Annotated in this window: 203 protein-coding genes, 4 tRNA genes and 5 pseudogenes (2 of these 212 running past the window's edge); 128 read left to right on the top strand and 84 right to left on the bottom strand. The window is 68.5% G+C overall.

What is annotated here, in order from left to right:
• The 3 genes from ACTWPB_RS26655 to ACTWPB_RS26645 all read left to right on the top strand — a co-directional run.
• On the top strand, positions 1–11979 hold the final stretch of the coding sequence (locus ACTWPB_RS26655) for a non-ribosomal peptide synthase/polyketide synthase (protein ID WP_446223242.1). Its footprint begins 12378 nt before the window's first position; only the last 11979 of its 24357 coding nucleotides appear in the window; its start codon lies off the left edge, out of view; it ends in the stop codon at positions 11977–11979.
• A gap of 303 nt (positions 11980–12282) precedes the next feature.
• A complete protein-coding gene (locus ACTWPB_RS26650) occupies positions 12283–13641 on the top strand; it encodes a M16 family metallopeptidase (RefSeq protein ID WP_446226497.1) in 1359 nt (452 codons plus the stop codon).
• Positions 13642–13902: 261 nt separating this feature from the next.
• The gene (locus tag ACTWPB_RS26645) at positions 13903–15417 is read left to right on the top strand and encodes a tetratricopeptide repeat protein (RefSeq protein ID WP_446223241.1); all 1515 of its coding nucleotides are present in this window, start codon (positions 13903–13905) and stop codon (positions 15415–15417) included.
• Between the two features lie 65 nt (positions 15418–15482).
• Here ACTWPB_RS26645 and ACTWPB_RS26640 read toward each other — a convergent pair whose 3' ends face one another.
• Complete coding sequence (locus tag ACTWPB_RS26640) at positions 15483–15830, bottom strand: ArsR/SmtB family transcription factor (RefSeq protein WP_446223240.1); 348 nt, start codon at positions 15828–15830, stop codon at positions 15483–15485.
• Positions 15831–15909: 79 nt separating this feature from the next.
• Between ACTWPB_RS26640 and ACTWPB_RS26635 the strand changes: the two genes are divergently transcribed.
• Positions 15910–17130 carry an MFS transporter gene (locus ACTWPB_RS26635; protein ID WP_446223239.1) on the top strand — a complete coding sequence of 407 codons (1221 nt, stop codon included), beginning with the start codon at positions 15910–15912 and terminating at the stop codon, positions 17128–17130.
• A 42-nt stretch (positions 17131–17172) separates the two neighbouring features.
• Here ACTWPB_RS26635 and ACTWPB_RS26630 read toward each other — a convergent pair whose 3' ends face one another.
• Together ACTWPB_RS26630 and ACTWPB_RS26625 are read right to left on the bottom strand one after the other, a co-directional pair.
• Positions 17173–17568 carry a VOC family protein gene (locus ACTWPB_RS26630; protein WP_446226496.1) on the bottom strand — a complete coding sequence of 132 codons (396 nt, stop codon included), beginning with the start codon at positions 17566–17568 and terminating at the stop codon, positions 17173–17175.
• 216 nt (positions 17569–17784) lie between these two features.
• A complete protein-coding gene (locus ACTWPB_RS26625; protein WP_446223238.1) occupies positions 17785–18933 on the bottom strand; it encodes an RNA-guided endonuclease InsQ/TnpB family protein in 1149 nt (382 codons plus the stop codon).
• Between the two features lie 22 nt (positions 18934–18955).
• Between ACTWPB_RS26625 and tnpA the strand changes: the two are divergent.
• The 9 genes and pseudogenes from tnpA to ACTWPB_RS26580 form a co-directional block, all read left to right on the top strand.
• Positions 18956–19359, top strand: a pseudogene (tnpA, locus tag ACTWPB_RS26620) (IS200/IS605 family transposase); the annotation flags it as partial.
• A gap of 104 nt (positions 19360–19463) precedes the next feature.
• Positions 19464–20570, top strand: a complete 1107-nt coding sequence (locus ACTWPB_RS26615; protein ID WP_446223237.1) for an alcohol dehydrogenase catalytic domain-containing protein — start codon at positions 19464–19466, stop codon at positions 20568–20570.
• A gap of 98 nt (positions 20571–20668) precedes the next feature.
• On the top strand, positions 20669–21415 hold the full coding sequence (gene dapB, locus ACTWPB_RS26610; RefSeq protein ID WP_446223236.1) for a 4-hydroxy-tetrahydrodipicolinate reductase: 747 nt from the start codon (positions 20669–20671) through the stop codon (positions 21413–21415).
• Positions 21412–21909, top strand: a complete 498-nt coding sequence (locus ACTWPB_RS26605) for a hypothetical protein (RefSeq protein WP_446223235.1) — start codon at positions 21412–21414, stop codon at positions 21907–21909. The genes dapB and ACTWPB_RS26605 overlap by 4 nt, the downstream gene beginning before the upstream one ends.
• 7 nt (positions 21910–21916) lie before the next feature.
• Positions 21917–22369 carry a flavodoxin family protein gene (locus tag ACTWPB_RS26600; RefSeq protein ID WP_446223234.1) on the top strand — a complete coding sequence of 151 codons (453 nt, stop codon included), beginning with the start codon at positions 21917–21919 and terminating at the stop codon, positions 22367–22369.
• A 115-nt stretch (positions 22370–22484) separates the two neighbouring features.
• A complete protein-coding gene (locus ACTWPB_RS26595; RefSeq protein WP_446223233.1) occupies positions 22485–23159 on the top strand; it encodes a response regulator in 675 nt (224 codons plus the stop codon).
• A complete protein-coding gene (locus ACTWPB_RS26590; protein WP_446223232.1) occupies positions 23156–24370 on the top strand; it encodes a sensor histidine kinase in 1215 nt (404 codons plus the stop codon). The genes ACTWPB_RS26595 and ACTWPB_RS26590 overlap by 4 nt, the downstream gene beginning before the upstream one ends.
• Positions 24370–25395: a hypothetical protein gene (locus ACTWPB_RS26585; RefSeq protein ID WP_446223231.1), complete on the top strand. Its 1026-nt coding sequence runs from the start codon at positions 24370–24372 to the stop codon at positions 25393–25395. The genes ACTWPB_RS26590 and ACTWPB_RS26585 overlap by 1 nt, the downstream gene beginning before the upstream one ends.
• A 40-nt stretch (positions 25396–25435) precedes the next feature.
• Entirely contained in the window at positions 25436–26635 is a 1200-nt protein-coding gene (locus tag ACTWPB_RS26580) for a winged helix-turn-helix domain-containing protein (protein ID WP_446223230.1), read from the top strand.
• A 21-nt stretch (positions 26636–26656) separates the two neighbouring features.
• Here ACTWPB_RS26580 and ACTWPB_RS26575 read toward each other — a convergent pair whose 3' ends face one another.
• Positions 26657–27103 carry a hypothetical protein gene (locus tag ACTWPB_RS26575; RefSeq protein ID WP_056811459.1) on the bottom strand — a complete coding sequence of 149 codons (447 nt, stop codon included), beginning with the start codon at positions 27101–27103 and terminating at the stop codon, positions 26657–26659.
• A gap of 114 nt (positions 27104–27217) precedes the next feature.
• On the opposite strand from ACTWPB_RS26575, the gene dapA reads away from it, so the two are divergent.
• Positions 27218–28126, top strand: coding sequence for a 4-hydroxy-tetrahydrodipicolinate synthase (dapA, locus tag ACTWPB_RS26570; RefSeq protein ID WP_446223229.1), 909 nt, complete (start codon positions 27218–27220; stop codon positions 28124–28126).
• The gene (locus tag ACTWPB_RS26565; protein ID WP_446223228.1) at positions 28123–30219 is read left to right on the top strand and encodes an RNase J family beta-CASP ribonuclease; all 2097 of its coding nucleotides are present in this window, start codon (positions 28123–28125) and stop codon (positions 30217–30219) included. Before dapA ends, ACTWPB_RS26565 begins: the two co-directional genes overlap by 4 nt.
• 70 nt (positions 30220–30289) lie before the next feature.
• Here ACTWPB_RS26565 and ACTWPB_RS26560 read toward each other — a convergent pair whose 3' ends face one another.
• Positions 30290–30844, bottom strand: a complete 555-nt coding sequence (locus tag ACTWPB_RS26560) for a hypothetical protein (protein ID WP_446223227.1) — start codon at positions 30842–30844, stop codon at positions 30290–30292.
• Positions 30845–30878: 34 nt separating this feature from the next.
• A complete protein-coding gene (locus ACTWPB_RS26555; RefSeq protein ID WP_446226495.1) occupies positions 30879–31262 on the bottom strand; it encodes a DUF4189 domain-containing protein in 384 nt (127 codons plus the stop codon).
• A 296-nt stretch (positions 31263–31558) separates the two neighbouring features.
• Between ACTWPB_RS26555 and ACTWPB_RS26550 the strand changes: the two genes are divergently transcribed.
• Both ACTWPB_RS26550 and ACTWPB_RS26545 read left to right on the top strand, forming a co-directional pair.
• Positions 31559–34135, top strand: coding sequence for a DNA translocase FtsK (locus tag ACTWPB_RS26550; RefSeq protein WP_446223226.1), 2577 nt, complete (start codon positions 31559–31561; stop codon positions 34133–34135).
• A gap of 412 nt (positions 34136–34547) precedes the next feature.
• The gene (locus ACTWPB_RS26545; protein WP_446223225.1) at positions 34548–35525 is read left to right on the top strand and encodes a TerC family protein; all 978 of its coding nucleotides are present in this window, start codon (positions 34548–34550) and stop codon (positions 35523–35525) included.
• 66 nt (positions 35526–35591) lie between these two features.
• On the opposite strand, the gene ACTWPB_RS26540 is transcribed toward ACTWPB_RS26545, so the two are convergent.
• Both ACTWPB_RS26540 and ACTWPB_RS26535 read right to left on the bottom strand, forming a co-directional pair.
• Positions 35592–35876: a YciI family protein gene (locus ACTWPB_RS26540; RefSeq protein WP_446223224.1), complete on the bottom strand. Its 285-nt coding sequence runs from the start codon at positions 35874–35876 to the stop codon at positions 35592–35594.
• A 28-nt stretch (positions 35877–35904) separates the two neighbouring features.
• Positions 35905–36549 carry an amino-acid N-acetyltransferase gene (locus tag ACTWPB_RS26535; protein WP_446223223.1) on the bottom strand — a complete coding sequence of 215 codons (645 nt, stop codon included), beginning with the start codon at positions 36547–36549 and terminating at the stop codon, positions 35905–35907.
• 256 nt (positions 36550–36805) lie between these two features.
• On the opposite strand from ACTWPB_RS26535, the gene pgsA reads away from it, so the two are divergent.
• From pgsA to pspM, 5 genes are all read left to right on the top strand, one after another.
• Positions 36806–37441, top strand: coding sequence for a CDP-diacylglycerol--glycerol-3-phosphate 3-phosphatidyltransferase (pgsA, locus tag ACTWPB_RS26530; RefSeq protein WP_446223222.1), 636 nt, complete (start codon positions 36806–36808; stop codon positions 37439–37441).
• Between the two features lie 156 nt (positions 37442–37597).
• A complete protein-coding gene (locus ACTWPB_RS26525) occupies positions 37598–38089 on the top strand; it encodes a CinA family protein (protein ID WP_446223221.1) in 492 nt (163 codons plus the stop codon).
• 91 nt (positions 38090–38180) lie between these two features.
• Positions 38181–38633, top strand: coding sequence for a helix-turn-helix domain-containing protein (locus ACTWPB_RS26520; RefSeq protein ID WP_446223220.1), 453 nt, complete (start codon positions 38181–38183; stop codon positions 38631–38633).
• Between the two features lie 195 nt (positions 38634–38828).
• Positions 38829–39653, top strand: coding sequence for a phage shock protein PspA (gene pspA / locus ACTWPB_RS26515; RefSeq protein WP_056811431.1), 825 nt, complete (start codon positions 38829–38831; stop codon positions 39651–39653).
• Between the two features lie 105 nt (positions 39654–39758).
• Positions 39759–40634 (top strand): phage shock envelope stress response protein PspM, encoded by an 876-nt coding sequence (gene pspM / locus ACTWPB_RS26510; RefSeq protein ID WP_446223219.1) that lies wholly within the window; start codon positions 39759–39761, stop codon positions 40632–40634.
• A gap of 162 nt (positions 40635–40796) precedes the next feature.
• Here the strand turns inward: pspM and ACTWPB_RS26505 are convergent, their stop codons facing one another.
• Positions 40797–42290, bottom strand: a complete 1494-nt coding sequence (locus tag ACTWPB_RS26505; RefSeq protein ID WP_446223218.1) for a carboxylesterase/lipase family protein — start codon at positions 42288–42290, stop codon at positions 40797–40799.
• A 68-nt stretch (positions 42291–42358) separates the two neighbouring features.
• A complete protein-coding gene (locus ACTWPB_RS26500) occupies positions 42359–43054 on the bottom strand; it encodes a maleylpyruvate isomerase family mycothiol-dependent enzyme (protein WP_446223217.1) in 696 nt (231 codons plus the stop codon).
• 165 nt (positions 43055–43219) lie between these two features.
• On the opposite strand from ACTWPB_RS26500, the gene ACTWPB_RS26495 reads away from it, so the two are divergent.
• The 5 genes from ACTWPB_RS26495 (at position 43220) to ACTWPB_RS26475 (ending at position 46834) form a co-directional block, all read left to right on the top strand.
• Positions 43220–43387, top strand: coding sequence for a hypothetical protein (locus ACTWPB_RS26495; protein ID WP_446223216.1), 168 nt, complete (start codon positions 43220–43222; stop codon positions 43385–43387).
• A 23-nt stretch (positions 43388–43410) separates the two neighbouring features.
• On the top strand, positions 43411–44121 hold the full coding sequence (locus tag ACTWPB_RS26490; RefSeq protein WP_446223215.1) for a PIG-L deacetylase family protein: 711 nt from the start codon (positions 43411–43413) through the stop codon (positions 44119–44121).
• Positions 44122–44176: 55 nt separating this feature from the next.
• Entirely contained in the window at positions 44177–45328 is a 1152-nt protein-coding gene (locus tag ACTWPB_RS26485; RefSeq protein ID WP_446223214.1) for a glycosyltransferase, read from the top strand.
• Positions 45329–45414: 86 nt separating this feature from the next.
• Positions 45415–45606 carry a DUF3046 domain-containing protein gene (locus ACTWPB_RS26480; RefSeq protein WP_446223213.1) on the top strand — a complete coding sequence of 64 codons (192 nt, stop codon included), beginning with the start codon at positions 45415–45417 and terminating at the stop codon, positions 45604–45606.
• Positions 45607–45613: 7 nt separating this feature from the next.
• Entirely contained in the window at positions 45614–46834 is a 1221-nt protein-coding gene (locus ACTWPB_RS26475; RefSeq protein WP_446223212.1) for a phosphotransferase, read from the top strand.
• A 10-nt stretch (positions 46835–46844) separates the two neighbouring features.
• Here ACTWPB_RS26475 and ACTWPB_RS26470 read toward each other — a convergent pair whose 3' ends face one another.
• A complete protein-coding gene (locus tag ACTWPB_RS26470; protein WP_446226494.1) occupies positions 46845–47360 on the bottom strand; it encodes a CGNR zinc finger domain-containing protein in 516 nt (171 codons plus the stop codon).
• A 128-nt stretch (positions 47361–47488) separates the two neighbouring features.
• On the opposite strand from ACTWPB_RS26470, the gene ACTWPB_RS26465 reads away from it, so the two are divergent.
• The 11 genes and pseudogenes from ACTWPB_RS26465 to ACTWPB_RS26415 form a co-directional block, all read left to right on the top strand.
• Positions 47489–47950, top strand: a complete 462-nt coding sequence (locus tag ACTWPB_RS26465) for a VOC family protein (protein WP_446223211.1) — start codon at positions 47489–47491, stop codon at positions 47948–47950.
• Positions 47951–47989: 39 nt separating this feature from the next.
• Positions 47990–48871, top strand: coding sequence for a pyridoxamine 5'-phosphate oxidase family protein (locus ACTWPB_RS26460; RefSeq protein ID WP_446223210.1), 882 nt, complete (start codon positions 47990–47992; stop codon positions 48869–48871).
• A gap of 61 nt (positions 48872–48932) precedes the next feature.
• Positions 48933–49139, top strand: a pseudogene (locus ACTWPB_RS26455) (DUF1348 family protein); the annotation flags it as partial.
• A 172-nt stretch (positions 49140–49311) separates the two neighbouring features.
• Complete coding sequence (recA, locus tag ACTWPB_RS26450; protein ID WP_446223209.1) at positions 49312–50349, top strand: recombinase RecA; 1038 nt, start codon at positions 49312–49314, stop codon at positions 50347–50349.
• 508 nt (positions 50350–50857) lie between these two features.
• Positions 50858–51322 (top strand): annotated as a pseudogene (locus ACTWPB_RS26445) (regulatory protein RecX); the annotation flags it as partial.
• A gap of 63 nt (positions 51323–51385) precedes the next feature.
• Entirely contained in the window at positions 51386–51700 is a 315-nt protein-coding gene (locus ACTWPB_RS26440) for a hypothetical protein (RefSeq protein WP_446226493.1), read from the top strand.
• A gap of 306 nt (positions 51701–52006) precedes the next feature.
• Positions 52007–52654, top strand: a complete 648-nt coding sequence (locus ACTWPB_RS26435) for an ABC transporter permease (protein WP_446226492.1) — start codon at positions 52007–52009, stop codon at positions 52652–52654.
• Positions 52651–53820, top strand: coding sequence for an ABC transporter ATP-binding protein (locus ACTWPB_RS26430; protein WP_446223208.1), 1170 nt, complete (start codon positions 52651–52653; stop codon positions 53818–53820). The genes ACTWPB_RS26435 and ACTWPB_RS26430 overlap by 4 nt, the downstream gene beginning before the upstream one ends.
• 178 nt (positions 53821–53998) lie before the next feature.
• Positions 53999–54805 (top strand): ABC transporter permease, encoded by an 807-nt coding sequence (locus ACTWPB_RS26425; protein WP_446223207.1) that lies wholly within the window; start codon positions 53999–54001, stop codon positions 54803–54805.
• Positions 54802–55782: a glycine betaine ABC transporter substrate-binding protein gene (locus ACTWPB_RS26420; RefSeq protein ID WP_446223206.1), complete on the top strand. Its 981-nt coding sequence runs from the start codon at positions 54802–54804 to the stop codon at positions 55780–55782. The genes ACTWPB_RS26425 and ACTWPB_RS26420 overlap by 4 nt, the downstream gene beginning before the upstream one ends.
• Positions 55783–55804: 22 nt before the next feature.
• A pseudogene (locus ACTWPB_RS26415) lies at positions 55805–55939 on the top strand (3-hydroxyacyl-CoA dehydrogenase NAD-binding domain-containing protein); the annotation flags it as partial.
• Between the two features lie 113 nt (positions 55940–56052).
• On the opposite strand, the gene ACTWPB_RS26410 reads toward ACTWPB_RS26415, so the two are convergent.
• The 4 genes from ACTWPB_RS26410 to ACTWPB_RS26395 all read right to left on the bottom strand — a co-directional run bounded on the left by ACTWPB_RS26410 (position 56053) and on the right by ACTWPB_RS26395 (position 59302).
• The gene (locus ACTWPB_RS26410; protein ID WP_446223205.1) at positions 56053–56943 is read right to left on the bottom strand and encodes an amino acid ABC transporter permease; all 891 of its coding nucleotides are present in this window, start codon (positions 56941–56943) and stop codon (positions 56053–56055) included.
• Complete coding sequence (locus ACTWPB_RS26405; protein WP_446223204.1) at positions 56940–57611, bottom strand: amino acid ABC transporter permease; 672 nt, start codon at positions 57609–57611, stop codon at positions 56940–56942. Before ACTWPB_RS26405 ends, ACTWPB_RS26410 begins: the two co-directional genes overlap by 4 nt.
• A gap of 90 nt (positions 57612–57701) precedes the next feature.
• Positions 57702–58538: a glutamate ABC transporter substrate-binding protein gene (locus ACTWPB_RS26400; protein WP_446223203.1), complete on the bottom strand. Its 837-nt coding sequence runs from the start codon at positions 58536–58538 to the stop codon at positions 57702–57704.
• Between the two features lie 35 nt (positions 58539–58573).
• Complete coding sequence (locus tag ACTWPB_RS26395; RefSeq protein WP_446226491.1) at positions 58574–59302, bottom strand: amino acid ABC transporter ATP-binding protein; 729 nt, start codon at positions 59300–59302, stop codon at positions 58574–58576.
• A 241-nt stretch (positions 59303–59543) separates the two neighbouring features.
• Between ACTWPB_RS26395 and miaB the strand changes: the two genes are divergently transcribed.
• Complete coding sequence (gene miaB, locus ACTWPB_RS26390; protein WP_446223202.1) at positions 59544–61100, top strand: tRNA (N6-isopentenyl adenosine(37)-C2)-methylthiotransferase MiaB; 1557 nt, start codon at positions 59544–59546, stop codon at positions 61098–61100.
• An 89-nt stretch (positions 61101–61189) separates the two neighbouring features.
• Positions 61190–61789, top strand: a complete 600-nt coding sequence (locus ACTWPB_RS26385) for an Rv2732c family membrane protein (protein WP_446223201.1) — start codon at positions 61190–61192, stop codon at positions 61787–61789.
• Between the two features lie 57 nt (positions 61790–61846).
• On the opposite strand, the gene ACTWPB_RS26380 is transcribed toward ACTWPB_RS26385, so the two are convergent.
• Positions 61847–63226, bottom strand: coding sequence for a DUF349 domain-containing protein (locus ACTWPB_RS26380; RefSeq protein ID WP_446223200.1), 1380 nt, complete (start codon positions 63224–63226; stop codon positions 61847–61849).
• A 263-nt stretch (positions 63227–63489) separates the two neighbouring features.
• On the opposite strand from ACTWPB_RS26380, the gene ACTWPB_RS26375 reads away from it, so the two are divergent.
• The 6 genes from ACTWPB_RS26375 (at position 63490) to ACTWPB_RS26350 (ending at position 69569) form a co-directional block, all read left to right on the top strand.
• On the top strand, positions 63490–64269 hold the full coding sequence (locus ACTWPB_RS26375; protein ID WP_446223199.1) for a hypothetical protein: 780 nt from the start codon (positions 63490–63492) through the stop codon (positions 64267–64269).
• Positions 64259–65197 carry a tRNA (adenosine(37)-N6)-dimethylallyltransferase MiaA gene (gene miaA, locus ACTWPB_RS26370; protein ID WP_446223198.1) on the top strand — a complete coding sequence of 313 codons (939 nt, stop codon included), beginning with the start codon at positions 64259–64261 and terminating at the stop codon, positions 65195–65197. The genes ACTWPB_RS26375 and miaA overlap by 11 nt, the downstream gene beginning before the upstream one ends.
• On the top strand, positions 65194–66030 hold the full coding sequence (locus tag ACTWPB_RS26365) for a TrmH family RNA methyltransferase (protein WP_446223197.1): 837 nt from the start codon (positions 65194–65196) through the stop codon (positions 66028–66030). The genes miaA and ACTWPB_RS26365 overlap by 4 nt, the downstream gene beginning before the upstream one ends.
• Before the next feature lie 44 nt (positions 66031–66074).
• Positions 66075–66956, top strand: coding sequence for a diaminopimelate epimerase (gene dapF, locus ACTWPB_RS26360; protein WP_446226490.1), 882 nt, complete (start codon positions 66075–66077; stop codon positions 66954–66956).
• Positions 66957–67128: 172 nt separating this feature from the next.
• Positions 67129–68562: a GTPase HflX gene (gene hflX / locus ACTWPB_RS26355; protein ID WP_446226489.1), complete on the top strand. Its 1434-nt coding sequence runs from the start codon at positions 67129–67131 to the stop codon at positions 68560–68562.
• A gap of 98 nt (positions 68563–68660) precedes the next feature.
• Complete coding sequence (locus ACTWPB_RS26350) at positions 68661–69569, top strand: lysophospholipid acyltransferase family protein (RefSeq protein ID WP_446223196.1); 909 nt, start codon at positions 68661–68663, stop codon at positions 69567–69569.
• Between the two features lie 140 nt (positions 69570–69709).
• Here the strand turns inward: ACTWPB_RS26350 and lexA are convergent, their stop codons facing one another.
• Entirely contained in the window at positions 69710–70348 is a 639-nt protein-coding gene (gene lexA / locus ACTWPB_RS26345) for a transcriptional repressor LexA (RefSeq protein WP_235569435.1), read from the bottom strand.
• Positions 70349–70656: 308 nt separating this feature from the next.
• On the opposite strand from lexA, the gene ACTWPB_RS26340 reads away from it, so the two are divergent.
• The 3 genes from ACTWPB_RS26340 (at position 70657) to nrdR (ending at position 73261) form a co-directional block, all read left to right on the top strand.
• Positions 70657–71343, top strand: a complete 687-nt coding sequence (locus ACTWPB_RS26340; protein ID WP_446223195.1) for a hypothetical protein — start codon at positions 70657–70659, stop codon at positions 71341–71343.
• A 103-nt stretch (positions 71344–71446) separates the two neighbouring features.
• On the top strand, positions 71447–72730 hold the full coding sequence (locus ACTWPB_RS26335; RefSeq protein ID WP_446223194.1) for a hypothetical protein: 1284 nt from the start codon (positions 71447–71449) through the stop codon (positions 72728–72730).
• Positions 72731–72787: 57 nt separating this feature from the next.
• Positions 72788–73261: a transcriptional regulator NrdR gene (nrdR, locus tag ACTWPB_RS26330; protein ID WP_101466624.1), complete on the top strand. Its 474-nt coding sequence runs from the start codon at positions 72788–72790 to the stop codon at positions 73259–73261.
• Between the two features lie 134 nt (positions 73262–73395).
• Here the strand turns inward: nrdR and hrpA are convergent, their stop codons facing one another.
• Positions 73396–77670 (bottom strand): ATP-dependent RNA helicase HrpA, encoded by a 4275-nt coding sequence (hrpA, locus tag ACTWPB_RS26325; RefSeq protein WP_446223193.1) that lies wholly within the window; start codon positions 77668–77670, stop codon positions 73396–73398.
• A 216-nt stretch (positions 77671–77886) separates the two neighbouring features.
• On the opposite strand from hrpA, the gene ACTWPB_RS26320 reads away from it, so the two are divergent.
• Both ACTWPB_RS26320 and ACTWPB_RS26315 read left to right on the top strand, forming a co-directional pair.
• Positions 77887–78528 (top strand): Pr6Pr family membrane protein, encoded by a 642-nt coding sequence (locus tag ACTWPB_RS26320; protein ID WP_446223192.1) that lies wholly within the window; start codon positions 77887–77889, stop codon positions 78526–78528.
• A gap of 54 nt (positions 78529–78582) precedes the next feature.
• On the top strand, positions 78583–79806 hold the full coding sequence (locus tag ACTWPB_RS26315; protein WP_446223191.1) for an aminotransferase family protein: 1224 nt from the start codon (positions 78583–78585) through the stop codon (positions 79804–79806).
• On the opposite strand, the gene ACTWPB_RS26310 is transcribed toward ACTWPB_RS26315, so the two are convergent.
• Positions 79798–80310: a GNAT family N-acetyltransferase gene (locus tag ACTWPB_RS26310; protein ID WP_446223190.1), complete on the bottom strand. Its 513-nt coding sequence runs from the start codon at positions 80308–80310 to the stop codon at positions 79798–79800. The two genes, ACTWPB_RS26315 and ACTWPB_RS26310, sit on opposite strands and share 9 nt — an antisense overlap.
• A 193-nt stretch (positions 80311–80503) precedes the next feature.
• Between ACTWPB_RS26310 and ACTWPB_RS26305 the strand changes: the two genes are divergently transcribed.
• Positions 80504–81112, top strand: coding sequence for a DUF5134 domain-containing protein (locus ACTWPB_RS26305; protein WP_446223189.1), 609 nt, complete (start codon positions 80504–80506; stop codon positions 81110–81112).
• 58 nt (positions 81113–81170) lie between these two features.
• On the top strand, positions 81171–82547 hold the full coding sequence (locus ACTWPB_RS26300) for an RskA family anti-sigma factor (protein ID WP_446223188.1): 1377 nt from the start codon (positions 81171–81173) through the stop codon (positions 82545–82547).
• A 61-nt stretch (positions 82548–82608) separates the two neighbouring features.
• Here ACTWPB_RS26300 and ACTWPB_RS26295 read toward each other — a convergent pair whose 3' ends face one another.
• The 3 genes from ACTWPB_RS26295 to ACTWPB_RS26285 form a co-directional block, all read right to left on the bottom strand.
• Positions 82609–83310 carry a PhzF family phenazine biosynthesis protein gene (locus ACTWPB_RS26295; RefSeq protein ID WP_446223187.1) on the bottom strand — a complete coding sequence of 234 codons (702 nt, stop codon included), beginning with the start codon at positions 83308–83310 and terminating at the stop codon, positions 82609–82611.
• A 149-nt stretch (positions 83311–83459) separates the two neighbouring features.
• Positions 83460–83999, bottom strand: coding sequence for a carboxymuconolactone decarboxylase family protein (locus ACTWPB_RS26290; protein ID WP_446223186.1), 540 nt, complete (start codon positions 83997–83999; stop codon positions 83460–83462).
• Positions 84000–84042: 43 nt separating this feature from the next.
• Positions 84043–84630 carry a peroxiredoxin gene (locus ACTWPB_RS26285; RefSeq protein ID WP_378920252.1) on the bottom strand — a complete coding sequence of 196 codons (588 nt, stop codon included), beginning with the start codon at positions 84628–84630 and terminating at the stop codon, positions 84043–84045.
• 79 nt (positions 84631–84709) lie between these two features.
• Between ACTWPB_RS26285 and ACTWPB_RS26280 the strand changes: the two genes are divergently transcribed.
• The 3 genes from ACTWPB_RS26280 to ACTWPB_RS26270 all read left to right on the top strand — a co-directional run bounded on the left by ACTWPB_RS26280 (position 84710) and on the right by ACTWPB_RS26270 (position 86682).
• Complete coding sequence (locus tag ACTWPB_RS26280) at positions 84710–85618, top strand: hydrogen peroxide-inducible genes activator (protein WP_446223185.1); 909 nt, start codon at positions 84710–84712, stop codon at positions 85616–85618.
• A gap of 112 nt (positions 85619–85730) precedes the next feature.
• A complete protein-coding gene (locus ACTWPB_RS26275; protein WP_446223184.1) occupies positions 85731–85961 on the top strand; it encodes a hypothetical protein in 231 nt (76 codons plus the stop codon).
• Between the two features lie 67 nt (positions 85962–86028).
• Complete coding sequence (locus ACTWPB_RS26270) at positions 86029–86682, top strand: serine protease (RefSeq protein ID WP_446223183.1); 654 nt, start codon at positions 86029–86031, stop codon at positions 86680–86682.
• Between the two features lie 10 nt (positions 86683–86692).
• On the opposite strand, the gene ACTWPB_RS26265 is transcribed toward ACTWPB_RS26270, so the two are convergent.
• Complete coding sequence (locus ACTWPB_RS26265; protein WP_446223182.1) at positions 86693–87781, bottom strand: helix-turn-helix transcriptional regulator; 1089 nt, start codon at positions 87779–87781, stop codon at positions 86693–86695.
• A gap of 149 nt (positions 87782–87930) precedes the next feature.
• Between ACTWPB_RS26265 and ACTWPB_RS26260 the strand changes: the two are divergent.
• From ACTWPB_RS26260 to ACTWPB_RS26245, 4 genes and pseudogenes are all read left to right on the top strand, one after another.
• A pseudogene (locus tag ACTWPB_RS26260) lies at positions 87931–88248 on the top strand (biotin transporter BioY); the annotation flags it as partial.
• Positions 88249–88260: 12 nt separating this feature from the next.
• Positions 88261–88941, top strand: coding sequence for an energy-coupling factor ABC transporter ATP-binding protein (locus ACTWPB_RS26255; RefSeq protein WP_446223181.1), 681 nt, complete (start codon positions 88261–88263; stop codon positions 88939–88941).
• Positions 88938–89540 carry an energy-coupling factor transporter transmembrane component T family protein gene (locus tag ACTWPB_RS26250; RefSeq protein WP_446223180.1) on the top strand — a complete coding sequence of 201 codons (603 nt, stop codon included), beginning with the start codon at positions 88938–88940 and terminating at the stop codon, positions 89538–89540. The genes ACTWPB_RS26255 and ACTWPB_RS26250 overlap by 4 nt, the downstream gene beginning before the upstream one ends.
• Positions 89524–89847 (top strand): TetR family transcriptional regulator C-terminal domain-containing protein, encoded by a 324-nt coding sequence (locus tag ACTWPB_RS26245; RefSeq protein WP_446223179.1) that lies wholly within the window; start codon positions 89524–89526, stop codon positions 89845–89847. Before ACTWPB_RS26250 ends, ACTWPB_RS26245 begins: the two co-directional genes overlap by 17 nt.
• A 49-nt stretch (positions 89848–89896) precedes the next feature.
• Here ACTWPB_RS26245 and ACTWPB_RS26240 read toward each other — a convergent pair whose 3' ends face one another.
• From ACTWPB_RS26240 to ACTWPB_RS26220, 5 genes are all read right to left on the bottom strand, one after another.
• The gene (locus ACTWPB_RS26240) at positions 89897–90457 is read right to left on the bottom strand and encodes a hypothetical protein (RefSeq protein WP_446223178.1); all 561 of its coding nucleotides are present in this window, start codon (positions 90455–90457) and stop codon (positions 89897–89899) included.
• Between the two features lie 154 nt (positions 90458–90611).
• Entirely contained in the window at positions 90612–91814 is a 1203-nt protein-coding gene (speD, locus tag ACTWPB_RS26235; protein WP_446223177.1) for an adenosylmethionine decarboxylase, read from the bottom strand.
• An 8-nt stretch (positions 91815–91822) separates the two neighbouring features.
• The gene (locus ACTWPB_RS26230) at positions 91823–92926 is read right to left on the bottom strand and encodes a type III PLP-dependent enzyme (RefSeq protein ID WP_446223176.1); all 1104 of its coding nucleotides are present in this window, start codon (positions 92924–92926) and stop codon (positions 91823–91825) included.
• 103 nt (positions 92927–93029) lie between these two features.
• Complete coding sequence (locus ACTWPB_RS26225; RefSeq protein ID WP_446223175.1) at positions 93030–95528, bottom strand: DEAD/DEAH box helicase; 2499 nt, start codon at positions 95526–95528, stop codon at positions 93030–93032.
• 92 nt (positions 95529–95620) lie between these two features.
• Positions 95621–96565, bottom strand: coding sequence for a proteasome assembly chaperone family protein (locus tag ACTWPB_RS26220; protein WP_446223174.1), 945 nt, complete (start codon positions 96563–96565; stop codon positions 95621–95623).
• Between the two features lie 364 nt (positions 96566–96929).
• Between ACTWPB_RS26220 and ACTWPB_RS26215 the strand changes: the two genes are divergently transcribed.
• Both ACTWPB_RS26215 and ACTWPB_RS26210 read left to right on the top strand, forming a co-directional pair.
• A complete protein-coding gene (locus ACTWPB_RS26215; RefSeq protein ID WP_446223173.1) occupies positions 96930–97652 on the top strand; it encodes a sensor domain-containing protein in 723 nt (240 codons plus the stop codon).
• A gap of 145 nt (positions 97653–97797) precedes the next feature.
• Positions 97798–98964 (top strand): DUF4192 domain-containing protein, encoded by a 1167-nt coding sequence (locus ACTWPB_RS26210; protein WP_446223172.1) that lies wholly within the window; start codon positions 97798–97800, stop codon positions 98962–98964.
• 10 nt (positions 98965–98974) lie between these two features.
• Here the strand turns inward: ACTWPB_RS26210 and galE are convergent, their stop codons facing one another.
• The gene (gene galE, locus ACTWPB_RS26205) at positions 98975–99955 is read right to left on the bottom strand and encodes a UDP-glucose 4-epimerase GalE (protein ID WP_446223171.1); all 981 of its coding nucleotides are present in this window, start codon (positions 99953–99955) and stop codon (positions 98975–98977) included.
• 3 nt (positions 99956–99958) lie between these two features.
• Positions 99959–100645: a metal-dependent transcriptional regulator gene (locus ACTWPB_RS26200; RefSeq protein ID WP_378944859.1), complete on the bottom strand. Its 687-nt coding sequence runs from the start codon at positions 100643–100645 to the stop codon at positions 99959–99961.
• A 129-nt stretch (positions 100646–100774) separates the two neighbouring features.
• On the opposite strand from ACTWPB_RS26200, the gene ACTWPB_RS26195 reads away from it, so the two are divergent.
• Positions 100775–102016 (top strand): acetoin utilization protein AcuC, encoded by a 1242-nt coding sequence (locus tag ACTWPB_RS26195; protein ID WP_446223170.1) that lies wholly within the window; start codon positions 100775–100777, stop codon positions 102014–102016.
• Positions 102009–105146 (top strand): bifunctional acetate--CoA ligase family protein/GNAT family N-acetyltransferase, encoded by a 3138-nt coding sequence (locus tag ACTWPB_RS26190; RefSeq protein ID WP_446223169.1) that lies wholly within the window; start codon positions 102009–102011, stop codon positions 105144–105146. Before ACTWPB_RS26195 ends, ACTWPB_RS26190 begins: the two co-directional genes overlap by 8 nt.
• A gap of 190 nt (positions 105147–105336) precedes the next feature.
• Here the strand turns inward: ACTWPB_RS26190 and ACTWPB_RS26185 are convergent, their stop codons facing one another.
• From ACTWPB_RS26185 to ACTWPB_RS26175, 3 genes are all read right to left on the bottom strand, one after another.
• Entirely contained in the window at positions 105337–106305 is a 969-nt protein-coding gene (locus tag ACTWPB_RS26185) for a sigma-70 family RNA polymerase sigma factor (RefSeq protein WP_056811283.1), read from the bottom strand.
• A gap of 168 nt (positions 106306–106473) precedes the next feature.
• Complete coding sequence (locus tag ACTWPB_RS26180; protein WP_446223168.1) at positions 106474–107973, bottom strand: DUF7782 domain-containing protein; 1500 nt, start codon at positions 107971–107973, stop codon at positions 106474–106476.
• Between the two features lie 356 nt (positions 107974–108329).
• Entirely contained in the window at positions 108330–109067 is a 738-nt protein-coding gene (locus ACTWPB_RS26175) for a VOC family protein (protein WP_446223167.1), read from the bottom strand.
• Between the two features lie 271 nt (positions 109068–109338).
• Between ACTWPB_RS26175 and ACTWPB_RS26170 the strand changes: the two genes are divergently transcribed.
• Positions 109339–110670, top strand: a complete 1332-nt coding sequence (locus ACTWPB_RS26170) for an MFS transporter (RefSeq protein ID WP_446223166.1) — start codon at positions 109339–109341, stop codon at positions 110668–110670.
• Positions 110671–110718: 48 nt separating this feature from the next.
• On the opposite strand, the gene ACTWPB_RS26165 is transcribed toward ACTWPB_RS26170, so the two are convergent.
• On the bottom strand, positions 110719–111075 hold the full coding sequence (locus ACTWPB_RS26165; protein ID WP_446226488.1) for a DUF3099 domain-containing protein: 357 nt from the start codon (positions 111073–111075) through the stop codon (positions 110719–110721).
• A 143-nt stretch (positions 111076–111218) separates the two neighbouring features.
• Between ACTWPB_RS26165 and ACTWPB_RS26160 the strand changes: the two genes are divergently transcribed.
• Positions 111219–111458, top strand: a complete 240-nt coding sequence (locus tag ACTWPB_RS26160; RefSeq protein WP_056815556.1) for a DUF3039 domain-containing protein — start codon at positions 111219–111221, stop codon at positions 111456–111458.
• Here the strand turns inward: ACTWPB_RS26160 and ACTWPB_RS26155 are convergent.
• Positions 111428–112591 carry a YihY/virulence factor BrkB family protein gene (locus tag ACTWPB_RS26155; RefSeq protein ID WP_446223165.1) on the bottom strand — a complete coding sequence of 388 codons (1164 nt, stop codon included), beginning with the start codon at positions 112589–112591 and terminating at the stop codon, positions 111428–111430. The genes ACTWPB_RS26160 and ACTWPB_RS26155 overlap by 31 nt on opposite strands.
• 188 nt (positions 112592–112779) lie before the next feature.
• On the opposite strand from ACTWPB_RS26155, the gene ACTWPB_RS26150 reads away from it, so the two are divergent.
• The gene (locus tag ACTWPB_RS26150; protein ID WP_446226487.1) at positions 112780–114507 is read left to right on the top strand and encodes a DEAD/DEAH box helicase; all 1728 of its coding nucleotides are present in this window, start codon (positions 112780–112782) and stop codon (positions 114505–114507) included.
• An 83-nt stretch (positions 114508–114590) separates the two neighbouring features.
• On the opposite strand, the gene ACTWPB_RS26145 is transcribed toward ACTWPB_RS26150, so the two are convergent.
• Complete coding sequence (locus tag ACTWPB_RS26145; RefSeq protein ID WP_446223164.1) at positions 114591–115193, bottom strand: TetR/AcrR family transcriptional regulator; 603 nt, start codon at positions 115191–115193, stop codon at positions 114591–114593.
• 160 nt (positions 115194–115353) lie between these two features.
• Between ACTWPB_RS26145 and ACTWPB_RS26140 the strand changes: the two genes are divergently transcribed.
• Positions 115354–116091, top strand: coding sequence for an SDR family NAD(P)-dependent oxidoreductase (locus tag ACTWPB_RS26140; RefSeq protein WP_446223163.1), 738 nt, complete (start codon positions 115354–115356; stop codon positions 116089–116091).
• Positions 116092–116216: 125 nt separating this feature from the next.
• Here ACTWPB_RS26140 and ACTWPB_RS26135 read toward each other — a convergent pair whose 3' ends face one another.
• Together ACTWPB_RS26135 and ACTWPB_RS26130 are read right to left on the bottom strand one after the other, a co-directional pair.
• The gene (locus tag ACTWPB_RS26135; RefSeq protein ID WP_446223162.1) at positions 116217–116765 is read right to left on the bottom strand and encodes a hypothetical protein; all 549 of its coding nucleotides are present in this window, start codon (positions 116763–116765) and stop codon (positions 116217–116219) included.
• Positions 116765–118540: a DEAD/DEAH box helicase gene (locus ACTWPB_RS26130; protein WP_446226486.1), complete on the bottom strand. Its 1776-nt coding sequence runs from the start codon at positions 118538–118540 to the stop codon at positions 116765–116767. The genes ACTWPB_RS26135 and ACTWPB_RS26130 overlap by 1 nt, the downstream gene beginning before the upstream one ends.
• Before the next feature lie 138 nt (positions 118541–118678).
• Here ACTWPB_RS26130 and ACTWPB_RS26125 point away from each other — a divergent pair, with 138 nt between their 5' ends.
• The gene (locus tag ACTWPB_RS26125) at positions 118679–119434 is read left to right on the top strand and encodes a TetR/AcrR family transcriptional regulator (RefSeq protein WP_446223161.1); all 756 of its coding nucleotides are present in this window, start codon (positions 118679–118681) and stop codon (positions 119432–119434) included.
• A 170-nt stretch (positions 119435–119604) separates the two neighbouring features.
• On the opposite strand, the gene ACTWPB_RS26120 is transcribed toward ACTWPB_RS26125, so the two are convergent.
• Positions 119605–119799 carry a DUF7455 domain-containing protein gene (locus ACTWPB_RS26120; protein ID WP_378944895.1) on the bottom strand — a complete coding sequence of 65 codons (195 nt, stop codon included), beginning with the start codon at positions 119797–119799 and terminating at the stop codon, positions 119605–119607.
• Positions 119800–120201: 402 nt separating this feature from the next.
• Between ACTWPB_RS26120 and ACTWPB_RS26115 the strand changes: the two genes are divergently transcribed.
• The 3 genes from ACTWPB_RS26115 to ACTWPB_RS26105 are packed head-to-tail and all read left to right on the top strand — an operon-like array spanning position 120202 to position 122277.
• Positions 120202–120573 carry a DUF952 domain-containing protein gene (locus ACTWPB_RS26115; protein WP_446223160.1) on the top strand — a complete coding sequence of 124 codons (372 nt, stop codon included), beginning with the start codon at positions 120202–120204 and terminating at the stop codon, positions 120571–120573.
• A gap of 37 nt (positions 120574–120610) precedes the next feature.
• Positions 120611–121093, top strand: a complete 483-nt coding sequence (locus ACTWPB_RS26110; protein WP_378914854.1) for a cation:proton antiporter regulatory subunit — start codon at positions 120611–120613, stop codon at positions 121091–121093.
• A 5-nt stretch (positions 121094–121098) separates the two neighbouring features.
• On the top strand, positions 121099–122277 hold the full coding sequence (locus tag ACTWPB_RS26105; RefSeq protein WP_446223159.1) for a cation:proton antiporter: 1179 nt from the start codon (positions 121099–121101) through the stop codon (positions 122275–122277).
• Here the strand turns inward: ACTWPB_RS26105 and ACTWPB_RS26100 are convergent, their stop codons facing one another.
• The 3 genes from ACTWPB_RS26100 to ppgK form a co-directional block, all read right to left on the bottom strand.
• Positions 122278–123168, bottom strand: coding sequence for an MHYT domain-containing protein (locus ACTWPB_RS26100; RefSeq protein ID WP_446223158.1), 891 nt, complete (start codon positions 123166–123168; stop codon positions 122278–122280). It lies immediately after the preceding gene.
• 246 nt (positions 123169–123414) lie between these two features.
• A complete protein-coding gene (locus tag ACTWPB_RS26095; RefSeq protein ID WP_446223157.1) occupies positions 123415–124788 on the bottom strand; it encodes an RNA polymerase sigma factor in 1374 nt (457 codons plus the stop codon).
• A 246-nt stretch (positions 124789–125034) separates the two neighbouring features.
• On the bottom strand, positions 125035–125793 hold the full coding sequence (ppgK, locus tag ACTWPB_RS26090) for a polyphosphate--glucose phosphotransferase (protein ID WP_446223156.1): 759 nt from the start codon (positions 125791–125793) through the stop codon (positions 125035–125037).
• A 108-nt stretch (positions 125794–125901) separates the two neighbouring features.
• Here ppgK and ACTWPB_RS26085 point away from each other — a divergent pair, with 108 nt between their 5' ends.
• Entirely contained in the window at positions 125902–126801 is a 900-nt protein-coding gene (locus ACTWPB_RS26085; RefSeq protein ID WP_446223155.1) for an inositol monophosphatase family protein, read from the top strand.
• A 1-nt stretch (position 126802) separates the two neighbouring features.
• On the opposite strand, the gene cei is transcribed toward ACTWPB_RS26085, so the two are convergent.
• On the bottom strand, positions 126803–127486 hold the full coding sequence (cei, locus tag ACTWPB_RS26080; RefSeq protein ID WP_446223154.1) for an envelope integrity protein Cei: 684 nt from the start codon (positions 127484–127486) through the stop codon (positions 126803–126805).
• 375 nt (positions 127487–127861) lie between these two features.
• Between cei and ACTWPB_RS26075 the strand changes: the two genes are divergently transcribed.
• Positions 127862–128164 carry a DUF4193 domain-containing protein gene (locus tag ACTWPB_RS26075; protein ID WP_056811237.1) on the top strand — a complete coding sequence of 101 codons (303 nt, stop codon included), beginning with the start codon at positions 127862–127864 and terminating at the stop codon, positions 128162–128164.
• A gap of 141 nt (positions 128165–128305) precedes the next feature.
• Here ACTWPB_RS26075 and ACTWPB_RS26070 read toward each other — a convergent pair whose 3' ends face one another.
• The gene (locus ACTWPB_RS26070) at positions 128306–128842 is read right to left on the bottom strand and encodes a DUF3093 domain-containing protein (protein WP_446223153.1); all 537 of its coding nucleotides are present in this window, start codon (positions 128840–128842) and stop codon (positions 128306–128308) included.
• 72 nt (positions 128843–128914) lie between these two features.
• Here ACTWPB_RS26070 and dut point away from each other — a divergent pair, with 72 nt between their 5' ends.
• Together dut and ACTWPB_RS26060 are read left to right on the top strand one after the other, a co-directional pair.
• Positions 128915–129385: a dUTP diphosphatase gene (gene dut / locus ACTWPB_RS26065; RefSeq protein ID WP_266290988.1), complete on the top strand. Its 471-nt coding sequence runs from the start codon at positions 128915–128917 to the stop codon at positions 129383–129385.
• 5 nt (positions 129386–129390) lie between these two features.
• Positions 129391–130305: a DUF3710 domain-containing protein gene (locus tag ACTWPB_RS26060; protein ID WP_446226485.1), complete on the top strand. Its 915-nt coding sequence runs from the start codon at positions 129391–129393 to the stop codon at positions 130303–130305.
• Between the two features lie 102 nt (positions 130306–130407).
• Here ACTWPB_RS26060 and ACTWPB_RS26055 read toward each other — a convergent pair whose 3' ends face one another.
• On the bottom strand, positions 130408–131172 hold the full coding sequence (locus tag ACTWPB_RS26055; protein WP_446223152.1) for an alpha/beta fold hydrolase: 765 nt from the start codon (positions 131170–131172) through the stop codon (positions 130408–130410).
• A 74-nt stretch (positions 131173–131246) separates the two neighbouring features.
• On the opposite strand from ACTWPB_RS26055, the gene ACTWPB_RS26050 reads away from it, so the two are divergent.
• From ACTWPB_RS26050 to ACTWPB_RS26040, 3 genes are all read left to right on the top strand, one after another.
• Positions 131247–131654, top strand: coding sequence for an OB-fold nucleic acid binding domain-containing protein (locus tag ACTWPB_RS26050; RefSeq protein WP_101466671.1), 408 nt, complete (start codon positions 131247–131249; stop codon positions 131652–131654).
• A gap of 3 nt (positions 131655–131657) precedes the next feature.
• Positions 131658–132404 (top strand): DUF3159 domain-containing protein, encoded by a 747-nt coding sequence (locus ACTWPB_RS26045; RefSeq protein ID WP_446223151.1) that lies wholly within the window; start codon positions 131658–131660, stop codon positions 132402–132404.
• A gap of 128 nt (positions 132405–132532) precedes the next feature.
• Complete coding sequence (locus ACTWPB_RS26040; RefSeq protein WP_446226484.1) at positions 132533–133177, top strand: sigma-70 family RNA polymerase sigma factor; 645 nt, start codon at positions 132533–132535, stop codon at positions 133175–133177.
• A gap of 4 nt (positions 133178–133181) precedes the next feature.
• Here ACTWPB_RS26040 and ACTWPB_RS26035 read toward each other — a convergent pair whose 3' ends face one another.
• Both ACTWPB_RS26035 and ACTWPB_RS26030 read right to left on the bottom strand, forming a co-directional pair.
• Positions 133182–133853, bottom strand: a complete 672-nt coding sequence (locus ACTWPB_RS26035) for a potassium channel family protein (RefSeq protein ID WP_446223150.1) — start codon at positions 133851–133853, stop codon at positions 133182–133184.
• Positions 133854–133857: 4 nt separating this feature from the next.
• A complete protein-coding gene (locus ACTWPB_RS26030; RefSeq protein WP_446223149.1) occupies positions 133858–134523 on the bottom strand; it encodes a potassium channel family protein in 666 nt (221 codons plus the stop codon).
• Positions 134524–134694: 171 nt separating this feature from the next.
• On the opposite strand from ACTWPB_RS26030, the gene ACTWPB_RS26025 reads away from it, so the two are divergent.
• A complete protein-coding gene (locus tag ACTWPB_RS26025; protein ID WP_446223148.1) occupies positions 134695–136692 on the top strand; it encodes an APC family permease in 1998 nt (665 codons plus the stop codon).
• 36 nt (positions 136693–136728) lie between these two features.
• On the top strand, positions 136729–138087 hold the full coding sequence (locus ACTWPB_RS26020) for a class I SAM-dependent RNA methyltransferase (protein WP_446223147.1): 1359 nt from the start codon (positions 136729–136731) through the stop codon (positions 138085–138087).
• Positions 138088–138132: 45 nt separating this feature from the next.
• Here ACTWPB_RS26020 and ACTWPB_RS26015 read toward each other — a convergent pair whose 3' ends face one another.
• Both ACTWPB_RS26015 and glsA read right to left on the bottom strand, forming a co-directional pair.
• Positions 138133–138804, bottom strand: a complete 672-nt coding sequence (locus ACTWPB_RS26015) for an SIMPL domain-containing protein (protein ID WP_446223146.1) — start codon at positions 138802–138804, stop codon at positions 138133–138135.
• A gap of 236 nt (positions 138805–139040) precedes the next feature.
• A complete protein-coding gene (gene glsA / locus ACTWPB_RS26010; RefSeq protein ID WP_446223145.1) occupies positions 139041–141035 on the bottom strand; it encodes a glutaminase A in 1995 nt (664 codons plus the stop codon).
• Positions 141036–141164: 129 nt separating this feature from the next.
• Here glsA and dxs point away from each other — a divergent pair, with 129 nt between their 5' ends.
• A complete protein-coding gene (gene dxs, locus ACTWPB_RS26005) occupies positions 141165–143063 on the top strand; it encodes a 1-deoxy-D-xylulose-5-phosphate synthase (protein WP_446223144.1) in 1899 nt (632 codons plus the stop codon).
• 59 nt (positions 143064–143122) lie between these two features.
• Here the strand turns inward: dxs and ACTWPB_RS26000 are convergent, their stop codons facing one another.
• The 5 genes from ACTWPB_RS26000 to ACTWPB_RS25980 all read right to left on the bottom strand — a co-directional run bounded on the left by ACTWPB_RS26000 (position 143123) and on the right by ACTWPB_RS25980 (position 147098).
• Complete coding sequence (locus ACTWPB_RS26000) at positions 143123–143986, bottom strand: class I SAM-dependent methyltransferase (RefSeq protein WP_446223143.1); 864 nt, start codon at positions 143984–143986, stop codon at positions 143123–143125.
• 111 nt (positions 143987–144097) lie between these two features.
• On the bottom strand, positions 144098–144856 hold the full coding sequence (locus tag ACTWPB_RS25995) for an ESX secretion-associated protein EspG (protein ID WP_446223142.1): 759 nt from the start codon (positions 144854–144856) through the stop codon (positions 144098–144100).
• A 2-nt stretch (positions 144857–144858) separates the two neighbouring features.
• Positions 144859–146148 carry a hypothetical protein gene (locus ACTWPB_RS25990; RefSeq protein WP_446223141.1) on the bottom strand — a complete coding sequence of 430 codons (1290 nt, stop codon included), beginning with the start codon at positions 146146–146148 and terminating at the stop codon, positions 144859–144861.
• The gene (locus tag ACTWPB_RS25985; protein ID WP_446223140.1) at positions 146148–146543 is read right to left on the bottom strand and encodes a hypothetical protein; all 396 of its coding nucleotides are present in this window, start codon (positions 146541–146543) and stop codon (positions 146148–146150) included. The genes ACTWPB_RS25990 and ACTWPB_RS25985 overlap by 1 nt, the downstream gene beginning before the upstream one ends.
• Before the next feature lie 24 nt (positions 146544–146567).
• Positions 146568–147098: a DUF3558 domain-containing protein gene (locus tag ACTWPB_RS25980; protein WP_446223139.1), complete on the bottom strand. Its 531-nt coding sequence runs from the start codon at positions 147096–147098 to the stop codon at positions 146568–146570.
• 550 nt (positions 147099–147648) lie between these two features.
• Here ACTWPB_RS25980 and ACTWPB_RS25975 point away from each other — a divergent pair.
• The 6 genes from ACTWPB_RS25975 (at position 147649) to ACTWPB_RS25950 (ending at position 155222) form a co-directional block, all read left to right on the top strand.
• The gene (locus tag ACTWPB_RS25975) at positions 147649–147969 is read left to right on the top strand and encodes a type VII secretion target (RefSeq protein WP_446223138.1); all 321 of its coding nucleotides are present in this window, start codon (positions 147649–147651) and stop codon (positions 147967–147969) included.
• Complete coding sequence (locus ACTWPB_RS25970; RefSeq protein WP_446223137.1) at positions 147969–152573, top strand: RHS repeat-associated core domain-containing protein; 4605 nt, start codon at positions 147969–147971, stop codon at positions 152571–152573. The genes ACTWPB_RS25975 and ACTWPB_RS25970 overlap by 1 nt, the downstream gene beginning before the upstream one ends.
• Positions 152570–153403 (top strand): DUF6301 family protein, encoded by an 834-nt coding sequence (locus tag ACTWPB_RS25965; protein WP_446223136.1) that lies wholly within the window; start codon positions 152570–152572, stop codon positions 153401–153403. Before ACTWPB_RS25970 ends, ACTWPB_RS25965 begins: the two co-directional genes overlap by 4 nt.
• Entirely contained in the window at positions 153403–153822 is a 420-nt protein-coding gene (locus ACTWPB_RS25960; RefSeq protein ID WP_446223135.1) for a TY-Chap domain-containing protein, read from the top strand. Before ACTWPB_RS25965 ends, ACTWPB_RS25960 begins: the two co-directional genes overlap by 1 nt.
• A gap of 202 nt (positions 153823–154024) precedes the next feature.
• Entirely contained in the window at positions 154025–155026 is a 1002-nt protein-coding gene (locus ACTWPB_RS25955) for an IS481 family transposase (RefSeq protein ID WP_446223134.1), read from the top strand.
• Entirely contained in the window at positions 154995–155222 is a 228-nt protein-coding gene (locus ACTWPB_RS25950; protein ID WP_446223133.1) for an RHS repeat-associated core domain-containing protein, read from the top strand. The genes ACTWPB_RS25955 and ACTWPB_RS25950 overlap by 32 nt, the downstream gene beginning before the upstream one ends.
• Here the strand turns inward: ACTWPB_RS25950 and ACTWPB_RS25945 are convergent.
• Together ACTWPB_RS25945 and ACTWPB_RS25940 are read right to left on the bottom strand one after the other, a co-directional pair.
• Positions 155219–156469, bottom strand: coding sequence for an HRDC domain-containing protein (locus tag ACTWPB_RS25945; protein ID WP_446223132.1), 1251 nt, complete (start codon positions 156467–156469; stop codon positions 155219–155221). The genes ACTWPB_RS25950 and ACTWPB_RS25945 overlap by 4 nt on opposite strands.
• 22 nt (positions 156470–156491) lie before the next feature.
• Positions 156492–157043 carry a DUF3000 domain-containing protein gene (locus ACTWPB_RS25940; protein WP_446226483.1) on the bottom strand — a complete coding sequence of 184 codons (552 nt, stop codon included), beginning with the start codon at positions 157041–157043 and terminating at the stop codon, positions 156492–156494.
• 317 nt (positions 157044–157360) lie between these two features.
• On the opposite strand from ACTWPB_RS25940, the gene hemE reads away from it, so the two are divergent.
• Complete coding sequence (gene hemE, locus ACTWPB_RS25935; protein ID WP_446223131.1) at positions 157361–158416, top strand: uroporphyrinogen decarboxylase; 1056 nt, start codon at positions 157361–157363, stop codon at positions 158414–158416.
• A gap of 23 nt (positions 158417–158439) precedes the next feature.
• Positions 158440–159798, top strand: coding sequence for a protoporphyrinogen oxidase (locus ACTWPB_RS25930; protein ID WP_446223130.1), 1359 nt, complete (start codon positions 158440–158442; stop codon positions 159796–159798).
• A 171-nt stretch (positions 159799–159969) separates the two neighbouring features.
• On the opposite strand, the gene ACTWPB_RS25925 is transcribed toward ACTWPB_RS25930, so the two are convergent.
• A complete protein-coding gene (locus tag ACTWPB_RS25925; RefSeq protein ID WP_446223129.1) occupies positions 159970–160377 on the bottom strand; it encodes a MerR family transcriptional regulator in 408 nt (135 codons plus the stop codon).
• Between the two features lie 54 nt (positions 160378–160431).
• Here ACTWPB_RS25925 and ACTWPB_RS25920 point away from each other — a divergent pair, with 54 nt between their 5' ends.
• The 7 genes from ACTWPB_RS25920 (at position 160432) to ACTWPB_RS25890 (ending at position 167083) form a co-directional block, all read left to right on the top strand.
• Positions 160432–161394, top strand: coding sequence for an oxidoreductase (locus tag ACTWPB_RS25920; RefSeq protein WP_446223128.1), 963 nt, complete (start codon positions 160432–160434; stop codon positions 161392–161394).
• 53 nt (positions 161395–161447) lie between these two features.
• Entirely contained in the window at positions 161448–161606 is a 159-nt protein-coding gene (locus ACTWPB_RS25915; protein WP_378945016.1) for a hypothetical protein, read from the top strand.
• Between the two features lie 43 nt (positions 161607–161649).
• A complete protein-coding gene (gene hemQ / locus ACTWPB_RS25910) occupies positions 161650–162345 on the top strand; it encodes a hydrogen peroxide-dependent heme synthase (RefSeq protein ID WP_446223127.1) in 696 nt (231 codons plus the stop codon).
• A gap of 456 nt (positions 162346–162801) precedes the next feature.
• Positions 162802–164340, top strand: a complete 1539-nt coding sequence (locus tag ACTWPB_RS25905) for a glycosyl transferase (protein ID WP_446223126.1) — start codon at positions 162802–162804, stop codon at positions 164338–164340.
• Positions 164341–164413: 73 nt separating this feature from the next.
• On the top strand, positions 164414–164992 hold the full coding sequence (locus ACTWPB_RS25900; RefSeq protein WP_446223125.1) for a TetR/AcrR family transcriptional regulator: 579 nt from the start codon (positions 164414–164416) through the stop codon (positions 164990–164992).
• Positions 164989–166185, top strand: coding sequence for an NADH:flavin oxidoreductase (locus tag ACTWPB_RS25895; protein WP_446223124.1), 1197 nt, complete (start codon positions 164989–164991; stop codon positions 166183–166185). The genes ACTWPB_RS25900 and ACTWPB_RS25895 overlap by 4 nt, the downstream gene beginning before the upstream one ends.
• A 70-nt stretch (positions 166186–166255) precedes the next feature.
• Entirely contained in the window at positions 166256–167083 is an 828-nt protein-coding gene (locus tag ACTWPB_RS25890) for an SDR family NAD(P)-dependent oxidoreductase (protein WP_446223123.1), read from the top strand.
• 51 nt (positions 167084–167134) lie between these two features.
• Here ACTWPB_RS25890 and msrB read toward each other — a convergent pair whose 3' ends face one another.
• The 4 genes from msrB to ACTWPB_RS25870 form a co-directional block, all read right to left on the bottom strand.
• Positions 167135–167572 carry a peptide-methionine (R)-S-oxide reductase MsrB gene (msrB, locus tag ACTWPB_RS25885; RefSeq protein ID WP_446223122.1) on the bottom strand — a complete coding sequence of 146 codons (438 nt, stop codon included), beginning with the start codon at positions 167570–167572 and terminating at the stop codon, positions 167135–167137.
• A gap of 60 nt (positions 167573–167632) precedes the next feature.
• Positions 167633–168964 (bottom strand): glycosyltransferase family 87 protein, encoded by a 1332-nt coding sequence (locus tag ACTWPB_RS25880; protein WP_446223121.1) that lies wholly within the window; start codon positions 168962–168964, stop codon positions 167633–167635.
• Positions 168965–169048: 84 nt separating this feature from the next.
• Positions 169049–170602, bottom strand: a complete 1554-nt coding sequence (locus ACTWPB_RS25875) for an alpha/beta hydrolase (RefSeq protein ID WP_446223120.1) — start codon at positions 170600–170602, stop codon at positions 169049–169051.
• A 32-nt stretch (positions 170603–170634) separates the two neighbouring features.
• On the bottom strand, positions 170635–171396 hold the full coding sequence (locus tag ACTWPB_RS25870) for a pyrimidine reductase family protein (RefSeq protein WP_446223119.1): 762 nt from the start codon (positions 171394–171396) through the stop codon (positions 170635–170637).
• Between the two features lie 35 nt (positions 171397–171431).
• Here ACTWPB_RS25870 and zapE point away from each other — a divergent pair, with 35 nt between their 5' ends.
• Complete coding sequence (zapE, locus tag ACTWPB_RS25865) at positions 171432–172451, top strand: cell division protein ZapE (RefSeq protein WP_446223118.1); 1020 nt, start codon at positions 171432–171434, stop codon at positions 172449–172451.
• 116 nt (positions 172452–172567) lie between these two features.
• Here the strand turns inward: zapE and ACTWPB_RS25860 are convergent, their stop codons facing one another.
• Positions 172568–173107, bottom strand: coding sequence for an N-acetyltransferase family protein (locus ACTWPB_RS25860; RefSeq protein WP_446223117.1), 540 nt, complete (start codon positions 173105–173107; stop codon positions 172568–172570).
• Between the two features lie 389 nt (positions 173108–173496).
• Here ACTWPB_RS25860 and ACTWPB_RS25855 point away from each other — a divergent pair, with 389 nt between their 5' ends.
• Positions 173497–175005 (top strand): flavin-containing monooxygenase, encoded by a 1509-nt coding sequence (locus ACTWPB_RS25855; RefSeq protein WP_446223116.1) that lies wholly within the window; start codon positions 173497–173499, stop codon positions 175003–175005.
• A 64-nt stretch (positions 175006–175069) separates the two neighbouring features.
• The gene (locus tag ACTWPB_RS25850; protein WP_446223115.1) at positions 175070–176014 is read left to right on the top strand and encodes a LysR family transcriptional regulator; all 945 of its coding nucleotides are present in this window, start codon (positions 175070–175072) and stop codon (positions 176012–176014) included.
• A gap of 22 nt (positions 176015–176036) precedes the next feature.
• On the opposite strand, the gene ACTWPB_RS25845 is transcribed toward ACTWPB_RS25850, so the two are convergent.
• Positions 176037–178154, bottom strand: coding sequence for a hypothetical protein (locus ACTWPB_RS25845; protein WP_446223114.1), 2118 nt, complete (start codon positions 178152–178154; stop codon positions 176037–176039).
• 374 nt (positions 178155–178528) lie between these two features.
• Between ACTWPB_RS25845 and ACTWPB_RS25840 the strand changes: the two genes are divergently transcribed.
• Positions 178529–179482, top strand: coding sequence for a hypothetical protein (locus ACTWPB_RS25840; RefSeq protein ID WP_446223113.1), 954 nt, complete (start codon positions 178529–178531; stop codon positions 179480–179482).
• On the opposite strand, the gene ACTWPB_RS25835 is transcribed toward ACTWPB_RS25840, so the two are convergent.
• From ACTWPB_RS25835 to ACTWPB_RS25815, 5 genes are all read right to left on the bottom strand, one after another.
• Complete coding sequence (locus ACTWPB_RS25835; protein ID WP_446223112.1) at positions 179448–180641, bottom strand: hypothetical protein; 1194 nt, start codon at positions 180639–180641, stop codon at positions 179448–179450. The genes ACTWPB_RS25840 and ACTWPB_RS25835 overlap by 35 nt on opposite strands.
• 52 nt (positions 180642–180693) lie before the next feature.
• The gene (gene mraY, locus ACTWPB_RS25830) at positions 180694–181767 is read right to left on the bottom strand and encodes a phospho-N-acetylmuramoyl-pentapeptide-transferase (RefSeq protein ID WP_446223111.1); all 1074 of its coding nucleotides are present in this window, start codon (positions 181765–181767) and stop codon (positions 180694–180696) included.
• Positions 181768–181946: 179 nt separating this feature from the next.
• Positions 181947–182021: transfer RNA gene (locus tag ACTWPB_RS25825), tRNA-Val, on the bottom strand.
• 1 nt (position 182022) lies between these two features.
• Positions 182023–182093 (bottom strand) — tRNA-Cys (locus ACTWPB_RS25820).
• Positions 182094–182133: 40 nt separating this feature from the next.
• Positions 182134–182205: transfer RNA gene (locus tag ACTWPB_RS25815), tRNA-Gly, on the bottom strand.
• Between the two features lie 404 nt (positions 182206–182609).
• Here ACTWPB_RS25815 and ACTWPB_RS25810 point away from each other — a divergent pair.
• Positions 182610–182681 (top strand) — tRNA-Val (locus ACTWPB_RS25810).
• 115 nt (positions 182682–182796) lie between these two features.
• On the opposite strand, the gene ACTWPB_RS25805 is transcribed toward ACTWPB_RS25810, so the two are convergent.
• The gene (locus ACTWPB_RS25805) at positions 182797–183042 is read right to left on the bottom strand and encodes an excisionase family DNA-binding protein (RefSeq protein ID WP_446223110.1); all 246 of its coding nucleotides are present in this window, start codon (positions 183040–183042) and stop codon (positions 182797–182799) included.
• Positions 183043–183171: 129 nt separating this feature from the next.
• Between ACTWPB_RS25805 and ACTWPB_RS25800 the strand changes: the two genes are divergently transcribed.
• A complete protein-coding gene (locus tag ACTWPB_RS25800; RefSeq protein WP_446223109.1) occupies positions 183172–183393 on the top strand; it encodes a hypothetical protein in 222 nt (73 codons plus the stop codon).
• A 540-nt stretch (positions 183394–183933) separates the two neighbouring features.
• Here ACTWPB_RS25800 and ACTWPB_RS25795 read toward each other — a convergent pair.
• Entirely contained in the window at positions 183934–184704 is a 771-nt protein-coding gene (locus ACTWPB_RS25795) for a DsbA family protein (protein WP_446223108.1), read from the bottom strand.
• 187 nt (positions 184705–184891) lie between these two features.
• Between ACTWPB_RS25795 and ACTWPB_RS25790 the strand changes: the two genes are divergently transcribed.
• On the top strand, positions 184892–186103 hold the full coding sequence (locus tag ACTWPB_RS25790) for an acyltransferase family protein (protein WP_446223107.1): 1212 nt from the start codon (positions 184892–184894) through the stop codon (positions 186101–186103).
• Here ACTWPB_RS25790 and ACTWPB_RS25785 read toward each other — a convergent pair.
• The 5 genes from ACTWPB_RS25785 to ACTWPB_RS25765 all read right to left on the bottom strand — a co-directional run bounded on the left by ACTWPB_RS25785 (position 186080) and on the right by ACTWPB_RS25765 (position 191236).
• Positions 186080–186697, bottom strand: coding sequence for a sigma-70 family RNA polymerase sigma factor (locus ACTWPB_RS25785; protein WP_446223106.1), 618 nt, complete (start codon positions 186695–186697; stop codon positions 186080–186082). The genes ACTWPB_RS25790 and ACTWPB_RS25785 overlap by 24 nt on opposite strands.
• A 256-nt stretch (positions 186698–186953) precedes the next feature.
• Positions 186954–187544: a hypothetical protein gene (locus ACTWPB_RS25780; protein ID WP_446223105.1), complete on the bottom strand. Its 591-nt coding sequence runs from the start codon at positions 187542–187544 to the stop codon at positions 186954–186956.
• Positions 187545–187652: 108 nt separating this feature from the next.
• Positions 187653–188321 (bottom strand): YcnI family copper-binding membrane protein, encoded by a 669-nt coding sequence (locus ACTWPB_RS25775; RefSeq protein WP_446223104.1) that lies wholly within the window; start codon positions 188319–188321, stop codon positions 187653–187655.
• Between the two features lie 159 nt (positions 188322–188480).
• Positions 188481–190718 carry a heavy metal translocating P-type ATPase gene (locus tag ACTWPB_RS25770; protein ID WP_446223103.1) on the bottom strand — a complete coding sequence of 746 codons (2238 nt, stop codon included), beginning with the start codon at positions 190716–190718 and terminating at the stop codon, positions 188481–188483.
• Positions 190715–191236, bottom strand: coding sequence for a zf-HC2 domain-containing protein (locus ACTWPB_RS25765; protein WP_446223102.1), 522 nt, complete (start codon positions 191234–191236; stop codon positions 190715–190717). The genes ACTWPB_RS25770 and ACTWPB_RS25765 overlap by 4 nt, the downstream gene beginning before the upstream one ends.
• A gap of 99 nt (positions 191237–191335) precedes the next feature.
• Between ACTWPB_RS25765 and ACTWPB_RS25760 the strand changes: the two genes are divergently transcribed.
• The 11 genes from ACTWPB_RS25760 to ACTWPB_RS25710 all read left to right on the top strand — a co-directional run bounded on the left by ACTWPB_RS25760 (position 191336) and on the right by ACTWPB_RS25710 (position 204103).
• Positions 191336–192367 carry a hypothetical protein gene (locus ACTWPB_RS25760; RefSeq protein ID WP_446223101.1) on the top strand — a complete coding sequence of 344 codons (1032 nt, stop codon included), beginning with the start codon at positions 191336–191338 and terminating at the stop codon, positions 192365–192367.
• A gap of 58 nt (positions 192368–192425) precedes the next feature.
• Complete coding sequence (locus ACTWPB_RS25755) at positions 192426–193502, top strand: ABC transporter substrate-binding protein (protein WP_446223100.1); 1077 nt, start codon at positions 192426–192428, stop codon at positions 193500–193502.
• Positions 193503–193551: 49 nt separating this feature from the next.
• Positions 193552–194556 carry a FecCD family ABC transporter permease gene (locus tag ACTWPB_RS25750; RefSeq protein ID WP_446223099.1) on the top strand — a complete coding sequence of 335 codons (1005 nt, stop codon included), beginning with the start codon at positions 193552–193554 and terminating at the stop codon, positions 194554–194556.
• Positions 194553–195380 carry an ABC transporter ATP-binding protein gene (locus ACTWPB_RS25745; protein ID WP_446223098.1) on the top strand — a complete coding sequence of 276 codons (828 nt, stop codon included), beginning with the start codon at positions 194553–194555 and terminating at the stop codon, positions 195378–195380. Before ACTWPB_RS25750 ends, ACTWPB_RS25745 begins: the two co-directional genes overlap by 4 nt.
• Positions 195381–195504: 124 nt before the next feature.
• Positions 195505–196422 carry a glycosyltransferase family 2 protein gene (locus ACTWPB_RS25740; RefSeq protein ID WP_446223097.1) on the top strand — a complete coding sequence of 306 codons (918 nt, stop codon included), beginning with the start codon at positions 195505–195507 and terminating at the stop codon, positions 196420–196422.
• On the top strand, positions 196419–198689 hold the full coding sequence (locus ACTWPB_RS25735) for a glycosyltransferase family 2 protein (protein ID WP_446223096.1): 2271 nt from the start codon (positions 196419–196421) through the stop codon (positions 198687–198689). The genes ACTWPB_RS25740 and ACTWPB_RS25735 overlap by 4 nt, the downstream gene beginning before the upstream one ends.
• Positions 198686–200866, top strand: coding sequence for a hypothetical protein (locus ACTWPB_RS25730; RefSeq protein WP_446223095.1), 2181 nt, complete (start codon positions 198686–198688; stop codon positions 200864–200866). The genes ACTWPB_RS25735 and ACTWPB_RS25730 overlap by 4 nt, the downstream gene beginning before the upstream one ends.
• Positions 200867–200886: 20 nt before the next feature.
• On the top strand, positions 200887–201090 hold the full coding sequence (locus tag ACTWPB_RS25725) for a hypothetical protein (RefSeq protein WP_446223094.1): 204 nt from the start codon (positions 200887–200889) through the stop codon (positions 201088–201090).
• Complete coding sequence (locus ACTWPB_RS25720; RefSeq protein ID WP_446223093.1) at positions 201087–201914, top strand: glycoside hydrolase family 16 protein; 828 nt, start codon at positions 201087–201089, stop codon at positions 201912–201914. Before ACTWPB_RS25725 ends, ACTWPB_RS25720 begins: the two co-directional genes overlap by 4 nt.
• Positions 201914–203404 carry a class I SAM-dependent methyltransferase gene (locus ACTWPB_RS25715; protein WP_446223092.1) on the top strand — a complete coding sequence of 497 codons (1491 nt, stop codon included), beginning with the start codon at positions 201914–201916 and terminating at the stop codon, positions 203402–203404. The genes ACTWPB_RS25720 and ACTWPB_RS25715 overlap by 1 nt, the downstream gene beginning before the upstream one ends.
• Before the next feature lie 54 nt (positions 203405–203458).
• Positions 203459–204103 (top strand): MspA family porin, encoded by a 645-nt coding sequence (locus ACTWPB_RS25710; protein WP_446223091.1) that lies wholly within the window; start codon positions 203459–203461, stop codon positions 204101–204103.
• Positions 204104–204156: 53 nt separating this feature from the next.
• Here the strand turns inward: ACTWPB_RS25710 and ACTWPB_RS25705 are convergent, their stop codons facing one another.
• From ACTWPB_RS25705 to ACTWPB_RS25690, 4 genes are read right to left on the bottom strand one after another with little or no spacing between them, the layout of a single operon-like run.
• Entirely contained in the window at positions 204157–205155 is a 999-nt protein-coding gene (locus ACTWPB_RS25705) for an alpha/beta fold hydrolase (RefSeq protein WP_446223090.1), read from the bottom strand.
• Entirely contained in the window at positions 205152–206156 is a 1005-nt protein-coding gene (locus tag ACTWPB_RS25700) for a glycosyltransferase family 2 protein (protein ID WP_446223089.1), read from the bottom strand. Before ACTWPB_RS25700 ends, ACTWPB_RS25705 begins: the two co-directional genes overlap by 4 nt.
• Positions 206137–207021, bottom strand: a complete 885-nt coding sequence (locus ACTWPB_RS25695) for a glycosyltransferase family 2 protein (protein ID WP_446223088.1) — start codon at positions 207019–207021, stop codon at positions 206137–206139. Before ACTWPB_RS25695 ends, ACTWPB_RS25700 begins: the two co-directional genes overlap by 20 nt.
• Positions 207018–208298 (bottom strand): lipopolysaccharide biosynthesis protein, encoded by a 1281-nt coding sequence (locus ACTWPB_RS25690; RefSeq protein ID WP_446223087.1) that lies wholly within the window; start codon positions 208296–208298, stop codon positions 207018–207020. The genes ACTWPB_RS25695 and ACTWPB_RS25690 overlap by 4 nt, the downstream gene beginning before the upstream one ends.
• Positions 208299–208504: 206 nt before the next feature.
• On the opposite strand from ACTWPB_RS25690, the gene ACTWPB_RS25685 reads away from it, so the two are divergent.
• The 7 genes from ACTWPB_RS25685 (at position 208505) to ACTWPB_RS25655 (ending at position 218387) form a co-directional block, all read left to right on the top strand.
• Positions 208505–209536 (top strand): alpha/beta fold hydrolase, encoded by a 1032-nt coding sequence (locus ACTWPB_RS25685; protein ID WP_446223086.1) that lies wholly within the window; start codon positions 208505–208507, stop codon positions 209534–209536.
• 154 nt (positions 209537–209690) lie between these two features.
• A complete protein-coding gene (gene scoE, locus ACTWPB_RS25680) occupies positions 209691–210578 on the top strand; it encodes a (3R)-3-[(carboxymethyl)amino]fatty acid oxygenase/decarboxylase (RefSeq protein ID WP_446223085.1) in 888 nt (295 codons plus the stop codon).
• Entirely contained in the window at positions 210575–211141 is a 567-nt protein-coding gene (locus ACTWPB_RS25675; protein WP_446223084.1) for an FcoT family thioesterase, read from the top strand. Before scoE ends, ACTWPB_RS25675 begins: the two co-directional genes overlap by 4 nt.
• The gene (locus ACTWPB_RS25670) at positions 211138–212658 is read left to right on the top strand and encodes an AMP-binding protein (RefSeq protein ID WP_446223083.1); all 1521 of its coding nucleotides are present in this window, start codon (positions 211138–211140) and stop codon (positions 212656–212658) included. The genes ACTWPB_RS25675 and ACTWPB_RS25670 overlap by 4 nt, the downstream gene beginning before the upstream one ends.
• Entirely contained in the window at positions 212639–213877 is a 1239-nt protein-coding gene (locus ACTWPB_RS25665) for a glycosyltransferase 87 family protein (protein WP_446223082.1), read from the top strand. Before ACTWPB_RS25670 ends, ACTWPB_RS25665 begins: the two co-directional genes overlap by 20 nt.
• Positions 213868–214107 (top strand): phosphopantetheine-binding protein, encoded by a 240-nt coding sequence (locus tag ACTWPB_RS25660; protein ID WP_446223081.1) that lies wholly within the window; start codon positions 213868–213870, stop codon positions 214105–214107. Before ACTWPB_RS25665 ends, ACTWPB_RS25660 begins: the two co-directional genes overlap by 10 nt.
• Positions 214104–218387, top strand: a complete 4284-nt coding sequence (locus ACTWPB_RS25655; protein WP_446223080.1) for an AMP-binding protein — start codon at positions 214104–214106, stop codon at positions 218385–218387. The genes ACTWPB_RS25660 and ACTWPB_RS25655 overlap by 4 nt, the downstream gene beginning before the upstream one ends.
• Here ACTWPB_RS25655 and ACTWPB_RS25650 read toward each other — a convergent pair.
• Positions 218356–219069, bottom strand: a complete 714-nt coding sequence (locus ACTWPB_RS25650) for a zf-HC2 domain-containing protein (RefSeq protein ID WP_446223079.1) — start codon at positions 219067–219069, stop codon at positions 218356–218358. The two genes, ACTWPB_RS25655 and ACTWPB_RS25650, sit on opposite strands and share 32 nt — an antisense overlap.
• Before the next feature lie 139 nt (positions 219070–219208).
• Between ACTWPB_RS25650 and ACTWPB_RS25645 the strand changes: the two genes are divergently transcribed.
• Positions 219209–221467, top strand: a complete 2259-nt coding sequence (locus ACTWPB_RS25645; RefSeq protein WP_446226482.1) for a heavy metal translocating P-type ATPase — start codon at positions 219209–219211, stop codon at positions 221465–221467.
• Positions 221468–221470: 3 nt separating this feature from the next.
• Here the strand turns inward: ACTWPB_RS25645 and ACTWPB_RS25640 are convergent, their stop codons facing one another.
• Entirely contained in the window at positions 221471–223399 is a 1929-nt protein-coding gene (locus ACTWPB_RS25640) for a cytochrome c oxidase assembly protein (RefSeq protein ID WP_446223078.1), read from the bottom strand.
• 659 nt (positions 223400–224058) lie between these two features.
• Between ACTWPB_RS25640 and ACTWPB_RS25635 the strand changes: the two genes are divergently transcribed.
• Positions 224059–225126 carry an NAD-dependent epimerase/dehydratase family protein gene (locus ACTWPB_RS25635; protein WP_446226481.1) on the top strand — a complete coding sequence of 356 codons (1068 nt, stop codon included), beginning with the start codon at positions 224059–224061 and terminating at the stop codon, positions 225124–225126.
• Positions 225127–225129: 3 nt separating this feature from the next.
• Here the strand turns inward: ACTWPB_RS25635 and ACTWPB_RS25630 are convergent, their stop codons facing one another.
• From ACTWPB_RS25630 to ACTWPB_RS25620, 3 genes are read right to left on the bottom strand one after another with little or no spacing between them, the layout of a single operon-like run.
• A complete protein-coding gene (locus tag ACTWPB_RS25630) occupies positions 225130–226155 on the bottom strand; it encodes a sensor histidine kinase (protein WP_446223077.1) in 1026 nt (341 codons plus the stop codon).
• Complete coding sequence (locus ACTWPB_RS25625) at positions 226148–226852, bottom strand: response regulator transcription factor (protein ID WP_446223076.1); 705 nt, start codon at positions 226850–226852, stop codon at positions 226148–226150. Before ACTWPB_RS25625 ends, ACTWPB_RS25630 begins: the two co-directional genes overlap by 8 nt.
• A gap of 4 nt (positions 226853–226856) precedes the next feature.
• Positions 226857–228200, bottom strand: a complete 1344-nt coding sequence (locus ACTWPB_RS25620; RefSeq protein ID WP_446223075.1) for a hypothetical protein — start codon at positions 228198–228200, stop codon at positions 226857–226859.
• Positions 228201–228303: 103 nt separating this feature from the next.
• On the opposite strand from ACTWPB_RS25620, the gene ACTWPB_RS25615 reads away from it, so the two are divergent.
• The 4 genes in view from ACTWPB_RS25615 to ACTWPB_RS25600 are tightly spaced (each overlapping or abutting the next) and all read left to right on the top strand, a layout consistent with a single transcriptional unit that may run on beyond the window.
• Positions 228304–228975: a glycosyltransferase family 2 protein gene (locus ACTWPB_RS25615; RefSeq protein ID WP_446223074.1), complete on the top strand. Its 672-nt coding sequence runs from the start codon at positions 228304–228306 to the stop codon at positions 228973–228975.
• A complete protein-coding gene (locus ACTWPB_RS25610; protein ID WP_446223073.1) occupies positions 228972–229697 on the top strand; it encodes a TIGR04282 family arsenosugar biosynthesis glycosyltransferase in 726 nt (241 codons plus the stop codon). The genes ACTWPB_RS25615 and ACTWPB_RS25610 overlap by 4 nt, the downstream gene beginning before the upstream one ends.
• Entirely contained in the window at positions 229694–230371 is a 678-nt protein-coding gene (locus ACTWPB_RS25605) for an SAM-dependent methyltransferase (protein ID WP_446223072.1), read from the top strand. The genes ACTWPB_RS25610 and ACTWPB_RS25605 overlap by 4 nt, the downstream gene beginning before the upstream one ends.
• A protein-coding gene (locus ACTWPB_RS25600; protein WP_446223071.1) for a molybdopterin-dependent oxidoreductase crosses the window boundary here: on the top strand, positions 230368–230686 show its start. It continues 830 nt past the right edge of the window; only the first 319 of its 1149 coding nucleotides appear in the window; it begins with the start codon at positions 230368–230370; its stop codon lies beyond the right edge, outside the window. Before ACTWPB_RS25605 ends, ACTWPB_RS25600 begins: the two co-directional genes overlap by 4 nt.

Here is a 230686-nt window from a genome sequence, read left to right as displayed (position 1 = left end):
GCCCGAGCCAACGCGGCCCTCGGCAGTGCGCTGGACGTGCGCGACGTGTTCGACGCACCGACCGTCGCCGGACTCGCCGAGCGCGCGGGGACCGGCCTCGAACAGTTGCCCCCGCTCACGGTGGTGGGACCGCGCCCGGATCGAATCCCGCTGTCGCTGGCGCAGACTCGCCTGTGGCTGCTGAACCGGATCGATCCCGAATCGGCCGTCTACACCCTGCCGATCGCCCTGCGCCTGACCGGTGACCTCGACACCGCTGCCCTGTGGGCGGCGCTCGCCGATGTCCTCGACCGGCACGAATCACTGCGCACGGTCTTCCCGGAAGACGCCGACGGTCCGACCCAGGTGGTCCTGCCCGTCGACGCGGTGCGGCCTGCCACCATCGTGCGCGAGATCGCTGAGCCCGACCTGGCCGATGCCGTGCGCACGATCATCGGCGAGGGCTACGACCTGACCACCCAGCCACCGCTTCGCGCCGCGTTGCTGCGTCGCGCGGCGCGGGTCGAACTCGCGGACCGCCGATCCGACGAGGCAGGAACCTGTCCCGCGGTGACCGATCACGCTGTCAGGCTGTCCGGCACCGGGGCTGTCGCAACGGACCCGTCAGCTCACGCCATCGTGGCCGCAGACGCTGTGGATGGCGATGCCGTGTCGCGTCTGGCTGCCGTGGATGGCGATGCCGTGTCGCGTCTGGCTGCCGTGGATGGCGATGCCGTGTCGCGTCTGGCTGCCGTGGATGGCGATGCCGTGACGCGTCTCGCTGCCGTGGATGGCCCTGCTTCGCACGATTCCGAGCATGTGTTGGTGCTCGCGGTGCATCACATCGCCGCCGACGGTGTGTCGACGACGCCGTTGGCACGGGACCTGATCACCGCCTACGCCGCGCGCGCTCGGGGGATCGCGCCGGTGTGGGAGCCGCTGCCGGTGCAATATCCGGACTTCACCCTGTGGCAGCGTGCCGTGCTCGGGGACGCCGCTGATCCGGCGTCGCGGCTGGCGCGGCAGGTGGCGCACTGGCGTGACGAATTGGCCGGGGTCGCACCGGTTCTCGAGCTGGCGACAGATCGTCCTCGGCCCGCCGTGCGCGCGGGTGCGGGTGGGGCTGTCGGGTTCGATGTGCCCGCCGATGTGGTCGCGGGGATCGAGGCGCTGGCTCGCCGGCACGGGGTGTCCACCTTCATGGTGGTGCACGCGGCGTTCGCGGTGCTGCTCTCTCGTCAGGGCGCGGGCGCGGATGTGCTCGTCGGCACCCCGGTCGCCGGGCGGGCCGATGCCGCGCTCGACGATCTCGTCGGGATGTTCGTGAACACCCTCGTCTTGCGCACGGCGGTCGATCCCGGTGCCGGGTTCGGTGAGCTGCTCGCCGAGGTGCGCGCGGCTGATCTGCGGGCCTTCGCGCACGCGGACTTGCCATTCGAGCGGCTCGTCGACGAGCTGAATCCGGCTCGCTCCACAGCGTATTCGCCGATCGTGCAGGTGATGCTCGCCTTCGAGCATCGCGAGGACGCCACCGTCGAGTTGCCCGGGCTACGGATCGACGAGTTCGCGATGCCCGCGCAGACGACCCAGTTCGACCTGTCGCTGGCGATCAACGAGATCGTCGGTGCCGCAGGGGAACCCGGCATGCGCGGCTGGCTGCGCTACGCCACCGATCTGTTCGACGCCGATACGGTGACGTCGTTCGGTGCGCGGTTCGTGCGGGTGCTGAGCGCGGTTGTCGCCGATGACAGGATCGCGGTCGGCGAGATCGATCTCCTGGATGTCTCGGAGTCCGCCCAGCTGAGGTCGTGGAACGACACCGCCGCCCCGCTCGACACCGACGCGACGCTGGTCTCGTTGTTTGCCGCGCAGGCCGCGCGTACTCCCGACGCGGTGGCCCTCGAATTCGAGGGCGAGCGGATTACTTACGGCGAGTTCGCGGTTCGGGTCGCCCGACTGGCGCGCTGGCTGATCGCCGAGCAGGTGGGCCCGGGCGCGGTAGTCGGTGTCGGGCTGCGACGCGGCATCGATCTGCTGGTCGCCCTCTACGCAGTGCAGGCCACCGGCGCCGCGTACCTGCCGCTCGATCCCGACCACCCGGCCGACCGGATCGCCGATGTCCTGGCGACCGCGGCTCCCGTCTGCGTGCTGGCCGCCGCCGGCTTCCCCGAAACCGGCGCACGCCGAGTCCATCCCGGCACGCACATCGACACCGGCCACCGTCCGATCGAATCCGTCACTCGTCCAGGTGAGTCCACCACGCACACCGTCGAGCCGACCACCGACACGATCGAACCTGGCAGGCGTGCAGGCGAACGCGGCACGCGGGTAGTCGGGCCTGCCACGCGCATTGTCGAGCCCGCCTCGCTCGACCTGTCCGGGTTCGCTGCCGACCCGGTGACCGATGCCGATCGGATCCGGCCGCTGCGTGGCGCCGACCTGGCGTATGTGCTGTTCACCTCCGGCTCGACCGGTAAGCCCAAGGGCGTTGCGGTTACCCACACCGCGATTGTCAACCGCCTGGTCTGGATGCAGGACGCCTACCGGCTCGATGCCGCCGACACCGTGCTGCATAAGACGCCGATCACCTTCGATGTGTCGGTGTGGGAACTGTTCTGGCCCTTGCAGATCGGGGCCACCCTGGTGATCGCGCGCCCCGACGGGCACCGTGACCCCGCGTACCTGGCTGAGGTCATCACCCGCACCGGAGTCGGCGTCGCCCACTTCGTGCCGTCGATGCTGGCAGCCTTCCTCGCCGAACCGCTTGCCGCCGAGTGTGTTTCGCTGCGGCAAGTGTTCGCCTCCGGTGAGGCTCTGCCCGCCGTCGATGCCCAGCGCCTGCGCGCGCTGATCCCCGGTGTCGCCGTGCACAACCTGTACGGGCCCACCGAGGCCGCTGTCGACGTCAGCTTCCACGAGGTCACCGACGCCGATATCGCCACGGTGCCGATCGGCGCTCCGGTCGCCAACACCGCCCTGCACGTGCTCGACGCGCGCCTGCGCCCCGTTCCGGTCGGCACACCGGGTGAGCTGTACCTGGCCGGCGTCCAGCTGGCGCGCGGATACCTCGGCCGCCCCGACCTGTCCGCCGACCGCTTCGTCGCCAACCCGCTCGGCGCTCCCGGCGACCGCATGTACCGCACCGGCGACCTCGTGGTCCGCACCCGCTCGGGTGAACTGGAATACCTGGGCCGCACCGACTTCCAGGTGAAACTGCGCGGCCTGCGCATCGAGCTCGGCGACATCGAAGCGGTCCTCACCGGTCTCGACACCATCGAACGAGCAGTGGTCACCGTCCGCGACGACGGCACCGGCGCCTACCTCACCGCGTACCTCGTTCCCGCCGAGGCGAGCCACGCGACTGCCGATGCCGACGCTGCTGCTACCGCTACCGCTACCGCTACCGCTACCGCTGCTGCTGCCGCTACCGCTGCTGTCGCGACCGCTGCTGTCGCGACCGCTGCCGCAGCTACCGCTACTGTCGCTGCTGCCGTTGCCGCTCCCCCCGCGACTACCGCCGCTGCCGCTGCCGCTGCCGCTGCTGCTGCTGCTGCCGGTGCCGCTGGCCCCGACACGCCTGCCGCCGTCGGCGCTACTGCTGCCGCCGGCTTCGGTGCCTACGCCGCCGCTGGCCGTAGTGACGGAGAAGGCGCATCGACGTTCGACCTCGCGGTGGTGAAAGCCGCGCTACAGCAGGCACTTCCGGCCTACATGGTGCCGAGTGCGTTCGTTGTACTCGGGGCCTTCCCGGTGAATTCCTCCGGCAAGCTCGACCGGCGGGCACTGCCCGCGCCGGAGCTCCTCGCTCGTGAATTCCGTGCTCCGGCAACGCCGGCGGAACAGTTGGTGGCCGGGGTGGTCGGCGAGGTGCTCGGTGTCGAGCTGGTCGGCGCCGATGACGACTTCTTCGATCTGGGCGGCAACTCGCTGATCGCGACCCGGGTCGCCGCGCGGCTCGGGGCCGCGCTGAACCGGCAGGTGCCGGTGGCGCGGATCTTCGAGGCGCCGGTGGTGGCCGCGTTGGCCGCCGCGCTCGCTACCCACGGCGGCGCGGCACGACTGGCGCTGGTCGCGGGGGAGCGGCCCGCGTCGATTCCGCTCTCGCCCGCCCAGCAGCGCATGTGGTTCCTCAACCGGTTCGATCCGGACTCGGCCGGGTACAACGTGCCGATCGCGGTGCGACTGGGCGGCGTGCTCGATCTCGACGCGCTCGCCGCCGCGGTGGACGATCTCGTCGGTCGCCACGAAGTGCTGCGCACCTACTACCCCGAGACCACCGAAGGCCCGGTGCAGCAGATCCTGTCCGCCGCCGAAGTCGGTGTGGCACTGCGGGTTCGCGACATCGCCGCCGAGCAGATCGTGGACGCGGTGACGGCGCTGGCCGCCACCACCTTCGATGTCACGGTGGGTGTGCCCTGGCAGGTGGTGCTGTATCGGATCAGCGCCGACGAAGCGGTGCTGGCCATGGTCGTGCACCACATCAGCGCCGACGGCTCGTCGATGCCGCCGCTCGTGCGTGACCTGATGACGGCCTACCTCGCGCGTCGCGACGGTGCGGCACCGGGGTGGACGCCGCTGCCGGTGCAGTACGCCGACTACGCGCTGTGGCAGCGCGCGGTGCTCGGCGACGAAGCCGATCCCGAATCGGTGGCCGCCCGCCAGCTCGACTTCTGGCGCGGCGAACTCGCCGACCTGCCCGATGAGCTGGCGTTGCCGCTGGATCGACCGCGCCCGGCGATCCGGACCCTCGTCGGTGGGACCGTGCCGGTGACCCTGGACGCCGGCACGCACGCCCGGCTCAGCGCGCTGGCCAGGGAATCCGGCGCCACGCTGTTCATGGTCGTGCACACCGCGTTCGCCGCGCTGCTCGGTCGCCTCTGCGGCAGTGCCGACATCACCGTCGGTACGCCGGTGGCCGGTCGCGGTGAGGCCGCGCTCGAAGACCTGATCGGCATGTTCGTCAACACGCTGGTCTTCCGTACCCACCTGCGAACGGGAGAGTCGTTCCGGCAGTTGCTGATTCGCCAGCGCGCGACCGACCTCGCCGTCTACGCCCATGCCGAGGTGCCGTTCGAACGGCTCGTGGAGGTGCTCGATCCGGCGCGTTCCACCGCCCGGCATCCGCTGTTCCAGGTCGGCTTCTCGTTCCAGAACTTCGAGCGTGCCGAGCTGGCACTGCCGGGGATCACCGTGTCGGGGCTGGACACCGGCAACGAGCTCTCGCAATTCGATCTGCACCTCATCGTGAGCGACGACTACGCGAACGACGGCGCGGCCGCGGGCATCACCGGCGTCCTCACCTACGCCGACGACGTGTTCGACGCCGAGACCGCGGTGGCGATCGCAGGGCGACTGGAACGCCTGCTCACCGCCGTCGCCGCAGCGCCGCACACACTCCTGGACGCGGTCGAGGTGCTCGAACCCGCGGAGCGGACCCGCATCCTCACCGAGTGGAATGCCACCACGCACGAGATCGACAGCACCGCAACGCTACTCACCCCGTTCCGCGCGCGGGTTCGGGCGAACCCCGAAGCGGCCGCGCTCGTGTTCGAGGACACGGCACTGACCTACGCGCAACTCGACACCCAGGTCAACCGCCTGGCCCGGCACCTGATCGGCGAAGGCGTCGGCCCCGACACCCTGGTGGGGCTCGCCATCCGGCGCTCCACCGAACTCGTCGTCGCCATGTACGCGGTCCTCACCGCGGGCGGCGCGTATGTGCCGATCGACCCGGACCACCCCGCGGACCGCATCGCCCAAGTCCTCGACACCGCCCGACCCCGCCTGGTCCTCACCACCGCACGCGACGAATTCGACGCGCCGGCACCGGGCGGCTCGCTCCATCCCGACCAGGCTCCCACCCAGGACCCGACCATCGCGGGCGTGACCGAATCGGGGACACCGACCACGGCCGAGTCCGATTTGCCCGCGGGCGAAACCTCCGGGTCGTCGGCGATCGGGAGCGATGCGGGCTCGCCGAGTCCGAGAGTCGCGGCCACGGCCGGTGCATCGCGGCGTGGCGCGCCGACCAGGATCGTCGTGCTCGATGATGTGGACACCACCCGCTACCCGGGTCATCCGGTCGCGGAGGCAGAACTCGGCGCCCCCCTGCGGGAATCGAACCTCGCCTACGTGCTGTTCACCTCCGGCTCGACCGGTAAACCCAAGGGCGTGGCCATGAGCCATGCCGGAATTCGCAACCAGATCGCCTGGCTGATCGAGCAGTACGACCTCGACGGCGACGACGTGTACCTGCAGAAGTCCGCGGCCGGGTTCGACCTGTCGGTGTGGGGCTTCTTCGCACCGCTCGCGGCGGGCGCCACCCTGGTGCTCGCCGCCCCGGACGGGCATCGCGACCCGCTGTACCTGGCCGAACTGGTCGCCGCGCGGCGGATCACCGTCGTCGACTTCGTGCCGTCGATGCTGGCGATCTTCGCCGCGCACGCCGACGCCGCGCAGTTGACGAGTCTGCGGCTCGTCCTCGCGATCGGTGAAGCGCTCACACCGGAGTCTGTCGGCGCGCTGCGTGCGAAATCGACTGCGGCGGTGCACAACCTGTACGGGCCGACCGAGGCTGCCGTGTCGGTGACGGCGTGGCCGGCCGACGGTGCGACCGGGCAGACGGTGCCTATCGGTGTGCCCGAATGGAATTCGCGCGTGTATGTGCTCGACGAACGGCTGCGCCCGGTGCCGCCGGGAGTCGCCGGTGAGCTGTACCTGGCGGGGGAACAGCTCGCACGCGGGTACCTCGGCCGCGCCGACCTCACGGCGGACAGATTCGTCGCGGACCCGTTCGTCGGTGCGGACGAGGTAGGCGCTGTCGCGGACTCGGGTCTGGACGCCGCGGGTTCCGGCGGCGACGGCCGCGCCGACGATCACCGGGGCGGGCGCATGTATCGCACCGGGGACCTGGTGAAATGGACTCGCGACGGGGTGCTGGTCTATCTGGCGCGCATCGACTTCCAGGTGAAGTTCCGTGGTCAGCGCATCGAACTCGGCGAGATCGAGACCGCGCTCGCTCGGCTGGCCGGGGTCGGTCAGGCCGCGGCGGTGGTCTCGGCGAGTGCGACCGGTGACCAGCTCGTCGGGTATGTGGTGGCGACGCCGGGCCTCGCGCTGGATCCGGCCGCGCTGCGCGCGGGTGTGGGGGCGGTGCTGCCGTCGTACATGGTGCCGTCGGTGATCGTTGTGCTCGACACGTTCCCGCTCAATACCTCCGGCAAGCTCGACCGGTCGGCGCTGCCCGCACCGGAATTCGTGGCCAGGCCGTTCCGGGCGCCGGTCAGCGCGGCCCAGCGGGCGGTGGCCGAGGTGTTCGGTGCGGTGCTCGGGCGCGAGCGGGTCGGGCTCGACGACGACTTCTTCGAACTCGGCGGCAACTCGCTCATCGCCACCAGGGTCGCCGCCCGGCTCGGTGCGGCATTGTCGACCCGGGTGCCGGTGCGCACCCTGTTCGAAGCGACCACCGTAGCCGACCTGGCGGCCGTGCTCGCGGTGCGGGCAGGCAGTGGCGCGGGGCTCGCGCTGACAGCAGGCGAGCGACCGGCGCGGATTCCGCTCTCGGCGGCCCAGCAGCGCATGTGGCTGCTCAACCGCCTCGATCCCGAGTCCGCCGCCTACAACATCCCGATCGCGGTGCGGCTCACCGGCGATGTCGACGCGGGCGCGCTGGCCGCCGCGGTCACCGATGTGCTCGACCGGCACGAGGTGCTGCGCACCACCTACCCCGCGCTCGACGGGATCGGGCACCAGGCGGTGTGGGAGTTCGTGCCGGCGCCGGTGGTGGAGACCGTCGATCCGATCACGGTGCCCGCGATCGTCGCGGCCGAGATCGGGCGTGGATTCGATGTCACCGCCGCACCGCCCGTGCGGGTGCGCGTACTGCGCTGTGCCACCGACGAAGTCGTGCTGGTCGTGGTGATTCATCACATCAGCGCCGACGGATTCTCCGCCGGGCCGCTGCTGCGCGACACCACCGCCGCCTACCTCGCCCGGCGTGCGGGCACCGAACCCGGCTGGGCGCCACTGGAAGTCCAGTACGCCGATTACACGCTGTGGCAGCGTGCGGTGCTGGGTAGTGAGGACGACGCGGAATCGGTCGCCGCACGGCAGCTGCGATTCTGGCGCGGCGAATTGGCGGGACTGGCCGGACTGCTCGAACTTCCCGTCGACCGGCCACGTCCGGCTGTCGCGTCACACCGTGGTGCGAGTGTCGACACTGTTGTGCCGCAATCGGTGTGGCAGCGGGTGGGGCAGTTGGCTCGTCGCAGCGACGTCAGCGAGTTCATGGTCGCCCACGCCGCGCTGGCCGCGTTGCTCGCGCGGCTGAGCGGCACTGGCGACATCGCGATCGGCACCCCGGTGGCGGGTCGCGGTGAGCAGGCGCTCGACGATCTCGTCGGCATGTTCGTCAACACGCTGGTGCTGCGAACCGGTGTCGACCCCGCCGCCTCGTTCACCGCGCTGCTGCGCGAGACCAGGCGGGCGGACCTGGATGCCTTCGAGCACGCGGAGGTGCCGTTCGAGCGGCTCGTCGATGTGCTCGACCCGAACCGCTCGGCCGCGCACAGCCCACTGTTCCAGGTGATGCTCGCCTTCCAGAACCTGGCCGCGAGCCCGGTCGAGGTGGTCGCGCCCGACCTCACCGTGACCGGAATGGAAGCCGACGCCGCCATCGCCAAGTTCGACCTGGACCTGGTACTCGCCGACACCGCCGACGGTGGCTGCGCAGTGAGCCTGACCTACGCCACCGATCTGTTCGACGCCGAGACGGCCACCCGCATCGCCGACGGCTACGTGCGGGTCCTCGACGCGGTCACGGCACACCCGGAGGGCCTGGTCGGCGATATCGACCTGATCACCGACGGCGACCGCCGGATCTTCGAGAGCTGGTGCGACACTGCGTATCCGGCTCGCATCTCCGGTCTGCGAATCGGATCGGACACGCTCACCGATAGCTCCGCCGCCCAGCGCGGCACGGCGGAGTCCGGTCGCCGGCTCGCCGCGGTACCGGACGCGATGATGCTGCCGGGGCGGGGCGACGCGGTCGGCGTGCTGCCCACAGCTTTCGATCGCCAGGCGGCCGCGACACCGGACGCCGTCGCGCTCATCGACGGTGACACCGTTCTCACCTACGCCGAGTTCGCGGCGCGGGTGAACCGGCTCGCCCGTCATCTGATCGAACACGGTGTGGGGCCGGATTCCGCGGTGGCGGTGGCCGTGCGCCGGTCGACCGAGCTGCTCGTCGGGGTGTACGCGGTGCTGGCGGCGGGTGGCACCTATGTGCCGGTGGATCCCGACCATCCGGCCGAGCGCGTCGCCCGCATCCTGCGGATCGCGCAACCGGCGTGCGTGCTCACCACCGGCCGCGACCGCGCTGGGCTCCCGCTGCACGGGCTCGACGCGGTTTCGCTCGACACGGTGGACCTCACCGCCTACTCGGCGGGGCCGATCACCGACGCCGAGCGTGCGCAGCCGCTACTGCCCGAGCACACCGCGTACGTGATCTTCACGTCCGGATCGACCGGCCTGCCCAAGGGTGTCGGTGTCTCGCACCGCGCGATCGTCAACCAACTCGACTGGCTGGCACAGCGTTTCGGGTTCGCCGCCGGCGACACCGTGCTGCACAAGACACCGACGACCTTCGATGCCTCGATCTGGGAGCTGCTGCTGCCGCAGCGGGTGGGTGCCCGAACGGTCATCGCCCGCCCCGGCGGCCACGGCGATCCGGCCTACCTGGCCGAGCTGATCACCCGACATCGCATCGACACAGTGCAATTCGCGCCGACCTTGCTCGCGGCGTATGTCGCGCACCTGGTGCAGGCACCCGCGGATCCGAACGCGTCCGCTACCGCGGGCCGGACGTCCACCGCTGACGGCGGCGACGTCGAAGGAGGACCGCTGCGAGGAGCCGGTCGGGGAGTGGCAGCGCAAGGCGCAATCCAGTCGCGGCTCGGCGCCGCCGACGACGGTGGGGGAGATTCGCTGCGCCGGGTCTTCGCGGGTGGCGAGGCGTTGCCCGCTGCGCTGGCACAGCAGGTGCGAGCGCTGATCGGGGCGAAGGTGGTGAACCTCTACGGGCCCACCGAGACCGCGGTGCAGGTGAGCAGTCATGTGGTGACCGATGATGACCTCGTCACGGTGCCGATCGGTGCGCCCGTGTGGAACACCGGGCTCTATGTGCTCGATGCCAGGCTGCGGCCGGTGCTGCCGGGGGTCACCGGCGAACTGTATGTCGGCGGTGCACAGCTCGCGCACGGCTACGTGGGGTCGGCCGAACTCACCGCTGAGCGGTTCGTGTCCGATCCGTTCGGAGCGGTCGGTGCGCGGATGTACCGCACCGGTGACCTCGTCCGGCTGCGTGGAAGCGACACTCCCACACTGGAATACGTCGGTCGCGCCGATCTGCAGGTGAAGCTCAACGGCCAGCGCATCGAACTGGGCGAAGTCGAAGCCGCGCTCCAGCGGCAGCCGGGGGTCACGCAGGCCGCGGCCGCCGTAGTGTCCGGGGTCGGCGCGGATCGGCTCGTCGCCTACGTGGTCGCATCGCGCAGCGAGGAGTTCGAGCGTGGCGGTGCCGAGGGCAACCCGAGCGGCATTGCCGGTGCGGTTGGTTGTGCCGCTGACGCTGTTGTAGGCAGTGCTGGTGCGAGCGCTGGTGCTGTCGCCGATGTGAGCGCTCGAGCTGTCGGTATGGCGGCCGGCGCGAGCGCTGGAGCTGCCGGTGCCGGAGCTGGTACTGTCGCCGATTTCGCGGTGGCGCGGGGCGGTTCGTTCCTCGATGCGGCGTCGCTGCGTGCGGCACTGGCGGTGGAACTACCCGGCTATCTGGTGCCCGCGGTGGTAGTCGAGCTGGCCGCGTTGCCGGTGAACACCTCCGGCAAACTCGATCGCGGCGCCCTCCCGCAGCCGGAACTTCGCCAAGCGACCTACCGGGCGCCGATCACCGAGACCGAGCGACTCGTGGCGGGCGCGTTCGCCCGGGTGCTCGGACTGGATCGAATCGGCATGGACGACAACTTCTTCGACCTCGGGGGTAACTCCCTCACCGCGGTCCAGCTGTCCTCGCGACTGAGTGACGCGCTGGGCAGCACGGTGCCGGTGGCGTGGTTCTTCACCGACCCCACGCCCGCCGTCGTCGTGGAACGGCTACGCGCCGAGGATGATTCGAGCGAGGACGCGTTCGCGGTACTGCTACCGCTGCGAGCGGGCGGCACGGGCGCACCACTGTTCTGCATCCACCCCGTGGGCGGAGTGTCCTGGTCGTTCGCCGGACTCACCCGCCACCTCGACCCGCAGCGCCCGATCTACGGGTTGCAGTCGCCTGCCCTCACCGCCGGCGAACCGCTGCCCGCCACCATCGACGCCTGGGCGCAGCGCTACATCGCCGCCATCCGCGCAGTGCAGCCGCAGGGTCCCTATCACCTGCTCGGCTGGTCGCTGGGTGGGCTACTCGCCCACGCCGTCGCCACCGGCTTACAAGCCGACGGCGAGCCGGTGGCACAGCTGGCCATGATGGACAGCTGGCTCGGCGACGGACCCGAACAAACCCCGATGCCGACCGTCGGTGACCTGCTCGGCGGCCTCGCCGGTGACGATCTCGCCTTCGACACCGACGGCCTCGCCGCCGCGGCCGCGGGCATCGGCGGACCACTGGCCGCACTCGACCGTGCCCGCATCGCCCGCATCATCGACGCCGCCACCGCCTCGATGCGGATGGTCGACGACTACCGTCCGCGCCGCTTCGACGGTGACCTCGTCTACTTCGCCGCCACCGTCGACGACCCGAGCGGATCACGGGGCGCGGCGAGCTGGGCCACCGCTGTCGAGGGCACAGTCCACCGGCACGGCATCGACGCCACGCACTGGGCGATGGCGGGCGAGGCGGCGCTGGCCCGGATCGCGGCGGTCCTCGACGCGCGCGGATCCGATGCCCGCGGGTTCGCGAGCGAGGACCCGGCGACGAGGGCCGATGCACGGGCGGGGGCGATGGGCGCATAGAATCGCGGAGTCGGCCTTCGTGCCTGCTGCCTGCGTAGTGAGGCATTTCGCGCACGTCGCCAGCTCCCATTCGAGAGGTTGAGGAACCATGCCAGAACAGCCGTCCGGTGGGATCGGGTGACGACGTCAAAGCTGACAGAATCGGATACCGCGTCCAATGAGGACGCCGCAATTGGCGATCGGGTGACGACGTCGAAGCTGACAGAATCGGATACCGCGTCCAATGAGGACGCCGCAATTGGCGATCGGGTGACGAAGCCAAAGCTGACAGAATCGGGTACCGCGTCAGATATGGACGCCGCAATGGGGGATCGGGTGACAGAGCCGAAGTTGACCGAGTCGAGTACCGAATCCGCTGATGATGTCTCCACCGACGGTGGGGTGCGCCGCACCGTGCTACCCGGTGGTCTGCGCGTGGTCACCGAACACGTGCCCGGCGTGCGCTCCGCCTCCGTCGGGGTGTGGGTCGGCGTCGGTTCGCGCGACGAGGGCCCCACCGTGGCAGGTGCCGCGCACTTCCTCGAACACCTGCTGTTCAAGGCGACGCCGACCCGCACCGCCCTCGACATCGCGCAGTCCATGGACGCGGTCGGCGGCGAACTCAACGCGTTCACCGCCAAGGAACAGACCTGCTACTACGCCCACGTCATCGACGAGGACCTGCCACTGGCGGTCGACCTCGTCTCGGACGTGGTGCTCAACGGTCTGTGCCGCGCGGTCGACGTCGACGTGGAGCGCCAGGTCGTGCTCGAAGAGATCGCGATGCGCGACGACGACCCTGAAGACCTGGTCGCCGACTCGTTCCTCACCGCCATGTTCGGCGACCACCCGATCGGGCGCCCGGTGATCGGCAGCGTCGAATCCATCGAGAACATGCAGGCCGCTCAGCTGCGCGGCTTCCATCAGCGCCGCTACCGGCCCGAGCGCATGGTGGTCGCGGTGGCGGGCAATGTGGCCCATGAGCGCGTCGTGGAACTGGTGCACCGCGCGTTCGGGCCGCACCTGGACACCACCGCCGAACCCGCGCCGCGTCGCGAGGGGAAGTTCCGCGCCCACGGCGCACCCGGGCTGATCAGGATCAATCGCGACAGTGAACAGACCCACCTCGCCTTCGGTGTACGCGCGTTCGGCAGGCACGAAGGCCAGCAGCGCTGGCCACTGTCGATCCTCAACACCATCGTCGGCGGAGGCCTGAGTTCTCGTCTGTTCCAACGCATCCGGGAAGAGCGCGGCCTGGCCTACTCGGTGTACTCGAGCGTCGACACCTTCGCCGACACCGGCTCGTTCTCGGTCTCGCTCGGCTGTCAGCCCGAAAACCTCGGCCAGGTAACAACGCTGGCGCGTGACGTGCTCGACGAGATCGCGGTCAACGGTGTCACCGACGCCGAATGCGCAAGGGCCAAGGGTTCTTTGCGCGGCGGGCTGGTGCTCGGCCTCGAGGACTCCGCATCCCGGATGAACCGCATCGGCCGCAGCGAACTCAGCTACGGCAACCACCGCAGCGTGTCGGCCACCCTGGCCCGCATCGACGCCGTCACCACCGAGGAAGTCAGCGACATCGCCCGCACGCTGCTCGCCCGTCCCTACGGTGCGGCGGTCTCTGGCCCCTATCGGCGCACCCGCGACCTGCCTGTCTCGGTGCGAAAGCTCGTCGAGCGCTGAGCAATTCGGCCGATTCGGTCGTCACGGTGCTCGTGAACGGCCACCGGGTGTCCGGTCCGTCAGTCCTTTCTGTGGGGCGAACTCGGTAGGCGCGTGGGGGATGCTGGTCTCGCGGACCGAGCCTGGCACCGGGATCGATGGCGGCGACGTCGACCAGCGGGTCCGCGGCTGAGGCGCGATGTGGCGGGCTCGGGTGCCTGGACATCAGATCTCGAACCGGTACGGTGCGTTCGGATAGCGCACAGGGGGAGGTGATCGGTCATGCCGGTGCAGGTGGCGCTCGAACGGGCGCGCGTGGCCAGGGAGATCGGGCGGATCGAGGAGGCGCGGCGGATTCTCGGGACGGCGTTGCTGGCGGCGCCCGACGATCCGGACGTGCTGGTCGCGCTGGCGGACATCGCCTACGACCTGGACGAATACGACGACGCGGTGCGATTGGCCGGTCAAGCGCTGTTCGCCGATCCTGATTCCGACCGCGCGCACGTCCTGGTGGCGATGGCGTACTCGATGCGCGCGGAGTGGGACCTCGCGCTAGAGCACGGCTACACCGCTGCCAGGCTTCGGCCCCACGACGCGGCGACACTGCTGTTGCTGGCGTTGTTGCACACCAGCGGTCCACGCAAGGACAAGGATCGGGCGCGCGCGGCCCTGGTCGAGGCGGTCGCGCGGGAGCCGAACGACGCCGACGTCCACTGCTCGGCGGCCGAGACCTATCAGCGGCTCGGCGATCCAGAAGCCGCGCGCCATCACGTCACCGCGGGGTTGGCGATCGACCCGCTGCACGTCGACCTGCTCCGCATGCAGGCGCGGGTGGAGTTCGCGGGATTCGACGGTGGCCGCAACGCCGCCGTCGCGACCCTGCGCGGCCTGCTCGCGAACGCGCCGACCGATACCAGGGCGCGGCGCTTGCTCGCCGAAGTCCACTGGCGGGCACTGCTACGGCTGGCCGCGTGGGTCTGGGCATTCGCGGGTTGCTTTGCGGCCGTGGCGATGTGGGCGCCGCCGATCGTGTTGCGAGTGCTCTCCCCGATGATGTTCGCGGCGCTGCCGCTGGCCTGGTACGGGGTGTTTCGCAAGCTGCGCCGGCGACTACCGCCGGGTTATCTGCGGGCCAGGGTGCTGCGGCGGCCGCGGGTGGTGTTCGCGCTCGCCGCGCTGGCGATATCGGGGCTGATCGTGGATCTGGGTGCGATCGTGATGCGGTCGGAATTCGCCGGGCTGGTGCGCGTGGGGTGCGTCCTGCTGGTGCTCGGTGCCCTCGGCGCGGCCTTCGGGCATGTGCTGCTGTTCACGGCGTGGATGCGGCGTGGTCTCGATGATCCCGACCCGGAGGACGGTTTGGACTTCGCCGCCATTCAGGTTGTCGTCCTCGGCATCTGCGTGGTGCCGCTGGTCGTCGTCGCAGGGTTCGCCCGCGGGTGGGCGCGCCAGCCCGCGGTGTTCGGTGCGCTGGTCGCCGTGCTCGCTGTCGTGTTCGTCACCCTGCTGGTCGAGGCCGGGATCACGGTCTGGCTCGACCGGCGCGCGTTCCGGCACACCTGGGGGATTGTCGCGATCTCGCTGTGCATCCTGGTGCCGCTCGCGGGGGCCGGTCTCGCGGTGCGGTGGGGTGGCGGCGAGATCTTCACCGGTGAGGTCCGGGGGCGGGAGTTGGTGAGGGCGCCGACACCGCCGACCACCACCCGTCCGTTGCCGACGATCCCGAGTCGACTGTTGCCGACGCACCTGCGGCCACGGCTGACGACGGTGGTGCCGGAGCCTACGGCGCAACGCTAGACATCACGCCCAGAGCAGGCCAGGGCGACCACCGGCCGGTTCGTGTGCTCGGCCGGGGGTGGCAGTCACTCGGCCCGGTCGAGAGGCGCGCCGGCGCGGTTGGCGGCGTCGACGATCGAGGGGAGCAGGCCGGGGAGGGCGTGCTCGATGGCGTCGGTACGCAGGTTCTGGAAGGTCTGGCCATCGATGGTCAGGCGCTCGATCAGGCCCGCTTCGCGCAGGATCTTGAAGTGGTGGGTCGCGGTGGATTTGTTGATCGCGTCGTAGAGGGCCGCGCAGCGGATGGGGGCGGCCGCGTTGCTCAGGCGCCGGACCATTTCCAGGCGGACGGGATCGTGCAGGGCGCCGAGGACGGTGGGGAGCGCGGCGACCGGTTTGGTCGGCGCCGAGGGTAGATATTTAGCCTGTGTCATGAGTTACCTCACTCGGGGTTTGATAGTCATCATACTCGGCGTAGCCTGAGGCTCGTTCGATGGTTATCAAACTTTGCTGATGGGGCTGATAGTGGCAGCGACAACGATGGCGCCGGTCGAGGCCGGGCAGCGCTGGGCGTACGGGCTCGTCCTTGCCGCGAGTGCGGTGGCGCTCGGGGTGTCCGGGGCGCCCGCTCCGCTCTATGGGATCTATGAGACCGAGTGGCATCTGTCGCCGCTGACCACGACCATGGTTTTCGCCGTGTACGCCTTCGCGGCGCTCGGTGCGGTGCTCGTCTCCGGGCGGATCTCCGACGTGGTCGGCCGCAAGCCGGTGATGATCGGTGCCTTCGCGACCATGATTGTCGGGCTGGTCGTCTTCCTGCTCGCCGATTCGGTACCGATGTTGTTGCTGGCCAGGGCATTGCACGGGGCGGCAGTCGGAGCCACTGTCGTCGCGGGTGCCGCGGCGCTGCTCGACCTGCGGCCCGAGCGTGGTGCGCGTTCCGGGCAGCTCAGTGGTGTCGCGTTCAATGTCGGCATCGCGGTCGCGGTCCTTGGCACCGCGGTCCTCGCGCAGTACGCGCCCTCGCCGCTGCGCACGCCTTATGTGGTGATCGCGGTGGTGTGTCTGGCCGCGGGGGCGGGCATCCTCGCGCTGCGTGAACCGCACACCACCCGCGTGAAGGCGCGCATCACCATCGCGAAACCCTCTGTCCCGCACGAGATCAGAGCCGACTTCTGGTTCTCCGCGATCGGCGTGATGGCCGCCTGGTCGGTGCTGGGCGTGCTGCTGTCGCTGTATCCGTCACTGGCCGCGGCGAAGACCGGCATGCACAACCTGGTGTTCGGTGGCGTCGTTGTCGCGAGCACCGCGTTGTCGGCCGCCTTGGCCCAGTTGCTCGCCACCGGCATTCCGGCGCGGCGCGCCGCGGTGATCGGCGACCTCGGCATGGCCGCGGCGCTGCTGGCCACCATCCCGGCGCTGGCCACCAAACAGCCTGCCGTCGTGATCGTCGCGGGCCTGGTACTCGGCGCCACCTTCGGGCTCGGTTTCGGTGGATCGCTGCGGCACCTGGCCGAAGTCGTCCCGCACGATCGCCGGGGCGAAACCATGTCGGCCTACTACCTGCTCGCCTATTCGGCGATGGCGTTGCCGACCCTGGCGGCCGGCTGGGCGGCGACGACATGGGGGATCGCGACGGTATTCCCGTGGTTCATCGTGATCGTGTCGGTGGCGTGTGTGTGCGCCGCGCTGCTGGGTCTGCGCGGGACCAGGGCTGCCGCGAAACCGGTGTGAACCACAGGCCGGTCTCGCGGAAAGCGGGACCGGCCTGGGTGATCACTCGGGCCAGCCGCCGTACGGAACGGTGATCAGTTCCAGGAAGTGGCCGTTGGGGTCGAGGAAATAGACGCCACGACCGCCGTCGTTGTGATTGATCTCGTTGACCCCGTGCTGCTGGGGGTCGGCCCAATGGTCCAGCTGGTAGCGCTGGATCTTGGCGTAGGCCGCATCGAACTCGGCCTCCGAGACCAGGAACGCGTAGTGCTGTGGCTGGATCTCGGAAACGAAGGGCGCAACCTTGGCGAAATCGAAGGCCGCTCCGTGATCGAGGGCGATCGGAATGAACGGCCCCCACTCTTTTCCTATGTCCAACCCGAGGATGTCCGCCCAGAATTCGGCGGTTTCCCGATTATCGCGACATCCGACAATGGTGTGATTGAACTGCACTGACAGGGGATTTCTCCTTAGTTTGTGATGGCACCGACCCTGGGCTCGGTACGAGGCGGCCAACAGGAGCACCATCACCGAGATCGAGGTTAGCGACAGACCCCGGAACCTGTAAAGGGCTCTCGCGTTGACGTCCTCCACGCCCCAAATGGCGAGGATTCCTCCCACGGCGCTCGCGCACCATTGGCGGTGGGTTCCTGTTTCACAGGGGCTTGCCTTCCGCTAAGCGGCTGGACTCACAGCCCCTCCGCAGGCGTTTAACCTCTCAGCGCGTCCCGCCGCGAGGATATTCTTGGCCGCGTTCAGATCACGGTCATGGACCACACCACAGGCGCACGTCCACTCCCGCACGTGCAACGGTTTCTTGTCCCCGACCACACCGCACACCGAACACAACCGGGTGGACGGGAACCAACGGTCCACCCTCGAGAAACGCCGCCCATACCGGGCGGCTTTCTCCTCCACCATGCGTATGAACATGGCCCACCCAGCATCATGAACCGACTTCGCCAACCGAGTACGCGCCAAACCCTGCACACACAAATCTTCGACATACACCGCTTGGTTGTCGCGGATAATCCGTGTCGAGTGCTTATGCGCCCAATCCCGGCGTGTGTCGGCCACCCTGGCGTGCGCCTTGGCGACCTCGATCCGAGCCTTGGCCCGGTTCGCGGAGCCTTTCTGCTTGCGCGACAACCCTTGTTGGGCTTTGCGGAGTCGGCGCTCGGCTCGGCGCAGGAACTTCGGCGAGGCTACCGTCTTGCCGTCCGACAGGACGGCGAACGTTGACAGGCCCAGGTCGATACCCACCTCGGAATCGACCGACGGCAGCGGCTGGTCCTCGACTGCGACGACGAACGACGCGAAGTATCGTCCCGCCGCGTCCCTGATGACCGTCACCGACGAGGGACCCGAGGGCAGTTCCCGTGACCAGCGCACGTCCAGGTCGCCGATCTTCGGTAGTCGCAGCTTCCCGCCGGCGGTGACCGCGAACCTGGCGTTTTTCGTGAACCGGATCGCTTGGCGGTTGTCCTTGCGGGACCGGAACCTCGGCGGCGCTACCCGCGCACCTCGACGTTTACCTGTCGCGGACCCGAAGAAGTTGCGGTAGGCGATGTTCAGGTCGGCCAGTGCTTGTTGTAGCGCCACCGACGACACCTCGCCGAGCCACGCCCGTTCCGGGGTCCTCTTGGCTTCGGTCAACGCTTTCGACAGCTCGGCGTCGGTCACGTACGGCAACCCGGCCTCGCGGGCCTGTTGCCGCAACCGCAACCCGTCGTTGTACACCACCCGCGCGCACCCGAACGCCCGCGCTAACGCTACTTGCTGGCCGGGCGTCGGGTAGACGCGGAAGTTATACCGCAACAACATAACCCAAGGATGCCTTGGGTTAATGGCTACAGAACTTCAGGTACGGACAGGCAGGCACTGTGTTTCGCGCTACATGCTCAAATGGTTTTCGTCACCACGTATCGACATCGAGTGTTCTCAGCGCGCCACCTCGATCGAATGGAGCAGATCACGGCCGCAGTGCGCCGACTTCGAGTGCGAGTTGGTCGAGTTCAACGGCGAAGCCGACCACGTGCACCTGCTCGTGAACTTCCCACCGAAGGTCGCGCTGTCGCGGCTGGTGAACTCGCTCAAAGGGGGTGTCGTCGCGGCGCCTGCGCGAAGAGTTCCCCGAGCTGGTGCGCCACTATTGGGCGGGCGCAACGGTTGCGGTCGGGTTCCTACTTCGCCGGTTCGGTCGGTGGCGCTGCGATCTCGGTATTACGGCAGTACATCGAGGGCAGGCGCGTCCGGTTCAGGGTACGCCCGGGTCTTGGCGGCCCTCCCGCGTGGGCTTTCACCACCGCCGTGGCGGGCGGCGCACGAGCCCGCATTTCGGTAGCGTCGCGAGCATGAAGATTCGTGGAGCCGTTCTGGAACGGATCGCCGACCCGGCGCCGTTCGCCGATTCGCGGCCGATCACCGTGTGCGACCTGGAATTGGCCGAACCGGGTCCGGGCGAATTGCTGGTGCGGATCGAAGCGGCCGGCCTGTGCCATTCGGATCTGTCGGTGGTGGACGGAAATCGGGTGCGGCCGGTGCCGATGCTGCTCGGCCACGAAGCCGCGGGCATCGTCGAATCGGTGGGCGCCGGCGTCGACGACGTGACGCTCGGGCAGCGAGTCGTGATGACGTTCCTGCCGCGCTGCGGTGACTGCCCTGGCTGCGCGAGCAACGGGCGCACGCCGTGCGGTCCGGGCAGTGTGGCCAACAACGCGGGCGAACTGCTCGGCGGCGGGCGACGGCTCACCCGCGACGGCGAGCAGGTGCACCACCACCTCGGCGTCTCCGGCTTCGCCACGCACGCGGTGGTGGACCGGCGTTCGGTCGTGCCCGTCGACGACGACGTGCCGCCCGAGGTGGCGGCGGTGCTCGGTTGCGCGGTGCTCACCGGCGGCGGCGCGCTGCTCAACGCGGCGAAACCCGGTGCGGGAGAACGGATCATGGTGGTCGGGCTCGGCGGGGTGGGGATGGCGGCCGTGCTCGTCGCGGTCTCGCTCGGCCTCGGTGAGGTGATCGCCGTCGATACCGTGCCCGAAAAGCTCTCACTCGCACGCGAATTCGGTGTGACAGTGGCCTGCACACCGGGCGAGGTCGCCGAGCAGGGCATCGTGGCCGAGGTGGTGATCGAAGCGGCGGGCAACGTGCGCGCGTTCGAAACCGCGGTCGCCGCAACGGCACCCGGTGGCGTCACCGTGACGGTCGGCCTGCCCGCGCCTACCGCCACCGCCGCGATCTCCCCGCTGGCCTTGGTCGCGCAGGGTCGCACCATCATCGGCAGCTACCTCGGCTCCGCGGTCCCCGCCCGCGACATCCCCGAGTATGTGCGGATGTGGCGCGCGGGCAAGCTGCCATTGGAACGGCTGGTCTCGGCCCGCATCGGACTCGACGAGGTGAACCAGGCAATGGACGATCTCGCGGCCGGCGCGGCGCTGCGACAGGTGATCGTCTTCGACTGATACCTCGCTCCGCCGGATGGTGTGAGGTCGGCGCCGCGCCGCTGTTGGCTGCTCGATAGGCTGCCACGAGCAAGCTGAGTCGAGGACGAGGAGATGCGGTGACCATTCGGGTCGGAGTGCTCGGAGCACGCGGCAAGGTCGGGCAGGCGATCTGCGCGGCGGTGGAGGCGGCGCCCGATCTGGAGCTGGTGGCGCAGGTAGACAAAGGTGACGCGCTCGAGACGTTCACCGAGAACGGCACCCAAGTGGTCGTCGATTTCACCCACCCCGATGTGGTGATGGGCAACCTGAAGTTCCTGATCTCCAACGGCATCCACGCGGTCGTCGGCACCACCGGCTTCGACGAGGCCCGCCTCGCCGAGGTGCGCGGCCAGCTGGCGCAGCGGCCCGAGGTGGGGGTGCTGATCGCGCCGAACTTCGCCATCGGCGCTGTGCTGTCGATGCACTTCGCCGAGCAGGCGGCACGGTTCTTCGACTCGGTCGAGGTCATCGAGCTGCACCACCCGAACAAGGCCGACGCGCCATCGGGCACCGCCTACCGCACCGCCGCGGTGATCGCCGCGGCCCGCGCCGAGGCCGGGGTCGGAATCAGCCCCGATGCCACCACCACCGAACTCGAGGGTGCGCGCGGCGCCGACGTCGACGGTGTGCGGGTGCATTCGGTGCGCCTGGCCGGGCTCGTCGCCCACCAGGAGGTGCTGTTCGGCACGCAGGGTGAGACCCTGACCATCCGCCACGACTCCATCGACCGGTCCTCGTTCGCGCCGGGTGTGCTGCTCGGGGTGCGCGAGATCGCCGGGCGGCCCGGTCTGACCGTCGGGCTCGACCCGTTCCTGGATCTGTGAGCACCTCCGACGCGCAGCGACCTGATCGGCAGGTCCTGAAAACCGTTGCGGTCGTGGCATTTCTGGTCGTCGCGCTGTTGTTCTACTTCGTCCGGCTCGGCGGGCTCGCCATCGCCTACATCGCCGACGGCACGTTCGCGGGTATCGCGATCGGCATCGGCATGCTGCTGCTGCCTGTTGTCGGCATCTGGATCCTGTGGGCGACCTTGAGCGCGGCGTTCGATCATCAACGGCTGGCCCGGCGTATCCACGAGGAGGGCCTCGAGGTCGACACCTCGCAACTGCCGCGCCGACCCTCCGGCCGGATCGAACGCGCCGCAGCTGATGCCCTGTTCGCCCAGGTCAAGACCGAGTGGGAAGCCGACCCGGACAACTGGCGCACCTCCTATCGGCTGGCCCGCGCCTACGACTACGCCGGTGACCGAGGCCGCGCCCGCGACACCATGTGCCGCGCGGTGGCACTGGAAAAAATGGAACGCAACCCAGGAGAGTAGCGAGCCCATGGCCCGGTTGCTGATCATCCACCACACCCCATCGCCGCACACCCAGGCGATGTTCGAAGCGGTCCTCGCCGGGGCGAGCGACCCGGAGATCGAGGGGGTCGAGGTGGTGCGCCGGGCCGCGCTGGCGGTGACCGCCGTCGACGTGCTCGAAGCCGACGGCTACCTGCTCGGCACCCCGGCCAACCTCGGCTACATGAGCGGCGCGCTCAAACACGCTTTCGACACGATCTACTACCCGTGCCTGGACTCGACCGGCGGTCGTCCCTATGGCCTCTACCTGCACGGTAACGAGGGCACCGAGGGCGCCGAGAGCAGCGTGGAGCGGATCACCACCGGGTTGGGCTGGCAGCGCGCCGCCCAGGCGGTCGTGGTCACGGGACCGCCGAGCAAGGCTGATCTGGAGAAATGCTGGGAACTCGGCGCGACCATCGCCGCCGGTCTGATGAACTGAGTTGGCTCCGCCCCGAATATTGGTGGGCTGACACGCGGGCTCGGGATGCGGTAGAACTCGAGACCGACGTGTTGCGGGCTGGCCGCGGTGGGTGTTCGACGAGGGGGAGTGGTCGGTGAGCGAGCTGGAGCAGACGCGCACGGTGGCACGGGTCGGTCTGGTGGAGGATCACGAGTCGGTGGCGATCGGGTTGGCGGCCATGCTCGGCCCTGAACCCGATCTGGAACTGGTGGCGGTGGCGGAATCGGTCGGCGGGCTGCTCGCCGAGACCACCGACCTCGATCTCGTCGTCCTCGACCTGCGTCTGCCCGACGGGTCGACGCCAGAGGACAATGTCACCGCACTGCGCGAACGCGGCATCGAGGTGCTGGTCTTCACCGGCGCCGACAACGCCTTTCTGGTTCGCTCCGCCGCCAAGGCGGGCGTGCTCGGGGTGCTGCGCAAGTCCGAGAGTGTGGCGACGGTGGTCGCGGCGGTGCGCCGGGCCGCGTCCGGAGAGCAGGTGGTGACCACCGACTGGGCCGCCGCCATCGACGGTGATCCGAAGCTCTCCGACGTCGGGCTCAGCCCGCGTCAGGAGGAAGTGCTGATGCTGTACGCCTCGGGGGAGAAGGCCTCGCGGGTGGCCCGGCTGACCGGGCTGTCGGAACAGACCGTCAACGACTACCTGGGCCGCATCCGGCAGAAGTACTCCGACGCGGGCCGGCCCGCCCCGACCAAGACCGATCTGTACAAACGGGCCGTCGAGGACGGGTGGCTGCCCGTGCCGGAGAGGCAGCAGCACACGTGAGTGATCTCGCGGTCGCGACGGCGCCCGCACCGGTCGGCGACGCCGAATTCTCGCGGGCGGCGACCGAACAGATCCTGCGCAGGCTCGGGCTGGTGATCGGGACCGGCGCCATGATCGTGATGGTGCTGGAACTGCCCGCGGTGCTGGTTCAGCCCGTCAACCAGTCCCTCTGGCCGGAACTGCATCTGGTGTCGGCGTATCTGATGTTCGGGGCGCTGGCGATCGTGTCGCCGCGCGGCCCCGCCCACGCGATCCGGCGCACCGCCGCCGCGGCTGCCGGGTGTTATCTCGTGGCGACGGTGGCGACGCCGCTGGTGTATTCGGTGGTCCACATCGGTTCGTTCGCGTCCTGGCCCTATCGCGGGCTGGCCGTGGGTGTGATGGCCGCGGGGCTCGCGTGGCCGCGGCACGGTGCGGCCGGCTTCGGGGCCGTGCTCGCGGTGGCGACCAGTGTGTCGAATGCCCTTGTCGTGCCGGGCAGTTCGATGTGGGCGTTGTTCGGCGACATCACCAGGGGGCTCGGCGTGGCAGCGCTGTTCCTGTGGTGTGTGGTGTACGCGCGCGCCGCCGCCGAACGTGTCGACCGGGAAGCGGTCCGCCAGCGCAGCCGAGCGGCGGCGGTCGCGGCGACGGCGGCCAGGGAACGCGAGGGGGCGCGTTTCGCGGCACTCATCCACGACCTGGTGCTCTCGACCCTGCTGGAAGCCTCGCGTGCGCAGCAGTCCTCGTCGGTGCTGCGCAACCAGGCCGGGCGCACCCTCGAACAGCTCGAGCAGTCGCGGACCGCGCCCGAGATCGAGCACCTCGACGCCGCCGCGACGATCGAATTCCTGCGCGAGGCGGTGCGTGCGGTGGAGTCCGGGATTGCGGTGCAGGTGTCCTCGCGGCGCGCGGCTGATCTGTACCTGCCGATCGAGGCCGCTCAGGTGCTCGGGGCCGCGCTCTCGGAGGCGGTGCGCAACAGCTTGCGCCATGCCGACGTCGCGGGCCGGACGGTGCGGCGCGGTGTGGCGGTCACGATCGCGACCGGGGGGATCCGGGTGGTGCTCTCCGATGACGGCGCCGGGTTCGACCCGGCCCGGGTGCCTGCCGATCGGATGGGGATCGCCGGCAGCATCCTTGGCCGGATGCGCGCGCTCGCCGGCGGCGCGGCATTCGTGGAATCGGCGCCGGGCGCGGGGACCGTGGTGACTCTGGTGTGGGGTAGTTGATGGTCGAGCGTGATCTGCCGTTCGCGATGCGCGACCTGTTCGGCCTCAGCGACGGCACGGCGTGGCTGTTCGTGGTGATCTTCGAAGCCACCATCGTGATGTATCTGCGGGTGAATTTCGAGATCGCGCCACCCGCGGCCGCATTCGCCGCGCTGGTGCTGATGACCGTGGCGGCGCTGGTGGTGCTGGTGTTCCCGGTGGATCCGCTGCCGTGGGCCGCCACGATCTTCGTGGCGTGCGCGGGGCCAGCGGCGATGGCGCTGACCGTGCCGTGGCTCGAAAGCGCGTCGGGGTTCTCCCACCAGCTGTGGACCGCCTATCCGACGTCGTATCTGCTGGCGATATTGGTCCTGCGCGGGCGGATAGTGTCGGCCTGGCTCGGCGTGGCCGCCGCCGCGACGGTCCTGATCACGATGGGCGTGTTCACCACCTGGCATGCCGAAACCGTGGTGCGCGCGCTGACCCCGATCGCCACGGTCGGCGCGGTGACGGTGTTCATGGCGATCATCCGGCCCACCCAGCGTTCGCTGCGGGAACTGCGCAGCGAGGCCAATCGCCGGGCGGCGACCGAGGCCGCGCTGGCCGCGGCCAATGCCGAGCGTGATCGTCAGCTGGGGGCGCTGGACCGGGTGGCCGGGCCACTGCTCGCCCGCATCGCCGCGGGGATCGAGCTCACCGACACCGAACGCGAACAGTGCAGGCTGCTCGAAGCCGAACTGCGCGACGGGCTTCGGGCGCCGCAACTGGTCACCGACCGGCTCAGCGCCGCGGCGCGCGGGGCCCGATCGCGCGGGGTCGAGGTCACTCTGCTCGACGACGGCGGCTTCCGCGGGGTGCCGGAATGGGTGCGCCACAACGTGATCGAGGCCGCGGTCGGCGAACTCGACATGGCGGGAGCGGGCTCGGTGACCGTGCGGGTGCTGCCGGTCGGCAGGCGCTGGGTGGCGACCGTGCTGGCTGCCGCGCCGGGCGGGGATCGCCGGACCGAGATCGATACCGCGGGCGAGGTCCGGGTCTCCACCTGAGCGCCGATCACTTGTCGGACCCCTGTGTCAGGCTGAGGCCATGCAGCGGATGAATGCGGCGCAGGCCCGTCGAACGGCGCTGGCCGCGCAGGGCTTCGGCAAGCGAAGGCCGGCCAACCCGAAGCGGCGGGCCGTGCTCGATGTGGTCGCCAGAACCCGTCTGCTGCAAATAGATTCGGTATCGGCGGTGGTGCGCGCGCACTACGCGCCGGTGTTCAGCCGGATCGGCCCCTACGATCGCAGCCTGCTCGACGGTGCCGCCTGGAGCGACAGCGCGAAGGCGCGACGGGGGCTGGTGGAGTACTGGGCACACGAGGCCGCGCTGATCCCGGTCGCCGATTGGCCGTTGCTGCGCTGGCGGATGGCGCAGTACCGGCACGGGCGCTGGTCGGGCATGCGCAAGGTCGTCGAACGCAATCCGACGCTGGGCAAGGACATTCTCGATGTCGTGACCGAGGTGGGCGCGGCGAGCGCGGGGGAGATCGAACGTCATCTGGAGCTGGACAAGCCACGTCCGAAGGGGACCTGGTGGAACCTGAGCGATACCAAGATGATCTGTGAGCAGCTCTTCGCCGCGGGTGAGCTGTCCACCGCGCGCCGGGTCGGGTTCACCCGGCACTACGACCTCACCGAACGGGTCGTCCCGGCCGATGTGCTCGACCGGGAGATCGGCGAGGACGATGCCGTGCGCGAGCTGATCCGCCGGGCAGGCCGCGCCCTCGGTATCGGCACTGAGGCCGACCTGCGCGACTACTACCGTCTGGCCCGTCGCCAGAGTGCCCCGGCGATCGCGGAGCTGGTCGACGCGGGCGAACTGCTGCCGGTCGATGTCGAGGGCTGGGATGCGCCCGCCTACCTGCACCCGGAGGCCGCCACCCCGCGCCGGATCACCGGGACCGCGCTGCTGTGCCCGTTCGATCCGCTGATCTTCTTCCGCCCGCGCACCCAGCGGGTCTTCGACTTCCACTACCGGATCGAGATCTACACCCCCGAACCCGAACGGGTGCACGGCTATTACGTCTTCCCGCTACTCGTCGACGGCAAGCTCGTCGGCCGGGTGGATCTGCGCGCCGAACGCGCCACCGGCCGACTGCTCGCCCCCGGCGCGTTCGCCGAACCCGGCTACGCCACCGCGGAGACCGCCCAGACATTAGGCGGGGCGCTCCGGGAAATGGCCGACTGGCTCGAACTCGACGAAGTCGTTATCGGCGAACGCGGCGACCTGGCCCCGCTGCTCTGATTCTGACGTCTTCGACTGTGCCTACCAGCCCTTGCCGCCGTATCCGCGCATCTGATCCTTCAGCGCGCCGCTGACGGCACCGGAGAGCCAGGAGTTCAGCGACTGTCCGTTCTGCTGGGCCGCCTCCTCCGCGCGCGACTTGAGCTGTTCGACCAGTCGCAGGGTGACCCGGCTGATATCGCCGGTCATCTCCTCGAAAGTCTGGGGTTCCTCCGCCCCCGGCGGCGTGTTCTTGCGCACGTCGGCTTTCGCCTCGGTGCCCTCCAGACGGACGTGCACGGTGCGGTCACCGAGTTCGGTACTGATCTCGGCGGCCAGTTCCGACAGCGCCGAGAGCAGCACCAGGCGGCTCGAGCTCTCCACCGCCGCGGCGAGGGCGGCGGCGGTGGCCTGCGTTTTCTCGTCGCCGAGCGCGGCGGCGGCGATCAGTTCCTCGCGCAACCGCGCGGTATGAGCATTCAGATCCATGACATCAGTGTGACGTCATTAATGACATCACGCAAGGTGAAAAACACCCACCGGCAGCCGCTTCGGGCGCTAGGGTGTCGAGGCACATCCGGCGACCGGGTAGCCTTTCTGACCATGACGAACGGTGAATCGACGCCAACGGAGCTGCGCGCGTCCGGCACGGTAGGTGTCGCGATGGTGACCCCCTTCAGCGCTGCGGGCAAGCTCGACGTCGATGCCGGTGTCGCACTGGCGGCACACCTGGTCGACCGTGGGGTCGACCTGCTGATCATCTCGGGTACCACCGGCGAGTCCCCGACCACCAGCGAAACCGAGAAAGCGGACCTGCTGCGGGCGGTCGTCGACGGCGTCGGCGACCGGGCCACCGTGGTCGCCGGTGCGGGAACCTACGACACCGCGCATTCGATCGAACTGGCGCGTGCCGCGGAGAACGCGGGCGCGCACGGTTTGCTCGTCGTGACGCCGTATTACTCGCGGCCCACGCAGGAGGGCCTGATCGCGCACTTCACCGCGGTCGCCGACGCCACCGCCCTGCCGGTCACGCTCTACGACATTCCACCGAGGTCGGTGGTGCCTATCGCCATCGACACGATCCGGCGCCTTGCCGAGCATCCCAACATCGTCGCGGTGAAGGATGCCAAGGGCGATCTCGTCTCCGGAGCCGATCTCATCGCGACCACCGATCTGGATTTCTACTCCGGTGACGACGGACTGAACCTGCCCTGGCTCTCGGTCGGTGCGGTCGGATTCATCAGCGTCATCGGTCACCTCGTGCCGGAACGACTGCGCGAGATCCACCAGGCCTACGCCACCGGTGACGTGGCACGGGCGCGAGAGATCAACGCGACACTACTGCCGCTGTACGCGGCCATGACCCGCCTGGGAGGTGTGGCGATGTGTAAGGGAGGACTCCGATTGCTCGGCATCGACGTAGGTGAGCCCCGGTTGCCCCAGCTGATGCCGACGCAGGCACAGCTGGAGGAACTGGCGTTGGACCTGCAGGCCGCGGGGGTGTCGGCATGACCGAACCCGTAGCCCGTAAGCCCCGTCGCCGTTCGGCATCGCGCGCCGCCGGTGCGCCCGAGCCGACACCCGTGGAGAGTGTGCAGCCCGCGACGAACAAGGTCGTTGCGCCCAAGGCCGCTCCGGCGGCGAAGGCACCGGCTATCGCCGAACCGATCGCCGAGGTAACCGCCGAGGCGAACCTGGTGGGTTCGGCCGAAGCGGGCACCGACCTGCCCAGCGTCGCCGAGGAACGCGTCACCGCGAAGAAGACCGCGCCGCGCCGCGCCAGGACCAAGCCGGCCACCGAAGCCAAGGGCAAGCAGGCCGAAGCCAAGACCAAGCCCGCCGCCGAGCGCGGCGGCGGACGTGGCAGGCAGGGTGGCGGTCGCGGTCGAGGTGCGGCACCGGTCGCCGAGCCGCGCGAGAAGGCCGCCCACGACAAGCTGGGCCCGCCGCCGAAGCTGGTCAAGAACGGTCTTCGCCTGTTCGCACTGGGCGGCATCGGCGAAATCGGCCGCAACATGACCGTGTTCGAATACGGCGGCAAGCTGCTGATCGTCGACTGCGGTGTGCTGTTCCCCGAGGACCAGCAGCCCGGCGTCGACCTGATCCTGCCGGACTTCGGGCCCATCGAGGACCGGATGGCCGACGTCGAGGCGATCGTGCTGACCCACGGCCACGAGGACCACATCGGTGCCGTGCCGTTCCTGCTGCGCCTGCGCCAGGACATCCCGGTGATCGGCGCCAAGTTCACCCTCGCACTGGTCGCGGCCAAGGCTCGCGAGCACCGGTTGCAGCCCAAGCTGCGCGAGGTCGCCGAGGGCGAGACCACCGTGCACGGCCCGTTCGAGCTCGAGTACTTCGCGGTCAACCACTCGATTCCCGACGCGCTGGCTGTGGCCATCCGCACCGGTGCGGGCGTGGTCCTGCACACCGGTGACATCAAGCTCGACCAGCTGCCCCTGGATGGCCGCCTCACCGACCTGGCCGGTTTCTCCCGCCTCGGCGACGAGGGTGTCGACCTGTTCCTGGTCGACTCCACCAATGCCGAGGTCCCCGGCTTCGTCACCCCCGAGCGCGAGATCGGTGGCGTGCTCGACAATGTCATCGGCAAGGCCACCAACCGCGTCATCGTTGCCTCGTTCGCCAGCCACGTGCACCGCATCCAGCAGGTTGTCGACGTCGCGCAGAAGTACAACCGCAAGGTCTGCTTCGTCGGCCGTTCGATGGTCCGCAACATGGAGATCGCGCAGGACCTCGGCTACCTGACGGTGCCCGACAATGTCGTGGTCACCCTCGATCAGGCCGCGAACCTGCCCGGCAACCGCCTGGTGCTGATCTCCACCGGTTCCCAGGGCGAGCCGCTCTCGGCGCTGTCGCGGATGGCACGCGGCGAGCACCGGCAGATCAATATCCGCGCCGACGACCTGGTGGTGCTGGCGTCCTCGCTGATCCCGGGCAACGAGAACTCGGTGTTCGCCGTGGTCAACGGCCTGGCCCGGCTCGGCGCGACCGTGATCACCCAGCAGAACGCGAAGGTGCACGTCTCCGGTCACGCCTCCGCGGGTGAGCTGCTGTACCTGTACAACGCGGTGCGCCCGACCAACGCGATGCCCGTGCACGGCGAATGGCGGCACCTGCGCGCCAATGCCGCACTGGCCGTGGCGACCGGTGTGCCCGAGGAGCGGGTCATGCTCGCCGAGGACGGCGTGGTGGTCGACCTGGTCGACGGCATCGCCTCCATCGTGGGCCGCGTGCCGGTCGGGCACGTCTACGTCGACGGCCTCTCGGTCGGTGACGTCGGCGAGTCGACCCTGTCGGACCGCCTGGTCCTCGGCGAGGGTGGTTTCATCTCGATCACCATCGTCATCGACTCGACCACCGGCAAGGCGGTCAGCACGCCCGAGCTCAACGGGCGCGGCTTCTCCGACGACCGCACCGCGCTCGACGGCGCGAACGAACTGGTCGAGGCGGAACTGCTGCGCCTGGCCGGTGAGGGCATCACCGACACTCATCGCATCGCCCAGGGCGTGCGCCGGGTGGTCGGCCGCTGGGTCGCCGACGTCTACCGTCGTCGCCCGATGATCGTGCCGACAGTCGTCGCCGTCTGATCGACTGATCAACAGAAAACCGCTGGGCGACATGGTCGCCCAGCGGTTTTCTTTGTCTTCGGGCCGGTTCTCAGGCCTGGCAGGCCGCGGAGTCGAGCTGGGCCGACTTCACGATATTGCAGGCGAACACGTGCGAGACCTTCCAGGAATCGTCCTCGGCGACGAAATCGACGAAGGCATCCTTGACCGGGTCGCCGTCGATCGTGACATCGGCATTCGCCTTGAGCTTGCCGTCGGCGGGTTCGCCGACGGTGGTGATGGCGACCTTCACGTTGTTCTGCTTGGCCGCCTCGACGAACTTGTCGACCAGCATCGGATCCTGGTCGGCGTCCTCGATGTAGGTCTTCTTCTCCTCGCCGGTGAGCTGACCGGCCAGAGCCTTGGTCAACCGGGCGTTCAGGTCGGCGGCGGTGGGCTTGGGCAGGTTGGGCACGGTGGTGGCCGCGGGCTCGCCACCCTCTTCCTTGCCCGACTTGGCGTCGCCCGATTCGAAGGAGCCGCCCTTGCTGGTCGTCGTGCCCGCGCCCGTGCTGGTCGAGCCCGCGTCGGAACCGCACGCGCTGAGGCCGAGCGCCGCGACGATCGCGACGAGGACGGCAGCGGTTTTCACTGGACGGATGTTCACTACAACTCCCATGATCATGGTCGAATCGGTCGGGCTAGAGCTGGTAGCCGCTGGTGCAGTTCCAGTGCTTGATGTAGGCGTTGCCCGGATTGTTGTTCAGCGCTTCGCGTTTGGCGCCGCCGATCGTCGACGCGGAGCCGTAGCTCCACCACCCGCGCGAGATCGCGATGGCGCCACAGCCGTTGCGGTAGGACACCTTCACATCGCAGCCGCCACCGCCACCGCCGCGTCGGCAGGCCGCCATGGCACCGGCCTTGGCGTCGGCGTAGCTGCCGTAATCGGTGGCGTATCCGTAAACCCCCGGTCTGACCGACACCGCGATGGCGCCGTAATTGCCCGACTGCGCCTGGGCCGGTGCGATGTGCCCCGCGAATATCGCGACTGCGGTGGCACCCAGCACGGCCGCGCTGGTGAGCATTCTCTTCACTTGTAGCGTCCCCTTAATCTGCACGGGTCGTCGACCCGATAGAGCGCTGTCAAAGTACCCAGCAGGCCTGTGCTCGCGCCAGCATCGCGGGCCCAGAACGGCCGAAATAGAGGAGTTCGGCAAGGATTCCATAAGTTCGGGCCCGCGAAACGCGGTTCCCGGCGAGATTTCCCCGCGCTGACCGGGGCGCCGCGACCTGCGCATCCGGGTCCGATCGCCCCCGTCAGCGGGGTGGGACCAGTGTTGCGGATGGTCTCGGAGGTGTGGGAGCGGCTAGCCTGATGGTCATGGCAGGTAAGTCCCGCAGCACCACGACCTCTCGTGCGCGGGCGGGATCGACCAGGGGGCAGACGCCGGCGGCGCGGTCTCGCTCGGCGACCCCGCGAGCGACGGCGGCTCCACGTGGGCGCACCACGCCCGTGCGCAGGCCGGTCAAACGCGCCTCCAACACCGCACCGCTGGCGGTGATCGGCCGCGGCATCGGGACCAGCTGGACCATGCTGGCGCGCGGTGTCGGTGCCACCACCCGCACGCTGAGCCGGGCAGGCGAACTCGACCACGGGCACCGTCGCGACGGAATCGGGTTGGCGCTCATCGCGTTGAGCGCGATCATCGCCGCCGCGATGTGGCTCTCGGCGGGCGGACCGGTCGGGCGTTTCCTCGAAGACGTCGTGCGCGCGATTGCCGGTTCCGCGGCCGTGCTGGCGCCGATTCTGCTGGTCGCGCTCGCGGTGGTGCTGATGCGCACCGAACCACATCCGGAGATCCGGCCACGGTTGGTCCTCGGTGGGCTGCTCGTCGTGCTCCCCGCGCTGGGGGTGTGGCATCTGGCGGCCGGGTCCCCGACCGACGCGCACGGCCGCGCCACGGCGGCGGGCGCGTTCGGATACGCGATCGGCGGACCGCTCGGCCAGGGCCTCACACCCTGGCTCGCGCTGCCGCTGCTGTTGCTGGCCATGACGTTCGGCGTGCTGCTGCTCACCGGGACCACGGTGCGCGAGGTACCGGGCAAGCTGCGCGAATACTTCGGTCTCGGCGAATACGCCGACGACAGCGACCCCTATGATCCGGCCAATTACGACGCCGACGGATTCCCGGTGCACCGCAACCGAACCCGGCGCCGTGGCCGCAACCCCGACGACAACTACCCGCCCGACGAGTTCGGCGGCTCCGACGCGGTCACCGAGTCGCTGGGTGAACCGCCGCTGCGCGATGCCAAGCCGATCGAGGAACCACCAGCACCAGCACCAGCACCCGCACCGAAACCGGCGCGTAAGCGGCCGGTGGTCAAGCCGGTCGACCAGACCCCGCTGCCGCTACCGGAGCCGGAGTTCGTCACCGACCGGGTCGTCGACGGTGACTACACGCTGCCCCCGCTGACCCTGCTGCTCGACGGCGATCCGCCCAAGAAGCGCTCCGCGGCCAACGAATCGATGATCGAGGCGATCACCGAGGTGCTGGTGCAGTTCAAGATCGACGCCGCGGTCACCGGCTTCGTGCGCGGCCCGACCGTCACCCGCTACGAGGTGGAACTCGGTCCCGGCGTCAAGGTCGAGAAGATCACCGCGCTGGCCCGCAACCTCGCCTACGCGGTCGCCACCGAGAACGTGCGCCTGCTCGCGCCCATCCCCGGCAAATCGGCCGTCGGTATCGAAGTGCCCAATGCCGACCGCGAATTGGTGCGCCTGGCCGACGTGCTGAAGTCGCCGCACACCCGCAACGACCACCATCCGCTGGTGATCGGCCTCGGCAAGAACATCGAGGGCGAGTTCGTCTCGGCGAACCTGGCCAAGATGCCGCACCTGCTGGTGGCCGGTTCCACCGGTTCGGGTAAGTCGAGTTTCGTGAACTCGATGCTGATCTCGCTGCTGCACCGGGCCACCCCCGAGGAGGTCAGGATGATCCTGATCGACCCGAAGATGGTGGAGCTCACGCCGTACGAGGGCATTCCGCACCTGATCACGCCCATCATCACCCAGCCGAAGAAGGCCGCCGCCGCGCTGGCCTGGCTGGTCGAGGAGATGGAACAGCGCTACCAGGACATGCAGGCCAACAAGGTTCGCCACATCGACGACTTCAACAAGAATGTGCGATCGGGCAAGATCACCGCCCCGCTGGGCAGTGAGCGCGTCTACCGGCCCTACCCGTACATCCTGGCCATCGTCGACGAGCTCGCCGACCTGATGATGACCGCCCCGCGCGACGTCGAGGACGCGATCGTGCGGATCACGCAGAAGGCGCGTGCCGCCGGTATCCACCTGGTGCTGGCCACCCAGCGGCCCTCGGTGGACGTGGTGACCGGTCTGATCAAGACCAATGTGCCCTCGCGGCTGGCGTTCGCCACCTCCTCGCTCACCGACTCGCGCGTCATCCTGGATCAGCCGGGCGCGGAGAAACTGATCGGCATGGGCGACGGCCTGTTCCTGCCGATGGGTCAGGGCAAGCCGACCCGTCTGCAGGGCGCGTTCATCTCCGACGAGGAGATCCAGGCCGTCGTCGAGTTCAGCAAGACCCAGGCCGAACCCGAATACCAGGAGGGCGTCACCGCGGCCAAGGCCGGCGAGGTCAAGGATGTCGACCCCGATATCGGTGACGACATGGACGTGCTGTTGCAGGCCGTGGAGCTGGTGGTCACCTCACAGTTCGGCTCCACCTCGATGTTGCAGCGCAAGCTGCGGGTCGGCTTCGCCAAGGCGGGCCGGTTGATGGACCTGATGGAGACCCGCGGCGTGGTGGGGCCGAGCGAGGGCTCGAAGGCACGGGATGTGCTGATCAAGCCCGACGAACTGGACGGGTTGTTGTGGTCGATCCGTGGCGGCGATCCTGGTGCGTCCGAGGACGAGGCCGTTCCTGGTTTGCTCTGACCGTGCCGGGAGCAGGCGGCGACGAACGAGGAGTGACCTGGTGCGGCTGTGGCCGGGAAGTGCCCGGACGCGGCCGGGTGGGAATCGCCTGGGTCAGGCGGTGAAGCGGGCGCGCGCGAGGCGGGTACCCGGCATCACGACACCGGGGCTGAGCCGGTGCATCGCGGTTCGGCGCTGGATCTGCGCGGTGGATTCGTACACGGCTCGCTCCTCTCGGTTATGTGTCGTTCGCCGGTGATGCGCTGACGGTAGCAGCGGTCGCGAACCGGGCGAAAGGGCTTTTCCTCGTGCGCGGCGGAGGCGGCGGCCACCGATGTGTGTGAAATCATGGCGGGCAATCGTTTCGCAAGCCAACTGAAACGGACAATTCGGGCATGATGGGCGACATGAACTTCATCGATCGGACCACCACATGCAGGTGACCACGCTCGAGTGGGTGATCACCGGACTGGTGATCCTCGGCCTGTTCGTCTTCGACTTCTTCGCCCACGTGCGCACCCCGCACGAGCCCACCTTCAAGGAATCGGGCATCTGGTCGGCCGTCTACATCAGCTTGGCGCTGCTGTTCGGCCTGTTCGTCGCCTGGAAATGGGGCGGCACGTTCTCGGGGGAGTACTACGCGGGCTTCGTCACCGAGAAAGCGCTCTCGGTCGACAACCTGTTCATCTTCCTCATCATCATGAGCACCTTCGCCGTGCCGCGGATCTACCAGCAGAAGGTGCTGCTGATCGGCATCGTGCTGGCGCTGGCGATGCGCGGTGTGTTCATCGCGATCGGCGCGGCCGCGATCAGCGCCTACAGCTGGGTGTTCTACCTGTTCGGCGCGTTCCTGATCTACACCGCGATCAACCTGCTGCGCGAGAGCGGGCACGAGGTCGAACACGAGAAGAAGCGCGACAGCTACATCGTCTCGCTGGCCAAACGGGTCCTGCCCACCACCGACGAGTACGACGGCGACAAGCTCGTCACCCGGATCAACGGCAAACGGGTGGTGACCCCGCTGTTGCTCGCCCTGCTGGCCATCGGTTTCGCCGACCTGTTGTTCGCACTCGACTCGATTCCGGCGATCTACGGTCTCACCGAGGAGCCGTACCTGGTGTTCACCGCCAACGCCTTCGCGCTGATGGGTCTGCGCCAGCTGTACTTCCTCATCGGCGGGCTGCTCGACCGTCTGGTGTACCTGTCCTACGGCCTGGCCGCGATCCTGGCGTTCATCGGCGTGAAGCTGGTGCTGCACGCACTGCACGAGAACACACTGTCGTTCATCAACGGCGGCGAGCACGTGAGCGTCCCGGAGATCTCCACGGCGGTCTCGCTGAGCGTGATCATCGGCATTCTGATCATCGCGACGGTGGCGAGCCTGCTGCGCACCCGCCGCACCAACGCCTGACACAGCCGAACAACAGCACTGCCCGGAACCGCCGCGGTTCCGGGCAGTGCGGTATCCGGGCGCCGGTTACTCGGCGAAGGCGCCCATCACCGGCAGCCACTCGACCACGCGGACGGCGTCGATCAAGTCCAGCTTCGCGAACGGATCGTTGGTCAGCAGCTCGGTCAGCGAGGGCGCGTCCTCAGCGCGGAACAGCAGCAGGGCGCCCGAACCGTCGGGGTAGGGGCCGCTACTGAGCACGGTGCCCGCGTCGACCAGCGCGTTGAGCCAGCCGCGGTGCTCGGGACGGTTGGTCGCGCGGTCGGCCGCGGTGGACTCGGAGTAGGTGTAATGGACGGCGAAGATCGGCACAGTCGATCACTTTCTCGCGATGGATTCTCTAGAGGGTGAGCAGCATGCGGGTGTTGCCGAGGGTGTTCGGCTTGACGAAGCTGAGGTCGAGGAATTCGGCGACACCGGTGTCGTAGGAGCGGCACATCTCCGCGTACACCTCGGCGGTGACGGGCGTGCCGTCGATCTCGACGAACCCGTGCCTGCCGAAGAAGTCCACCTCGAAGGTCAGCACGAACACGCGCTGCAACTGCAGTTCGCGAGCGATGGTGACCAGATGCTCGACCACCGCGCCGCCGACTCCGCGGCCCTTGACGACGGGATCCACCGCGACAGTGCGTACTTCGCCCAGATCGGCCCACAATACGTGCAGCGCCCCGCAGCCGACGACCTGTCCGTCGAGCTCGGCGACCCAGAACTCCTGCACCGATTCGTACAGCGTGACCAGGTTCTTCTCCAGCAGGATGCGGCCGGCGTACTCGTCGACCAGGCGCTTGATCTCGGGGACATCGGAGGTTCGCGCTCGTCGGACGACGACGTCGGTGTTCCCGGCGGGCCCGGAGGCGGTAGCGGAGCGTGACCACGCAGGGCCCTCGGGGACACCGCCATCAGATACCGCGGAAACAGGCGCCACAGTGGGCGCGACAGGATGCGCGTCGCTGGTCGAACCGCTCAAGGGTCCCCGTGAGGTCATGGGTGCACAGTAGTCGGCCGGGTTACCGATAGTCTGAACATGTGCCGCACATCCTGTCGTTCCGCTCCTCGCATCGCGCCGGGCTCGACGACCGCATCGCGTGGCACCGATCGTGCGGGCAAACAGCTCGCGAAACCGTTGGATTTCGGCGCAGTGCCGGTGAGTGCCGAGAGGGCAGGGCATGAGCGGTCAGCGGCCGGAGGCGATAGCGAAGCGGAGCCACGTAGGCCGCCCGAGCATGCCCGACAGACACAGGATGAGCGTGCGACCCGAAGAGATCGATCGTGGGTCGAGTGCGGCGACACCGATGCACCCGGTGCCGGAGACCCAGGTTCCCCTGCTCAATATCGCCAATGTGCTGACGATCGCGCGCATCGTGCTGGTGCCGCTGTTCGTGCTGGCACTGTTCGCCGAGGGCGGGCACGACACTCGCTGGCGGGTCATCGCCGCGGCGGTCTTCGGCGTGGCTGCGATCACCGACCGGTTCGACGGGCAACTGGCCCGCAAATACGGGCTGGTCACCGATTTCGGGAAGCTCGCCGACCCCATCGCGGACAAGGCGCTGATCGGAGCGGCGCTGATCGGGCTGTCGGTGCTCGGCGATCTGCCGTGGTGGATCACCGTGCTCATCTGCGGCCGCGAAATCGGCATCACGCTGCTGCGGCTGGTGGTCGTGCGGCGCGGGGTGATCCCGGCGGGGCGTGGCGGCAAGCTGAAGACGCTGGTGCAGTCCGTGGCGATCGCGCTGCTGGTGCTGCCGCTCTCGGGTGTCTTCGCCACCGCGGGCATGTGGCTGATGTACGCGGCCGTGGCGCTGACGGTGGTCACCGGCCTGGATTATGTGGGGCAGGCGGCCAGAGTGTGGCTGGCGGGTGGACGGTCGCGCTCGTGAGCGAGCCTTGGCGAGCGAACCGCCGGTACAGCGCGCGATCGCGCACGACGGAGCCGAGCGCCAGCGAGGTGGAGTCGTGAGCGAGCCTTGGCGAGCGAACCGCCGGTACAGCGCGCGATCGCGCACGACGGAGCCGAGCGCCAGCGAGGTGGAGTCGTGAGCGATCCGCTCGTCGACGGTGCGCCGGTCGCCGAACTGGTCAGCGCACTGAACGCGGCGGGTCAGACCGTCGCCACGGCCGAATCGCTCACCGCGGGGCTGCTGGCTGCCACCGTGGCGGGGGTTCCCGGTGCGAGCGCGGTGCTGCGGGGCGGGTTGATCGTCTACGCCACCGACCTCAAGAGCCGCCTGGCCTGCGTCGACGACGACCTCCTTCGCACCGACGGACCCGTCGCCGCCTCGACCGCCGAACAGCTCGCCGTGGGGGCGCGGGAGCAGTGCGGCGCGGACTGGGGTATCGGATTGACCGGGGTCGCCGGACCCGATTCCCAGGACGGGCATCCCGTCGGCACGGTATACCTCGGGTTGGCCGGTCCACGTCACAGCGAAGTGGTCCGGTTGAAACTGCACGGTGACCGGTGGACGATCAGACTAGGTGCGGTGCACAGTGCGGTGCGGGAGTTGTTGCGCTGTGTCAGTGTGAAATAGCCAGGTTCGGGAACCACCGGTCCATGCTCGACGTTGTGCCAGAAAGAGGTGAGCACCGCTACGGCGGTGACACGAGGTGGAGGAGAACGAGATGACGCTGCTGCGGGAGGCAATCGGGGACAGTCTGCGGCGTGCGCGTCTCGCCCAGCATCGAACGCTGCGCGAGGTGTCGACCTCGGCGCGCGTGAGCCTCGGCTATCTGTCGGAAGTGGAGCGCGGCCGCAAGGAAGCCTCCAGTGAACTGCTCGCCAGCATCTGCGAGGCACTCGACGTGCCGCTCTCGCGCGTGCTGTGGGATGTGAGCACCCTGATGGCGGGCGCCGACGGCTCCGCGCCGCGCGAACCAGCGCTGACCGGCCCCGCCGCCGACCGCGAGCCGGCCGACGCCGAGCCGGCGACGCTGCCCGAACCGGCCGCGGGCGAAGCATCCGCCTCCGCGAGCGCGGCGGCCGAGCAGGGCGCGCGCATCGGCATCGCCGAAGACACCCGCATCGTCATCCCGGCCCCGAGGGCCGAGATGCTGGTTCTGGTGAAGGGAATGTGACGCGGCGAACCCTGCGCCCGGCGCGCGAGACGCTGCACACCGCTGATGAGAACGGATAGATTCTCCTCAGGCGTCGATCGGTCCGGTCATTCCGGTTCGGGTGCCGCATGGTGAAGGATAAGCACGTATCTGGTGCGTGACGGTCGCGTACCACCAGTCGCACGAGCGACGCACAGATGGAGGCGGGATCAATCGATGGCTAATCCGTTCGTGAAGGCCTGGAAGTACATGATGGCCCTCTTCGACTCCAAGATCGAAGAGCATGCGGATCCGAAGGTCCAGATTCAGCAGGCTATCGAGGAGGCGCAGCGTCAGCATCAGGCGCTGTCGCAGCAGGCGGCATCGGTGATCGGTAACCAGCGTCAGCTGGAGATGAAGCTGAACCGCCAGCTCGACGAGGTCGAGAAGCTCAACGCCAACGCCCGTCAGGCCGTCACCCTGGCCGATCAGGCGCAGGCGGCGGGCGACACCGAGAAGGCGATCCAGTACACCAACGCAGCCGAGGCGTTCGCCGCCCAGCTGGTCACCGCCGAGCAGTCGGTGGAAGACCTCAAGGTGTTGCACGATCAGTCCCTGCAGGCCGCCGCACAGGCCAAGAAGGCGGTCGAGCAGAACGCGATGATGTTGCAGCAGAAGGTCGCCGAGCGCACCAAGCTGCTCAGCCAGCTCGAGCAGGCCAAGATGCAGGAGCAGGTCTCGGCGTCGCTGCAGCAGATGGACTCCACCCTGTCCGCGCCGGGCTCAACGCCCAGCCTGGACGCGGTGCGCGACAAGATCGAGCGCCGCTACGCCAACGCGCTCGGTTCGGCCGAGCTGGCGCAGAACACGGTGCAGGGTCGCATGATGGAGGTGCAGCAGGCCAGCGTCCAGATGGCCGGGCACAGCAAGCTCGAGCAGATCCGCGCCTCCATGCGTGGAGACGCGTTGCCCACGGGCAACAACAACGCGGCGATCGACCCGGCGCAGCCACAGGCCGCACCGGCGCCGAACATCAACAAGGGCCAAGCGGCTCAGCAGTAAGCAGTACGTGGAGTCCGGCGAGGGCGCGGAAACCCGGCGATAACGCCCGGTGGCCGCGCCATCAACGGTTTTCGCGACGACCGGCACCCGGGGGAAGGACAGGCGATGAGCGGGAAAATGCGGCGCGACCGTGCCGAGATCGTAGATCCGGCGGCGCTCGCGCAGGCCGCGATGACAGGCTCGGTGGCGGCGACCCTGCGTGGGGTCGGTGAGCAGGCCCTGGTCGCGGTACGGCGCTGGGCCGACCCGCGCGAACGTGAGCTGCGCCGTCGGCGCCGGGTGCGCAGGCGCAGTTTCCAGCTGGGCACCGTTTCCGGCATCACCACGGTCGGCGCGGTCGGGCTGGCCGTGATCTCGGCGCCCGCCTGGGCGGTGGTGGTGATCGGCGGTGGCGCCGTCGCTTTCGTCACCGGTACCGCGCTCAGCGCCCGCCGGTATCTGGAGTTGCGCGGTAAGCCCCTGCCCCAGGCGGCTTTCGTCGCCCGCAAGTCGCCCGGTATCCGGTCGGCGGCACGCGCCCCCATCCAGCGCCTGATCCGCGCCGAACGGGCGCTCTACGACCTCGGTGCCCAGATCGCGCGCACCCGCCGGCTCCCCGAAGACGAACTACGCGACCTGCTCGAGACGGCCCGCTCCGGCGCGGCCGCCCTGCACGCGCTCGCCGCCGACGTGGTCGCGATGGAACAGGCCGCCGACACCGTCGGCCGCGCCAACCCCGACACCGTCGCAGCATTGAAAACCACGGTCCTCGGCGTGCTCACCCGCCTCGAAACCGGCGTGGTCGAATACGAACAACTGGTCGCCGCCGCGGCCCGCATCCTGGCGGTCCCCGAAGACTCGGTCTTGGCCTACCAGTTCAACGGCATCGTCGCCGACCTGCGCGAAGCCGCCGACCGCCTCGACGGCTGGGCCCAGGCCCTCACCGAAATGGCCGACCAGGGACCCGACTTGTTCGCCGGTGGAACGGAATCCCCCCACTAGAGCTCGCCACCGAGCCGACGATCCACGGTCGGCTCAACGCCCGCGATCCGAACCGGCTCGACAGCGGCCATACGGCGGGGGCCAAGACGTTCTCGTCGCGATATGAGCCGGTTCGGGCTCGCCTCGGCACGCTGGTCGAGGACCGGCGTGCCGAGGCGGTCTTCAGGCGAGGGTGAAGGCCTGGCGAAGGGCGGCGAGTTCGGCCGCGCGGGGGTTGGGGACGGTGGTGGACTCGGGGGTGTCGAAGATGCGGACGTTCTTCTGGTCCGAGGTGAAGGATGCCCAGCCGGGGGTGCCGTTGGTGGCGAAAGCCACCCAGGCGGCGTGGATTTCATCGGCCAGGGGCTGGGGTGGGGTGGGGCCGGTGAGGGTGTGGGCGTCGTCGATGGTGTCGAAGACGAAGGGAATCTCCAGGACGTGGCAGGCGCCGAGGCCGGGAAGGTCGGTGGGCCAGGCGAATTCGTAGACGTGCGTCGACGCGGTGGTGGCGTTGGCCTCGGCGAGGTCGAAGGTGCTCGCGCGGAAGATCAGGTCGGTCATGACGGCGTTGAAGATCTCGGCGGCAGTTGCGTCGGGGCGTTGGGTCGAATAGGTCTGTGCGACAGCGGGATCGATGCCGTAGCGGGTGAACAGGAAGGGGAGAGCGTCCGCGGTGATACCGGCGGCCAGGCCGGCGGGAACGGTGAAGAAGCGGAACTCGTCGGCGGTGGTGCCCGCGATGAGGGGGACCGCGCGGTCGGGGTGGGCGGTCAGCACCTCGGTGGGTGGACCTTCGACGATGTCGTTGTCTATCACCGGGAACAGGCTCATGATGCCCCCGCCCATCGCGATCACCGATCGACCCCATCGCTGCGGGTCGGGATCGGTCATCAGGGCCAGCGCGACCGCGTTCTGCGCGGCGATCAGCTCGTTCGGTCCCAGCTTGCCGAAATCGGCTGCGGTAGGGGAGATTCCGAGTTCGGCGGCCAACGCGGCCGACACCTTGCGCGCATCCTGCGGATCGGCGGCGACGGCGCCGTTGCCGCTCTGCATGATCGCCCGGTGGAACAATCCGGCCGTGCCGGGCGCGGCGATCAAGGCCGCTACGCTCATCGCGCCCGCGGACTCACCGAAAATCGTCACATTGGCGGGGTCGCCACCGAACGCGGCGATGTTCTCGCGCACCCACCGCAGCGCGAAGATCTGGTCGTGCAGACCACGATTCGACGGTGCGCCCTCTAGCTCGGCGAAACCCGACACCCCGAGGCGGTAGTTGACCCCGACCATCACGACACCGTCGCGGGCGAACGCGGTCCCGTCGTAGATCGGCTTCGCATTGCACCCGCGGATGAACGCGCCACCGTGAATCCACACCAGCACCGGCAGACCCGCGGCGCCGGGATCGGGCGTCCACACGTTCACATTGAGATATTCGTCGCCGGGAATGCCGTCACTGCCGATCAGCGCGTCGGCATAGGCGGGGTACGGCGGTTGCGCGCACGTGGCGCCCATCTCGGTGGCCGCACGCACGCCGTCCCAGGCCGGGGCGGGTTCGGGCAGCTGGAAACGTTTCGGCCCGACCGGGGCCGCCGCGTACGGCACCCCGAGAAAGCGGGTGACCCCGGCCTCGGTGTGGCCGCGGATCACGCCGCTCGTGGTCGTGACGATGGGTTCCATGAAAAGTCCTCCTACGTGCAGTGAGCCCCGATTATGGGCGCGTGCCGGGTTCGCCGTCTGTTGTTTGCTCAGGGAACGAGCGGGCCTGCCAGCACGCGTTCGCCTGCCGCCTGGTCGCCGTCCCAGGTGAACTCCGGGTCGGCGCCGGACTTGCGTGCCCACAGGGCCAGCAGCAGATCCGAGGCGGTGCCCGCGAGTTCGGCGACCGGCTCACCCGGACCATATGTCCAGCTGCCACCGGTGTCGGTGGCGCGCACCCGCAGCGCCACGTCCGGTTCGACCGCGAGCCCACGGTGGATCATCCGAGGTGCGAACAGTTCGAACACCTCATCGATGCCGTCGACGGCGAGATCGGGGTCGAACGGGTCGGGCTCACCGAGGCCGTTCTGACCGTCCCACAGGTGCATGAGCGTCTCATGGGCGCGGCGCCGCCGCCAGAATCCGACCGTGCGCGGCATGGACCTGGCGAAGGTCCAGGCTTGCTGGTCCTCGTCGGCGGACAACGAGGTCGCCAAGGCATCGGCGGTCGACTCGTACCACTCCCGCAGGGCCGCGGGATCGTTCGGCGCTGGCTCGCCCTCGAAATCGCCGCGCAACTCGGCCACCGCCGTGACCACCCACAGATTGCCGCGCCCGACATGGTCGACGAGGTCGTAGAACGTCCAGTCGCCGCAGGAGGGCACCGGTGCGGCGAGGTCGGTGTCGGCAGTGATGAGCTCACCGAAGGCGGTCAGCTTCGCACAGAGCAACGCCAAGTAATCCATGCCGATCACGGTAACCCGGTTCCCGACCCGGTGCCGGTCTCGGGGTGAACCCTGATCTACACCCGGATATCGGTGCTGACCTGGTGATCTATTGCTCGCGGGGTGAGAGCATCGAAGGTGTCGGATCGCTGGAGGGCGGTCGTAGAGCTGGCGAGGAGTCACATCATGGTCTGGAAAGTCATCGGCATCGTCGTAGTCGCGATGATCGCGTTCTGGATTCTCGGCGCGCTGATCGAGGCGCTGATGCCCATCCTGGTGATCGCGGCGATCGGTACCGGCGTGTACCTGCTGTACAAAGCGATCGCGGGGAGCGACAAGACCCCGATCAGTTAGCCGTCTCTGGTTAGCATGGCGGGGTGCAACAGCTACCCGAGGACTGGCAGCGCGGACTGGTGATCGTCGCGCACCCCGACGACATCGAATACGGCGCCGCGGCGGCGGTGGCGCGATGGACGGGGCAGGGCAAGGACATTCGCTATCTGCTCGTCACGCGCGGCGAGGCGGGGATCGCCGGGATGCCGCCCGCGCAGGCCGCGCCGTTGCGGGAGGTCGAGGAGATCTCGGGCGCCCGCGAAGTCGGCGTGCACACCGTCGAATTCCTCGACCATCCCGACGGCCGCATCGAGGAAGGTCTCACCCTGCGCCGCGAACTGGCCGCCGCGCTGCGCAGGCATCGCCCGGAGATGGTGGTGCTGTTCAACTTCGGCGACACCTGGGCACCGGGGATGGTCAACAGCGCCGATCACCGGGCTGTCGGCCGATCGGCGATGGACGCGATCGCCGACGCGGGCAACGAATGGATTTTCCCCGAACTCGCCGATCTGCCGCCGTGGTCGGCGCGCTGGGCCGCCGTCGTCGGCCCGGTCGCCACTCACGCCGTCGATGTGAGCGCGCACCTGGAGCAGGCGCGCGCGTCGCTGTCGGCGCATCGGCGGTATCTGCAGGTGCTGAGCCCGGTGCCGGTGGCGGAGCAGGTGCGCGAAATCGTCACGTTCGCAACGGGTCCGAAGGAAGGATTCCCCGCCGAGCACGCTGTCGGCTTCGAACTGTTCACCTTCGGCGGCTGATCGGCGGGCGGCCGCCCGTGCTGGGCGCGGCCTGGGGATATGGCAGGGTGGGCGGATGCGAATAGCTGTGGTGGCCGGGCCCGATCCAGGGCATGCGTTTCCCGCGATCGCGTTGTGTCTGCGATTGCTGGCCGCGGGGGACGAGCCCGTGTTGTTCACGGGGCCGAGATGGCTGGACAAGGCCCGCTCGGCGGGGATCAGCGTGCGCAAGCTCAAGGGCCTCGCGCCGCGCCCCACCGACGACGACGCCGACGCGGGTGCCCGAATCCACGATCGCGCCGCCCATATCGCTACCGAGAACCTGCCCGAACTCAGCGCGATGCTGCCGGACCTGATCGTCTCCGACGTCCTCACCGCGGGCGGCGGGATGGCGGCCGAGCGGTTGGGATTGCCATGGGTCGAATTGTCACCGCACCCGCTCTACCTGCCGTCGAAAGCCCTGCCACCGATCGGTAGTGGCCTGGCACCGGGGGAGGGTGTGCGTGGCCGCATGCGCGATGGTGTCCTGCGCACGATGACCGCGCGCGCGGTCCGCAACGGCCACCGCCAGCGCTCCGCGGCCCGCGAGACCATCGGTCTGCCCACCGAGGACCCCGGTCCCACCGCGCGCCTGGTCGCCACCCTGCCCGCGCTGGAGATGGACCGCCCCGACTGGCCCGCCGACACCCACGTCGTCGGACCGCTGCTGTGGGAACCCACCGACGCCGTACTCCCGCTGCCCCCCGGCGACGCTCCGCTGGTAATGGTGGCGCCCTCGACCGCGCACACCGGTGTCGCCGACATGGTCGACGTGGTCATGTCCGGCCTGGCCGAACTGGGTGTGCGTGTGGCCGTCTCGACCCTGGACACCCCACCCGCGGATCTGCCCGACTGGGCTACCGCGGGCCTGGGCCGCCAGGACGAACTGCTCACCCACGCCGCGGTCGTCGTCGGGGGCGGCGGGCACGGCCTGCTCGCGAAATCCCTGGCCGCCGGCGTGCCGGTGGTAACCGTCCCCGGCGGCGGTGACCAGTGGGAACTGGCCAATCGCGCGGTGCGGCAGGGAAGTTCGGTGCTCGTGCGGCCGCTCACGCCCGAGGCCGTCGGCGCCGCGGTGCGCAAGGTACTCGACGACCCCGCCTATGCCGAAGCGGCCCGCCACGCCTGCGCCGGTCTGTCGGACGTCGCGGACCCGGTCCAGGTCTGTCACGACGCCGCGAAGGGGTAATCCGTCGCCGCGGCCGCGGTGGGTGCCGCCGGGTGCGCTGAGCGGGGCCCTGTCGGCTCTCGCCCAGCGCGAGTATCTTTGGCAACGTGCGATTGACCGAATTCCAGGAGCTGATGCACACCGAGTTCGGCGCGGCGCGCGCCGACGCCATGCTGACCGATCACGTGATACCCCAGCTGGGGCGCACGGGGGCGGTCGCGATCGACAGCGGCGTCGACCCACGCGAGGTATGGCGGGCGCTGTGTGCCGACTTCGACGTCCCCCCGAACCGGTGGTGATCAGGCAATGGCCGTGACAGCGCAGAACTCGCAAACGCGACCGTATCGGTTCGACGAACGGCTGCGGATGATCCCGGTCGACCCCGAGACCCTGGCGGTCAGGGTCTCCCTCGCCGACCCGAACGATTTCCCCGGCCTGCGCAGGCTCGGCATCGCGTTGATGCTGCTCGGGCGGTACGACGAGGCCCTCGACCGGCTCGATCAGGCACTCGAGCTGGCCGACACCGAGCAGCGCCTGGTCACCGTCTGGATCAACCTGGCCGATGTCTACCGGTACCAGGGCGAACCGGGATACGCCGAGATCCTCTACCGCCGGGCGCTGCACGCCAGCCGTGCGCTCGACGACCCGGACCTCGTGTCCTTCGCCACCCACCACCTGGGTAAGTCGCTGGCCGAACAGCACCGGCCGCAGGAGGCGCGTCAGCTCCTCAACGAGGCCATGCGGCTGCGCGTGACCGACGGCGATTCCGAGCTCATCGAGTCCACCCGCGCGGCCCTGGATCACCTCGACGAACTGGCGCTGCCGCTGCCGCCGGTGATCGAGGAGCTGCTCGGGCCGGTGCCGGAGTGGTCGGATGAGCACGAGGGCTGTGACGGGAATCTGGTGCGGTCGGGCGGGTACTGGATCAAGCGCGGCCCGCGCGCGGTGGCCGAGTACGCGCGGCTGAGCTGGTTGCGCGACAACGCGATCGCGGTGCCGGAGGTGGTCGCGTTCGCCGAGGACGTCCTGGTCCTCGCCGATGCGGGTGAATCGCTCGCCGGTCAGGCCGACCCGACCGAAGTCGGTGCGCAGATGGGCCGTGCCCTGCGGTCGCTGCACGATCTTGCGGTGGCGGAGTGCCCCTTCGCCGGTGGTCTCGATGTCACCCTCGCCCGCGCCCACCGCCATGTGGTCGAAGGTTTCGTCGACACCGCGGATTTCGACGACGATCACCGTGACCTCTCGCCTGCCGCGATACTGTCCCGGCTCCGGGAGCGGCGCCCGGCCGAAGACCTCGTCGTCACGCACGGCGACTTCACGCCGGGCAATGTGCTCACCGGTGGCCTGCTGATCGATGTCGCGGCACTCGGCCCCGGTGACCGTTATCACGACCTGGCGCTGGCCGAGCGCGACCTGGCCGGGGACTTCGGGGTCGAGGCGGTCGCGGCGTTCTACACCGCCTACGGCCTGACCGAACCCGATCGCGCCAAGCTCGACTACTACCGGCTGCTCGACGAACTGTTCTGAGGACCGCGTCTCAACTGGTCTTGGCGTAGTGGCGCGCGGCCTTGGTGCGATTGCCGCAGGTTGCCATGGAATGCCAGCGCCGGGTGCCGTTCTTGGACGTGTCGTAGAAGAACAGCACGCAATCGGGGTGCGCGCACTGGCGGATCCGGTGCGGTGCCTGCGCGATCAGGTGGAGCAGATTGTCGGCGGCGAGCCAGCCGGGTAACCACACCGGGTCGTCGACCTCGGGGATGTCGCGGGGGCCCTCGTCGGTGAGTTCGCGGCGGATGCGCCCGTGCGCGAGAACCCGGTTCAGTGCGGCGTGATCGGCACGGGTGACGGCGTCGTGCACGGCATCGCGCGCGGTGTGCAGCGCGGTGCGAGCGTGGTTGTCGACGGGTACCTGATCGGCGAGACCGATGAGCTCCAGCCATGTGCGCAGCCCGTCGAGATCGGCGAGCAGATCACCGGGTTCGGCGCCCGCCCACCGGGTGTTGAGCAGGTCGAGAGCGGGGGGTTCGCCGGTGTGCGGACGGGGATCGCGCATGCCCGAGGTTAACAACACGACCCTCCTAACTGTCTATAAATGTTTCAAGGGTTGACGAAGGGGTGACCTCATCTTATGTTCTAACTGTTGAACATCGGATAAACGGTTAAGCATTTCAGGAGGAAACCATGACCGCCGTCGCAGCGCCTCTGCTCACCACCGGCCATATCGGACTCAACGTCGCCGACCTCGACCGTTCCGTCGACTTCTACCGCCGTGGCCTGGGCTTCGAACAGCTCGGCAGCGGCGCCGACGGCGACCGCCGCTGGGCCTTCCTCGGTCGGGGCGGTGCGCTGGTGCTCACGTTGTGGCAGCAGAGCAGCGGCGAATTCTCCACCAGCACCCCGGGGCTGCATCACCTGTCGTTCCAGGTCGACGACCTCGACACGGTGCGCGTGGTCGAGTCGGCGCTGCGTGCGATCGATGCCGAGTTCTTCCACGACGGTGTGGTCGCCCACGGCGAGGGGGCCTCCTCCGGTGGCATCTTCTTCGCTGATCCCGACGGAATCCGGCTCGAGGTCTTCGCCCCGCTGGGCGCCGCCGCCGCACCCGCACCGGCCGGGCCTGCACCGACGTGCGGATTCTTCTGACTCGCAGGCAATTTCACGTCGTCGACCAGGAGGGCGAGGATGTTTCACTCCGGCGAGCTGGCCGTACAGCACCGCATGGGGCAGGCCGCGGCGGCTGCCAGGGTCGGCCGCTCGATCCGTACCGGGATTCCGGCGGTTGCCGCGTCCTTCCTGGCCGAGCAGTCGATGGTGGTGCTCGGCGCCGCCGATCCGGCAGGGCGCCTGTGGGCGAGTCCGCTCACCGGTCCCGCCGGGTTCGTTCACGCGGTCGGTGACGCGACCATCGACATCGACACGCTGCCCGAAGACGCTGATCCGCTGTCGGTGGCGCTGTCGAGTGAGGTCGAGGTCGGGTTGATCGCGCTGCAACCGCAGCGCCGTCGGCGGATGCGCGTCAACGGCACCTCGGCGGTGCGTGCGGGTGGGCTGCGGATCACCACCGAGCAGGTCTACGCGAACTGCCCGAAGTACATCTCGCGCAGGCAGATTCGGGAGGTGGCGGCGGCCGGTGCGCCCGGCCCGGTCTGGCGCGGTACGGCGCTGACCACCGCCGCGGTCGAGATGGTCGGTGCCGCCGATACGTTCTTCGTCGCCACCGCCGACGACAACGGGCATGCCGACGCCTCGCACCGCGGCGGCAATCCCGGCTTCCTGCAGGTTCTTTCACCGACGCGATTGCGCTGGCCGGACTACCGCGGCAACTCGATGTTCATGACACTGGGCAACCTCGCCGTGCAACCCCGCTGCGGGCTGCTCGTCGCCGACTGGTCGACCGGTGCGCTGCTCCAGCTCACCGGCCGTGCCGAATTGGTCTGGGAAACGGCGGCGTTCACCTCCGGTGCGCAGTGCGCCGTCGATTTCACCGTCGAGCAGGTGGTGCGACGCCCCGGTGCGCTCGCTGTGCGCTGGGGGCCGCCCGAGCTCTCCCCGAACAATCCATGATCACACCGAAAGGCTGTTCCCCATGCGACCACCGCTGCCACCCTTCGACCTCGATACCGCCCGCGCGAAGGTGCGCTTCCAGTACGAATGGCACGACGAGTCGGGGCAGTGGTGGCGCAGCTACGGCAACGAGCAGTGGGAGTTCGCGCCGGACGGGCGGATGGCGCGGCGTGAGGCCGGCGTCAACGATGTGCGCATCGAACAATCGCAGCGGCGGATCTTCGGGCCATGCGCCGAGGGCGACGACTCGGTGCTGCCGCAGCACTGACCGCTGGTTTCGCTCCCGGATTGCCGGTCGGAGCGGCTGCTGCGCGTGTTGGTGGGCGCGTCGCTTGACTCGAATGGGTGTTCGACTAACCTGGGCGCCAGAACTTGTCGGTGCCGGCCTCTACTGTGGGCGCCAACCAGAGAGACACTCACCTCGAGAAGGGGCGCACATCATGGCACCGCAGGCCTACGATCGCGACAAAGCGCTGGAACTGGCACTGGCGCAGGTGGAGAAGAGCTTCGGCAAGGGCGCGGTCATGCGTCTCGGCGAGGAGACCCGTCAGCCGATCGCCGTCATCCCCACCGGCTCCATCGCGCTCGACGTCGCGCTCGGTATCGGCGGGTTGCCGCGCGGTCGCGTCGTGGAGATCTACGGCCCGGAATCCTCGGGTAAGACCACCGTCGCGCTGCACGCCGTGGCCAATGCCCAGGCCGCGGGCGGTGTCGCCGCCTTCATCGACGCCGAGCACGCCCTAGACCCCGATTACGCCCGCAAGCTGGGCGTCGACACCGACGCACTGCTGGTCTCCCAGCCCGATACCGGTGAGCAGGCCCTGGAGATCGCCGACATGCTGGTGCGCTCCGGCGCCATCGACATCCTCGTCATCGACTCCGTTGCCGCCCTGGTGCCGCGTGCGGAAATCGAAGGCGAGATGGGCGACAGCCACGTCGGCCTGCAAGCCCGCCTCATGAGCCAGGCGCTGCGCAAGATGACCGGCGCGCTCAGCAACTCCGGCACCACCGCGATCTTCATCAACCAGCTGCGCGAGAAGATCGGCGTCATGTTCGGCTCGCCGGAGACCACCACCGGTGGTAAGGCGCTGAAGTTCTACGCCTCCGTGCGCCTGGACGTGCGCCGCATCGAAACCCTCAAGGACGGCAGCGACGCGGTCGGCAACCGTACCCGCGTGAAGGTCGTCAAGAACAAGGTCGCCCCGCCGTTCAAGCAGGCGGAGTTCGACATCCTCTACGGCCACGGCATCTCCAAGGAGGGCTCGCTCATCGATATGGGTGTCGAGCACGGCTTCATCCGCAAGTCCGGCTCCTGGTACACCTACGAGGGCGACCAGCTGGGACAGGGCAAGGAGAACGCCCGCAAGTTCCTGCTGGAGAACAAAGATGTGTGCGACGAGGTCGAGAAGAAGATCAAGGAGAAGCTGGGCATCGGCGCCGTACTGACCGCCGAGGCCGACGCGCCCGCCGACTTCTGAGCCGATGACCACGCCGAGCCCCGGCGGCCACCGCGATTCGGCCGACCCGGTCGAACAGATGCGCAGGCAGCTGGCTCGCCTCGGAATCGAGGTCGAGCCGGAGCCGGTGCTGCCGCCCGCGGTGGGCCGCGGCAAGGGTGTGGCCGATGAACTCGTCCGGTCGGCTCGCGACAAGCGAGCCGACCCGGACGCGAAGAGGATTCGGTCGGGTGCGGGCGATCCGCAGCGCGCGCACCCGACCGGATTCACCGATGGTGACAAACCACCGCATTTCGCTGCGCGGGTTGGTGTTGATCATGAAGAGTGGGGGAGCGAGGGTCGGCGACGGCCCCGCGGCGCCCGACGCGAACGTAGGTCCGCGCGGCGCGACGAAGTCTCCCTGTCGACCGTCGTCGGTGGTGACGACGGACGGCAGGCGGATCCGGTGGCGGCCGGATCCCAGCCGGGAGAGCCCGACAGGCGGGCCGGCACACGCCGGCTCGCCCCGGGCGACCGTCCCGATGCGACTCTGGAACAGGCCAAAGACGCCTGCCTGCGATTGCTCTCTCTCCGTGCTCGCAGCCGCGCGGAACTGGAGAAACGACTCGGCGAGAAGGGCTTCCGCCTCGAGGTGACACAGGCCGCTCTCGAACGGTTCGCCGAAATCGGCCTGATCAACGACGCCTCGTTCGCCGAACAGTGGGTCCACGAACGACACACCTACTCCGGCCGGGGCAAAAAGGCCCTCCACCGTGAGCTGCGCGAGAAGGGCGTGGCCCCGAGCGACGCCGAAGAAGCGTTGTCGATGGTCACCGACGACGCCGAAAACGCCCGCGCCGCCGACCTGGTCCGCCGAAAACTCCGCACCCTTCCCCGCGAGATGGAACGCGACAAGGCAGTGCGCCGCCTCGTCGGCATGCTCGCTCGCCGTGGCTACGACCAATCCACCGCCTTCGCCGTCGTCACCGCCGAACTCGACGATGCGGGGTTCGAACGCACCCCGCCCCGCTCCGCCCGTGCTGTCTCCGAGAGCGAGCAGACAGCGCGACCGCATTCCATCGAGGCAGACGGCTCGTGGCAGACACGCCGCTCGCTGTCGCGTGGTGCCGGGGGCACTGGTTCGGCGGACACCGGCGAAGCCTTCAGCGATACCGCCGAACCGGATGCTGCCCGCCGTTCGACCGCGCGCCCGACTCCCGGCGACGAACAAGCCGCCATCGACCTGGTTCGTCGCAAGCTCCGTTCCATGCCCGCCGATCTGGACCGCACCAAAGCCACCCGCCGTCTGGTCGACATGCTCGCCCGGCGCGGCTACAGCTCATCAACGGCTTTCGCGGTGGTGAAAGCAGAACTGTCGCAGGTGGATCGGTGAGGTCCGCAGGGCTGTGGCACTACGCACCAGCTTGTCCCGGAAGTATGGCGTGGCGCCCGGGGGGGAAGCCACGCGGGAGCCGTGGTGCGACAAGGTTTTCGGTTGCGGAGACAAGCGTTGAACTGCCGCAAGGGCTGTACGCGGCGCGTAAGATGATCACGCCTGGCGAAACCTGTTTTCGCGCAGGCTGATTCGCCGCATCGGTGATCATGCGGGTGTGGGGACGCCGATGTTTCACCCCGATTCGGGGTGGGAAATCCGGGGAGCAGGGCCGTAGGCGGCCGCCGAACGACGGGGAGGTGGACACTGGACGCGTGGTGGTCGTTCGTGGTGAATCGGCGGGAGCAGTTGCTGGTCGATTCTTACCTGCATGTGTCGGCGGTGGTGCAGTCGCTGGTGCTGGCGACCGTGATCGCGGTGGCGCTCGGGGTGCTCGTGTACCGGAGCCCGCTCGGGTCCGCAGCCGCTACCGCGACGGCGGGGGCGATTCTGACCGTGCCCTCGTTCGCGCTGCTGGGATTGCTGATTCCGTTTCTCGGGCTCGGCGTCGGGCCGACGATCGTGGCGTTGGTGCTGTACGCGCTGCTGCCTATTCTGCGTAATACGGTGCTCGGATTGTCGTCGGTGGATCCGGCGGTGACCGATGCCGCGCGTGGTCTCGGCATGAACCGGTTGCGCCTGCTGACCAAGATCGAACTGCCCCTTGCCTGGCCGTCCATTCTCACCGGAATGCGGGTCAGTACCCAGATGATCATGGGCATCCTGGCACTGGCGGCCTATGCGAAAGGCCCCGGCCTCGGCAACGTGATCTTCTCGGGGCTCTCCCGCCTCGGCAGCCCGAACGCGGTGCCGCAGGCGCTCACCGGCACCGTCCTCATCGTCGTGCTCGCACTCGCACTCGACGGCGTCCTGGTTCTGCTCGGACGACTCACTATTGGCGAGGGGAATTCGTGACTGACATCGAAACCACCAAGGCGGCGACGGCTACCGCGGTCTCCGGGGTCGAGATCGTCCTCGACCGGGTCACCAAACGCTATCCCGAACAGGCCGAACCCGCGGTCGACGAGGTCTCCATGACCATCCCGGCCGGGGAGATCGTGGTGCTGGTCGGCCCGTCCGGCTGCGGCAAAACCACCACCATGCGGATGATCAACCGGCTGATCGAACCCACCTCGGGCACCGTCACGATCGGCGGCCGCGACGCGGGCGCGATCGACGCCGACCAATTGCGGCGCGGCATCGGCTATTCGATCCAGCAGGCCGGCCTGTTCCCGCACATGACCGTCGCCAAGAACATCGCCACGGTGCCCGGCCTGCTCGGCTGGGACCGCCGCCGCATCGCCGCACGCACCGACGAGATGCTCACCCTCGTCGGCCTCGACCCCGGCACCTACCGCAACCGCTACCCCCGCCAGCTCTCCGGCGGACAGCAGCAGCGCGTCGGCGTCGCCAGGGCACTGGCGGCCGACCCGCCGGTCCTGCTCATGGACGAGCCGTTCGGAGCGGTCGATCCGATCACCCGCGGACTGCTGCAAGACGAATTGCTCCGCCTGCAAAGCGAACTCGGCAAGACCATCGTCTTCGTCACCCACGACTTCGGTGAAGCGGTGAAGCTGGGCGACCGCATCGCTGTCCTCGGCGACCGCTCCCGCATCCTGCAGTACGACACCCCCGCCGCGATCCTGGCCGCCCCCGCCGACGAGACAGTCGCCGGTTTCGTGGGCGCCACCGCCACCATCGACCGGCTCGGCCTCACCGTCCTCGCCGACATGGACCTGGACCAGGGCATCGCCGTCGAGGAGAGCGACTCTCCCACGGCCCTGACCACGGCCCTGCGCGAGGCCGACCGAACCTGGGGCATCGTCCTCGACGCACAGCGCCGCCCACTGCGTCGGGTCTCGACAGACGAACTCGCCCACGCGGACTCACTGCACGAGCTCGGCACTCCAATCGGCACCACCCTTCCCGCCGACGCCACTCTCCAGGACGCGCTGGCCGCGCTTCTCACCGAACGCACCGCCTCCGCCGTCGTCGTCGACAACACCGGCACCTACACCGGAACCGTCACCGTCGACACGCTGATCGGCCATCTGGCCGCGACAGAAGCCGCGCCGGCATGACGGCCGAGCCGCGATCGACCCCGATCGCACCGAGGTCGACGACACCAGCAGACGGCGTCGCCGTCTGCGACCCATCGCATCGTCTACCGGGGGCATCGGCGTCGAGCACCGGGCGTGGCACCGAGCGATCGGCGCCACGAATGCCGATCGAATCCGAGCAGGCACAGGGGGCGGCGCGATGACGAATGCCGTTTCTGTTCGGACGAACTCGATAGTCGACGTCCCCGCCGCGACCGCCGCACCCGCCACCCAGCGCCGCGCCGAATTCCTGCGCCTGCTGGTCCAGCCGGTGATCGTGCTGATCCTCACCGTCGGTGTCCTCGTCTGGGCGTTCCGGCGCGATCTCACCGTCACCCAGCAGGCCAGTATCAGCGTGCGCAATGTCGCCCAGGTGACCTGGCAGCACATCCTGATCACGGCGGCGGTCGTGCTCATCGTTGTGGTGCTGGCCGTGCCGCTCGCGACAGTGCTCACCAGGTCCCGATTCCGTCGTCTGGCACCACTTTTCGTCGGCATCGCCAATATCGGGGCGTCCGCTCCGGCGATCGGGCTGATCGTGCTGTGCTATCTGGTGACTCGCACCACCGGGTTCTGGGTGGGGGTCGCGCCGATCGTGTTCTGCTCGCTGCTGCCGGTCCTGCGCAATACGATCCTGGGCTACCAGCAGGTCGACCCGGCACTGATCGACGCGGGCCGGGGGCAGGGCATGTCGGCCGGACTGGTGTTGCGCCGCATCGAGTTCCCCCTGGCCGTGCCCTACATTCTGGCCGGTCTACGCACCTCGCTGGTGCTGGCCGTCGGCACCGCCACCCTGTCGTTCATGGTGAGCGCGGGCGGGCTCGGCATTCTCATCGACACCGGCTACAAACTGCGCGACACCGTGACATTGACACTCGGCGCCGTACTCGCTGTCGCGCTGGCACTGTTCGTCGACTGGCTCGGTGCGCTGGCCGAACAGTTCCTCGGGCCGAGGGGGTTGCGGTGAGATTCACCGGATTGTTGCGCGGGCTCGTCCCGGTGCTGAGCGTGCTGGTGCTCGCGAGTTGCGGTCTGCAGTCGGGTGGTTCGGTGCCGCTGCCGGTCGGCCCGGGCAGCATCGAACCCGTGCCCGAACTCGACGGTGTCGCGGTCACGGTGGGCTCCAAGGATTTCACCGAGGCCAACATCCTGGGCTACATGATCGAATTCGCGCTCACGGCCGCGGGCGCGAATGTGCGTGACCTGACCAATATCCAAGGCTCCAACAGCCTGCGCGACGCGCAACTGAACGGCCAGATCGACATCGCCTACGACTACACCGGCACCGGCTGGATCAACTACCTCGGCAAGGAGAAGCCGATCCCGACCGAGGCGGCCCAGTTCGACGCGGTACGCGAGGCCGACCTCGCCGAGCACGACATGGTCTGGGCGGCGATGGCGCCGATGAACAACACCTACGCCCTCGTCACGAGCAAGAGCAACGCCGAGCAGACCGGGGTACGGACGCTGTCGGACTACGCGAACCTCATCGCGAAAGATCCCGGTGCCGCGACCACCTGCGTCGGCACCGAGTTCAATGTCCGCCCGGACGGCTACCCCGGCCTGGCAGGCGCCTACGGGATCGACCTCGGCAAGGCCCACCGTCAGATCGTCCAGGACGCGCTCGTCTACCAGGCCACCGCCGACGCGAAACAGTGCCGATTCGGCTCGGTCGCCGCCACCGACGGCCGCATCCCGGCCCTCGAGCTGGTGCTGCTCGAAGACGACAGGGCCTTCTTCCCGAAGTACAACGCGTCGCTGGTCATGCACCGTGACTTCGCCGACGCCCACCCCCAGGTCGTCGGGGTCATGGCCCCGATCTCGGCCCGGCTCACCAACGAGGTGATCACCGAACTCAACCGTCAGGTCGACATCGACGGCCGCGAACCCGCCGAGGTCGCCCGGGACTGGATGGTCGCCGAGGGACTCGTCACCGCAGGCTGATCCACCGCGGCGGTTTGCCGACGTCTGGACGTTCGACACCGCCGAGGTCATGGGCACCGAGCGGACCGATCCGGCGGTGTTCACCGCGGTGGTCGAGTTCGCGAAGGCCATCGGTATGGTGCCGATCGAATGGCACAAGGAGAAGGCGGGTTACGTTCGGCCGTAAACAGGATCGGGCCGCTGCTGCGCGCATTCGGCCTCATCGGCGAGGACCAGGAACAACAGTGGGGCCCGATCCGGTCGGATCAGGCCCCACTGTTGTTGGTGCGGTTACTTCTTGGTGATGTCTACGCCGGGCGCGGCGTCGGTGAGGATCGAGTCGGCGGCCAGCACCGCACCACCGCTCTTCTTCCGCGACCGCAACCGCTTTTCGAGGGTGGTGGCCAGGAAGCTCAGCGCCATGTTGAGCGAGATCATGATCAGCGCGATGACGATCAGCGCGGGGATCGTGTTCTGCAGCGACGCACCCTCTTGCTGACCCGACCGCACCAGCTCCACATAGGTGATCTGGTAGCCCAGCGCGGTGTCCTTGAGCACGACCACCATCTGCGAGACCAGGGCGGGCAGCATCGCGGTGACGGCCTGCGGGAGCAGGATCAACCGCATGAGCTGGTTCTTGCGCAACCCCAGCGCGACGGCGGCTTCGGTTTGTCCCTTGGGTAGGGACTTGATACCGGCGCGCACGATCTCGGCGATGACCGCGGAGTTGTAGATGACCAGCGCGATGACCACCGCGGCCAGCGCGAGCTGATCGGAGGGGAACAGGTCGTAGTCGCCGAATACCGCGAACAGGAAGATCATCAAGATCAGCACCGGGATCGCCCTGGCGAGCTCGACGACCGTCCCGGCGACCCAGCGCACCCACGTGTGGTCGGACAGGCGCAGGATCCCGAAGATCATGCCGAAGAACACCGAGCCGATGATCGAGATGACCGCGGCGGTGAGGGTGCCTTCCAGGCCGGGCAGGAGGTAGGTCTCCCAGATCTCGGCTTCGAGGAACGGTTTCCACTTGGCCGCGGTGAACTGGTCCTTGTCGGCGAAGGCGTCGTAGAGCCACCAGCCCGCGCCGACGAGCACGATCACGACCAGGACCGAGTACAGGTTGTGCCGCAGCCGGGCGCGGGGCCCTGGAGCGTCGAACAGAACCGAAGCGCCGCTCATCGTGCCACCTCGTATCGCTTGGCCAGCCAGCCGAAGAACAGCCCGGTCGGCAGGGTGAGGACGACGAAGCCGAGCGCGAAGATCGCACCGATCGTGAGAATGGCGGCTTCGTTCTCGATCATCGCGCCCATCAGGTACGCGGCTTCGGCGACGCCGATGACGGAGGCGACCGTCGAGTTCTTGGTCAGCGCGATCAGCACACTGCCCAAGGGTGCGATGACGGCCCGGAAGGCTTGGGGCAGCACGATCAAACGGAGGTTCTGGGCGAAGCCGAAGCCCAGCGATCGGCCCGCTTCGGACTGGCCGAGCGCGACGGTATTGATGCCAGAGCGCAGCGATTCGCAGACGAAAGCGGCGGTGTAGACGCTCAGCCCGATGATCGCCCAGCGATAGTTGATGACTTTGATCTCGTCACTGCCGAGCGTCCACCCGAGGGTGCTGTACAGGCCGAGTGAGGTGAATACCAGGATCAGCGTGAGCGGAGTGTTGCGAAAAATGGCCACATACGCCGCGCCGATCCAGCGCGCGACCGGGATCGGAGACACGCGCATACCGGCGACGACGGTACCGATGACGAGCGCACCGATCGCCGAGAAGAAGGTGAGTTTGATTGTTACCCAGAACGCATCGAGGATTTGGTTGTCATACCTCGAGATCAGGTCGAACACGGACGCGCGTCCTCCGATCGGTGTGAAAGCCAGCAGGACAACATCGCATCGGTGACCCGGGAATCCCCGGGCCACCGATGCGATGGTCGATCAGTAGCGGTCGACGACCGGCGGCGCGGGCACCGTGATGCCGGTACCGGCGAAGTTCTTCTCCTGGGCGGCCTTCCACGAACCGTCATCGATCATCGCCTGGATGGCGTCGTTGACCTTGCCGCGCAGCTCCGAATCGCCCTTCTTCAGGCCCACGCCGTACTTCTCGGTGGTGAAGGTCTTGTTCACCAGCTTGAAGGTGCCCGGCGACTGCGCGGCGTAACCGGCGAGGATCACGTTGTCGGTGGTGACCGCGTCGATCGCACCGCTACGCATCGCCTCGATGCACAGCGAGTAGGTGTCGTAGGTCTGCAGCTGCGCCTGGGTGTAGTTCTTCTCGATGTTCTGGGCCGGGGTGGAGCCCTTCACCGAGCAGACCTTCTTGCCCGCGAGGGAATCGGGACCGGTGATGTCGGTGTTGGCGGCAGGCACCAGCAAGTCCTGGCCCGCGATGTAGTAGGGGCCGCCGAAATCGACCTTCTCCTTACGCTTGTCGTTGATCGAGTAGGTGGCCACGACGAGGTCGACCTGGCCGTTCTCGATCAGCGTCTCGCGCTGCGCCGACGGCGCTTCCTTGAAGGTGATGTTGTCCGCCTTCACGCCGAGCTTGTCGGCAACGTACTTGGCGACGTCGACGTCGAAGCCGCTGTAGGTGCCGTCGGTATTGCGCAGGCCGAGACCCGGCTGGTCGAACTTGATGCCGATGGTCAGCTTGCCGTCCTTGGCGTTGTCCAGGGCCGACTTGTCGTCACCGCCACCACAGGCCGCGGTGACGGTGGCTGCCAATACCAGTGCCGCTGCGCCGATTCCGACGCGCATCGCACGATTGATCCTCATGGGTTTCCTTCTCCTTGTGACAATGGTGCTGCGAGTCAGTGACTGAGAATCTTGCCGAGGAAGTCCTTGGCGCGTTCGGATTTCGGTGCGGTGAAGAAGGCTTCGGGCGCGGTGTCCTCGACGATCTCGCCGTCGGCCATGAACAGCACGCGATCGCCTGCCCGGCGCGCGAAGCCCATCTCGTGGGTGACCACGAGCATGGTCATGCCCTCCTTGGCGAGGGCGACCATCACGTCGAGTACCTCGTTGACCATCTCCGGGTCCAGTGCCGAGGTCGGTTCGTCGAACAGCATGACCTTGGGGTCCATCGCGAGCGAGCGGGCGATGGCCACGCGCTGCTGCTGACCACCGGAGAGCTGGGCCGGGTACTTGTCGGCCTGGTTGGCGATGCCGACCCGCTCGAGCAAGGCCATGGCGTGCTTGCGCGCTTCGTCTTTCTTCTTCCCGCGGACCTTCGTCGGCGCCAGCATGACGTTCTCGACGATCGTCTTGTGCGCGAACAGGTTGAACGACTGGAACACCATGCCCACCTCGGCGCGCAGCGCGGCGAGAGCCTTGCCCTCGTCGGGCAGTGCGACGCCGTCGATGGCGATGTCACCGGAGTCGATCGGTTCGAGGCGATTGATGGTGCGGCACAGGGTCGATTTCCCCGAACCCGACGGGCCGAGGACGATCACGACCTGCCCACGGGGCACTTCGAGGTGGATATCGCGCAGGACATGGAGCTCACCGAAGTGTTTGTCCACGTTGCGCATCGAGATCATCGGCGGAGCAGCGGTGGCGGCTGCGGCGTCGGCGTTCCCGTTCGCGGGTGCGGCGTCGTCGGTCATGGTGAGAAACCTTATGTCCATTCTGGAGAATTGCCCGGCTTTCCAAGACATGCCGTGACGGCACGCCGACACGACACCTGCTGGTAACCCGGTGGCAGCCCGTTACCTTTGCGTATTATCGCGTGAACGCAACCGTGATGCGCATCACAGCCGGGGCTGCCCGTACCCTGGACAGGTGGATTCGACGGTTCAGGACGCGACTGAGGGCGCGACGCAGCACGGCTCTGTGACGCAGCGCAGCTATGAGGTTCGCACATTCGGCTGCCAGATGAACGTGCACGACTCCGAACGCCTGTCCGGGCTGCTCGAGGACGCGGGCTATACGAAAGCCGCCACCGGGGAGACGCCCGATCTGATGGTGTTCAACACCTGTGCGGTGCGCGAGAACGCCGACAACAAGCTCTACGGCACCCTCGGTCAGCTGGTCCCGGTCAAGCAGGGTCGTCCCGGCATGCAGATCGCCGTCGGTGGCTGTCTGGCGCAGAAGGACCGTGAGACCGTGGTGCGCAAGGCGCCGTGGGTCGACGTGGTGTTCGGCACCCACAACATCGGCTCGTTGCCGGTGCTGCTCGAGCGGGCCCGCCACAACGAGCAGGCCCAGGTGGAGATCCTCGAATCGCTCGAGGCGTTCCCGTCGACGCTGCCCGCCAAGCGGGAGTCGGCCTACGCGGGCTGGGTGTCGATCTCGGTGGGCTGCAACAACACCTGCACGTTCTGCATCGTGCCCGCGCTGCGCGGCAAGGAAGTGGATCGCCGTCCCGGTGACGTGCTCGCCGAGGTACAGGCACTGGTCGACCAGGGCGTGCTGGAAGTGACGCTGCTCGGGCAGAACGTCAATTCCTACGGCGTGAACTTCGTCGATCCCGAACAGCCGCGCGACCGGGGTGCCTTCGCGCAGCTGTTGCGCGCGACCGGCCAGATCGAGGGCCTCGAACGCGTGCGGTTCACCTCACCGCATCCCGCGGAGTTCACCGACGACGTCATCGAGGCGATGGCGGCCACCCCGAATGTCTGCCCGCAGCTGCACATGCCGTTGCAATCGGGTTCGGACCGGGTGCTCAAGGCGATGCGCCGCTCCTACCGCAAGGAACGCTTCCTCGGCATCATCGACAAGGTGCGCGCCGCGATGCCGCACGCGTCGATCACCACCGACATCATCGTCGGCTTCCCCGGCGAGACCGAGGAAGATTTCCTCGAGACCCTCGACGTGGTCCGTCGCGCCCGCTTCACCAGCGCCTACACCTTCCAGTACTCCAAGCGTCCGGGCACTCCGGCCGCCGAACTGCCCGATCAGCTGCCCAAGCAGGTCGTGCAGGAACGCTTCGAACGGCTGATCGCGTTGCAGGACCAGGTCTCCTGGGAGAACAACCAGGCGCTCATCGGCACCGAGGTGGAACTGCTCGTCGCCGAGGGCGCGGGCAAGAAGAACGCGGTGACCGCGCGGATGAGCGGTCGCGCGCGCGACGGCAGGCTGGTGCATTTCCGTCCCGGTGATGTGACCGGCATCCGGCCGGGCGACATCGTCACCGTCGACATCACCGAGGCGGCACCGCACCACCTCATCGCCGACAGTGCGGTGAAGTCGCATCGGCGCACCGCCGCCGGTGACGCGCACGAACGTGGCATCACGCCCAAGACGGCGCCGATCGGTGTCGGGCTCGGGCTGCCCCGCATCGGCGCACCGGTCGTCGAGACGGTCGAGACCGGCTGTTCGACGGGCTGCGCGTCGTGAGCGACGACGAATCTACTACCGGTCGTAGTGGGTCGGATGCGAACGGTGCGTCCGGTGATGGCACAGTGGGACCCGCCAACGATCAGCCTGTGGACAGGAGCGGACACGCGGTGAACCCGGCGCGCAACGACCAGGATTTCGAACAGTTCCGCGGTGAGCTCGACGCGGTCGAGCGCCGCATCGCCGGCGAGATCGACCCCGGCGCGCGGGCGCTGGTGGTGGCGGGTGCGGTCTTCGCGCTGCTGATCTCGCTCGTACTGCCGACCGCGGGCACCGCGCGCGGCTTCGACGTGCTGCTCGACACCGACGCCGCGGGCGTGGAGCACATCGGCTTGCCGTCGCGGATCTTCGTGTGGCTGGTGATCGTCTTCGGTGTCGGCTTCTCGCTGCTGGCGCTGACCACCCGCCGGTGGGTGCTGGCCTGGATAGCCTGCGCGGGTTCGGCCGTGGGCAGCGTGTTCGGCGTGCTCTCGATCTGGCACCGCCAGACCCCCGGCCTCGGCAACTACGAGGGCGCGGGCCCCGGCATCGGCCTGATCCTCGGCACCATCGCGATCATGGTGCTCACCTTCCACTGGGTCCGCGTGGTCTGGAGCCGCACCGCCGTGCAGCTCGCCGCGGAGGAGCAGCGTCGCAACGCGGCACGCGAAGCCGAGGATCGCGACCGCAAGCGCCTCACCGGAGAATAATCCTGCGAGGACAGGAAAACCCCCGACCGATCGGTCGGGGGTTTCCCTGTCTCGCACTCACAGATTGCTGACGGCGCCCTCGGCGGCCTCGGCCCATTCGCGCCACTGCTTGGCCTGCTCGAGCGCCTTGTCCGCATCGCGCTTCTTGCCCGCCGCGGTGGCCTTGGCGGCCTGCTCCTCGAACTGGGCGACCCGCTCACGGAACTGCGCCGCCCGCGCGACCGCCTCGGGGTCGGAGCGACGCCACTGCTGATCGGCCGCGTCGCGCACGCGCTTCTCGATGGCGCGCAGCTTGGCTTCCAGCTCCTGCATGCGCTCGCGGGGAACCTTGCCGATGGCATCCCACTTGTCCTGCAGCTCGCGCAGCGCGTTGCGGGCGGCGTCAACGCCGTTAGCCGGGTCGATGTGCTCGTAGGCGGCCAGCAGTTCCAGCTTGGCGGTGGCGTTGTGGTCGAATTCGGCGTCGCGCTCGGAGACCGCCGCGTTGCGGGCGGCGAAGAACACGTCCTGGGCGCTCTTGAACCGCCGCCACAGCGACTCGTCGGCCTCGCGCGGTGCCCGGCCCGCGGCCTTCCACTCCGAGAGCAGGTCGCGGAACACCGCGGCGGTGCCGGTCCAGTCGGTGGAGTCGGCCAGTTCCTCGGCGCGCACGCACAGCTCTTCCTTGCGCGTCTTGGCGGTGGCGCGTTCGCGGTCGAGGTCGGCGAAGTGGGCGCCGCGACGGCGATTGAACGCCTCACGGGCCTTGGAGTAGCGCTTCCACAGCGCGTCGTCGACCTTGCGGTCGACACCGCGGATCGACTTCCACTCGTCGAGGATCTCGCGCAACCGATCGCCCGCGGCTTTCCACTGGGTGGAGTCGGCGGCGATCTGCTCGGCCTCGGCGGCGAGGGCTTCCTTGCGCTCGGTGTGCTCGTGGCGGGCGCGGTCCTTCTCCTCCTTGGCGTGCGCGGCGGCTTCCTCGGAGTGCTCGGTGATGGCTTGCAGACGGGCCGCGAGGCCGTCGATGTCGCCGATGACGGCCGCGGTCGGCAGCGTCTCGGCCAGTGCCAGCGCGGCGGCCTTGGTCTTGCGGGCATCCGCGCCCGCAGCCAGCCTGGCCTCGAGCAGCGCGACCTCGGTCGCGAGATCGTCGAAGCGGCGGCCGAAGTGGGTAAGGCCCTCGGTGACGTCGCCCGCCTGCCAGGAACCGACGACTCGTTCGCCCTCGGTGGTCCGCACCCAGGCGGTGCCGTCTTCGTCGACGCGACCCCACTTGCTCGGGTCGGTGGCGCTCGGCACGATCACAGCGTGCGGATGCGGTTGATCGGGGCCCGGCGCCGGTTTCACGGCATGCGGTTTCGGCGGACGCGCAGCATTCCCGCCGGGCTTGGGGGTACCGGACGGTCGCGGGGCCGGACCTGGGGTGGGCTTCGCGGTTCCGTTGCTGTCGGTCATTGCTCTCCGTCCCTGCCGCGCGTCACGGCTGCCTGGTTACGCCCTAGCACATCCCATTGAACCCGGTTCGAGCCGCGGAAACCATCGATCCGGAGGATCGGATAGCGGATTTCCTGGGATTTCGTCCCGGACGACGTGGGTAGTCGCACCTGAAAACACTAGCAATCTCGACGAGCATCGCTACGCCGGACACTCGCAGACCCCCGCACGCCCGCGCGGCGCCGGATGCGGGCCACGGTGCGCGCTGCGGCTACGGTTACCGCGTGTTCTCGATAGCGGCCCTGGTCCCGTCGCCGCCGATGCTGGTGCCCGAACTGTGTGGGCGAGTCCCGGTGTCCGGCAGCGATCCCGACGATCCGACCGTGGTGCTGCGCGCGGCCGCCCTGGCCGCCGCGGCCACCCTCGCCGCGACCGCGCAGCGGTGGATCGTTGTCGGCGTCGGCAGCCATGACCGGATCTACGGTTCGGCGACGCGGGGAACCTTTCGTGGGTTCGGCGCCGATGTCGTCGTCGGGCTCGGTCCGGCGGGCGAGCAGCCCGGTCCAGCAGACGCCCAGCTTCCCCTTCCGCTACTGATCGCCGGATGGTTGCGGGAGCAGGCCGCACCGCGGATTTCGGTGCGCGCCCGGCTGTTCGCCGCCGACGCTTCGCCCGCGGCGTGTGCCGAGGCAGGCGCCGCGCTCCGCGGCGAGCTCGACAGCGAGCAGGACCCGTACGCGGTGCTCGTCGTCGCCGATGGTGCCGCGACATTGACGGTCAAGGCGCCCGGCTATCTCGACGAGCGGGCCCCCGCGGTTCAGCACGACCTCGACGCCGCCTTGCGCACGGGTTCGCGGGCGGGGCTGGCCGCGCTGGAGCCGCACCTGTGCGCGGCGCTGCTCGTCGACGGACGGGCCGCCTACCAGGTACTCGGTGGTCTGTTCGCCACGGATTCGGCCGATCCGCGGGTACGTACGCTGTACCAAGGCGCGCCCTTCGGCGTCGGCTACGACGTGAGCGTGTGGCAACCTGTGGACAGGAAGGTAGCGGCGAGTGACGCGTAGACCGATCGCGGTCGTCGGCCCCACCGCCACCGGCAAGTCCGACCTCGCACTCGATCTCGCTACCGAACTCGGCGGCGAGATCGTCAACATCGACGCGATGCAGCTCTACCGCGGGATGGATGTCGGCACCGCGAAACTGCCGCCCGACCAGCGCCGCGATATCCCGCATCATCTGCTCGACGTTCTCGATGTCACCGAGACCGCGACCGTCGCCGCCTACCAGAGCTCGGCCTGCGCCATCGTCGAAGACATCATGGCGCGCGGAAAGACCCCGGTCATCGTCGGCGGCTCGATGATGTACGTGCAGGCCCTGCTCGACGAGTGGGATTTCCCGGCCACCGACCCCGAGGTCCGCGCTCGCTGGGAAGCACTCCTGGATGAGCGCGGCGTGCAGGCGCTGCACGCGGCGCTACAGCAGGCCGACCCGGTCGCCGCGGCCACCATCCTGCCCACCGACGGCCGGCGCATGGTGCGCGCGCTCGAGGTCGTGGAACTGACCGGCCGCCCGTTCGCCGCCTCGGCCCCGACCATCGGCATCCCACGCTGGAACACCGCGATTCTCGGCGTCGACCGCGAGACGGCCGCGCTCGACGCCCGCATCGAGACCCGCACCGCCCTGATGTTCGATTCGGGTCTGGTCGACGAGGTCCGCGGACTGCTCGAGGTGGGCCTGCGCGAGGGCCAGACCGCCCGCCGCGCCATCGGCTACGCCCAGGTACTGGCCTACCTCGACGACGAATACGATCTCGACCACGCGCGCGAGCGCACCCTGATCGGCACCCGCCGATACGTGCGCAGGCAGCGGTCGTGGTTTCGCCGCGACCCCAGGGTCTCCTGGGTCGACGGCGCCGATCCCGAGCTCGCCACGACCGCGCTGGCGCTGCTCCGACAATCGAACACCGACCCGATAGGACGGACAGCGCAGTGACGCGACGAGTGAGTACCCGCAACGCCTCGGTGCAGGTGTGGCAGGCCTACCTCAACAACCGGACCAAACGTCATCGTGACGGCCGGTTCCTCGTGCAAGGCGTGCGCCCGATCACCCAGGCACTGGCCAATGACTGGCCGCTGGAAACGTTGCTCTACCGGCTCGGCGGCCCCGAGCTGTCGAGTTGGGCGCGCGAGATTCTCGACACCGCCGAGGTGCCGCAGGTCGGCCTGGTCCCCGAACTCATGGCCGAGCTGGGGGAGAAGGCGGCGAGCGCGCCGGAGATCGTGGCGGTCGCGGTGTCACAGCACCCCGACCTGGCCGATTACGCACCCGGTGAACCGGGGGAGGACGCACCCGTCGTGGTCGTGTTCGATCGCCCGAACTCGCCCGGCAACCTCGGCACCCTGATCCGCTCGGCGGACGCTTTCGGCGCGTCCGGGGTGATCGTCACCGGCCACGGCGCCGACCAGTTCGACCCGCAGGCCGTGCGCGCCTCGACCGGTTCGCTGTTCGCGATGCCGGTGCTGCGCGCGGCGGGCCCCGGTCAGGTGCTCGAATTCCGTGACCGCCAACAGGCTCGCGGCATCCCCACCCGCATCGTCGGCACCGATGAGGACGCGCCGGGCACCCTCTACGACCACGACTTCACCGAGGCCACCATCCTGGTCGTCGGCAACGAGACCACCGGCATGAGCTCGGCCTGGGCCGATGCCTGCGACGACCTGGTCACCATCCCGATGGGCGGCACCGCCAGCTCGCTCGGCGCGCCGTCGGCGGGGGCGATCAGCCTCTACGAGATCGCCAGGCAGCGGCGCACGTTCGCCCGGTAGTACACCCGACAGCGGCGCAGAGGAGAATGACGGACGTGTCCGACATCGAATTCAGCAAGGGCCACGGCACCCAGAACGATTTCGTGGTGCTGCCCGATCTCGCGGTGCGCCTCGACCTGACCGTCGACCGCGTCGCCGCACTGTGCGACCGCCGGCGCGGCCTCGGCGCCGACGGTGTGCTGCGCGTGGCGAAGGCCGGTGCGTTGCGCGCGGCCGGTGTCCTGGCAGCGCTGCCCGAGGGTGTCGGCGCCGACGACTGGTTCATGGACTACCGCAACGGCGACGGTTCGATCGCCGAGATGTGCGGCAACGGCGTGCGGGTCTTCGCGCACTACCTCAACGCCACCCGGCTGGAAGAGCGCACCGAGTACGTCGTCGGCAGCCGCGCGGGCGCCCGTCCGGTCGTCGTGCACGCCGCGGGGCCGACCGACGGTGAGGTCACCGTGGACATGGGTGTCGTTCGCGAACTCGGCCCCTCCACCGCCACCCTGGCCGGTTGGGCCCTGGCCGGTATCGGCATCGATGTCGGCAATCCGCACCTGGCCTGCGTCGACGACGGACTGACTGTCGACGCGCTCGCCAAACTCGACTTGAGCGTGTCGCCCGGCTTCGACCCCGACCTTTTCCCGCACGGAGTGAACGTCGAAATACTCACCGCGCTCGACGCCGACAACGCCGTCGACATGCGCGTATACGAACGCGGCGTCGGCGAAACCCGTTCCTGTGGGACCGGGACCGTGGCCGCGGCCGCCGCCGCGCTGACCGCCGCCGGGGTGTCGATCGGCACCGGATCCGGCGAGGTCACCGTGCGCGTACCCGGCGGACAGGTCCGTGTGGGCATCGCCGACGGACGGGCCTGGTTGCGCGGCCCCTCGGTGCTGCTGGCCGCGGGCGCGCTGTCGCGGGACTGGTGGGACGCGCAGTAGCACCGATAACCGCGTGCACGCTGTCACCTGGACGTGGCAGCATAGAGAACGTATGACGAAACCAGTAGAACCCACAGAATCCACATCGGCCGAGCACACCACCGCGGCCGATCCCGACGTGGCCGCCGATCGCGGTGACGTCGATGATGCGCTGGCCCGCCACGCGGCCCGCATGAAACAGCCTGGTTGGGCGGCCGACCCGACGGTCGGCGAGATGCAGCTCGACGAGCGCACCTCGCTGCGCCGCGTCGCCGGGCTGTCCACCGAACTCACCGACATCACCGAGGTCGAATACCGCCAGCTGCGCCTCGAGCGCGTCGTGCTGGTCGGTGTCTGGACCACCGGCAGTGTCGCCCAGGCCGACGCGAGCATGGTCGAGCTGGCCGCGCTCGCCGAGACGGCGGGCTCGGAGGTCCTCGAGGCGCTGATCCAGCGCCGCGACAAGCCCGACCCGGCCACCTACATCGGCTCGGGCAAGGCCGAGGAGTTGCGCACGGTCGTTCTCGACACCGGCGCCGACACGGTGATCTGCGACGGTGAGCTCACGCCCGCGCAGCTCACCGCGCTGGAGAAGGTCGTGAAGGTGAAGGTCATCGACCGCACCGCGCTGATCCTCGACATCTTCGCCCAGCACGCCACTTCCCGCGAGGGCAAGGCCCAGGTCTCGCTGGCGCAGATGGAGTACATGCTGCCCCGCCTGCGCGGCTGGGGTGAGTCGATGTCGCGCCAGGCCGGTGGCCGGGCGGGCGGCAACGGCGGTGGCGTCGGTCTGCGTGGTCCCGGTGAGACCAAGATCGAAACCGATCGTCGACGCATCCGGGAGCGGATGGCCAAACTGCGCCGCGAGATCCGTGAGATGAAGACCGCCCGCGACACCATGCGCGCGCGCCGCAGCGAGAGTGGGGTGCCCTCGATCGCGATCGTCGGCTACACCAACGCCGGCAAGTCCAGCCTGATGAACGCGCTCACCGGCGCGGGCCTGCTCGTGCAGGACGCGCTGTTCGCCACCCTCGACCCGACCACCCGCCGGGCCGCGCTCGACGACGGCCGCGAGATGGTGTTCACCGACACCGTCGGCTTCGTCCGCCACCTGCCGACCCAGCTGGTCGAGGCCTTCCGCTCGACGCTGGAGGAGGTCACCGGCGCCGACCTGCTGCTGCACGTCGTCGACGGCGCCGACCCGCTGCCGCTCGAGCAGATCAGGGCGGTGCGCGAGGTGATCACCGAGGTGATCAGGGAGCAGGGCACGCCTGCCCCGCCGGAACTGCTGGTGGTCAACAAGATCGACGCCGCCGATCCGAACGAGCTCACCCGGTTGCGCGGCATGCTGCCGCAGGCGGCCTTCGTCTCCGCGCAGACCGGCGCGGGGGTGGACGAGTTGCGCGAGCGGCTCTCCGAGGTGCTCGGCGGACTCGATGTCGACATCAGTGTGCTGCTGCCCTACAGTCGCGGCGACCTGCTCGCCCGCATCCACGCCGACGGCCGGATCGTCACCGCCGACCACGAGGAAGGTGGCACCCGGGTTCGCGCACGCGTGCCGCACGCCTTGGCCGCGGCACTGTCCGAGTACGCCCATTCCGGCCCTTCCGAGCCGGCGCTCAGCTGATCCTTGTCGCGGATTTGCCCGCTGGTTGCGGGACAAATGTCGATGCGACACAGGCATTTTCGGACGCTATGGTCGAATATCGACTGCAGGAGGGTGTTATGTCGAACGACCATGATGGTACGAAGAATGTGAAGGAGAACGGGGTCGCGCAGGGCGATCCTGTTCGGTCCGGCGAGGTCTTGTCGGACGGTGCGCCGCTGAATCCGGCGCCGAGTGAATGGGACATGCGCGCATTCGAAGTGCTGTTCGCGCCGGTGCGGTGGTGGACCAGCCCGAAGTTCTACGGTCTGGAGAACATCCCGGCCGAAGGGCCGGTGCTGATCGTGGCCAACCACAATCTGCTCGGCGGGATCGACGCGCCGCTGATCATGCCGGAGATCCTGCGGGTGCGCGGCAGGCTGGTGCGCGGCCTGGCCGAGCATGTGCTGATGGTGCCCGGCGTGCGGGACTTCCTGCATCACTTCGGCGCTGTCCGCGGTACCCGCGCGAACTGCCTGGCGCTGCTCGAGCGCGGGGAAGCGGTGGTGGTGTTCCCCGGTGGTGGCCGCGAGGCGATCCGCCGCAAGGGCGAGAAGTACGTGCTCAAGTGGGAGGGCCGCACCGGTTTCGCGCGGATGGCGATTCAGGCGGGGGTGCCGATCGTGCCGCTGGCGATGATCGGCATCGACGACGCCTACGACATCGTCTTCGACGGTCAGCATCCGGTGATGGCTCCGCTGCGCTGGACCTGCCGCCTGCTCGGCATCAATCCCGAGCTGAACCCGCCGCTGGTCAAGGGTGTCGGCCCGACGGTACTGCCCCGCCCGGAGCGGTTCTACTTCTCCGCGGGTGCCCCCATCGACCCCACGCCGTGGATGGCGGCCGACGACCTCGACGGTGCGGCCACCGATCTGCGCGATGTGGTGCGCAAGGGTCTCGAAGAGGAACTGCAGTTCCTGTTCAACGAGCGCGACCGCGATTCCGGCCGCACCCTGGTGGGCCGCCTGCGCAACGCGCTGCCCTGGTGACCGGAACCGCCTGATCGGCTGGATCGGCGCCGCAGGGCACAGGGCGACGCCGTCCGCCTGACCCCGACGGGCGGCCACCGTGCCACCGCGGTGGCCGCCGCCGAGCTGCTGATCTGGGAGATGACCGCGACCGCGCGCCGCTAGACCTTGCGGATGACGGTCACGACCTTGCCCAGGATTTGCGCGTCGTTGCCGGGGATCGGCTCGAAGTGTGGGTTGTGCGGCATCAGCCACACGTCCTTGCCGCTGCGCTTGAAGGTCTTCACGGTGGCCTCGCCGTCGATCATCGCGGCGACGATATCGCCACCCTCGGCGACATTCTGCTGACGCACCACGACGAAGTCGCCATCGCAGATCGCCGCGTCGATCATCGACTGGCCGACCACCTTGAGCAGGAACAGCGAACCCTCGCCGACGAGTTCGCGCGGCAGCGGGAAAACATCTTCCACGGCCTGTTCGGCCAGAATCGGGCCACCGGCGGCGATCCGTCCCAGGACCGGGACGAACGTCGGAGTCGGGCGGCTCGGGTCCACCTCGTCGGTCTGCTGGGGCAGCGTGGTGACCGAGCGGACCGCCTCGTCGAGCCCGCGGACGTTCACCGCGCGCGGGCGATTCGGGTCGCGGCGTAGATAGCCCTTGCGTTCGAGGGCGCGCAGCTGATGGGCCACCGAGGAGGTGGAGGTGAGGCCGACCGCGTCGCCGATCTCGCGGATGCTGGGCGGATAGCCCCGTTCGGTCACCGAGGAACGGATGACATCGAGGACCGTGCGCTGACGCACGGTGAGATCCGTCCCGGATCCCGATGTGACGGTGCCGGTGCCGCTTTCGTCACCCGTGTCGTCTGTGTGGGTCACCGTGTCCCGCCCTTCTGAGTTGTCGAATTCGCCATCTCGAGGCTAGTCGGGCCACGCCGAACTATCAAACATCTGTTCGAGCATGTCGGGCGTTTCGTGCTGACAGCGGCGCGGGAATCTGGTAGAAATCGAACATCAGTTCGTCGCACAGGTGTTCGAACAACGGGAGGCATCGCCGCCTCACCAGTACTTTTCTTGCAGCAGCGGAGCACACCACCCCGGAGGTTCTTCCGATGAGCACAGCAACCAGCGCCCTGCGTTCCGCAGACCCCATCCCGGCCTCGGAGCCGATTCTCCGTCGGCGCCGGACCGCCCGCGCGCCACGGCCTTTCGTCTTGGTCCGGCCGGCGATGCCGCAGTCGGCAGGCACCGAGAATCAGACGGTCGAAGCGCCGATCGCAAGCGCCGCCTCGACCCGCCCGGCCCCGACGGCGCTCGCGGAAGTCGCGGGCAGTATCGTCCGGTCCGGCGTGTTGCGTGCGCCCGTCGACGCCCTGCCCGCCGCCGATATCGTCCGCGTCGCCCGGCGTATCGAACTCACCGACGCCGAGCTCGATCTCGCCTTCGCCACCGTGCCCCGCAGCGAACCTGCGCGCCGAACCCGCGCGGTCGCTCGCCCGTCGGCGGATCGCGGCCCGCACCATCGAGCACCGCGCAGCGAACTCTCGCTGTATGCCCGCGGTCCCGTGCGTGCCGGCCTTGCGCGGGGCCTACATCCGCTGCACCGAGTCGAACAGGCCAAGGTCGGGTTCGCCGCGCTGGCCGTGACGGCGCTGGTGACCGCGCTGATCGTTGTGGCTCTCCTCGGGCTGGCGCACGTACGCGCGGGCAGTTTCGTCGACCACGTCGACTCGACGATCCCCGGAATCTCGGAGCAGGCGGGGGCCGGGTCCGGCGCGCGGATCGAGCCGGGTCGATGAGTCGAAAATAGCTGCGCGGAAACGTTTTCGGGGAGGTCTTCGGCAGCGTGCGAGATCGTCGGTATCGACGAATCGCACCCTGAAACTAGAACACGTTGCTACGGTGACGGGCATCCTGAATCGGGGCGGGTCCCCGGTCGAACCCGGATGCGAGGTCTCGGTGCGCCGCTGCTCGATCGCTCTACTGCTCGCTGCGATGCTCGGTGCGCTGGTGGTACCCGCCGCGCACGCGGTTCCCGCCTATACCGAGTACCTCGATCTGCCCGCTCTCAACGGTGACGGCGAATACGGTGGCGGGCTGCACCCGGAGCTTCCGTCCGCACAGCCACCCCTGCGGGAAGCGCTGACCCAGGCGCGGGCCGACGGCATCGACCCGACGCGGTATGCGACGCTGCTGCACCAGTACTGGCTCGTCGTAGCCACCGATAACGCCGCGATCGACCTCGAAGCCTGGGCGCCCGAGCGTGGCGTCGCGGCCAATTCGGCCACCTTCAGCCAGGTGTACGTGAACTACTTCCGCCTCGCCGCCGCCCGGCCCGATCTCTACTGGGCGGGCATGGCAGGCATCGCGGGCGCGTCCTTCGCGGCGGGCTTCTTCGACGTCGGCGACATCGCCGGGGCCGTCTCGGTCGGGGGGATCCACGAACTCGGTACCGCTGTCGCCGACCTGCTTCGCGCCACCCCGCCGGAACTGCTCACCGGGGTCCCGTCCGATGTCACCGGCCTGGCTGCCCTCGGTCCGCGGCTGACCGCCGCCGACCTCGCCTGGTATCAGACCCGGCTGATGATCATGCAGAAACACATCTTCATCGACCTGGTCCCGATGCACGAGGCTTATCTCGCCGACGGGATGGCGGGCATCGACGAGATGTATGCGGCCGGCCTGCTCGACGACGGCATGCGGGTGGCCTGGAACGGGATCGACGGCGGCACCGAAGCGGGCCGTGCCGACGCGCTGGTCGCCATGGCCGATCGGGAACAGAACCAGATCGTCGCCGACCAGTGGGATGTGACCTCGCGCGGTCGCGACGGTAGGGGTCGAGTACTCACCTACGTCACCACCGTGGCGGGCAAGCCCGCCGTCCCCGGCACCCGCGCTCCGGGCGTGTACGCGCCGGTCACGGTATGGTCGCCGATCGCGGCGGGGGCGCCGCTGGGTCTGCGGATGCCGCTGCCCGCGTTCAACTGGGCCGATCGTGAGACCCGCTGGGACTACATCACCGCCGACCTGCTGCCACGCCATCTCGACCTCGTGACCGACCCGGCACGCGCGGTGACGGTGTATCGCGAACCGTTCACCGTCAAGCTCGACCGGGGCCGGATGCTCGCCCGGCTGCCCGACATCATCGCGGACCTGACCACGCAGTGGCGGGTTGTGCCATCCTGACCGGTATCCTGTCAAGAGCCATGGAATAGAAATGCGCATCGACGAAGGAACCCTCGGATGCATTGCCCGTATTGCCGACACCCCGACTCGCGCGTCGTCGACTCGCGGGAAGCCGAGGAGGGCACCGCGATCCGCCGCCGTCGTTCCTGCCCGAGCTGTGGGCGCCGATTCACCACCGTGGAGACGGCGATCTTGTCGGTGGTCAAGCGCAGTGGCGTGACCGAGCCGTTCAGCCGCGAGAAGGTGATCGTCGGTGTGCGCCGGGCCTGCCAGGGTCGTGAAGTCGATGACGACGCCCTGAACCTGCTCGCCCAGCAGGTCGAAGACGCGGTGCGCGCCAAGGGTTCTCCCGAGGTACCCAGCCACGAGGTCGGCCTTGCCATCCTCGGCCCGCTGCGCGACCTCGACGAAGTGGCGTACCTGCGCTTCGCCTCGGTGTACCGATCCTTCACCAGCGCAGCCGATTTCGAACGCGAGATCACCGAGATGCGGGCGGCCCGCGCGGCTGCCGCGGTCGCCGCGACCGACTGACCTACGACGCGCCCTGGCTCATCGCGGGGCCGCGGCCGGCTGCCACCTCGCAACGGCACGCTGTCTCGGCTGAGCACTCCCAGACCTTGGGTCCACAAGAATTCGGTGGCGAATCCTCAACTCCCGCACCGGTTTCAGCGACGAATCGTGCTGATCGCCTTCTCGATGCGCTTGGCCGACACCGGGTACGGCGTGCCCAACTTCTGAGCGAACAGACTGACCCGCAGCTCCTCGATCATCCACCAGATCTCGGTCACCTCGCGGGCATTCTTGCGGCCGGGAGGCAGCGCGCGGACGAGCTGGTCGTAGGCGGCGAGCATCCGGTCCACCTCGACCATGGCCTGACGGTCGCGCACCGCCGAGCCCGGCAGCGACTCCAGGCGCTGTGCCGCGGCGAGGAGATAGCGCGGGAGTTCACGCAGTCGCACCCGTCCCCATTCGGCAACGAAACCGGGGAACAGCAGGTCATCGAGTTGCTGGCCGACGTCGCCGGCGATATCGGTCTCGAGGGTATCGGCCAGCGCCGCTCGCGCCTGCTGGGCGGCGGCCAGTACCGGCACGACGGTGCGGATCAGGGCGACGACCGCCGTGGACAGTTGCGGTCGGACGGTCGCGACCAGCTTGTCGAACTCCTCGGGCGTGCGAACCGGGCCGCCCGCCTTGGCGATGAGTTCGTCGGCGGCGGCGATCCGGCAGTCCTCGACCAGCTTGTCGAGCGACCCGTCGGGGTTCTGGCTCAGCGCCAGCCGATCGCGGGCGGGCAGTCCGGCGGTGACCGCGCGAGTCGAGGTCGGGATCGCGGCGAGCAGCAGGGTGCGCACACCCGCTCGCATCGCGGCCGCCTGCTCGCCGGGCGAGCTCAGCACGCGCACCGCGACGCCCTCGCCCTCCGGTACGAGTGCCGGGTACCCGGTCACGGTCTGGCCCGCGACTTCGCGGCTCACGGTCGGCGCGACCGAACCAAGGGACTCCGAGGTCCACACCGTCGCCGGTGCCCGCTCGGCACCGGCGGTGGCGCGCGCGACCGACGCTGAAACCTGTTCGGCCAGTTGTACTTTCAGCTGCTGAAGGCTCTTGTTCTTGGCAAGCACCTTGCCGTGCTGATCGACCGCGGCGAAGGTCATGCGCAGATGATCGGGCAGCGCGGCGGGGGAGAGGTCGTCGGCGGTGATGGTGACCGAACCCAGCCGCGACAACTCCCGCGACAGCCCCGTGCGCAGTGGCTCGGCGCGCGGAGTCAGCGCGCGCAACGCCGCCGACGCGAAGTCGGGCGCGGGAACGATCGCGCGCCGCAACGCTTTCGGGAGAGTCTTGATGAACGTGGCGGCGAGTTCTTCGCGCATGCCGGGCACCAGCCAGTCGAACCCGACCGCCCGCACGTGCGCGAGCTGCTCCACCGGGATCCGCGCGGTGACGCCGTCGTCGTCTTGCCCCGGCTCGAACTGGTAGGTCAGCCCGAAGCTGAGTTCGCCCTGGCGCCAGGCGTCGGGGAAGTCGGTCGGGTCGAGCGTGGCAACACCGGCATTGACCACGGTGTCGGTCGAGAAGTCCAGCAGCGCGGGATCGTTGCGCTCGGTCTTGCGCCACCAGCTGTCGAAATGGCGCACCGACACGATATCGGCGGGGATACGCTTGTCGTAGAACTCGAACAGCACGTCGTCATCGACGAGGATGTCGCGCCGCCGGGCCCGATGCTCGAGGTCGGCGACGTCGTCGATCAGGGCCCGATTGCGGGCGAAGAATCCGTGGCGCGTCTGCCATTCGCCCTGGACCAGGGCGTGGCGGATGAACAGCTCGCGCGAGAGCTCCGGGTCGATGCGCCCGAAGTCCACCGGCCGCCCGGTCACCAGTGGCACGCCGTACAGGGTCGCCCGCTCGTAGGCCCGCGCCGAACCTCGCTTGGACGACCAATGTGGTTCGGAGTAGGTGCGTTTCACCAGATCGCCGGCGAGCCGTTCGGCCCACTCCGGCTCCACCTTCGCCGCGATCCGCCCCCACAGCCGCGAGGTCTCCACCAGCTCGGCCGCCATCACCCAGCGTGGCGCCTTCTTGGCCAGCGACGACCCGGGGAAGATCATGAACTTCGCATTGCGCGCCCCGAGGAATTCCCGCGACTCCGCCTCGCGCACACCGATATGCGACAGCATGCCCGCCAGCAGTGACTGGTGGATCTGGGTACTCGGCCATGGCATCGCGTCCTCGTCAGACGAATCCGCCGACCCGCCAACAGCTTTCGCCGACAATGCGTGTTGCCCCCGTTGTGCTCCGTCGCCGCCTCGTCGAGATCGTCCAGCTGCCTGGCGCGAGCCTTCGCCCTGCGTGTCCGCACGGTCGGAGGCGGCGTTCGCCCCGGCGGTCGACTCCGTTACCGCGCGTGGGGAATTCCCACGGCCGCGACCACGGCGTCCGCGATTGCCTCCGGCGCCCTCGGCGGTGCTACCACCGGCAGCCGCGGTACGCCGGCCCCCGGCTGATTCGCCGAGCATTGTGGTGCCGGAGTTCGTCTGTCCCCGGCTCGCGCCCGCATCGTTCCAGCCCATCCCGCGGGCGATCGTGCGCAATTGGCCGTGCAGGTCCTGCCACTCCCTGATGCGCAGGTAGTGCAGGAACTCGTCGCGGCACATCCGGCGGAACTGGTTGGACGACAGCGACTTGCGCTGCTCGGTGAGGTAATCCCACAGCCGCAGGTAGGCCAGGAAGTCCGAGCCCTCGACGACGAAGCGCGCGTGCTGGGCGTCGGCGGCCTGCTGATGCTCCACGGGACGTTCGCGCACATCCTGAATCGACAGCGCCGCGACAATGATCAGTACCTCGTCCAGACACCCGTTGCGCTGCGCTTCGACGAGCATGCGCGCCATCCGCGGATCCACCGGCAGCTGCGCCATCTCCCGCCCGATCGGCGTGAGCGTGAGATGCCCGCCCGAATCGGCTTCGCCGTCAACAGATTTCGTGCTGCCGTGCGCGAGCGCACCCAGTTCTTCGAGCAGGGCGATGCCGTCGCGGATGGCGCGACGGTCGGGTGCCTCGACGAACGGGAAACTCTCGATATCGCCCAGCCCCAGCGCCGTCATCTGCAAGATGACCGCCGCGAGGTTGGTGCGCAGGATCTCCGGCTCGGTGAACGCGGGTCGCGCCTCGAAGTCGTCCTCGGAATACAGCCGGATACAGATACCGTCGGCGACGCGACCACAGCGACCCGATCGCTGCCGCGCCGAGGCCTGGGAGACCTCTTCGATCGGCAGCCGCTGCACTTTCGTGCGCATCGAGTAGCGCGAGATGCGCGCCGTGCCGGGGTCGATGACGTAGCGGATGCCCGGCACCGTCAGCGAGGTCTCGGCGACGTTGGTGGCCAGCACCACCCGGCGCCCGGTATGCGGGGCGAAGACTTTGTGCTGTTCGGCGGCCGACAGGCGCGCGTACAACGGCACGATCTCGGTGCGGGGGAGTTTCAGGTCGCGCAGGGCGTCGGCGGTGTCGCGGATCTCGCGTTCGCCCGACAGGAACACCAGCACGTCACCGTCGCCCTCGGCGAACAGTTCGACCACCCCGTCGGCGATGGCGTCGGTGGGGTCGCGGTCGACGACGCGGGTGTCCTCCTCGTCGTCGTCTGCGCCGGGCAGTTCCAGCGACAGCGGCCGGTACCGCAACTCCACCGGATACGACCGACCCGACACTTCGACGATCGGCGCAGGCGTGCCCTGCGCATCCGCGAAGTGGCGGGCGAACAGTTCGGGATCGATCGTCGCCGAGGTGATGATCACCTTGAGATCGGGCCGCCGCGGTAGCAACTGCTTCAGGTAGCCGAGCAGGAAGTCGATATTGAGGCTGCGTTCGTGAGCCTCGTCGATGATGATCGTGTCGTAGCGGCGCAGCATCCGGTCGCGCTGGATCTCGGCGAGCAGGATGCCGTCGGTCATGAGTTTGACCAGCGTGCGATCGGAAGCCTGATCGGTGAATCGGACCGTGTAGCCGACCACGTCACCCAGTTCGGTGCCCAGTTCCTCGGCGATGCGTTCGGCCACGGTGCGCGCGGCCAGCCTGCGCGGCTGGGTGTGGCCGATGGTGCCGCGGATCCCGCGACCGAGTTCGAGGCAGATCTTGGGGATCTGGGTGGTCTTGCCGGAACCGGTCTCACCGGCCACGATCACGACCTGGTTGGCGGCGATGGCGGCGGCGATGTCGTCGCGGCGCGCGGAAACAGGCAGTTGTTCCGGGTAGGTGATCCGCGGAAGCGCCGCGCGGCGATTGGCCACGCGGGTCTCGGCGGAGGCGATCTGGGTCTCGATGGCGGGCAGATCGTCGGGCCGCGCACGGTCGAGCAAGCGCTGGAGCCGATGTTCATCGCGCAGCGAGACCTCCGCCAGGCGGGTGCGCAGCGCGCGGGTTCCGGTGCTAGCTGTCCTGGTCATTGCGCCTACCAGCGTAGCGAAGCCCGCCACCGGTTTTCCCGCGCATCACCCGCTCGCGCCGTCGCGGAGACCAACGACACACCGCGGCGCGTGCCCGCCGCGGTCCGCGCGTCCGGTGGCCCGACGGCGACGCGAGGACCGAACTCCCGGTTGTCGCCTGCCTGTCATGCGAAGATCCGGGGCGTGGGGGGTCGGCGTCCGGGAACGGAGAACCACATGAGTGCATCGGTGCGGACGGCGTGGTGGATCAGGGCGTACCGGATCGGGTTCGGGCTGCTCGGTCTCGTCGCCCTGCTGTGGATACCGCTGCGCAATATCGACTCGGCGACCTTCTCGCTCACGAACTACCTGAGCTACTTCACGGTCGAATCCAACATCCTGGGTGTGATCGTGCTGCTCATCGGTGGTCTGGTCGCCCCGCAGAGCCGCGGCTGGCAGCTGGTGCGTGGTGCCGCCACGCTGTACATGCTCATCACGATGGTGGTCTACGCCGTGCTGCTGTCGCGGATCGACGTGATGCTCAACGACCAGTGGATCAACGACATCATGCATCGGTACCTGCCCATGATCCTGGTGCTGGACTGGATCTTCGTTGCGATGGCGCGGCGGCTGCGGCCGAATCCGGCCCTGATCGGGCAGTGGTTGGTCTTCCCGCTCATCTACGGCGTCTACAGCCTGATCCGCGGTCCGATCGTCGACTGGTATCCCTACCCGTTCATCAATCCCACCGGCCAGGGCTATGTGTCGATGGCGATCGGGCTGGTCGTACTCACCCTGGTGTTCGCTGTTCTGGCGGTAGCCATGGCGTCACTGGGCGATCTGCCCGCGTGGTGGCGCGAACGCGAGGCCGAGGACTGAGCCTGCGGCGGGCCCGGTGCGCGCGGCGCGGCCGGGTGGGGTAAATGTGGACTCATGAATGCGCTCTGGCATGGATTCGCCGATATGGGTGCCGTCAATCGTGACGGTGCGTTCGTTATCGCTCGCGGTGAGGGTGCTTACGTCTTCGACACCGCGGGCAAGCGCTACCTCGACGCCACCGCTGGGCTGTGGTTCGCCAACGTCGGGCACGGTCGCGGTGAGATCGCCGACGCGGTCGCCGACCAGTTGCGCACCATCGCGCACTACTCCAACTTCGGCGACCTCACCGAAGCCCCCACCCAGGAACTCGCCGAGAAACTCTCGTCGATCGCCCCCGTTCCCGGCAGCAAGATCTTCTTCACCTCCGGTGGCTCCGATTCGGTGGAAACCGCGGCCAAACTGGCCCGCCGCTACTGGCACGAACAGGGCCGCACCGACAAGAAGATCCTGGTCGGCCGTCGTTTGGCCTACCACGGCATGCATTACGCGAGCACCGCGCTCGGCGGTCTGACGCCGAACAAGGAGGGCTACGGCGTGCTGGTCGCCGACACCCGCACCGTCGAATGGGACGACGCGAAATCGCTGCTCGCCCTGATCGAAGAGGTCGGCGCCGAGCAGATCGCCGCGTTCTTCTGTGAACCGATCATCGGTGCCGGTGGGGTGTACCTGCCGCCGGCGGGCTATCTGGCCGAGGTTCGCCAGATCTGCCGCGACCACGACATCCTGTTCGTCGCCGACGAGGTCGTCACCGGTTTCGGCCGCATCGGCGGTTCCTGGTTCGCCTCCACCCGCTTCGACCTGCAGCCCGATCTGATGACGACGGCCAAGGGCCTCACCTCCGGCTACCTCCCGATGGGCGCGGTCTTCATCGCCCCGCACCTGGCCGAGCCCTTCTTCGCAGGCGGCACCTGGTTCCGCCACGGTTACACCTACGGCGGCCACGCCGGTGCCGCCGCCGCGGCCCTGGCCAACCTCGCCATCGTCGAACGCGAAGGCCTCATCGAGGAAGCCGCTCGCCTCGAATCCACCCTGCACACCGCGTTGGCCCCGTTGGCCGAGCACCCCCGCGTCGCCGAAGTGCGCAGCGGCCTCGGCGCCGTTGCCGCCGTCCAGCTCGCCGACCCCGCCGAAGGTCCCGCCCTGGTGAAAACCTTGCGCGAACACGGCATCTCGGGCCGCGCCGCCGGTGCGGGCGCCATGCAGATCTCGCCGTCGTTCGTCATGACCGACGCACAGGTCGCCGAGCTCGCGGACGGATTCGCCCGCGCCCTAGGCTGATTCGTCCACTGGTTCCGTCAGCCCCAGGGTGAAGAATCGGCTCAGTGGGTCGGGGGAGTAGCTGCCGAACGGGCCGCACTCGGTGAACCCGTGGCGCAGGTAGAGGCGGCGGGCCGGGGCGAAGAAGTCTTCGGCGCCGGTTTCCAGGCTCAGCCGCCGGTACCCGCGTTCTCGGGCTACCGCGACCAGGTGGGCGAGCACCGCGGCGGCGACACCACGGCCGGTGAACCCCTCCGCGGTGCGCATGGACTTGATCTCGGCGTGCTCGGTGTCGAGTTCCTTCAGCGCACCGCACCCGGCGAGGTCGTCGCCGGACCACGCGCTCCACACCGTGACCGCGGGATCGCGCAGGGCAGTGAGGTCGAGGGCGTGCATGCTGCAGGCGGGGGTGGTGTCCGCCATTTCCGCGTGGTGAGCGGCCAGCAGGGTCCGGATTTCTGCGCCGGTGAGATCATCGGCCACCACCCGAAGCTGGTCGACCGCGGCAGTTGGATTATCGGTCATCAGTCCAGTTTGCAGATCGATGCCGATGCCGATCGATCCGGGTCGGCTACTGTGGCCGTGACCGTGCCGTGTGGAGCGAGCGGTGCTGAGGGCACAGCGCAAGGGTCTCGGCGTGAGGCGTCGCGGTCAGGTGCGCCCTGACCGCCGAAAACGCCCCGGGGCACCACCGGTGGGTGCGAGCATGGTGGCGCGGGTGCCGACTCGAAAGTGGTGGGGTGTGGCCGATTTCGTGGAGCAGTATGCGTTCGTGCGGTGGCCGGTGGTCGCCGCGTTCGTGCTGGCATCGCTGATCGTGGTGGCCCGGTTGACCAGGCGAACGCCGCAGGCTCACCGGATCGATACCGCATCCGACAGCGCGCACCTGCTCATGTGCCTGGTGATGCTGGCGATGCTGGTGTTCCCCGCCGCCACCGACCCGCACGCGATGCGCGGGCTGCTCACCGCCCTCACCGTCGCATTCGCGATCCTGCTCGCCGAACGCGTCATGGGCTTACGCACCGGCGCGGCACCCGACGGCGTGTTGGCACTGGGCTTTCACACCGTCGCCGCGGCGGCGATGCTCTACGCGATGGCCGGGCACGGGGCGGTGCACGGCGCCGGTGGGGCGAGCTGGCCCGCCGTCGTGCTGGCGGTGCTGTTCGGCCTCGACGCGCTGGTCGCGCTCGGTACCGTCGGTCACCGGTCACGCTGGCACCGCTTCGTCCATCCCGCCGGTTCCCACCCGCTGACCTCGGCGCTGGTGCCCCATGTGGCGATGGATTTCGGGACCGCGTTCATGCTGATCGCCGCGATCGGCCGGTGAATACCGATCCACAACCGCTTGCGCTGCGAATTGCCTTAGTGCGGGCAGGAATTCGACGATGAGCGGGCAGCGCGGTCCCCAACCGCCGCCAGGGGTCCGCGGCGGCGGTACGCGGATCCCCGCGATCGTCTCCGGCGCCGACGATCGCGAGGAGATGCGCGCGCTCTATCGCGCCACCGGCGCCGCCGCGTTCGGGTTGGCCCTGCGGGTGCTGCACCGTCGCGGCGCGGCCGAAGATGTTGTCCGCGAAGGATATCGGCGTGCGAGAGCGGCGCAATGGATCGTCGACGAGGACGACAGCGACCGGGAATCCGCTGCCCGCCCGGCCGAATCCGCCGACGACACAGTGGCGGGCCCGCCACCGCGTCCGGGTCCGGACCTCGGGACGCCGTGGGGTCGTTCGGCATTCGTCGCGACCGAACAGCGATCCGACCTGGCCCCCCACACCTACGGTTCGATGGACGTTGCCTTCGGTCGCGGGGTGGTCTACACCAGCGACGGTTCCCGCCGATCCGATCACGAGGGCACCGACCACACCGATTCCGGCTCGCGTGCCGGACCGGACCACCTCGGCGCCGACTACCAGGACCATGAGGGCACCGACGGCGCAGGCCGCGGCCACCCCGGCCCCCGTCCTCTCCCCCCGGACCACCCAGAAGTCGGCCGTGGTCACCCCGGCCCCGGCAATGCCGGTACCGACCGTCTTGGCACAGACCAATGGGGCTTGCGCACGGATCGGCCGGGTGCCGGACATCCCGGCACCGAACGTCCGGGTGTGGACCACCCCGGCGCAGCTGCCGAGATCGCCCTCGGCAGCCCGGCGTTCACCCCCGACCAGTCCTGGCTACTGGCCCAGATCCATCGCCTCGCGGTCCAGCGCCTGCGGCTGGATCGCCGCGGCGGCGACGACATGCCATGGCTCGCGGCCGCGGCCAGACTCGGCTTCGACGACCCACTCGACAGCCACTGCGAGATCTTCGTCCTCGCCTACTACGGCGGCCGCACCTACCGCGCCATCGGCCGCGAATTAGGCCTGCGCGTGCCGATGGTCACGAGACTGCTGGCCGAGAGCATCGAACGGCTCGCCGAGCAGCGGATCGACCAGTGGACGGCCAGAGGGTCGTGGTGCCCGCCCGGCTCGGTGCTGTCGCTGGCCGATGCCTACGCACTCGACGCGGTCGCCGAACTCGAACATCACCACATCGAGAACAAACTCACCGCCACCACCGCGAACAGCCTGTCGCAGTTCGCCACCCGCGTCCGCGGTGTGCACGAAGTGCTCGCACTGCTGGCCGCCGACGACCAGCACACCCCGCCCCGCGCGCTCGAAACCCGCATCCTCGCCGACCTGGGCACCGCCGCACCGCAGCGGCGCGGCCACTGGACGGCCAGACCACCCTGGCTGCGCCGCTTCGGCAGTCAACCGGATGTCTAGGCGTACCTCCGCCTTCGCTGCGGCCGTGCGCAACTGAGCAACGCTGTCGCGTCTGCGCCGATCAGAGCACCACCACGTGATCCTCGGCGACCCGCCCGCCGAGGCGAACCCACCCGTCGGAGTCCCACTCGGTGTAGAGCTGCGAGCCCTGCCCCTGCGTGATGATCAGCCCGCGACGCAACTGCCCGGTGAGCGCGACCGCCGCCGCCCCGGTCGCCTCGTCCTCGGCGATCCCCATCGCGGGAGCGAACATCCTGGCCCGTAGCGCGCCGCGCGACTCGTCGGTCCAGGCCCAGAAGAAATGCTGGCCCTCGGTGAAGTCGCCGGGCGACAATGCGGCCAGCGCCTCGGCCGACTCCAGTTGCTGGAACGCGAATTTCGGTGCCCATTCGGCGCGCGCGGTGATCCAGGTCAGGCCGTCGGTCTGGGTGACGGCCACCGGGCCTGCGGGCACCTGCAAGGTGTGCACCGGCGTGCGCTGGACATTCAGCCACCACGCGGTGCCGACGGTGGGATGCCCGGCGAAGGGCAACTCGACGACGGGTGTGTAGATGCGGACGTCGGCGACGCCGTCGACGGGATCGGAGACCACCGTGGTCTCGCTGAACCCCAGCCGCGCCGCCAGCTCCTGCTTGTCGAGGGCGGCAACATCGCCCGCCCGGGCGATGCCGAGCGCGTTGCCGAGATTTCCGGCCGGATCTGTGAACACTCGGACGACCTCGACCTGGATGTCCGGGGCATCGGGCACATCATGTGCGTTCATGATCGCGAGCCTACCGGGACGCGCAGCGGCGCCGACCGAACCGCAAGCGCCCGGACGTGTCCCCTCCCCACGACAGCGGCCCCGACCCGGAATCCGGATCGGGGCCGCGCACACACCTGCGCAAGCAGGCGCGAAGCCGATGTCTCGAATCAGACGGCCGCCGAGGCCAGCGCCTCGGTCGACGCCACCGCCTGGCCGACACCGGCGACGATCGCCGCCGCCCGCAACGACTCGAAGATCACCTCACGCGACACACCCGCCTCGCGCAGCGTCTTCTCGTGCGCCTCGAGACAGTGCGCGCAGCCGTTGATCGAGGAGACCGCGAACGACCACAGCTCGAAATCGGCTTTGTCGACACCGGGGTTGCCGATGATGTTCATCCGCAGACCCGCCCGCAGGTCGTCGTAGCGACCGTCCAGGAACGCCTTACCGCGGTAGAACACGTTGTTCATGCCCATGATCGACGCGGCACCGAGCGCGGCGTCGTACGCCTGCGCCGAGAGCACGTCGGCGGCCTCTTCGGCGATCTCACGCAGGGTGGTCGCCGACCGGGTGGCGGCGGCCGAAGCGAGCAGGGTGCCCCACAGCTGCTGCTCGTTGAGCACCGTGGTGCGGGCCAGCGAGGACAGATTGAGCTTGAGGTCCTTGGCGTACTCGGGAAGAGAGCTCTTCAGGTTCTCGATGCTCATGACAGTGGGGCTCCTCTGGGGTATTCCGGTGGGGAAGGGTGAATCAGACGCTGGCCGAAAGGAGTTCGCCCGCGTCGATGGTCGGGTCGCCCTTCTTCCAGTTGCAGGCGCACAGCTCGTCGGACTGCAGGGCGTCGAGCACGCGCAGCACCTCGTCGACATTGCGGCCGACCGAACCGGCGGTCACCGAGACGAACTGCACCTCGTTGTTCGGGTCGACGATGAAGGTGGCGCGATCGGCGACCCCGTCGGCGTTGAGAACGCCGGTGGCAGCGGCCAGTTCACGCTTGAGGTCCGACAGGATCGGGAAAGGGAGGGTCTTGAGATCCTCGTGCTGGGCGCGCCACTGGAAGTGCACGAACTCGTTGTCGACCGAGGCGCCGAGCACCTGCGCGTCACGATCGGCGAACTCCTCGTTCAGCTTGCCGAACGCGGCGATCTCGGTCGGGCACACGAAGGTGAAGTCCTTGGGCCAGAAGAACACGATGCGCCACTTGCCCGCGTGGTCGTCGCTGGTGATCTGGGTGAAGTAATCGTCGGGCTGCTGCGCGTCGACCTTGGAGAGATCGCCTCCGATGACGGCCTTGAGGTTGTATGCCGGGAACTGGTCGCCGATGGTCAGCAGAGCCATGCTTGGTCTCCTCATTCGTGGGTGATTGATGTCAGCCTACTGAAAGGTAAAGCCGATTGCTGGTCGTACACTGATAGGTGTGAGTGATCAGACTTATCAGCCAACCCTGTCGCAGCTGCGTGCGTTCGTGGCCGTCGCCGAATACCGGCATTTCGGCACCGCCGCAGCGCGTTTGACTGTGAGTCAACCCACGTTATCGCAGGCACTGGCATCACTGGAAAACGGACTCGGGCTCCAATTGATCGAGCGCAGCACCCGCCGCGTGCTGGTCACCGCCGCCGGGATGCGGCTGCTGCCGCAAGCCAGGGCGACGCTGGAAGCCGCCGATCGGTTCGTCGCCTCGGCGACCGGCGACACCCTCGGGGGCACGCTGCGCCTCGGCATCATTCCGACCGTCGCGCCGTATGTGCTGCCCGAGCTGCTGCCCGAATTACGCCGCAAACTGCCCGGGGTGGTGCCCCAGGTGATCGAGGACCAGACCTCGCGGCTGCTCGACGGACTGCGCACCGGTGTGCTCGATGTGGCGGTGCTCGCGCTGCCGAGCGAAGCGAGCGGCCTGGTCGAGATCCCGCTCTACAGCGAGGAATTCGTCCTGGTCACCCCGCGCGGGCACGACCTGGCCGGGCGCACCGACCTGGCCGCGCCCGCACTCGCCGACCTGCCACTGCTGCTGCTCGACGAGGGTCACTGCCTGCGCGATCAGACCCTTGACCTGTGCCGCTCGGTCGACGTGCAGCCCGGGACCGTCGGCGACACGCGCGCCGCGTCGCTGACCACGGTGGTGCAATGTGTGGCAGGCGGGCTGGGCGTGACACTCATCCCGGAGATGGCCGTGGCCGCCGAGACCGCGCGCGCGAGTCTGGACACCGCGCGCTTCGCCGCCCCCGCCCCTGGCCGCACGATCGGGCTAGCATTTCGAGGGTCATCCGCGCGGGCCGCGGACTACGAATACCTCGCAGCGGTCATCCGATCCAAGCGCCCTTTCTGATCTCATCTGTTCGAACGACGAAATTCCCGACCGCCGGTGCTGTTCTTGAAAGCGGTGACGATCCCGACTCGGGACCGACACGACTCGTAGTCAGACAGTCGAAGGAATGGTCATGTACAAGATTCGTTCAACCATTGCGGTGCTCGCTTGTGCGCCGCTGATCGCATTAGGTGCCGGTGTCGCCGGCGCAGCACCTGCGGCGGATCCTGCTCCCGTCGCACCGCTTCCTGTTCAGGTCGAGCCCGTCGTGTTGTCGCCGTTCATCACCATCCCCGGCGCATTCCTGGCGTGTCTTCCGGTCCTGGTGACAGTGCCGTTCCTCTACCCGGTATGCGTGGTCTGACACGCCGATGCCAGCAACCATGAGGAGTAATCGAGTCACTCCCGCACCACAGTGCGGGAGTGTCCCTATGGCATGGGGTCGATGGTGGCAGGTCGCCGCCGCATTGCTGCTGATGTGGGCGACAGTCGGGACGGCGCAGGCGGCTGCCCCGGTGACCCTCGGTGGTGGATCGGGCATCATCTTCGACGACGGGTCGACCTGCACACTCACCACCATCGGCTTCGACGGCTCAGGTCAGCTGGTCGGCTTCACCGCGGGACACTGCGCGGTGGCCGGAGCCGGAGTATCCGCGGAAGCTGATCAAGAGGCCGGGTCTGTCGGCACCGTCGCGTTCACCAGTACCGACCTCGACTACGCGGTCATCCGCTTCGACGCGGGTCTGGTCAACCCGGTGAACTACGTCGGCTCGACCTCGATCACCGGTGTCGGACTGCCCGCGCAGTTCCCGGCCGTCGCCTGCAAGGAAGGACGAACTACCGGGCAGACCTGCGGTTTGGTCTACGGCGATGTTTTCGGCGGCGCCAACTGGACGCTGACACAGATCTGCGTGATCGTCGGTGATTCCGGCGCACCCGTGGTGGTCGGATCTACTCTCGTCGCCATTGTCAACGGATACGTCGCGGTGCCGTGCGTGGGCCCACAAGTGGGCGCCAATTTCACCAGAATTCTCGACGATGTGAATTCCCGCGGCGGCCCTGGGGTGGGATTCCACCCGATTTAATATCGAAATATCACTGCGCCGAAATCGCGGTGGTCGATAATAGCCGGACCAATTCGGCCTGCCGGTGTGTTTTCGTCTTGGCGAAAATGTGCTGCAAATGAGTCCGGGCGGTATAGACCGACACGGAGAGTTCATCGGCGACGGCGGGGAGTCCGTCGCCGCGCAGTACGCACAGTGCGACCGATACCTCCGCGTCGGTCAATCCGTAGAGCTCGTGCAGCACGGCCGGATCCGGTGTCGGTTCATGATCCGGATCGGTGAGCACCACGAGCGCGGCCCTCGGCCACAGCCCGTTGCCGGATTGCGTGTCCAGCGCCGAGATCCGCAGGATCAGCGACCGCTTGCCCGAAGGACGGGCGATGGCCACGTTCCCGCCGCCGAACTCCGAGTCGGTGGCCTCGTCGATCAACTGGCGCAGCCGGTCCTGCACGTGTGCGGAGTGGGCCCGTAGATGTCCGAACGAGTCCACCGTCAACCCGTCGGACTCCCGCGCGATGCGCTCGGCCGCGGCGTTGGCGAAGACCAGTGTGGTGTCGGCGGTGACGATCATGATGCCGTGGTGGGCCTTCGTCAGCGCCGCGAGCGCGAACGCCCGTTCCCGTGCCATGCCGACCAGCTTCGCGCGGGTGTGTAGCGCGGCGCGCAGGTGCGGTACGAGCACTCGCAGTAGCACCGGACCGCCGGGCTGGTCGATCACCGCGCCGTGGTCGGGCATCGTCAGGCACAGCCACGACGACGGCAGATCGCCGGTGAGCCGAGCGACGAAACTGTTGGACAGGCCGTTCGCCCGCACCGCCGCGGCACCGCCGCCGTTTCCACACCCGAACAGTTCCTCGCCGGTCGCGGTGGCACCGACCGGCAGCCGGTTCACCCGTCCGGCGCCCGCGTCGAGCTGCTTGCGCACTTCGGCGGCGGTGATCGCGCCCGCGGAATTGACCTCGACGCCGCCGTGGGCAGGGTCGGCGATCACGAGAAAGCCGTGCATCGCGTCGAAGGTATCGGTGATCTCGCGAACCACTCCATCCCAGCGGTCCGGTTCGGTGCCTGCGGTGTGTATTTCGGCGATCAAGTTCGAAAAGCGTTGTAGCGCAATCGACATGACTGGCCTTCCTCGGGCACGGATCGCGCGCGCGATGTTTCCGTACGGCGGGGCCTTCCGAGTGATACCAACCCTCCGATCGTAGTCGATCTCCGGCGGGCGCAACATCCTCCACTGTCTCGTTCCGGTTGCGGCAGCGGCCTGATCACGGACTCACCGCGCTGGCGTCGCCGACGGCCGGTTACCTGATCGGCTGGATTCCGGCAACGCTGGTCATCGGGCTGCTCACCGCGATGATCCTGCCGAAGTATCCGATCGTGCTCGGCCTGCTGATCAACGCACTCGGCGGCATCGTGATCATCTACCTGTTCGGCACCGTGGGACTGCTGGTACGCACCGATCTCAGCCCGTGGGCGGCGGTGTCGACCAACTTCGCGTTCGTGCCCGGTGATCTGGCCAAGGTCGTGATCGCCACGGTCGTGGCGAAGGGTGTGCATCGCGCCTATCCCGGGCTGATCCGTGCCTGATCGCCGGGCGTCGTGAGCGAGATCGTCGTCGCCGCGGTGGGACACCGTTTCGGCGATCGGAGCGTGCTGCGCGATATCGATCTGCGGATCACCGAACGCCGGGTCGGATTCATCGGCGCCAACCGGTCGGGCAAGTCGACGCTGGCCCGCATGCTCAACGGATTGCTGAAGCCCTCCACCGGCACCGTCACCGTCGACGGACTCGACGTGGCCCGCAAGGGTGCGCAGGTGCGGCGCAAGGTCGGCTTCGTGTTCACCGATCCCGACACCCAGATCGTGATGCCGACGGTCGCCGAGGATCTCGCGTTCTCGCTGCGCCGCAGCGGCCTGAGCAAGGCCGAGATCGCGGCACAGGTGCGGCGAATGCTCGACCGCTTCGGCCTCGCCGCCCACACCGACCATCCGGCACACCTGCTCTCCGGCGGCCAGAAACAGCTACTGGCCATCGGTTCCGCGCTGATCCGCGAGCCCGAGGTGATCGTGGCCGACGAACCGACCACGCTGCTCGATCTGCGCAACGCGCGGCGGGTTTCGCAGGCGCTGAACTCTCTCGATCAGCAGGTGATCGTGGTGACCCACCAGCTCGGACTGCTCGACGGATTCGATCGAGTCGTGGTGCTGGACAACGGTTCCGTCGTTTTCGACGGCCCCCCGGTGGCGGCGATCGACGCGTATCGGCAACTGATCGAATGATGGGCCTGTACTGCCCCGGCGACTCGCTGCCGCACCGGATGCCCGCGGGGGTGAAGCTGGTGCTGTTGCTGGTGTCGATCCTCGCGATGACCGTGTTCGTCCGTGGTCCGCTGGGTGTGCTGGTGGCCGTGGCCGTGGTCGCGGGTCTGTTCGCGCTCGCCCGCGTCTCCTGGCGGGTGGCCTTCGCCCAGGTGCGCCCGGTGCTGTGGATGACCGCGATCATCGGAGTGTTCCAGCTGCTCACCACCTCACCCGCGCGGGCCGTCGTGGTCTGCGGGGTACTGCTGGTTTCGGTCGCTCTCGCAGCCCTGGTCACGGTGACCACGCGGGTGACCGACATGCTCGACGCCTTGACTCGCGCGCTCGGACCGCTGCGTCGCGTCGGGGTGAACCCGGAGCGGGTGAGTCTGCTTCTCGCCCTGGCGATTCGGTGCGTTCCCTTGCTGGCGCAGATCGTCCACGATGTCGGCGAGGCGCGGCGAGCGTGCGGGGTGTCCTGGTCGGTGACCGCACTGATCACGCCGGTAGTGGTGCGGGCGTTGCGGACCGCCGACGCGATGGGCGAGGCGCTCGCGGCGCGTGGTGTCGACGACGACTGAGGTCGGTGCAGGGCTGCTCAGCGGCATCCGCGCCTTCTTCGCGACCATGACCGAGGATTTCGTCACCGCCGAATACGCTGGCGGCTGTCTGATCGCCAACCTCGGCGCGGAACTGGAAGGCAGTGAGCTGCTGCGGAGTTCGCTGTCGAGTGCCTGGGCGGCGTGGCGTGACGGCGTGGCCACCGCGCTGCGCGAGGCGCAGGAGCAGGGCACCGTCCGTGCCGATATCGACGAACTGCCGCTGACAGATCGGGGTGTGGGCGGGCTGAACGTCGCCGAGTATCGCGCCCGGCGCGCCGCCGAATGAGTTACCGCTGATGAGCTGGGTGCGCTGAATCGGGGTCGGTGCACCCGGCTCACACCAGGCTGTCGAACTCGACCGAGGCGTCCAGGGCGAACCAGCCCATCGAGATTCGTCTCCCGCGCGTCACGAAATAGCTGGGCCCCAGCCACAATCCCGGCTCGATCTCGCGCAGTTCGTCGTAGATCCCGCGAGCGGGGCTGCGCGGACCCGTGCGGGAATCGTCGTAGTCGAGCCGCACCGCTGACTTGCCGTCGACCACCGAATCGCCCACCGTCGCGACGAAGCTCAGCCCGCGCACACCGCCGAAGAGGCGAAAGACATTGTGGCCGAACGCCACGGTGTCGTCCACGTGACGAAACGATTTCCCCACCCACGAGTACGAGGGCCGCGCCATCAGCGGTCCGAGCACCCGCTGCGCGGATCCGGGAAACGAGCGCATCACCAGATCACCCTCGAGGCCCGCGAACTCGGCTGTCGTCACCGGCTGCGCGGCCGCGAACAGGCGATGGAACTCGGCGATACCCGCCGCGGACAGCGCGTCCAGACGGGGCCGGTGCTCGGACGGCGGGCGGACCGGCATCAGGCCGTGTGCGGACAGCGGGGTCTGCGTCATTGCGGGCTCGATTCTGCACTGGCGGGCTCGGGTACTGAGACCAGTGTCGCCCGGTCGCCGCCCGCGGACCGGTGAATCCGCCGGATCGGCCGGTGCCTACGACGAAGGCGGTGACCCGCAACTTCGGGTCACCGCCTTCGCGCGGGGTCGAGAATCAGCCGCGCAGGGCGTACGGCTCGATCGCGCCGCGCTCCAGTGCCCGCGCGTCGATGGTTTCGGCGCGGTAGGGGAGCAGGGCGAGCCGGTCGCGCATGCCACGGACCGGGTCGTCGATCTTCTCGTTCAGGCCGAACAGGAAGGTCCACTCGTGCTCGTCGCTGCCGTAGGGGACCACGGTGGCGAACTGCTCGTGGAAACGACCCCACGAACGCTTCAGCGTTTCGTTGCGCCACATGGTCGCGCAACCCGCCTGGGCCGACAGCACGCCGCCGGGGGCGAGCAATGCCTTACATCGGGACAGGAACTCCGCCTCGTAGAGGCGATTGTGCTGGGCGTCCTCGACGCGCTCGTCGGGCAGATCGATGACGATCACGTCGTAGCGGGTGCCCGCGTCCTGCGCGTTGGCCAGGAAATCCCAGCCGTCGGCGTAGTGCACGTGGATCGGTCCGTCACCGGCGACCGCGGCGGTGAGTTCGGCGGTGGTGTAGCCGTAGGGCAGGTGCTCGGCGCACAGCTCCACTTCGCGCTGATCGATATCGACATGGTCGACCAGGGTCGCCCCGGCCGCCACCGACATCTGCGAGGCCACACCCTCACCGGAACCGATGATCAGCACCCGATCGAGCTTCTCCGCCAGCACGAACGCCGGGACCATCATGGCCTCGTGGTAGGTGACCTGGGAGAACTCGGTGGACTGGCGGTCGTCGTCGGAGAACAGGGAGATCCCCTGATCGGTCCGCGCGATCACCATGTGCTGGAACGGGGTGTTGGTATCGACGATCACCTCGTGCAGATCCCAGATCCGGGTCAGGCCGTCGCCCACCGGTTCGTAGATCTTCTCGGCGCCGTGGCCACGCTGGACCACCTGCATCCGGACAGTGGTGGGGGACAACTTGTCCCGGAGCAGTTCGACGGCTTTCGTCGCGCCCGCACCGATGCTGCCGCAGGTGAAGACGTCGACGAAGATGTCGCCGGACTCCGGATAAGTGTGAATCGAGGCGTGAGACTCCGACAACAGCGCGAGGACGGTCACCCCCTGCGGATCGAACTTTTTATGTACGACTTCGCAGATGGTGACGCCCGCCGCGATCAAAGACTCACGCAACGCCGATTCGAGTCGTTCGAGATCGTCACACAGGTCTGTGTCGACGCCACCGAACTCGGCCAGCACGTGCCAACCGGTGAATTCCGCCGTCATGGGCAAACTCACTCTCGCTCAGCGCCCGAGACATGAACGGTCAAGGGCGGAAAACCATTGAAGGACACCGACGAATAACTCGCGGTATAGGCGCCGGTGTGCAGGATCTGAATCCGGTCACCGGCTCGCAACGTGGTCGGCAGAAGGACCTTCGTGCGTTGATACAGTACATCGTCGCCGTCGCAGGTCGGACCCGCGACCACCGCTTCCTCGGCCGGATCGCCGTCGCGATCGGTGACGAAGCGGTAAGCGATGTACTCGTTCTCGGTCTCGGCCATACCGTTGTATCGGCCGATGTCGAGATACACCCAGCGCCGGCCATCCGGCGCGAAACGCACGCCGACGACCTCGGCGTGAATGGTGCCCGCGTTACCCACCAGCGCACGGCCGGGTTCCACGATCAGGCCGGTAGCCGCGGGCAGGAACTCGGTGGCGGCGCTCCCGATGGCGGCCGCGATCGCGTCGAGTTCGGGGGCTTGCTCGGCGTAGGAGATCGGCAGACCGCCGCCCACATTGACCGCCGTGACGTGAATGTCCTTGTCCGCCAGCGCCTTGACGATCTCACCGGCCTGCTCGATGCCGATCCGCCAGGCGGCGGGGTCGAGCTGCTGGGAGCCGACGTGGAAATAGGGGCCGCCGACCGTCAGACCCAGATCGTGGGCACGCACCAGCAATCGCAGGGCTTCGGCGGGCGCGCACCCGAACTTGGTGCCGAACGGGGTCCGTGATTCGGGAGCCGAGGACAGGAATCGGCACTCGACCTCGGAGCCGGGCGCGTACTCGGCGATGCGGTCGAGGTCGTCTTCGGTGTCGAAGGCGTAGCGGCGCACCCCGAGGGCGAAGGCCCGCGCGATGTGGGCGCTCTTCTTGATCGGGTTGCCGTAGCAGAGCCGCTCGGGGGCGACGCCGAGATCGAGACACTGGTCGATCTCGCCGATGCTGGCGACGTCGAATTCGGCGCCCTCGTCGTCGAGCAGGGCGATCAGTTCCGCCACCGGGGCCGCCTTGACCGCGTACCTGATCCGGGTGCCCGTGGAGACGGCGGCGTCGAGGGTTCGGTAGTTGGCACGTACCCGCTCGGGGTCGATGACAAGGTACGGGGATTCGGGCACGGTGAACTTTCTCCTCGGCGGCCGGGAGAGACTACCAGCGGCGCCTACCCAACAACGAATCCGTCAAACATTCGTCCTATCAGTCATAGGCAGCTGGTATCACTCAGCCTGCCGTGACTGTGACCTCGTCGAACACGACCTCGCCCGCGGCGTCGGACTCCTCGAGATCCACGATCGCCGTCAGCGCCCAGCCGTGATCGCCGGCCGGGTCGTCGATCACCTGGCGCACGTGCCAGAAACCGGGCCGCTGCTCCACTGCGAACAGCTGCGGGCCGCGCGCGTCGGGACCGGTGCCGATCGTGTCGTACTCGTCGAAATAGGGGGCGAAGTCCTCGGCCCAGTCGGGGCCGGTGCCCAGCTCGTCGAGCTCGTACCAGCGGCGGCGCGACGCCAGGTCCACGCGGCGGAACATGGCGTTGCGGACCATGATCCGGAAGGCGCGTTCATTGGCGGTGATCGGGCGCACCGTTTCGGCGCCGAACGCGATCTGCTGGGCGTCGTTCTCGGCGCCCGGGTTGGTGAGCTGTTCCCACTCGTCGAGCAGGCTCGAGTCGACCTGGCGGATCAGTTCGCCGAGCCATTCGGTGAGATCGTCGAGATCCACGGTGCGTGCGGCATCGGGCACGGTGCGGCGCAGGGCACGGTAGGCGTCGGCGAGGTAGCGCAGCACGACGCCCTCGGATCGGGTCAGTTCGTAGTGCGAGATCAGTTCGGCGAAGGTCATAGCGCGCTCGATCATGTCGCGCACCACCGACTTCGGCGACGGCGCGAATTCCGACACCCAGGGGTGTCCGGCCCGGTAGGTCTCGAACGCGGGATCGATCAGCTCGGACAGGGGCTTGGGCCAGGTGACCTCTTCGAGCAGCTCCATCCGCTCTTCGTATTCGATGCCGTCGGCCTTCATCTCGGCGACAGCGGCGCCACGGGCCTTGTGCTGCTGAGCCATCAGCAGTTGGCGCGGGTCCTCGAGGGTCGCCTCGATCAGGGAGACCACATCGAGGGTGTAGGTGGGGCTTTCGCGATCAAGGAGTTCGAACGCGGCCAGCGCGAACGGCGACAGCGGTTGATCGAGCGCGAAGTCGCGTTGCAGGTCGACGGTGAGCCGCGCCATCCGGCCCTTCGCGTCGGGTTCGGAAAGTTGTTGCACCACACCGGCATCGCGCAGCGAACGGTAGAGGCGGATGGCGCGCAGGATGTGCTTGCGCTGCGCGGGGCGCGGTTCGTGGTTGTCCTCGAGCAGGTGACGCATGGCGTAGAAGCAGTTGCCGGGGCGGGCGATCACGTTGAGCAGCATCGAGTTCGTCACCGCGAAGCGCGAGACCATCGGCTCGGGCGGGGCAGCGATGAGCCGGTCGAAGGTCTCCTCGCTCCACGACACGAAACCCTCGGGAGGCTTGCGGCGCACCACTTTTCGCTGCTTCTTCGGATCGTCGCCCGCCTTGGCGATCAGGCGGGTGTTCTCCACCTCGTGCTCGGGTGCCTGCACCACCACGGTGCCCATGGTGTCGTAGCCCGCACGGCCCGCACGTCCGGCGATCTGGTGGAACTCACGGGCTTTGAGCCGGCGGGTACGCACACCGTCGTATTTGGTGAGGCCGGTGAGCAGCACGGTACGGATCGGGACATTGATGCCGACGCCGAGGGTATCGGTGCCGCACACCACTTTCAGCAGGCCGTCCTGGGCGAGTTTCTCCACCAAGCGGCGGTATTTGGGCAGCATGCCCGCGTGGTGCACGCCGATGCCGTGGCGGATCAGGCGCGAGAGGGTCTTACCGAAGCCCGACGCGAACCGGAAATCGCCGATGGCGGTGGCGATCGCGTCCTTTTCGGCGCGGGAGGCGAAGTTCACGCTCGTCAGTGCCTGCGCGCGTTCGAGGGCGGCGGCCTGGGTGAAGTGCACGACGTAGACCGGTGCCTGGTGGGTGGTCACCAGCTCTTCGAGGGTTTCGGTGATGGGGGTGCGCACGTACGAGAACGTCAGTGGGACAGGACGTTCGGTGCCCGCGACCACCGTGGTCGAGCGGCCGGTGCGCGCCTCGAGATCGGCGGCGAAGAAGTCCACCTCGCCCAACGTCGCCGACATCAGCAGGAATTGGGCGCGGGGGAGTTCGATGATCGGCACCTGCCACGCCCAGCCGCGGTCGGGGTCGGCGTAGAAGTGGAACTCGTCCATCACGATCTGGCCGACCTCGGCCGCCGCGCCCTCGCGCAACGCCAGGTTGGCCAGGATCTCCGCGGTGGCGCAGATGATCGGGGCGTCGGCGTTGACCGCCGCGTCACCGGTCACCATGCCGACGTTCTCCGCGCCGAACACCTCACACAGCGCGAAGAACTTCTCACTGACCAGGGCCTTGATCGGCGCGGTGTAATAGCTGCGCTGCCCGTTGGCCATGGCGAACAGGTGCGCGCCGACCGCCACCAGAGACTTTCCGGAGCCGGTCGGCGTCGCCAGAATGACATTGGACCCGGACGCCAACTCCATCAGCGCCTCGTCCTGCGCTGGATACAGGGAGGTGCCCTGCTCGGCGGCCCACGCCGCGAACGACTCGTAGAGCGCGTCGGCGTCGGTCCCGGGAATTTCCAGCAGGTCGGTCAGATCCACTCCGACCACCCTAGTCTGCGCAGCGGGCGAAGCCCTCGTCGGCCGCGCACGGCCGGAGCGAAGGCGCAGGTACGCCTAGTGGGTCCGGCGGGTCAGTTCTTACCGTCGCCGGAGGTGTCGTCGTAACCACCTTGCTCGGCCAGGAAGCGCTCGAACTCCGCGCCGAGCTCCTCACCACTGGGCAGCTCACCGTCGGCGGCCAGCAGGCTGGACTGGCTTTCCTGGGCGGTGACGAAGCTGTCGTACTGGCGTTCCAGCGCTGTGACGACCGTCTCCACCTCCTCGTTGCCCGCGATGTGCTCGGCGACCTGCTCACGCACACGCGCGGCCGCCTCACCCAGCGCCGAGAGCGGCAGGTCCAGGCCCGCGTTGTCGGCGAAATTCTCCAGCAGCGTCTGCGCGGCCTCGGGGTAATCGGTCTGGGCCAGGTAGTGCGGCACGTGCACCGAGAACCCGAGCGATTCGTGGCCGTGCTGCGCCATCCGGTACTCGAGCAGCGACGACGCGCTACCCGGCACCTGCAACTCGCCCGGCCAGCGCTGGTGCTCGCCGATCAGCGAACGATCCGAGGAATGCGCGGTGACACCGAGCGGACGAGTGTGCGGGATGGCCATCGGAATCGCCGACAGGCCGATCGTGCGGCGCACGCCGAGCTGCTCGGCCAGCAGTCGCACCGCGGTGGTGAACTTCTCCCAGCGCAGGTCGGGTTCCAGGCCCGAGAGCAGCAGGAACGGGGTGCCCGCGGTGTCGCGCAGCGCCCACAGGTTCAGTTCCGGCTCGGCGTAATCGGCGAAATGATCGGTCTGGAACGTCATCAGCGGACGGCGCGAGCGGTAGTCGAGCAGCTCGTCGACATCGAAGGACGCGACCAGCTCCGATTCGAGGCTCTCGCGCAGATGGGTCGTCGCCAGGCGCACGGCGTGTCCGGCGTCGGTGAAACCTTCCAGGCCGTGCACGAGTACGGGGCCCGCACCGTCGTCCGACGACAACTGCGGCGCCGGGAACTCCAGTTCGTACATATGCGACTGGTCATCCATCGCGTTTCTCCTTCCTGCGCGGTCCACCATCGCTCGCGGGGTGGGGGAAGCGGATCTCCATTGTCCCCCACGCGAGGTAGTGCCATCGCACACGGCCGGGGACGGCTCGTCCTGGTAGGCAACAGCATGGACTCTCCGCGCATTCCCGCCCAGTGTGGCGACCGGGCTGCTGACGGTGGTCTTGTACTCTCCGCGCATTCCCGCCCGGTGTGGCGACCGGGCTGCTGACGGTGGTCTTGTACTCTCCGCGCATTCCCGCCCGGTGTGGCGACCGGGCTGCTGACGTGGGTCTTGTGCCCGCCGCGACTTCCCGGACGGCGTGGCGCGATCGGGCGGATCGACGCGGTGGGGCACAGTGGACGGTGTGAACGTGGCGCAGGTGACACCGATCCGTGCGGGTGATCCGGGCCTGCGTCGCTGGTGGCTGGGGTTGGCGGCGGTGTCGTTCGTGCTCACCGGATGCGCGCAGAGCGTCAGCGGGACGCCGGTCGCCGAGAGCGCGGTGTCGGTGCGACAGGTCGATGGTTCATTGGCCGATCTACTGCCTTCACCTTCGCGTTTCCCGGCCCGGTACCCGGCGGTGGTGCTGCCCGCACAGGCGGCGACGGCGGCCGCGGGTGATCTCGACGGGGTGGGAGCGGGCGCGACGGTCAGCCCGGCGCAGTGCACGCCGACCGAGGCCGAGTCCGGTGGCGAGCCCGCGGTGGTAGCGGTCGGGACCGACGATGCGAGCCGGGCCACGCTCACCGTCGAATTGTCGCGTAGCACCGAGCCGGTGGCGCGGCTGCGCAATCGGCTCCACGAGTGCGGGCAGATCCAGGTCCGGCGGGCCGGTGCGGGCTCCACCGTCACGACCGTGCTCGACCAGGCCGGGCCGGCCGGTACCGACGATGCGATAGCGTTGCGGCGCACCGTGGTTCCCGAAGTCGGCGGTGCGGGGCTGACACAGACGATGCAGACCTCGGTCGGGCAGATCGGCGACGTGCGCATCACGGTGACGTCGATGACTTTCGGTGCCGGACAACCGGATACAGCCGCCGTGGACGAAATGTTCGCGACAACCGTTGCCTCCGTGAACGGCAGCTGACGCGCTACCACGAGGCGGTGACAGATTCGCCGGCGGCGTATCGCTGGGACCGGGGTTTCTCCACAGCTCCAGCGCTACCCACAGGGCGGATAAAAGCCCAGGTCGGTGCACCGGGTGTGCGGTAGGCGGCGGGCACAGTGGAGCCATGACGCCTTCGACGAACCCCACCCGCCGGGCCGAGCGCACCGGGCCGTTTCCCCGCGCACTCGGCTGCGCCGAATCCACCCCCCGCTATCCCGGCGGACTGCCGCGCCCACCGCTGCGCGTCGACGAACCCGGTGAACTGATCGCCGCCCTGCCCGCGATGCTCGGCTTCGTCCCTGAACGATCCCTCGTTGTCGCCGTACTGCACGAGGTGGCGGGTGGCGCGGCCGAGGCAATCGAGGCGGTGGTCCGCTTCGACCTCGACGTGGCCACCGACATGCGGCTGCTCGACCAGTTCATCGCCTGCCTGGCATCGATCTGCTTGCGCGAAGACGCAACCGGGGTGCTCGCCGTCTTCGTCGAGGACCGCGCCGAGTTCGAGGGCGAGGAAGTCTTGCGTGCGGCCGAATTGATCGACGTGCTCGCCGAGGACGGGATCGCGGTACGCGGTGCCTGGTCGGTGCCCGCGATCGCGGTGGGCGAGCGCTACAGCAGCGTGTTCGGCACGGTCGGGACCGGCCTGGTCGCCGATCCGTCATCGTCGATCGTGGCGTTGTCACATGTGCTGGAAGGCAAGCAGATTCGCGGTTCCCGCCACGAGATGACCGCGCTGATGATTCCCGACGACCTGCTGAGCGCGCGAGTGCGTGCCCAGCTCGGGGCGGCGGACGCGCGGTACCGGGGCGGGCTGGCGGCGGCGACGCGCGCTGGGAACACGGCGGCCTACCAGCGGCGGGCGCTGGAATGGGTGCTGTGGCAGATCGCCGACACCGCCTCCGGCGCACCGCGTGCCGAGCGCGAACTCGCGCGACTGGCCGCGACCCTGCGTGACCGGCCGATCCGCGACGCCATGTACGGGCTGGCACTGGGCGATCACGCCGAAGCCGCCGAGCTGCTGTGGACGCAGCTGGCTCGGGCGACTCCGGGTACCGACCGCGCCGAAGCAGCGGCCCTGCTGGGTTTCAGCGCCTATCTGCGCGGCGACGGACCGTTCGCCGGTGTCGCTATCGCCGCCGCCGTCGAGGCCGACGCCGAGCACGCGATGGCGGCGCTGCTGGAGACGTCGCTGCAGACCGGGCTGCGGCCCGATCGGCTACGCAGACTCGCGCACTGTGGTCACCAGATCGCCGCCGATCTCGGGGTCGACATCGGCCCGATCGCGCCGTGAGGCGGGCGGTTCAGCGAGCGCTGTGGGCTTTCGTGCCGAGGGAACGCAGGAAATCCCAAGCGTCGGAGACGATCTCGTCGAGGTCGTTGTGCTCGGGGTGCCAGCCCAGTTCGGCGACCGCGCGGTCGCTGGAGGCGATCAAAACGGCCGGATCGCCCGCGCGGCGCGGTGCGTCGATCGTCTCGATAGGCAGCCCGGTGACCCGCTCGCACGCCGAGATCACTTCGCGCACCGAGAAACCGGTGCCCGAACCGAGATTGCAGATCCGGTGCGTGCCCGGCTGCGACGACGAGAGCGCGAGCAGGTGTGCCTGCGCCAGATCGCGGATGTGGATGTAGTCGCGCACACACGTACCGTCCGGCGTCGGCCAGTCGGTGCCGTACACCGAAATGGCCTTGCGGTGGCCCAGTGCCACCTGCAACACGAGGGGGATCAGATGTGTTTCCACGACCCGGTTCTCGCCGAGCCCGGCATACGCGCCTGCCACGTTGAAGTAGCGCAGGCTGGTCGCGGCCAGATCGTGCGCGGCCGCATAGGAGGTGATGGCGTGATCGATGGCCAGCTTGCTCGCACCGTAGGGATTGGTGGGGCGAGTGGGCGAGTCCTCGGTGATCGGGACCTGCTCGGGCTCGCCGTACACCGCGGCCGTGGAGGAGAACACCAGGCGTGGGGTGCCGGTCTCCCGGATCGCCTCGAGCAGCGTCAGTGTCTTCACGACATTGCCGTGCCAGTACTTCTCCGGCTGCTCCACCGACTCGCCGACCAGCGACTGTGCCGCGAAATGCAGGACGCCGTCGAAGGATTCGGCACGCAGCAGTTCGGGGGCGGCGACGGCGATATCGCCGTCGACGAATCGGGCACCGGCCGGGACGCCGTCGGCGTTACCGGTCGAGAGGTCGTCGACGACGACGACCTCGTGGCCCTCTTCGAGCAGCACTGCGGCGCAGCCGCCACCCACATAGCCGGCGCCGCCGGTGACAAGGAGTTTCACGAATCAGACCAGCCTCACCTGGACGGCATGCGCCATCTCTTCGGACAGTTCGAAACCGTTGTGGCCGGGCACCGTGATCAATACCGCACCCGGTTTGGTTTCCACGGTAACGCGTGCGTCGGGCACCACGCCCGCCTCACGCAACCGCCCGATGACCTCCGGGTCGGTCTGGATGTGCTCGGCCAGCCTGCGCACGACCACCGCGTGCAGCGCGCCGTTGGGCAGATCGGACAGGCGGATCAGCTTCTCCTCGGGGGCGGGAGCGTCGCTGAGGCCGAGTTCGTCCAGGCCGGGAATCGGGTTGCCGTAGGGCGAGGTGGTCGGGTGGTTGAGCACCTCGATCAGGCGCCGCTCCACCTCCTCGCTCATCACGTGCTCCCAGCGACACGCCTCCGCGTGGACGTTCTCCCAGTCCAATCCGATGATGTCGACCAGCAACCGCTCGGCGAGCCGGTGCTTGCGCATCACCGACACGGCCATGGACCGGCCCTTGTCGGTGAGCTCGAGATGGCGGTCGCCGGCGACGAGCAGCAGGCCGTCGCGCTCCATCCGCGCGACCGTCTGGCTCACCGTCGGACCACTCTGCTCGAGGCGTTCGGCGATACGCGCCCGCAAGGGCACCACGCCCTCCTCCTCGAGGTCGTAGATGGTACGGAGATACATCTCCGTGGTGTCGACCAGATCCTTCACCTGATACCCCTTCGTCAGCACGAATTCTACCCACGCGCGAACCCCGGCGCGCCCGTCGGACCAGCGGCCCTATTTCTACTGCATGTCAACGCCGCACGGGGGCCGCTGCTTCCGGCTAGCGTGGCGAGCATGGTCACGTCGCCGCGCAGCGAACACGCAGGGACCGTCGTATGGACCGAGCGATTCCTCGGTTACACCTGGAGTCCGGAGCACCCGATGAAGCCGGCGCGCTTGCGATACACCATGTCGCTTGCCCAAAGCCTAGGTCTTCTCGATGGAATCGAGCCGCTGGCACCCGATGCGGCCACCCGATCCGACCTGATGCGGGTCCACAGCAGCTCCTACATCGAGGCGGTGCGCCGGGCCGGGCAGGGACCGCCGACACCCGAGGACGCCGCCTACGGGCTCGGCACCGCCGACAATCCGGTGTTCCCCCACATGCACGAGGCGGCGTCGGTGATCGTCGGTGGCACCCTCGCCGCCGCCCGCGAGATCGCGGCGGGCCGTACGCGGCGCGCGGTGAGCATCGGCGGCGGAATGCACCACGCCATGCCGGATTCGGCGGCCGGGTTCTGCGTCTACAACGATGCCGCCATCGCCATCTCGTGGCTGCTCGACCACGGCTTCGACCGCATCGCCTACCTCGATGTCGATGTCCACCACGGCGACGGCGTGCAGCGGGTGTTCTATGCCGATCCGCGCGTGCTCACCGTTTCGCTGCACCAGCATCCGGCCACGCTGTGGCCCAATACCGGGTGGCCCGAGGAGACCGGTGTCGGGGCGGCCGAAGGTACCTCGATCAACCTGCCACTGCTGCCCGGCACACGGGATGCGCAGTGGCTGAGGGGATTTCACGCGGTGGTACCCGGCGCGGTGGCCGCCTTCCGGCCACAGATCATCATCAGCCAGTGCGGTGTCGACACCCACCGCGAGGATCCGCTCGCTGATCTGGAACTCACCGTCGACGGCCAGCGCGCGGCGTTCCTCGCGATGCGGGACCTGGCCGACGAATACGCCGAAGGGCGCTGGCTGGCCATCGGCGGCGGCGGATACGGCGTGGTGCGGGTGGTGCCGCGCGCCTGGACCCACCTGCTCGCCGCGGCACTCGACCGGCCGCTGGCTCCCGAAACGCCGGTGCCCGCCGACTGGATCGAACAGGTGCGAGCATCCGCGCCGCGCGTGCAACCACCGACGACCATGAGCGACGGTGGCGACACCGCCTACCGGGCCTGGGACGGCCCCGGGGGCACACCCGAGATCGGCGACGCGGGCCAGATCCGCGCCCAGCGAGCGGTCGATACCGCTATCACGGCCACCCGGCGGGCGAGTTTCGGCCTGCTCGGGCTCGACCCGGAGGACCCCCGTGACTGAGCCACTGCTGCCCGATACCTCCGACACGCCCGCGAATCCGCCTGCGCCACCCCAACACTGGTACGGCGATGTGCTGGCCGCCGACGGCGGTGTGGTCCAGCTACGCCCGATCGTGCCCGCCGACGCCGACGCGCTCGCCGCCTTTCACACCGGTCTGTCCGATCGCACCCGGTATCTGCGGTATTTCGGTCCGTACCCACAGATCTCGCCGAAGGACATGTACCGCACCACCCACGTCGACTACCGCGATCGGGTCGGCCTCGTCGCGGTACTCGGCACGTCCATCATCGGCGTTGCCCGCTACGAGCTGCTCGCCCGGCCGGGCCCACGCGCGGCCGAGGTGGCCTTCGTGATCGCCGACGAGCACCAGGGACGCGGGCTCGGCTCGGTCCTTCTCGAGCATCTGGCCGGTGCCGCCGCCGAGAACGAAGTGGTCGCGTTCGTCGCCGAAGTGCTGGCCGAGAACGAGGCAATGATCACGGTCTTCCGTGAGGCGGGCTACCAACTGCAGCGCAGTCGCGACGGTTCCGAAGTACACCTCGAATTCGCCATCGACCCCACCGAAGCGCTGCGCACCGTGCGGGATTCGCGGGAGGCGGCCTCGGAGGCGCGCAGCGTCGGAAATCTGCTCGCCCCCGGTTCGGTCGCGGTGATCGGCGCGTCACCGGAGCAGACCCGCGTCGGCGGTGCCGTGCTCGCGAATCTGCTCGCCGGCGGTTTCAGCGGGCCGGTGTTCCCGGTGAATCTGCACCGGCGTTCGGTGCGCGGCGTGCGGGCCTACGCCACCGTGCGCGAGATCCCCGACGAGGTGGACCTGGCGGTGGTGGCGGTGCCGCCTGCCGCGATCGGGGCGGTCCTCGACGATTGCATGGCCAAGGGAGTCAAGGGCCTGGTCGTGCTGACCGCGGGCTTCGGCGAAACCGGGGCGGCCGGATTGGCCGCCGAACACGCCCTGGTCGCCGCGGCACGCGGGCACGGCATGCGGGTGGTCGGGCCGAGTGCGCTCGGCATCGCCAACACCGACCCCGCGGTCGGCCTGAACGCCACCTTGGCCACGGTCCTCCCCGAGCGGGGGCGGATCGGCTTCTTCTGCCAGTCCGGCCCGCTCGGAGCAGCGATTCTCGGCGAGGCCGCGGCCCGCAACCTCGGCCTGTCGACGTTCGTCTCGGCAGGTAATCGAGCCGATGTCTCTGGCAACGATCTGCTCCAGTACTGGGACACCGCCGCCGACACCGAGGTGATCCTGCTGTACCTGGAGAGCTTCGGTAATCCGCGCAAGTTCTCCCGGCTGGCGCGCCGGGTGGCACGCGGCAAACCGATCGTCGCGGTGAGCAGTGGGCGCCTGGCGGCAGGTGCGGACATGGACCGCACGGTGGTCCGTGACCTCTTCGGCCAGGCCGGGATCATCCAGGTCGACTCCATCTCCGAGCTGTTCGACTGCGCCGCCCTGCTGGCCTGTCAGCCGCTTCCGAAGGGCCCCCGGGTCGCCGTGGTCGGCAACAGTGCCGCGCTGAACTGGCTGGCTATCGACGCCGCCCGCAGCGAAGGGCTGCACGTGTACCGGCCGGTGACCGCTGTCGACCGAGGTCCCGGCGCCCGCCCGACCGAGCGGGGCGTGCAAGGCACCCGGCCGATGGGCGTGCAGAATGCCTGGCCGGAGGGGCAGGTCGTGGACAGCGCCCGGCCGGCCGATCGGGAGTCGGGTCGTGCGGTGTCGGCCGAGCGAGGTGCGGACAATCCTCTGCGGATCGACCGGAATTCGGCACAAGTGTCCAAGCCAGACGCGGACCGAGCACGGCGAGCCGGCCGGGGGGCAGATCGTCGAGGGTCCGGGCGGGGAGCAGATCGTGTGCGGCGGACCGCACGGGATTCCGATCGTGCGGAGCAGGGTGCGGATCGTGTCGGCCGGACGGGGTGGGGCGCGCGAAGTGCTCGGCGCGCGGGCCGCGGCGCGGACAGTGCCGAACCTCCGCAGCGCGATGCCGGCATTGCCGGGCCCGTCGAGTTGGGCGTCGTCGATGTGGGCGTGGACGGGCCGGTGGACCTCGGACCCGAGGCGACGCCGGCCGACTTCAGGGAAGCGGTCCTCGCCGCGCTATGCAGCGAGGAGGTCGACGCGGTGATCGTTGTGGTCGCGCCCCCGGTTCCGGTGTCGATGGAGGGTTTCGGGGATGGGTTGCGGGCGGCCGCAGCGGCGGCGCCGGGCAAGCCGGTGCTCACCACGTTTGTCGCGGAATCGGGCATTCCGCGACAGCTGGCGGTGCGCACCACCGCGGGCGCACCCGCGCGCGGGTCCATCCCGTCCTATCCGGACCCGGAGCGTGCCGCGCGTGCGCTGGCCAGGGTCGACCGGTACGCGCGCTGGCGGGACCGGCCGATCTCGCCGGTGGTGCGCCCGCCGGGGATCGACACCGCGGCCGCGGCGGCCCTGGTGGAGGGCTGGTTGGCGGAATCGGGCGGACGGTGGCTCACCGATGAGGAGGCGGTGCTGCTGCTGCGCTGCTACGGGATCGACGTGGTCGAGTTCCGGGCGGTGCGCGATGCCGAACAGGCGGTCGCCGCGGCCGAGGAACTGGGCTATCCGGTCGCGGCCAAGGCGACCGGGGAGCTGTGGCGGCGCCGACCGGATCTGATCGGGGTGCGCTTGGACCTGTGGGGACCGGACGCGGTCCGTCAGGCCTACACCGACCTGGTGGAGATCTGCGGCGATCCGCTTCTGCACGTGCAGAAGATGGCGACCAAGGGGGTCGGCTGCGTGCTGCGTGTCACCGACGACCCCTCGTTCGGGTCGGTCATCCAATTCGGCCTTTCCGGCATGATCATCGACCTGCTCGGCGACCGTGCCTACCGCGCCCTGCCGCTGACCCAGGAGGAAGCGACCGCACTCATCGACGCACCACGCGCGGCACCGCTGCTGTCGGAAGGACCGGGCAGAGCGGGCGTCGACAAGGCAGCCCTCGCCGAACTGGCCCAACGCATTTCGGCCCTGTTCGACGACATCCCCCAGATGCGCGAACTCTCCTGTGACCCCGTGCTGGCCGCCTCGGCATCGGCGGAGATCATCTACGTCCGAGCCCGCATCGGCCCCGAACCCAGCCGCTTCGACACCGGCCCCCGCCGGCTGGCCTGAGGTGCGACAGTCCTGACCTGCTGTCGCGTGAGCCGCGGTCGCCCCGCCCAGGCGGCCGGTCCGGCCGGGGATCCGACGCGGCGCCGGGTGAACGAACAACGCCGACCGGCTCGCGACCCGGAGGGGAGGGGTTCGCGGTCGCCGGTCGGCGTTTCGGCAGACGACCCCGTGGGGCCGTCGAGATTTTGGATCAGCTGGCGTAGGCGCGCAAGCGGTCGGCGCGGTCGCCCTTGCGCAGCTTGGACATGACCTCGCGTTCGATCTGGCGGACGCGCTCACGGGACAGGCCGAACAGCTTGCCGATCTGGTCCAGGGTGCGCGGCTGGCCGTCGTCGAGACCGAAGCGCAGGCGGATGACCTGCTGTTCGCGCTCGTCGAGGGTGGCAAGGACGCTGCGCACGTCGTGGTGCAGCAGGCCCGCGATGACCGCGCTCTCGGCGGAGGTGGCCTCGGAGTCCTCGATGAAGTCGCCGAGCGGAGCTTCCTCGTCGTTGCCGACGGGCATGTCCAGGCTCACCGGGTCGCGGCTGTGGTCGAGCAGGTCGGCGATTTTCTCCACCGGGATGCCCGACTCGTTGGCGAGTTCGGCGTCGGTGGCCTCGCGGCCCAGCTGCTGGTGCAGTTCCCGCTTGATCCTGGCGAGCTTGTTCACCTGCTCTACCAGGTGCACGGGCAGCCGGATGGTGCGGCTCTGATCGGCCATGCCGCGGGTGATGGCCTGACGGATCCACCAGGTGGCATAGGTGGAGAACTTGAAGCCCTTGGCGTAGTCGAACTTCTCCATCGCGCGGATCAGCCCGAGGTTGCCCTCTTGGATGAGGTCCAGCAGCGGCATGCCGCGGCCGGTGTAGCGCTTGGCCAGGGATACGACCAGACGCAGGTTGGCCTCGAGCAGGTGCGAGCGGGCAGCGGAGCCCTCGCGGACCAGGATCGCCAGATCACGCTTGCGAGCCGCCGTCAACCGCTTACCGGTTGATAGCAGGTTCTGGGCATACAGGCCCGCCTCGATGCGCTTGGCCAGCTCGACCTCGTCGGCCGCCGTGAGCAGTGCCGTGCGTCCGATTCCGTTGAGGTACACGCGTACCAGATCGGCTGCGGGGCTCTGGGCGTCGATATCGGCCTCGCTGGGGCGCAAACGAGTGGTGGCGGGGCTTGTCATGACTTGCCTCCTGTCGGTGGTGTCTCATCCCGTTCAACGGACCCGACTTAGAGAAAGTTCCCGTTCCCGCGGTCGATAAACCGCTCTGAGCTGCTGGTTCCCACCCCAACGGCTGAGAAGTTCCTGAGAAGAGCGCCGTGGTCGCCAACTCGCCACCACCGGGCCGGTTCAGACGGGCCGCACCAATCCGTGGCGGACGAGTCCGGCCACCACGCCGAGTGCCTGGGCGGCGAATTCCGATGTGACCTGCTCGGCTCCGTCGGCGAGGGCGAGTAGTTCGATCAGTTCGTACAACGGCAGTCCGTCGGGCCGCATTCCCGCGACCAGGGCGACCGTCGACTCGTCCACCTCGTGCTGCCAGCGTGGTCCGTCGCCGCGATGAAGCCGGGACACCTGCTCGGTCCAGCCGAACTCGCCGGGCAGGTACACCCGTTCCAGCGCGGTCGCCGGGCTCGGCGCGAAACGGGATGTCCACGCGAGTTTTTCGTCGCCTGCCACCGCGCGCAGCCACGCCGACCGCGCGAAATACCCGGCCACCTCGCTGCCGAGCGGGTCGTCGAAACCGTGGGTGAGATCCTCGGCGAGAAGTTCGGTGGGGCCGTCGATCGCGCGCAGATAGACGAAGCCGAACCCGATGCCTTCGACGTCGGCGGTATCGAAGGCGTCGAGCCACCGTGCCGCCTGTTCCTGGGCGGCGGGGTCGCGGGGGTCAAGGCCCGCGTCGCGCAGCCAGGTGCCGACATAGAGGGCCGGATCGGCGACGTCGCGCTGCACGACCCACGCGTCGACACCGTGGGCGGGCAACCAGCTCGACACCCGTTGCCGCCAGTCCTCGCCGTCCACATGCACCCAGGCAGCGAGCATCGCCGCCGTGCCGCCGGGTGCCAGCAGCGCGGGCGCCTGCCCGATGACCAGTTCGCTGGCGCCGTCCAGGGCGAGCCCGGAGTCACGATAGGTGTGCTCGATGCGCGCCGGACCGACCACGAACGGCGGATTGGCAACGACCTGATCGAAACGCCGCCCGGCCACCGGCTCGAACCAGGACCCCTCGAGCAGCTCGATATCGAGTTCGTTGAGCGCCGCCGTGGCCTGTGCCAGCCACAAGGCCCGCGCGTTGACATCGGTCGCGGTGACCCGGCCCGCGTAACCGGCCGCGTGCACGGCCTGCACGCCACAGCCGGTGCCCAGATCCAATACGGTGCCGACGGGTTCGGCCGGTGTCGCGCGCAGCAGGGACAGTGACGCGTGCCCGACGCCGAGGACGTGATCGGAGGTGAGTGTGCGCCGCCGCATCGAATCGTCGAGATCGGACAGGATCCACCGCGTACCCGTGCCGACATCGAGCGGCCGCAGATCCAGTGCGGCCCTGACCTCGTCACCCTCGCGGGTGAGCAGACCCGCCGCCACCGCCGCGTCGATGCGCACCGGCGCCAGCGCGGCCGCGACCTCCCGCTCGGGCAACACATCGCCGAGCAGCAACAACCGCACCAGCGTGCCCAGGTCACCGGCCGCGCGCGCGGCCCGGCGCACCGGTACCGGCTCCGAACGGCTCAGCGCCGCATGCACATCCGGCCCCAACGCCTCCACCAGCGTGTCAGCGTCGTAACCGACCCGGATCAGCGCGGTACGCAGGTCCGGGCACAGCGCGGTGAGCAGGGAGTCGGTCATCGTCGGGTTCGTAGGCACGCGCCTACTCTGCCAGGACCGCGAGCACCGAGATCGACGCCGCCGCGTGTCGCCGCGCACACAGAGTCTCGAGTCGCTTGCGGCGACTCATGATCCCGCGGCTCGGCGCGGCGGGGACGGACAGCCGTTGGGTCGGATGGGCCCATCGACTGCGCTCGCGGTGGGTCGACTCCAGGCGGGGCCGACCGATTTTCGACTTGCGGTAGTCGGCATCGCTGGTGGCTCAGTCGGTGTGCATGTCGCGTCAGAGTCGATGTCTGCGCTGGCTCAACCGGCGGGCGCTTTGCGTCGGCCATGTCGTCGGGCTGTGGAGGTGGCAGCGGCGGCAAGGGCGGGGCTCAGCCGGTGTAAGGGTCTCTGGATGTCACGCAGTACAGGGCGTTTCCGGGGTCTCGTAGGACTATCCAGTGTTCGGCGTCGGTGACTCGGGTGGCGCCCAGGGATTCGTGCCAGGCGGCGGTGGCGGTGATGTTCGACGAGGCCAGGTCGGCGTGCGCGCCCGTGGGCCCGGGGTCGTCGAGACGCTGGAGCAGAAAGTGCAGTGGCTGGTCGGGGCCGCGGAGGCGGGAGAATTCCGGGCGGCGGCCGGGCTTGTGCGTCCAGTCGGTGAGTGCCTGCCAGAAGGCGGTATCGGCGTCGATGTCGGTGGGGGACAGGTCGAGACAGACCTGGTCGAGGCGGGTCACTGTGCCATCGGGTGCGGTCGATACCGTGACCGGTGCGGGCCCGAGACCCGATCGGTCGGCGGCCGGAGTGAGGCAGAACGTCTGTCCGGCAGGCGATTCCAGCACGGTGTAGTCGGGCAGCTCGGACATGAGGCGGGCGCCGAGCCCGGTCGCGGTCGCTACCGCCGAAGCGATGTCGTCGACGTCGAGGTCGAGATGGATGCCACCGTCGTCACCGACCGCTTGCATCTTGATCCACGCGGGTCCGGTGGCGGGCAGCAGCGTGACGAACTCGTCGTGCTCGCCGCGCGGCACCGACACTGTGGAATCGGTGACCTTCGCCCAGAACCGCGCACAGTCGGCGAACAGATCGACGGGCCGATCGAGAAACGCCCAGGTCCAGCGAATCATGCTGTCTCCCTTCCGCTATGCGGCACTCGCCGAGCGGTCGGCCGGTTCCGGTCGCACTGTCGGCTCCTGTCCGAACGGTAGGCGGCATGAGCGCCGCTGTCGACCAGGTTGCGCGAGCGGATCGCGATCGGCGCGGCCGGGAGAACCTTGCGTGCGAGGTGCGGGTGCGGCCGTCGACAGGCCCGCGCGCCCGTATTCGTTGGCGGGATATCGACGAAACGTGTCATACCGGCCACTAGTCCGTCCTTCGCCGATGCGGCACGCTGGCCGAGTGACCGATTTACGTGCGCCCCTGCCGCCTACCGGCGACGAACCGGCCGACAACCTCACTCGCACGCCGGCAGGCGGCACCGACGGACGCGGTCGACTCCATCCCGCGTGGATCGTGGCGGGCGTCGGGTTCGTGGCCCTGCTCGCCGCGGCCGCCTTCCGCTCGGTTCCCAGCGTCCTCATCGACCCGCTGCACACCGAATTCGGCTGGTCACACGCGACGATCTCCACCGCCATCTCGCTGAATATGCTGCTCTACGGCCTGATTTCGCCGTTCGCCGCCGCGCTGATGGACCGATTCGGCATCCGCAAGGTGGTGTGTTCGGCGCTGGTGCTGATCGCCGCGGGCAGCGGGCTGACGGTGTTCATGACCCAGGCGTGGCAGCTGGTGGCGTCGTGGGGACTGCTGGTCGGCATCGGCGTCGGGTCGATGTCCATGCCGTTCGTTGCCACCGTCACCGGACGCTGGTTCGTACAGAGTCGCGGCCTGGTCACCGGGGTGCTCACCGCCGCGGGCGCGACCGGGCAGCTGGTGTTCCTGCCACTGGTGTCGATGCTCGCCACCGAGCACGGCTGGCGATTGCCGTCGGTGATCGTGGCGGCGGTGGCACTGTCGGTGGTGCCGCTGGTGTGGTTGTTCGTGCGCGACTACCCCAGCGATGTCGGCGTACGGGCCTATGGGGCGCCCGCCGGTTCGGACGCGGGGGCGCGGGTGCCGATCGCCGGCGGCGCGAACCGGGCGCTGACGGTGTTGGCCTCGGCCGCGCGCAAGCCCGGATTCTGGCTGCTGGCAGGCGGATTCGCGATCTGTGGTGCCTCGACGAACGGCCTGGTCGGCACCCATTTCGTCACCGCCGCCCACGATCACGGGATGCCACCGACCACCGCGGCCGGACTGCTGGCACTGGTCGGGATCTTCGATGTGGCGGGCACGATCGCCTCGGGCTGGCTCTCCGACCGCGTCGACCCGCGCTACCTGCTGCTCGGCTACTACTCGCTGCGCGGCCTGTCGCTGCTGATCCTGCCGTCCCTGCTCGGCCCCCACACCCAGCCGAGTATGTGGGTGTTCATCGTGTTCTACGGCTTGGACTGGATCGCGACGGTCCCACCGACAGTGCTGCTGTGCCGCGAGCTCTTCGGCGCCGACGGCCCGATCGCGTTCGGCTGGGTCTTCGCCGCCCACCAGATCGGCGCCGCGATCGCCGCCACCGGCGCGGGCCTGATCCGTGACCTCCAGGGCTCCTACGACCTCGCGTGGTATGTCGCGGGTGCCCTCTGCGGCATCGCGGCCGTCATGTCGATGCTGGTTCGAAGACCGAAGACGGCTCGGTAGCTGACCGGCCGCCTTGGTCTGAACTGCGCGGAGGGCGGCGCCGGCCGCCTATTCCAGGGTCTTGTGGTGCCCGGATTCGAGGGCGATCTGATTGTTGCGGCCGTCCCAGCGGCTGGGTTCGTCCTTGGTGCGCGGCGGCCGATCGTTGGCGATCAGCACCGCGATCCACGGCAGTGGCACCGAGGCGGCGATGATCAGGATCGACAGCAGCGGGTTCTCGAACGCGCTGTAGGCGATCGCGGCCAGGATCAGGCAGGGGATCCGGAAGGCCATGATGAACGTGTAGCGGCGCACCCTGGCACGATGCTGCTCGTCGAGCGAGGGCGCGGCCTCGGTGATCAACACGGCATGTTCGGCGGGGGCGGGACGGAAGAACCCACGCGAGGGCTTGGGCTCGGTGGGCATGGTCACTTCCGGGTCCGGCTTCGGTTCGTCGGCGCCTGGGACATCGCCGTAGGACTGCATACCCCGAGTCTTCCACTCGGCGCCGTCGAGCGCACACGCGGCTGGTCAGCGGGGCGGGCGACGGATGCGGCATCATGGATGGCGTGAGTACAGACACTCTGGTACGCCCGGAAACCACGACCGACGAGACGACCAGCGACGACACCCCCAAATTCTTCCACTATGTGAAGAAGGACCGGATCGCCGAAAGTGCCGTGATGGGCACGATGGTCGTCGCCCTGTGCGGCGAGGTTTTCCCGGTGACGCGTTCGGCCAAGCCCGGCTCGCCCGTGTGCCCGGACTGCAAGAAGGTCTACGAGGGCTTGCGCAAGGACGGCGACTGAGCGCAGCGCTCGGTCGGTGCCGCCGGTGCCTCGGGTGAGGCGTCGGCGGTTTCGTCGTGCTCCTCGCCCTCCTCGTCGTCACCGCGCACCTGGCTGGTGATCCACTCCTTGACCTGCTCGATCCGGGTGGCCCGGGCAGGCCAGAACTCCTGAACGGCGGCGTTGAACTCCGCGCCGAGGATCACCGCGAAGCCGAGAAAGTACGTGAACAGCAGGAACGCGATCGGGGTGGCCAGCGCGCCGTAACTCACCCCGGTAGCGCTGATCCACGACAGATAGCGGCGCAACAGTTCGCTGGCCGCCAGGAAGAACACCCCCGCCACCAGCGCGCCGCCGAAGAGCCGATGCCACGGCAGCGACTTGTGCAGGGCCAGCTTGTATAGCGTGGTCAACCCGACCATCAGCAGCAGCCCGACGATCGGGTAGTAGAACGTGTCGATCAGCCGCAACCCCGGCTCCCGCCAAGCCTCGGGCAGCACCCGCCCGATCCTGGTCGGACCCAGCGCGATCACCGGCAAGATCAGCACCGCGGCCACCAGGAACTGCACATACAGCAGCAGCGCGAAGATCCGCTGCCAGATCGGGTGACGCGCGTCCTGCTGCCCGTGCGCCTCCACGATGGCGTCGACGAAGGTGGCCATCGCCGAGGATCCGGCCCACAGCGACAGCAAGAAACCCACCGACACCACCGCGCCGCGTCCCCGGCCGAGCACGTCGTCGACGGTCGGTTCGATCAGATCCGAGACCACCGACGGACTGAAGAACTCGCGGCTGAACGCGATGATCTTGCTCTCTACGATCTGTACGGTGTCGGGCCCGAACAATCCGCCCACATAGCCGAGGCTGCCGAGCAGGCCGAGCAGCAGCGGTGCCAGCGACAACGTCTGCCAGAACGCCGCGGCCGCGGACTTGGCGAAGATCGAGTTGTCCCAGCATTTGACCCCGACCCGGACCACCAACCGCCACGCCGTAGCCAGCCAGCGCACCCACGGCGCGTGATCGCTGCGACGTTGCGGAGCAGCCTGCGCGGCGACCGCTGGACGTGCGGGCGAGTCGCGGGGCGGGTGCGTGTGTGGCGGGTGCGCCGCGTCGGCAGCAGGGACCTGGTCGTTGCTCATCTCAGTGTCAAGCATCCCGCACGTTGGGGGTCCGTGTGGTGCGGGCCGGGCATCGTGTCGGCGGGTAACAGGTAAATGGCCGGTGACCACGGGTGCGGTTGTGATGCCTGTCGCCCACCCCGCGTCGGTTTGGCGACACGCCGCATCGGGCGGCTAGGGTCGTCTGCGTGACTGGGTCGGGTGGTGCCGCTACGGCGAAGCAAGTGGGGACACCAGGCGATTCTGCCGCGGGAGGTGCCCCCTCGGGTTCGTTGCGCGCCTGGCAGCGGCGCGCGCTGACGAAATACCTGGCCACCAAGCCGCGTGACTTCCTCGCGGTCGCGACACCCGGCGCCGGTAAGACCACCTTCGCGCTGCGGGTTGCCGCGGAGTTGCTGGCTGATCGCACGGTGGATCAGATCACCGTCGTCGCCCCGACCGAACACCTCAAGCACCAGTGGTCGGCCGCGGCCGCGCGCACCGGGATCCAGCTGGACTCGCGGTTCTCCAACTCCACCGGCGCGACCTCCGGCGACTATCACGGCGTCGTGGTGACCTATGCCCAGGTCGCCGCCCACCCGACGCGACATCGGGTGCGCACCGAGAACCGTCGCACGCTGGTGATCCTCGACGAGATCCACCACGCGGGTGACGCCAAGACCTGGGGTGAGGCGACCGAGGAGGCGTTCGGCGACGCGACACGCCGACTCGCGCTGACCGGAACCCCGTTCCGCAGTGACGATTCGAAGATCCCGTTCGTCACCTACGAGCCCGACGAAGGCGGTTTCCCGCGTTCGCGCGCGGATCACTCCTACGGCTATGCCGACGCGCTCGCCGATGGCGTCGTGCGTCCGGTGGTGTTCCTGGCCTACTCCGGCGACGCGCACTGGCGCGACAGCGCAGGCGAGGAACACACCGCCCGCCTCGGCGAACCACTCAGCGCCGAACACACCGCGCGGGCTTGGCGCACGGCCCTCGACCCTGCGGGCGACTGGATCTCGGCGGTGTTGCGCGCGGCGGACGTGCGCCTGCGACAGCTGCGCGCGTCCGGCATGCCCGACGCGGGCGGTCTGGTGATCGCCACCGATCAGGAACGGGCCCGCGACTACGCCGAACTGCTCGAACACATCTGCGGCGAGCGGCCCTCGGTGGTGCTGTCCGACGATCCGCAGTCCTCGCAGCGCATCGGTGAGTTCGGCAAGAGCACCCAGCCGTGGATGGTGGCGGTGCGCATGGTGTCCGAAGGTGTCGACGTGCCCAGGTTGGCCGTCGGGGTGTATGCCACCAGCGCGTCGACGCCGCTGTACTTCGCGCAGGCCATCGGCCGTTTCGTGCGTGCCCGCAAGCCGGGAGAGACCGCGAGCGTGTTCCTGCCGTCGGTGCCGGTGCTGCTCGACCTGGCCGCCCAGCTGGAGTTGCAGCGCGATCACGTTATCGGCAAGCCGCATCGGGAGAAGGACGGCCTCGACGACGAGCTGCTGATGGACGCGAACAAGGCCAAGGACGAGCCCGGTGAGGACGAGAAGTCCTTCGTCGCACTCGCCGCGGACGCCGAACTCGACCAGGTGATCTACGACGGATCCTCGTTCGGCACCGCCACGATCGCGGGCAGCGACGAGGAAGCCGATTACCTCGGCATCCCCGGCCTGCTCGACGCCGACCAGATGCGTGCCCTGCTCCGTGACCGGCAGACCCGTCAGCTCGCCGACCGCAGCGCCGCGCAGGAGTCCGCCCCTCACTCCGCGGCTGTCGCCGAACGCGTCGCCACCTCGGACAAACTGGGCGAGCTGCGCCGCGAACTCAACAGCCTGGTCGCGATGCACCACCACCGCACCGGCAAACCTCACGGCGTGATCCACGGCGAACTCCGGCGCGAATGTGGTGGTCCGCCAACGGCATTGGCGAGTGTCGATCAATTGGGCGAGCGCATCGCGGCCCTGCGTCGACTCTGAGGGGTCCCGCACGGGTTGTCGGGTGGGCCGTTACTCGGGGTCTCGGGGTGTAGTCCAGCAGATCGCCGATCGCGCGGCGTCGCCTAGCGTGTCGCGGCCGCGAGTACCTGCATGGCGCTGTCGACGGCGGCGCTCAGGTCGTTGTGGTCGACACCGTCTCTGGCCTGGATCGACAATCCGTAGAGCACAGTGCTGTACAGCATGGCGAGCGAAGCCGTGGCGGTATCGGGGGCGAGGTCACCGTCGGTGACGCCACGGTCGAGCCGGGCGCGGATGTCGGCCGTGGTGCGGCGGCGGGCTTCGACGAGGAACTCGCGGACCGCGGCGTTGCGGGTGGTGTAGGTCGCGCCGGCGAGGACCACCATGCAGCCGTCCGGCAGACCGGGATCGGTATAGGCGGTGATGTTGCCGCGCAGCATCGCCTCGATCGCGGCGTAGGCGGTGGGTTGCTCGCGCAGCGCCATGGCGGTGTGGGAACCCTCGCTGCGGCCGTAGAGCTCGACGGCGGTGCGGAACAGGGCTTGCTTGTCGCCGAAGGCGGCGTAGAGGCTGGGGGAGTTGATGCCCATGGCGGCGGTGAGGTCGCTCATCGAGGCGCCGTCGTAGCCGAGTTCCCAGAACACCTCCATCGCACGGCGCAGCGCGATCTCCCGGTCGAAGCCCCGGGGGCGCCCGCGTTCTGCCATGCGAAACCTTTCTGTGCCGATCGGTAAATATACCGCGGCGAGTGGGGGTCGCGGCGCCCGCCCGCTATTTCTGTGTCGATCGATAAGAAACTCTTGACGGCTGGGTGTGGATACGCTTGTCTATTTGTGTATCGACCACTACAAAATTGGAGCGAGCCTGATGACGAGCAGTACCACCGTGGCACTGGTGACCGGCGCGAGCCGTGGGATCGGCGCGGCCATCGCCCGCGCACTGGCCGCCGCGGGCACCGATGTGGCGTTCACCTACCAGCGCGACGAGGAAGCCGCGAAGGCGGTTGCCGCCGACATCGAGGCGCTGGGCAGGCGGGCACTGCCGATCAGGGCCGACAGTGCCGATGCCGCACAGGTCGTCGCCGCCGTCGAGCAGACCGCGCGCGAACTGGGTGGCCTCGATGTGCTGGTGAACAACGCGGGCATCTTCCCGGCCAAGCCCTACGCGGAGTTCACCCTCGACGAGATCGACCGCGCGCTGAACATCCACGCACGCGCCGCCTTCGTCGCGGGCCAGGCCGCCCTGCCGCACCTCGGCGAGGGCGGCCGGATCATCTCCATCGGCTCCAACCTGTCCGAACGCGCACTCTTCGGCGGGCTGTCGCTGTACAACCTGAGCAAGTCGGCCCTCAACGGATTCACCAAAGCCCTTGCGCGCGAACTGGGTCCGCGCGGAATCACCGTCAACCTCGTCCAGCCGGGCCCCACCGACACCGACATGAACCCGGCCGGCAGCGACCACGCCTCGACGCAACGAGAGTTCAACGCCCTCGGCCGGTTCGGTACCGCCGCCGACGTCGCCGACCTGGTCACCTTCCTCGCGGGACCGTCCGGCCGATCGATCACCGGCGCGATCCTCACGGTGGACGGCGGCACGAACGCCTGAGAAGGGTCGATGGGCACATCACCGTGTTGCTCCCGCACCGGCAGGCTCGGGATGTCCGGTGCCGGCGTCGTGTTCGGAAGAGCCGCGTCGCCTGCGGCTCTTCCGGCCGTTGATTCCCCGAAGGCTCAGGAGGCGGGCTCGAAGAACTGGGTCGGGTCGAGAGCGTTGAAGCTGGTCCAGCGCGGTTCCTGGGCGGGGAGGCCGGAGTCGGTGGTGGCCTCGAAGTAGCCCTGCAATTCCAATGCCAGGCGCGGATTCTCGTCGACCTTGCGGGCGATCGTGTACAGCGTCGCGAATACGTGCACGCAGCGCGCGGTCCGTGCCGAGCAGGAGCAATCGGTACTCACCAGGCTCGGCGCGGGGGAGTGACCCGCGTCGAGCAGGGCCCGGTGCATCTCGTCGGTGAGGACGGTCGGGTCGGTGATCGTGTGACCGATCGCGGTCACCGCCGCCCGCGACAGCGGTGCCACCTCGACGTGCGCGATCGAGGCCTGACCGCCGCGATGCAGGTGCGCGCGCACGGTGCGCCCCTGCATCTCGATGCCGACACCGTCGTTGCGGGCGATGCTGCGGGCCCGGGGCAGCAGTGGTTCCGGGCGGGTCTGGCGCAGCGGTTCAGCCAGCCGGACCCAGTCCATTCCCCATGGGGTGTAACCGAATTCGTTGTCGGCCATCAGTTCTCTCGCTTCCGGCGCAGGATGTCGACGAGGGCGTCGTCATCGAGTCGGGCCAGTTCGGCGATGCCCGCGGTATCGGACAGGTCCGTGAGCGCGGACTTGCGGGTGTGCATCGCCGCGATGTGTTCCTCCACCGTCGTGGCGCTGGTGAGGGTGGTGACGGTGACGGTGCGGGTCTGCCCGATCCGGTGCGCCCGGTCCGAGGCCTGCGCCTCCACCGCCGGATTCCACCAGCGATCGAAATGAATCACGTCGGCCGCGCGGGTGAGGGTGAGTCCGGTGCCGGCCGCGCGCAAGCTCAGGATCAGTACCGGCGGCCCGTCCGGCGCCTGGAAGCGGGTGACGAGGTCGCCGCGCTGGGTGGCGTCGAGCCCGCCGTGGAAGAACGGCGCCTCGACGCCGAACTGCTCGGCCAGGTGCCGCACCAGCAGGTCGCCGGTCTTGCGGTACTGGGTGAAGATCAGCGTGGGATCACCGGTGTCGAGGTTGGTGGCCACGATGTCGGTGCACAGGTCGAGTTTGCCGGAGCGGCCCGCGAGTTCGCCCAGGTCGCGTGAGACCAGTCCGGGGTGGTTGCACACCTGCTTGAGGTGGGTGAGTGCGGCCAGTACCCGTCCCTGTCGTTCCAGACCCGAGCCGAATCCCTCGTCGAGGGCCTCGGCGAGCACCGCGTCGTACACCCGTTCCTGCTCGGCGGTGAGATCGCACAGCAGATCACTGTGGATCTTCGCGGGCAGCGACGCGGCCACCTGAAGCTTCTTGCGTCCCAGGACAACCGGCTCGACAGCATCGCGCAGCCGGGCCGCCGCCGTGGCCGAACCCTCCTCGATCGGCCGGACGAACCTGCGCCGGAACTGTGTTCGATGCGCGAACAGTCGCGGCACGGTGAGGTTGAGCAGCGCGAACAGTTCGTCGAGGTGGTTCTCGACCGGTGTGCCGGTCAGCGCGACCTTCGCGTCGGCGGTCAACGCGCGCGCCGCCCGCGACACCTGGGTGCGCGGATTCTTCAGCGCCTGCGCCTCGTCGAACACCGCGGTCGCCCACTGCTCACCGGTCAGCGCCGCCCCGTGCAGCCGCACGGTCGGATACCCGGTCACGACGACCGTCCCCGCTCCCGCCGACACCGCACCGCCACGCCACGGCACCGGCGTCAACCCCGGCGCGAACCGTTCGATCTCGTGCACCCAGTTCCCGACCAGCGAGGTCGGGCAGACTACCAGCTGCGGCCCGTCGGCGCGCCCCTGGAGGAACCCGATCGTCTGCACCGTCTTACCGAGGCCCATCTCGTCGGCCAGCACGGCTCCGCCGTACGCCGAAACGGTCTCGCGCAACCACCCCACCCCACGCACCTGATATGGCCGCAGCGTGGCATCGAGGACCCCCGCGAGCTCCCCGTCCAGCGCCTGTGTCTCGCGCAACACCCGCGCCGCCCGCTCGGCGGAGATGATCGCGGTGCCGACCGCGTCGGGAACCGCGTGCGCGGCAGCGGGCAACTGGGCGATGGCCTCGGACGCGTCGGCGCCCCGCGTGCCCGCCGTCGCGGACAGCGGCTCGACAGCCAGCAGCGTGCGCCAGGCCAGCGCGGACGCGGCGAGGTCATCGATGGTCACGCCGGTGAGCTCGGCGGGCGTCACCACAGCGGTCGCCACCTCGACGGGCTCGATCGCGCCACGCTCGCCGACGGGCAACGCGAGGGTCAGCGTCTCGGGGTCGCCGACACCGGCGGGAGCGGGGCCGACGTCGTGCCCGGTCCACGTCCACAGGGCGAACAGATGACGGTCGGGGAGGTAGGTGGCCTGAGTGGCGGGCAGAGCGTTCTCCTCTGATCGGGCAGCACGAACAACCGAACAACGTACACTGTACTGAGTTTGTTCCCGAATGCTCGAACACGTTCCGGAGAGGACGGCTCCGTGCCCGCCGACGAGGACGCGAAATCCACCGCACAGGCCACCCGGATCATCGAATTGCTGTGGCGCCACGCCCTGCCGTCCACGCCGGGGGCGCGCGGCCCGAAACCCGGCCTCACCGTCGACGACGTGGTCTCGGCGGGCATCGCCCTGGCCGACCGCGACGGTATCGACAAGCTGACGATCCGGGCGGTCGCCGCGGAACTGGGCCTGCGCGCGATGAGCCTCTACACCTACGTCCCCAGCAAGGACGCCCTGATCGTGCTCATGGTCGACGCCGTCGCCGCCGCGGACACCCCGATCCCGGCCGACCTGCCGGTCCGGGAACGCATGATCGCCATCGCCACCCAGATCAGGGCCGAACTGATCGAGCACCCCTGGCTCCTGGAAGTGTCCCCGTGGCGCCAGGTGCTCGGCCCGGCCAGGATGCGCCGCTACGAACGTCAACTGGCCGCGATCGATGGCATCGGCCTGGGCGATCTGGCCATGGACCGCGCGATCGCGGTTCTCACCGACTTCGCCACCGGCAATGCCCGCCTCGCCGTCGCGGCCGCGGGCGCCGCCGCGCAGCTGAGCGACGCGCAATGGTGGGAGGTCAACGGCCCCCTGCTGGCCCGGGTGATGCCCGTCGGCGAGTTCCCGCTGGCCGGGCGGGTCGGCGCTGCCGTCGGCGAGCACTACCAGGCCCCCGCCGACCCGGACGGTGCGTTCGACTACGGGGTGGCCACTCTGGTCGACGGCCTGCTCGCTGACCTCTGATGGGCGCAGACGCGACAGCGTTTCTCGGCTGCGCACGGTCGCAGCGACGGCGCAGGTACGCCTGACTGGTGGCGATACCCGGATACAGCGACAGCGGGCGCCCTGTCCGGGTCGCCCGCTGTCGGGAGTTTTCGGTTGTCAGATGTGGTTGTTCCGGACGCGAGGAGTGGTCAGATCGCGGGAGCTTCGTCCGTGTTGATCACGGCTTCGAGTTCGCGCAAGCGGTCCATGTGTTCATTCGCGTGGTGCTGGCAGAAGAGCAACTCGCCACCCGCGGGAAGCACGGCACGCACTCGGGCAGCCGCCCCGCAACGATCGCAACGATCAATCGCGGTCAGTGGGGTGCTGGTCAGGGTTCCTGGCATGACTCCTCCGTCCCGGCTCCCGGCGCTGCGTGGCCGTTCGCCTAGGTGTGGGCCTCGTGGTCACTCCACGCGGCTCGCGTCCGCTACTTCCCAGCAGTGGTACGACTACTCTGTCAGACGTTCGGGGTTCAGGCTTTGTTCCCGGAAGTGAATCTTTGTGTTTTCGATAACAGACCTGCGGTTTCGCTGAAAGCGAACACCCGCCGGTCGTCGGATTCGAGCACCCACCGATCACCCGCGAAGCGCTGATACCACCTCCCACTCGATCCCGATACTCATCGATATGTCGCTCGCTGCGGTGTTGCTCGCTGCGCACGGGGCGCACCACCGAACCGGGCCGATCATGTCGACCTGTGACAGGGTCTTGACCGTCCGAACCTGTTGTCTACCCGGAGATTACCCGTGACATCCGACACTCACACGCTTGTTCACCTGTGTTCTTCCCAAGAATGGGAACAAGCCCGCAGCGCGGGCGAACGCAGGCCGCCGTCACTGGCCGACGCAGGCTTCGTCCATCTGTCCACCCCCGAGCAGGTCCACCTGCCCGCCAATCGGCTCTTCGCCGGGCGCGCCGACATGGTCGTGCTGTGGCTGGACCCGACGGCGTTCACCGGCGAGGTGAAGTGGGAGCCGGGCGTGCCGAGCGACCCGTCGTCGATGCTCTTCCCGCATCTCTACGCCCCGCTGCCGGTCGCCGCGGTGCTCGCCGCACAGCCGTACCTGCCCGGCCCCGACGGCGTGTTCACCACACCGCGCCGGGACGGAGTGGCGTAGACCACAATCGACGCTGGGCGCGGCTACTGTTGACGATGTGAACGTCGACGTCACAGCGCTACCGGGCATCGGAGTGCGGAAGGATTTCGAGGTCAGGTCGGGGCGCCGCGTCGGGGTGGTCGCCCACCGCGACGGTGACATCGATCTGATCGTGTCCAAACCCGACGACCCGGACGCCATCGCGGCGCAGGTGCCGCTGTCCACCGACGAGGCGTCGGTGCTGGCGAACCTGCTCGGGGCGCCGCAGCTGGTCGCCAAACTCAACGACGACCATCGCGATCTGCCGGGCATCACCACCCGCCAGCTCGCCATCGTCGACGAATCACCCTATGCGGGACGAACGCTCGGCGAGACCGGCATGCGCACCCGCACCAAGACCTCGATCGTCGCGGTGATGCGCGCCGGTCAGCTCCACCCGTCACCCGGCCCGGACTTCACCTTCACCGAGGGTGATCTGCTCGTGGTCGTCGGCACCCCGGACGGCCTGGAAGCGGCCGCGAAGATTCTCATGCACGGCTGAGCGCCGTGACCTCGCAGGCCTTGGCGCTGCTCGAGCTCGGCGTGATCTTGTTCGCGCTGGGGATCTGCGGGCGAGTGGCCGGCCGGTTCGGGATGTCACCGATTCCGCTGTACCTGCTCGGCGGGCTGGCGTTCGGTCGCGGCGGGTTCTTCGAACTCGACGCCGCCACCGAGTTCGGGCACATAGCGAGCGAGATCGGCGTCGTGCTGCTGCTGTTGCTGCTCGGGCTCGAGTACACCGCCCCCGAGCTGATGACCGGCCTGCGGCGCTCCTGGGCGGCCGGAGTGCTCGACCTGGTGGCCAACGCGCTCCCCGGCGTCGCGGTGGCGCTGATCCTGGGCTGGGGTGTGCTCGGTGCCGTCGTGCTCGGCGGGGTCACCTACATCTCGTCATCGGGGATCGTGGCCAAGGTACTCGACGATCTGGGCCGCCTCGGTAACCGCGAGACCCCGGTGGTGCTGTCGATCCTGGTGCTCGAAGACCTCGCGATGGCGGTGTACCTGCCGATCCTGACCATGATGCTGGCGGGGCTGAGCCTGCTGAACGGACTGATCTCCCTCGCGATCGCGCTCGCGACCATCACGGTGGTGCTCGTGGTCGCGCTGCGTTTCGGGCGGGTGGTCTCGGCGGTACTCGACAGCGCCGATCGCGAAGTGTTCCTGCTCCAGCTGCTCGGTGCCGCACTGCTCGTGGCCGGTGTGGCCTCGGCGCTCAATGTCTCGGCAGCGGTCGGCGCGTTCCTGCTCGGCATCGCCATCTCGGGATCCACCGCGCACGAGGCGGCGAAACTGCTGGAGCCGCTGCGCGATCTGTTCGCCGCGATCTTCTTCGTCGCGTTCGGCCTGTCGATCGACCCGGCCGCGATCCCGCCGGTATTCGGCTGGGCGGTGGCGTTGGCGGTGGTGACCACCGGCACCAAGATCGCGGTGGGCTGGTGGGCGGCGAGCAAGCAGGGAATCCGGCGGATGGGTCGCGCGCGGGCGGGCGCGGCGCTGGTGGCGCGCGGCGAATTCTCCATTGTCATCGCCGGATTGGCGGTCGCCTACGGCAAGGCCGACGTGAAACTGGCCGCGCTGGCCTCGGCCTATGTGCTGCTGATGGCGATCCTCGGGCCGATCGCGGCGCGCGTGGTCGAGCCGGTGGTCGAATTCGTCAGGCGCCGTTCGGATGTCACGACGAGCTGATCAGTCGACGACGCGACGCGGCCAAGCGCCTGCACCGTCGTAACTCAGTTCCTCGGTGCGGTACTGCTGCTGCGGCGCCGGCGCGAACTGCGCGACCGGCGGTGTGCGCCTGACCGGTCGTGGCCGCGGACGATGCCGCGAGGTGAGCCACATGCGCGGTAGCGCTTCCTCGTTCTCGATCTCGGTGAGGCTCACACTGATCAACACGAGCATCGTGACGATGCTGCTCACCCCGATCAGCGGAGCCAGCAGATCCATCGCCTCGGCGCCCGTCGCGGGCGCGGTCTGCTGCCCGGTGTGCGCGTGCATCGACGCCATCGCGGTGTAGTGCATGCCGCACACGGCCACGCCCATGATCAGCGCCGCCCCCACGGTGGCGAGAAAACCCTTGACGCGCAACGTGAACCACAGCGCCACGACCGAAGCCACCACCGCGATCACCATCGACAGTGCCACGATCGCCGGGTCGTATTTCACGGTCGCGCTGGACTTCATCGCGTACATGCCGGTGTAGTGCATGGTCCCGACACCGAGGCCGGTGATGGTGCCACCGAGGAGCAACGAGCGCAGGGTCGGCTGCGGCTTGTTCACCATGAACAGCCCGATCCCGACCACCGCCATCGCGGTGATCGCGCTGCACAGCGTCAACGGGATGTGGTAGCGAATGTCGGCGCCGCGGATGGTGAAGCCGAGCATGGCGATGAAATGCATGACCCAGATGCCGGTTCCGCCGATCGCGATCGCGGCACCGATCAGCCAGGCGACCCGTCCCTCGTCGGCATTGCGACCCCGAGCCGCGCACTGGAGCCCGAGCAGACAGCCCGTGACAGACATGAAGTAGGCGAGAACAGGGGTGATCCAGCCGTAGCTGAAGTGATAAATGTCGAGCACGCGCGAAAAACCCTCAATGCCGATACCGCAGACTCGAGGCGGTAGAACGAAAAGCTGAACGTGACGATACGGTGAAGATCGCCAATCCGTTTCCTACACAGTGCAATCCACTTGTGTGGGGTTGATCACGAAACGATTACCCCGTCGGTGAATTGGATAAAACAGACCGCTGGGAATGTAGCGATCGAAACGAAAACGAGGCCCGTACCACCGATTCGGTGGTACGGGCCTCGTTTCGTAGAACTATTAGTCGAGGTAGTCGCGCAGAACCTGCGAACGGCTCGGGTGGCGCAGCTTGCTCATCGTCTTCGACTCGATCTGGCGGATGCGCTCACGCGTGACGCCGTAGACCTGGCCGATCTCGTCGAGGGTGCGCGGCTGACCGTCGGTGAGGCCGAAGCGCAACCGCACCACGCCCGCTTCACGCTCGGACAGCGTCTCCAGCACCGACTGCAGCTGATCCTGCAGCAGGGTGAAGCTCACCGCGTCGACCGCGACGACCGCCTCGGAATCCTCGATGAAGTCACCGAGCTGGCTGTCGCCCTCGTCGCCGATGGTCTGGTCCAGCGAGATGGGCTCACGCGCGTACTGCTGGATCTCCAGCACCTTCTCCGGCGTGATGTCCATTTCCTTGGCGAGCTCCTCCGGCGTGGGCTCACGGCCCAGGTCCTGGAGCAGCTCGCGCTGGATGCGGCCGAGCTTGTTGATCACTTCGACCATGTGCACCGGGATACGGATGGTGCGGGCCTGATCGGCCATGGCGCGGGTGATGGCCTGACGGATCCACCACGTCGCGTAGGTCGAGAACTTGTAACCCTTGGTGTAGTCGAACTTCTCGACCGCGCGGATCAGACCGAGGTTGCCCTCCTGGATGAGATCCAGGAACGCCATGCCGCGACCGGTGTAGCGCTTGGCCAGCGAGACCACCAGGCGCAGGTTGGCCTCGAGCAGGTGGTTCTTGGCCCGGTTGCCATCGCGCACGATCCAGTTGAAGTCGCGGCGTGTCGTCACCGAGAGTTTCTCGCCCGCCTCGGCGAACTCGCGCATCTTCTCCGCGGCGAACAGGCCGGCCTCGATCCGCTTGGCGAGTTCGACCTCCTCTTCCGCGTTGAGCAGCGCGACCTTGCCGATCTGCTTGAGGTAGGCGCGCACCGAGTCGGCGGAGGCGGTGAGCTCGGCGTCCTTGCGTGCTTGACGCAGCGCTTCGGACTCCTCCTCGTCCCAGACGAAATCGCCGGAAGCCTTGTCTTTCTCGGACGGCTCCGCGGTCTCGGCGACCTCGGCCGTTTCCTCGGCGACGTCTTCGACGACGACTTCCTCGCCGACGAGTTCGTCCTCGGCGACTTCGAGATCACCGAGATCGTCGACGTCGACCGACTCGTCGTCGAGCTGCTCCTCTCCGCCCTCGCCCGAGGTCGCCTTCTTCGCGGCGGTCTTCTTGGCCGGAGCCTTCTTGGCGGCAGCCTTCTTCGCCGGCGCCTTCTTGGCTACGGCCTTCTTCGCCGGGGCCTTTTTGGCGGCGGCCTTTTTGGCCGGCGCTTTCTTGGCCGGGGTTACGGCGTCGTCGGCATCGGCGTCGGAGGCCGAGTCGGCGGTCTGACGGGTATTCGTGGCTACCACGTACGCCCTTTCGTGACGGTCTCGTGCGGCGTCACGCCAGAGTGGTTTTCCGGCGGAGCGGTCGGTCGGGTTGCACCGGCGATGCGTCGGCCGGGGGAAGTCGGCGCTCGTTCACCGACCTTCTCGCGACCGGCCGCGGCCGGAAGGTTTCACCGGCTCACCGCCGGACGTGTTCCATTGTAACGATCCAACCAGGGTACTGATGGCACGATGCCACCCAGGCGTTGCGTCACCCGCCGCGCCGGGCTACGGCGCGATGCCCGCATCGATGGCCATCGCCGCGCCGACGATACCCGCGGTGTTCTTCAACACGGCCGCAATCACGGGAGTTCGGTTGGTGAGCAAGGGAATCCACAGTTCGTGATCACGGCTGATGCCGCCGCCCGCCACGATCACCTTCGGCCAGAACAGATCCTCGATATGGCGCAACACGCGACTCACCCGCTGCGCCCACTCGGGGTAGGTGAGGTCCTCGTTGTCCTTGACCGAGGCCGCGGCCAGATCCTCGGCGTCGACGCCCTCGATCTCGAGATGGCCGAGTTCGGAGTTGGGCACCAGCACGCCGTTGTAGAGCAGCGCGGAGCCGATGCCGGTGCCGAAGGTGAGCAGCAGCGTCAGCCCGTCGAGGTCGCGAGCCGCGCCGTAGGAGTCCTCGGCCAGGCCCGCGGCGTCGGCGTCGTTGAGCACGGTGACGGCTCGCCCACCCAGTGCCTCGGCGAACAACGCGCGGGCATCGGTGCCGATCCAGGCCTGGTCGATGTTGGCCGCCGTTCTAGCGTGGCCGTCGAGCACCACGCACGGCATGGTGATGCCGACCGGACCTTCCCATCCCGCCTGCGCGACCAGTTGCGCGACCGCCGCCGCGACGGCAGCGGGCGTTGACGGCTGCGGTGTCGCGATCTTGATGCGGTCATGGGTGAGCAGGCCGGTGGCCAGATCGACCTCGGCGCCCTTCACGCCGCTGCCGCCGATATCGATCCCGAATGCGTGCCCCCGAGTGGACATGGTTCAACCCCTTGCTGACGCGGTCGATGTGCCTGACAGGCACCAGGATGGAGAGTAGCGGTAGTCACCTCCCGCGCGACGCGCCACGACATGTGATGCGATGGAGAGGTGCCCGAATACACCGAGCCCGCGACCCCGACAGCCCCCAGCACCTCCGCCGATTACGAGCAGTTGCGGCGCCTTGCCGTCGAGCTCGCCGAAGCGGCCGCCGCGCATGTGCGCGCCCGCAGGCCCGAGGTGTTCGCCGACGGCGGACCCGTGGCGGGCGCCGTGGCCACCAAGGGACACGTCACCGATCCGGTCACGATTGTCGACACCGAATCCGAACAGCTGATCCGCTGGCTGCTCGCCGAGCACAGGCCCGGCGACGCGATTCTGGGGGAGGAGGGTGGCGGCGATGTCGGCGCCACCGCGCCGGGCACCGTCACCTGGGTCGTCGACCCGATCGACGGCACCGTGAATTTCCTCTACGGGCTCCCCGGCTACGCCGTCTCGGTGGGTGCGGTGGTCGATGGCAAGCCCGTGGCGGGCGCCGTGGTCGACGTGGCCGCCGCGACCACCTACAGCGCCGCACTGGGCGCTGGATCGCACGCTGTGCGCCCGGACGGCACCCGCGTGACACTTCGGTGCAGTAGCGAGGATTCGCTCTCGGTGGCCCTGGTAGCCACCGGCTTCGCCTACGGCAGCGCGCGCCGTGCCCGCCAGGCACAGCTGCTCACCGAGATCCTCCCGCGGATTCGCGACATCCGCCGCCTCGGCGCGGCCGCCATGGACCTGTGCCATGTCGCCTCGGGCAGGCTCGAGGCCTACTACGAACACGGCCTCAATGCCTGGGACTGGGCCGCGGGCGCCCTCATCGCCGCCGAAGCGGGCGCGGTCGTCCACGTCCCCCCGGTCACCGTCGGCGGCGCCGCGGGCGAACTCACGGTCGTAGCCGCCCCCGGCATCGCGAAGGACCTCAACGAGCTACTCGACCGTGTCGGCGCGCCGACAGCCCTACCGGACTAGCTCAGCACTTGACTTCGCGCGCGGCGTCGACGAGTTCCGGATCGATCGAGGACGAGCTCGCTCCCGGGGCCAGGTTCTTCAGCGACCGGAGCACCGCCTCGGCGTCGGCACCGGGGCGCAGCGACTCGCCGAACGCGTGCCCGAGGACCAGATCGACGGTGTCGTCGGTGCGCGGGTCCTCGATCAGCTCGGCGCAGGGCGCGATCAGCTGCACCGAGGCGGCCGCCGGTCGACCGTTCACGCCGAACCGGATCTGACCGGTGCAGGTGAGGTCGCCGCTGACATAGACCGGATCGTTACCGACCTGTGTCCCCGGCGCGCCGGCGAAGCCGAGATCGGCCAGCGCCGAGGCGATGTTGCCCGCCTGGCCGCTCTTGCCGTTGGCGTTGAACACCCGCACCCTGGACTCCGACAGGGCCGCCGGGTCGACCTCCGCGAGCCGCGTCGGACCCACTCGGGTGCCCACTGCCGCGGGCTTCGGTGCGTTGGTGGCCGTCGGCGTGCTCGGCGCGTTGCACGCCATCGGTTCGTTGCTGTCGTCACGAGTTCGGAACGCCGTGATCCAGACGAACAGGCTCACCAGAGCCAGCACGAGGACGAGCGCGAGCCAGAGCTCGGGCCGCCGCCGCGGAAAGGGTTTGCCGTCGCGATCAGTCGCGCTGCCTTCGGTGATCAGTGAAACCACGCGCTCACTCTACGAGTCCCACGGCGGTGCGCGAGTCCGGGAGGTCTCGGCGAGTTTCCCGGCAGGTGACGATTCGTCGTCGGTTTCGGCTCGGCGCGGGTTTGATTGCGACTTTCGCCCATTGGTCCGCTATTGTCTGGCCGCCCAGATCGAATATTTACCGGTGAAACGGTGGTCGGTCGCGGGAACAACAAGGGCATGTCCTGCGTTTACCGAACGCTGTCGGAATAGATCGCTGGCCGATCGAACCTGATAGACCACCGGTGCACGTGTGAGGTGCACCACCGGCGGGGCGGTACGAATGCCGGACCCCTGCGGGGTTACGGCAATCGACTGATCCGGGATATACGGAGTAAGGACTGAGGGGAAGACGACATGGCAACCGACTATGACGCACCGCGGCGCACCGAATCCGACGAGGTGTCGGAGGATTCGCTCGAGGAGCTGAAGGCGCGCCGCAACGAGGCGCAGTCCGCCGTCGTGGACATCGACGAATCCGATACAGCGGAATCGTTCGAGCTTCCCGGCGCGGATTTGTCCGACGAGGTACTCAGCGTTCGGGTGGTCCCGAAGCAGGCTGACGAGTTCACCTGCTCGAGCTGTTTCCTCGTGCATCACCGCAGCCGACTGGCCACCGAGAAGGGTGGCCAGCTGATCTGCATGGACTGCGCGCTCTGAAGCAGGGCAGTGCGCATCACTATGTGGCCAGCTGATCTGCATGGACTGCGCGCTCTGAAGCAGAGCAGTGCGCATCACTATGTGGCCAGCTGATCTGCATGGACTGCGCACTCTGATCCAGTACGGATCAGCGAGGAAGGGTCAGCCCGCGCTCGGGAGTCCGAGCGCGGTCAAGACCCGGTCCGGCCTCCGCGTACTGACCAACCAGTACGGCGTCGGATCGTCCGGGTCGTCCAGCACCAGCAATGCCATCGTGCCGATCCAGGCCCGATGCTGCACATAGGCGGCGGGGTCGAGTTGTCGGCCCAGCGCCGCGCTCTTGGCCGTCGGCGCGACGGCCACGGCACGCGCGACGAAGCTCACCGGCAGGTGGGCACGGTCGACGCGCAGCTCCGCCGTACCATCGTCGGCCACGGTGACCTCCAGGCGATGCCTGCTCATCCACAACAGAATCCAGACCGGGACCGGCGCCAGCAGCACATACGGCAGCCAAGCCCGTAGCCCCGGCGCACCCATGTGGATCTCGGCCGCGAGCAGGCCCGCGATCGCGAAGCCGACCGGCCACCACCACAGGGGCACCCACAGGCGCTCGGAGTAGGGCGACGGACCCTGCGCGCTCGGCGCGCGGTGGTCGGTGTCTGCGGTCGCGGTCGTCGGGGAATGGGGCTGGTCGGGCACCCCTCAACACTAGGTCACCGCACCAGGGCTGCGACGAGAAGGTCCGGCCTGGACCGCGTAGTCTCGACCGATGTGAACGCACTTGCACCGATTCCGCTGCGGCGGCTCGATCCCGGCATCCCTGTGCCGACGCGTGCCCATCCGGGTGACGCGGGCGTCGACCTCTGTACCACCGAGGATGTGATCATCGAACCGGGCGAGCGGGTGCTGGTCGGCACCGGGATCGCGATCGCGTTGCCGATGGGCACGGTCGGCTTGATCCATCCCCGCTCGGGCTTGGCCGCGAAGGCCGGTCTGTCGGTGGTCAATACGCCCGGCACGGTCGACGCGGGCTACCGCGGTGAGATCAAGGTGTGCCTGATCAACCACGACCCGCGCACCGCCATCGAGCTGCGACGCGGTGACCGCATCGCGCAGTTGCTGGTGCAGCGGGTCGAGTTGGTCGATTTCGCCGAGGTCGACGATCTCGACGACACCGCCCGCGGCACCGGCGGATACGGGTCCAGCGGCGGGCACGCCAGCCTGGCCGGCAAGGAGGCGTGATGGGTCTGTTCGGAAAGAAGAAGCGCGCGCGCGACGACGAGGCCGACTACGTCGAGTACGACGAGGTCGAGTACGACGAGGTCGAGTACGACGAGGTCGAGTACGACCTGGACGCGGACTCCGACGAGTACGACACCGACGAGTTCCAGCGCCCCGACTTCGCGCGCCTCGACTTCGACGACGCGCCGACCGATGAGCGCATCTACGGCAACTTCGACCACGCCCCCGATGCCGCCGCGGGCCCCTACGACATCAGCGAGGTCTCCGACGAAGCGATCTCGCGGCGCCTGGACCTGGGTTCGGTGCTCATTCCGGTGCCCCAGGGCGGGCAGTTGCAGGTGGAGATGAGCCCCGACGGCACCCCGCAGGCGGTGCACCTGGCGACCGAGCACGGCAGGCTCACCGTCGCCGCCTACGCAGCGCCGAAGTCGGCGGGCCAGTGGCGCACGGTCGCCGCGGATCTGGCCGAGTCGCTGCGCGGTGACGGCGCGAGCGTGGCGGTCGAGAAGGGCCCGTGGGGCCGTGAGGTCAAGGCGATCACCGAGGGCGCCGACCTGCGCTTCATCGGCGTCGACGGCCCGCGCTGGATGATCCGCCTGGTCGCCGCTGGTCCCAAGGGCGCCGTCGACGACCGTAGCCCGCTGATCACCGCGGCCCGCGCGGTCCTGGCCGACGCCGTGGTCCGCCGCGGCACCGACCCTCTGCCCGTACGCGACCCGCTCCCGGTGGTCCTGCCGCAGGAACTGGCCGAACAGCTGGCCGCCGCCCACCAGCAGCAGGTCCAGGCCCAGCAGGACGCCCTCGAGGCACAAGCGGCCGCCGCGGCCGCCCCGCCGCCCTCGGCCCTCCCGCCGAAGCTGCCGGACGAGCCGCGCCGAGGCGCGGACGGTTCGGCCATGCAACAACTAGGCCTGAACTAGGCTCCCCCGCCTCTCCGCGACTTTGCCGGTCGTGGGGAGGCGGTTGGCTGGTGACCGGGCCGGCGGTGCGGGGTGGGTCCTGTGCTGGGGGTGCCCGGTGAGTTATCGATGTACTCGCGAAATCAGTTGTTCTGCAAGGCTTTTCGTTGTCTGTTCGGTAGCCGGTAGCAACGCGCCCAATTCTGCGAAGCCGGCATGTCCGAGTATCGCTGGGTCGGCGCCCAACTCGGCCAGCGTCACTCGGTGGAGTCGGGCCGACGGCAAAGTCGCTGCCCATTCCTCGGCGACAGTGATCGGGTGCACCGGGTCGTCACCGGCGCCCACCACCGCGACCGGCACGTTGTTGCTCGCCAATTCCGCCAGTGACGGCCACGCGTATCCGGCGGCCTCGTCCAGCGCGGCGGGCAGATGCGGCCACTGCCCGCGCCACGACTGGGTCAGTGCGTCGGCCAACCACGGCGGACTCGACGCCCGCATCCGCTCGATCACCGCCTCGAGGCCGTCTGCTCGCAGTTGCCCGGCGGTAACCGCGGCGCTCAACGCCGCTGGGCACGCGGCGGTTTCGGCACCCGTCCAGGCGGGTAATGCTGTGATGACACCGACAACCGCGCTACGGTGCTCGGCTGCCCAGTCGAGCGCGATCGCGGCGCCGAGGGAGATGCCCGCGGCCAGGACCGGACCGCGCGCCGCGGCAGCGTCCAAAGCCGCGGTACAGCTCCCGATCACGGCTTGCGGGTCCGGTTCGACGGCGTGGAAAGCGAGTCCGCGCGCATGGGCGGCAGGCCCGAACGCGCGGGCCGCGAAATCGGCGTCGGAGCCGGTCCCCGGCAGGGCGACCACGGTGACCTGGGGTGGGGTGCGCAACACCGACCGAGCGTAGCGGCCGGGCGTTTGCCCATCTACAGTGGCGGTGTACGGCCAACTAGCGGGAGAAGCGTGACATGTCGTCATCCACGGGCGGACACAAGTCGGGATCGGGTCCGGACTCGGGATATTTTCGCCGACTCGGTCGTCGTCTCACCGCCGATATCGATCAGCTCGACGCCGAGGAATTGGCCGAGACGGTCGATGCCTCCGGTGCCCGGCGGGCCAAGGATTGCTGTCGCGGTGAAGAGGCGACGATTCTGGGCAGGCTCCGCAGTGTCGAGGCGTGTCCGAAGGCGGCCGGTGCCACGGTGCAGGCAGAGTTCTTCGACGGCACCGATGCCATCACCCTGGTGTGGATCGGGCGCAGGCGCATTCCCGGTATCGAACCGGGCAGGCGCATTCTGGTCCGTGGCCGCGTCGGCGACCGCGACGGCCGCAAAGTGATCTTCAACCCCTACTACGAATTGCGCGGGAACAGCTGACGTATGCCCTCCAGCGACGAGTACCGCATTGCCGCGGACCCCGAAGCCACCGTGGCGTTGCCCGTGGTCACCGATGAATCGGTGGACCCGGAGATCGACACCGAGGTCGGCAAGGCCGAACAGACCTTGCTCGAGCAGCTCGGCGGTTTCAGCGGCCTGATCTATTCCACCCTCCCCGTTCTGGTCTTCGTCCCGGTGAACACCTTCGCAGGCCTCACCGTGGCCATCTGGGCCGCCCTCGGCGTCGCCGCCGCCATCCTCATCTGGCGGCTGGTACAGCGCAGCCCGATCCAGCCGGCGATCTCCGGCTTCCTCGGCGTCGGTGTGTGCGCGCTCATCGCCCAGCGGGTGGGAGAGGCCAAGGGCTTCTTCCTGTTCGGCATCTACACCAGCCTGGTGTACGCGGGTGTGTTCGCGCTGTCGATCCTGCTGCGCAGACCGCTCGTCGGGGTGATCTGGGGCGCGCTCAACGGTCACGGTCACCGATGGCGCACCGACAAGCGCATCCGCAAGCTCTACGACCTGGCAACGGGCGTATGGGTGGTCGTGTTCGGTGCCCGCTACCTGGTGCAGTCGCAGCTCTACGACACCGACCACACCACCTGGCTGGCCGTGGCGCGCATCGGCATGGGCTGGCCGCTCACCGCGATCGCGCTGGTGGTCACCGTGTGGGCGGTGCGCCGCGCCGGACATCTGCCTGCTGAGAAGGCCGACAAGCCCGGCGCCGGAACGGAATCCGTGTCCGCGTAAGGGTGGGTGGCGCGCCGCCGGAGGGGGGAAAGTACCCACCCTGGGGTGCCTGGTTGCGACCGCCTGTTCGTCGCACGATCAATGCGTACCGAAAAAACGCGATGATCGTGAGAGGACCGGCGACCATGATGGCAACCGAGCATCGAAATGAGCGACCGGCCACCGCAGCCCGCCGCGACGCCGCCAAGACGCCGACGCCGGCGCTGTCGGAGAGCAAGCGCATCGGCGCCGAACTCGACGCGCTGATCGGCCCCGCCGCCCGCGGTGACCGCGACGCCGTCGCGGAGATCATGCGCCTGGTGCACCCGCTGGTTCGCCGGTACTGCTCGGCGCGGATGGGCGCCACCGGCCATCTCACCGTCACCGCCGACGATGTCACCCAGGAAGTCCTGATCGCCACCGTCACCGCCATCCCGCGCTACCGCGATCAGGGCAAGTCGTTCCTGGCCTTCGTCTACGGTATCGCCGCCAACAAGGTCTCCGACGCCTTCCGTCGCGGCAAGCACACCGCCTACCCGACGGCCGACCTGCCCGACACCGCGAGCGCTGCCGCGGGACCGGAGGACTGGGTACTCGCCTTCGAACGCCGCGCCGCCACCCACGAACTGATGAAGGTGCTCGCCCCGAATCACCGCGAGGTGCTGGTGATGCGGATCGTGCTCGGCTGGAGCGCGGCCCAGACCGCCGAGGCCATCGGCACCAGCCCGGGCGTTGTCCGGGTGATGCAGCACCGCGCGCTCAACAAGCTGCGCGCGGAACTGAAAGTGGCGTAAGGACTTACGGCTTCACACCGTGTGTCGCCAGGGTCAGCCGCAGATCCTCTTCGGCTTCCACGGAGGTGACGAACAGCAGTTCGTCGTCGCCCTCGAACGGATCGTCGGGTTGCGGCACGATCACCCGGCCACCGCGCAGGATCGTCACCAGCGCGGTGTCGCGCGGCATCGACAGCGTGCGCACCGGCTTGCCCGCCAGCTGGGTATCGGCGGGCAGGGTGATCTCGACCAGGTTGGCCTGTCCCTGACGCAGCGTCATCAGCCGCACCAGATCACCCACCGACACGGCCTCCTCGACGAGCGAGGCGAGCAGCCGCGGCGTCGAGACCGCCACATCGACGCCCCATGACTCGTTGAACAGCCATTCGTTGCGTGGATCGTTGACCCGCGCCACCACCCGGCGCACCCCGAACTCGGTCTTGGCGAGCAGGGCGTGCACCAGATTCGCCTTGTCGTCACCGGTGGCCGCGATCACCACCTCGTAGGTCTCGAGATCGGCGTTCTCCAGCAGCGACAGCTCGCAGGCGTCGGCGTGGACCCAGACGGCGTCGGGGATGGCGGCCGGGTCGATGTGGTCGAGCTGGCGTTCGAGCAGCATCACCCGATGCCCCCCGCGTAGCAGTTCCCTGGCGATCGAGCGCCCGACCGCGCCCGCTCCGGCGATGGCGACCTTCATGTGTTCAGTCCTCGCTCACGGGGGGCTTGGCGGCCAACGCGATCGCCTCGCCGACAGTGCCGGACGTGGCCGCGACGTAGACGACGTCGTCGGCCTGGACGATCGTCTTGGATTCGGGAAGCAGGCCCTGGCCGAAGCGCAGGATGAACGCCACCCGCACCTGCAGTTCGCGTTCCAGATCGCGCACTGTGCGGCCGGACCAGTCCTCGTGCAGGGTCAGCTGGGTCACCGCGACCGCGCCGGTGGGGTCGCGCCAGGTGGTGGTCGAGTTGTCGCCGATGAGGGTGCGCAGGAACCGGTCGGTGGTCCACGGCACGGTCGCGATCGTCGGAATGCCGAGTCGCTCGTACACCTCGGCGCGCTTGGCGTCGTAGATGCGAGCTACGACACGTTCGACACCGAACATCTCCCTGGCCACCCTGGCCGAGATGATGTTGGAGTTGTCACCGGAGCTCACCGCGGCGAACGCGTCGGCGCGCTCGATTCCCGCGCGGGTCAGCACCTCACGGTCGAACCCGACGCCGATCACCTCCTGCCCGGTGAAGCCCTCACCGAGGCGGCGGAACGCGGTGGGATCGCGGTCGATGACCGTGACCTCGTGACCCACCCGGGTCAGCGCACGCGCCAGTGACGAGCCGACGCGCCCGCACCCCATGATCACTACGTACACCGTGCACCCTCGTTCCTGGCCTACCCGTGGCGTCCGGCAAGGACCGTACCCGCCGGATGCTCCCATCGCCCATTTTCCCCGCGCTGACGCGGTACAAACAATCCAGACATCGCCGTGACGCCGATGAACGTGCGCGCGAAGGTACTGGTGAACTCCTCTATGCTCAGCCCGGTGTCCAAGTTGACGACGGCAGCCAAGCGTGTGCTGCTCGGCAGGCCGTTCCGTAGCGATACGCTCGGCCACACGCTGTTGCCCAAGCGTATCGCTCTTCCGGTGTTCGCCTCCGATGCGATGTCGTCGGTCGCCTACGCCCCGGAGGAAATCTTCCTGGTGCTGTCGGCGGCGGGCATCTCGGCCTATGTGTACGCGCCGTGGGTCGGTCTCGCTGTCGCGTTTGTGATGGCGGTGGTCGTGGCGAGCTACCGGCAGAATGTGCACGCCTATCCCTCCGGTGGCGGTGACTACGAAGTCGCGACCAAGAATATCGGCCCCAACGCGGGTTTGACGGTCGGCAGCGCGCTGCTGGTCGACTATGTGCTCACCGTGGCGGTCTCGATCTCCTCGGCCGCGTCGAATATCGGTTCGGCGATTCCGTTCGTCGCCACGCACAAGGTGTTGTTCGCGGTGGTGGCGATCGTGATCCTGACCGCGATAAACCTGCGTGGTGTACGCGAATCCGGCACCGCGTTCGCGATTCCGACCTACGCGTTCATCGTCGGCATGGTTGCGATGCTGGTCTGGGGGCTGTTCCGTGCCTATGTGCTCGGCGACGACATCAAGGCCGAGTCCGCCGGTTTCGGGCTCAATGCCGAAGACGAGCACCTCTACGGCCTGGCTTTCGCCTTCCTGATCGCACGCGCCTTCTCCTCGGGCTGTGCGGCGCTGACCGGTGTCGAGGCCATCAGCAACGGTGTGCCCGCGTTCCGCAAACCCAAGTCGCGCAATGCCGCGACCACCCTGCTGCTGCTGGGCTCCATCGCGATCGTGCTGCTGCTCGGCATCATCATCCTGGCCCAGAAAGTGGGCATCGTTTACGCTCATGACACCTCGAACCTGATCGGTGCGCCCGCCGACTACCACCAGAAGACGCTGATCGCCCAGCTCGCCGAGACCGTGTTCCACGGTTTCCCGGTCGGCTTCTTCTTCATCACCATCGTCACGGCGCTGATCCTTGTGCTGGCAGCGAACACCGCGTTCAACGGTTTCCCCGTGCTCGGCTCGATCCTTGCTCAGGACCGCTACCTGCCCCGTCAGCTGCATACCCGCGGCGACCGGCTGGCCTTCTCCAACGGCATCCTCTTCCTGTCGGGCGCGGCGATCGCCTTCGTGGTGTTCTTCGGTGCCGAGGTGTCCAAGCTGATCCAGCTCTACATCGTCGGCGTGTTCGTCTCGTTCGTATTGAGCCAGACCGGGATGTTGCGGCACTGGACGCGGTTGCTGCGCACCGAAACCGATCCGGCGCAACGTTCGAAGATGAAGCGCTCACGGGTGATCAACGCGATCGGTCTCACCGCGACCGGCACCGTGCTGGTGATCGTGCTGGTCACCAAGTTCTTCGCCGGTGCCTATATCGCGATCCTGGTGATGGTGGCGATCTTCATCGTGATGAAGCTGATCCGCAAGCACTACGACTCGGTCTCGCGCGAACTCGACGAATCCGACTGGGACGGTGTGCTGCCCAGCCGCACCCACTCCCTCGTGCTGGTCTCCAAACTGCACCTGCCCACCCGCCGGGCGCTGGCCTACGCGCGTGCCACGCGGCCCGACACCCTGGAGGCGGTGACGGTCAACGTCGACGACGCCGACACCCGCAAACTGGTGCGCGAGTGGGAGAACAGCGAGATCAACGTGCCGCTGAAGGTGATCGAATCGCCGTACCGCGAGATCACCAAGCCGGTGCTCGAATACGTCAAGCGGGTGCGCAAGAACGCACCGCGCGACGTGGTCACCGTGTTCATCCCGGAATATGTGGTTGGCCACTGGTGGGAGCAGGTACTGCACAATCAGTCCGCGTTGCGGTTGAAGGGCAGGTTGCTGTTCGAGCCCGGTGTGATGGTGACGAGCGTGCCGTGGCAGCTCAGTTCCTCCGCTCGCGCCAAGCAAACAGCAGATGTGAACGCACCGGGATCGGTGCGCCGAGGTTTCGAACGACCAGGAAGTCGCGAATGAGCGGCGCGCCGGTCGAGGGTGAGAGTGGGTGTTGCCGTGAGTGATTGGAGCGGACAAGAATTCGAGGTGCGTCTCGGGGCGCCGGGGCACGGTGGTTTCATCGTCGCGCGCCACGAGGGCCGGGTCGTGTTCGTGCGACACGGACTGCCCGGTGAGCTGGTGCGGGCTCGGGTGACCGAGGATCGCGGCGGTTCGTTCTGCCGTGCCGATGCCGTCGAGATCATCGAGGCGTCCCCGGACCGGGTACCCGTGACCTGTCCGGTGTCGGGGCCGGGCGGTGCGGGGTGCTGTGATTTCTCCTTCGCCACGCCCGCGGCGCAGCGTGCGCTCAAAGCCACCGTGGTGGAAGAGCAGTTGCGCCGGTTGGCCAAGATCGAGCGCGAGGTGACGGTCGAACCGATCGCGGGTGATTCCGGTGAGGTCACCGGTGGTTGGCGCACGCGGGTGCGGCTGGTCGTGGACGGTGCGGGGCGTGCGGGTGTGCACCGCCACCGCAGCACTGAGGTGATCGCGGATCTGCGCTGTCCACAGCCTGTCGCCGGTGCGCTCGACGGTGTCGCGGATCGGCTGTGGACGCCGGGGGCTGATCTGGTCGTCGCGATCGACGGTGACGGTGAGCGTCACATCGTGGAACTGGCCGAGACTCCGGCCGGCGGCCCGTCCGGTCGCCCCGAGACACCGCGTGGCGCGAGTCGCGGTCGTGGTCAGCGTCCGGGGCGCCGTCGTGAGTCGGCGCCGCCCGCGGGTGATGAGCGTGGCGCGATCCGGGACCGGGCGGCTTCGCGTAAGTCGGCGATGAACGCGCCTCGTGAGGAGTGCGTGGTCGAAGGTTCCGGTCGGGTTGTGGAGTATGTGGCGGGGCGTCGTTGGGAGCTGTCGGCGACGGGGTTCTGGCAGGCGCATCGTGGTGCGGCGCAATGCTATTCGGATCTGATCGCCGAATGGTCGGGGCTTGCTGCTGGTGGGTCCGGGTGGGATCTCTACAGCGGTGTCGGAGTGTTCGCCGCACGCCTGGCCGAGCAGACAGGGCAGACCGGTGCGGTGACCGGTATCGAGTCCGCCCGGTCGGCGGTGGTCGACGGTGCGGCGGCGCTGGGTGATCTGCCCTGGCTGGAATTGCGAAGTGACCGGGTCGAGCGATGGGCTCGAAGTGCTTCCGGCAGGCCGGATGTGGTGGTTCTCGATCCGCCGCGGGCGGGTGCGGGTAAGGATGTCGTTGCCGCTGTCACCGATGCCGATCCTCGGCGTATCGTCCATATCGGTTGTGATCCAGCGGCTTTCGCTCGTGATCTAGGGTTGTACCTGGATGCTGGCTATCACCTTGCGGAGTTGCGGGCGTTTGATGCTTTTCCGGCTACCCACCATGTGGAGTGTGTGGCGTTGCTCGACCGATGACCTGGGTTCGGTAGGGCTGCGGATTTCGGGAGAGGCTGGAAGGGGTTAGTCGAGGGCCCAGGTCACGCGGACGCTTGCTCCGACTTCGGTTTCGCCGGGGACCACGGGGACGGGGGAGCTGGCGCGGGCCATCAGCATCGGGGACGAGTCCATCTCGGCGCTGATGTCGTAGGCGCGGGTCGACGGGGGAGAGGTGTCCTCGGTGATCTGGAGGACGGCGCCCAGGGTTACCCCGGCGCGGGTCGCGTACTGCTCGGCTTTCGCCTTCGCGTCGTCGAAGGCTGCGTCACGGGCTTGCTCGAGCAGGGGGGCCGGGTCGGCGATGCCGCGGGTGAGGCCGCCGAGGCGGACGTCGTCACCGCCCGCGTTCACTGCGGCGGCAACGGTTTCGGCGGGGTCGGTGCCGGTCCCTTCGCGCAGCGACACGCTCAGCCCGGTGGACGCCAGGTAGCCGGAGATTTCGTTGCGCCCGTTGTCGGTGTAGACCGTCTCGGTGCGCACGCTCAAGCCACTGGTCGCCATGTCCGCATCACTCACCCCGTCTGTCCGCAGCGCCGCGACGACCGCGCTCACCCGGTCACCGGCACGCCCATACGCCGCGGCCACGGTGTCGGCGCGCGATTCCACCGACAACGTCAACCGGATCAGATCGGGTACCGCGCGCACCACCCCGCGCCCGAATGTGGTCGTGCTCGCCTGCCAGGACTTCTTGCTCACCGCGGTACTCCTGTCGGTCGAAGGCTGCTGTGCTGCTCAACGTCTCCCGTCCGGACCGAGTTCCGTCGCCCGGGTCAGTAGTTCTCGGCGTTCGCCGATACGGTTCGTACAGCGGAGTTCGGAGATGGTCAGTAGTTCTCGGCGTTCGCCGATACGGTTCGTACAGCGGAGTTCGGAGATGGTCAGTAGTTCTCGGTGTTCGCCGATACGGTTCGTACAGCGGAGTTCGGAGATGGTCAGTAGTTCTCGGTGTTCGCCGATACGGTTCGTACAGCGGAGTCCATCTGCGCGTACGCCCCGGCCGCAAGTCGTTGCAGCAGGGCGAGTTTCAGTTGCGGGTGCTGCTCGGCTAGCTCGTCGAACACGGCCGGGCTCATCACCGCCACCCGCACGTGCGTTTCGGCGACGATCTCGTTGACGAACGGTTCCTTGATCAGCATCGGAATCTCGCCGAACGACATCCCCGCCGACAACGTCACCAACCGATGCACCCGCCCGTCGGTGCCGGGAAACGTGACCCGCACCCGCCCGTCGAGGATCAGATACAGCCCCGACCGTTGCGCCCCGCGCTCGGCGATCACCTCCCCACGGGCGAACGTGCGCATCTCGAAATCGGTGCACAACCGGTCCCGATCGGCCGTGTCCAGCCCGACCAGCAGTGGATGGTCGTCGAGGCTTATCGATGTGCCCACGCGCGTGCCCGGCTGCCGATGCCGGTCGAGCACGACGTTCTCGCACCATTCGGTCGCCGTGTCCCGGTCGATGAACACCCGCCCGAGCGGGTCGTCGGGATCCAGACTCGACACCTCGTGCCCGAGCTTGGCATCGGGATCGACCAACGCCACCCGGCTGCCGCGCCGCACGAGCTCGGTCTGCAATTCATCGAGCATATGGCGGGCCACCTGGCTCACCTCGCCGACGCGACGCAGGTCGATCACCAACGCGTCCAGCTCGTCGGCCCTGCCCTCGATCGCCCGCACCGCACGCTCGGCACCGGCGAACAACAGGTCGCCGTGTAGTTCGTAGACCCGCGCGCGGTCACCCTGCTCGGCCAGCACCGCGGCGTCCTCTGGTGTCCGGCGCAACCGTGACGGCAGCTGCGCCACCGAGTAGTCGGCGCGGATCGCCGTGCGCGCCGACCGGGTCACGTGACAGAAATGCAACTCGAGCCGCCGTGACAGCTCCCGGCACGCGGCGACCCCGCGCACGCTGTTGCCCTGCCCGTCCAGCCTCGGCGAATACACCGAGATCCCGAGCTGACCAGGCAGCACCGCGATGATCCCGCCGCCGACCCCGCTCTTGGCGGGCAGCCCGACCGTGGTCACCCAGTCGCCTGCGGCGTTGTACATGCCGCACGTGGTCATCACGCTGAGCACCCGTTCGGTGAGCGCGGTCGACAGCGCCCGTTCGCGGGTCCTCGGATTGACCCCGTTGTCGGCGAGTGTCGCCGCCATCACGGCCAGATCGGCGCAGGTGATCTCGATCGAGCACTGCCGGAAGTACCGGTCGACCGCGTCGTCGGGATCGACGTCGATGATGCCGACCGAGCGCAACATGTACCCGATCGCCCGATTGCGGTACCCGGTGCGGGCCTCGGATTCATAGACCGCCTCGTTCATCGTCAACTCGCGCCCGGCGAACCCGGAGTAGCAACGCCTGACCCGCTCGAACTTGTCGGCGGCGTCGCGGCCGTTGATCAGCGAGGCCGCGGTGATGGCCCCGGAGTTGATCATCGGATTGCTCGGGCGCTGGCTGTCGGGTTCGAGGCTGATCTCGTTGAACGGCTCGCCCGACGGCTCCACATCGATGTGCGCGGCCACCCCGTCGAGCCCGCGATCGGCGAGGGCGAGCGCATAGGTGAACGGCTTGGAGATGGACTGGATGGTGAAGTCGATATCGGTGTCGCCGACCTCGTAGACGAGCCCGTCGGCGGTGGCCAGGCACAACCCGAACGAATCCGGTGCGACCGCGGCGAGCTCGGGGATGTAGTCGGCGGGTGCGCCGGAGGTGTCGTCGCGGCAGATCGCGTACACCTCGTCGAGGATGCCCGCCACCACACCCGGGTCGATCGTGCGCGTCGCGCCGTGCGGTCGGGTCACAGCGTCACTGTAGGTCGGGTCGTCGGTGGGCCGGGCGGGGACGCGCGCGAGATTGTCCTCACAGCCGAGAACGCGGTGAGGTAAGCCTTTGCCGAACCCGATTTCCGCTCGCGCGTCCTGTTCAGCGGGCATGCGGGAGTATCGTCGTCGCGACCGTGGACCTCGCCGTGCCCACGCTGGGAAGGGACCGCGAGCCGGTGCCCGTCACGCGGGCAAATACACTGGGCGAATCACAATGTAGTCCGGAGGGAGCGAGTTCAGGTGGGAGTGCTGTCGCGGGTGGATTCACCCGAAGATCTGCGCCGGCTGAGCGTGCCGCAACTGCGGGAACTGGCGGGCGAGATCCGCGAGTTCCTGGTGCAGAAGGTCGCCGCCACCGGAGGCCATCTCGGTCCCAATCTCGGGGTGGTCGAATTGACCATCGCCCTGCACCGGATTTTCGATTCGCCTGCCGACCCGTTGATCTTCGACACCGGTCACCAGGCGTACGTGCACAAGATCCTCACCGGCCGCAAGGACCGCTTCGACTCGCTGCGCAGCCGCGACGGCCTGTCGGGCTACCCGAGTCGCGCCGAGAGCGAACACGACTGGGTCGAGTCCTCGCACGCGTCGGCCGCGCTGTCCTACGCCGACGGTCTGGCCAAGGCGTTCGCGCTCACCGACCAGAACCGCACCCCGGTCGCGATCGTCGGGGACGGCGCGCTCACCGGCGGCATGTGCTGGGAGGCGCTCAACAACATCGCGGGTGCGCCCGATCGTCCGGTGGTGGTGGTCGTCAACGACAACGGCCGCTCGTATGCCCCCACGATCGGTGGACTCGCCGACCGCTTGACCGCGCTGCGCACCCAGCCCGCCTACGAGCACGCGCTCGTCGCCGGGAAACGCATTCTGAAAAGTATTCCCGCGGTAGGGGATTCGGCGTATTCGATGGTCCACGCGCTCAAGGCCGGGATCAAAGACGCGGTGAGCCCGCAGGAACTGTTCTCCGACCTGGGCATGAAGTATGTGGGCCCGGTCGACGGCCACGATCTCGTCTCGCTCGAGGCGGCGATGCGGCGCGCCAAGGATTTCGGTGGTCCGGTCGTCGTGCACGTGGTCACCCGCAAGGGCAACGGTTACGAGCACGCCGAGAACCACGTCGCCGACCAGATGCACGCCTGCGACCCGATCGACGTCCGCACCGGCCGCCCGCTGGCGGGCAAGAAGGCCAAGGGCTGGACCGCGGTGTTCTCCGAAGAGCTCATCGAGCACGGCTCGCGTCGCGAGGACATCGTCGCCATCACCGCCGCCATGCCGGGCCCCACCGGCCTGGCCGCGTTCGGTGAACGCTTCCCCGAGCGCATGTTCGACGTCGGTATCGCCGAACAGCACGGCATGGCCTCGGCCGCCGGTCTGGCGCTGGGCGGCATGCACCCGGTGATCGCCATCTACGCCACCTTCCTCAACCGCGCGTTCGACCAGCTCTTGATGGACGTCGCGCTGCTGAAGCAGCCCGTCACGGTCGTGCTGGACCGCGCAGGCATCACCGGACCCGACGGTGCCAGCCACAACGGCATGTGGGACTTCTCGCTGCTCGGCATCATCCCCGGCATCCGCGTCGCGGCCCCCCGCGACGGCGCCACCCTGCGCGAGGAACTGGCGGAGGCGCTCGCCGTCTCCGACGGTCCCACCGTGCTGCGTTTCCCGAAAGGCAGTGTCGCCGAAGACATCACGGCCGTGGAACGTCTCGACGGGCTGGATGTGCTTCGGCTGGCGGTCCCCAGTGCCGGTTCGGCGCAGTCCCAGCACGGTGACGTCCTGATCGTCGCCGTCGGCCCCTTCGCCGAGACCGCCATGAAGGTCGCCGAACTGCTCGACCCCCAAGGAATCTCGGTCACCGTCGTCGACCCTCGCTGGGTCATCCCGGTCTCCGACACCCTGGTCAAGCTCGCCGAGAACTACCGCCTCGTCGTCACCGTCGAAGACGGCGGCCTGCACGGCGGCATCGGATCCACCGTCTCCGCCCGCCTGCGCGACGCGGGCCTCGACGTCCCCACCCGCGATCTCGGTGTGCCCCAGCAGTTCCTGGACCATGCCTCCCGCAACGAGATTCTCGAAGAACTCGGCCTCACTCCCGACGCCATCGCCCAGCGGATCGGCGGCTGGCTGCAATCGCGCTGATCCGGGCCCGATAGCGCGCGTCGGGCGTGGCGGCCGGTACCCGCTGAGGCGTTCTCGGCTCAGTGGACAGGCCGCCGGGCGACGATGGCGAAGTTCAACGGGATGCGCGGCATACCGTCTGGCAGCGTCCACCCTTGCTCGCAGGGCACGAGATCGGAATACGCAGGCCAATCCATGAAGGGCAGTTCCGCCAACGCCTCGATGACGAGTCCGGCCGCGAGCAGCGCTCCGACGATCTCCCCCAGGTCGTGGCGCCACTCGTGATTGGTGGTGTGGGTGATCTGCCCGTCCGAGTCCTCGGTGTAGGTACCCGAGTCCGAGTAGCTCCGAGCGCCACCACCGCCGAGATAATCGTCGTCGATCTCCCACAGTTCGAGCTGCATCGCGCCCAGAATCGGATGGTCGTCGCGGATCACGAACACCCCACCCGGTTCGAGCAGATCATGGATCGACCGCGCCCACGCGGTGAGCTCCGGTAGCCAGACGATAGTTCCTGTGCTGGTCACGATGGTCTCGAAGCGTCGGTGCAGCACCGCCGAGGCGAACCGCGCGTCCCCTTCGACCCAGGTGATGTCGCGACCGTCGGCCTCGGCGATCCGCGCCGCGTGCCGCAGCGAGTTCGGCGACAGATCCAGTCCGTGTACCTCCACCGCGCCCAACCGCGCCCAGGACACGGTGTCGGTGCCGATGTGACACTGCAGATGCAGCAGCGACCGCCCCTGGATCCCGGATTCCGGGAGGTGTGGCGCCAGCACCACGAGATCGTTGCGCACCACCGAGGAAATGTCGTCCGGATCGGCCAGAAAGGCATCGACGTCATACATCTGCGAGCGCGCGTGCACGTCGGCCCGGTCGTCCCAATTCGCCCGGTTGGCGGCGATCGCTTCGGCTTCGAGCATGGCGTGACCTTTCGATGGCGGCATGATGGCGAGGATCGACGCTATCGCCGAGTACGCCTCGGGTCGACTGATTTTATGCCGCCCCCAGTAGCCACCATCGACCCTGCCGCAGCCTGCGGCAGGGTCGATGCGTGGCTATCGGTACGTGGGCTCGTTGTCCTCGCGATAGATCGCGAGCGCCGATTTCATCAACCGCACCAACGACCCGCGCGCGTCACCGGTATCACCCGGGCGCGCCTCGATCACCGAGCCACGTTCGGTGACCAGATAACGCCCATCCGGGAAATCCATCACGTGGAAGCCCTGACCTGGTTGCGGCCGGTTGTCCGTCGCGGCCCCCGGATAGCCCGCCACGTACACCAGCGTCGACCGTGTCCGCCCGAAGAAATCGTCCGCCTTCTGTTGCGGAGTGCGCCGATCGGCCGCCCATGGATCGTAGGGCGTTTCCTCGTCGATGTCGTTGCTGTTCATCGTGAACCCGTCCCCGCCTGCCGCCCCCGTCTTCGGCAGCCGGGCAAGGAGTTTGTCGGGCAGCTGCTCGATCTCGAGCATGCTCATCCGGATGTCACCACCCTCGCGGTCGAGCGGCACCCGCTGCTGTTCCACCAGCACCGCCTGCTGCCCCCGCACCGCCGCGAACGACCGCAACTTCTCCCCGTCGCCGTATCCGGCCAGTTCGAACCGCGCTTCCGGCTCTAGCAGAATCCCCACCGCCGCTTCCAGGGACCGGTCGAACATCGGCAGAATCCGCTGCGCCTCGTCTTGCCACAGCTGGTCGTAGTCGTCCACGGTCACCGCGTCCGAGTGTGTTTGCAGGGGATACGGCAGCACATCCCGATCCGCCGCCCGCCACAGCACGGTGAACCCGAGCGCGCTGAATTGCCACTGAGCCACGTTCACTCTCCGATCACAGGGGGCACGGTTCTGGCTCGCTGGTCCTCACTGAGCCCGGTGAGTTCTTCACCGTTCTCCTGAGTGATCAGATAGTCCTTCGTCCCGGCTTCCTTCTCGTCGTCGCCCTTGCCGCGTCCGCCACCGGCACCCATACCGCCCATGCCCGACATCCCACGGCCCGCGCCGCCGGCACCCGCGCCTCCTGCGCTCGCACCAGCCTTCCCGGCAGCCGCGCCACCCGGCGTGCCCGGAACGGCCGCTCCTGGAACACCGGAACCAGGTGTCCCCGCACCGGGAGAACCCCCGCCCGGAGAGCCACCGGTCCCCATCGGTGTCGTCGACGCGGGAGTGGTGCCAGCCGGTGAGGTCGGCGTGGTCGGCACAGTGGACTGCGGTGTCGTCGCAGCCGGCTCTGTGCTCGACGGCGTTGTGTCGTCACCGGTGTCGTCGTCGGACGGATCCTCCGTCGTCGGCTGTTCGGTGGTCGGTTGCTCGGTGGTGGGTTGTTCGGTGGTGGGCTGCTGCGTGGTCGGCTTCGTGCCCGTCGTGCCGTCGTTGTTGCCCTTGTCATCGCCCGGCTTAGCCCCGGTCTCGAGGGGGTTGTACGGCTGCGGCACGAGTGGGACATCGGTGTCCGCGATCTTGATCGCCTCGTAATAGATGCCCTTGACCACTTCCGCCCCTTCGGATTTCGCGGTGTCGGCGTTGTGGCTGTCCATCTTCCAGGTGGGTCCGGGGATGTAGCTCGCGATCCCGCTGATCGTGGAGCCTTCGTGGGGCTGGACCCGATCCTTGGCGATCTGCATGGCGGACTCGACGACCTTCACCTTCTCGGCCATCATCTGCGCCGACCCGAGGAGGTTGCCCGACTTCTCGACATAGTCTTTGATTCCGGCACCGGCACTGGCCCCCGCGTCGCCGACCCACTTCTCGGCGATCGCATCGCCGATTTTAGTGTCGTAGGTCTTGAAACCTTCTTCGAGCTTGTTCCGCAGAGTTTCCCAGCGGGTGTGCAATGTGTTGACCTCAGTCATCGACATCGCGGAGACCCGCTCGTACAGGTCCGACATCTGACTCGGTTCGTCGTACGAGACAACCTGCGGCTTTTGATAGGTGCCGTCGAATTCAGTTTTCAACTCCGCCAGTCGATTCCGTGCGATATGAGCGTCCGGGCTCTCGTCCGTAGACCGCGTCGGCTTGCTGCCCTCGGAGTAGTCCTTCAACGCGAGGTATGTATTGCCGCCCGGGACGGCGCTGATGGCGGCCCTGCCGAGGTTGTCCAAGAATGACACTATGCACCACCGTTGGGGAGGTTGGCGCCCTGCGAATTCAATGCTTGCGCTTGGGCTACTTGCTGGTCTTCGTACTTCTTCACCGAGATCTCGATGGTGTCGCGGATCAGTTCGAGTACGGCTATATGTTCCTCAAAAGCTGTTTTGAAATCACGTTCTCCGCCGATAGCTTTCATGCCGAGCATCTTCGCCAGCTCGTCGGCCGCAGTGAAGCGGCCTAGGCCGGTGACACTAGCCAGCATCTGCAGATCATTCTTGAGCTGTGTGAACAGGGCGATTTGTGTATTGCTTGCATCCCGGCAACTCGTTGCAACTGAGGGATCCAAGTAGAGGCGGCCTGCCTTTGCCTCTTCGTTCAAGTACTGCCAGCGGGACTTCTCGTCAGTTGGAGCCACCGCACCCCCTATGTCGGTCGGAGTCTATTTTGGAAGGAGTGGAACGATCGCTTCTGCAATCGGTGAAAGTCGTTCGCACGGCGGTACAGTCTTAGATTTCGTGCTGACATTGAGCATGCCGAGTTGTACAAACCCTGTGCTTGTCGAAAACACGAATGTGCACTCTTCATCTACGTCGTTGAGGCTCTGTCGGTATTTAGTGCCTGAGCGGCCTGCGACCTTCACTTCGGCGAAGTCGACATTTCCGGGCTTGGCTCTCACTTCATCTACGGTATGTACTGAAGATCCCACCGAAATCCCGTAGTTCGGGGGGAACTCGTTCTCTTCCCACAGGCAGATCTTCCACCCCGGCTCTTCTGCTCCGAGGATGCCCGACCGCTTCGATGCGAGGTCGATGTCGAGGCTTGTCAACGTCGAATCCGGGATCTGCGAACACGGATCCCACAACGCCGCAGTCGCCGCCGACAGATCCGTAGTCGAACTCGGTTGCGCGTTCCCACTCTCAGTACTGGAACACCCCGCCACCGCAAACACCCCACACAACACCGTGGTCACCACCACAGACCGTCGCCGCACGAGCATCCTCCGTCTTCCCCGATCACCGAGCCACACCATCCGGCCGAGCCCGCACCAACCCCACGGCCGCCCCGAATGCTCCCCGCACCCGGCACCCCGTCGTTCCGCACAGCCTACGACACCACTCTGCTCAATTCATCCCACTGCCCCAGCCCCATGAAACCTCCACAACAACATCGCGTTCCGCCATGCCGGAGTTCTGCCAACCTTCGACAACATCCCACGGCGACTGCCGACGGATGCGAGTCATGCGGTCGGGGACCTATGTTCACCACCCTGCGCATCACGAACAGTCGGGCACCGAGACGGCACTCCTTCACACCCTTAGACGCACCGAAGTACGTTCTGGTTCCATCGAATTCACCATCGGCATCAACCCTCTCGCATCCGCTACGCTCGGCCATTGGCACGGCGTGCCGCAGGTCGTCGCCGTCAGGCCGACCTGCTCGATCAGGATCGAACACCGCAGGTCACGGTAGGGAGTGCCCGTCGACCAGGGGTGGCATCACGTACGAGGGGTAGGCACCACATGACAAGCGCAGGCCGGGAACTGAGCATCTCCCCGGACAAGATCAAATCCCACGCCACCAACGTCACCTCCGCCGGTTCAGGGTTGACCGAAGCCCTCGAAGCAGCCCAAGCCGTCTCCGCCCCCTCCGACGCCTTCGGCAAACTCTGTGCCTTCCTCGGCCCCTTGTTCGTCGACGCGGTCGAAACCGACGGTATCGACGCCATCCAGGCCGCGATTGGCGCGTTCGGTGACACCAGCTCGAATCTGACCGCGGTCGCCGACGCGTTCACCACCCGCGACAACACCAACGCCACCGCCCTGAAGAACCTCGACGTCTGATGACGAATCCCCTCATCGCCGCCAGGGAAGTCACCACCGACTGGTCCACCGGCATCAGCCTGGTCAGCTCCGTCACTGACTTGTCGGACGCGATCTCGGGCGGTTCCTGGATCGAGGTTGGACTCGGCGTCGTTGGCCTCGGCGCCGAAGCCGTCTCCCTGGTCGTCGACCCCCTCGGCACCCTCGCCGGCTACGGCGTCGGCTGGCTCATCGAACACTGCCAACCCCTCCAGGACGCCCTGGACTGGATCGCCGGCGACCCCGCCCAGATCGAGGCCTATGCCAAAACCTGGGACAACGTCGCCACCCGCATCAGCGAGGTAGCCACAGCCCAAAACGCCGCAGTAACAGCAGACGTCTCGGACTGGACCGGCCAAACCGCCACTGCCTACAAATCGGCGGCTTCCAACACCACGAACCTGCTCACCGCGGCCAATACCGCCGCGACCGCGGCAGCCTCAGCGATCCGTATGGCTGGCGGCATCGTGGCAGCAGTCCGCGAAACTGTCCGAGACCTGGTAGCTCAAACCGTCGGCCGTCTCGCGGTCTGGGCCGCCGAACTGGTGTTCTCGGTCGGTTTGGCGACCCCGCTCGTCGCGATCCAAGCCACCGCCTATATCGCAAAAACAGTGGCGACGATTTCGAAGCTGTTTTCGAAGCTGGCCAAGACGATGGCGAAGCTGAAGCCATTGCTCAAGCAGTTGAAGTCGGCATTCGGTGATATCGCGAAGGCATTCAAGAAGACCCCGTCGAAGTCGTCGAAGAACGCCGACAACACCACAACCAGCCCCGCAGCCACGAAGAACACCGACACCTCGACGACACCCTCGACTACGAAACAGCCTGACACGCCAACGAATCCGGCAACTACAACGGACACACCGTCGAAGACTCCCGATACCCCGGAGACCAAGCCTGCGACCACGCTGACCGATACGACCAAGCCGGATACCAAGCTTCCCGACCAGGCTGATTCCGGCAAGCCCGACCTGAACAAGACCGCCAAACAGACCACTGATTGCAACGACCCCGTCGACGCGGCTACCGGGGAATTCCTCCTTCCCGAAACCGACGTAAACCTACTGGGTGTGTTGCCGTTGACGTTGGCCCGCCGACACCGCTCGTCCTACAGGTTCGGGCGATGGTTCGGCCCTTCGTGGGCAGCGACGGTGGATATGCGGGTTATCGTCGACCAGGTCGGTGTCAAGTTTGTAGGGCCCGACGGTGAGCTATGGCAGTTCCCCCATACGGCCCCGGACGTTGCAGTCGCTTCCGTCCACAAGGGCACTCGTGCAACGATGACGCGCGCCGAGACAGGCGGCTACCGCGTTTATGACCCCGATCGTGAACTGACCTGGGCGTTCTACCCCAACCCGGGTATGGGGGGCCTAGACACCCAGCTGGGCAACTACGCCATCAGCGAGATCATTGACCGCCATGGCAACCGAATTCTGTTCCACTTCAACGATAATGGCGAGCCGACCCACGTTGTTCATTCCGGTGGGTATCGAGTCAACATCAGCGTCACCGAAGACCGGATCACGGCCCTCACTGTGGTCGGTACGCTCGCTGACGGAACCGACGTCAGCAGCCTCGTCCGCGAATTCGGTTATACCGCTGGAGAACTCACTGCTGTTACAAACGGTGTCGGCGCCACAACTACCTATCAGTACGACGCTCAACATCGGATATTGGGTTGGCGTGATTCCCGTGGCACCGAAATGCGCAACACCTACGATACAATGGGCCGTGTCGTCGCGCAGACTGGTACCGAAGGCATCTTGTCGGCTACCTTCGCTTACGAGAAACTGCCCCAGTATGGGCGTACCAGAACACATTACACAAATTCCCGCAGCGGCGTCACTATCTTCGAATTCGACGAAGAACTCTGCTTGCGCTACACAGTCAACCCGCGGGGGGCGACGGTACGCACCGAGTACAACGAGTATCGCCAACCCGTTCAGTACATCGATTCCTACACCAATGTTGTCAGCTACCTCTACGACAAGAACGGTGACCTAACCAGAATCACCCGCCCCGACGGTTTGACAATCACCATCGACTATCAAGGACCGAAATGTCCGGCGACCGTCACCGATGTTGACGGTTCGACCACGTATCGCACCTACGATAGCCGCGGCAATTTAGTTTCGGTCACCGATCCCGATGGTGTGCACACGTCCTACACCCACCATCCGGTCGGTGCTCCGGCAACAATCGTCGAGTCTAGTGGAACGACGATCACCGTCGACGTCGATGGCGCCGGCCTACCGGTTCGGGTCACCAATGCAGACGGTGCTGTAACTCGAATCGCGCGGGACCACTTCGGACGCGCCTGTGCTGTTACCGATGCTCTGGGGCTCACCACTACCTATGTGTATTCCACAGAAGGAAAACAGCTTTCAAGGATCGGTCCCGATGGTACGACCGACTCATGGCAATTCGATGGTGAGGGTAATCTACTCGCGTACGTCAATCCTGTTGGCGGTCACACCCATTACACCTACGGTGCCTTCGATCTCTGTGCCTCTCGCCGCGACGCCAGTGGCGAGACGACGACCTATACCTACGACACGGAACGAAACCTGATCGCAGTCACCAATCCGCTCGGTGACACCTGGAACTACACATACGACGAAACCAATAATGTCGTCTGCTCAAAAGACTACAGCGGCGCTCAGACCACCACCCGCTACGACCTTCTGAACCGCCCAGAAATAGTCACTACGCCCACAGAAGTTGAACTCAGCCACCGATACGACCGCCTCGGCCGACTCACGAGCATCAGAACAAGCACCGACGATTGGATATCGCGCACATATACACCGACCGGTCACATCGCGACCGCCCGGAACGGTCATGGCGACGACACGACCCATGCTATTGCACTCACTCATACCCCGGGCGGCCGACTCCTTTCGCAACAGATGGACGATCAGCCCCCAGCTTTGTACGCCTACGACGCTCACGGCCGCGAAGTCGACTACACCACTCCCAATGGAAATTCGACCAAGAAGCGATATAACACGAGCGGCAGGATCGAAGAGCTAATCGCCTCCGGCCACAAGTTTTCATTTACATTTGACGCTTCGGGTCGTCAGAACAGTTGGCGCACGCCCGTCGTAGGGCAGCATTGGGCGCACAAAGGGACTGGCCATAGGACCGTCCATGAATTGGTACAGCTTGAGCCGGCGACCGGGATACCCACGCAACTAATCCAGCGAGATGAGTACACTTGGCGCGCAGATGGTTTGCTAGATGCGCACATGATCGCTCGGCCAGGGGGCGCCGAGTATCGCAAGTATGAACTCGACTCTCTAGGTCGTGTCAACTACATCATTGATTCACACGCTGGCGTAGTCGAGTACTACAAGTATGATGCACTGTCCAATCTGATCGCCGCGCATATCTCGGATGATCCGGCCTCGGATTCAGAACCCGCCCGCCATCAGTATCGGCATAACATCCTCACGAGTATTGGTGGCGTTACGTACTCTCACGATGCTGCAGGCCGATTGGTGCGCAGAGAGCATCAAAAGGCTGTCGGAGAATCGGATGTATGGAATTTCGAATACGATTATAATGACCAGCTAACGGGTGTATTCACGCCGAATGGCGAGCACTGGCGATACACGTATGATGCTTTTGGTCGACGCGTAACCAAAGAGAACGTCACCGGTAGCGATCGGTACCGGTACACATGGGATCGGACGCACCTTGTCGAGCAATCGGTACAAACGCGGGAATACGCTGAGATTACGGCCTGGGCCTACCAGCCCGAAACTTACATTCCGCTCGCTCAGTCGATATTTCGTGAGGGCGTCGAATCTCAATTCCATGTGATTGTGACGGGAACGGACGGAGCGCCGAAACTTCTCATCGACGGTCATACTGGTACGGCAGTTTCGTACGCAAGCACTACGCTATGGGGCGCACTGACATGGTCGGGCGCCACGTGTCCTCATCGGCTGCAGGGTCAGTACTACGATTCTGAAACGGAATTGCATTATAACCTCCACAGATATTTTGACCCGAAAACTGGGCGATACATCACATCTGACCCCTTGGGATTGGCACCGGCAAATAATAGCTACACATATCCGCGGAACCCCACAGCATGGTCCGATCCGTTGGGGCTGGCACCCGAATCATGCAGCCAAACCTCTTCCCGATCTTCAAACGACCCGCTATTTCGTGGAACTACGAGAGGGTACGAAGGAAACCCAGGGCTCGCGGAGACTGGATGGACACCGACCAGTGAAGACCCAAGGATTGCGACAATTTTTGCGACGGGCTCTGAAGATTATGGCGAGGCGGTCGTTCAAATCGCGAGGGGCGATGATCTTGCTGGCGTTGAGCGGGATATGGATTACGGATATTTCCCGGTCGAACGGGAAGTTCCGGTGAATATCTCGCCGGGAGAATTCAGTTCCCGCGCAAGTATTGAAATACCGGCATCGGCCGCGCGCGAGATTCTCGCAGATATGGGTATCGATATACCTCGACGAATAGATACTGGGAATATGCGTGATATTATGGACGAGACGCCGGCGATGACTGCAGAGCAAATCCAAGAATTCATAGAAAGGGCGGAACGAATATGACCGATAATGCAAAGTTGCAGTTATATGAGGTTGAGATCGAGTCCTCGGGATCGGCCCTCATCATAAATCGGTGCCTTGAGGGTAAGGTAAAACTTGGAGATGTAGTACGTTCTGGTGAGAAGCCAGACGGTACTGTCGTGTTGGTAGGCCCAGTATGGACTGTGGCGCGGATTAGATATCGGCTGAATTCGGACATTAGCTTTGCATCGGCTGGGTTGGGGACCCAGATCAGGCTAGTGGGCGATGAAATGACCAGAATTTCGACATTTGCAAACATCTATACGGAGTCACCCGAAGCCTCTGTGAGCAAAGCGGGTTCCGTGCGTCCCGATCAGGAACTACTGCCGGAATCTTCCCTCAAGAGCAGGCAGATGATTGACAGACAAATCGCTGAAGCGCTTCCAATTGTCACCGGTTATGATTTGTTATGGACCGACGAGAATATGCATCGGTTATGCGAGGAACTGGGCTGGCGGATCAAGACTCATTTCAAGTATGGAGCAGACGTGGATACTGGCCTAGATCTGGCTAGGCCGTTAGCGAGCTGGCGCGGCACGAATGGGTTTGTTAACTACTTTTCGTGGACTGTTATCGACCCAATCCCGAAACCTACTGTCACAACAGTCTCGTACCTATATGATGCTTATACCGACCTTGCCGAGCTGATCGAGTCGGTAATCGGTGCACCCGCTCAGCGGATAGCAGGGGTGTACGGTGAGGTGCGATGGGTATTTCCCAAAGTGATCATTCGTCTTTACATGGGTACCCAGTGGTTCAATATTCAGATGGTTAATCCGTCGTATCAGGCTCGTACCGAAGGTAATCAATAGTGGACATTAAGATTGCCGACTGGGCAGAACTCTCCGCAGCGTTGGCCGTGACCTTCACGCGGATCCCACGCAATGGTTACTTGAGAATAAGTGTCAGTGAAGGCAGTTTTGTTGAGTTTGTCATGCTCCCTGGCGGTCTACGGGCGGAAATTGCAACCCCTGATGATGAGGTGGAATTGGTAGTTCCTGTCGAATCTAAGTCGGGTGAACCGGGTTGGGTTCGTCAATTGGGCTGGCCTGTACGGTATTGCGAGTATGAGGCGCTTGCCGCGGACGTTATCGGAGGGTTGCGCGATGTGCTGAGGGTCGAATCTCCAACAGAACTCTCCTTCGAGGTGCGGGTGCTCTCATCCTCGGCAGACACCTACGATGTGGAAGCACTCAAATACAATCCGCAATCAAAAGTCGAGCACTGGTAAACGGGTGCTTCGGTCAATTCCGATGCCGGTCACCCTGGATGGAAGAAGTGACCAATGTCGTGTGCAAAATAATTGAATGAGTGCGATGTTGCGGGTCATGATGTTGTTGACGCTTGGGCAGGGGTGAGCTGAGGGGACGGATCTCCCGGCGGCAGGATGGAAAACACCACATCCTCCGTCCGCCCGACCGAAAGATCCGTCCGTGACCCACCGTTATGCCCCACTGTCAGTAGAAGGCCGTCGCCGTCTGGTTCAACGTTGCCAGACACGCCCGATCGCCCACGTCGCCGCGGAGATGGGAATCTCACGCCAATGCGCATCGAAATGGGTCAACCGCTACCGACAGTTCGGCGAGGTCGGCCTCGCTGACCGTTCCAGCGTCCCGCACCACCAGCCCACTGCCACCACAGCCCAGGTCGTGGCCCGGATCGAGAGCCTGCGTCGCACAAAGAAGTGGTCAGCCCGACGGATCGCCTTCGAAATAGGTTGCGAGGGTGAACAGATCGCCGTCCGAACGGTCACCCGGCAGTTGGATCGGTTGGGTCTGAACCGGCGCAGGTTCATCGACCCCAGCGGCGCCGACAACCGGGTGTCACGACCCATCATCGCTCGCAGGCCCGGTCACATGGTCCACGTCGATGTGAAGAAGGTCGGGCGGATCCCCGACGGCGGCGGCTGGCACACCCACGGCCGGGGCTCGGCCCACGCCAAAGCCGTCGACGCCGCCAAAAAGCGCGGCGCACGAGCCGGGTACACCTACTTACACTCGGCGGTCGACGGCTACTCCCGACTGGCCTACACCGAAGCGCTCCCCGATGAAAAGGCTGTCACAGCCATCGGATTCGTGCATCGGGCACGGGCGTTCTTCGCCGCTCACGGCATCGTTTTCCTCGAACGGATCGTCACCGACAACGGTGCCTGCTACCGAGCCGGTGACTTCGCCACCGTCCTACAAGGTGCCCGGCATCAGCGGATCCGGCCCTACACCCCACGCCACAACGGCAAAGTGGAGCGCTACAACCGGATTCTGGCCGAGGAGTTCCTCTACGCCCGCGAATGGACCTCCGAACATCAACGAACCGAAGCTCTCCGGATCTGGAATATTCACGACAACTATCATCGACCGCATTCGGCCGCCGGAAACCGACCACCAGCCACCCTGCTCCGGGCCGGTGTCACGAACGTCATGGCCTCATACAGCTAGCGCCACTCTCTGGGGTCAAACTGCCTGGACAGGTCCCGACACCCCCCACCGATTCCAAGGCCAACAACACGACCCCGAAACCGGGCTCCACTACAACAATCACCGCTACTACGACCCCGAAACCGGCCGATACCTCACCCAGGACCCTCTCGGACTTGTTCCCTCCGCCAACGCGAACACATACCCATGCAACTAGTCGACTGCGGGTGTCAATGCTTTGGTCAGAGCAGGGACCGCAAGGGTGCGTTGCCAGTTGCGGGCGCCGCCGGCGAGGAGGAATGCCTCGATCTTCGCTGACAATTCTTCGGACTCCCCGACATTCTTGTAGTCGGGGAGTCCGTCCCAGCACAACCGGCGAACCAGGTCGGGGGACAGGAGGTTCTCGACCGGGATCGAATGTTCGGTGGAGAGCTCGCCCATCGCACCGCGGGCGGTGGTGAGGCGGGCGGCGGCGATGGGGTCTCGGCGTTCCCAGCGGTTGACCGGGGGTGGGCCGTCGAAGGGGAGGGTTAGTGGGGGGAGTTGTTTGTCGGGGAGGGTGCGGCCTCGTTCGACCGCGGCCAGCCAGTCGCGGGAGTAGCGGCGTTGGCGGGGGCCGCCGAAGACGGGGAGGGTGCGGAGTTGGGCGATCGAGCGGGGTTCGCCGGTGGCGGCGGCGACGATGGCCGAGTCGGGGAGGATGCGGGCGGGGGCGACGTCGCGGGCGCGGGCGAGTTCGTCGCGGGTGGTCCACAGTTCGCGCACGATCGCCAGTTGGCGGGTGCGGCGCAGGGTGTGGATGCCGGAGGTGCGGCGCCAGCGGTCGGCCTTGGGGGAGGGTGGGTCCATGGTGCGGACATGTTCGAATTCCTCTGCGGCCCAGTCGAATTTGCCCTGGGTGGTGAGGTCGGAGGCAACCGTGTCGCGGAGTTCGAGGAGCAGTTCGACATCGAGGGCGGCGTAGTTGAGCCACTCGTCGGGCAGCGGGCGGCTCGACCAGTCGGCGGCGCCGTGGCCCTTGCGCAGGGAACGGCCGAGCAGGTTCTCGACCATCGCGGCCAGGCCGACGCGGTCGTAGCCGGCGATGCGGCCGCCGAGTTCGGTGTCGAACAGGCGGGCGGGGCGCAAACCCAGTTCGGCGAGGCCGGGCAGGTCTTGATCAGCGGAGTGCAGGACCCATTCGAGGTCGTTGATCGCCTCGGCCAAGGGGGTCAGGGCATCGGTGACGGGAATCGGGTCGATGAGGAACGAGCCCGCGCCTTCGCGGCGGAGCTGGATCAGGTACGCCCGTGCCGAATAGCGGAAACCGGACGCGCGTTCGGCGTCGACGGCCAGAGGGCCGGTGCCTGCGGCGAGAGTTTTGGCGGCCGCGGCGACCTCGTCGGCAGTCGCCAGCACAGGTGGAACCCCCTCGGCAGGGACGAGCAGTGGCTCTGCTGCGGTGGGTTCCTCGGCGACCGACATAGACGTGAACTCTACGTGGCGATCAAGGGTGATCGGTGCGGGTATAGGACTCCGGTCGTAAATGGGTGACCCCGGCGGGTGGCAACCCGGCGGCAAAGGCCAGCACCTCGCAGAACGCTTCGACATGCCGGCGCATCTCGGTGGTCGTCGCGGTCCACGACGCGCGCAGTTCGAGCTGGTGGGCGCGGGGTGGGCCCGCGATATCGCCGTAGCGGACCGAGCTGGTCGCGGTGACCGTGCCGCCGAGGGCGGTGAACGGTTCGCCGCGCGATTCCAGGGAGTCGACCAGCCAGCTCCACGCCACCTCGGGTAATAGCGGGTCGGCGGCAAGTGCGGCGTCGATGTCGGCCTGGATGTAGGCGACGAGCCGGAACACACCGTTCCAGGCCTCGTCGCCGTCGGGGTCGTGTAGCAGGATCAGCCTGCCGAACGCGTCGCCCTCGGAGTCGGTGGGCACCACGGGACTGTCGGGGTGGATGACCTCCGCTCCGAGCGCATAGGAGAACGGCGCCAACCGTTGCGGAGGACGGATAGGCGCCAGCTCGATTCGGGGGTGCACTGTTGCGGTGCCCATCGCATCGACCGCCGCCCGAAAAGGAGCAGGCTCGCGGGGCGTTCCCCCGGTCGGTGCGGCGCCGTCGCGGATGTCGAGCGGTGTCACGAGGAGGAACGGTAGACGGTGGGCGCCCGACGCCGTCGGAGGCGCGCCGCCGTGCGCGTTGCGTGCCGTTGACGTTGCGGAGGGTGCATTCTCGACGTCGGTGCGATGCACGATGTGCGACGCGAACGGGTGTGGCGGGTGTCGGGTACGCGGCGGGTCGAACGTGTGGTTCGTCCCACACCTGCCTGGCTGTGGGGTTCGTCCGGGCTCGACGCTTAGGATGAACGGCGATGAGCACTTACACCCGCCGCCGGTTGACCGATGCCCCTTTCCTGGCCGCCGCCACCGGCGCGACGCCCAGCAGGCGCCCGGTGTGGTTCATGCGTCAGGCCGGCCGGTCACTGCCGGAGTACCGCGAACTGCGCAAGGGCATCGGCATGCTCGAGTCGTGCTTCGACCCGGAGCTGGTGTGTGAGATCACCATGCAGCCGATCCGCCGGCACGGTGTCGATGCGGCAATCCTGTTCTCCGACATCGTCGTTCCGCTCAAGGCCGCGGGCATCGACCTCGATATCGTGCCCGGCGTCGGCCCGGTCATCGCCTCGCCGGTGCGTACCGAAGCCGATGTGCGCGCGCTGCCGCGACTGCGTCCCGAAGAGGTCGGCGCGGTCACCGAAGGCGTGCGACTGCTCACCGACGCGCTCGGCGACACCCCACTCATCGGGTTCGCGGGCGCTCCGTTCACCCTCGCCTCCTACTTGGTGGAAGGTGGGCCCAGCAAGCAGCACGAGCGCACCAAGGCGATGATGCACGCCGACCCGAAGACCTGGCACGCCCTGCTCGGCGCCCTCACCGACATCACGATCGCCTTCCTGCAGGCCCAGTTGTCGGCCGGGGTCGACGCGGTGCAGCTGTTCGATTCCTGGGCGGGCGCGCTGTCGCTGGCCGATTACCGCGAGTACGTGCTGCCGCATTCGGAGCGAGTGTTCGCCGAGGTTGCTTCGGCGGGCGTGCCGCGCATTCACTTCGGCGTCGGCACCGGCGAACTGCTGGGTGCCATGGGTGAGGCCGGTGCGGATGTGGTCGGTGTCGACTGGCGAGTGCCGCTCACCGACGCGGTGCGTCGGGTCGGTGCCGGAAAGGGCTTGCAGGGCAATCTGGATCCCGCGATCCTGTTCGCCGGGTTCGACGCGGTCGAGGCCGAGACTCGGCGGATCCTGCGGGAAGCCGACGAGGCGATCACTCTCGGTGCGACCGGGCATATCTTCAATCTGGGCCATGGCGTGCTGCCCGATACCGATCCTGGTGTGTTGACGGCACTGGTCGAGTTGGTGCACTCGCTGTAAATCCGCCCCGCTACGGTCGTGGCATGAGGATCGCGGTCGTCGGTGGCGGAATCAGCGGGCTCGTCGCGGCTTATCGGTTGCGACAGCGGCTGGGGGATGATGTCGACATCGTCGTGCTCGAACAGAGCGGGCGGGTCGGCGGAGTACTGCAGACCCGCGAATTGGCCGGGGAGCCAGTCGATCTCGGTGCCGAGGCGTTCGTGGGGCGCAGGCCCGAGGTGATCGAGTTGATGAGCGAACTCGGCCTGGACGAGCAGTTGGTGCGGCCTGCGGGGAAGCGGCCGCTGATCTGGGTGCAGGGGGCGGCGCATCCGCTGCCGGGGCGCACGCTGATGGGGATTCCGTCCGATGCCGAGTCGCTGCGCGGGCTGGTCGACGATGCGACGCTCGATCGCGTCGCCACCGAGGAGCAGCGTCCGATGCACTGGGAACCGGGCGCTGACATCGATGTGCAGACCCTGGTGGGCGACCGATTCGGCAGGCAGGTAGTCGAGCGGAGCGTCGATCCGCTGCTCGGCGGGGTGTACGCCGGGATCAGCGCCTCCATCGGCGTCCGCGCCGCGCTACCCACCCTGGCCGAGGCGCTCGACAACGGCGCCTCCAGCCTCACCGAGGCTGTCCGCGTTGCGATGCCCGCCCCCAGCTCAGCCCCCGTATTCGGTGGGCTGCGTGACGGCTACGGTGCCCTGCTCGCCGCACTGACCGAAGCCTCGGGAGCCCGATTGGTCATGACCACGGCCGCGACGCGCGTAGCCCGCGCATTGCGGGGTTGGGTGGTCGACCCGCTCGGAGCCGTCGACGCCGTCGTCATCGCGACGCCCGCCCCGGTCACCGCCCGGCTCCTGCACTACGTGGCGCCCGAAGCGGCGCGGGCGGCCGCCGGTATCGAGCTGTCCTCCTCGGCGCTCGTCGCCTTGGCTCTCCCGCGTGACACCCCCCTTCCGGACAACTCCGGCATCCTCGTCGCGACCGGAGAACCTTTGCGCGCCAAGGCCTTCACCCTGTCCAGCCGCAAATGGCCGCACCTGGCCGAGCGCGACGTCGCCCTCGTCCGCGCCTCCTTCGGCCGCCTCGGCGACGACAAACCGCTCTCCTGGACCGACGACGACCTCATCGCCGCCGCGATCGCCGACCTGACCACCGTCACCGGCATCCCGATCACCCCACTCGAGGCCGTCGCCCAACGCTGGCCCGGCGGCCTCCCGCAATACGCCCCCGGCCACACCGACCGCATCGCCACCCTCGAATCCGCTCTCACCCCCCTCGACGGCCTCGCAGTAGCGGGCGCCTACCTCCACGGCGTCGGCGTCCCCGCCTGCGTGGCCTCGGGCACGGCAGCGGCCGGTCGCATCGCGATGTCGCTGGCGTCGCGCGTCGATTAACGACTTCGTTCGCAGTGGTGTCGCGCCGTGTCGTTGCGTGTTCGTCGACGACCGAACGTGGACACCGACCAGACATTTTGGGTCGCCGAGTCGGCTGCGTCATCCTGAGTCGTGCCGCGACGGTAGGCAGGACGACCGGCACATATGCCAGGGAGCGGATTTGGTTCTCTGTCAGGCCGGTGGCACGGGGGACCAGACGCCCGCCGCGGTTCCGTCGTCGACATGCTTGCGATACGTGAGGACCTTGTTATGGATCACTTCGAGATCGGCCGTCAGTTCGGCCAGTCTGTCGCGAACAGACCGTTCGTGAGCCTCGAGTAGGGACAGACGGTCCCGCTCGTTTCCCGGACCCGAGCGAACGAGCCCTGCGAAGGTTCGCAGGGTCGCGATGGGCATTCCGGACTCGCGCAGGCGGTTGCAGAGCAGGAGCCATTCGACGTCGGCCTGCGCGTATACGCGCTGACCACCGGAGGACCGAGGGATCGGGCGCAACAAAAGTTCTTCCCGTTCGAAATATCGCAAGGCGTGCACCCCGAGGCCGGTGGCCCGACCGACGTCACCGATAGACAGACCGTTCACCGTACGTCCTCACAGCTTGACCTAGATCGCACTCTAGATTTTACCGTCGGGCGCATGGCGATCACACACCAGCACAGAATCAGTAGCGGGTTCGGGCCGCGCAGCACGGCCGAGGAGGTCGTCGACGGCATCGACCTGACGGGGAAGACGGTCATTGTCACCGGTGGCTACTCAGGTCTCGGCAAGGAGGCCACCGTGGCGTTGGCGCGTGCCGGGGCGCACGTCGTCGTGCCTGCCCGTCGGGTCGAAATGGCTCGAAAAGCACTGCGCGACACCGAGAGTGCGGAGGTGGCTGAACTCGACTTGGCCGACCTCGACAGTATTCGGACGTTCAGTGAACGATTTCTCGATACCGGCCTGACCATCGACGTCATCATCGCGAACGCAGGGGTCATGGCCTACCCGCGCCGGCATGTCGGGCCGGGCTGGGAAGCGCACTTCGCGATCAATCATCTCGGACACTTCGCACTGGTCAACCGATTGCGTCCGGCGCTGGCTCAGAGCGGAGCTCGCGTGGTGGCGGTGGCGTCGTCCGGGCACTTCCTGTCCGATATCCGCTGGAACGATCTGCATTTCAGCCGCGATTACGACATCTGGAGGGCCTACGGTCAGTCCAAAACCGCCAACGCGCTGTTCGCCACCCACCTCGACGTGATCGGTGCGGTGGCGGGGGTCCACGCGTATTCCGTGCACCCGGGCAGCATCCTCACACCACTGCAACGCAATATCCCCCGTGCGGAACAGGTCGCGCAGGGTTGGATCGGCAGTGAAGGTAGCCGGGCTGACGGCTTCAAGACCCCGGCGCAGGGGGCGGCGACAGCAGTCTGGGCAGCGACCGCCGCACCGCTCGCAGCGTTCGGGGGTGCCTATTGCCAGGATTGCGATGTCGCCGAACTCGCCACCAACGACGACATGCTCGTCGGCGGCGTAAAGCCGTGGGCCGTCGATGCCGTCTCTGCCGCGCGTCTGTGGACTCTGTCCAGCGAGCTCACCGGACTGGACAGCTTCTCCGGCTGACCAGCGGCGTGTCATCGGACATCGGCGATAGCGATGCTGCATGATCGCCCGCTGTGGCCATCAATGGTGAGCAGAACAGCGGACGGATCCTGATTCTCGATCCCGATCTCGGGCCCGTCGAACTTCACGCGGGTGAGGTGACGACGGTGACCTCGGTGTTCGGCAGTGATGAATCGTCGCCGTGGCGGGCGAGTAGGCCGGTGGGGGACTGAGCCCCACCGGCGGGCGAAAACGCCGCAGTGGCACCATAGATCCATGGCGCGACTCGACTACCAGGCTCTCAACTCCTCCATTCGCTACCTGATGTTCTCGGTGTTCCAGGTTCAGCCGGGCGTGCTCGGCGAGGACCGGGCGGGGGCGATCAAGGAGGCGCGGGCGTTCTTCGACGGGCTCGCCGACAAGGGTGTGGTGCTGCGGGGGATCTACGACGTGGCGGGGCTGCGGGCCGACGCCGATTTCATGCTGTGGACCCATGCCGAGCGGGTCGAGGATCTGCAGGCCGCGTACGCCGATTTCCGGCGCACGACCGAACTCGGCCGGGCGAGTGCCCCGATCTGGAGCAACGTCGCGGTGCACCGGCCCGCGGAGTTCAACAAGAGCCACATCCCGGCGTTCCTGGCGGGGGAGGACGCGGGGAACTACATCTGCGTCTACCCGTTCGTGCGGTCCTACGAGTGGTACCTGCTCCCTGACGAGGAGCGTCGCAAGATGCTCGCCGACCACGGTAAGGCCGCGCGCGGGTACCCGGATGTGCGGGCCAACACGGTGACCTCGATGGCGCTGGGCGACTACGAGTGGATCCTCGCGTTCGAGGCCCCTGAGCTGCACCGGATCGTCGATCTGATGCGTGATCTGCGGGCGACCGAGGCTCGGCTGCATGTGCGCGAAGAGGTGCCGTTCTTCACCGGGCCGCGGGTCGAGGTCGAACAGCTGATCACCGCACTGCCGTAGCGGCGGAAACGCCGAAGGCCCGGTCATGGAGCGGGCCTTTCTCATCGGCCTGATCTTGCCGCGGTCACGCATTCACGTATCGTGAGCGGGCTGATTGTGGCAATGACGGTGAGAGAGATTCGCGCGTGGTACCAGGGCGGGGAACGGATCGGACCGAAGAGGGCCGATCCGCTATAGCGGCTATCGATCGAATCGCACCGGAAACGGGTGCGTCGCGCCGCACTCCGGCGCGGTGGCTGCGTTCGGCGCGCAGCGACCTGATCGTCGCCGGATGCTACTTGTCGCTCGGTTTTCGTACTCGCCGGGCTGTGGTCGAACCCCCGAAGTGGCTACCTGAGCAAGAGCGATCAGGACCAGACGCTTTTCGAGTGGTTCTACGCCCTCACGGCACGAAACATCACCCACCTGGCGAGTCCGTTCAGCACCCAGTTACAGAATTATCCCGACGGCGTGAACATGATGGCCAATACCACCATGTATGGCTGGGGGGTACCCTTCACGCCGGTCACCCTGCTTTTCGGGCCGACCGTCACTTTCGTGTCGGCGCTCACCTTCGGCCTGTTCGGGACGGCGTTCGCCTGGTATTGGGTGTTCTCGCGTGAACTGGTGACCGACAAATTCGCCGCGGCCGTCGGCGGTTTGTTCTGCGGCTTCGCACCCGCGATGATCGCGCATACCAATGGGCACGCGAATTTCGTTGTCCTCGTGTTGCTTCCGCTCATCGCTGTGCAGGTCATCAAAATGGCGCGGCACGCGGAGAACGCCGCCGGGGCGCGACCGGTGTGGCAACCGCGCGCGGCCATCGTGCTCGGACTGCTGGTCGCTGTGCAGCTCACGCTGGGTGAGGAGTCGCTGCTGATCTTCGCGCTCGGCTTCGCGGTCTTCGCCTTCGCCTACCTGCGCACCCGGCGCGCCATCGCGCTCACGCTGCGCGCGGTGGCCCCGCCGGTCCTGCTCGCGGCGCTGATCACGCTGACGCTCACCGGTTTCGGGCTGTGGTGGCAGTTCGCCGGACCGCAGTCGCATCGATTCATCGGGATCGGCCGGGTCGGCAACGACATTCTGTCGCTGTTGCAGTTCTCGCCGGAATCGGCGGGCAGCATGGTCTCGTTCGGCCCCGACGTGAGCATCAGTCCGACCGAGGACAACACCTACTTCGGTTGGCCGCTACTGCTGCTCGTCGCCGTGACCGCGTTCTTTCTGCGGCGCGAGCGCATTGTGCGGGCCGCCGGGATCGTCATCGTGGTGTTCACGACGCTGTCGCTCGGCATTGTGCTGTCCTTCGACGGCGTCGTGCGCTTCGGCGACGGCGACTTCGCGATGGTGCCGATGCCGTGGCTGGCTTTCGGGTGGATCCCGCCACTGAACGGGATCGTCGAATCACGGTTCGCCATGGCAGCCATTCCGGCCATCGCGATAATCCTGGCCCTCGGCACCCAGCGGGCGATCGAATTGCGGCGCACCTCCGCCACCATGCGGCGACCCGTTGCCTGGTTCGGCGCCCTGACCTTCGCGTTGCTGCCCATCGCGCCGACCATGCTGCCCGTTGTGGAACGCCCTCCGGCGCCCGCGTTCTTCGCCGACGGCACTGTGCGGCAGTATGTTTCGGACGGCTCGTTGGTGATCGTGCCGCCGCCTTCCTCGGGGGACGCCATCGCACTGCGGTGGCAGGTCGACGCCGACTTCGCCTTCCCGCTCGTCGGCGGCTACTTCGTCGGCCCGAGCGGCGCGGACCACGGGGCCGGTTATGGTGCCGACCCCCGACCCACCGCGGTTCTGCTCATGCTGGTCCGGATGCTCGATACGGTTCCGGTCATCGACCGAGCTCTGCGCGAGCAGGCCGTCTCCGACCTGCGTTTCTGGGGCGCCGATGTGGTGGTGTTGCCGCCGGCGAAGAGCAGTGATGCCCTGCGTCGCACAGTGGATGACCTGCTCGGCTCACCGGCCGAGCAGGTGGACGGTGTGTGGGTGTGGGACGTGCGCGGTCTCGTTTGACCGGGGCGGAGCATCCAGCCATTGATTGAAACAGTGATTGAAATGTCGATTGAAACGTGTTTCACTTCTGGGTATGGTCGATGAGGTCAAGACGGGGACGCGGCAGCGACTGCTGATCGCCGCCGAATCATTGCTGCTGACCGAGCCCTACGACGAGGTCTCGGTGCGCGGCATCTGTGCCGCCGCCGGTGCCAACGCCGCCGCGGTGCACTACCACTTCGGATCGAAGGAAGCCCTGGTCGGTGCGCTGATCGAGGACCGGTTGGGGCCGCTGTGGGCCGATGGTCTCGCCCGCGCGAGCGCGGGGCGCGATCCGCTACCCGCCGTCGTCGACACGATCCTGGCCCCCTTCGTCCAGCTCGCGGGAGATCCCTTGGGCCGCTTGCATCTTCGACTGCTGTCCAGGTTCGTCCTCGGACGGCATCTCACCACGTGGCAAGGCCCGTGGTTTCGAATGGGCACCTGGGCCACGCTGCTCCCGGAGCTGGATGACCGGGAGAGCCGCCGTCGGTGGATGCTCGCCTTCGATCTGATCATCATGCGTTTCGGCAGCCCCGAAATCGAGGAACACGGAATGGCGCAGCCGGACCTCGAGACACTGCGAGATTTCGTGGTGGCCGGTTTGACCGCGCCGACGGGAGAACAGCGATGAACGACATCTTCGCACCGGCCACCCTGGGTCCGATCACCCTGCGCAACAGGGTGATCAAGGCCGCGACCTTCGAAGGACGCACGCCCGACGCCCTGGTCACCGAGGAACTGATCGACTTCCATCGGGAGGTCGCCGCCGGCGGTGTCGGCATGACCACCGTCGCGTATTGCGCGGTCGCGCCGGGCGGTCGCACCGATCGGCATCAGATCTGGATGCGGCCGGAAGCCGTTGCGGGACTGCGGAAGCTGACCGATGCCGTGCACGCGGAGGGTGCCGCGGCCTGCGCGCAGATCGGTCATGCCGGACCGGTGGCCAACGCCGCCTCCAATCGAGTGCCCGCGCTCGCGCCGAGCCGGATGTTCAACCCGCTCGGCATGAGATTCACCAATACTCCCACTGTCGCCGAGATCGCCGAAACCGTGGCCGCGCACGCCGAAGCCGCACGCCTGGCCGAGCAGGCCGGATTCGACGCGGTGGAGATTCATTTCGGCCACAACTATCTGGCCAGCTCGTTCCTGAGTCCGGTGCTGAACCGGCGCAAGGACGCCTACGGCGGATCCCTGCTCAATCGGGCCCGGATGGCGCGTGAAATCGCTTGTGCGGTCAAGGATGCCGTGGGTGATCGGATCGCGGTCACGGCCAAGATCAATATGGAGGACGGTCAGGCCGGTGGCCTCACCATTCCCCAATCGCTCCAGGTGGCCGCCTGGCTCGAGGCCGACGGCGCGCTCGACGCCCTCGAATTGACCGCGGGCAGTTCGCTACTGAACCCGATGATGCTGTTCCACGGCACACCACCGCGCCGCTCCTTCGCGAAAGTCTTGCCCGGCCCTGCCCGCCTTGGCTTTCGCCTGGTCGGGAAGTCCTTCTTGAAGGAGTACCCGTACCAGGAGGCCTACCTGCTCGAGCGGGCCCGCCACTTCCGGCGCGCGCTGTCGATGCCGCTGATCCTGTTGGGCGGCATCACCAACCTCGACACCATGCGCCTGGCCAGGACCGAGGGCTTCGAATTCGTCGCCATGGGCCGGGCCCTGCTGCGCGAACCGAATCTGTTGCGCCGCATCCAAACCGATGAATCCACGCGCTCGGCATGCGTGCACTGCAACGAATGCATGCCCACCATCTACTCGGGCACACGCTGCATGTACCGCCCCACCCTTTCGCGCGAGCCGATTCAGCTGACCCTCGGCTGACACACCCGAGGGAACAGGCACCATGAGTGGACCGCTGTCCGCTATACAGCGAATAACTGGGAGATCGTGCATGCGGATCGAGGGCAGCGTCTTCGTCGTCACCGGAGCGGGGAACGGCATCGGACGATGCGTCGCCTTGGAGCTGATCGCCCGCGGCGCGGTCGTGGTCGGTGCTGATCGTGATGAGCAGGCGCTGGCCGCCACCGCCGCACTGGTCACCGACCGCGCGCGCTTCACCGCCCACCCGATCGATATTTGCGACCGTGCCGCCGTGGCCGCGTTCCCCGCCAGCGTGATCGCCGCCCACGGACAAGTCGACGGCCTGTTCAACATCGCGGGAATCGCCCAGGAACTCCAGACCGTCGCAGACCTCAGCGACGCTCGGATCGAGACGCTGATGCAGGTGAACTTCTTCGGCGCGGTGTGGATGTCGCGAGCCTTCCTCCCGCACCTGCTGCACCGCCCTCGGGGCGTCATCATGAACACCTCGAGCCTGTCGGCGATCGTTCCGGTGCCCGGCTCAGCGGTGTACGGCGCGTCCAAGGCCGCGCTCGCCGTGTTCGGTTACGGCCTGGCGCAGGATTTGCGTGGCCGCTCGAATGTCACGGTGACCACGGTGCTTCCGGGTTCGGTCTGGACCGACCTGGTGCGCAAGGTCGCTCAGCAAATGGATGCCCCCGAGTGGCTCGCCAAAGGATTCTCGGCCAAGCCCGAGCAGGTGGCGCGCCGCATCGTCGATACGACCGCGAAGGGTCGGGGCCGTGTCGTGATCGGCAAGGACGCCCACGTCTACAACGCGGTCCGACGGCTCAGCACCCGGCTGGCCGATCGGCTGTCGTACTTGCAGGTCGGTCATGGTGTCTACCCCAAGCGCACCGCGCCCGCCCGCAGCAACTGACCACCTACCCATGGCGGCGGTGGGCTTCCCGAGCGATTGAGCTCCAGTGTTTCAGCTGGTAGACCCCTCCGTGGGCTGCAAGCGCAACGCGATCGAGTTGATGCAGTAGCGCTGATCGGTGGGGGTGGGGTAGCCCTCGCCCTCGAAGACATGTCCGAGGTGGCTGTGGCAGTTCGCGCAGATCACCTCGACGCGGCGCATACCCAAGGTCTTGTCGGCTTTCAGGATCACCGCGCCGGAATCGGCGGGATCGAAGAAGGACGGCCAACCGCAGTGCGAGTCGAATTTCTCTGTGCTGCGGAACAATTCGGCGTCGCAGGCGCGACAGGTGTAGACACCCTCGGTCTTGGTGTCGGTGTATTCGCCGATGAACGGGCGCTCGGTGGCGGCCTCGCGCAGGACGGCGTATTCCTCGGGATCCAGTTTCGCCCGCCATTGCTGCGGCGTCAGCTGGATACGCGGCGTGGGCAACGAAGTATCGGAACTCATGGCTCCACGCTAATAGGTTCGGCCGGTGCGCGCCGTGAGCGGTGCGTCACCGGCCGATAACTACTTGAGCGCGGGCTCGCGTTCCTCGACCGGCGCCACCGGATCCTCGTGGTGCGGCGGGGTTTCGGCGACCGGCGCGACGGGCACCGGTTCATCGGTGCCGTCGCGCGAATCGGGCGCGCTCGTCATCCACGTCGGGTCGATCCCGAACTGCAGTCTGCCCTCGCGACGCGCGGCCAGGTAGCGGTCACCGAGCACGCAGAACACGACGATGAGCAGCAGCCCCCAACCGAAGGTCACCCGCAGGTATTCGAGGTTGCGGCCGACGCCCTGCCAGCGATCCGAGAGCCACTTGTCGTAGGTCATGAACCCGAAGATCGCCAGCCAGGCGGGCCAGTTGCGCAGCAGAGAATTTCGCAGCACCACCGTCATCAGGAACGGGAACAGCATCATCGAGTAGTACATCTGGCCCAGCGAGGGCAGCAGGAACGACGCGGTGAGCAGCACACCGGAGAACGTGGTGACGAAGAACAGGTCGTCGTGGCGGTAGTAGCGCCACAGCAGCCACAGCGACACCGCGACCACACCGACCATGACGGCCTGAACGAGCAGGATCAGCCCGTGCGGCAGCCCGTAGTAGAGCCCGTTGCCGCTCACCGAACTGTTGAAGTAGTCGCGTGTCTTCGCCAGATACGGCACGACATGGGTGAAGAATTTCTCGGGGTCCTTCGACAACGGCCAGGCGATAGCGGTGAGCGTCAGCGGCACACCGAGCGCGGTGATGAACACCTTCCACTGGCCGCGAACGGCCGCGACCAGCAGCAACGGCGCAAGCGTCGGTTTCACCGCGATACTCAAACCCAGCGCCACACCGGCCCAGAGGTCCCGACGCGCCAGCAGCAGCGTGATGAACAGCAACTCGGCCAGCAGCAGACAGCCGTTGACGTTGGTGAAGACCAACGTGTTGGTCACCGTCTCGGAGGTGAACATCGCCAGCAGCAGCGCGGGCGCGGCGATCGAGCCGAGACCGAACTTGAACAGGCGAAGCAGCAGGTACCAGGCGAGCAGGATCGCGACCGCGTTGAGCCCGATGAACAGCCATCGCGACAGTTCGTAGTCGATGATCGCCACCGGCGCGATCAGCAGCGTTCCGCTCGGATAGTAGAGATAGTGCGGGTCGACCGACGAGAAATCGGCGGTGTACAAAGGCCTGCCGTTCAGGAACTCGAACGAGGCGTTGTACACCGGCCGGTAGTCGTCGGTGACGAAACCGTTGATGGCCTTGATGAAGACGCGGTTCAGCACCATCATGACCGCGAAGGGCCAGAGCGCGAACTTGATCACCTCGGCGGAGGTGCGAGCGGTACGAGGCTCGAGCTGTCGGAACAACACTGGGGCACGGTACACCGGATCTGGTTGCGATGGTGTCGCCGGACCCGGATGACGCGCCGGATCCGGGTGGTTGCCCCGACCGGATCAGGCCGGGCAGGCACCGCCGTCGGCGGGTAGTTTCGCCTCCGCGAGGTAGTCGTTGACGGCCTTCTGCGCGCACCCGGAGTGGGTGACGACCGGATGCCCCCAGCCCTGCCAGGTCATTGTGGCGTGCCGGGCACCCGCCGAGCCGAGCGCACCGGTCACCGAGGCGGCGGCCCCGCCGACGACCGGATCGGCGGCACCGGCGAACACCAGCACCGGCACGTCGAGTTTCGTCGGCAGCGGCGCCGCGGTGGAGACCGGCCAGGCCGAGCAGACCATCAGCCCGATGGCGGCATTGCGCCCGAATACCGGATATTTGCTCGCCCAGGTCTGCGCGAGTTCACGGGCCTTGTCCGCGGTCGGGGGCTGCTGGCTGTCGGTGCACCGGTTGACGAACTCGCCGTCGGAGGTGATCGCGGCGGCCTCGCGCACGACCATGGCCGAGAGCGGTCCGCGATCGCCACGGTCGGCGGCGGCCAGGATGTCGGCCAGGGCGGTGACCCGATTCGCCTGATCACCGCGGGGACTGGACAGGAAACCGGTGAGCGCGGTCGACAGGTCCGCGGCCGAGATCTCGCCGAGCCCACCGCTGTTCGCCTTGTTCATCAGCGCGACGACGGCCGCACGCGGATCGGCCCCGAGTGCGCAGTTGGCGGCCTTGCAGCGCTGCGCGAACGCGGTGAGGGCGGCTTCGGCGCCGGTGACGCGTGCCTCGGCCATGGTGGTGGCGTCGGCGCCGACCGGTTCGGGGGCGTCGAGCACGAGCCGGGCCAGGTGGTCGCCGTAGCGGCGGGCGTAGCTCAGGGCCACCTTGGCGCCGTTGCCTGCGCCGAGCAGGTTGATCTTGTCGACCTGCCACTGCTTGCGCAGCTGTTCGATGTCGTCGGCGGCGTGCGGTGCGTCGAACGTGCCTTCGTAGGGCTGCAGGAAATCGCGGCAGGCGATGGTGGCGTCCTGGCTGAAGCCTGCGACGGCACCGACCTGATCGGTGTTGCCCACTCCGGTCTGGCCGAGGTCGGTCATCACCGCGCGCAGCTGCGCCGGAATGCAGTCGATGGGCTGGGAGGCGCCGATGCCACGCCGGTCCACCGCGACGATCGGCTGCGCGGCCAGCAACGCGCTGTTGGGCCCGATCGCCAGCCCGGCCAGCGTCGAGGCCGAGGAACGGTCCGAACCGGAGGTGAGCACCAGCGGGGCCGCGTCGGCGGGCGTCTGCGGCAGACGGGCACGCAGGGCGCCCGCGCGGAAGGTGCCGAGCACGGTGCCCGCGGTGTCGATCGGAGTCGAGAACTCGGCGCAGTCGAGGACCAGACCCGCGGGGGCGGCGCCGAAGTCGAGCGAGCTCAGTGTGGCCGCGGTGCAATCACGCCAGGCGAGGTCGGTTGTGGGTACTTCCGCCTTGGCGAGGTCCTGCGGCGCGGGCGCGTCGGTCTGGGCACCACCGGCCCCAGGGCGCTCGACGGCGACGACGGGCCGATCCGACGGTCCGGCCCCACAGCCCGCGAGCATGATCGACAGTGTCGCGGCCGTTGCCGCGGCCCGAGTCCAACGCATGCGCTACACACTGCCAGGTTCGGCGCCAGGTTTCATCGACGGGCCCAGCGGGCCAGAACGGTGCCGTCCTCGGCGAGCACCAGCTGCTTGCGGGTCATCGGCAGGTCGAATGAGCTCGCCGACAGCGAGATCCGCCCGCCCGTGCCCCCGACCAGCATCGGGGCGGTGGTCAGGCACAGTTCGTCGACCACACCCGCCTCGGCCAGCTGCCCGAACAGATGTGGTCCGCCTTCACACAGCACACGGTGCAGGCCGCGCTCGGCGAAGACCCGGATCAGCGCGGCGGGCATGATCGCAGCCTCACCGGCGACCACAACCTGCGCGCCCGCGTCCTCCAGCGCGCTGACCTGCTCCGGGGCCGCATGGGCTGTGGTGATGATCAGCGGTGGCACCTCGGCATCGGTGAAGAATTTCGAACCGGGATCGAGCTTGGCGGTGGCGGTGACCACCGCGATCGGTGGCGGGGTGCCATCGGGGTGGCCACCGATTCCGTGTCGGTGGTGCGCGATGCGCCGTTGCGGGTCGGGGTGCGCGCCGCCGTAGTTCTCCGCGCGCAGCGTGCCCGCGCCGATCACGACCACATCGGCCAGTTCGCGTAGGACGGTGAACACTGCTTTGTCCGCCTCGGTGCCCAATCCCTCGGAAACACCGTCGATGGTGAACGCGCCGTCGACGCTGCTCACGAAGTTCGCCCGCACCCAAGGACCGTCCAGCTGCCGCGGATACGCATAGCACCTGGCCAGTGCGTCGGGGTCGAGGTCTGCGAGCTGGGTCACATTGTGGATACGCTGCATAGGGATCGATGCAACCACGTCCGTACCATTTGTCCATGCAAGAACGCCTTGTCGATCGCCATCCGGAGGTCCCGGCCGACCAACTCGTCGCGCAGATGGTGCCCCCGCCCATGTTCGACGAGGTCAGCTTCGCCTCCTACATCCCTGACCCCAACGAACCGAGCCAAGCGGCCGCGGTCGCCAAGGCCGAGCAATTCGCAGGTCAGGTGGCGAGAATCCACAAGGCCGCCTCGAAGAAGAGCCTCTTCGGCAAGAAGAAGGCCGTGTCCGGCGCGGGCCTGTATCTCGACGGCGGCTTCGGTGTGGGCAAGACCCACCTGCTCGCCTCGATCTTCCACAGCTCCCCGGCGCCCAAGTCGTTCGGCACCTTCGGTGAGGTCACCAACCTGGTCGGCGCGCTCGGCTTCAACAACGCCGTCGAGCGGCTCTCGGCCAACAGCGTGCTGTGTATCGACGAATTCGAACTCGACGATCCGGGCGACACGATGCTGGTCTCGCGGATGCTCACCGAGCTGTCGGCCCGTGGCGTCTCCATCGTGGCCACGTCGAACACGCTGCCCGGCCAGCTGGGCGAAGGCCGTTTCGCGGCATCGGATTTCCTGCGCGAGATCAAGAAGCTCGGCTCGATCTTCGATCCGGTGCGGGTCGACGGTCCCGACTACCGGCACCGCGACCTGCCGCCCGCCCCGGAACCCACCTCGACCGAGCTGCTCGTCGAGCGGGCCGTGCTCACCCCGGGTTCCACGCTCGACGAATTCGACGTGCTGCTGAAGCATCTGAGCACGCTGCATCCGTCGAAGTACGGTGCGTTGATCCAGGGCGTGGCGTCGGTGTTCATCTCCGACGTGCACACCGTGACCGATCAGGCCGTCGCGCTGCGCGTGGTCGTACTGGCCGACCGCCTCTACGACGCGAGCATCCCGGTGACGGTCTCGGGCGTCAAACTCGACGAGATCTTCTCGAAGGAGATGCTCGACGGCGGTTACCGCAAGAAGTACCTGCGCGCGATCTCGCGTCTGCTCGCGCTGTCGCGCTTCGAGGCCGGTGTCGTCTAGCGGCTGGTGCCGCAGTTCTCGGCCCTGTTCCCCGCCTCTTCCCTCCCTCCGGGTACTCCTTCGTCGCACCCTCCACTCAGTCCAGAGTCGGGCGGGCCGAGAACGTAGTGGAGGGCCTAGAGCGCGCGTTCGAAGACGAAATCGGAGTGCAGCTGGCTGCCGACCGTGAAGGTCTTGGTCCCCACCTGCCGAAAACCGTGCTTGGCATAGAACTTCTGCGCGCGCTCGTTGGCCTGGTTGACCCCGAGCCACACCGTGCCTGCCCCCGAGTCGCGCGCGGTGCCGACCACGGCTTCCATCAGCGCCGCGGCGACACCGCTGCCGTGGTGTCCCGGCAGCACATACATCTTGCTCAATTCGACCACCTCGCCCGCACTCACCTGCGCGGCGACCTCCGGGTCACTCGGCCTGCCCGTGATCAGCATGGCGTAGCCGACGATCTCGTCACCCTCGACGGCCTTGAGCACGGTCTTGGCCGGGTCGGACAGATATTCGCCGAAGCGTTCGCCCGAGAGCATCTGCTCGAGGAAGATCTCGATGTCGCCCGCGGTGGCCTCGGGCGGGCACGCGAGCGGAAATGTCGCGGCGGCGACATCGCTGAGCGCCTCGGCGTCCCAGAGTCCGGCGCGGTCGACGACAACGGAACTGTTGGTCATCCTTCCAGTACAGCACGGGTCACCCAGGGGGGCGGCGGGACTGTGGACTACGACAGCGTGGCGGCACAACGGCTGGGTCGGGCGCTCTCCCACAGACTGTGGGCCGTCCAGCGCGGTGGCACCTTACCTCTCTGTCCGAGTAGTCTCCGTCCGTCGAGGGCCTGTACTTGCGCGGTGGCACCAGACCTCTCTGTCCGAGTAGTCTCCGTCCGTCGAGGGCCTGTACTTGCGCGGTGGCACCAGACCTCTCTGTCCGAGTAGTCTCCGTCCGTCGAGGGCCTGTACTTGCGCGGTGGCACCAGACCTCTCTGTCCGAGTAGTCTCCGTCCGTCGAGGGCCTGTACTTGCGCGGTGGCACCAGACCTCTCTGTCCGAGTAGTCTCCGTCGCATGACGAGCGGTAGCCGCATCGGGATCGTCGGTGCGGGAGTGGCGGGTTTGGCCTGCGCGAAGGTATTGAGTCAGGCGGGGTTCCCGGTCGAAGTCTTCGACCGGGCCCCCGACGTCGGCGGGGTATGGAGTGCCACCCGCCGGTATCCGGGACTTCGCGCGCAGAACAGCAAGTCCACGTACGCGTTCAGCGATCACCCGATGCCCGAAGATTTCCCCCGCTGGCCGGACGGTCAGCAGATGCAGGCCTACCTGGCCGGATACGTGCAGGAGTTCGGCCTCGGCCCGCACCTGCGCCTTGGCACCGAGGTGGTGGCGGCCGACCCGGTCGACAGCGGCTGGTTGCTCGAGATCCGCGACCAGATGGGCGGGCACCGCACCACCTGCGATCACCTGATCGTCGCCAACGGTGTCTACAGCGACCCGGTGCTGCCCGACCTGCCGGGCGCCGCGGCTTTCCGTGCCGCGGGCGGACGGCTGTGCCATGTCTCGGAATTCCACGATGTCGAGCAGGCACGCGACCGCTCGGTGGTCGTGCTCGGCTACGGCAAGTCCGCGTGTGATGTAGCCGAGGCCGTCAGCCATATCGCCGACGAGACCACCGTGGTGGCGCGCAGACTCACGTGGAAGATGCCGCGCAAACTCGGCCTCGGCGCCGACTACGAGCGCCTGCTGCTGACCCGTGCGGGTGAGGCGCACTTCGCCTCCCGCTTCCCGCGCCGTGCCGAACGACTGCTCGACCGCCTCGCGCTGCGCCAGGCGAACATGGACCTGCTGCAAGAGCGGGTGACGCGCAAGCTGCGGCTGCGTGAGCTCGACCTGGTGCCGACGGGCCCGATCTCCGAGATCGGCACCAGCAGCGCGAGCTTGGCCACCGAAGGTTTCGCCGAGCAGGTCGAGGCGGGCCGGATCGGCGTGCACCGCGACACCGAGATCACCGAACTGATCGGTGGGCGGCACGGGCCCGCGGTTCGCTTGGCCGACGGCAGCCTGAAACTGGCCGAGATCGTTGTCTGCGCCACCGGATACCGGCAGGAGGTGCCGTTCCTCACCCCGTTCGTCCGGCGCGCCCTCACCGACGAGATGAGCGACTTCCGGCTCTACCGCCACATCCTGCCCGTGGAAGTCCCCAACCTCAGCTTCGCCGGCTACAACTGCTCTCACGTGAGCGCCCTCAGCGCCGAGGTGGGCGCCCACTGGATCGCCGGGCTGCTCACGGGCAGGTTCATGCCGCCGATGGCCGAGATGATGAACAACGAGATCGACGCCCGCCTCGCGTGGTCGCGGGAACGCAGCGACGGCAACCACGCGCACGGTGCCTCGGTGGTTCCGTTCTCGCTGGCCAATATCGACGAGATGCTCGACGATCTCGGCACGCCGCTGCCAAAGCTGTCGCGGCTGGCACAGTGGGTGCGACCCGTGCGGCCGTCGTCCTACCGCGGGGTGCTGCGCAATCGCGCGGTCGCCGCTCCCGTGTCGCCCACACCGGCGCCCGTAGCCGAGCGGTAGCCGACACGCCGGATCGCCGTCGGCAACGCTTGGCGGCGATCGGTGCGTTGGTCATAATCCTCGCGTGGACGCGCTGGATCTGAACCTGCTGCTCGCTCTCGACGCGCTGCTCGACACCAACAGCGTGACCGAGGCGGCTCGGCGACTGCACACCTCGACCTCGGCGATGAGCCGCACCCTCACCCGGCTGCGCGAGGTGCTCGGCGATCCGCTGCTCGTTCGCTCGGGCAGACAGATGGTGCCGACGCCGCGGGCCCTCGAATTGCGCCACGATGTGGCAAGCCTGGTCGATCAGGGACGGTCGTTGCTCACCGCCCGCGACGGGCACGGGCCCGGCAGGCATCGGGATTTCGTTGTCCGCGTGGGTGATTCGGTGGGGGCGCGCCTGTCCGGTCCGCTGCTGGCCGCGGTCCACACACAGCTACCAGGGGTGACGGTGCGGCTGCTCGCGGCCGACGCCGCCGATGGTGCGGTGGCGCTGCGCGACGGCCGGGTCGACGTCGAAGTCGGCATGATCGGGAAGACCGATCCGGAAACGGTGGTCAAGCGCCTGTTCACCGACCGCTGGATCGGTGTGGCCGCTCCTGACCACCCGTTCGCCACCGACCGCCCCACCGTCGCCGCCTACGCTTCGGCCCGCCATCTGGAAGTTTCCCCCACCGGTCGCACCCATGGCCCGATCGACGACCGGCTCGCCCTGCACGGGCGCACCCGCCGCGTGGTCGCCACCGTCGCCGACCTGCCCACCGCGCTGCTCACCCTCGCGTCGACCGAATTGGTCTGCCCCGCACCGGAACTGCTGTCCCGAGCCGCACGCACCGCGCTCGGCCTGGCGATGTTCGAGATCCCGCTGCCGCTACCCGCCCCCGTCGTCGCTATGGCGTGGCATCCTCGCAACACCGCCGACGCCGGCCATCGCGCCCTGCGCGACCTGATCGGCACCGTCCTGCACGAACCCCCGAAACCGGACGTCGACCCGGGTCTCGTCCCGCTGGCGACGCCCGCCTGACGGACACGGGAGTGCGGTCGGTCTAGCCGAGTTCGGGGGTCGGTGGGCCGAACACGTCCCGGCGGCCGGGCGGGAGGCCGGCCGAGCGTTTCAGCTCGTCGAGCATGGCCTGGAGCTTGTCGACGTGGGCGCGTTCGATGTCGAAGGCACGGTAGGTGCCGGTTACGGTGATTCCGGCCGAGTCGGTGGCGCTCGGCGGAATCGGGTCGGCGACAGGGCGTTCGAGGGGATCCGGGATCCTTGTCGACATGCCGCGCCCGGTCGGCAGGCCGAGGGTCGGCGGATCGGAGCCGTCGTCGTCCGGGCGATCGTGATTGGTGAGCGCTGTGTGGTTCGTGAGTGGGGTGTGGTTCGGCAGGCCGTTGTGGTCGGGCAGTCCGCTGGTGTTCGCCGGTCGATCGATGCTCGACGGCCGATTCGAGTATGCCGGGCTGTCGCTGATATCCGGTGCGCCGTTGACAGGCGATGAGTCGGCGATGCGCGTCGGATCCACCGGGACGTGGTTGCGCTGAGTGGTGAGTTCTGTCGGTGGGGTGAGTCGTGCGGGCGCGCCCGGGGCGGTCGGCGGCTCGGGGATCTCGCCGGTGGTCAGGCGGTCGCGGGGGGTGAAGTCGTCGAAGAGGGAATCGGAGCGGCGCGCGGAGTCGGTGGTGAAGCCGTTGCGGGCGTGCCCGTTTCGGTCAGGGGCCGTAGGTGTCGGCGCGGGATCTTCCGTGAACGACCAGTGGATGCCATTGGCGGTGTTTCCTGTGGTCCGAGCATCCGCCGACGCGTCGGACCGAGGGGGGAATTCGGGGGTGTGCGCGTCGAATCCGTTGACCGGCTTACCGTTCGGGGCCGTAGCGGTTCGGTCACCCGCTGTGAATCCAGAGGCGAGGTGGTCGTTCGCCGCGTGGGTGGGGTTCGCCGCAGCGGACCGTGCGACACCATTCCCGTTGCTGGCAAGCTCATCCGGCGACGGAGCGCTGAGCCTGCCGCCTCCGGTGCCCGCGCTGTCCGTCGGCTTCTTGGCCGGGCGGGCCCGCTCGATCACGGCATCTGGGCTGGTTTCCGCCGTCAGCGGATCTCGTGCGCCCGCCGAGGTCCGCGCAGACTGTGCTTCGACCGGTGTCTCCGGAACCCGCTTCATCGCACTGGAACTGAACCCGTTCACGCCACCCGCACGCACGACATCGCCCACCTCCGCACTGCCCGGCAAGGTTGCGCTCGCAGCTGCCGAGGTTGTGCCGTTGTCCGTGCCGTCGAGACCTGAGGTCGGCGCGCGATCCTCGGCGAGTGTCGCCGCAGTGGACTTCGTGGATATCGGCGCACTCGTTCCCGATGTGTGATCGCCAGCGGGTGCCGTCAATACCGTTCCGATCACCGCAGGCACCGGCGTGCCGTTTCGCCGGGCCGCGATGTCTGCGGCCACGCCATGCCCGGTGCCGTTGATCCCGTTCGTCGACGTCGCGTCGCCGGCCGTCGCGACCCTCTCGCCGGATGCGGCGCCGGTACTGCCGGACAACGCTGTCGCACCGAGTCGCGTAGGCGCGGGCCGCCGGCTCGGCGTCGGCAGTTCGTCCCCGGCGCCATCGCTGCCGGCCGCGACGACCGAATCACTGTCGAACGAGATCGATCGGCCCAAGGGCGCCACCGCCTCGCCCGAGGCGGAACGAGCGATCGGCGTCGCGGCCAATGCGGTGGGATCGCCGAGGTGATCGGTGGTCGGCCGGGTGGGGGAGTTGCGGCGTTCGAGTGGTGGCCGGGAGCCGTCGATGTTCTGGTGGGGCGCTGATGGATCGGCGGCGGAGAGGTGGTCATCGAGTCCGTCGGCGGCACGTTCGGCGGCCTCCGCAGCTTCGCGGACCTCGCGACGGCTGCGTGAGCCCCGTGCCGGACGGCCGGAATCGGGCTCACCGTCGTTGTCGAGGGCATCGAGGCGGGAGCTCAGGCGTGAAATGTCCTGTGACGCACGGAACGCCCAGGATTCCAGGCGCCTGATCCGGGTGTGGTCGGGCAGATCCTCGTCGATCGGGAAGGTTGGCACGTCGAACTGGACCCGCGCGGCGACGATATCGAGCTTGTCGCTGACTTCGCGCAGCGCCGTGGCGATACTCGCCAGCATCGACCCGATGGATTCGTCGTGCTCAGCGTGGTTCATGCACACCCTACTTCCCGTGGTCGCCCGAGCGTGCCCGCCTCGGCCGCAGCGATCATATCCACCGGGGCAACAGCACGTGTTGTGGTGACCGCTTACGCGACGCGCCGAACCGATTCACAATCAGTATGAAACGGACATGCAACAGGCCGGGTCTGTGTATCGAAATGATCAAGATCTAGGCGTCTTTGTGCGACGTTGACGCAATGAAATGGCTTGATATACAAGCAGAGTCGCATTTGTGACGTCGATCACCGGGCGGTGACGCTCCCGAGCGCGGGTCAAGGGGGCTGGCGCCTTGTCGATGGCTGCGGGAACCTGATGTCCAGGACGTGCGCGTGAGCCTACGGCAGGTTCGTTGGTGAGGGAGTGATGGTGTGAGGACGAAGCGGCTGAGCGAGACCCAGGTGGCGTGTGGACGACAAGCGCTGCTCGACGAACTGGGTATTTCCGAGGGCAGCCGCCGCGCCGTCACCGAACGTACCGGGTATGGCTGTGGGTGCCCCGAATGTGCTGCGACCCAATGGAATACGCAGCGTCTGGAACACTGGATCTGCGGCAGGCTCACGGCGGCGGGCGCCGACGAGGCCGAGGTCGACGCACGGATCGACGATATCCCCGTCGATATCTACTGGCGCCGCGGCGACCGGCGTTGCGTGGTCGAGGTGCGCAGCGGCCCACTCGACATCACCGCGGCCCGCGCACACCGGAGACGCTTGCAGGCGGCCGGAATCGACGATGTGCTGTGGGTATGCCCGCAGGGTTTCTGGGTGCCGCTGGTCCCCGCGGTCGGCATCGCCGATTTCGCGCCCGCGGCCGCCGACTACCGCATCGACCAGGGCATGCTCGCCGCGGGCGAGACCGGTTTCGCCGCCCCGGCTCGCGACAGCACGGAGTTGCGCGATTTTCTCGAAGGCTGGGTGTCCGGCGAAATCCACTGGGGGCACGCGGATCTCACGACAGGAGGGTGGTCCGACGTGGGCACCTGGGAACGGCACACCGCGGCACAGGCCGCGATGATCGAGCACCAGCGCACGGAGTTGCGTGATCAGCGGGTGGAGCTGGCGGTATCGCGCCAGGCCGTGCGCGACAAGCAGCGGCTGGTCGGCCGTCTGCACAACCGGATCGATCGGGCCGGGGTGAACGCCGACGCCGAAGCCATCACGATGGCCGGGCTGCGCAGCGAACTCGTCGCCCAGCAGCGCGTCGCGGCGAGCCTGCGCGCGAGCATCGGGCGGATGGATCGCACCCTGAATCAGTGGCAGTGGCTCACCTGCTGCGCGATGCTGCTGGTGCTCACCGTGATGGTCGGCGCGCTGGTGATGCGCTGAGCCGCATCGGCAACCGGTCCCACTGCCAGTCGTTGCGCAGGACGAGACCGGCCAGGTCGAGGAGATCGAGGCCGGTTTCCGCGCTGGCCGTCGCCAGCGACTGCCGATCGTAGGGGCCCTGCTCGAGGTCGGTGGTCAGGCGTTGTTCGATCGCGGTATCGACCGGGCGAGCCGCCAGCTGCGCTGTACCGAGCGCGCTGCCGGTCCAGGCGAGCCAGCCCCAGCCGTGCTCGCGTGCGTAGTCGCGGCCGAGTTCGCTCTGGAGCCGGTTGTGGTGGAAGGCGATGCGGCCGAGCGGGACCACATCGATGAGCACCGTGCGGCCGTCGGTGAGGCGCGCGGCGACCGCCGGATAGTGGACCTGATCCTCACCGCCGAAGGTGTAGGTCAGCGCGGTCGGCTCTTCCTGGAACGCCGCCACCGCCGGGTCGGCGTCGAGGGTTCGGAGTAATCGGGCCGCCATCGCGGAGTCGTAGGCCACGTCGCGGCCTGCCTTCGCCAAGTAGAACCGTCCGCGGTCGGCATCGTCACCGTCGGCCACACGCGCCGACTCGGTGGGCAGCGGGGCGACGGAACCGGTCGACCACTCGACGTCACCCAGCAGCGTTCGCAGATCGTCGGCGCTCTCCGCTGGCACATGCAGCTTGGCCAGCATGCTGGCGGTCTTCTTCTGCCAGCCCAGGATTCGCTGCATCACGTAGCCCGCGACCCGCTTGGCGTCGCCCTGTTCGTGTCCGGCCAGCCGGAGCTTGAGATAGGACCACTCCATGGCCACCAGGTCGGTATCGGTCGCGTACGTCTCGGCCAGCAGCATGCGCACCAGGCGCAGATCACCCGCCTCGACCGGATAGCGGTGCGCGAACACCCGCGCCGACCGGTGTCCCGAGCGGGCGGCGTCACGCACGATCCGCCCGATCGCTTTGGTGTGGAGCTGGCGGACCCGATCGCGGGCCAGGTCGTAACGTGCGCCGATACGGGTGAGGGTTTCCGGGCGCTGCCCACCGACCCCGAGTCGCAACGCGACGATCCGCGCGTCGCGGGCCGCGCGTTCGGCATGGTCGGTGAGGAGTTCGGCGACCAGCTCGTCGAGTTCCTCGAGCTCGAACGAGACGTCGGCGGCGATGTCGTGACCCGGTGGCATGACGATCTCGGCACTCACTGCAGCGACCTCCCTCGCTCGATCGAGTCAGCGTAGCCGCAGGCCCCGACAACTAGAGCGAGGTCAGGTACTCGCTGTAGAACAGGCACAGCCCGGTCGCCGACGCGATCCCGGCCAGTACCCAGAACCGGATGATCACCGCGGTCTCCGGCCAATTGTTGAGTTCGAAATGGTGATGGAACGGCGCCATCCGGAACAGCCGGGTGTGGGTGGTGCGAAACACCACGATCTGCAGCACCACCGACATGATCTCGGCGACGAACAGCGCCCCGATCACCACGGCGAGCAGCTCGGTGCGGCTGGTGATCGACAGCCCTGCCAGCAGTCCACCCAGGCCGAGCGAACCGGTATCGCCCATGAAGATCTTGGCAGGCGCCGCGTTCCACCACAGGAATCCGATGCACGCGGCAGCGCCCGCGGCACTGACCATTGCCAGGTCGAGCGGGTCGCGCACCGTGTAGCAGGCGCGTCCAGGGCTGATCTCGCACGAGTTGTCGTACTGCCACAGCGTGATCACCACGTACGCGCCGAGCGTGAGGCTCATCGAACCCGCCGCCAGCCCGTCGAGCCCGTCGGTGATGTTCACCGCGTTCGACCACGCGACCACCAGCAACACGATGAACACGACGAAGAACAGCGAGGCGAAGGTGATGGTGCTGATATCGCGGACATAGGACAGGTTGCGACCGGCGGGCGTCAGCCCGGTGGCGCCGGGAAAGCGCAGCACCAGCACGGCGAACACCACCGCGGCCCCGATCTGCCCGATGTACTTGCCCGCCGCGGTCAACCCGAGATTGCGGTGCTTGCGCAGCTTGATCGAGTCATCGAGGAACCCCACCACACCCAGTGCCGACGCCAGCAGCAGCACCAGCACCCCCGACGCGCTCGGTCCCGGCGCGCCCCACAGCAATCCGATCAGATGCGATCCCAGATACCCGGACCACACCCCTGCCCCGATCGCCAACCCGCCCATCGTGGGCGTGCCGCGCTTGGCGTGATGGCTGGCAGGCCCGTCGATCCGGATTTCCTGCCCGAACCCCCGCCGCGCGAACACCCGGATCAACCCTGGTGTGAGCGTGATGGTGACGACCAGAGCGATCCCCGCCGATAACAGGATCTGCCTCACTCGATTGCCCCTCCATGCCGCCGGTCCCGCACCGGACCTGCCCGGCGATGCCGTGTGCCGATACTAGGGGAGCTCACTCCCCAACCGCGCCGAGAGTGATCTGGGTTACAGGCTCGGCGCACTCGATCGGTGACGCAAACAAGTCAGGCCCCCTCGAAAGGGGGCCTGACTCGATACGGTGGTGCGCGATACTGGGATTGAACCAGTGACCTCTTCCGTGTCAGGGAAGCGCTCTCCCGCTGAGCTAATCGCGCGAGGTGGAGACGGGAATCGAACCCGTGTGCACGGCTTTGCAGGCCGTTGCCTCACCACTCGGCCACTCCACCGTACAAAGGAGGATGGGGCTAGTGCCTTACCTACCTCTCGAGCGGATGACGAGATTCGAACTCGCGACCCTCACCTTGGCAAGGTGATGCGCTACCACTGCGCCACATCCGCATTTACTTCACACTTAGGGGAGCGGCTCGGCCTGGCGGCTTTGCTGCTCTCTGCGGTGCGATGAGAACATTAGCCGACGTTCAACGCAGACTACAAATCGCCTGGTAAACGGGCCCAAATGCGAATTACACGCATGTCGTCCACATCCACCCGGACCCATCCGCGGCCCACCGGGTCCGCAATCCACCCATCGTGAAACGTAGATATGCGCATCTATCGATGCTATCGACCGGAGCGCCCGGCGCGGACATCGATCGCACGCGCGTACGCGCGTGCGGACCCCGACCCCAGCAGCTCCGCCTCGCCGAAACCCCGCTTCACAAGGCGATTTGGTGTCATCCCGGCCCCCCGTGCTAATGTTCCATCTCGTTCGAGCGGCTCAAAAACCGCCCGACACAGTGTTCGGTCCCATAGCTCAGCGGGAGAGCGTCCGCCTCACACGCGGAAGGTCGCTGGTTCGAAACCAGCTGGGACCACTGGTTAAAGCCCAGGTCAGAGCCATATTGGCAACGGCCTGGGCTTTTTCGTTGAATATACGTTGAATATCGTCCCGAAATGCGGCCGCGAGTGACCATGCAAGTGGGTTTCGATTCAAGCCATCGTGGCCCACCGACTGTGATGCTCATCACGAATTGTCGGGTTAGTTGATCGGTCGCATAGCCGCATCGATGTCCTCGACGGCGAGTCGTATTTGGCCCGGAACCTGTAGGCGGGCAGCGAGCCCTCAGCGATCATCCGCCGGATGGTGTCCGCGCTGACGCCGGCTCGCTCGGCGGCGAGCTTTATCGACACGTAGCGGCTCGGATTCGGAGTCCTCTTCGGGCTACGTCTGGACATGACCCGTTACTCCACCCGGGCGGCCGTGGTTTCGCGCAATCTGCAGTAGTCGCGAACCTGCTGCGGGTGGTAAGCGGAGAAGTGTCGGGTGGACGCTACGGTCGCGCGCGGCTGTTCGAGGAGTTGGGAGTGTTCGACGCGGTGGCCTACCGCTTCGTCGGCTACCTCGAAGTCTCGATCGGACAGCGGCGGTTCTTGACTAAGACAAGGCTGGCCGCCATCAATCCTGTCCTGCTGCCGTCGGGGTGCATACTCGGGCAGCAGAGGCTCGACCAACGCCCACAAAGGACCAGCCGCAGCGACAACATGTCGGTCACGGCCGAACATCATGCCCCACGAATCTGGCACTGAAAGCACCATGAGCCACGTATAAGAGGAGTTGTGAAGAGGCGTGACGGGTTGCAGAGAAAGCACAGTGCGCCCGCCGCTGTCTGGTGGTTGACCCCTCGAGTCCGGCATTCTTTAGCGTGGACCTCGTCGCGGCAGCCCGGTTCACCGCACTCGCGATCGTGCTATTCCTGTCGACAAGGCGGACCCGGATGTAAAGGCCTGGACGTCGAGCCCAGCCGCCGCCAGGAACCACGACGAGGTCCCAGCTCGTCGAGCGCGTGATCAGGTACCACCACGGTTCGCGAATCGGTTCACCAGCAGGGCCGTTGGTTACCAACCGGACATTGAGCTCAGTGCGGCGAGACGAAGTACTTCGGATGGCCCGAACGCGTCCAATTCCTCGAAGCCGGTACAACAGAACCCCAACCCGGAGTCCCTCGCTCATCGACTACCTTTCTGATTCCGCTTCGCACCCAGATCGGCGCGGGAGCCCACCCAACGGGACCGTGTGAACAGAAGTGCGCACCAGTCAAATCTTCGGACGGTCGGGAACTGTGTCGTTCAGCCACCTGGAGTGGTAGCGGCCTCGATCGCCGTGGCGAGTTGGGCGGGGGCGACAAGGGTGCCGTTGACGAAAACCGAGGGAGTTGACTGGATTCCGCTGTTCATGACCTCTTCGGTACGCGCGGCGGCATATCCGGTGTAGCGGTGGTCGAGTACGCAGCGTTCGAAGGCGGGGTCGGTAGCGCCGATGCCCTTGGCGATTTCGATCAGGGTTCGGTCGGGCAGCCCGTCGCCACCTTCGTCGGGTTGGTGGTCGAACATGGTCTTCACCCACTGCTGGTACGTGGTGGGCGCAGATTCGGCGGCGCAGTAGGAGGCGTTCGCGGCCCGGCTGGAGTATTGCGTGCGTGAGGCACGGTCCAGGAATGCGATGATGTCGTACTCAACGGCCGCGGAGCCGTTGGCGATTGCCGCTTCGAGAACCCCGCCGTAGGTCGCGTCGAAAGCCTTGCATGCGGGGCACTGTAGGTCAGCGACCACGCGGACGACGGCGGGGGCGGTCGGTCGGCCGACGCGGACCGCTCCGTTACCGGCGAGAGTCACGGTGGTTCCGCCGGGGCCAGGCGTGGCGGTGAGGGTGGGGGTCACGACCGGGCCGATGACGGACGTGGCGTCACGGTCCCGGTCCGCCTTCTTGATCGCGATGCTGACCCCGATGGCGACGACCAGTGCCACGAGTACACCGGACAACACGACCTGGACGAGTATCCGCCGCCGTCGTTCCGCCCGTTCTGCTCCGGCCAGCGGGTTCTTGCGTCCTGTGTTCACGTGTTCAGCGAGCCTTTCCGTGTTCCGCCTACGGTGACAGCGGCGATCTTCTCCGACTCTTCACAAGTCGGATGGCGATGGAATTCGGTTCCCGGCGGGAAGATTTCGGTACCCGGCTGGGAACTGTCGATTGCCGCGCGCCGACTACATCAAGCATGAGCAGTGCGGTCACCGGGTCCGGGACGTCATGAGCGGCCGGGTGACCGGTGCGGCGCCACCGGGGACGCGACTGCCCTGGGTCGACGCGGCGCGGGCGGTGCTGGTGCTGCTCGGTATCCCGTTCCACGCGGCCTTCGTCTACCGTGGGCTGCCCTGGTACTCCGACAGCTCGGCTGGTCCGCTCGTGGCGGCGTTCGCCGGGTTCGTGCACACCTTCCGGATGCCGGCCTTCTTCGCCATCGCAGGCTACTTCGCCGTGCGCGCGGCCGAGCGGAAACCGTTGGGGCAGTGGACGGCCGAACGGGCCAGGCAGCTGCTGGTGCCGTTCGCCGTTGGCGTGGTGCTGCTGGGGCCGGCGCAGTTGTGGCTGATCGCGCGGACCACCGGGCCGGGCGACGGCACCATGCGCCGTTGGGCGGGGCTGCTGGCGCAGCCGTCGCTGTGGGTCTTCCAGTTGTGGTTTCTGGTGGTGCTGTTCGGCTACGGGCTGGTCCTGGCGGCGGCCGTGGCGTGGTTCGGCCGGGTACGGGCGCGTGCGGCGCTGAGCCGGGCGGCGGGCTGGGCAACCGCCGGCGGGTGGCAGGTGACGGTTACAGCGGCCGGCGCGGCACTGTTCGCGTCGGCCGGGTGGGCGGTGACCGTGTTCGCGGAGGTCGATAATGTGCTGTTCGGGTTGGTCAACGTGCGGCAGGCGCTGATCTATGCGCCATCGTTCGTACTCGGTGCCGCGACGGCCGTCCGCCCGGACCTGGCCGCCCGGGCGGTGCGATGCTCGCCGCTCGCCGGGCTCTGCTGGTGTGTCGCCGCGGGCGTGACGGCGGCGGTGGAGACGATGGGTGGTGCGGCCGCCCTTAGCGCGTACCACGCGGCGGTTCCGGTGGTCGGTGCTGGGATGACGGCGGTACTGCTCACCCTGGTGCGCCGGTACGCGGCGCGACCGCGCCGGATTACCGCGCATCTGGCCGGCGCGGCGATGACGGTCTATGTCTTCCACAATGTGCTGCTGCTCGGGTTCGCTTCGCTGCTGTTGCCGGTTGGTTGGCCGGCGCCGGTGGAGTACGTCGTGCTCGTCGGCGCCGCGCTCGCCGGTGCGCTATCGATCCATTCGCTCGTGGTGCGGGTTCCGGTTCTGTCGCTGCTCTTCCACGGCCGCGCGCCGCGTCGCCGTGCCCGGCCGGAAACGGTGGCCGGGCACGGCGCAGCGGTCAGCGCGCGGTCACATGGCGCGTGCGACCGGTGACGCAGCGGGCCGGGCGGCGACCGGGAGCACGCGGACCACCGGGGACTCGGCCTCGATTTCACGCCACAGCTCTAGCAGTGACTCCCGCGCTCGCGCTACCCGCGAGCGGATCGTGCCCACCGGGCAGTCGGCGGCCTCGGCCGCCTCGGCGTAGGACAGGCCGAGGATCTGGGTCAGGACGAACGCCTCGCGGCGTTCTTCGGGCAGGTATCGCAACAGGTCGGCGACGACCATCTCCTCTCCCACCTCGGTGGTGCGGCGGTCGCGCTGCTGATCGAGCGCGGCCTCCCAGTCGGCGGAGTGAGCTGTCTTCGGGCGGGCCGAGGCACTGCGCAACCGGTCGATCACCGCGCGGCGGGCGATGGACAGCAGCCAGGTGCGGGCGCTGGAACGGCCCGCGAAACGCGGCAGGCTGCCGATGGCCCGCAGGTAGGTTTCCTGGGTCAGATCGTCGGCGGACTGGACATCGGTCAGGTGGGCGACGAATCGCCAGACATCGGCCTGGGTGCGGCGGATGAACTCGGTCAGGGCCGGGCGATCGCCCGCGCCCGCGGCCAGTGCCAGGGCGGTCAACTGTTCGTCGGTGCTCAGCATGGCGCACCCTCGGGGATCAGCGGACGGGATGGTGTGCCGCGACGGTGCGGCACGGAGTCGTACAGGCTCATATCGGGATCTCTGTTCGGGTATGTGCGCCGGCGGCGCACATAGACGGCTGGACCGCTCCCACAACGGCACCATGCCGGTGGAACGGTGAATCGTCGCGGACCGAGTCGGTGCGCGACGGCTTCCGCCGGGCACCATCAGGACCCGGCGAACCACTATCTGCCGAACAGACCAGTGTGCCGGTGGATCACGATGCCGCGACGGTCTCGGGAGACCAGCGAATGAGCGAGGGCGGCCCGCGGCGGGGCGGGCAGTGCCGTAGCGGGTCCAGCCGCCGGGTGGCGGTGGTTCGGGTACGGGCCGGCATGCGGCTGGATCCGGTGTCCGGATCGGGCAGCAGCAACAGCAGCAGCGGTAGCAGCACGCGTGCGTACACCGTGCGCACCAGTGCGAACGTGGTGTGTTCGCCCCACCAGAGCCACAGGCCACACAGCACCGCGGCCAAGCAGTGCGCCGCCACCATGGCAGCTGGATCGTCCCCCACGTTCGGCGCGTTGTGGGAGGAGTGGGCGACGGCCGGGTCGATCGCGAACCACAGGTGTAGGAGGCCTTGACCGGCGGCGAGACCGGTCACGATCGGCACGAGACCGCGCTGGCGGCCGGCAGCTGCCCAGGCGAACGCGGTGGCGAATGCCACCGCGAGGATCAGCGTCGACGGCGAGAGCGGATGACCGGACGTGCGCGCGTGCCCCACCGCGGACAACAACACGCACAGCACCGCGAAAACCAACGCCCGCGACACCCGGGCGGGCGGGGTGGTGTGCGGAATGTCGGTCATAGCGGGTCCATCATCGCATTCGCGCGGTCGTCTACGGTGCGGCGGGCGAATAGTGCCCTGATCAGGCCAGCCGGGTGGACTGGCCTGAATCGCACCAGGAATCGGTGCTCAGCTGGTGCGGGAGCGCACGGCTACGCCCAGTGCGGTCAGCAGACCGAGCGCACCGAGGGCAATGCCGATGCCGCCCAGCCAGCGGGCTGCGGTGTCATCGGTGGACGGTTGCTGGGTCGCCAGGTCCGGGATGTCGCCGTGGTCGAGCGCGGTACCGGCGGGTCCGGCGCGCAGCGTCACCGTCGGCGCCGGGTACTCCGGGGTGGTGCCGTCGGCGCCCGGCGTCTGATCCCACCGGACGACAGTGCCGTCGGCATAGGTCTGGATCGCGGGGATGACGAGGCGGTCGGTATCGGGCAGGCCGTTGGCCAGCACGGAGAACTCACCGAACTGGTCCGGGCCGATGCCGGTACCGGCATCGGCGGTCCAGGTGATCTCGGTGGCACCGTCGGGTTGCTTGCCGACGGTGGCGCGCCATCCCGTCACGGTCTCGGTGTCCACGGCGGTCACCTTCGGAATGCGCACGGTCAGGGCGACGGTGGGGCTCTGGGTCGTCGACTCGTTCGGCACCCGGAAGTTCAGCACCCCCGATCCGCCGCGGGTGGCTTCGTGGCCGGAAACGGTGACGTGGGCGGAAGCGGTCGCCGCGGGCAGCGCACCGATGACCAGGACGGTGGCGCCGACGGTGAGCCGGTGCGCGATGGAACGGGACGGGATGGGCAGCATCGCAGAGTTCTCCTCGGACGGGTCGACTACCACGGATCGTGTCGCGAACTCTAGATCGCGCCGCGACGATTCGGTCGTCGCGCGGCGGCGAGTCGGGATCCACATCAGGACTATCTGATGACAGCCGCGCGGCGCGGTGCCCCGGCTTCGGCAGCAGGGCTACCGGTCGGTGGGCTGGGTGTAACGGCGCAACCGCAGGCTGTGCGACACCAGGAAGATCGATGAGCACGCCATGGCGGCGGCCGCCGTGAGCGGGTCGAGGACGAACACCGCGAGCGGGACCACCAGCACGTTGTAGCCCAGTGCCCAGCGCAGCGCGGTGCGGATGGTTGCGACGGTGGCGCCGGCGAGGCCGATCGCGGCCGGTACGCGGGTGAGGTCGTGGCCGGTCACGATCACATCGGCCGCGGCGACGGCCACACCGGTACCTGTGTCGAGGGTGACGCCGAGGTCGGCGGCGACCAGGGCGGGTCCGTCGTTGACGCCGTCACCGACCACCACAACCCGCCTGCCCGCGTCCTGGAGCCTGCGCACCACCTCGGCCTTGTCCTCGGGCAGCACTTCGGCGATGACATCGTCGATGCCGACCCGGTCGGCCACCGCTTGCGCGGCATAGCGGTTGTCGCCGGTGAGCAGCATCGGGCGCAGGCCGAGCCGGCGCAGCGCCGCGACCGCCGGTGCCGCGCTGTCGCGGACCTGTTCGGCGACGGCGACGGAGGCCACCGCGCGGTCACCGAGTCCGACGAGCACCGCGGTGCAGCCCCGCTGCTCCTGGCGGGCATGCTCGCGCCGGACCTGGTCGGGAACCGTGAACCCGTGTCTGCGCAGCCAGCGGGGCCTGCCTACCGCGACCCGGTGGCCGTCGGCCCAGCCGAGCACGCCGAGGCCGGGTGCCTCGATCACCCCGCAGGCCACCGGGACACCTAGACCCTCGGCGCGGGCGGCGAGGGTGAAGGCGGCGGCAACCGGGTGCCGGGAACCCGCCTCCACCGCCGTAGCGAGCCGGAGCACCTCTGAGCGCCGGGTTCCGGGCGCGATGGTGAACTCGGCGACCGTGGGGCCGTGTTCGGTGAGCGTGCCCGACTTGTCGAACACCACGACGCCGACCGAGGCGGCGGTTTCCGCCTGTTCCAGCACGCGCTGGCTCTTGAAGAAGATGCCGAGCCCGGCCGCCCGCCCGGTCGCAACCAGCAGTGCGGTGGGCGTTGCCAGGCCCAGGGCACACGGACAGGCCGCCAGGAGTACCGCCAGACTCGATTCGGCTGCGGCTTGCCACGAGCCGCCGGCGGCGACGCGGACCGTCATCGTCACCCCGGCGAGGGTGAGCACCGCCGGGGTGATGTACTCGGCGATCCGGTCGGCGAGGCGCTGGAACTCGCCACGGTAGGCAGGGGAGCCGCCGGTGGTCCGCAGCAGCTGACCGAACCGGGCCCGGTCGGTCACCGCGGCGGCCTCGATCGTGAGCGCGCCGTCGATGACGACGCTGCCCGCCTCGACCGCCGCCCCCACGGCGACGGGAACCGGGCCGGGGTCGCCGGTGAGGGCACTGAGATCCAGCAGCGCGGTGCCGTCGATAGCCAGACCGTCGACGGCGACCGGCTCACCCGCCCGGATGAGCAGGCGGTCGCCTTCACACAGGTCCTCGATGGCGACCGGATGGACCCGGCCCGTGTCGTCGAGGACGGAGGCCGGCCGGGTCGCGGCGCCGGCGAGTGTGCGCATCGCTGCCCCGGCCTGGTACTCGGCGCGGTACCGCAGGTGCCGACCGGCCAGCGCAATGGTGGTGACGGCGGTGGTGGCACAGAGCAGGCCGGTGTCACCTGGCCAATCCCCGCCGCGGGTGGGCGCCGATCCGGCGAGCAGGGTGATCACGCTGTAGGACAGGGTGCCGAGGACACCGAGGCTGGTCAGCGTGTCCATGGTGGTGTGCCTGCGGCGGGCCGCGCGCCATGCGGCCAGGTGGATCGGGGCGGCGCCGGTGAGTGCGGTGGCCGCGGTGACGGCCACCAGCAGCCACAGCCAGCCGGTGGCGGGCAGCAGCGGCAGTGGGCGTGGCGTGATCGAGAGCACACCCACCACCGCGGTCGCCGCCGCCGCTGCCCACGCGTGCCTGGCGAGTGTGCCCGGCACGTGACCGGTGGTGGGCGGCGTCGGCTCGAGGCGGGGCGCCGCCTGGTATCCGGCGGCCTCGACCGCCTGGCACAGCGTGGCGGTGTCGTGGCTGATCGGCGCGTGAACCTCGACAGCGCCTGTGAGAAGGTTCACGGCCGCGCGGGTTCCTTCGAGCCGCTCCAGGCCGCGCCGGACCCGTTCGGCGCAGGCGGTGCAGGTCATTCCGTCGACCACCAGCTCGACTCGCTGCCGACCCAGCCCACCCGGCGTCCCGATCAAGGTCATGGTGTGGGGCCGGGCCCTGGATCAGTGACCGCGCGCAGCCGGGGCCGCCCCGGCTCCGCCCGGGCCGGCAGGACGATCGGTGGGATATCGGCGTCGGGCTGGTATGTGGTTCGGCGAGCGGTGACCCGCCGGATCGAGAACAGTGCGGTGACGCCGACGAGGGCTGCCAGGCAGGCTGCCCAGAAGGGGAATCCGATCGCCACCGCCAGCAGCGCCACTTCGGCGGCCAGCGCGATATGGACCAGATTCGTCCATGCGCCGGGACCGGTGAGCGCGGCCGATGCCCGGCTTGGCGGTCCCGCATCGGTGTCGATCGCCTCGCCGAGGGATCCGGGCAGTCGCGGTGCCGTGCCGGCTAGGTGCCGGTCGACCGTTGGTGCCACGCCGAGGAGCAGCAGCTGCCAGGACCGGCACGACGGGCAGCCGTCGAGATGCTCGGCCAGCCGCGCCGCGGGCACCGGCACCGGTTCGCCGTCGATCTGCGCTGACACCGCTTCCCGAGCTGTTTCGCACCGCATACCTGATTGGTCGGGCCGCGCGCGTGGTTGGTTCCCGGGAGTGTGCGCGGGCAGTCGGCGCTCTGCGGGAGGAGTTGAGCGGGCACGGGGGTGGCGTTCATGCTGTCGGTCATGAACCCGATGCGCCCCTCGACGGCCGGCCGCGCGCTGCTGGCCGTGACGCTGGCTGTACTCGGCCTGCTGGGTGGAGTGGCGCTCGGCGGCGCGGCCACGGCGCAGACCGCTGTACCGTGCTGGGCACTGCAGGACCCGGCCCTCGACGACGGGCGCCGGGAACTGCAACCTGGTGACCAGGCACTCGGCGGGATCGAGATCGTCAACGCGTGCAGCAGGCCGGTGACCGTGCGGCTGCGCACCGGCGGGCTGGTCACCGCTGCGGACGGCGCGCTCGCGTGGTCACCGGAACCGCCGGCGGGGGTGAGGGTCGTGCCGATGGTGCCGGAGGTGACCGTGGGCGCGGTGGCCTCGCTACGGGTGCCGTTCACGGTGACAGTGCCCGCCGGGACCACACCCGGCGACTACCCGTTCGCACTCGGCGCGGCCGGGGTGCAGCCTGGGGATTCGCCGTCGGCCGTGGACTGGTGGCGCCCGGCGCCGCTGCGGGTGTCGGGTCCGCTGCGGGCGGCGATCGAGATCACCGCCGTGACCGGGCACTACCGGCCGTCGCTTGACCCCTTCGGCCCCGGCTCGGCGACCGTCGGCTTCACCGTCGTCAACACCGGCACGGTGACGGTGGCCGGCCGCGTAATCGCCGGACTGACCGGCCTCTACAGCAGGCGTGTGCTGCCCGACCCGGCCGATCTGCCCGCCGTGGTACTGGTGCCCGGCGCTGCCTACCACGGCAGCATCGACCTGCCCGCGGTATGGCCGGGCGTGCGGTTCGACGCACAGGCCGGATTCCTGCCCTCCGATGTGGGCGGGACCTCGGTGACCTTCACCGAGCCGGGTGTGGTGCGCGCGGAAACACTGTGGGCGGTCCCTTTTGCGCAGCTCGTGCTGGCCGTGTTACTGGGGTCCGTGCTGTTCTTCGCCGCGCTGGCCCGGCGCAACCGGCACATGCGCCGGGCGCGCGAGACCGGCGCTGTGACCGAGAACACGGGAACCGGGAGGCCGCCGGACCCGACTACCTGATGCAGATGGGTCGCATCCGGCTCGTCGTCCCCCGAATTCCAGAGGGCGAGTACACGGCGTGAAGAGACGAAGCCTTTCCCGGCTGGCGCTGTGCGGGCTGTTGACGGCCGGCACCGGACTGCTCGGGGCCTGCGGGTCGCCGACCGTCGAGCAGACACAGGCAGGCGCGGGCCCGGCGGCCGGATTCCCGGTCAGCGTGGACAACTGTGGCTACCAGCAGACCTTCGACCGACCGCCGTCGCGGGTGCTGATCCTGCAGGGCGCCTCGGTCGGTGAGGTGGAGACCTTCGTCTCGCTCGGCTTGGGTGACCGGATCGTGGCCAACACCCAGTTCTACGGCGTTTCCGACATTCCGGGCATGGCAGACAAGGTTGCCGCCGTGTCGAAGGGTGACCTCGCGCTCAACGCGGCTGCCGACGTGCCCGCCGAACAGGCGCTGTCGCTGCGCCCGGATCTGGTGGTTTCCACCTGGTCGGGTGGTTTCGACCCGAAGTTCGGCTTCGCCAGCCGGGAGATGTTGCACCAGGCCGGAATCCGTACCCTGGTCAACCCGGTCAACTGCGCCTACGGCAAATCGCGCAACGTCACCCCGGCCGAGGAGCAGGCGTACCGCGCCGGGTCCACCGAGTCCACGATGGCGTTCGCCGAGCTCATCGGCCAGGTCTTCGGCGTGCCCGATCGCGCTACCGATCTGGTCGGGCAGCTGCGTGGACGCATCGATGCCGTGCGCGCGAAAGTAGCCGGGCGCGAACCGAAACGGATGCTGATCGCGTTCCCGGACATGAGCGTCATGAACGCCAACGGGCTGCCCGCGGTCTTCTCCGGCACAATCTACGACTCGGTCGTGCGCGCGGCGGGTGGGGATCCCAGCTTCCCCGACGGTGGCTGGGACCTGACCGGCAACCTGAGCGCCGAACAGTTGGCCGCCGCGCAGGTCGACGTGCTCGTGCTCGGCGCCTACCGGCCGGGCGAGGACCTCGACGCCGAGGCCGCCAAGCTCTTCGCCGCCTACCCGCAGTGGAACGCGTCGAAGACCAAGACCTATGTGAAGGTGTCCGATGGTGTCTACCTCGGGCCTGCGAACGCGGACGCGATCGAGAAGATCGCCCGCGTCGCCCACCCCGGCGCGTTCTGACCGGCCGCGCACCGGCTGGGCCGGGTCCGGCCGGTGCGGGATCGGGCTGGTGCTCGGCGTCGGTGCGCTGGTGCTGGTTGCCGCCTGCCTGATCGGGATCTCGTTCGGCTCGGTGACGGTGCCGATCGGGCAGGTGTGGACCACCATCCGGTTCCATGTGCTGCACAGCGGTCCCGCGCCCGACGCGCTCGACGGCATGATCGTGTGGCAGTTGCGGGTGCCGCGGGTGCTGGCCGCGGCGATCGTGGGCGCGGCGTTGTCGGTGGCGGGTGCGGTACTGCAGGGTATGGTCCGCAATCCGTTGGCCGATCCGTTCGTGCTCGGTGTGTCCTCCGGTGCGGCCCTGGCGGCGGTGGTGGTGATGTCGTCGGCGTCGGCGCTGTGGCTGCGCAACGTCGGTGTGCCGGTCGCGGGTTTTGTCGGTGCGATGATCTCGCTGGTGCTGGTGCTGGTGTTCGCTCATCAGCACGGGCAGTTCACCGGGCCGCGGATCGTGCTGGCCGGTGTCGGTGTCGGGCAGGTCGCCGCCGCCGCCACCAGCCTCATCCAACTGCGTTCCGAGCCGGCCGAGATCCGCGGCATCCTGTTCTGGATGATGGGCAGTGTGGCCGGCGCCGAGCTGGGCGCGCTGGCCCTGCCCGCCGCGCTGGCGGCGGTGTGCCTGGTCTGGCTGATGGTGCAGGGGCGCGGACTCAACGCGCTGTCGATGGGCGACGACGACGCCGTGGCCCTCGGTGTGGACGTGAACAGGCTGCGGGTGCAGCTGATCGTCATCGTCGCGGTGCTCACCGGGCTCGCGGTCGCCATCGCGGGCGGGGTCGGTTTCGTCGGGCTGATGATCCCGCATGTGGTGCGTACTCTCACCGGCGCGGACTACCGTCGGCTGCTGCCCGCGGCGGCGGTCTACGGTGCCGCCTTCCTGGTGCTGATCGACCTGGCCGCGCGGGCGATCGACGTGCCCAACGAGTATCCGCTCACCATTTTCACCGCCGCGCTGGGCGGACCCTTCTTCCTGTGGCTGCTCAAGCGCAGCCGGACCGGAGGCGCGGTATGACCGGGGCGGCGGTGCGCGCGCAGGGTCTGCGCGTCGAGTTGGCCGGGCACACGATCATCGACGCGGTCGACCTCGAGGCCGCACCGGGCCGGGTCACCGCGGTGGTCGGGCCGAACGGTTCGGGCAAGTCCACCTTGTTGCGCGCGATCTACCGGGCGACGCGCCCCAGTGCGGGCACGGCCCATATCGCCGGGCACGACGTATGGCGGACCTCGGCGCGGGAGATGGCGAGAATTCGTGCGGTGGTCACCCAACATCAGGGTGCGGCCGCGGACTTCACCGTCGGCGAGATCGTGGCGATGGGGCGCTCGCCACACAAGAAGTATCTCCAGCCGGACTCGCGCCGCGACCGTGCGATCGTGCTCGCGGCGATGGACCGGGTCGGGGTGGCTGAATTCGCCGACCGGGCGTTCACCGAATTGTCCGGCGGCGAACGTCAGCGGGTACTGCTGGCCAGGGCGCTGGCCCAGCAGGCGCCGGTGATCCTGCTCGACGAACCGACCAACCATCTCGACATCCACGCCCAGCTCTCGCTGCTGGAACTGCTGCGGCAACTGGACGCGACGATCGTGCTCGCCATCCACGATCTCAGTCACGCGCTCACCTACGCCGATCATGTCGTGGTGCTGCACGGAGGCCGGGTGGCCGCGGCCGGTGCACCCGCCGCGACCCTGACTCCGGCGCTGCTGCTCGAGGTGTTCGGGGTCGCGGCCCAAGTCGTCGACAATCCCGTCACCGGCCGTCCCTGCCTGCTGACGGGGCTGCCGCAGGCCGCCGGGGCGGCGCCGGAAAGTTCTGGGAGCGCGACAGCGTTCACCGGCTGATCACCGGATCGTGATCCAGCGCACGGTGGTTCGCGCCGTGTGACGGGAACCCCGCGTCGCCGCGGTCCGACTTGTGTGGTGAGTCGGTGCGAGTGAGCCGACCGGGAGTTGAGGGACGAAACCGATGCCTACTGGCGGCCACTGGTATCGCGGGCACAACCGCGGCAGACAATTCGGCGACACCGATCGCTCGCCGCAGGGCGAAGGTCCGCGGATCTCGGTGGTGGTCCCGGTGCTCAACGAAGAACGCAATCTGCGCGAGGTGCTGCCCACCGTGTCCGCGGACTACGAGGTGATCGTCGTCGACGGCGGCTCGACCGACGCGTCGATGGCGGTGGTGGCCGAGTTGCGGCCGGACGCGATCTGTCTGCGCCAGACCCGCTGGGGCAAGGGCAACGCACTCGGCTGCGGATTCGCCGCGGCCACCGGCGATGTGATCGTCATGTTCGATGCCGACGGCTCGGCCGACGCCAGGGAGATCGACGCCTTCGTGGCCACCCTGCTGGCCGGCGCCGACTTCGCCAAGGGCACTCGGTTCGCGCCGGGCGGCGGCAGCGCCGACATCACAGTGCTGCGCCGCGCAGGCAACAACGGCCTGACCACGCTCGTCAACCGGCTCTTCGGTATGCACTTCACCGACTTGTGCTACGGCTACAACGCTTTCTGGCGTGATGTGATCCCGCTGCTCGGCCTGCCCGACCACCGGCCCGCGGACGGTCTCCCGCGGTGGGGCGACGGCTTCGAGATCGAGACTGTCATCACCTGCCGGGCCGCCGCCGCAGGTCTGGTGATCCGCGAGGTGCCCAGCCACGAGAAGCGCCGGCTGCACGGCCCTAGCAACCTGAATGCCTGGCGCGACGGTCGCCGGGTGCTGCGGACGTTGCTGCAGGAGTGGCGAACTCGCGACCGCAGCATTCGGTTGTCGCCGGCCGCGACACATTTCGCGCCGCGGCGGACAGAGGTGCCGTGCCCGGTGGTTGATCGCCGCTCACCGGCGCTTCGGCCGACCGAGGCCGACGTCGCGGCGAAGGACGCCGAGTGAACGAGCATGACCCTTCGGTGACGGTGATCATCTGCTGCTACACCGAGCGGCGATGGGAGTTGCTGTCGGCGTGCGTGAGCGAGGTGTCGGCGCAGGCCAACCAGGCGGGGGCGAGTGTGGTGCTCGTCGTCGACCACAATCCGGTGCTGCGGGCGCGGGCGGCGGCGGCGTTTCCTGGCAGCAGCATCACTATCGTCGAAAATCGGTACGCGCAGGGGCTTTCCGGTGCGCGCAACACCGGTGTCGAGGCGACCCGCGCTGACATCGTGCTGTTCGTCGACGACGACGCGGTGCCACAGCGGGGCTGGCTGAGCTCCCTGCGGGCGGCGTTCGACGACCCGGACCTGCTCGCCGTCGGCGGCGAGGTCCGCCCGGTGTGGCCGGGCACGGGCGAGCGGCCGCCGTGGCTGCCACCGGAATTCGACTGGGTGGTCGGCTGCGATTACGCCGGAATGGCGCCGCTGGGCGCACAGGTCCGTAATCCCATCGGGGCGAACATGGGCCTGCGCCGCGATGCGACGGTCGCGGTGGGCGGGTTCCGGTCGGTACTGGGCCGACGCGGGACGACACCGAGTGGCTGCGAGGAAACCGATCTGGCGATCCGGCTGCGTGCGGCCGATCCGGCCGGCGGCATCCGGCGCATTCCCGGTGCCGTTGTCCTGCACCACCTCGAAGCCGACCGGTGCACCCGCCGCTATCTGGTGCGCCGCTGCTTCGCCGAGGGGGGCTCCAAGGCGATGCTGATGCGACTGGAGGGCGCATCGGGCGCCCTGTCCGCGGAAGCCGACCACGCGCTGGTGGCGATTCCGCGCGCGATGGGCCGGGAGGCGATGGCTTTCGCCCGCGGTGATCGTGCGGCGGCGGCCAGGATCTGCTGGACGGTGCTCGGTTTGCTCGCCGCGGTGGCCGGCTTGGCGCGCGGTCTGCTGTTCCGTGACGGCGCCATGGCCGCCGTGGCACGGCAACCGGATTCGCTTGCCGTGGTGCCGCGGTCGGGTCCGGCTACTGAGTCGGCACCGGTGTGGTGTGTCGATGCCGACGCAGGCCCGTCCCCGGCGGTCGTGCCGGCCACTGTTCCCGAGCGGGTGCATGTGCTGGTGCGGGCTGATCACCGGCCACTGGGCCAGGTGGAGCTGGTTCCCGACCCCGACGCCGATCTGCACGCGCAGGTGTTCGATGCGGCACGGCGTTTCCGGGCCGATCAGCCTGCGGCGCCCGCGCCGGACTGGCCGGTCGGGGACACCTCGGTGTCGGTGGTGGTGTGCACGTTGGGGCGCGCGGACTCGCTGGCGACGGCGGTGCGTGCGGTGCTGCACGCGCAGACCCGCCCCGCCCATGAGGTGATCGTGGTCGACAACGACCCGGCCTCGGGCAGCACTCGCCGCGCGCTGGCCGGGCTCGATGATCCGCGGCTGCGAGTCGTCGAGGAGTTCCGCCGTGGCGTGTCCTGGGCCCGCAATGCCGGAGTCGCGGCGGCAACCGGTGCGGTCGTGGCGTTCACCGACGACGACGTTGCCGCTGAGCCCGACTGGGTGGCACGGCTGAGCGAGGTCTTCGACGCCGATCCCGGCGCCGAGATCGGCTGTGTGACCGGGCTCGTGGTGCCCGCCGATCTCGGTCTTGCCACGCACCGGTGGTTCGAGCAGAGCAGCGGCTTCGAGCGAGGCTTCCGGCCGATGGTCTGGGAGCCCGGAGCCGGCACCGCCGTTCTGGACCGGCTGCGCGCCTATGAGCCGCAGGCCGTGCGTGGACGACGCGGGCCGGCCTACCCGGTCGCGGGTAGCGAGTTCGGCTCGGGTAACAACATGGCACTGCGACGGGAAATCATCTGCGCCGCAGGAGGTTTCGACACCGCGCTGGGGACCGGTTCACCGGCCCGTGGGGGAGAGGATCTCGATGTCTTCCGCCGGGTGATCCTCGGCGGGTGCGCGATCTTCTACCAGCCGTCGGCCATCGTGCGCCATCACCACCGCGCTACCGTCGCCCAGCTGCGCAAGCAGATGTACGACTACGGCGTCGGTATGTGCGCCAATGTGCTGCGGCACGCCACGAGCGGACCGCGGGGGTTACGCGAGACGGTGCGTGTGCTGCCCGGCGGGCTGCGTCTGCTGCTGGACCCGGCCTCGGACAAGAACTCGGGCAAGACCGCCGGTTATCCGGCGTCGCTGACCTGGATCGAATTGGCCGGTTATGTGGCGGGCCCGGCACACCTGGTCCGCAGTGCGCGCCGCGCCCGCAGCATCAGCATCCGGGAGAGGCGCCGGTGAGTATCTCGACCATCGCCCCGCCGCCCGCGGCCGTGGGCGGCGGGCGGGCGCAGGCGGCACTGCCACCGGTGCTCGTCGCGGGCGTCGCGGTGGCCGCGACCGCTGCGACTGCCGCGGCCGCGGCCGATGTCGGCGGCGGGCTGCGGCTCGTGCTCGTGCTGGTCTTGATGTCAGCGGCTCCGGGTATCCCGCTGGTGGCGCTGCTGCGGCTGCCGAGCCGGGCGATCTCGGTCATGCTCGGCGTGAGCACGTCCTGGGCGGTCTGGCTGCTGACCTCGCTGTGGCAGGTCACGGCAGGTTGGTGGGCGCCGACCGCGGTCGCGGTGGCGGTGAGCGCGGTGTCGGTGGCTGCGGCCGCGCGGTACAGCCGCGACGACCGGGCCCGGTCGCGCGACAACGACAGGTCCGTTCCCGCGGTAATCCCGGCCCGATGGCGGCCGCGCTGGTGGGACCGCTGGCGCAGTGTCGCTGTGCTCTCGGTGGTGACGGCGACGCTGCTGGGCTGGTGGGAGACCCGGGTCATCGACCTCGACGCGACCGGGCCCTATGGGCTGATCGCCGTCGTGAGCTGGCGACTGCTGCTGGCGCTGGCATTGGTCGGGCTGGCATTCGGGCTCGCGGTCGGCCGCCGTCGGCTGGACCAACCGGTCGCGGCGAGCGCGCTCGCGGTGCTGGTGTGCCTGCTGTATCAGCTGGTCGGCGTCGCCGACGGCAGCCCGGTGGTGGGTACCGGATTCGTGCACGTGGGTTTCATCGACTACATCGGCACCGCGCACCGGCTGCCGCCGAGCCTGGACGCACGGTTCAGCTGGTCGGGGTTCTTCGATGCCGCCGCGGTGCTGGTCCAGCTGGCCGGGCTGCCCGACGCCGTCCCATTGCTGTTGTGGGCACCCGCGGTGCTCACCGCGTTCGCCGCGCTGCCGGTGTTCACCATCGCCACCCTGATCACCGGCGGTCGGCGCCTGGCCTGGGTGGCCATGGCGATCTTTGTCTGCGGCAACTGGTTCCAGCAGGACTACTTCTCGCCCCAGGCGATCGCGTTCGTCATGCACTGCAGCATCGTGGCCACCCTGCTGTGGCTGCTGCGGTCGGCGCCGTTGCCGCCGCTGGAAGGCACCCTCGTCCAGCGTGTTTCGGCGATGGTGGTGCGGGTTCCGGGACTGCCGGGATCGATCGGACGCCGGCAGGTGCTGCTGCTCGAGCTGCTGCTGTTCGGCATCGCCACCGCGACCGTGGTCAGCCACCAGCTCACCCCGGTACTGACGATCATCTCGTTGACCCTGCTGGCCGGGGTGGGGTCGCTGCGCCAGCGCGCATTGCCGGTCGCGGTCGGCATCGTGTTCCTGACGTGGCTCAGTTACGGCGCGCCCGACTACTGGACCGGTCACCTGCACGTGATCCTCGGCGACTTCGGCAAAGTCAGCGACTCCCTGCAATCCGGTCTCGGCGACCGGTTCAGCGGCGCCGAACAGTATCAACGGATGCAGCTGGTGCGGATCGCCTGGAGCGGCAGCCTGGCAGTGCTGGCCGGCCTCGGCTGGCTGCTGTACCGGCGCAGGCGGACCGCGCTCGCGGTCGCGGCGCTGCTGGCCGCGCCGTTCGCGCTGATAGCAGGTCAGAGCTACGGCGGGGAGGTCGTGCTGCGCTGCTTCTTCTACGCGCTGCCGATCATGGCGCCGCTGGCCGCGCTGCTGCTGTCCCGGTTCTACCGCTGGGTGCGCCCGCTCGCGCTGCGGCGCGGTGCGGCGGTGGTCGCGCTCGCCGTGGCCGTGTGGGTGGCCGCCGTGCTCGGCGTCACCACCCGGGGACTCAACACCGCTTTCGAGCGGAACCCGGCAGATCTGGTCGATGCGGCCAGGTCGTTGCTCGACAGTGTGCCCGATCGGGTGCGTCTACTGCCCTCGAACGGGGAGGGCGTGGTGAAGATGTCGCGCCTGACCACGGTGGTTTGGCCGGAAGGGAAGCAGTGCTCGGTGTGGACCGTCGAATGCGTCGATGCCTTCGACGCCGATTACATCCTGCTCAGCACCAGCCAGCAGTCGGCGCTGGAACTGCAGTGGGGCGCGCCGCACGGCTGGCTCTACGACTTCGGTGACCAGCTGGTCGCCCAGGGCCGCTACCACGTTGTCGAACGCACATCGCACGCACTGGTGCTGGCGCGCACGGGAAGGAGCTGACCGCAGTGTTATGGAATTTCGTGACCGGTCCCGCGGGCGCGGTCATGTTCGGTATCGCGCTGGTGCTGCTGGCGGTCTCGACCGCACTGCGGGAACGATCGGTGCCCCGCACGGGCAGCATCGACCGGCTGATGACCTCGCATCCGGTATTGCACGGGCTGGTCTTCGCCGCGCTGGTGCTCGGGCTCAGCGCCACCGCGATCCGGATGGGAGTGCTGACATGAGAAGGATCCCCGCCGCGCTGCGCTGGATCGCAGTGCTCGGCTCGATCGCGGTTTCGGTGACACTGTGCCTGGTGCTGGTGCGAGTGACCGGATCGGCGGCCGATGACGGTGGCCCGTCCGGTGTGCTCGTGCCACGCGGCGACCGCGCCGGCTGGCGTCAGGTGTTCGTCGACGACTTCACCGGACCTGATCTGGCACAGGCCGATTGGGGCCGATACAGCGGTGTGCCCGGCGGTGACCCGGACAGTTTCTGGCTGCCGTCGCACACCGCCGTGCGCGACGGGATGCTCGTGCTGGCCGGCTATCAGGAGTTCGGCCGGATGGTGACCGGTGGTGCCGGGATGTGGCCGCACGCGCAGCAGTACGGCAAGTGGGAGGTCCGCGTCCGCGCCGACGCAAGCGACGACGTGACCTATCACCTGCTGTTGTGGCCGCAGAACGAGGTGTGGCCGCCGGAGATCGATTTCGCGGAGAGCTTCGGCGGCGCCCGTGGGTATCTCGACGCCTTCCTGCACTGGACCGACGCCGAGGGACGCGCCGAGAAGACCAAGCAGGTGCTCGAGGGTGATTTCACCCGATGGCACACGCTCGGTGTCGAATGGCTGCCGGGGCTGATCCGGTACACGGTCGACGGCCGGGTCTGGGCGACCGAAGAGGGCAGCCGAGTGCCGTCGGTGCCCATGTGGCTCGGCATCCAGGCGCAGGCAGGTGGCTGCCGCAAAGCCCAGGCCGACGGCGTCACCCCCTGCCCGTGGGTGGGCACACCGGCGCGGACCGAGATCCAGGTCGACTGGGTCAGCGTCTACGCGCAGGCGCCACACTGATGCGCGCGGCCACGATCGAAGCACTGGTCTGCCCGTATACCGGCGGACCGCTCACCCTCGCCGAGGGCGCGGTCGGCGACGGTGACCGTGTCGAGTTCGGCCTGGTGCGGTCGGAGAGTTTCGACTTCCCCATCGTGGGCGGCGTCCTGCTGCTCGGCCTGGGAAAGGGCTACGGCGGACACGAGGAGGGTCTGGCCCCCTACGTGCCCATCCAAGCCGCGGCGATCGAGTACCTGCGGCGCGGCGACGTGGAAGGTTTGCTGCACTGGCTGCGCAGACACAGTCCGCTGGTACACCGGCTGGTGATCGGCGGATACCGCGACTACGCCGAGTTCGCGGTCGACCTGCACACCAGGGGGCTGCGGCTGGAGTCGGCTGCGCTGGCCGCCGACGCCGACTACGGTGTGCTCGGCGATCTCGGGGTGCGCCGCCGCCTCGATCGGGTCCTGTCCCGGCCGCTGGCGGCCCGCGCCCACCGGCGGCTCGCCGCGGTCCGGGCTGCGGTCGCCACGGCCAGGACGAAGCGCGACCCGGAATCAATGCTGGCGCACAGCTTCTACGCGCAGCGGTTCTACTCGCCGCGGGCGGCGGCCACGGCGTTGCAGTTGGCGCATCTGCCGGTCGGTGATCGGGTGCTGTCGCTGTGCGGCGGGCACGGCGTTTTCGAGAACATCCTCGATCACAGCGACCGGCTGCCCGCGCAGCTGATCTGCGTGGACGGTCAGCTGGTGAATCTGCTCGCGGTGACCCGGTTCGTCACCTCGGACGTGGATCCGATCTGCCTGGATGCGCAGTTCACCTTGCCGTTCCCTGACGGGTGGTTCGACGCGGTCTTCTCCTCGACCTGTCTGCCCGAGATCCCCGCCCAGGCACATTTCCTGCGGGAGGCGATCCGGGTGACCGGCGCGCACGGCTGGACTCTGTTCGACTCGCTGTGGGCACTCGACAGCGGCGTTCTGCGCTGCGACCCCTACCGGCCGTACCGCTACCTGCAGAACTTCCTGCCCCGGACGTCGGACTATCGCGCGGTGCTCGACCGCTGTGTCGGCGAGCGGGCGGTGGGCTACGCGGTGTCCGGCCCGCCCGCTGGTCAGCTGGCCGGCCCGCGCTGGGCCTTCGGCGACGCGGCGATCACCGCCGAGCTGGCCGATCCGGCCGACACCGAGCTCAATGTTCTGGTGGTGGACCGTGATCGGTTCACCGGCTTCGTCCCCGCCGACCACGGCTGGATGCCGCACCGGCTGGTGCCCAGCCCCGCCTACCACCGCGCTCCAGTGCAGGCAGGCCCGCAGGTTCTACACCTGCGGGCCGAATTCGCCGATCCGACATCGGTTTTCGCTTCGCTCGATTTCCCGGGGCTGCCTGCGCGGGTGGAGCTCGACCCCGCGGGCCCGCCCACCCGCTGGACCGAACTATTCGCCGCCGGAGCCCTCGCGGCCCTGCCCCGGCGTTACCAGGCGCACCGCGCCGACCCCTTCTCCACGGTGTAACTCCGCACACCTGCCGGGACCGAATCCGGCAGCGACAGAAAGAGAAAAGGAACAATGAAGCCTTCCAACCCGTCCTCGCCAGTTCGCCGCCGGGGACGGCTCACCGTTGTGGGCCTGGCCGCCGCCGTCGCGGTCACCTTCAGCGCGGGCACGGCCGGCGCCGCGGTGGACAGCACCTCGGTCGTGGTCGACGCCGAGCAGCGCACGATCAGCGCGATCATGTCCGATACCTTCGTGCGCGGCCTGGCACCGCTGGACCGAAACCCGCTGACTCGCCAGTGGACTCACGATGGCACCGCCGAGTTCACGGTCACCGGGGACAAGGCCGAAGAGTTCACCGGCACCGTCAAGATCGGGTACCTGATCGGTTACCCGGCGACCTTCGGCGGCAAGATCAAGGTCAGCTACTCCACCCCGTCGTTCGGATTCGACATCGACTCGGGCGTCTCGAGCCTCGGCTTGAGCGGTAGCCTGATCCCGACCCTCACCGCGGAGATGGAGGTCGGCTTCGGCCCCGGCGTCAAGCAGGTCGAGGCGGCCAGCGGCAAGATCAGCGGGGCCACCGGGAAGATCAGCGTCGTGAACTTCCTCGGCACCGTCACCGGCGTCGTCGGCCCGGCCACGATCCAGCCCTACGTCACCGTGGTCAGTGACTCCGGCGACTCCGTCACCACTTTCGGGCGTACCTGGGACGTGTAGCCCCGACTCCGGCGTCACCCGCGGCGCGGCCGAACGTTCGGTCGCGCCGCGGTCTATCCGGGCATGAGCGCCGCGGTGAGTCGATCGGCGAACTCGGCCAGCACCGGTCCCTCGCGCACAACATCCATATGGCCGCCGGCCACCCGCACCACGGTGACCTCCCCGAGCACCTGCCGCCAGCCCGGCAGTTGATGGGCGGTCTGATCGGTGACCACCGCCAGCGCCGGTCCCGCGACCGCGCGCAGCCGGTGCCGGTTCTGCACCCGCAGCCCGATCTCGTAGAACAGTTCCTGCTGGCGGCCCACCGCCCGGCGGACCAGTCCGGCGGTCGGTATCGCCGCGTACAGGCGAAGCCGGTCGGCCGCCGATCGACCCGCACCCCCGACCGCGATGCCCGGTGCATGCGCGGGCTCGCCGAGCAGCCGGGCGGTGGCAGCGGGCAACGGTGCGTCCAGCAGCACCACCAGCGCGACTTCGCCGCCACTGCCGCGTAACCGGGCCGCCACCTCGAGCGCGGCCACCGCGCCCATCGAATGTCCCAGCAGCACATAGGGTCCCGTCGGCTGGACGGCGCGAATTGCCCGGGTGGCGTAGCGCACCAGCGAGCGCATCCGGAAGTGCGCGGGCCCGCGCCGCTCCAGCCCACGCTGACACACCGCGTACAGCGCGATCTCGGCCGGCAGCCGCGCGGCCAGCGGCACGAACGACCACGCGCTGCCCCCGGAACCCGGCAGGCAGAACACCCGCACCCGCGGTTCGGTGGTGTCCTCGCCGACGCGGGTCACCGCGCCGGTGCGGCGGGTGAATGCCGCGCGCCCGGCCGCGTCGAGCCGGGCGCCCAGCGCCGCCGCGGTGGTCGCACCGGCCAGGTCGGCGATGCCGAGGCGCACGCCGAAATGCTGGCGCAGCAGGTCGCGCACCTCGACGATCTGTAGCGAGGTGCCACCGAGACCGGTGAAGGTATCGCCCGGTTCGATGTTGTCGACACCGAGCACTTCGCGCCACACTGCGCGGACGGCGTCGGCGGCCGGGTCGTCGTCACGAATGCTCATCGTCTCATCAGAATCTGTGCGTAGCGGCGGGGGAACATCAGCAGCACCAGCGCGGCCAGGGCAGGCCGCCACCGGCCCGCACCCGCCAGCACCAGCAGTTGCGCGGGCCGGACCAGAGCCCGGGCCGCCGCGATCGCGCGGTCGGCGTCCGGGCTGGGAGCCGACCGCATCGCCAGATGGGCCAGCGGGAACACCGATTCGCGCAGCACGAACGCGACGGTCTCGGCTCGCGACGGCGCGGCGCCCGCCGCGGCCAGCCGATCCAGTGCCCGTCGCGGCATCCGCAGCAGTTCGAAACTGGCCGGGTCGAAGCGCTGCGAGGCCGAACCGCTGTGCCTGCGGTAGTGGTAGGGCGCGTCGGGGACCATTGCGACCGAGCCTGCGCCCAGCGCGACCCCGATCATCGCGGCCAGGTCCTCGTAGCGGTGCACTTCATCCCAGGGGCGGGCCGACAGGGCGGCGCGGCGAAACAGTTTGGTCGGCGCGTAGGCGCGAGCCCGCCCGGCGACGAGCAGCCGTGCGTAACCGGCACCGGTCACGACCGGTCTCGGCGGGAGGGGTTCGTCGATGCCGAGGACTCGCCCGGTCGGGTCGACAAGCGTGGCGCGGCAGACCGCGAAATCGTGTTCGCCCAGCGCGGTGCCCAGTATTCGCAGCATGTCCGGTGCGACGGTGTCGTCGGCGTCGACGAACCACACCAGCGGTGCCGTCGCCACGGCCAAGCCCCGGTTGCGGGCCGTGCCAGGACCGCGTCGTTCGGGCATGGTCACCAGGGTGGCGGGCAGACCCGCCGCGGTGAGTGCGGCCACGGCGATCGGGCCGCTGTCATCGGTGGAACAGTCGTCGACCACGATGACCCGGGCAGGCCGGGGGACCAGGCGCGCCAGCGAAGCCACACAGTCGACGATGTGATCAGCGGCGTCGAACACCGGGATGATGACGTCAACACCGGGAATATCGGCGCCGCTCGCGCTGGGCGTTTCACCGGTGGATGCGGGCATCGGCGGCCTCCTTCCATCGCCGCAGGGCAGTGGCGGTGACGAACCGGGTCGTCTCCCAGCCCGGTGACCGGCGCAGCGCGTTGCTTGCCGCCCGGGCGACCAGCCACGGCCGCGGCGGGTCCGAGGGAGCCAGCAACGCCAGCAGTTCAGCGCGGTCGGGCACCGGGTGTCCCAGTGCCAGAGCGTGCCGGCGGGCGACAGCGTATGAGGAGTCGACCAGCTGTGCCCAGCGCACTCGAGTGGCCTGGGTGTCGTGGACGCGATAATCCAGGCCCATGATCGGCAGATTGGCGAACTCGCCGTGTGCGCTGAGGTCGCACCACAGCGCGTAATCCTCGCCCATGCCTTCGGTCTCGGGCCGGTACCGCACCCCTGCGGCGTCGAGCACCGCCGCGCGCATCAGCACACTCGAATGCGCGAAACAGCTGCTCAGCGCCAGCCGCTGTCGGCAAGCGCGGTCGCTGCGCGGCATCCGCACCCGGCCGTGCGCGGTGCCGATCAGCCGGTAGTCGGTGCCCACCGCGACCACGCGGGGATGCCGCGCCAGGAACTCGACTTGGGCGCGCAGCCGGCCCTGCCACATCACGTCGTCGGCGTCGAGCCGGGCGATCAGCGCACCCTTGGCCAGGTCGAGACCGTGATTGGCGGCAGCCACCACTCCCGACCAGGGTTGGCGCGCCAGGACGACCCGCGGGTCGTCGTAGCGCTGCGCGATCCGGGCGGTGTTGTCGGTGGAGCCGTCGTCGATGACGAGCACCTCGATATCGGTGAAGTTCTGCGCGAGCGCCGAATCCATCGCTTCGGCCAGATACGGCTCGGCATTGTGCGCGGGGATCAGCACCGTCACCGCCGGGGCCGCGCTCATCGGACGGGCACCGCTTCCGGTTCGGCCGAGGACCGGATCTCGGCCAGCATCCGGCGCACCGGCACGGCCACCGCGGCGATCATGACGAACTCCATCACCAGATAGGCCAGCCCGACCGCGGTCAGCCCATAGCGGGGCAGCAGCGCCCAGGTCAGGCCGACCACACCCACCGCCATCCCGGTCTGCACACACAGCGCATACCCCAGCCGCCGCTGCACCCGGACCAGACCGCCGAAGATGTAACCCGGCACCGAGAGAAGCTGGGTCACCGCCATGGCCAGCAACAGTGAGCGGGCGTTGTCGGCGTAACCGGCGCCGAGGGCGATCAAGGCGATCGGCGCCACTACACCGAGCGCCACCGCCGCCGCGGTCGCGACGGCCAGCAGCAACCGGGTCTGGCGGCGCACCAGCGCGGGCAGATCGGGTGGACGGGTGGCGGCGCGCGCGACGAACGGGCCGCTGATCACGGCCAGCACCAGGCTCACCCCGGCCACCAGGGTCCAGGCCACCCCGAAATAGGCGGCATCGGCGACCCCGAGCGCGTGGACCACCAGCAGCGGAACGGTGACCGGGAGCAGCGCGTTCACCAGCACGATCCCGTAAAGCGAGGCACATTCGCGCACCAGCGCCCGGACGGGCGGCAGCGCGCCGGTGACGGCGAAGATCTGGTCGAGGCCGCCTCGTCCGGTCACGACGAGGACCTGGACCACCAGCACGGCCACCGCCGCGGGCACAGTCCAGGCCAGCAGCACCGCGGTGGCATCTCCGGCGAGCACCGCCAGCGCCACCAGCAGCGCGAGCTTGCCCACCGCGTGGAAAATGTTCTTCAGCGCGGACCAGCGCCCCCGCAGCAGCCCGATCAGGATCGCATCCTGCAGCGCGAAAGCCCCGATCACCACGGCGGTCACCACGAACGCCGCCGCGGTCCACCGGTCGGCGAACAGCTCGCGCGGCGCCACAGTGAGATAGCCGAGCGCGAGTGCGGCGGCCAGCGCGGCCACTACCGCGTGGGTGCGCAGGATCAGCGTGCGCCCGGCCCCGCCCGCGGTGGACAGGAAACGCTCGAAGAACGGACCCATGCTCAGGTTCGACAGCGCCCCGATGGTGGTGGCGGCCATCACGATGGTGGCCGAACGGCCCACCGCTTCTACGGGCAGGGTGCGCGCGGCCACGGCCCAGAAGACCAGCCCGAGTCCCCCGTTGAGGACCGCGGCCAGCATCAGCGCGCCGGAATCGGCGATGAAATGCCGTGCGGTGCCCGCATCAGGGGACGCCACAGTGAGGCTGTCGTCGGAAGGTATATCGCGCACCAGGAAAATCGCTCTCGAGCCGTGCGGCGGAAACCGCGGAAGAGACGGCGAGCGGGTGGTCGAGACGGCCGAACAGGCCGGGGCGCAGCCGCAGAATACCACATGTGACGAGTGTCGAGCGTCGGGAACCCGGCGCGGGTACGGGCCGACTGGTAAGGCGGAGGTGGTCGGTGATGAGGAGAACGCGGCGCGGCCGTCGCGCGCGGGGACACGCGGCGGTGCGGGCCGAACTGGCGCGGGTGTGGTCGCAGGCGCTGGGTGTCGAGCCCGGACCGGCGGACACCTTCGGCACGCTCGGTGGTAGTTCGCTAGCGGTGGAAGAGGTCATCGTCGGCTCCCGCACCACCCTGGTGCTGCCGCTGACCGTCGCCGATTTCCACGACGATCCCACCCTCGACGAACAGGCAGCGCGCCTGCTGCGGCGCCACCGCGGTGGCTTCGGCGCCGGCGACAGCTCGTGCCAGCAGCTGCGGCCGGGCGCGACGCCCGCGCTGTTCTGCTTCGCCGGCGCGGGCGCCTCGGCCGCCTGGTTCCTCCCGTTGGTCTCCGCGCTCAGCAGCCCGGCGACGGGGAAACTGGCGGTATACGGAGTGCAGGCACACGGCCTGCAATCCCGCTCGCCGGCATCCTGGACCGTGCGCGGCGCGGCCCGCCGACACGCGCGGGCCCTCGCCGCCGCGCAGCCGCACGGACCGTATCTGCTGGTGGGGCATTCCTTCGGTGGCATGGTGGCGCTCGAAACCGCACGGCTGCTGCGCGTGCGTGGCCACCAGGTGGCGCAGGTGATCCTGCTCGACACCGTGGTCGACGCCGACGCCGCCCTCGGGCAGTGGAGCGACAAACAGGAGGGGTTCACCGGCACCGCGGCCACGTGCTCCCGGCCGGCCCGCCCGGTGCGGCTGGCCGCCGACCTGGCACTGGCCGCGGGGGCAGGAATGGTGCGCTACGACCTTGCCCGGCAGAAGCGGGTGTTCTGGGAGCTGGGAATGCGGGCACAGCGCCGGTACCGGGTCCGCGCGGACGACTGCGCTGAGGTCACCGTGCTGCTCACCGTCGACGCGCCCGGCCAGGCCGAACGCTGGCGCGAGCTGGGCGTATCCGCCGGGCGCGTGCACGCCGTACCCGGCGGGCACCTGTCCATGGTGACCGAGCCCGCGGTGCACGCTGTGGTCGAGACCACCGTCGCCGCGGCCACGACCGGCTGACGCTGCGGCGTGGCGGGAACCGAATCGCCACCGCGCCCGACTATTTCCAACGACAGCAGCGGCTCCTGCGGAGCTCGGCGGGTCGGCTCGAACGATTTTCGCGGTTCCCCGGGGCGCAATACCGGGAACCGCACAGCGGGACAGAGGTACACACATGAAGATCGGCAACAGGACCGGGGTACGCCGCGGCGTCGAGGTACACGATTTCGACCCGGCCACGGCCACCGTCGACGACCTGGCCACCCTCCGGCGCCACATCTACCACGACAAGATCGTCGTGTTCAAGGAGCAGACCCTCGACGTGCGCGGTTTCGTGGCGTTCGGGTCGGAGTTCGGCAAGCCGGTCGCCTACTACGAACCGATGTACCGGCACCCCGACAGCGATTTCGTCTTCGTCTCCTCCAACATCGACCGCGCGAGTAGCCGGGTCGGCGTGCCCAAGACCGGGGCGTTCTGGCACTCGGACTACCAGTTCATGCCAGAACCCTTCGCAGTCACCTGTTTCTACCCTCAGCAACTGCCCACTGTCGGGCGCGGCACCTATTTCATCGATATGGCCAAGGCCTATCAGCGGCTCGCGCCGGACCTGCGCGCGGCGATCGAGAACACCCACTCCCTGCACAGTTCGCGCCGCTACGTCAAGATCCGGCCGAGCGATGTGTTCCGCCCGCTGGGCGAGGTGATCGCCGAAGTCGAGCGCAAGACGCCACCGCAGCGCTGGCCAACGGTGCTGGTCCACCCGGTTACCGGGGAGCGGGTGCTCTACGTCTGCGAGGCGTTCACCTACGCGATCCAGGACGCCGCGGGAGGCGCGCTGCCGGACTCGCTGCTCACCGACCTGCTCGCCGCCTCCGGCCAGCTGGATCAGAGCTTCGAACACGACAACATCTTCGTCCAGTCCTACGAACCCGGCGATCTCGTGCTCTGGGACAACCGCACGCTGATCCATCGTGCGCTGCACAACCCCGGCAACGAGGCAACCGAGTCGTTCCGGGTGACCGTACTCGACGAGCACCCCCTGACAAGTAAGGAAGCAGCATGACCACGGGCAGTCCGGCCTGCACTGTCTCGATCGTCGAGAGCCCCGCCGAGGACATCGAGTTGCTGGCGCGGACCATGCGGCCCTACGTCAGCAAAGGCACCGTCTATCTCGAACGGGCGCGGGCGATCCGGCGGGGCGACACCGTCGTGGGCACCGGCGAGTTCGGCATCGCCGAGCCCTGCTACATCGTTGACACCGGGCATTTCAATGCCGTCGAGTTCAATATCTCGTTCAACCAGCTTTTCTACTACACCGTCGCCGCGGCGATCCGGGACAAGCTGATTCCGGAACTGGCGAACTGGACACTCGAGGACTACTGGGAGCGGCAGCTGCCCGCGATTCTGATCACCCGGTTGGCGAGCCGATTCCGGCGGCCCATCGGGTCACGGGCCTACACCGCCGAACTGACCATCGGCCGGGTCGAGTTCCGGAACCGGTCGCGGCCGGTGTTCGTCGTGCAGTCCCATATCGAGTTCGCCGACGCTACCGGCGGATGCGCCTCGGGCGACATCGAGATCGTCTTGCTCGATCCGCCGGGCACCTGCGGGGACGGCGACCAGTGAGCGAGATCGCGACGCTCATGGCGGCGCTGACCGGCCACGCGAGGAGCACCCCGGACCGGACCGCGGTGGCCGACAGTGCCGGACCGGTGAGTTACGCGCAGCTGCTCGACCGGTCCGCCTCGGTGGCTACGGCGCTGCGCGCTGCAGGTGTCGAGGCGGGGGACCGGGTCGTCCACCTGGCCAAAGACACCACCGCGGTCTACGAATTGCTCTACGGATGTGCCCGGATAGGGGCAATCCTGGTGCCGGTGAACTGGCGGCTGGCGCCCGGCGAGGTCGACTACATCCTCGGGCACAGCGCCGCCCGGGTCGTCGTCACCGACGATCCGGCACGGGCCGGGACCGACCGGATCGTGGTCTCGGTGAACGAATTCGCGGCCTGGCGCGATACCAGGGGCCCAGTTGGTGCCGACATTGCCGAGACCCCGGACACCCCGATCGTGCAGATGTACACCAGCGGCACGACTGGCCGGGCCAAAGGCGTTGTGCTGGCTCACCGCACCTTCTTCGCCATCCGTGACCTGCTCGACGCCGCCGGGCTGGACTGGATCGACTGGCACGAGGGCGACGTGAACCTCATCGCCCTACCCTCCTTCCATATCGGTGGGCTGTGGTGGGCCACCCAAGGCCTCAACGCCGGGGTCACCAATATCGTGCTGCCGGTGTTCACCGCGCCTGGCGCGGTGGCCGCGATCCGTGCGCACGCGGTGACCACCAGCTGTTTCGTCCCGGCCATGCTGCTGCTGATGCTCTCGGAGCCGGGGGTACGGCCCGCCGATTTCGCCTCGCTGCGCAAGATCGTCTACGGCGGTTCGCCGATCGGTCCCGACCTGCTGTCCCGCGCGGTGGACACCTTCGGTTGCGACTTCGCCCAGATCTACGGCCTCACCGAGACCGGCAACACCGCGATCTGCCTGCCCGCGGCCGACCACCGGCCCGGACAGCAGCGGCTACATGCCGCGGGCAGGCCCTACCCGGGAGTCGACGTGCAGATCCGTGCCGAAGACGGCACGCCCTCGGGCGCCGGGGAATCCGGGGAGGTGTTCCTGCTCAGCCCTGCCCGGATGCTCGAATATGCCGGAGATCCGGCGGCCACCGCGGCCACGCTCAGCGCCGACGGCTGGGTGGCCACCGGGGACGCGGGCTACCTCGATGCCGACGGCTACCTGGTGATCCGTGACCGGGTCAAGGACCTGATCATCGTCGCGGGCGAGAACGTCTACCCGGCCGAAGTCGAGAAAGCGATCAACGCCCACCCCGCGGTCCACGACTGCGCGGTGGTCGGCGTGCCCGACGACCGCTGGGGCGAGCGAGTGCACGCCTTCGTGGTGGCGCGGCCGGGCGCCGAGCTGGGCACCCGGGACCTGGTGCGGTTCCTGACCGGGCGACTCGCCGGATTCAAGGTGCCCTCGCGCTACGAGTTCGTCGACACCATCCCGCGCAACCCCAGCGGCAAGATCCTGCGCCGCGAGCTGCGCCGACGATTCTGGGCGGGTCGTGACCGGCTCGTCAACTGAACCGGGCCGACTCCGAACCTCGGCGCCGTGGGTCGCGCTCGCCGGGTCCATCGCCGCGATGGTCGTTTTCCTGCAGATCACCGCAGTCGAGTACTACCTCGGTGACCTGCGGGTATTCGTCTCGGCGCCGGGCTGGCTGGCCGACGGGACGCTCTACGACGCGGCCAGCCGCACCGGTGACGGTTCGGTCATGCTGCCGTTCCTGTATCCGCCGTGGGTGGCTGCCGCGTTCACCCCGCTGACCTGGCTGCCGTTTCCGGTCGTCGCAGTGGGCTGGACCGTGCTCGGAATCGCCGCGCTGCTCGGCAGCGTCTTGCTGTCGCTGAGCCTGGTCACCGGGCAGCGGCACCTCGGCGCGGTGGGGCTGTGGCGGTCGGCGGCCTGGTGGAGTGCCGGGCTGCTGTGGATCGCTCCCGTGCGGCACTGTCTCTATGAGGGCCAGTTGGCGTTGCTGTTGCTGCTGGCCGTGCTGATCGGGGGGTGGTCGGCCCGTTCGGTGGCCGGGGCGGCGATCGGGCTGGCCGCCGCGGCGAAGATCGTGCCGTTCGCGGCGTTGCTCGGCCCGGTACTGGCCGGACGCTACCGGACTGTGGGCTGGGGTCTGGCGGGCGTTGCGGTGCCGCTGGCGGTGGGCTGGATGGCGTTTCCGGCGATGTCGCGCCGGTTTCTGCTCGAGGGATCGGGACTGGACGCGGTCGAACGGGTCGGCGGGGTGGGCACGGTCGCCAACCAGTCGCTGCGGGCGGCGCTGAGCCGGTTCATCGGAGCCGATATCGGCTGGCAGTGGCCGTGGTGGCTCGGCGCCGCCGTGCTGACCGCGCTCGCGGTCACCGTCCTGGTGCGCCGGCCCGGTGACCGGGCGGTGGCGCTGTGGGTGCCGACCGTGCTGGCCGCCGCACTGTTCCCGCTCGGCTGGACCCACCAGTGGGTGTGGCTGATTCCGCTGCTGATCTGGCTGCGGCGCGGCCCGGCCCGGCGCACCCGCTGGGCCAGGACGCTGTCGGGGCTGTGGCTGTTCGGATCGGTCGCGCCGATGATCGAACTGCTGCTGTTCGTCCAGCAGTCCAACTACATCTACGGACGGCCGCTGTGGCAGGCCCTGTTCGGTGCGGCCTATGTGCTCGGCACCGCAGTGACCTTCGGTTGCGCTGCCCGGGCGAGCACCGCGCAGCCGACGCCCGCCGAGACCACGGAAACGGAGACCACCGCGTGCCACTGACCCGAGCCCAGCTCGTCGAGGACCTCATCGAGGTGCTGTTCGTCGACCCGGCGGAGCTGACCGAGGACACCGACCTGACCGACCTCGGCCTGGATTCCCTAAGGCTGAACACGCTGTTGGAACGCTGGCGGGCGACGGGCGCACGGATCGGTTTCGCCGACCTGGCCGAACAGCCGGTGCTCGGCGTCTGGTTCGACCGGCTGGTGCGCGACGACCAGGGAGAGAAATGACCACGGATCTGCCGCTCACCGCGGCGCAGCACGGTATCGCGACCGCCCAGCGGCTCTGGCCGCACGACAGCCTGTTCACCCTGGCCGAATCACTCACCCTCACCGGCCCGGTCGACGCGCACCGCTGGGCCCGCGCAGTCCGGTGCATGGTGGCCGACACCGAGGCGCAGCGAATCATGCTGCACGACAACGGAACCAGTGTGGTGCAGCGGATCGAGGCGCCGGAACTGGTCCCGGTGACGGTCACCGACCTCACCGGCGCCATCGACCCTGCCGCCGAAGCCGAGTCGATCATGCGCGCCGACCGGCAGGCGCGGTGTGATCCCTACACCGGGGTCACCACCGCGCACCGGGTCCTGATCCTCGCGCCAGGCCGGGTGATCTGGTACCACCGCGCCCACCACGTCGCGCTCGACGGCTACGGGTTCGCCCAGTGCGCCCGGCGGGTCGCCGAGCACTACCACGGGCAGGACGCCGTCACCGCACCCTCGCGCGGGCTGGCCGCTGCTGCACCCTCGCGCGGGCTGGCCGCTGCTGCACCCTCGCGCGGGCTGGCCGACGTCGTCGCCGAGGACCTGGCCTACACGGATTCTCCCGCCCACGCCGAAGCCGGCGCCTACTGGCAGCAGACAGTGCCTTCGCGCAGTGCCCCCGTCCTCACCGCGACCCCCGCCCCGCCCGCCCCCGGCAGCCTGCGCACCCGGCGCGCCCTGACCCGCTGGGCGCCCCCGACCGGCCGCCGGTACGGAGTGGCCGAATCGGTGCTGGCCGCCGTGGCGATCTATCTGTCGCGGCGCACCGGCGACCGGGATGTCGTGCTGGGCGTGCCCATGATGAACCGAATCGGCTCGGTGGCCGCGTCGGTGCCTGCCATGGTGCTCAACGCGGTGGCGTTGCCGGTGCGTGTCGACCCCGGCGAGACCGTCGCCGAGCTCGCCGCACGCATCGGCGCGACCCTGGGCCGTTCCCGCCGTCACGCTCGCTACCGGCACGAACGGCTGCGCACCGACCTCGGCCTGCTCGGCGGCGGGCGGACCCTGCTCGGACCTGTCGTGAACATCATGGCGTTCGACTACGACCTGGACCTGCCCGGTGTCGAGGTGCGCGCCGAGAATCGCGGCGCCGGACCCGTCGAGGATCTCTCGGTCAACCTCTACCTGCGCACCGGCACCGCCGAGGTGGCGATCGACGCCAACCCCCGCTGCTACTCGCCCGGCGAACTGGCCCAGCACGCCGACGCCCTCGTCCGCGTCATCGAGGCCGCCGCCGCCGCACCGGACTGCCGGGCCGCCGACCTCGCCGTCAGCTACCTGCCCCTCCATGCACCCGACCCGACTCCGGCGCCGCACCCGCTCGCCGAGTGGCAGCAGCACGTCGCCGCCGACCACACCGCGCCCGCCCTGATCGACGTCGCCGGTACGCTCAGCCGGGCTGAGCTCAGCGCCTGCGTGGCAGCCCGCGCGGCCACGCTGACCAGCAACGGAGTCCGCTCCGGTGACATCGTCGCGATGTTCCCGGTGGGCAGCGCCACCGACATCGTCACCGTGCTGGCCGCACAGCTGGCCGGCGCCGCCCACACCGCGCTCGATCCCACGCTGCCGGTCGACGACTTGCGTGAACTCCTCCAGTCCCTGTCGCCGGCGGCGGTCGTGCATATCGCCGCCGCTGCCGATGCTGTCGCGGCGGCCGCGCCCGAGGCCGCCTCGATCGTCATTCCGGAGCACATCGAACAGGGCACCACACACCACGTGACCAGCCCGCCCGCGATCGGCGCTATGGCGGCCGGCGCCGGATACGCGGTGCTGACGTCCGGTTCCACCGGCCGCCCGAAAGCAGTCAGGGTGGGAGGCGCCGCGTTGGCCGCATTCACCGCCGACGCGGTGACCCGCTACCGGTGGGACACCGCAGACCGGGTCCTGCAGTTCGCGCCCCTGCATGCCGACACCAGCATCGAGGAGATCTTCGTGACGCTGGCCGCGGGCGCCTGTCTAGTTCTCGCCGGTGACCGGCGCACCCCGGCAGAGTTGACCGGCCTGGCCGCCCGGTACGCAGTCACAGTGCTGGATCTGCCCACCGCGATCTGGCACGAACTCGCCATCGCTGTCGACGCCGGAGTCCTGTCGCTGCCGCCATCGGTGCGCCAGGTCGTGATCGGCGGTGAGGAGGCGTCTCCCGAGCTGGTCGCCCGCTGGCGGCGAAACGGCGGACCCGTACTGCACAACACCTACGGCCCGAGTGAAGCGGCAGTCGTGTGTGTGAGCACCGACCTCACCGAGTCGGACCCGGACAACGTGCCACTGGGCACCCTGTTCCCGCATGCGGGCGCGGTCCTGGCGGTCGACCGTCTCGAACCCGCTGACCCAGCGGGCCCGGCCGGAATCCTGCACCTGTACGGGCCCATGCTGGCCGAGGGCTACTTGCCCGAAACCGGTGCGGGCTCCGGTTTCGGGCAGGTGCCCGTCGGCGCGCACATGGTGCGCGCGTTCGACACCGGTGACCGGGTCCGGTTGGCGGCCTCGGGGATGCTCGAATTCGGCGGCCGGGTCGACGGCATGATCAAGATCGCCGGCGCCCGGATCGGTGCGCGCGCGGTGGAAGACCTTCTCCGGCAACAGCCGGGCGTGGGTGACGCCCTGGTCACCCGCCACGGCGACTACGCCATCGGCGCGCTGATCACGGTCATCGAATCACACCCACCGACCTGGTTCGACGACCTCCGCGCGGTGCTGGCCGATCAGCTGCCATCGGCCTGGGTGCCTGCCCGGATCACCGCTGTCGATGCCCTGCCCCGCACCCGCAACCTCAAAGCCGACCGTCGCGGTCTGCCCGTCGTCGCCCCCGGCGGCGCCGACGCCACCACTGTGCTGGCGATCTTCGCCGAGGTCCTCGGACGCGACGACCTCGGCCCCGGCGACGACTTCTTCGCCGCCGGCGGCACCAGCATGCAAATCCTGGCACTGGCCAACCGGCTCACCGTGGCCACCGACTGCCCGGTCGCCGTCGACGACATTCTCACCGCACCGACCCCCGCAGGACTCGCCACTCGTCTGGCTGCAGGCACCGCCGACCCCGAACCCGTCCCCGACCTCCCCGCCGAGCTCACCGCCCTGCGCACCGCCCTGACCGCACCGCACCGCGTGCGCGGGCACGGTGTTGCCGAACGCTGCGCGCCGGACCGGGCGGAGCAACCGGATGAGCACACCCCGACACCGCGGATCTCCTCGGCCCCGGCCGCCCGGATCATGCTGACCGGTGCGACCGGTTTCCTCGGCGCGTATCTGCTGACCGATCTACTCACCCACACCGCTGCCGACATCCTGACCGTCGTCCGCGCTGATTCCGCGGCGCATGCCCGCGCCCGGCTGCGCACCGGTTGCGCGGCGATTGGGGCCGGGGATGTCTTCGACACCGCCTGGGATCTGGGCCGCCTGACCGTACTACTCGGCGACTGCGCGCGTGACGATCTGACCGGGCACCGGGAGCTGCTACCGGGCCTCACCCAGATCGTCCACAACGCCGCCCAGATCAGCGCGGTGCGCTCATACACGACCCTGCGTGAAGTCAATGTCGTAGCCGCCCATCGGCTGGTGCGGCTGGCCCAGGCACACGGCGCGGCGATGACCCTCGTATCGACTGCTACGGCCGCCGGGCCCCGCGGCCGGCTGGCCGATCCGGCCACCCTGCCCACCGGATACGCCCAGAGCAAATGCGTCGCCGAGCACCTGCTGGCCACGGCCACTCGAGAGTTCGGGGTCCCTACCACCGTGGTGCGGCTCGGCCGCGTACTCCCGGCTCCGCAGGACAGCCGAGGTGCGGGCACCGACTTCCTGCACGATCTCCTCGCGGCAGTCACCGCCGTGGGTATGCGCCCGGCGACCCAGGTGACCGAGCCGATGACCCGCGCCGACGAGGTGGCGCGGGCCGTGGCCACCATCCTCGGCACACCGCTACCGGTTACCCCTCGGATCGTCGACCTGCTCGGCCCGGCGCCGGTTTCTGTCGGCGAGGTGCTGGCGCGGAGCGCCCCCGGCAGCTGCCAGGTGGTCAGCCCGGAGCGGTGGCGGTCCCTGGTCGCCGACTGCGGGGAGCTATCACCGCCACAGCGGGCCGCGGTGCTGCGCTGGTGCGATATCGAGCTGGCCGGTTTCGACCGGGACTGGCAGTCGGAGCACGCCGTCGCAGTCCCCGGGGTCTCGGCCGCCGAAGCGGCCCGGCTGCTTGGACTGAGCGGCGTGACCGGCGCCGTGGTCAGGCCGCCGACGACCCGCGAGCGGACGTGACCGGATCGGACGCGTCACCTCGGGTATCGGCCCTGCCGGTCTTCCTCCCGATCCGACGGCGCCGACCGCCCACTCCACTCCCGGTCCGGGCGAGCAGCATCAGCAGCAACGCACCGAGCAGGACCAGCGAATGTGAGGCCAGCCGGGCCACTGTGACCCGATCCTGCATCCCATCGACCGCCGCATACCCGCCCAGCACCACAACGAACGCCGCCACCATCGGCAGCAGACCGGCCACCGTACGCGGCCGCAGTGCGGCGGTGAGGAAACCGACCCCGAGCGCGGCCGTCCACGCGGTGGTTTCGTTGAGCAGATGCGCCGACATGGCCGCGGCGTGCTCGCCGTGCGCGGCGGTCATGCCGAAATCCACGCCAAGCGCCTGAGCCAGCGCAACGGTCAGTTGCGCGGCACCGGTCAGAGCCAGCAGTACCCGGCTCACGGTCCGCGCGGTAGCCCGTCGTGGCGCCGCGACGGGCTGGGCGGCCAGGATCTGTGCGCTGAGGTCGGGGATCGGCGGCGCGGGTGAGACCCGGACCCGTCTGGTCATCCTGCCCGCCACCGCATACCAGGATCGGCAGTCGGGGCAGTTGGCGAGATGCTCATCGAGCCGGTCGGCCGGCACCGGCTCGTCTTCGCCGTCGAGCCGGGCCGACAGCGCTTCCCGAGCGAGCGCACATTTCACGCGCCGATTCTCGCATCCGGCCGGGGTGTCGCCGGGGTCACCCCCGTTGCCGGGAACCGCCCCGCTTGCGCGTCCGACTGACTGGATGTGCACCGTCTTCCGCTGCTCACTGTTCGTGCCGCCGCGCCGCGCTCCGTCTCTGTGTGCCGTCGTGTCCGCTGACCTCGCGTCCGCCCCGCCCGCCGAGCGGGTGCGGCTGGCCGTCAGCGGGATGACTTGCGCGGCCTGCTCGGCCCGCGTCGAACGGCGACTCAACAAACTCGACGGCGTCACCGCCACCGTCAATTACGCCACCGGCATCGCCAGTATCGACGCCGGCGCGGTGCCGGTCGAGCAGCTGTGCGCGGAAGTCGTCGCCGCTGGTTACACTGCCGAACCCGCGGCTTCCGGCGGCTCCGCGTTCGCTCCGTCGGCGTCCGGCCAGGCTGAGGTCGTCGATCTGCGCCGCAGGATGTGCGTGGCGCTGGTCGCGTTCTTCCCGCTCGCTGATCTGTCGGTGATGTTCGCGATGGTCCCGAGCACCCGCTTCTCCGGCTGGCAGTTGCTGCTCACCGTCCTGGCCTTGCCCGTGGTGTTGTGGTCGGCGGCGCCCCTGCATCTGCGCGCCGTGCGCAACGCCCGCCACGGCGGTGTCGGCATGGACACCTTGGTCTCGGTGGGCGTGCTCACCGCCACCCTGTGGTCGCTGCAGGCGATGTACCTGCGCCCACCCCGCACCGACACCCCGGACGGCGTGTGGGCGGCGATCTGGTCCAGCGACTCGATCTATCTGGAAGCCGCCGCGGGAGTCACCGCCTTCGTCCTGGCCGGCCGCTACTTCGAGGCCAGGGCCCGCCGCACGGCCGGGGACGCGCTGGCCGCGCTCGCGGCGCTGGCCGCGCACGAGGTCACCATCCTCACCCGCGACGGCCGCGAGATCATCGTGCCGACCGCTGAACTGGGGGTCGGCCGCCAGTTCGTGGTGCGCCCCGGCGAGACGATCGCCGCCGACGGCGTCGTCATCGGCGGTGCGTCCAGTGTCGACGCCGCCGCCATGACCGGTGAGTCGGTGCCGGTGCAGGTCCGTGCGGGCGACTCGGTAGTGGGCGGCACGGTGGCATTGACCGGCCGCCTCACCGTCGAGGCGACCGCAGTCGGCGCGGACACCGCCCTGTCCGGCATGATCCGCCTGGTCGAGCAAGCCCAGCAGGGCAAAGCCCGCATGCAACGAGTCGCCGACCGAGTCTCGGCGGTATTCGTCCCGATCGTGTTCGCGCTGGCCGCGGCCACGTTCGTGGGTTGGCTGCTGCTCGGCGGCGGCACCGACCGGGCCGCGTCGGCGGCGATCGCCGTGCTGGTGGTGGCCTGCCCGTGCGCGCTGGGCCTGGCGATCCCCACCGCGCTGCTGGTCGCCTCCGGTCGCGGCGCGCAACTGGGCATCTTCATCAAGGGCCACCAGGCGCTCGAAGCCACCCGCGACGTCGATGTGGTGGTCTTCGACAAGACCGGAACCCTCACCAACGGCCGGATGCGGGTCGTGGCGGTCGGTACCGATAGCTTCGCCGAAGCCGAAGTGGTCCGCTTGGCCGGCGCTGTGGAAGCCGCCTCCGAACATGCCGTCGCGGGCGCCATCGCCGATCATGCCCGCGCCGCGGCAGAACTGGACCCCGTCGAGGACTTCGAGGCAATGCCCGGTCTCGGCGCCCAGGGTCGAGTGCTGAATCGGCAGGTCCTGGTGGGCCGCCCCCGGCTGATGACCGAGCGCGGCCTTCTCGTCCCCGACACGCTCGCCGCCGAGGCCGACCGGCATGCTCGCGCCGGCCGGACCGCTGTGCTGGTTGCAGTCGACGGCCGGGTCGCGGCGGTCGTCGCGGTCGCCGACACGGTCAAGGACTCCGCCGCTGCGGCGATCGAGCGCCTGCACCGCCTCGGCCTGCGGACGGTCGTGCTCACCGGGGACAACGAACACGTCGCCCGCGCGGTCGCCGCCGAAGTCGGCGTCACCGAAGTGCACGCCGAGCTGCTGCCGCACGACAAGGTGACTGTCATCGAGCAGTTGCGGGCAGCCGGGCACCGGGTCGCGATGGTCGGCGACGGCATCAACGACGGCGCCGCCCTGGCTACCGCCGACCTCGGTCTGGCGATCGGCGCAGGCACCGATGTCGCGATCGCCGCGGCCGATATCATCTTGGTCCGTGCCGATCTGGACACCGTCCCGGACGCGGTCGAACTCGCCCATGCGACCCTGCGCACCATCCGGGGCAACCTGATGTGGGCGTTCGGCTACAACATCGTCGCGATACCGATCGCCGCGCTGGGCTGGTTGAATCCGCTGGTCGCCGGTGCGGCGATGGCGTTCTCGTCGTTCTTCGTGGTCACCAACAGCCTGCGGCTGCGCCGGGTGCGACCGGGCCGCTGAACCTCACCGGCGGGTCCGCGTCAGCTCGGCGAGCATGGCGTTGTAGGCGTCGAGATCGGAATCGCCGTAGGTGTCGTCCTTGCGGTCGGTGCGGACCGCGGTGCGCCGGTCTTGGGCTACCCACTGCGACAGCAGCGCGCCGACCACGATCAGCACCGGCACTTCACCGGCCACCCAGGCGATGCCGCCACCGGCTCGCTGATCGGCCAGCAGATCGATCCCCCACGGCAACTGCAGGTTGGTGTAGAAGCGCTCGCCGATCACCGTGGTCATCGACATCACCGCCACCCCGAAGAAAGCGTGAAACGGCATGATCGCGAACAACATGCCGAGCCTACCCAGATGCGGCAGCCTGCGTGGCCCGGGATCGATGCCGATGATCGCCCAGTAGAACAGGTAGCCCACCAGCAGAAAGTGCATGTTCATCAGCAGGTGCCCCCAGTGGTATCGGTTGAGCGCCTCGAACAACGAGGTGAAGTACAGCCCGTAGAGCGACACCACGAACGCCGAGATCGAGAACCCCGGATGCGCGAACACCGCGGTGGGACGCGAGTGCAGCACCGCGAGCACCCCCTCCCGCACCCCGCGCAGCCCGTCGCGCCCGGCCGGCGGCACCACCCGCAGCAGCAGCGTCACCGGCGCCCCCAGCACCAACAGCACCGGCACCACCATGTTCAACGCCATGTGCGTGATCATGTGCAGGCTGAACATCGCGTACCCGTACGCGCCTATCCCCGACGAGGTAGCCATCAGGAGCACCCCGCACCCAGCGAGCCAGGACAGTCCTCGCCACCGCGACCAGGCATCGCCACGCCGCCGCAGCCGCACGACCCCGGCGCAGTAGAACAGCGCCCCCACCACCGCCGCACCGCCCAGCACGACATCGAAACGCCAGAACGTCAGCAACTGCCACCCCGTTGGCGGTACCGGCACGTCGAATCCGATGAACGCCTCGTGCGCGGTGAACTGCCTGCCCGCGAACGCCGGCGCAGGCCGCATCCCAGCCAGCGCGAACAGCACCACCGCCACCAGCGCCGCGGCCCCGCCCAGCGCAACACTCGTGCCGCGCCACACCACCGAAACTCCCACCACGCCCAGCAGGACAGTCCCCCCGACCGCCAGCCGCCCATACCCCGTGCCGAGGAGCGCGGCGGCCGGCACGAACAGCACCGCCAGCACAACCGCGCATACCGCCGCGACCAGCAGGCACATCGCGACCAGCAAACGAGTCCGGCGCAGCACCGCCGCCCGGTGCAACCCACGGCGCGTCAGATGGTCCCGCACACACCACAGCAGACCCACCGGCACCGATATCGCGAGCTGAAAAAGAATCACCGCCCCCGTGGCGTAATCGTGCCCCGGCCCCTCGCCCGCATTCCCTACCACCACCGGCGGCAACACCGCGATCCCGGCAAGCACCGCCAGTCCCACCGCGCCGTTCCACGACAGCACCAGCCGCGCCAGCGCAGCCACCGCAGTGGCGAACACCGCCACCACAAGCCACGCCTTCGGTTTGTCACCCGCGTCGATCAGCGCCCCCAGCGCCCCGCGGGCGAGCATCTCCGATGTGGACATCCCCCCGATGTCGGCCGCCGACACCGGCACCAGCGCGGTCGCGGCCAGAGCCCACACCACACCTGTGCGTTCCACGAGCCGGATGCCGGCATAGCCGTCGACCCCCACCCGGCCGTACGCGCCCGTCTCGGTACAACTCACGACATAGACCAGGGCCCCGAGGGTCACTGCCCCCGCGACCATCGCGACGATCCGCAGCCCGCCGTACATCCACGCCTGCACCATCCCCGGATACGCCGTCCCGGCCGCCAGATACGGAAAGTCCGCAGCAGCACCGACGACAACGAACACCAGCACAGTCGCCAACACCACGGCACCCGGCCGTTCCGCGCGCCGCGACATCACTGCGGTCTTCATCGACATCCACCTCCGAAACCGGCTTCGCGCCATAACGCCCAGGCAGGTAGTCGTGCCGCGGCCCTGGCCGGTTCCCCACGCCGTGCGGTGTGACCGAGCTCGCCTACGCCAGGCAACACAGGTAGACGGGAAGTGAATCGCCCTCGGCGTTGATGCTCACCTTGGTGTTCCCGAGTATCCAGCGCATTGGTGTTCCCGAGTATCCAGCGCCGGTTTGCTCGACTCTCGGTCCGGTGAGTGGTCGCGGCCGAGGTGATGAGATCGCCGAGTCAGCAACAGTCGACGAGACCGAGGCGGACGTCGGGTGGTGTACGACCCGCGTGATATGAGCACTTCGACCGTGATCTGTAGGCGAGTCGCGCACTGCCGAGAGCGCGATCGAGGCACGTCGCTGAGATCCGTGACCTCATCGGTAAACACCGCGTCGGTCGAGGCCTTAACAGCGGGTTCACCGTCGACGGTCATAGCAAGGGGTTCGATAACCCTGACCGGCGTCGGGGGTCGTGACAAAAGTCTGACGGCACCGATGGGCGCGTCGGCATCACGGTGCCGAGGGGGCAGGATCGGGCTATGACCCCGATAGAACGCAGCGCCATGAACACTGTTGTCGCCCGATCCTGGGCTGACGGCACCGTTAGCAGTATGTCGTCGGAAAGGAGCTGAACGTGGTACGGGTTCTCTTGACGGGCGCGGCCGGCTTCATCGGCACCCATGTCCACAGCGTGCTCGAGGCGGCGGGTCATGACGTGGTCGCCGTCGATCTGATGCTGCCCGCCGCGCACGGCACCGCCGCACGACCGCCGGAAGGTGTGGGCTACGCCGATGTTCGTGATCGAGCGGCGCTGGACGCGCTGCTCGACGGGGTCCACGTCGTCTGTCACCAGGCTGCGGTCGTCGGGGCCGGTGTGAGCGCGCAGGACGCGCCCGCCTATGCCAGTCACAACGATTACGGCACCGCGGTGCTGCTGGCGGCAATGGCCCGGGCAGGGTGCGGCCAGCTCGTACTGGCCTCGTCGATGGTGGTGTACGGCGAAGGGTGTTATCGCGGCGCGCAGTGCGGCCCGGTCGAAGTGAGTATGCGCGATCGGGCCGACCTCGACGCCGGAATGTTCGAACACCGCGACCCGGCGACCGGTGAGATTCTCGGCTGGTCGACGGTTGACGAGAACGCGCCGTTGCGGCCGCGGAGTTTGTACGCGGCCAGCAAACTGGCGCAGGAGAACTACGCGGCGGCCTGGGCTGCGGTGACCGGCGCGAGTGTCACCGCGCTGCGCTATCACAACGTCTACGGCGACGGGATGCCCAGGGACACACCGTATTCCGGTGTCGCGGCAATCTTCCGCTCGGCGCTGGAGGCGGGGCGAGCACCGCAGGTGTTCGAGGACGGCGGCCAGGCGCGGGATTTCGTGCATGTCACCGATATCGCGGCGGCGAACCTAGCGGCTGTCGAACAGCCGCAGCCCGGGTTCGTGGCCCTCAATGTCTCGTCGGGGCAGCCGATCACGATCGGCGAGGTCGCGTCGGTGTTGGCGCAGGCCTGTGGTGGTCCGGCGCCGGTGGTGACCGGACACTACCGTGCCGGGGACGTGCGCCATATCGTGGCCGATCCCGAGCGTGCCCGGCGCACATTGGGATTCGTGGCCAAGGTCGATCCGGCAGCGGGTCTTGCGCAGTTCGCCACCGCGCCGTTGCGACCGACGGCGGGGGTTGGCATGCCGGCGGTGTAGGTATCAGGTCCCCGGCAGTGGCAGTCTGACCTCGAAACGGCAGCCCTGTTCCCGGTTTTCGGCGGTGATGTCGCCGTGGTGGGCTTCGATGAGACCGGCGGCGATGGCCAGTCCCATGCCGCTGCCGACGGGGATCCCGTCGGCAGCGACGGGGGAGCGGGCGGCGTTGCCGCGATAGGCGACTTCGAAGATGCGTGGCAGGTCGTCGTCGGCGATTCCCGGTCCGGTGTCCTCGATGCGGGCCCAGGCGTGGTCGTCGGTGGTGCCGGCCGAGATCGCGACGTGTCCGCCAGGTGGTGTGTGGGCGATGGCGTTGGAGACGAGATTGGTCAGCACCCGGCCCAGCGCGTGATCATTGGCGGTGATCACGATGCCGGTGTCGGGTTGCTCGGCGTGCAGCGACACCTGGGCCTGGTCGGCGGTGGGACGGTTGGCGGCCAGTACCTCGTCGATCAGCTCGCGGAGGTCGACCGGTTCCAGTTCCAGCCGCAGCGCGCCCGCGTTGATCTTCGACATTTCGAACAGGTCGTCGACCATCCTTGCGAGCCGGTCGGTTTCGATGCCGATCTGCTCGGCGTACCGGGTGGCGTCGGGTTTGGCGTGGACGACACCGTCGGACAATGCCTCGGCCATCGCCCTGATGCCGGCCAGCGGGGTGCGCAGGTCGTGGCTGACCCAGGCCACCAGTTCCCGCCGTGTTTGTTCCGCGGCCCGTTCCTGCTCGCGGATCTGCTTCTCCCATACGGTTTTGCGTGCTTGCTCGCGGCCGAGCAGGACGGCGGCGGGCACGGTCACCGCCGCGACAACGGCGAGGACGATGGCGGTGCGCTGGAGTTCGTGGGTGAACATCAGCCCGCTGACGCCGATGACACCGGCCAGTGTCGACAGGGTGGGGATCAGGACGAGCACCGCCATGCTGGTGGTCAGCGAGCGGTTGCTGGTCGCCCGCAGCAGCAGCGCGCCGATCACGACGATCGGCACCGAACAGGCCAGGGCGTAGCCGACGAGCTGGGTGGTGTCCTCAGGCATGGTCGTCCTTCGGTCGGGCGTCGGCGCGAGCCCAGGAATATCCGTGGCCCCAGACGGTATCGATGCGGTGCAGGTCGCCGAGCTTGGCTCTGACCCGTTTGACGTGCACGGTGACGGTGGACAGGTCGCCGAAGTCCCAGCCCCACACCTGGGCCAGCAGTTCGGTGCGGCTGAACACCTGCTGCGGATGGCGCAGGAGAAACACGAGCAGGTCGTATTCGCGTGGGGTCAGCTCCACCGGCTCCCGGTCGACGAAGACGAGCCGACCGGTGGGGTGCATCTCGATGGGGCCGTCGCGCAGGACGAGATGTTCGGTATCGGGCCGCAGGTGTGATCTGCGGAGAACCGAGGAGACCCGCAGCGCGAGTTCGCGGGGACTGAACGGTTTGGTCACGTAATCGTCGGCACCGGCTTCCAAGCCGAGGACCCGGTCGTCCTCGTCGCCGAGCGCGGTGAGCAGGATGATCGGTGTCTGTGGGCGTTGACCCGAGCGCACTGCCCGGCAGATGTCGATACCGTCGGGTGCGGGCATCATCACGTCGAGCACAGCGAGCTCGATAGTGTCACCGTGTTCGGCCAGCGCCGACGATGTCGCCGGGCCGTCACCGGTCTCGATAACGGAGTACCCGTCGCGTTCGAGGTAGCGGCGTACCACCTCCCGCACCACGGGGTCGTCGTCGGCGATCAGAATGCACATGCGCTCACCAATTCGTCAGGATGGTGTGGGCGATCAGGAGGGCACCCAGGGATTGGACGGCGAGCCAGGCTCGCGCACCGGATCGTGGGAGGAACGCGGTCGCGGCGAGAACCCAGACGGCGAAGGGGAGCCAGATGCGTTCGGTCTCGGCCTTGCTCAAGCCGCTGGCATCGGCGACCACCATCGCGCACACGCCCCCGAGGACCAGCAGCGCCGTCGGGTCCAGTGCGCGCACTCTCGGCCAGGACAGTGCTCGATGCAGTCCTGCCGCGCTCGCGAGGCCGACCGCGCAGAGGGTCGCTGCGAGGTTGGCCCACCACCAGTACGCGAACGGTCGCTCGGCGGCGATGCCCTGGTAATAGCGCTGCACCACGAGATGGTACCCGTCGAGCCACCAGAACCCCGCCCCGGTGAAAGCGGCGGCGACGACAAGTGCGCCGAGCAGTGCGGGCAGTAGCGGCCGCACCGTGCGCGCGGCGATGAGCACCGCGACCGCGGGCAACGCCATGAGCACCAGCCCGTAGCTGAGGTAGATGCCGAACCCGAACAGCATCCCCGCCGCGACGGCGATGATCGGCCGGCTCGCCGAGCGAGTCGCGACGGCCAGCAGCGCGACCGCCCACGCGGTGACACCGGCGAACATCGCGTCCGCGGAGACCGCGAACCAGAGCGCGGCGGGGGCCAGTGAGAGGAACGGCAGCGCCGCGCGAGCGCGGTCCTGCGCACACAGTGCGCGCAGCGCGACCGCGACCGCGACCGTGGTGCTGGTGCCGATCAGCATGCAGGCCAGCCCTGCCCAGCCGCCGCCGCTGAGACCCACGCGGTCGAGCAGCACGAAGAACAACAGCGCGCCCGGTGGATGCCCGGCGACGTGGGTGGTCCACGAGTCCGGCTGGAAATCCAGGATCCGGCCGGAGAAGCCGCGCAGCATCGCGGGGATGTCGGTGACGCCGGCCACTTCGTGGAGGTACTCGTTGGAATCGGTGAGCCGGCCGGCGAAGCCGCGGTGCCAGCCGTCGACCATCGCCAGCGCGAACGCCCAGGTGGTCGCTGTCAGCCAGGCCAGCGCTAATAGCCGCCGCCATGGCAGCGACCCGGCCAGGGTCGGGCCGTACAGCACGACCGCCGCAGCGACGACGACGGCGGGAATCGTTCCCCATCCGGCATGCGGCAACCAGGTGCCGAACAGGGGGGCCGCGCCCGCGTACAGCGAGCGTCGCCAGGGGTCACTCGCGATGCGCGGGACGACGAACGCGGCAGTGATCAGCGCGGCGGCCAGGGCGGCACCGACGGGCGCGCCGCGGAGTCCGGATCGACGCCGACCGGTGACCAGGGTGTGGGTTTGCACAGTTCTCACCCTAGGTCCGTGCCCGGTGACCAGCGTGGGCCCAGCGGCGCGCTGTCATTGTTTCGTCACAGGATTTCCGGTCCGGGGGGCTTAGCGTCGAATCATGACAAAACCGCTGGAAAATCCAGGTGAGATCACCGTCGTCATCCCGTGCCGGGATGAGGCTGAGGCGCTGCCGGAGGTGCTCGCAGCCATCCCGCCCGGTTATCACGCACTGGTCGTCGACAACGGTTCGACCGACGCGACAGCGGCCGTCGCCTGGGGCAACGGGGCGACGGTGGTGTCGGAGGTCACGCCCGGCTACGGTGCTGCGGTCCAGGCCGGCATCGCGGCCGCCCGCACCGAACTGGTCGCGGTGCTCGACGGCGACGGATCGATGGACCCCGGTGAGCTGCCCGCACTGGTCGAGCTGATGCGCGATGGCGCAGATCTCGCCGTCGGGCGGCGCGTCCCGGTATCTACGGGGGTCTGGCCGTGGCACGCGCGACTGGGCAATCAGGTGATCGCATGGCGGCTGCGACGCCGATACGGGCTGCCGGTCCACGACATCGCCGCGATGCGGGTGGCCCGCCGCAGCGCGCTGCTCGCGCTCGGGCCGTTGCACACTCGATCCGGGTACCCCCTGGAACTCCTTGTCGGCGCGGCGGGCGCGGGCTGGCGAATCGTCGAGCGCGACATCACCTACCGCCCGCGGGCAGGAGGGGTTTCCAAAGTGTCCGGGTCATGGCGGGGTTCGGTGCACGCGACCCGCGACTTCCTGGCGGTCCTGCGATGAGCGGGGGTGGAGGGCCGACCACACTGGCGGTGACACTGCTGGTGATCGCCAAGGCGCCGATCGCCGGGTACGCCAAGACCCGGTTGACGCCCCCGCTGACACCTCGAGACGCGGCAGATATCGCCGCCGCCTCGTTGCTCGACACCCTGGATTCGGTGTCACGCAGCCGGGTCGCCCATCGAGTCATCGCCTTCACCGGGGAGCTGGCTGCGGCGCAACGCCGCACCGAATTGACCAGGGCGCTGAGCGAGTTCGAGGTGATACCCCAGCGTGGCACCGGCTTCGGTACCCGGCTGGCCAACGCGCACGCCGACGCCGCGCGCCACGGACTACCCGTGTTGCAGATCGGGATGGACACCCCGCAGGTCGGGCCCGAGGTACTGACCCGGTCGGCGCGCGCGTTGCTCGACGGTGGCGCTGGACCGGATGGCCGCGCGCGAGCTGACGCCGTCCTCGGCCTCGCCGAGGACGGCGGTTGGTGGGCGCTCGGCCTGACCGAGCCACAGGCTGCGCGGGTACTCGTCGATGTCCCGATGTCGACGCCACACACGGGGGCTCTCACCAGGGAAGCGTTGCAGGACTGCGGAAATCGGGTTCGGCTGTTGCCTGCTTTCGCCGACGTGGACACCTTCGACGACGCGCTGCACGTGGCTGCGGTGACCGGCGGGCATTTCGCCGACGCGATGGCCGCGCTGCGCTGGAGCGGGCTGGCGCGGCGATGAGCACCATCGATACCGCACTGTTCGATCAGGCGCTGGCGGGGGACGACTGCTGGGTCCGCACCGCGAACGGGTCGCGGCGCCCGCTGCCGACCCGGCGCTGGCTCGGTGCGTCCGACGCGGTGGTCGACCGGCTCGCCGATTCCGCCCTGATCTGCTGTTGCGACGGCCCGACCATCGATCTCGGATGCGGTCCAGGACGGCTGGTGGCCGGGCTCGTGCGGCGCGGCGTCATCGCGCTGGGCGTCGACATCTCGCCGATGGCCGTCGCGGTCAGCCGATTCCGTGGTGCCCCCGCGCTGCGCCGCGATCTGTTCGGGCCGCTGCCCGGTTCGGGCCGCTGGGCGTATGCGATCCTGGCTGACGGCAACCTCGGCATCGGTGCCGACCCGGTGCGCATGCTGGCCAACGCCGGGTCCCTGCTCGCGCGCGACGGCATCGTCGTCGTCGAATTCGCCGCGCCAGGAACCGGTATGGTGACCGACACGATCCGCCTGGAGACCCGGACCGTGGTCGGGGAATGGTTCCCCTGGGCACGTGTGGGCATCGAGCTCGCCGATCCGATCGCGGCCGCGGCCGGCTTGCGCGTGCTGACGACCGCGAATGTCTCCGGGCGATACATCGCGTGGCTGCACCACAGTGCCCCGGCCGCCGGCTCGACGGTGGGGCAGCGATGAGAACGCCGCGGGCTGCCGATCTGCGCGTATCGAGCGCGCGGGGGCCGCAGGTCGCTGCCCGGGTCGGTATCGCGCTCGGCGCGGCCGTGCTCGTCTGTTTCGTGACCGGCCTGCTGAGCCACTGGATTCAGCATCCGCCGGACTGGTTCCGGTGGCCCGCGCACCCGGTCTGGCTGTATCAGCTCACCCAGGGATTGCATGTGCTCTCCGGCATCGCGGCGATCCCGTTGCTGCTGGTGAAGCTGTGGGCGGTGTATCCGAGGCTGTTCGCGAAGCCACTGATCGGGTCACCGGTTCGCGCGCTCGAGCGCGGCT

This window comes from Nocardia sp. IBHARD005, from assembly GCF_052814245.1.
This window is presented reverse-complemented; position numbering and strand designations above follow the sequence as displayed.

What these genes read in the sequence shown, in the direction of transcription:
- ACTWPB_RS26650 (WP_446226497.1), top strand. Translation starts at nt 12,283, where the DNA reads ATGGGGGATCGGGTGACAGAGCCGAAGTTGACCGAGTCGAGTACCGAA.
- ACTWPB_RS26645 (WP_446223241.1), top strand. Translation starts at nt 13,903, where the DNA reads ATGCCGGTGCAGGTGGCGCTCGAACGGGCGCGCGTGGCCAGGGAGATC.
- ACTWPB_RS26640 (WP_446223240.1), bottom strand. Translation starts at nt 15,830, where the DNA reads ATGACACAGGCTAAATATCTACCCTCGGCGCCGACCAAACCGGTCGCC.
- ACTWPB_RS26635 (WP_446223239.1), top strand. Translation starts at nt 15,910, where the DNA reads ATGGGGCTGATAGTGGCAGCGACAACGATGGCGCCGGTCGAGGCCGGG.
- ACTWPB_RS26625 (WP_446223238.1), bottom strand. Translation starts at nt 18,933, where the DNA reads ATGTTGTTGCGGTATAACTTCCGCGTCTACCCGACGCCCGGCCAGCAA.
- ACTWPB_RS26615 (WP_446223237.1), top strand. Translation starts at nt 19,464, where the DNA reads ATGAAGATTCGTGGAGCCGTTCTGGAACGGATCGCCGACCCGGCGCCG.
- ACTWPB_RS26600 (WP_446223234.1), top strand. Translation starts at nt 21,917, where the DNA reads ATGGCCCGGTTGCTGATCATCCACCACACCCCATCGCCGCACACCCAG.
- ACTWPB_RS26585 (WP_446223231.1), top strand. Translation starts at nt 24,370, where the DNA reads ATGGTCGAGCGTGATCTGCCGTTCGCGATGCGCGACCTGTTCGGCCTC.
- ACTWPB_RS26580 (WP_446223230.1), top strand. Translation starts at nt 25,436, where the DNA reads ATGCAGCGGATGAATGCGGCGCAGGCCCGTCGAACGGCGCTGGCCGCG.
- ACTWPB_RS26575 (WP_056811459.1), bottom strand. Translation starts at nt 27,103, where the DNA reads ATGGATCTGAATGCTCATACCGCGCGGTTGCGCGAGGAACTGATCGCC.
- dapA (WP_446223229.1), top strand. Translation starts at nt 27,218, where the DNA reads ATGACGAACGGTGAATCGACGCCAACGGAGCTGCGCGCGTCCGGCACG.
- ACTWPB_RS26565 (WP_446223228.1), top strand. Translation starts at nt 28,123, where the DNA reads ATGACCGAACCCGTAGCCCGTAAGCCCCGTCGCCGTTCGGCATCGCGC.
- ACTWPB_RS26555 (WP_446226495.1), bottom strand. Translation starts at nt 31,262, where the DNA reads ATGCTCACCAGCGCGGCCGTGCTGGGTGCCACCGCAGTCGCGATATTC.
- ACTWPB_RS26550 (WP_446223226.1), top strand. Translation starts at nt 31,559, where the DNA reads ATGGCAGGTAAGTCCCGCAGCACCACGACCTCTCGTGCGCGGGCGGGA.
- ACTWPB_RS26545 (WP_446223225.1), top strand. Translation starts at nt 34,548, where the DNA reads ATGCAGGTGACCACGCTCGAGTGGGTGATCACCGGACTGGTGATCCTC.
- ACTWPB_RS26535 (WP_446223223.1), bottom strand. Translation starts at nt 36,549, where the DNA reads ATGACCTCACGGGGACCCTTGAGCGGTTCGACCAGCGACGCGCATCCT.
- pgsA (WP_446223222.1), top strand. Translation starts at nt 36,806, where the DNA reads ATGAGCGTGCGACCCGAAGAGATCGATCGTGGGTCGAGTGCGGCGACA.
- ACTWPB_RS26520 (WP_446223220.1), top strand. Translation starts at nt 38,181, where the DNA reads ATGACGCTGCTGCGGGAGGCAATCGGGGACAGTCTGCGGCGTGCGCGT.
- pspA (WP_056811431.1), top strand. Translation starts at nt 38,829, where the DNA reads ATGGCTAATCCGTTCGTGAAGGCCTGGAAGTACATGATGGCCCTCTTC.
- pspM (WP_446223219.1), top strand. Translation starts at nt 39,759, where the DNA reads ATGAGCGGGAAAATGCGGCGCGACCGTGCCGAGATCGTAGATCCGGCG.
- ACTWPB_RS26505 (WP_446223218.1), bottom strand. Translation starts at nt 42,290, where the DNA reads ATGGAACCCATCGTCACGACCACGAGCGGCGTGATCCGCGGCCACACC.
- ACTWPB_RS26500 (WP_446223217.1), bottom strand. Translation starts at nt 43,054, where the DNA reads ATGGATTACTTGGCGTTGCTCTGTGCGAAGCTGACCGCCTTCGGTGAG.
- ACTWPB_RS26495 (WP_446223216.1), top strand. Translation starts at nt 43,220, where the DNA reads ATGGTCTGGAAAGTCATCGGCATCGTCGTAGTCGCGATGATCGCGTTC.
- ACTWPB_RS26485 (WP_446223214.1), top strand. Translation starts at nt 44,177, where the DNA reads ATGCGAATAGCTGTGGTGGCCGGGCCCGATCCAGGGCATGCGTTTCCC.
- ACTWPB_RS26475 (WP_446223212.1), top strand. Translation starts at nt 45,614, where the DNA reads ATGGCCGTGACAGCGCAGAACTCGCAAACGCGACCGTATCGGTTCGAC.
- ACTWPB_RS26470 (WP_446226494.1), bottom strand. Translation starts at nt 47,360, where the DNA reads ATGCGCGATCCCCGTCCGCACACCGGCGAACCCCCCGCTCTCGACCTG.
- ACTWPB_RS26465 (WP_446223211.1), top strand. Translation starts at nt 47,489, where the DNA reads ATGACCGCCGTCGCAGCGCCTCTGCTCACCACCGGCCATATCGGACTC.
- ACTWPB_RS26460 (WP_446223210.1), top strand. Translation starts at nt 47,990, where the DNA reads ATGTTTCACTCCGGCGAGCTGGCCGTACAGCACCGCATGGGGCAGGCC.
- recA (WP_446223209.1), top strand. Translation starts at nt 49,312, where the DNA reads ATGGCACCGCAGGCCTACGATCGCGACAAAGCGCTGGAACTGGCACTG.
- ACTWPB_RS26425 (WP_446223207.1), top strand. Translation starts at nt 53,999, where the DNA reads ATGACGAATGCCGTTTCTGTTCGGACGAACTCGATAGTCGACGTCCCC.
- ACTWPB_RS26410 (WP_446223205.1), bottom strand. Translation starts at nt 56,943, where the DNA reads ATGAGCGGCGCTTCGGTTCTGTTCGACGCTCCAGGGCCCCGCGCCCGG.
- ACTWPB_RS26400 (WP_446223203.1), bottom strand. Translation starts at nt 58,538, where the DNA reads ATGAGGATCAATCGTGCGATGCGCGTCGGAATCGGCGCAGCGGCACTG.
- ACTWPB_RS26395 (WP_446226491.1), bottom strand. Translation starts at nt 59,302, where the DNA reads ATGATCTCGATGCGCAACGTGGACAAACACTTCGGTGAGCTCCATGTC.
- ACTWPB_RS26380 (WP_446223200.1), bottom strand. Translation starts at nt 63,226, where the DNA reads ATGACCGACAGCAACGGAACCGCGAAGCCCACCCCAGGTCCGGCCCCG.
- hflX (WP_446226489.1), top strand. Translation starts at nt 67,129, where the DNA reads ATGAAACAGCCTGGTTGGGCGGCCGACCCGACGGTCGGCGAGATGCAG.
- ACTWPB_RS26350 (WP_446223196.1), top strand. Translation starts at nt 68,661, where the DNA reads ATGTCGAACGACCATGATGGTACGAAGAATGTGAAGGAGAACGGGGTC.
- ACTWPB_RS26340 (WP_446223195.1), top strand. Translation starts at nt 70,657, where the DNA reads ATGAGCACAGCAACCAGCGCCCTGCGTTCCGCAGACCCCATCCCGGCC.
- nrdR (WP_101466624.1), top strand. Translation starts at nt 72,788, where the DNA reads ATGCATTGCCCGTATTGCCGACACCCCGACTCGCGCGTCGTCGACTCG.
- hrpA (WP_446223193.1), bottom strand. Translation starts at nt 77,670, where the DNA reads ATGACCAGGACAGCTAGCACCGGAACCCGCGCGCTGCGCACCCGCCTG.
- ACTWPB_RS26320 (WP_446223192.1), top strand. Translation starts at nt 77,887, where the DNA reads ATGAGTGCATCGGTGCGGACGGCGTGGTGGATCAGGGCGTACCGGATC.
- ACTWPB_RS26315 (WP_446223191.1), top strand. Translation starts at nt 78,583, where the DNA reads ATGAATGCGCTCTGGCATGGATTCGCCGATATGGGTGCCGTCAATCGT.
- ACTWPB_RS26310 (WP_446223190.1), bottom strand. Translation starts at nt 80,310, where the DNA reads ATGACCGATAATCCAACTGCCGCGGTCGACCAGCTTCGGGTGGTGGCC.
- ACTWPB_RS26300 (WP_446223188.1), top strand. Translation starts at nt 81,171, where the DNA reads ATGAGCGGGCAGCGCGGTCCCCAACCGCCGCCAGGGGTCCGCGGCGGC.
- ACTWPB_RS26295 (WP_446223187.1), bottom strand. Translation starts at nt 83,310, where the DNA reads ATGAACGCACATGATGTGCCCGATGCCCCGGACATCCAGGTCGAGGTC.
- ACTWPB_RS26290 (WP_446223186.1), bottom strand. Translation starts at nt 83,999, where the DNA reads ATGAGCATCGAGAACCTGAAGAGCTCTCTTCCCGAGTACGCCAAGGAC.
- ACTWPB_RS26285 (WP_378920252.1), bottom strand. Translation starts at nt 84,630, where the DNA reads ATGGCTCTGCTGACCATCGGCGACCAGTTCCCGGCATACAACCTCAAG.
- ACTWPB_RS26275 (WP_446223184.1), top strand. Translation starts at nt 85,731, where the DNA reads ATGTACAAGATTCGTTCAACCATTGCGGTGCTCGCTTGTGCGCCGCTG.
- ACTWPB_RS26270 (WP_446223183.1), top strand. Translation starts at nt 86,029, where the DNA reads ATGGCATGGGGTCGATGGTGGCAGGTCGCCGCCGCATTGCTGCTGATG.
- ACTWPB_RS26265 (WP_446223182.1), bottom strand. Translation starts at nt 87,781, where the DNA reads ATGTCGATTGCGCTACAACGCTTTTCGAACTTGATCGCCGAAATACAC.
- ACTWPB_RS26250 (WP_446223180.1), top strand. Translation starts at nt 88,938, where the DNA reads ATGATGGGCCTGTACTGCCCCGGCGACTCGCTGCCGCACCGGATGCCC.
- ACTWPB_RS26240 (WP_446223178.1), bottom strand. Translation starts at nt 90,457, where the DNA reads ATGACGCAGACCCCGCTGTCCGCACACGGCCTGATGCCGGTCCGCCCG.
- speD (WP_446223177.1), bottom strand. Translation starts at nt 91,814, where the DNA reads ATGACGGCGGAATTCACCGGTTGGCACGTGCTGGCCGAGTTCGGTGGC.
- ACTWPB_RS26220 (WP_446223174.1), bottom strand. Translation starts at nt 96,565, where the DNA reads ATGGATGACCAGTCGCATATGTACGAACTGGAGTTCCCGGCGCCGCAG.
- ACTWPB_RS26210 (WP_446223172.1), top strand. Translation starts at nt 97,798, where the DNA reads ATGACGCCTTCGACGAACCCCACCCGCCGGGCCGAGCGCACCGGGCCG.
- ACTWPB_RS26195 (WP_446223170.1), top strand. Translation starts at nt 100,775, where the DNA reads ATGGTCACGTCGCCGCGCAGCGAACACGCAGGGACCGTCGTATGGACC.
- ACTWPB_RS26185 (WP_056811283.1), bottom strand. Translation starts at nt 106,305, where the DNA reads ATGACAAGCCCCGCCACCACTCGTTTGCGCCCCAGCGAGGCCGATATC.
- ACTWPB_RS26180 (WP_446223168.1), bottom strand. Translation starts at nt 107,973, where the DNA reads ATGACCGACTCCCTGCTCACCGCGCTGTGCCCGGACCTGCGTACCGCG.
- ACTWPB_RS26175 (WP_446223167.1), bottom strand. Translation starts at nt 109,067, where the DNA reads ATGATTCGCTGGACCTGGGCGTTTCTCGATCGGCCCGTCGATCTGTTC.
- ACTWPB_RS26165 (WP_446226488.1), bottom strand. Translation starts at nt 111,075, where the DNA reads ATGCCCACCGAGCCCAAGCCCTCGCGTGGGTTCTTCCGTCCCGCCCCC.
- ACTWPB_RS26155 (WP_446223165.1), bottom strand. Translation starts at nt 112,591, where the DNA reads ATGCTTGACACTGAGATGAGCAACGACCAGGTCCCTGCTGCCGACGCG.
- ACTWPB_RS26145 (WP_446223164.1), bottom strand. Translation starts at nt 115,193, where the DNA reads ATGGCAGAACGCGGGCGCCCCCGGGGCTTCGACCGGGAGATCGCGCTG.
- ACTWPB_RS26140 (WP_446223163.1), top strand. Translation starts at nt 115,354, where the DNA reads ATGACGAGCAGTACCACCGTGGCACTGGTGACCGGCGCGAGCCGTGGG.
- ACTWPB_RS26135 (WP_446223162.1), bottom strand. Translation starts at nt 116,765, where the DNA reads ATGGCCGACAACGAATTCGGTTACACCCCATGGGGAATGGACTGGGTC.
- ACTWPB_RS26120 (WP_378944895.1), bottom strand. Translation starts at nt 119,799, where the DNA reads ATGCCAGGAACCCTGACCAGCACCCCACTGACCGCGATTGATCGTTGC.
- ppgK (WP_446223156.1), bottom strand. Translation starts at nt 125,793, where the DNA reads ATGTCCACTCGGGGGCACGCATTCGGGATCGATATCGGCGGCAGCGGC.
- ACTWPB_RS26075 (WP_056811237.1), top strand. Translation starts at nt 127,862, where the DNA reads ATGGCAACCGACTATGACGCACCGCGGCGCACCGAATCCGACGAGGTG.
- ACTWPB_RS26050 (WP_101466671.1), top strand. Translation starts at nt 131,247, where the DNA reads ATGTCGTCATCCACGGGCGGACACAAGTCGGGATCGGGTCCGGACTCG.
- ACTWPB_RS26045 (WP_446223151.1), top strand. Translation starts at nt 131,658, where the DNA reads ATGCCCTCCAGCGACGAGTACCGCATTGCCGCGGACCCCGAAGCCACC.
- ACTWPB_RS26040 (WP_446226484.1), top strand. Translation starts at nt 132,533, where the DNA reads ATGGCAACCGAGCATCGAAATGAGCGACCGGCCACCGCAGCCCGCCGC.
- ACTWPB_RS26035 (WP_446223150.1), bottom strand. Translation starts at nt 133,853, where the DNA reads ATGAAGGTCGCCATCGCCGGAGCGGGCGCGGTCGGGCGCTCGATCGCC.
- glsA (WP_446223145.1), bottom strand. Translation starts at nt 141,035, where the DNA reads ATGCCCGCTGAACAGGACGCGCGAGCGGAAATCGGGTTCGGCAAAGGC.
- ACTWPB_RS26000 (WP_446223143.1), bottom strand. Translation starts at nt 143,986, where the DNA reads ATGCCGCCATCGAAAGGTCACGCCATGCTCGAAGCCGAAGCGATCGCC.
- ACTWPB_RS25975 (WP_446223138.1), top strand. Translation starts at nt 147,649, where the DNA reads ATGACAAGCGCAGGCCGGGAACTGAGCATCTCCCCGGACAAGATCAAA.
- ACTWPB_RS25970 (WP_446223137.1), top strand. Translation starts at nt 147,969, where the DNA reads ATGACGAATCCCCTCATCGCCGCCAGGGAAGTCACCACCGACTGGTCC.
- ACTWPB_RS25965 (WP_446223136.1), top strand. Translation starts at nt 152,570, where the DNA reads ATGACCGATAATGCAAAGTTGCAGTTATATGAGGTTGAGATCGAGTCC.
- ACTWPB_RS25945 (WP_446223132.1), bottom strand. Translation starts at nt 156,469, where the DNA reads ATGTCGGTCGCCGAGGAACCCACCGCAGCAGAGCCACTGCTCGTCCCT.
- ACTWPB_RS25940 (WP_446226483.1), bottom strand. Translation starts at nt 157,043, where the DNA reads ATGGGCACCGCAACAGTGCACCCCCGAATCGAGCTGGCGCCTATCCGT.
- hemE (WP_446223131.1), top strand. Translation starts at nt 157,361, where the DNA reads ATGAGCACTTACACCCGCCGCCGGTTGACCGATGCCCCTTTCCTGGCC.
- ACTWPB_RS25930 (WP_446223130.1), top strand. Translation starts at nt 158,440, where the DNA reads ATGAGGATCGCGGTCGTCGGTGGCGGAATCAGCGGGCTCGTCGCGGCT.
- ACTWPB_RS25920 (WP_446223128.1), top strand. Translation starts at nt 160,432, where the DNA reads ATGGCGATCACACACCAGCACAGAATCAGTAGCGGGTTCGGGCCGCGC.
- hemQ (WP_446223127.1), top strand. Translation starts at nt 161,650, where the DNA reads ATGGCGCGACTCGACTACCAGGCTCTCAACTCCTCCATTCGCTACCTG.
- ACTWPB_RS25905 (WP_446223126.1), top strand. Translation starts at nt 162,802, where the DNA reads ATGATGGCCAATACCACCATGTATGGCTGGGGGGTACCCTTCACGCCG.
- ACTWPB_RS25900 (WP_446223125.1), top strand. Translation starts at nt 164,414, where the DNA reads ATGGTCGATGAGGTCAAGACGGGGACGCGGCAGCGACTGCTGATCGCC.
- ACTWPB_RS25895 (WP_446223124.1), top strand. Translation starts at nt 164,989, where the DNA reads ATGAACGACATCTTCGCACCGGCCACCCTGGGTCCGATCACCCTGCGC.
- ACTWPB_RS25890 (WP_446223123.1), top strand. Translation starts at nt 166,256, where the DNA reads ATGCGGATCGAGGGCAGCGTCTTCGTCGTCACCGGAGCGGGGAACGGC.
- msrB (WP_446223122.1), bottom strand. Translation starts at nt 167,572, where the DNA reads ATGAGTTCCGATACTTCGTTGCCCACGCCGCGTATCCAGCTGACGCCG.
- ACTWPB_RS25875 (WP_446223120.1), bottom strand. Translation starts at nt 170,602, where the DNA reads ATGCGTTGGACTCGGGCCGCGGCAACGGCCGCGACACTGTCGATCATG.
- ACTWPB_RS25870 (WP_446223119.1), bottom strand. Translation starts at nt 171,396, where the DNA reads ATGCAGCGTATCCACAATGTGACCCAGCTCGCAGACCTCGACCCCGAC.
- zapE (WP_446223118.1), top strand. Translation starts at nt 171,432, where the DNA reads ATGCAAGAACGCCTTGTCGATCGCCATCCGGAGGTCCCGGCCGACCAA.
- ACTWPB_RS25860 (WP_446223117.1), bottom strand. Translation starts at nt 173,107, where the DNA reads ATGACCAACAGTTCCGTTGTCGTCGACCGCGCCGGACTCTGGGACGCC.
- ACTWPB_RS25855 (WP_446223116.1), top strand. Translation starts at nt 173,497, where the DNA reads ATGACGAGCGGTAGCCGCATCGGGATCGTCGGTGCGGGAGTGGCGGGT.
- ACTWPB_RS25845 (WP_446223114.1), bottom strand. Translation starts at nt 178,154, where the DNA reads ATGAACCACGCTGAGCACGACGAATCCATCGGGTCGATGCTGGCGAGT.
- ACTWPB_RS25805 (WP_446223110.1), bottom strand. Translation starts at nt 183,042, where the DNA reads ATGTCCAGACGTAGCCCGAAGAGGACTCCGAATCCGAGCCGCTACGTG.
- ACTWPB_RS25790 (WP_446223107.1), top strand. Translation starts at nt 184,892, where the DNA reads ATGAGCGGCCGGGTGACCGGTGCGGCGCCACCGGGGACGCGACTGCCC.
- ACTWPB_RS25785 (WP_446223106.1), bottom strand. Translation starts at nt 186,697, where the DNA reads ATGCTGAGCACCGACGAACAGTTGACCGCCCTGGCACTGGCCGCGGGC.
- ACTWPB_RS25780 (WP_446223105.1), bottom strand. Translation starts at nt 187,544, where the DNA reads ATGACCGACATTCCGCACACCACCCCGCCCGCCCGGGTGTCGCGGGCG.
- ACTWPB_RS25775 (WP_446223104.1), bottom strand. Translation starts at nt 188,321, where the DNA reads ATGCTGCCCATCCCGTCCCGTTCCATCGCGCACCGGCTCACCGTCGGC.
- ACTWPB_RS25770 (WP_446223103.1), bottom strand. Translation starts at nt 190,718, where the DNA reads ATGACCTTGATCGGGACGCCGGGTGGGCTGGGTCGGCAGCGAGTCGAG.
- ACTWPB_RS25765 (WP_446223102.1), bottom strand. Translation starts at nt 191,236, where the DNA reads ATGCGGTGCGAAACAGCTCGGGAAGCGGTGTCAGCGCAGATCGACGGC.
- ACTWPB_RS25760 (WP_446223101.1), top strand. Translation starts at nt 191,336, where the DNA reads ATGCTGTCGGTCATGAACCCGATGCGCCCCTCGACGGCCGGCCGCGCG.
- ACTWPB_RS25745 (WP_446223098.1), top strand. Translation starts at nt 194,553, where the DNA reads ATGACCGGGGCGGCGGTGCGCGCGCAGGGTCTGCGCGTCGAGTTGGCC.
- ACTWPB_RS25740 (WP_446223097.1), top strand. Translation starts at nt 195,505, where the DNA reads ATGCCTACTGGCGGCCACTGGTATCGCGGGCACAACCGCGGCAGACAA.
- ACTWPB_RS25720 (WP_446223093.1), top strand. Translation starts at nt 201,087, where the DNA reads ATGAGAAGGATCCCCGCCGCGCTGCGCTGGATCGCAGTGCTCGGCTCG.
- ACTWPB_RS25715 (WP_446223092.1), top strand. Translation starts at nt 201,914, where the DNA reads ATGCGCGCGGCCACGATCGAAGCACTGGTCTGCCCGTATACCGGCGGA.
- ACTWPB_RS25710 (WP_446223091.1), top strand. Translation starts at nt 203,459, where the DNA reads ATGAAGCCTTCCAACCCGTCCTCGCCAGTTCGCCGCCGGGGACGGCTC.
- ACTWPB_RS25705 (WP_446223090.1), bottom strand. Translation starts at nt 205,155, where the DNA reads ATGAGCATTCGTGACGACGACCCGGCCGCCGACGCCGTCCGCGCAGTG.
- ACTWPB_RS25700 (WP_446223089.1), bottom strand. Translation starts at nt 206,156, where the DNA reads ATGCCCGCATCCACCGGTGAAACGCCCAGCGCGAGCGGCGCCGATATT.
- ACTWPB_RS25695 (WP_446223088.1), bottom strand. Translation starts at nt 207,021, where the DNA reads ATGAGCGCGGCCCCGGCGGTGACGGTGCTGATCCCCGCGCACAATGCC.
- ACTWPB_RS25685 (WP_446223086.1), top strand. Translation starts at nt 208,505, where the DNA reads ATGAGGAGAACGCGGCGCGGCCGTCGCGCGCGGGGACACGCGGCGGTG.
- scoE (WP_446223085.1), top strand. Translation starts at nt 209,691, where the DNA reads ATGAAGATCGGCAACAGGACCGGGGTACGCCGCGGCGTCGAGGTACAC.
- ACTWPB_RS25675 (WP_446223084.1), top strand. Translation starts at nt 210,575, where the DNA reads ATGACCACGGGCAGTCCGGCCTGCACTGTCTCGATCGTCGAGAGCCCC.
- ACTWPB_RS25655 (WP_446223080.1), top strand. Translation starts at nt 214,104, where the DNA reads ATGACCACGGATCTGCCGCTCACCGCGGCGCAGCACGGTATCGCGACC.
- ACTWPB_RS25640 (WP_446223078.1), bottom strand. Translation starts at nt 223,399, where the DNA reads ATGAAGACCGCAGTGATGTCGCGGCGCGCGGAACGGCCGGGTGCCGTG.
- ACTWPB_RS25630 (WP_446223077.1), bottom strand. Translation starts at nt 226,155, where the DNA reads ATGCCTGAGGACACCACCCAGCTCGTCGGCTACGCCCTGGCCTGTTCG.
- ACTWPB_RS25625 (WP_446223076.1), bottom strand. Translation starts at nt 226,852, where the DNA reads ATGTGCATTCTGATCGCCGACGACGACCCCGTGGTGCGGGAGGTGGTA.
- ACTWPB_RS25615 (WP_446223074.1), top strand. Translation starts at nt 228,304, where the DNA reads ATGACAAAACCGCTGGAAAATCCAGGTGAGATCACCGTCGTCATCCCG.
- ACTWPB_RS25610 (WP_446223073.1), top strand. Translation starts at nt 228,972, where the DNA reads ATGAGCGGGGGTGGAGGGCCGACCACACTGGCGGTGACACTGCTGGTG.
- ACTWPB_RS25605 (WP_446223072.1), top strand. Translation starts at nt 229,694, where the DNA reads ATGAGCACCATCGATACCGCACTGTTCGATCAGGCGCTGGCGGGGGAC.